A 226,492-nucleotide genomic window follows, 5' to 3' on the forward strand; every position below is an offset into this window, starting at 1 on the left:
CGCCAGTGCTAGCTTTTCGTACCGTCACTTATTGCACTGAAAACGAGGAGACCCCTGAACCGAGGGGAAGAGCGTCGGCCTGCCCCAGAAGTCGGTTTCGACCGACCACCGGGGCCGTCGATCCGGGTTGAGCGAAAGCGAGATCTGCACCCCACAACCTCCCGGGCAGCTCATGCAAGCCCATTTCTTGACGCCGCTGTCAATGACCAGCCACAGCTCGCCAGGCGGCACCGGACTCTTGCCCGGATGCTGCGTGACCGGTGAAACGAGCAGGTCGTAGTGCAGCCACCCGAACCTGCGCAGCGCGCGCGCGATAAGCCGCTTCATGGTTAGCCGATCACGCCAAGAAATGGATTGACATCGCCACGCCCCCAGCTCGCCTGGCTGGCACAAACCGGGCAAGAGGCGACAGGCCGGCAGGTCATGGCGCGATCCTCCATGCGGTCGAAGCGGCGAATCCTGTTGTGCGTCATGCCCTGGGGGCCGCGAAAACTGGTCAGGCCCTGAATGAGCTCATCGACGGCTGTGCAGGCGATGGCCGTGGTGAACGTGACCACGGCGGGCGCGGGGTCGCCGCCGCCATCCACATAGGCCTCCGCCTTACGCCGCTCGAACTCGGCCGGGTCGCTGCGTCGGAGCCCTTCGACCGCAGCGCGGCGCGGATCGGCCACACCCAGACACATGAGACAAGGGTTGCCAGGGCGAATCGTCGACACGCGGCCCGTCATGTCGTAGTCCGCGCCGCTGCGTGCCGCGCGCATGCGCAGGCCCACATCGATCAGTGGGATGCCGTAGTAGTGCGCCAGGCGGTTGAGCATCAGACGCCCCTGATGGTCGTCGGTACAACCGAACAGCACATCGCAGGAGCGCAGCAGATCGCGCATATCGGGATGGCCGACCCACTCCTTCTTGGTGACGACCTGCGTGCCCAGGTCTGCCGCGCGAATCTCGCGCGCGAGGATGTCCACCTTGGCCAGACCGGCGGCCACATCTGCGGCGCGCGAGCCATGCACGCGGTTGAGGTTGGAGACATCGATGGTGTCTTTGTCCATCAGCCCCAGAAAGCCAACGCCCAGTCGCGCCAGCAGCATCGCGACAGCACTGCCCGTTCCGCCGCTCCCTACTACGCCGACCCGCAGCCCGCGCACGACCGGATTGAACCCTCGGCCGAAGAGCGCGGCCTGCCGCGCCAGGAATTGGTCTTCGTCAGCTGCAGCCACCGTGCGCGCGATCTTGATCTGGCTGCCTACCAGCGAGATCGAGGATGCCGTGACCGTCTCGCCAGGTGCGATCCAGAGCCTACCCGCCATACCGTCATCGCGGCCGAACACCATGCTGGCCAGGCCGGAAACGCCCTTGTTGAACGTCGTCCGGGCGAGCTCCGCCTCGTTTCGGTCATCCTGGTCGGAGAAGAACGCTGCCGCGTTCGGATGCGTGTGCACCAGGCCCGCGACCAAGCCGCGTTCCTTCGCGACGCCGAGAACGCGCATGAAGCCGCGGGTGGACCATGTGACGTGGACCGGCGATGCCGAAACCATCTCATCGGCCGCGACGGGAATGACCTCGTGCGAGATCAGCCTGGTGCGAGGCAGGCCCGACCAAGGGTCTGCCGCGATGTCGGCCTTGCCGAACAGCACATAGGCGGATGCCTCGGCCCCGTTCTCCCTTTGCAGCAACAAGCGCAGGGCCGTCTCGTGCGGCTCCAGCAGGACGATATCCAGAACGGCCGGCGACATCACTTCGCCTCCGCCAGGGCGTGCTCAATGCGCTTGAGCATGGTGTGCAGGCCGTCGATGCCCGGGCGCCACGCCGTGTTGTGGCGCGACCAGCGCTGCCAGCTGCGGCCCTGGAACGCGTGGGCCTGGTCGGCGCAGGTCGGGTAGCGCCCCACGCCTTGCAGCGTCAGCCAGGGGTCGCAATAGAACATGTCCGGCGCGACATCGGGATAGCCGGGCGGCAGGAGAACGAGCACGTCGGCCGCGGGGTGGTTGAACTTTCCGACGGGCAGCGGCAACTGCTTGAAGATGACGCCCGTGTGCGCACCGTCGCTCACCATCTCGAAGACCACGCCGTGGCTGCTCAGATAGCGCTCGTCCGCATCGGGCAGCGCGAGCAGCCCCTCCGTGGTGTCGCGGATCAGCGTGATGAAGCGCTCGATGCCCGGCTTACCCAGATCAATCAGGTCGCCGTCGCGGATCAGGATGTCCTGGCCCCCGCCGCGCACTTCGAGGTAGACGTCGTAGGTCTCCGGCGGGACGCCGGCCAGCGCCTTGAGCACGCGTCCGCTGATGCTGGGCTTGCCCCATTCGAGCTGCCTGTCGTCGATCGTGAACTTGAACGCGCGGTCGGTCTGGAAGATGACGAAGCGCTCCGCGCCGCGGCCGCGCAGATCGTAGGTTTCATCCAGACGCAGGTCCTCGAACTCGCCGGAGGTCAGGATCGCATAGACGCTGTGCTCATCGACCGGGCGCGCGCCGGCGGCCTGGAGGATCTGGCGCGCGGTCGGCACCGGATCGGCGAGGTCGACGTTGCGCTCGTGGAGCTGGTCGTCCAGGACAACGATCCGGTAGAGCGCCGCCGGGCGCAGGCTGCGGCCTTCGCGGATCGCCGCCGCGACATCTTCGACATCGGGGCGGTCATCGCCGCTGTGGGTTTGGGTTTGCATTTGATTGCCTTTCTTGGGGAGCCATCACCTGCGGGATTGCAGGCTTTCTGGCCCCCTTACTCAGTCAATCGCAGCCCAGCGCCAGACCGGAAAGGCCGGTCAAAGTTTTTCTTGCACCCACGCCCCTCCGGGCAAGTCGCCGCAGAGGAAGAAGCTCGGGCAGCGCGGACAGCTGCGCGCCTCGGGCTTCGCCGGGAACTGCCCGGCCTGCATCGCCTGAAGGAAGGATTGCAGCTTCTCGCGCCTGGACTCCAGCTTGCGCGACGTGATTTCCATCGGCTGGATGGTTTCGCTGGTCAGGTAGGTCACCTCGACCTGCGCGCCCGGACCGAAGGCTTGAACGGCGGCAAGGTGAAGAACCGTGTATTCGATGTCATCGAAGGCGTTCGAGCGCTGCTTGCCCGTCTTGACGCGTCGCACCGTGACGCGTCCCCCATCTTCGCGGGCTACGCCATCGGGACTGACCAGGATCTCGCCCTCCGCCCAACCCAACGAGATCGGAGGTGCTGGCGCGGGCACCCCGCGGCTGCGGCTCTCGATGAGAAAGTCGACGAGCCGTCTGCCGATGCGCCGGTAGTCTTCCGCGTAACCATGCTCCGCCACTCCCTTGGAGCGCCACGCCTCCTCGAAGCGCGCCGCCAACTCATCGACTGTGGGGCTCGTCGTCTCGTGCTCGCGCTTCAGCCACTCGAACACATCGCTCACGACGTTGTGCATCTTCATGAACGCCGTTTCGGTTCGCCGACCGCCCAGCCTCAGCACGTGCGTGTACAGGAAGCGGCGCGGGCAACGCTCGAAGAGGTTGACCTGGATGTCGGTCCATTGAGGACGCCCTTGCCATGTGATGGATAGCGGCACGCTCGTCGATGTCGGGCCGGCTCGCAACGGCACCGGGACCGGACGAACAAGGAATCGGTCGATCGGAGCGACGAACCTGGAGGGGCTACGGGCACGCCCATCAGCCTGCCTGGCGTAGGCATACAGCTGCAGCCTGTCGCGCGCTCGCGAGAGTGCGACGAAGAACAAGCACTCTTCTTCCTCGTCGTGGCCGGCCTTCACCGCCTCGATACCGGTCAACCCCTCCGAACCGTGGATCAGACCATCCGGTGGAAGACAACGCGGCGGCACGTCGTTGCGCGGCAGGCCGGACGTCACCATGCCAGGCAGATGAACGACATCGAACTCCAGCCCCTTGCTTCCGTGGATGGTCATCAAGCGCACAGCGTCGATGTTCTCGGCGCTGCGGGGCAGCTGGCTCAGTCCACGATCCTCCGAGAGCAGCACCAGGCGTCGGATGCGATCAAGCAGCCGAAGCACTGGCACGCCCTGCCCTCTGGGCTGCCGGCGACAGAAGTTCAGGAACTGCCAGATGGCCAGACCTTGCATGCGGCTCTGCGCATCACCAGCCTGATAAAGCGTCTTCGCGAGTCCGAGACTGTCGATCGTCCATCCGGCTAGCAGAGTCCAGGGGTTCGTCGATGCGCTCACGCCCGCGAAAAGCGTGGACAAGCGCGAGAGTGCTTCCCGAGTGCCCTCTGCCAGGCCGTCCACCTCGGCATGCATGGCCAACCATGCCATCGAGGCTGGATTCGCCGCTCGCAGGTGCTCGATGACCCGCATGACATCCTGCAGCGGCATTTGATACCAGGCCGTGGTTGCCACGCGCACCATCGCGGCCGCCCGTGGGTCGGACGCAAGCGACAGCAAGGCCAGGAGATCCTTGATTTCCGGCCTCTCGAACAGGCTTCCAAGGTGCAGCGCGGGAATGCCTCTGGCTTCAAGACCTTCGGCAATGGCGTTCAGGCGCGCGTTGGACGCGCACAGAACCGCCTGGCCACCGTAGGCAATGCCCTGCTCACGCAGGGCTGAAATCGACGCGGCAAGCGCGGAGATTTCGTCGTCAGCCGAGTCAGCAACGCGAAGCTCTACCCGTTCTCCCTTGGTGCCGCGGTCGGCCTTTAGCTTCAGCGGCAAAGCACCGGCGGATGCTTGCATACCACGCGCGAACTCGGTGAACACATCGACAATGCGCTCGTCAGAGCGATAGTTGACGCCCAGCCGTGCGGCCTGCGCGCCAGGGAAGTCGATCGAAAAGCGCGCGATGTTCGTCGCAGAGGCGCCGCGGAAGCGGTAGATGGACTGGCGTGCATCGCCGACAACCCACAGGTTGCGGCCGTCGCCGACGATGGCCTTCAGGAGCCGGACCGAGGCGCGGTTGACATCTTGGTACTCATCTACCAGCACATGCTCATGGCGAGCACGCAGGGCGTCCCTTACCTCGGCGCTACCCTCGACAAGACGGACCGGCAGCGCAACCAGGTCGCCGAAGTCCAGCAGCTGGCGCCCGGTCAGCAGCCGTTCGTACGCTTCGAAGAGCGTGGCAACCTCCAGGCACTTCTGGGCGCGGACCTTGGCGTCCTGGTCGGTTCCCGCTCGGACCGCCATGGACTGCGCGAGGGCGCGATAACCCGCAGCATCGACAACCTCATCCTTGGCGCGCGAGATCGCGCTCAGCATGTCGCTCAAGTCCTGGGACGGATCCCAGAGGTTGCGATAGTGCTTCAGGTCGAGCCGCGGAAACTCGTCCTCCAGGAGTTCAATTGCCTCCGTCCGGTCGATCAGTCGCGGGTCCGGCGGCTGCGCCAGTCGGTCGTGGAAGCGGCGAACGATGTCTAGGCCAAACGCGTGGAATGTGCCGATCCACATCGCTACCGCCGCGAGAGGATTGCTCGCGGCAATCCTCTCGCACAGTTCATTGGCCGCCTTGTTGGAGAAGGTGAGTACCAGGATCGTAGTGGGATCGACGCCGTCCGCAAGCAACCCTTCGATGCGACGAACAAGCGTCCGCGTCTTGCCCGTACCCGGCCCTGCCTGCAGCTGAAACGCCAAGCCACGATGTGCTGCCGCCTGAGCCTGCGTGGGGTCTGGGGTGAGCGGAGCTGCCACGGCGCCGGTGCCTACGGGGTGCGGCTCTTCGGCCGGTGGCAGCAGCAGTGCATCCAGCAACTGTTGCTGCACGACGGCGAGCGGCGCGCCAAAGCGCGTCGCGATCATGAGGGAGCTCAGCCCCTCGTTGACATGCAACTCGCGCAGCACAGGGCGCGGAAGCAGATACTCTCGCGCGAAGAGGTCCATCTTGACCTCACGCCGCTCGCGCGCCCCGTAGTCAAGAACGCGATCGACACCGACCGGAGCGTCCTCCATCGATCGATCAGGCTCGACGTCCACCGTCACCACGTCCAGCACGCCACCTTCCAGCACGACATGGCCGAGTTCGTGTGCGATGAGGAAGGCGCGTTCGAAGTCCGATCCGCGATCCTCGTAGAGGATGCTTCCAGCCTGGCTGTCGAGTGTGGCTCTGCCTCCCTTTAGTTGCGTATCCCCTACCTGCAGCGCATACAAATCCAAGCTGCGACTCGTGGCTTCCCGACGCGCAAACTCCAGAGGTTGGGTCGGATCGCCACCGGCCGCGACGTTCGCACGGTGCAGGCGTTCTGCTTCCCGGCGAGCGGCCTCGGTGGCGTCCATCGCTTTAGTCCGACAACGCCTTCAGCGTCGCCTGCTGTTCTGGCGTGAGCTGTGAAGTCGCGACCGCTTGGTCGAATGTGATCTGTTCTCCCACACTCGGCTTCACGCTGGACCGAAAAGCATGTCCGGAGACCATCCCCGGTGGGCCCTGCAGGTACGCGCCCACAGCTTGCACTGTGGCGCCCAACTCCGAAGCAAGCTTCTCGACGAATCGGGCGGGAATGGTTGCAGCGCTGATGGCTCGATCGCGCACGCGCATCAGAAAGAGATTGCTGACATCCAGGCTACGCGCGAGCGACTTGAAGCCGCTCGAATTGAGCTTGGCGAACGGATTCACCACCTCCGCGGCGGGCTGCTGGACAGCCCGCTCAAACCGTTGCCAGGCCTTGTCCACCAGACTATCCGGCACCTCGGCTGCCGAAACATCTTCCGCTGGCGGCTGATGACGCAGATCGATCGAACAGTCGATCAGCGCAGTCGCATGCTGCGGGTACTCGCTGATGTAGCGCTCGAGCGTTTCCCGGCCATGGTCGGGCTCCATGGAGAACGCCATCAGCACGGATTCCTCGTCCGCGGGGAAGGGCTTTGAGGTGCTCATACGTCCCCCTGAAGAGCGGCCCTCAAGGTCTTGTACGCTCGGACTTTGCGATTTCTTACGGTCCTCTCATCGCACTTCAGCATCTTGGAGATAGTCATCATGTTGGGGTCCTCTGAGTGGGTCTGGAAACCTTGTCGCAACAAGCCCACGACCCGTCTCTGATCATCTGGTAATGCATCAATCGCAGCGTCTAGCTCCAACCGGAAAGCCGGGTCGTCAATTTTTTTGGGGTCACCTCCGAGGAAGTCGGCTGCGGCTGCTTCGACCTCAGGAGAAATGTCCTGACCTTCATCACCGTCGGTGGAGAGCGGCACGGTGACCACCGCAGCCGGCCCGATCTGCCTCAGCACAGTCTTGCGGAACCGGGAAAATGCCAGGTCGAACCGCACCTCAAAGAAGTCCAGCATGGCGAAGCGGCCGTTGCAGTCCTTGGCGATTCGCTCGGCGAATCGGCCCATGACCTCTTCGCGTATGCCCTGCGCCCCGGCCATACGGGCGTCGGAGATCGTCGAACACAGGGACTGCCCGACGCGTTTCATAAGCAGTTCGAAGATCTGCTTGAACTCGCTCTGGGCACCAGCATCCCAGGCGCGCCGCAGGAAATACGTCATCGCTTCCGACGGAACATAGCCGTCGCTTTTTCTCGACGTGATGGCGAAAGCCTGCAGGCGTATAGCAGCATCGAGCGACTCCAGTCTTACCAAGCAGGCCTCAATCTCCCGCGGTCGCGTGAACGGCGCCCCATTCTTGTCTTTGCTCTTCAAAGGCTCCGGCATCGGTCTTCTCCTTGCTCCTTAGTCCTCGCTGCTTCAAGCTTGCTTTGGATTCCACCTTCGATATCACCGAATGCGGATCGGCAACGACACCTGCGGCTGGATCGGCACCAGCGTCTTGGCGTATGCGCGCAGGATGTCGTTGTACAGATCGGCGTGCTTCGGCGCCTCGACCGACAAGATCAGCGCGTATCGAATCTTCTCAGGACCTGTGGCTCGGCCACCACCGTCGCGGGCGTTGTAATGGATGTCGAACACAGGGTTATTGAGGCTGGAACCACGGAAGGTCTTGGCCCCGTGCAGAACGGTTTCCCACTTGCCCTGATCCGAACGGCGTTCCTGTTCGGTGGCGAACTTCTTCAGGTCGAAAAAGCCCTTGGTTTCCGCGTTGCTCTTGCCGTCCTTGATCTTTTCGTCGTTGGGTCGGAAGACGACTTCGAGACCAGCCTTGGTGTAGGCTGCGGCATCCTGCGGATCGGTGGGCGACGCATAGCAGAACGTGGCTTTTAGGCGGACGTTGCCCGTCAGGCCCTCCTTGGGCAGCGGAAGGCTGGCGCGCAGGTATTTGCTGGGTTTGAGCTCCCCCTGATAGACAACCCTGGCCACGCCATCCGGGCACGTGATGATGTCGAGCGTGTCCTCGGGAATCTTTCCCCAGCCCACTTCGATCGGGTCATGTTCGCCGGAATCAGCCGCATGGACCAGCAAGGCTTTGATGGCGAGAGGCGTCAGGTTGCCGCCCAGGATCGCACGGATACCGACCGCACTGCGCAGCAGGTACGGCGCCGCGAAGCTGGTGCCGAGCTGTGGCGTCAGCACCGGTTTCTCGTTCGGGGCCAAGACGTGGAAGTATTTGGCCGCCGGGTTGCCGCCGAAGGCCATCAGATCCGGCTTGACGACGCCGGGGCTGCGGCCCGGCCCGATCGCGCTGTAGGGCGCGCGAGCCCAGTCCGCGCCGGTGTCATCGGCCGCGCCGACCGCGAGCGCATTCACGCAGTCAGACGGAACCTGCACCCGGCTGTAGCCGAGCTCGCGGTCGCGTTCTCCGTTGTTGCCCACGGCCACGGTCATGAGCGTGTCGCCATCGCTGAGCAGTTCGTCGATGACGGAGGTCCAAGCATGGACCTCCTGATCCTCCACTTCGAGGTCCGGCCCCAGGCTCAGGTTGATGAACTCGTAGGAGCGGGACAGCAGAACCTGTTCGATGAGACCGAGCGTGCGATACAGCTCCAGCGGGTCTTCGCCACCCGATTCCTGGTCGAGCACACGCAAATGGTCCACCGGGGCGAAAGGCCTGCCGGCCGCTCCGTTGGGCTGGATCGGTCCGAACAGCACGGCCGAGGTCACGCCCAGGCCGTGCTCCGGGCCATGCGGGTCATCGTCGGCGTCCTCGTCGAGCTTGCGGTACGAGCCCAGCCAGGGACCGATTGGGTGGTGCTTCGGCAAGCCACCGTCCAGGATGGCGACGCGAGGCTCAGACGACAGGGCCTGCTCGGTGGGGAGGCTGCACCCTACCGAGGGCCCACCGCTGCGTTGTAACGGGCGGATGCCGCGCAGCTTGGGCACCGGCCGGATCACCCGGACGAAGGCAAAACTGGCCAGCCTCTCGACTTCGCGCGGCTTTCCCTCGACCGGCACGAACCACAGGTTGCCTGCGACGAAATCGACTTCACTATGGACCTTCACGCCCTCCCGCTGGGCGAACTTCACGAAAGCCTGCTGAATCAGGCCAGGATCTTCGTCAGGCAACAGATGCAGGCCCACCTCGAAAAAGCGATCCTTCGGGCCACCTAGGCTCACGATGCGCTCCGCTGGCGCGAAGGCGGCGAACTGTTCGATGTGGGTCAGGTCTTCGCCCTCGTCGGACTGCACGTCGATAGTTTCCGTCCACTGCGAGAGCTTACGGAAGGCTTGGCGCTTGCCAGCGACGAACAGTTCGGTGGTTGTGGTCTCTTGTGGCTGCCCCTTGCGAGTCCAAGCCTTCGGCTTGACCTTGACGGTGCGGCTGCCGATGGACTCCAGCCCCGTGCTACGCAACAGGCCGGTTGGGAAATAGGAGCGAGCAATGAAGCTGGGATTCATCATCAACCGGGCCACGGCGAAGTCTCCCGGACAGGCGTCGGCAGACAGTTCGTCGAGCGCCTTCGCAGCGCTGCGGAATTGGGGCACCAACTGTTCCCGCGCCTGCGCGAAGGTGTAGACCTCAGCCTTGCCGGGCATGCGTCTCGGACCGACAATGTCATGGGTCAACAGTTCGCCACGACCGATCAAAAAATTGGTTTGGCTCATGCGTCAGCCTTTCTCCTGAGCGCGGTCTTTCGTGCCGCAGGCGTATCGTTGGTGTATTTGCGGATCGTGTCCCGGCTCACGCCCGTGATGTCGGAGACGGCGTGTTGGGACAGGCGGGTCTGCTTGGCCAGCATCACTGCCAGGTCGATACGCCCCTGCCTGTCGAGAGCCAAAGCGCGAGCCTTCATGAAGTCCTCAACCAGATCGGCGTCGGTGGTCGTACCCAGGGCCACGGCGCGCCGGAAACGCTGCACATCGCGCTCGATGTCGCTGAAGGAGTGCCCGGCGAATGCAAACACCAGGATGTCGATCCAACGGGCAAAAAGGGCGTAGTCCGGCCCCAGAAAACGCTTGATAGCTTCCTTGACGGCCTGCCCATCGGGCGTCTTGAACTGGACCACCAGGTCGAAGCGGCGCCACAGCGCTGGATCGATCAGTTCAGGGTGGTTGGTAGCCGCCAGCAATACGCTGCTGGCGGGCCATTCGTCGACTTCCTGCAGGATCACCGTGACCAGGCGCTTGAGTTCGCCCACGTCGCTGTCATCACTGCGCCGCTTGGCGATGGCATCGATCTCGTCCAGCAGCAGCACGCAGGGATCGCGCTTGGCGAAGTCGATGGCCGCCCGCAGGTTGGCGCCGCTCTTGCCAAGCAGGCTACTCATCACGGCGGTCAGGTCGAGCACGTACAGCGGCACCTTCAACTGCGCGGCGAGCCAGCGTGCCGTAAGCGTCTTGCCAACCCCGGGCGGTCCCACAAAGATGGCGGAGCGGGTCGGCGTCAGCCCCATGGCCCGCAGCCGTTCACTCTGTCGGCGCTCGGCGATGAGTTGCCCCAAGACATCCTCGACATCGCTGGACAGCAGCGGCGCGTCTTTCGTCGGCTCGTCTTTGAACACCTTCAGGAGCGAGAGGCGGGATTCGTCATCGACCGGCAGGGCTTGGGTCGCCGACGGCGGAGGCGACAGCTTGCGCATGGGAGAGACGCTGCGTACCGGCTTCGACTTCAGGAACAGTTCGAGTTGCTCGGCCAGGTCGGGCGCCGTCCCACGGTACTTGCGGACCAGTCGCGCCGCGAACAGGCGCACGTCTTCTGTCTGCTCGGCCAGAGCCAGGCGAACCATCTGGGCTAAATCTGACTGCTCTTCCTTCATTTCGCCCATCACTTAATTAACCTGTTGATTTATATGTATAAAAGCAAACACATTCTCGGACTACATTCATTATCTCACAAGTCAGAGTGAAGTTGACAAACGAAGCCAGTGCCAGTGGCGGTGACAGTCTGGTCGTCGACGGATGTCCGGGTCGTGCGACCTTGATACAACGTCCCGGCGTCCCGCCGTCGGGCTCTGCGAGCTGCGCCCCGCGCCCCGTGCCGGGTCGCGGCCATTCGGCTGCGATCCCTGACGTCTCCGCGGCGTGGCCGCTGCGCACTCCGCTTGCCGGGGCTGTTGTGGTGTGCGGGGGTGGCGGTCTTGCTTTGCCCTTTCAACCTACCACGCCGTTCTCGCCGTCAAGGGCTGCGCGTGCCTTGCACGCTGGCGTCCTGGCGGCCGTCTCTGGCTTCGCCTCCGACCCCTGACCGCTTGCGCTGCGGCGTGGGTGGCCGGTTCCGGGCAATCCCGCCCGATTCCAAACCGGAGCCGATCATGTCGCAGCTGTCTTCCCTGTCGTTCACGTCTTCCATCGATTCTTCCCTGCTCGTTCGCGATGTCGCGGGCAGCTACCGTCCTGCCGAGCCGGCTGAAGTGCTGCAGGCCGCGTTGCGGGTGCTGGCGGGCCAGTTGCGCGGCACCGAGATGCTGTCGTCGCCGCAGGCGGTGCGCGACTTCCTGCGCATCAAGCTGGGCACGCTGGAGCACGAGGTGTTCGCGGTGATCCATCTGGACGCCCAACACCGGGTCATCGAGTACGTGGAGATGTTCCGCGGCACCGTGACTCAAACGTCGGTCTATCCGCGCGAGGTGGTCAAGGAAGCCATGGCACACAACACGGCGGCCATCGTTCTGGTCCACAACCACCCGTCGGGCGTGGCCGAGCCCTCACGGGCCGATGAGCATCTGACCCAGACCCTCAAGAGCGCGCTGTCGCTGGTGGACGTGCGGGTCATCGATCACCTGATCGTGGCCGGACCGACGATTCTGTCCTTCGCAGAACGCGGGCTGATCTGAGCCAACACAACCGGGAGCCACACCGGCTCCCGGATTTTCGTTTCCTGCCCAACAGCGTGCCACCGCACAGTGGCACGAGCACTTCATGGCTTCGAGGCCGGAGACGGTGCCCCCCGTTTGCCTCGGACGGACAACCGCATCGCGCCAGCTACGCTGGAGAACGCCTGGCTGGGTTGAAGACGCGATAGATCCAAAGGAGGATCGAAAGCTGTTCCCGCCACCCCGATTTAACGCGGGGTTTCGGACCGAATGCGCTTCATCAACCCATCTCTCCAACCCATGAACCACCAAGGCATCAGCGAAATCTCCTTTGAAGAAACCTACAGCGTGCCGCCGGAGCAGACGGCCCGGGCGCTGTTTTCCAGGCTCCCGCATGGGAGCGACTATGCGCAACGTCTGATCGAATGCCTGGCGACCGGGTATCTGGTTGCCGTCGTGGAGTCCATCTGCATCCGAGAGATGCAGCGGCATGTGGATGCCGACTCGGAGGTCGTGGTGGGTCGGACAATCGAACTGGAGCACAAGGGGCCGATCCCGCCAGGATCAACCCTGAAGCTGCGGGGCTGGGTTGAACGGCTCGGGGAGCGAAGCGCGAAATTCCGCGTGCAGGCTTCCGACGACCACGAGCTGGTTTGCGACGGCTGCGTCATTCTGGTGGTGGCGCCACGAACCTCGATGGAGTCGCGCATTGCTGCAAAAGTGGTGGCGCTCGGGACGAAGTCAGATGTGGACCTGGTTGAGGACGTGCACGGGATGCCTGTCTCGCTGGATTCGGTGAGTCGCCTGGAACCCCAGATTCCCTGAACGCGCCCTACCCCTGGGGAATCAGGGAAGTGGGATTGGGCTGGCTTGCTGTTGCACCCAGCGTGCCACGCCGTTCTCGCCGTCAAGGTCGGCGCGCATCGGTGATGCGCTGGCGGCCTGGGCGGCCGTCTACGAACCTTGACCGCTGCGCTGCGGCGTGACCCAGAGGCTGCGGGCAATCCCGCCCGGCATTCCTTCTGGAGTTCACCATGAACGCACTCATCACCGACGAGCAGCGCGTGCTGCTGCTGGCCAATGGCCGCGAAACGCTGCAGAACCCTGACTTCGACCCGGCGCCCGTGGTCAAGCTGTTCACACCCGACGCTGGCGCAACCTGGCTGCTGACCGAGATCGACCCGGACGACCGCGATCATGCTTTCGGTTTGTGCGACCTGGGCTTGGGTGCGCCCGAGCTAGGCTGGGTCAGTCTTCAGGAGCTGGCCACCGTGCGTGGTCGGCTCGGATTGCCGGTTGAGCGCGATCTGCACTTTCGCGCCGAAAAGCGGCTGAGCGCCTACGCGCGAGACGCGCGGCTGGCCGGACGCATCGTCGTCTGACCAGCCACCAGGGCGTCACGGACGCCCTGGTTTTCAGGGCTTCAGCAGATCCGGCAGGCAGTCGGCGAACGCCGGCTGGATCTTGCTCATCGGCTTGACGATGGATTCATCGCCAGTGAGCACGGCCATCGTCATGCCGGTCATGGTGCTCAGACCATTGGAGTTGCGCAGCACCTGCAGAGCCAGGTGCACGGGGAAACCATCCGCGCTGCGCCGCAACGGGTGGATGCCGCCGTGCACGAAGGAGTTCATGGCGTTCCAGGACACGTCCTTGAACTGGGTCAGCATCCCGTGGGCCGCTGCGGGCACGCCCTGCCCCACCCGCTTGCCGATCTGATCGATCATTTCCTTTGCGCTGGGCAGGTTCTTGGCGGCCTGTTCGGTTTCGATGGTAAGCGGCGCCGACAGCTTCTCGATGGCCGCGTCGCTGGCGGCATAGATCAGCCACAGGGCCCGGGTCAGTGCCTCGAACTGCAGGCGCATCAGGCTAACCGCCGAGGTCGGCAGGCCCAGCGCCATCAGGGCGCGCAGTGCTGTCGCGTGCTCCATGGCCACCACGCACATGCCCAGGGCTGCTTCGCCTCGCGGAGAACCATCGAACTCGGCGTCGTCGAGCAGCTCGGTCAGTCGCTCCATCAGCGCATCAGAGCGGGTGAGCATCTGATCCAGGGGGTCGTCGGAGTGGGCAGTGTCTTTCTCAGGCATTCCGTCATCGTAGAGCGATCGCGGTCACTGGGCGTCTCCGGCCATTGGGGGTTGGCCGGCCGCGCTGTCGTGCTGCGCATCGAGCCCACGGGCCCTGCGGTTCCGACGTCTCGCCCCTGGCGGGCTTCCATCGTTCCCTTCCCTCCGGTCGGCTGACGCCTTCGGCCCGGCCTCACGTCCGGTCCTGCGCGCTGCGCTTGCGTGGGGTCGGCGCCATCTGCGGCCAAAGGGCCACTGGCGCCCTCTTCCCTCGTCCATCACCACTGGCGCGACCGTAGCCCACCGCTCGGTGCCGTCAAGGCGCGCCAGGCCGTGTCCTCGGCTGCGCCTGCGGGCCGCACCAGCCCTGGCGCTTGCCTCCTTGACGGCACCGAGCGGCGCGCTCCTGTGGTCGCGGGCGATGAACTCAGGAAAGACGGTGGCAACGGGGCCGGCCCAGGTCTCTGCGCCGACCCCACCGGAAGACCCGAAGAGGGCTCCGAATCTAGGAATCCGGTGGGGGTTTTCAACAGCCAGCTTCATTTGGAGAAATGACATGCAACTTGCCTCCCGTTTCGCACCGCGTTCGCCGGTGCTGCGTTCCGAGTCCCCGCTGTCGGATGACCAGATCCGCGCCGTGGCCCCATCCATCTTTGCCGAGGCGCCACACGGCAGCCGCTCCGAGCGCTACAGCTACATCCCCACCGCCACCGTGCTGCAGGAACTGCGCGGCGAGGGCTTCCAGCCTTTCATGGTGTGCCAGACCGGCGTGCGTCAGGACGACCGGCGCGAGTTCACCAAGCACCTGATCCGGCTTCGCCACGCCAGCCAGATCAACGGTCGCGAGGCCAACGAAATCATCCTGCTGAACTCGCACGACGGCACCAGCAGCTACCAGATGCTGGCCGGCATGTTCCGTTTCGTCTGCCAGAACGGTCTGGTGTGCGGCGACACCGTGGCCGACGTGCGCGTGCCGCACAAGGGCGACGTGACCGCGCAGGTGATCGAGGGCGCCTACACGGTGCTGCAGGGCTTCGGGCAGGCGCAAGAGTCGCGCGAGGCCATGCAGGCCGTGACGCTGGACACGGGCGAATCCGAGGTGTTCGCGCGCGCCGCGCTGGCCCTAAAGTACGACGACGCCGAGAAGGCACCGCCCGTCACCGAATCGCAAATCCTGATGCCGCGCCGCCACGACGACGACCGGCGCGACCTGTGGAGCGTGTTCAACCGCACCCAGGAGAACCTGATCAAGGGCGGGCTGACCGGCCGAAGCGCCAACGGGCGCCGCCAGAGCACCCGCCCCGTGCAGGGCATCGACCAGAACCTTCGACTGAACCGCGCCCTGTGGCTGCTGGCCGATGGCCTGCGCCAGCTCAAGGGCTGATCCCCTTTTCATCCCCCCGCGCGCGGCGCGCGGGGCTTGGCCCTAACGCCGCGCACCGTCCCGTTTTTCTCACGCACCCACCCACCGGAGTTTCACCATGAACGCACTCACCCATCCCGAAGTCCAGGTCCTGCAAGCCATCCCCACACCGCAGGTGCCCGCCCAGCCCTCGCAGCAAATGCTGCTCGTGCCGCTGTCGCGGCTGCGCCCGTCGCGCCGCAACGTGCGCAAGACGGCAGGTCCGTCCATCGAAGCGCTGTCCGCCAGCATCGAACGCGTGGGCCTGCTGCAGAACCTCACCGTCACCCTGGCAGCGGACGGTGAGCACTACGAGGTGGTGGCCGGAGGCCGCCGCTTCGCAGCCCTCAAGCTGCTGGCCAAGAAGCGCCGCATCGCCAAGGATTGGGACGTGCCCTGCCTGCTGGTGGCCGACAGCAGCGCACGCACCGCCAGCCTCACCGAGAACGTGCAGCGCGAGGTCATGCACCCGGCCGACCAGTTCGAGGCCTTCGCCGCCCTGGTGGCCGAGGGTCGCCCGGTGGAAGACATCGCGGCCGACTTCGGCGTCACGCCGCTGGTGGTGCAGCGCCGCCTCAAACTCGCCAATGTCTCGCCCCACCTGATGGCCGACTACCGCGCCGAAGCCCTCAGCCTGGAGCAGTTGATGGCGCTGGCCGTGACCGATGACCACGCGGCCCAGGAGGCCGCGTTCTATGAAGCACCAGAATGGCAGCGCAGCCCGGTAGCGCTGCGCCAGCGCCTGACCGAACGGGAAGTCGGCGCCGACCATGCCCTGGTGCGCTTCGTCGGCCTGGATGCCTACACCGCGGCAGGGGGTAGCATCCGTCGCGACCTGTTCGCCGAGGACGAGGACACCGGCACCACCCTGACCGATGCAGCGCTGCTGGAGCGGCTGGTGCGCGAGAAGCTGGAGGCGCTGGCCGAGCCTGTGCGCGCCGAGGGCTGGGCCTGGGTGGAGGCGGTGCCGTACCTGAGCCCTGCCGAACGGCAAGCGTTCAAGAACGCACCTCGCACGCGCCGCGAACCCACGGCACGCGAGGTGCGGCGCATGGAGGTACTGCAAGGCCGCATCGCCCGCACTGATGCCGCGCTGGAACAAGCCTACGACGCGGACGACGAGGACAAGGCCGAAACCCTGCACCAGCGCCGCGAGGCCCTCGCGGCCGACCTGGAAGCCGTGCAGTCCCAGCTGAGCGGCCACGCGCCCGAGGTCCGGGCGATGGCCGGAGCCATCGTCACATTGGACCGAGAGGGGCAGCCCCTGATCCACCGGGGACTGTTGCGCGACGCCGAAGCCAAGGCGCTGCGCGCGCTGGAGGCGGTGCGCCAACGCGCCGGCAACGGCCAGCCCCCTGGCGGCGAAGGCAGCGATTCGGATGGACCACCCACGGGCGACACACTGCACGTCACGGAACACCTGTCCGACCGGCTGGCGCAGCGCCTGAGCGCCCACCGCACCGCCGCCCTGCAGATCGAACTGGCGCGCCAACCGCAGGTGGCACTGGCTGCGCTGGTGCACGCCCTGGTGCAGCAGGCCCTGCAGGGCGGCTATCGCAACGCCCTGCCCCTGGGTTTGCGCCTGAGCCTGCGTGATCGACTGGAAGACCTGGCACCCGACTGGCCCGAGTCGCCCGCCGCGCTCGCGCTGCGCGAACTGCGGCATGCCTGGGCCGACCGTCTGCCGCAGGAACCGGGCGAACTGTTCACTGCACTGCTGGACAAGTCCCAGGATGAACTGGTGCAACTGTTGGCGCTGTGCACCGCCCCAGCGGTGGACGTCGTGACGCCCCGCACGACCGCCAGTCAGCCCGGCGCTGAACTGGCGCAGGCGCTGGACCTTGACATGGCCGCTTGGTGGAAACCCACGGCCGAGAGCTATTTCCAGCACGTGCCCAAGGTCGCCGTCCTGAACGCGGTGGCGCAGTTCGCGCCGAATGAAGTGTCCCGCCTGTCCAAGCTCAAGAAAGCCGAGATTGCTCAGGAGGCCGAGCGACTGGCCGAGGGCAGCGGCTGGATGCCGGCCGTGTTCGGTCGCGAGGTGCCAGAATCAGTGAAGCACACAGAGGCGGAAGCATCTGACGATTGACGCAGGCAGGTCCGCGAAGCCCTGCAAGGCCCCTGCGCTTGCCGCCCGGGGCCTTGTAGCTTCCGACTTGGGTGCGCGCCGCATGGGCTGAACGGGGTCTCAAAAAAACGCCACACCGCCGCCTTCGATCAGGCGGCGGCGTGGCGGCGCGCAAGTGCTTGCACGAGCACTGGTGCCCACGCGATCGGCATCAGCGCATAGAATGCCAAGACAGCCGCGTCACGCTGAACCTGCTGCCGGGTTAAACGACGTTTCTCGCTTCCCTTCTCTGATCGCAGACCGTGTCCATTCCTCCGGTCGGTGCGTAATCGGCAGTCATCGACCATGCACAAAGGAATTTGGCATGTCTGATTCGACATTCTTCGTCTCCGCTGCGGCCGTGCGCAATCTCAAGCACAGTGCCCAGCACCGCGTCAGCGGTGTCTCGTCCGCTCATCTCAGTGAAGCCCTTGCGTCGGCGCTCGGCTTCAAGACGCATGCGGCGCTACGCGCTGCTCTCGCCGGTCGAACGACCGTCGAGGTGCCCAAGCCCAGCAATGCGCGCATGGTGCGGCGACTCCAGGAGCTGGGCTACAACGCCACAGGGGATCTGCGTCTGGTCCCCGAGTTCGAGCACTCGTACTCGCCGTTCCGCAACTTCCCCCTGAGCAAAAAGCGAAGTGCACGGTGGACGGGCTGGCGCAACCTGATGGTCGCTGCCATCAATGCGGGGCTGGAGCAGCGACTGTTCGGCCTGGAGCCCAGCGACAACTGGTGGCCCGGCGGCAATCCGCACAGCCAGCTTTGCAAGCGGCACATCTACCGCTTCGACCTTGAGGGTGGCCATATGGCCGTGGCCAGTGTGGATGCCATAAGCGGCGATGAACTGTCGATCAACGTGGTGCTTGATCCGCGGCATGAGGGCATTGAGCCCGACCGATTCAATGGTTTACGCGATGGCGACGCCCATGCTCACGCGTGGGTGGAGCGCCGTCTCGGCGCCTGGATTCAGGACGGCGGTGAGGACTTTTCCTGCAAGCGAGCGGTCCAGCCCTGGCTGGCTCAACTGGAGATCGACCCTATGGGCTATTCGGACCAGGGTAGCTTCTTCATGTGACCTGGGCTGTGGTGCGTCTGGGTGGGCGTGTCGGCGCCCAGCGCCGCCAGGCTCTCGGGCTGCGCCCCGTGCCGTCATAGCCGTCACGGCCCTTCGGCTTCGATCCTTCACGCCTGCGCACTGCGCTTGCCTGAGCGTGCCGGAAGCGTTCGTGCTTCGACTCCGGACCTAAATCACCCCGCTGCGCGAGCCGGGTGCTACGCCTCAGCTCGCTGCGCTGGGTTGCCTGGTGTGCCCTCTTCCCCCACGCTGGCGGGCATGACGCAGGGAGTGACGCAGACCGCAAGGTGTGGGCACCGTCCTGGTTGACCTGGCAGGCGGCGTGCGGTGTGGGGTGCCGGATGGATGCCGCAGGGGCTTCTAACGTTGTTGCGACTCTGACTGATGACGCAATGGTGGTGGCCGCTGAGGTCTCAACGCAGGCATGGTGAACGTGCTCGGCCATGAGGCCTTTCGGGAAAGGTGCGTCCCAGGCGTCCTTGTCTTGTCGTGAATCCTGGCGGGGTCGCGGCTGCGCCTCGGGCTAGATGGCCGCAACCGTACGGCCCAAGAAATTTCCCCTCCGCTGCGCGGATTCCTCGCGACGCAAATTTCCCGTGCCTACCGGTCCTCCACGCTGTTGCGGCCCCTTCGCTGCGCTGCGGGGTGCAGCCCGCCCGTCCCCCGCCTGACGGATCACAACAAGGACGCGATGGGCGCGACCTTGGCAACCCGAAAGGAAATCATCATGGCCAACATCGGCACCTTCACCGCTCAGAACGATGGCTTCATCGGCACCGTTCGCACCCTCACGCTCAACGTCAAGGTCAAGTTCGTGCGCAACGACAAGGGCAGCGAGAACGCCCCCGACTACCGCATCCAGGCCGGCACCGGCTACGACATCGGCGCCGCCTGGAAGAAGGTCAGCCAGTCCGAACGCCCTTACCTCTCGGTGACGCTGGACGACCCCTCGTTCCCGGCAACCATCTACGCCCGCCTGATCGAGGAAGAGGACGGCTCGCACAACCTGATCTGGTCGCGCAGCAAGCCCACGGCCTGACGGCCGGTTCGATCCCGTCGTCCAGGCGGGATCCATGCCGCAGGCCAAGCCTGCAGTCTCAGGCCGCGGTCGAACCCAGTTGGGCTTCGGTCGCGGCCATCAGGTCGGTCGCACCGCACTCCAGCGCTGCCGCGATCTTGAAGATCAGCGGCAGCGAGGGAATGTGCTCGCCGCGCTCGATCTTGCCCATGTGCGAGCGCTCGATGCCAGCCCGGTGCGCCAGCGCCTCCTGGGCCATGCCCTGCCCCGAGCGCAGCGCACGCACCGCCGCGCCGAAGGCTTGCGCCAGCTCGGCATCGAAGGTGGTGGCGCCGGCCGGACGGCCGGCCTGGATGGGACGCTTCTGCATGGACAGAAGCGTTCCGTTTAGAGACAATTAAAACCACGTTATCTTTAACTCATTACCGATTTGAGCGGCCGATTTGGTGAATCCCCTCATGGGTGTTTTCGTGCTTTTGCGTAACACTCGTGTATCCACGTAAAAACTCAAAGCCACATTGGCTCAATCGAGCATTCACGTCATGCCGACTTTCAGCCTTCGTGCAAGGGTGTTTTCTGCAAAAGTGACTCTGCACTTTTGCTGGGAGGCACGAAAGCGGCTTTGCGATTCGGTGCTTCTGATGCAACGCGCGTTTCCGCCCAACGCCACGCGCTCTGACCATGCCGGCTGAACCCCTCATCACCGACGAGCAGCGTGCGCAGCTGCTGGCCAATGGTCATGCCCGCGCCGCTGACGCGCAGGCCGACCTGTGGCCCGTGGTGCGCCTGTTCACGCCAGACGCGCACGCGACCTGGCTGCTCGCCGCCCTGAACCCCGCCGACGGCGACACCGCCTGGGGTCTGTGCGACGTGGGCATCGGCATGCCCGAGCTGGGCACCATCAGGCTGTCGGACCTCGCTGCCATCGTCGGTCCCGACCAGCTACCGGTGCGGCGCGACCGGCACTTTCATGCCATGCGGCCGATGTCAGAGTACCTGCGGCTGGCACAGGACAACGGCTCGATCACGGACTGAGCGCTCCGCGCGGCCACACACCAGACCGGGACGGTCTGAATGTCGCGAACACGCGATCGCCGTCACCATTCAGACCCAAACGGTCATGACGAACGCGCTGCACCACGCCATGGTCGGCCTCGCCACGATGGCATTGAGGCCACGTCGCCGTTGCCTCGTATGCGCTCACCGGGAGTCCGGCAACCTTCGGATGCCATGTCGCAGCCCTGCCCCCAAACGGTGGCTGACCGATGATTTCGTAGCCGGTGCCGACCGATGCGACGTCCCGCACGAGAACAGGGAGTTCGCACCATGGCAGACCTTGCCGGCGGCCAGCCACAGGCCGCACAACCGCCGCCCTGGCACGCCAGCGCGGCCTACCTCTACGCGCTTCATCTCGACGCACCGGCACTGGCCTGGGAGTATCTGCGACGCCACCCCGGCTACCGGTTGGCCTGGCGCATGCAGGCAACTGACGCCGGCGCAGCGCGGCCCTGGGGCCTGCGCACGCTGGAAGACCCGACGCTGGATGCGCGTGAGGCGCTGCCCCACTGGCTCAACACCCAGGCTCACGCCATCCGCGTGGTGCCCGACGACAACGCTGGGCCTGATGACTGCCCCTTCGAGTTCTGGCGCCTGCCCGGCCGCAAGGCCTTGCAGCACGATGGCCAAGGCCTCGTGCTCGCCGCGCGCTGGCCGGGTTGCTGCGCACGCATGGTGCTGGCGCCCGACCTGCAAGACGGCATGCCGCACGCCTTTGCAGTGCGCGCCTGCCGCGCCCCAGGCTCACGCTACCGCGACATCGCAGCCGAACTTGACCAACTGACTGCCGCCTGCCAGGCTGAACCGCTGGCCACGACGCAGCCGCGCCCCTGTCCTGCTGCACTTCAAACGCTACACACCCTACAGGCCCTCGATGCCAGCCAGGACGGCGCCTCGCTGCGCGAGATCGCAGAGGGCCTGTTCGGCGCGACGGAGGTCGCGACCAACTGGCACGCCGACAGCGCCTTGCGCGCCCGCGTGCGCCGCCTGGTGCAGCGTGGCCGCGCGCTGATGAATGGAGGCTACCGCGAGCTGGCTGGGCTCGGTCCGCTGCCAGCAAAACAGCAGGGACGAAACCGCACCACTCCAGATCATCCCTGAGCAGAACGCCCGCATTTCCTGAGACTGCCTCCACCCGGCTGCAACCCCGCAGCCGGACCTTCTGAACCGATGGAGGCGCCTCTCATGCGACCCTTTCCCTTGCGGCCTGCCGCCGCACCCGCCCACGCGCCACAGGCCACCGCACAAGCTGCAGCCAAGCCGCAACCGCCGCGCTACCTCACCAACGACGAGGCCGCCAACTACCTGCGTCTGTCCCCGCGCACCCTGGAAAAGCAGCGCGTCATCGGCGGCGGCCCGCGCTTTCGGAAGTTCGGCCGGCGTGTCATGTACGCAGTCACCGACCTCGACACATGGGCCGACCAGCGCAGCTTCGAGGCCACGTCCGACCCCGAGTACGCCGAGCACCACTCGGCCGACAGCCGTGCGCGCTGAGGGGCGCTGCGCGCCCTCTTCGCTGCCTGTTGCCGATGTCCTCACCCGCGCCACAGCGCCCTGTGGAACAGCTCGACCTGTTCCGCGCACTGCCGGGCGACATGGCGCCGCGCGACAGCCAGGACCTGATGGCCTATCCCTTCTTCTCACTGGCGAAGTCCCGGCGCACCAAGCCCATCGACTTTCGCAGCGGCAACGTTGCCATCCGGGTGGAGGGCACGCAGGAACACGGCATCGCCACCATCTGGGATGCCGACATCCTCATCTGGGCGGCCAGCCAGATCGTGGAGGCGCGCGATGCCGGAATCACCACCTCGCGGCTGATGCGCGCACGGCCCTACGAGATCCTGCGCTTCATCGGGCGCGGTGTGTCTCTGCGCGACTACCTGCGCCTCAAGGCCGCGCTGGATCGCCTGCAGTCCACCACCGTGGCCACCTCCATCCGAGAAACGACCGGGCGGCGACTGCACCGCTTTTCCTGGATCAACGAGTGGAAGGAACTGGCCGACGCCCGCGGCACGCCGCTGGGCATCGAGTTGATCCTGCCAGACTGGTTTTACGCGGGCGTGCTGGACGCCGCCCTGGTGCTCACCATCGACCCGGCCTACTTCGACCTGACCGGCGGCATCGAGCGCTGGCTCTACCGCCTGGTGCGCAAACACGGCGGGCACCAGCCTGGCGGCTGGCAGTTCGACTTCAAGCACCTGCACCGCAAGTCCGGCAGCACCGCCAAGCCACACGACTTCGCCTGCGACCTGCGCGCCCTGGTGGCACGGCAGACCATGCCAGGCTACCGCCTGGGCATCGTGCGCATGCCGGGCACGGGTGCAGAGGTACTGACGTTCCGACCGGTGCCACCCACGGCACGGGGATAAGCGGTTCATGGCCTGTGGACGGGCTCGTGCCATCGGGCGTGTCCCGCCTCGTGCTATCCGGCGTGCATCCCTCGTGCCATCAGGCGTGCCGATCGGCCGCCAGCCCAATGGCGGCGCGGGTTGTCGTCGGCCGTAACGTACCTAACCCAATTCATCTAACTGGTGGTGAGAGCGCGCTGTTTCGGTGGACAAGTGTCGACCGGCACGCTGCCGCCACCATGCTTCGAGCGGAAGGGACCACGTCGTGATCCTGGCCCTGCTCAACCAGAAAGGCGGCGTGGGCAAGACCACGCTGGCCACCCACGTCGCGGGCGAACTCGCGTTGCGTGGCCAGCAGGTGGTGCTGCTCGATGCGGACCCGCAGGGATCTGCCCTCGACTGGACCCAACGCCGCAGCCAGCAGGGCCTGCCCCGGCTGTTCAGCACCGTAGGCCTGGCCCGCGAAACCCTGCACCAGGAAGCGCCCGAGTTGGCCCGGCGGGTCGATCACGTCGTCATCGACGGCCCACCCCGCATCGCGGCGCTGGCGCGCTCCGCGTTGCTGGCGGCCGACCGCGTGGTCATCCCGGTGCAGCCCAGCCCCTACGACCTGTGGGCCAGCGCCGAGATGGTGGCGCTGATCCGAGAAGCCCAAGTCTTCCGCCCGGCGCTGCGTGCGGCCTTTGTCATCAACCGGCGCGTCAGCACCACCGTGATCGGCCGAGAAGCCCGCCAGGCGCTGGCCGAGCAGCCGCTGCCCGCGCTGCGCTCGGAGGTGCACCAGCGCATCGTGTTCGCCGACAGCGTGGCCGCCGGCCGGCTGGCCTGCGAAACCGCACCCGACAGCGCTGCCGCACGCGAGGTGACCGCCCTGGTCGATGAACTGCTGCGGTGGCCGTCATGACTGCGGAACACCCGTCGCGTGGCAAACGCATCGCCATCGGCGCACGCCCACCCGCCAACCCGCAGGCCGATGCCTGGGTGCGCCAGGGTGATGCCGAAAACCTGCAGAAAGGCGATCTGTTCACCGCCCGCCTGACGCTGGACGTCACTCCCGCCATGCGGGCGCGCATCAAGGTCTCGGCGTTCACCCAGGGCACCACTGTGGCCGAACTGCTGCGCGCTCTGTTGGAGCGCGAATTCCCGGAATCCCGTTCGGAGACATCCCCATGAACATGCACACCACGCCCGATGGCACGGTTGCGCCCAGCGCAACGCATTCGCCGCTGCCGCGACCTCTTCCGCTGCAACACAACCCGGCAAGAACCACGCCGCAGACCCGCGTCTCGCTGGCCTACGTCCACCAGCGGTTCAACCTCTACCTGCGCTTTGGGCAACCCGAACGTACCTTGCAACTCGACCACTGGCGGCGCTGTGCGATCTTCAAACCGTCGGCCGTCTTCTGCCGCGTGCGCTGGCAGGCCAACGACCACGGCACGACGCTGTGGCAGTTGATGGTGCTGCAGGCCGGCACGCCGCTGGACACCTTGCAGAGCCTGCCTGGCGTACGCCCTGGCGCGCGCCTGTTGCTGAACGCCGAAGGCGAACTCAAGGTACGCGCCGTGCTGCAGCAGATCGACGCCATCGAGGCCCAGGGCACCGACGCCTGCACCGTCGCCGCCGCGTACTGGGGCACGCTGGGAAACCGTCTTGCGGTCTGGACTGCTGGGCCGTCGGCCACTCCGCTGCAACTGCCGGCATATGGTGCCGACCGCCACGCCGCAGCGCTGGCCACGAGGGGCGCGTCATGAGCCGCTCGCGTGCTTCCATCCTTGCACTCGGCAGCGCAGCGGCCGTCGCATTGGCTGCACTCGCGTGGGCCTCGTTCGCAAAGCCCTTGCCGCGCCTGGTCTACAACCCATCTGACAGCGTGCCCGTGGGCTGGTACCGCGTCGATCCGATGCTGCAACAACCAGCGTCTGACACCACACTGAAGTCCGCACCGCTGCAGGTCGGCAGCATCGTGCTTGTACGCCTTCCTGCCCACGCCGCTGCACTGGCCGCGCAGCGCGGCTACCTGCCGCTGCAGGTTCCGTTGCTCAAACGCGTGGGCGCTGTGGCGCCACAACGCGTGTGCACCATTGGCCAGGCCTTGCGTATCGACGGCCACACTGTGGCCACCACCTTGCGCGCGGACCGCTTGGGTCGCCCGCTGCACGGCTGGCCGCAGTGCCGACGCTTGCGGACTGGCGAGGTCTTCCTGCTCAGCTTGACTAACTCGGCGTCGTTCGACAGCCGCTATTTCGGGCCGGTGCGCAGCGCAGATGTCATCGGCACCGCGCACCCGCTGTGGCTGGAGGCCCAGCCATGACGGCCGCGCGACGGCTGTCGCTGCAGCCGCCAGTGCATCGCCTCACCGTGCCCGCCGGCCCGGTGGACGGCACAGGTGCACGGGGAAAGATGCAGGGCAAGATAAAAGGTCGCGGCACCATACCGCTTGAAAACCCTGTCTGCACGTGGGGGTGGCGCGGCACGCGCCAAGAGGCGGCAGCGTGCTGCGAAAGTGCGCAATGCCGCATCGGCATCGGTGAAAGCGCGTGCTTCGCACGCTCAGCTACGCTGATCTTGGATGGAGGCGCAGGATGAGCCGCAGCGATGACGACCGCTTTGGCATCCGTCCTGGCACGCCCAAACAGCGTGATGACGCCTTCATCAACAAAGTGATGCGCCAGACCAACAAGGCCGGTGCCAAGTTCGGCAAAGCAGTCGGCAAGGTCGGCCAGCGACCTGGTTCTCGGCTGGGACGTGGCCATGTCGCAGCTCGCTTCGCAAGGGCCTCGCTCACGCCCAGTGCCCGGCGTGTGACGATCAAGGCGCGGCTGGTCAATCTGGCCAAGGCCGGGCCGCGCTCTACCGTCGCGCACCTGCGCTACATCGAGCGCGAGGGCGTCGATCGTCAGGGCGGTCCTGGCCATGCCTACGGTCCGACCGCTGACACGGCGGACACCACCTCTTTCGAGGCGCGAGGGCGCGAGGATCGGCACCAGTTTCGCTTTATCGTCTCGCCGGAGGATGCCGAACAGCTCGATGACCTGCGCACCTACACCCGGCATCTGATGGCGCGCATAGAGGCCGACCTGGGCACGCGGCTGGACTGGGTGGCGGTGGATCACTGGAACACCGACAACCCACACACGCACGTCGTCCTGCGCGGCAAGGACGACACCGGCAAAGACCTCGTTATCTCCCACGATTACATCGCCGTTGGGATGCGCCACCGAGCCGCCGAACTTGCAACCGAATGGCTTGGTCCGCGCACCGAGTTGGAGATCCAGCGGACTATGCAACGCGAAGTCGACCATGAGCGGTGGACCAGTTTGGATCGCGCCTTGCAACGCGAGGCCAAGGATGGTCTGGTGCTGCCGGAGACGCTGAAAGATCCCGGGTTGCAACGTCAGAGGCAAATGCTGATCGGACGCCTGCAGCGCTTGCAATGCATGGGGCTGGCGAACGAGCAACAGCCCGGCGTGTGGACCATTCATCCCGAGACCGAGCCGACACTAAGGGCCATGGGTGAGCGCGGCGACATCATCCGCAACATGCAGCGCGCCATGAGCGGCAAGCAGTGTGAGTTCGCCGTGTTCCAGCCTGGCGCGGATGGCCACACCATCGTAGGCCGCGTTGCCGCTAAAGGGCTGGCAGACGAGCTGTACAACAAGGGCTATCTGGTCATCGACGGGACCGACGGCAAGGCTCACTACGTTGCTCTGCCACCCAGGTCGGAACTTGAGCAATACCCCACAGGCGCAGTGGTAGAGGTGAAAGGTTCTACCGACGTGCGAGCGGCAGACCGGAACATCGCCGCGCTGTCGGAGAACGGCATCTATCGCACCGACCATCACCTAGCGCTCGCCCAAGGTCAGGCCACGCCCAATCGCGAATCGCGCGAGGTGGTGGCCGCGCATGTGCGCCGGCTCGAAGCCCTGCGCCGCGCCGGCATCGTGGAGCGCGAGGCCGAAGGCGTTTGGCGCATACCCGGTGACCTGGCCGAACAAGGCCTCCAATACGATGTCCAGCGCCTGGGCGGTGGCGTGGCGGTGGTACTGAAGTCGCACCTGCCCATCGAGCGGCAGACCCGCGTGATCGGCGCGACCTGGCTGGATCGGCAGTTGATCAGCGGTGGCAAGGGGCTGGGAGATTTGGGCTTTGGCGGGGAGGTCAAGGCCGCGCTGCAGCAACGGGTTGATTTTCTAACCGAACAGGGGCTGGCCGAGCGGCGGGGGCCGCGGGTGATCTTGGCGCGCAACCTGCTGGCAACGCTGCGCAGCCGGAATGTCGCGCATGCCGCGAAAGACTTGGCCGCCGAAACTGGCCTGGAGCACCGGCCCATGGCCGACGGCCAGCGCGTGGCGGGCATTTACCGCCGCAGCATCATGCTGGCCAGCGGACGCTACGCTATGCTCGATGACGGCATGGGGTTTCGCCTGGTGCCATGGAGTCCTGTCATCGAACAACGGCTCGGTATGCCGATTTCTGCGCAGGTACATGACGGCCGCGTATCCTGGCAAATCCGATGGCAGCAGGGCTTGTCTGTTATCTGAAGCCGACAGCATATCGAGCACCCACTGCACAGATCCGTTTACAAGCCCTCTCGATGTTGACGACCGGAATGCGCCCGATGCTCATGCTGCGCAGCCCTACCTGTCTGGGGATCAGCACTTGGCCGGAAATCACGCCAGTGGCGGCGTTTCCCATGTAGGCCGCCTGCTGTTGGGACGGAGTGATGTCCGCATCGGCGCGGCCTCGCCGATCGCGTCGGCAGCGAGCGATTTGAGGCTGCGGTCAATGTGCTTGCCGAAACGGGCATGCCCGTACCCCCGACGAAGACGGCTGCATGGAAAGCGCCTAGGTGTTGTGTCTCAATAGGTTGTTCACCCGAATGGTTCTGGGAGACTGGAGGTACCACGCTTCAGGATCACAGAGGAATCCCACCGGATGAACAGCCATAAGAATGCCAGACTCACCTTCGAAGGGCGTAAATTGTTCGTAGAGCGCATCGCCGTCATGGGGCTGATGCCTGCGGCCTCGGCCGCAGGCATCAGCGAGCGCACCGCCCGTAAATGGCTCAAGCGCTTTGCCGAACAAGGCCTGGCCGGCTTGTATGACCGCAGCTCGCGCCCGCAGACTACACGCACGACATGCGACGCGGCGCTGTGCCGGCGCATTGAACAGCTGCGTCGCAGCCGTATGCCCATGCGCAGCATTGCCCGGATCGTCGGGCGCAGCGTGTCAACCATCAGTCGTCTGCTCGCTCGCCTGGGCCTGTCCAGCCTCAAAGCCCTGGAGCCTGCGAATCTCGCGGTGCGCTATGAGCGTCAAAGGCCCGGCGAGCTGCTGCACATGGACACCAAGAAGCTCGGACGCATCGTCGTCACGGGCCACCGCGCCACTGGCGATCCACGCGACCACACCCGAGGTGCAGGCTGGGAGTTCGCACATGTGGCCATCGACGACCACTCCCGCGTAGGCTTCGTACAAATGCACGCTGATGAGCGCAAGGGCTCGGCCGTGGAATTCCTCAAGGCTAGTGTTGCCCACTACGCGGCCTTGGGCGTGAAGATCGAGCGGTTGATCACCGATAACGGCGCGGCCTACCGCTCACGTCTGTTTGCACAGACCTGCCAGGCCATGGGTATCAAGCACAGCTTCACTAAGCCCTATCGGCCGCAGACCAATGGCAAGGCCGAGCGCTTTATCCAGACTTGCCTGCGTGAGTGGGCCTATGGCCGCGTGTGGTCAAACAGCGCCGAGCGAACGGCCGGGCTGCCCGCATTCCTGAGCTACTACAACGCCCGAAGGCCTCACTCAGCCCTCGGGCACAAACCTCCCGCATCCAGACTCGGCGGGAATAACCTATTGCAACTCAACACCTAGGGCTGGGTGGATGAGGAATTTTCGCGGCTGCGCCAGAGGCCGGTGATCCAGCCGCTCAAGCCATTGGGGGCTAGGAAAACCATTGCGAGCAGTGCGAAGCCGAAGATCATCCACGGGGCGGATTGTGACAGGCTCTCGGCCAAGTTGGGCGTGAGCACGATGAAGGCGGCTCCCAAGAAGGCGCCCCACAGGCTCCGCACCCCACCCACGAAGCTACCCACCAACAGGGACACTGAGAGCAGGAAGGGAAAGTTCTCGGGCGCCACGAACTGGCCCGCCACCACGCTCAGAGCACCGGCCAAGCCAGTGAACGACGCGCTGAGGCCGAACATCTGCGTGCGCAGAGCGGTGATGTCGAGCCCGCCCGCCGCCGCCGCGAGCGGTTGGTCGCGCGAGGCGTCCACAAGGCGGCCGAACTGCGAGCCGAGAATCCGCCGAGCCAGCAGGAAGGCGCACAGCGCGCAGGCTGCAACGCAGGCCATGATGGCCCAGTCCGCCCGGTCGGCCAGCGCCCCTGGGAACACAGGCTTTTCAAGGACGATCCCCGCCACGCCGCCGGTCAGCCACTCGATCTTCTTCCACTTGAGCGCCTGCGGCGTCACTACAGCCACCGCGAAGGTTGACAGTGCCAAGTAGAGCATAGGCAGCCGCAGCGCCGGGAAGCCGAAAAGAAACCCAGTCGCAAAGCACAGCACCATCGCCACCGGCACGCCCACGTAGAACGGCCAGCCCAGCTGGTGCGAGAGCACCGCCGCCGTATAGGCACCGATGGCGAAGAAGGCGCTGTGGCCGAGCGAGATCTGGCCCGTGTAGCCGGTGAGCAAGTTCAGGCCCATGATGGCAATGCCGTAGATCAACACTTGCGTCATCACGTACAACTGGTAGCTTTGCCAGCCAAAGGACCAGGCCAGCAGCGTGAGACCGGCCGCCAAGGCCGCCCATCGCAACCAGGCGGGCGACGCCGCCGGGCAGGTAGTGAGAGGGGTGTTCAGGGTGTTCATGCTCACACCCTCACCTGAACCGTCTTGCCGAAGATGCCGGCGGGCCGCAAGACCAGCATGGCGATGATCAGAAGCATGATGCAGGTCAGCTTCAGATCGTTGCCAACCACATATGCGCCCAGCAGGTTCTCCAGCACTCCGATGGTGAAGCCCCCGGCCACGGCACCCACGGGGCTGGCAATACCACCCAGCAACGCACCCGCCAGCGCGTAGATCAGCGGGCTCATCATCATCGACGGCTCCAGGAACACGATTGGCGCGGCCATCAGCCCTGCTACGGCACCAGCCACCGCCGCAAGGCCCCAGCCTACGGCCAGAACCTTGTTGGTGCTGATACCCGATAGCTCTGCCGATGGCGCGTTCACCGCCACCGCGCGCATCGCCAAGCCGAAGCGGGTGAAGCGAAAGAACACGAACACCGCTACCAGCTCGACAAGGGTGAAGAGCAGAACGCCGGCCTCATGGGCAGAGAGAAAGGGCTCGGCACGGCGAAGGACACCACCGAACGGCGTGGCGGACTCCTGCATCTCATGTCCGAACAGCCAGCCGACCAGGCTGTTGAGGATGATGAGCAGCGCAATGCTGGCTGCAACGACCGAGAGCACCGGCTTGTGCCGCAGGGGCTGGAAAATGACCCGCTCCAGTACGAGCCCGAGCAGGAAGGCACCCACGACAACGATGGCGAAGGCCACCCACCACGACACGCCAGCCTGAACCAGTGCCCAGTTCATGTAGGTAGAGAACATCGCCAATTCGCCCTGTGCGAAATTTATGGACGAAGTGCAACGGTAGATAAGCACGAGCGCGATGGCGAGGCTAGCGTAGATGCCGCCTGCCGCTAGGCCCGAGGCGATCTGGTGAAGGAATGCTTGCATGGTGAATCTCTGTTGGATTAGTGGCCGAGGTAGCTGCGGCGAACAGCATCGTCTTCGCGCAGTTCGGCAGCGGTGCCTTGCGCGGTAATGCGACCGCTTTCGAGCACATAGGCCCTGTTGACCAAGTTAAGCGCGACTTGGGCGTTCTGCTCCACGATGAGCGCCGTGAGATGCTCGCTTTCCCGCAACTGATGCAGGAGTTCGTAGATTTCCTGCGTCACGCGCGGAGCGATGCCGAACGAAGGCTCGTCCAGCAGCAGCATCTTGGGGCGCATCATCAGCGCGCGGGCGATGGCCAGCATCTGCTGCTCGCCGCCGCTGAGCGTGCCCGCCGTCTGCTTGGAGCGGCTGGCCAGCTTGGGAAACAGCGTCTGCATCCGGGCGATGTCCTGCTCGATGCTGTCCTTGTCGCGGCGGTGGATTGCACCCACGCGCAGATTCTCCAGCACCGTCAGATCCGCGAAGGTGCCGCGACCTTCAGGTACGTGCGCGATGCCCAGCGAGGCGATCGCGGGCGCGGGCATGTCGATGATGTCCCGGCCCTCGAAGCGCAGTGCGCCCGTGGCCGTCACCTGCTGGTGGCTGACCGCGCGCAGGATGGAGGTCTTGCCCGCGCCGTTGGCGCCGAGCAGCGCCACCATCTCGCCCGCCTGAACGTGCAGATCGATGCCATGCACCACCACCGTTCGGCCGTAGGCCACCGCAAGACCACGGATTTCAAGTCGTTGGGTCACAGAACACCCCCCAGATAGGCGTCGATCACGGCGGCGTCGTTGGCAATGTCCTCGGGCGACCCCTGGGCGAGCTTGCGACCAAAACTCAACACCGCGAGGTCGGAGCAGGTCTTCATCACGAAGCGCATGTTGTGCTCCACGACCACTATGGTCAGCTTCAATTCCTCATGCAGGCGCAGCAGCACCTCACGCAACTCGTCCACCTCGCCAGCGGTGAGGCCAGCGGCGGGTTCGTCGAGCAGCAGCAGCTTGGGCCGCGTCACCAGCGCCCGTGCGATTTCCACGCGGTGCTGGATACCCACCGGCAGTTCGGCCACGCCCCGGTCCGCATAAGCGGACAGCCGCAGCGTGGCCAGCGCCGCGTCGGCCGAGTGCGCGATCTCCTCCTCGGCCGCGCGGACGGCGGGCGAGCGCAGCGCGGCACCCAGCATGGAAACGGGCAGCCGCGCGTGCGCGCCCACCATCACGTTCTCGCGTACCGGGAGCGACGGGTAGAGCGCCACGTTCTGGAAAGTGCGGCTGAGGCCCAGCCGGGCGACGCCGTGGCGCGGCAGGCGCGTCAGTTCGGTGCCGCCGAAGCGCACGCTGCCGCGCGTGGGCCGGTACAAGCCGCTAATGCAGTTGAAGCAGGTCGTCTTGCCGGCCCCGTTCGGCCCGATTAGGCCGAAGATGCTGCCTTCGGGTACGTCCATCGAGAAGGCATCCAGCGCAACGACGCCGCCAAAGCGGATCGTCAGATCGCGTACGGAAAGAATAGGGTTCATCGCTGCGCTCGCCTCGTCAGGACGGCATCACCTTCCAACTCGTACCGTCGAACTGCTGGATGCGCATGTCCGGTATCGGGTGAGGCCGGGCGTCGCTGGTCTTGATGCGCAGGCCCGGCAACATCATGGGCAACTCCATGTCCAGTCTGAGCGACTGCCGCATGATGTTTTCACGCGAGAGGTCTTTGCCACACTGCTTGAGCAACTGCACCACCGTTTGTCCAATAGAAGCACCGAGTACGGCAAGGTACTCCTTTGCCGCGCCTTTGTTGTATTTGTCCATGAAAGCATGCCAGGCCTGGAGCCCGGAGTCGTCCTTCCAGGTCGGATCGCCCGGATCCTTGAGGAACGCGGCGCTCATGACGCCCTTGACCTTGTCCAGCCCCACCGGAGTCAGCACCATGGGCACCGAAGACGCACTCGGGTTGATGTAGATCGTCGGCCGCCAGCCGATGTCATGGGCCTTGCGCAGCGACTGGAGGGTGGCTTTGGGCGAACCCCACGCCACCAGAACGTCCGCGCCCGAGGCTTGCATGGAGACGATCTGCGAGTCCACCGTCGGATCGGACACCTCGTGCGATTCTTCGCGCACGAGCGGCTTTCCGGCGGCGGCCAGAACCTCCTTCATGCCGCGCAGCACATCCTTGCCGGCATCGTCGTTCTGGTAGAACATGGCGATCTTCGCGTTCGGCCGCGTCCGCAGGATGTGTCTGGCCAAAATGCGCCCCTCGTCGGTGTAAAGGGGCAGCCAGCCCATGCTCCAGGGGAACTTGGCCGCATCGTCCAACCATGTGGCGGCACCGGACGTAACAAAGAGCTGCGGTACTTTGGCGTTGTTGAGATAGCTGCGCGCCGCCAGCCCGGTGGACGAGCCTATCTGACCCGCAATGAAGGCCACCTGCTCACGCTCCACCAGGCGGCGCACTTGCTCCAGGGTTTTCGGCGGGCTGTAGCCATCGTCGGCCAGCACCAGCTTGAGCTTGCGACCATTCAAGCCACCCTCAGCGTTTACCAGATCAAACCATGCAGACATGGCCTTGCCGACGGCGCCATAGCCTGCGGCCGGGCCGCTAAGCGGGAGGGTCGTGCCGATCTTGATCTCGCTGTCTGTTACGCCTTGGATGCCCGCGCCCTGCGCGCGGGTCAGACCAGAAACGCCCGTCAGCATGGCGCCGGAAAGCATGGTGATGAATTGTCTTTTCTGCATGATGTCTCCTGTTGTGGTTGGATGGGTCAGGTAAATTGATACGTCAGCGCGGTGCCATCCGAATGGCACCATCCACACGAATGGACTCGGCGTTCATGTAGCCGCAAGTGACGAGAAACTCGACGGTCTGCGCGAATTCATCGGGGTCACCCAACCGCTTGGGAAAGGGCACGCTGGCCGCCAGCGCCTGTTTGACGTTGTCTGGCAGGCTCAACAGCAAAGGTGTACCGAAGATCCCCGGCATGATGGTGTTGATCCGAATCCCTTCGTCCATCATGTCGCGCGCGATTGGAAGGGTCATACCCACGATTGCTGCCTTGCTGGCCGCATAGCTGGCCTGGCCGACTTGGCCGTCCTGCGCGGCGGCCGAAGCGGTGTTGACGATGGCGCCGCGGTCGCCATCGGCGAGCGGCGCGAGCGTCAACATACCCGCAGCTGACTTGGCGATGCAGCGGAAGGTGCCCACCAGGTTGATCTGAATGATGCGATTGAAACGATCTGCCGCGCATGGGCGGATTTCGCCGGTTTTCTTGTCGCGGCTGACAGTCTTGACGGCATCGGCAGTGCCGGCGCAGTTGACCAAAATGCGTTCCTGCCCGATCGCGGCGCGGGCCTTGGCGAAGGCTGCGTCCACCTGCTCCTCGGACATCACGTCCACATTGCAGTAAACGCCGCCAAGCTCGCTTGCCAAAGCCTGGCCGACGGCTTCGTTCATGTCGAAGATGGCGACTTTGACGCCGTGGCTCGCCAAGAGTCGGGCCGTGGCAGCTCCCAGACCGGAAGCCCCCCCGGTGATGACGGCAGAAATGTCGGAATTCAGTTTCATGGCTTTTCCTTGATAGAGGACAGACAGGCGTTAATGGCCAGTGAAATTGGGGGCACGCTTGCCCAAGAATGCCGCTTGCCCTTCCAGGTTGTCGGCCGAACGCAAAACGACGAAGAAATTGCGCTTCTCATGCTCCAGGCCCTGCGCGAGCGGAGTTTCAAAGCTGGCCAAGGCCGCGTCTTTCGCCAGAACCACGGCCAGTGGCGAATTGGCCGCAATCCGGCTGGCCATCGCCAACGCCGTCGGTAGGGCTTGGCCGTCGGCCGTCACTTCGGCGACGATGCCGAAGTCGCAGGCTTTGCGGGCGTCAATGAAATCGCCGGTCAGCAGCAGGGCCATCGCCTTGGACTTGCCGATGGCATGGATCAGGCGCTGGGTGCCACCGGCGCCAGGAATGGCGCCCAGCTTGACTTCCGGCACGCCGAACTTGGCGGACTCGCCGGCGATCACGATGTCGCAGGCCAGCGCCAGTTCCGTGCCGCCGCCCAGCGCGACCTTTTCGACCGCCGCAATGACGGGCTTAGGAAATCTCCCCAGTTCCGAAAAGAAGTCCCAGCCCGTCGGTCCGCGATCACCCATCAGTGGCGCGGCGCGCAGAACCTCGAACGCCGTGATGTCAACTCCTGCGCAAAACACTCCCTCGGCACCGGTGATGACGACGGCTCGCACAGCATCGTCGTCGCGCAGTTGCGCAAGCTGTGCGCGCAGGCCATCGAATACCGTGCGGTTCAAGCTGTTCTTCGCACGGGGGCGGTTGATGGTCAACGTGACAATGGCGCCTTCGCGGCTGACGAGCACTTCGCTGGATTCGCTCATGTTGGCCACGCTCATGCCAGTCGCTCGATGATGGTTGTATTGGCCGTGCCCGAGGCCTCGCAGATGGTTTGCAGGCCATAGCGGCCGCCCCGGCGCTCCAGCTCGCACAGCAGGTCGGTGAGCATGCGCGCGCCGGTGGAACCCAGCGGATGGCCGATCGCCACCGAGCCGCCGTTGACGTTGAGGCGATCATCCGGAATGCGGAATTCCTGCTGGAACATCAGCGGCACTCCGCCAAAGGCTTCGTTGACTTCAAACAGGTCAATGTCGGCCAGGCTCAGACACGATTCCTTCAGCGCCTTGCGGGTGGCATCGAGAACAGCGGTGAACTGGATGACGGGGTCGGCTGCCGCCACGGCAGTGCTGACGAAGCGCGCTCGCGGCACCAGGCCATGCTGTTTGGCATAGGCGCGGCTGGCGATCAGCAGCGCAGCGGCTCCATCGCTGATCTGCGACGAGTTGGCGGCCGTGGTGGCGCCGTCTGCGGAAAACACGGGCTTGAGCGTGGCCATCTTTTCGGGGTTGGGGTCCGCGCGCATGCCCTCATCGGCGGTGATGATCGGGCTGTCCGGGTCGGCCGGGTCCTCGTTCAGCCGCACCAGTTGGTCTTGGACGCGGCCAGCCTGCGATGCCGCGATGGCGCGCCGATGGCTGCGCACGGCGAAAGCGTCCAGGGCCTCGCGCGTGAGGCCGAAGCGCTTGTTCATCAACTCCGACGAGACGCCTTGCGGCAGCAGCGGGTTGTCCTGGTAGCGCGCCAGTTCGCGCGGGCTGTATTGCGAGCCCAGCGGCGCGCCGGGCTTGAACGAAGGTGGCATGGGAGCCTGCGACATCGACTCCACCCCGGCCCCGATAACCAGTTGGTAGGCACCAGCCTGGATACCGTGCACGGCAAAGCTGACCGCTTGCTGGCCGGAGCCGCATTGCCGGTCAACCGTCACAGCCGGGACGGATTCGGGCAGTCCCGCTGCCAATACGGCATGACGTCCCAGGTTGCCGTGCTGTTGATCCCACTGCAGCACGCAGCCAACGATCACATCGTCCAGATCTGCGGGGTTGACGCCGGAGCGCTCGACCAGTTGGCGTAGCGTCTCGCCCAGCAGATCGACGGGGTGCCATTTCTGCAGGCGCCCACCGCGTTTGCCCACGGGGGTGCGCAGAGCACCGACGATGACGGGTTCATGGTCATTCATGTTGTTCTCCTGTAGAAAAAGGTTGGCTCACTCTGCGTAGCGGCCCGCATGCTCGGCGCGTATGCGCTTCTTGTCGAGCTTGCCGACGCTGGTCTTGGGGATGGCTTCGACAAACAGGACCTGATCGGGCAACTGCCACTTTGCGAAGGCGCTGGTTAGGTGTTCCTGCAGTTGTTCCTGGGTTGCCTGCTGGCCGGGCTTCAGCACCACCAGGGCCAGCGGCCTTTCCTGCCACTTCGCATGAGGAATGCCGACCACCGCGGCATCACGCACGGCGGAATGGCCCATGAGCAGGTTTTCCATGTCGATGGAAGAAATCCATTCGCCGCCGCTCTTGATCACGTCCTTGATGCGGTCAGTGACCTTGAGGTAGCCGTTCTCGTCCACCGTGCCGACATCGCCCGAGCGCCACCACCCGCCCACCAAGAAGCGATCACCAGAATCGGGCATGTCGTGGTAGCTGGTCGTGATCCAGGGGCCGCGCAGGCAAATCTCTCCGGCCGACTGGCCGTCGTGCGGCAGGTCCTGGTCGTTTGCATTTAGGATGCGGATGTCCACGCCAGTCAGGACCAGGCCCTGCTTGCGCTTGAGATTCCACCGCTCCTCCTGGGTCAAGCGGTTGCTCAGCGTGGGCTTGAGACGGTTGACGGTCACCAGCGTAGTGGCTTCGGTGGCGCCGTAGGCGTGCACCACCTCAGCGCCCGTGAGGTCGTAGAAACCGATCATCATCGACAGCGGTGGCTCGGAGGCACCAGACAGCATGCGCATGCGGCCAAAGTCCGGCTTGACCGGCATCGTCTCGATGTACTGCAGCATCGGTTGGAAGATGGCCGGCGCGCCATTGGTGATGGTCACACCCTCGGCGATCATGGCGTCAACCAGCGGCTTGGTGTCTTCGGCAGCGTAGCGGCCAGGCAGCACGATCTTGTCGGCCAGCAGCGTGGCGGCCTGTGGCAGGCCCCAGCACTGCCCGTGGAACATGGGCGTGATGAGCATGACGCAGTCGTCCAGCGTCATGCCCAAATTAGTGGCCATGGCCGTGGAGTGCAAGTAGATGCCGCGGTGCGAGTAGTACACGCCCTTGGGCTTGCCTGTGGTGCCGGTGGTATAGCAGGCGCTGTAAGCCGAGGTTTCGTCAATCTCGGGCCAGTCGATCTTCGTGTCGGCAGCGGCCAGCAGGTCTTCATAGTGCAGCAGCGGCTTCAGCGTGGTCTTGATCTGGTCCAGCGGCTTGTCGGTCATGACGATCCAGCCCTTGATCTGGGGGGAGTTCGCCGCAACGGATTCGGCGATCGGCAGCAAGGACTCGTCCACGCAGACGTAAGACACCTTGCTGTGGCCAACCACATAGCCCAAGTCCTCAGCGCCTAGGCGCAGGTTCATCTGCAGCATGACCGCGCCCAGGCCAGGGATGGACCAGTACAGCTCGAAGTGGCGCCGACTATTCCAGTCTAGGATGCCGACCCGGTCGCCCGGCTCGACGCCTAGTGCGCGCAGTGCATTGGCGCTGCGGCAGACGCGCGCGTAGCACTCGGCATAGGTGTAGCGATCCCAGCCACCATCGGGTGTGCGGTAGACGATCTCCTGGTCCCCGTGGGTGCGCGCGGCGTGCCGGATCAGCGTCGTAGTGTTGAGCTGGCGCTCGTTACCCGTGGTGGACGGACATCCGCGAACGAGCTGGGTGGTAGCGGTCATTTCTTTGTCTCCTGAGTGGTTGCGTTGAGAGCCTGGAACCGTGGGGCCGGAGCCGCTTCGATGGCGCCGGAGGGGGTGGATTGGTAGATGCCCCTTGCCGCGTTGTGCGGATGCCGAACTGACTCGGCCAAGCTGAGCACAGGCGCAAAGCAGGCGTCGCTGCCTTCGAGCAATTCGCACCAGTGCGCCCGGGGCCTGCTGCGGATAAGGGCCACGATGCGCTCCTTCAGCGCTGGCCACTTCGCAGTTTCGTACTGCTCGGCAGGGTTGACGTCCGTCAGGCCCAGCTTTGACAGCAGCAGTGCGTGGAATGCGGGCTCTACCGCCGCGAGGCTGATGAAGCCGCCGTCGGCGCAGGCATACACGTCATAGAATGGCGAATCGTGAAACGGACTCGGCTGCGCGCCATCGATCTGCCCATTGGCGCGAATCCAGTGCACCAGCGTGCCCAGCATGGCCACGATGTCGACTATTGCCGCGTCCACGACCCTGCCTTGACCGGTGGCGCGCGAATCGACCAACGCACAGGCGACGCCAAAGGCAAGGCCCAGCGCCCCCGTTGCGTCCCCGAGTACCGAGGGCGGCACGATAGGCGCCTGCCCCCTCCGCGCAGACAGCGACAGCAAGCCCGTCAACGCGACATAGTTCAGGTCATGGCCAGCGGCCTGGGCGAGCGGGCCGTCCTGGCCCCAGCCCGTCATCCGGCCGTAGACCAACCGGGGGTTGCGCGCAGCGCATTCGGCGGGACCGAGGCCCAGCCGCTCCATCACACCTGGGCGATAGCCCTCGATCAGGGCGTCGGCCTGGGCGATCAGCGCCAGGGCGCGCACCTTGCCGTCGGCCGACTTCAGGTCTATGACCTCGACTGTCTTGCCGCGGTGTAGCGGATTCTTCGCCGCTCCGCCCAGCAGCTGCGCTCCAGCAGCCTGCTCGGCCCGTGTCAACACGATCACCTCGGCGCCCATGTCGGCCAGCATCATGGCGGCCAGCGGGCCCGGCCCGAGGCCCTCGAACTCCACCACGCGGATGCCGTTTAGCGGCGTCCGCAGCGTGTGCGGCGCGTTCACAGCTTCCTCGCGATCAGTTCCTTCATGACCTCGTTCGCGCCGCCGTAGATCTTCTGCACGCGCGAGGCGGCGTACATGCGCGCGATCGGGTACTCGGCCATGAAGCCATAGCCGCCGAACAACTGCAAGCATTCGTCGGTCACACGGCACTGCTGTTCTGTGCACCACCACTTAGCCATGTACGCAGCCTCGTCGTCGAGCGTTCCGTCCAGCAGCCGCTGCGTGCAGTCGTTGACGAAGGTGCGCACCACGTGGGCGATGGTGGCCAGATCGGCCAGCTTGTGGCGCGTGGTCTGCATGTCGAACAACGGCGCGCCGAAGATCTTGCGCTCCTTTGTGTATTCGATGGTCAGCTCCAGGGCTCGGTCGATGACGGCCGCCGCTGGCACCGCGATGGACATCCGCTCGTAGGGCAGCTGGCTCATCAACTGCTTGAATCCATGGCCTTCGACGCCCCCCAGCAACTGGTCAACCGGCACACGCACCTCGTCGAAGAAGAGTTCGGCCGTGTCCGACGCCGGCATGCCGATCTTTTCGAGTAGGCGGCCCACGCGAAACCCGGGTAGGTTTTCGGTCTCCACCACGATCAGCGACAAGCCCCGGCTCCCCGCTTCGCCGGTGCGCGCAACCACGATCAGCAGGTTGCAGGTGAAGCCATTGGTGATGAAGGTCTTGGCGCCGTCGATCACGTAGTGGTCGCCATCGCGACGCGCGCGGGTGGCGATGGCCTTGAGATCCGTTCCACAGCTTGGCTCGGTCATCGCGATGCCGGCCAGCATCTCGCCGTTGTTCAGCTTGGGCAGCCAGCGCTGCTTCTGTGCCTCGGTGCCGAAGTCCATGATGTAATGCGAGGCGATGCTGTGCACCGTGACGTTGTTGGGCATTTCGGCCTTGGTCAGCTCGTCCTGCACCACCAGTTGGTAGGCGATGCTGGCACTGGCGCCGCCGTAAGCCTCTGGCATTTCGGGCAGCAGAAAGCCCATTTCGCCGAAGGGCCGCCAGGTTTCGCGCGGGATGTAGCCCTGCTCGCGCCAGCCAGGCAACTTCGGCGCCATTTCGGCGGCGATGTAGCGGCGAACCTGGTCGCGAAAGGTCTCGATGTCGCTGTCCATCCAGGGTTGGCGGTGCAGTTGCGGCAGCATGGAAGCGCTCCTCAGAAAGTTGGTACGGTGAAGGTTTGAAAACTTGGCCAGCAATGTGGCCCCGGGTCATGCCCGCACATCCACAAGGGGGCAGCGAAGCGTCGAATCTCTGCGTTCTCAGGCTGTCTAGGGCATATGGTCGGTACTTAGCCCGTGCGCGTCTTGCCCACCAGTGCATGGCAAGTTGACTTTGCGTGTGCAAGGGAAAACCCGGCCGACTCGACCATGGCAATGGCGGAGCCGTGAGCAGTCATTTCGCGTGCATCGCTGGGCGACACCCCAAAGCGTTGTTTGAACGCGCGACAGAAGTGGCTGGTTGAGTTGAAGCCCCAGTGAAAGGCGATCGCCGAGACCTGCAGATGCCGGCAGGCCGGGTCGACGAGTGACCGCCAGCACGCTTGCAATCGGCTTTCCAGGATGTGGCCGACCACCGTGGTATCGCCCTGCGCAAAAAGCGCATGAAGGTAACGCAGTGAAATGCCCTGCGCCTCGGCGATGCGTGCCGGACTTAGGTCATCCTCTTGAAAATGCTGGGCGATGTAGGCCAGTGCTCGTTCGCGCAAAGCGGCCATGGTCGTGAATCGAGTGGTGCTCTCCGGCTCTGGCAACGCAAGGTCCAGAAGCCCGATCACCATGCGGCATAGGGCGACGTGGGCGGAGGGCGGCACGGCGCCGATCTCCTTGGCTAACCCCATCAGGTATCGGCTCAGCAGTGAGCCCACACCTGTGTGGCTGTCAATGCGGCAGGTTGCGGGCGGTTGCTTGCGGCCCGGTAGATGCTCGCGCATGAGCTGCCAGGGAATCATCAACGACACGCTGTGGGTTCGTTCCAGCACCTCATAGTCTTGCTGCTGATCTGTACGCCAGAGGAACATGTCGCCCTTGCAGATTGGCGTGTCCCAATGCTTCAGCTGCACTCGACCGCTCAGGTTCAGCTGCAGCCCCAGGCAGAACTCATTGTCTAATGGCGAATGCCCAGGCGGAGACTGGGCGACGCAAGGACCGGTGACGATGCATACCAAGGAGGCCCCGGCGAATTCGTGCCGCCGCAACTTCGTCCGGAATGCAGCTGCCTTCGCCGGGGTGGAAAGACTCCAGCGCTGGAAGGAGTCCTTGAGGATCGCTTCCGTCGCATCTATCCTGCCCTCAATGGGCGCACGGTCAATGGACCAGTCCATGGGTGACTGTTGCAGCATTTTTCGTCTCCTGAATCTGCCCCCGGACGCTGCAGTCCATCGGGACCGAAGCATCGACACCGTGGCGTGCATTCGTACGGCGCTCAGGGTGCCTAAGGCATACAGGCAATCCTAGGCAGCGGTGCTTGGCGCGGCAATGACGGATGGTCTCGATCAACTGACAAGGCGCCTCTTTCGACGGATGAGGGGCGCGCGAGGCGGCCCCGCAGCCGAGCGGCCCTGCGCTAACCTCCCTGCATCGACGGCGAACTGAAGATTCAAGGAGACGATGATGGATCTGGATGCAATGCTGGCAGGGAAGCGGGTGCTGGCGACGGGGGCCTCGTCGGGCATGGGCGAGAACTTCGCCCGGCTGGCTGCTGGTTGCAAGGCCAAGGTGGTGGTTGGGGCGCGGCACAAGGCGCGGCTCGACAAGCTCGCCCAAGCTCGAAAAGCTCGGCTCGCCTCAGGTCACGGTGCTGGAAATGGATGTGGCTTCCGAGCAGTCCATCGACGACGCCTTTGCCGAGATTGACGCCTCGGGCACCATCCTCGACGTGGTGGTTAACAACGCTGGGGCTTTCAAGGACGCCTTGTCGCTCACGCTGTCTGCGTCCGACTTCGACTCGCGGATGGAGAACAACGTGCGCAGCGTGTGGCTGGTGGCCGCGCGTGCCTCACAGCGCTGGGTGGATGCGGTGCGGGGAGGCTCAGTCATCAACATGGCATCGATCCTGAGCGAGCGCGTGATACTGGGCGCCATGCTGTATGCCACGTCCAAAGCTGCAGTCGTGCACATGACCAAGAGCTTGGCACTCGAATGGGCGCGCCAAGGCATTCGCGTCAATGCCATCGAGCCGGGCTAAATCGACACCGAGATGACCGATGCCATGCGGGATACCGACCATGGCAAGGTGCTTATCAAGCGCATCCCAATGCGCCGCCTTGGTAAGCCGGAGGAGCTCAACGGTCTGTTCCTACTGTTCGCGACCGAGGCCGGGTCGTGGATGACCGGCGCCTGCGCACCAGTGTATGGCGGGCATCTGTGCTCGTCGCTTTGAGTGCTACCGCGTCGAAGCAGCGCTACGTCTTTTGGGTGTGGGAACGATAGACACCTGGCGTGCTGCCGGTCCATGACTTGAAGGCCCGCTGGAAGGCAGTGCTGTCCGCGAACCCCAACTCGGCGGCGATGGCGCTCAGCGCGGCATCGGTGCTGGTCAACCGAATGATCGCCATGTCGCGCCGTAACTCGTCCTTCAGCAGCTGAAAGGACTTACCCTCCGCGGCCAGATGCCTTTGCAGTGCGCTGACCGACATGTGCAAGCGCTGCGCGGCGATGGTCAGATCGGGCCACTCCGGGTACGCTTGCTGCAATAGAGCGCGCACCCGCGCGCTAGCCGTCCGCTCAATCAGGCGCGGGCCGATCAGGTTGCTCGGTGCGGTGTGCAAAAAGGTCTGGAGCGCGGCGGTGTCACGGCGCATCGGCTGCGCGAATGCGGATGCCTCGAACCAGATCGCCGACCGCGCCTGCCCGAACCGCAACGTGCCTGAGAAGATTTGGGCATAGTCTGCAGCATACGGCGGTGTCTCGAAGGCGAAATCGAACCCTTTGGGCACCATCCGACCGCCGTGCAGCCATACCAGCAGACGCCAGAAGACGCGCAACAGCAGCCCTTGCAGGAAGTCGGAATGTTCGCCCGCAGCGCAGCGCACGTCTAGCGCAGCACCCTTGAGCAAGCCATCCGAGACGGGCACAAGCGACAGGTCGTCCTGCAGCAGGGTGAAGGAAGCGCTCAAGCGCTGCAAGGCGGCTGCCAGCGTCTTGGCCCCGAGCGTAGAGCGAGCCATCAGCGCAAAGCTGCCGCAGCGCAACGGCCGACCGTGTAGATAGCCTAGGCATTCGTCGTCCAAGCTGTCCTTCACAGCACAGAAGAGTGCGATGTATTGCTCCATAGTCACACGCGACTGCTCCAGATGCAGCAGCGACTCGGCGATGCGGGCCTGCGCCAGAACGCCATCCAGCCAGGACTCGGTGGCCAGTCCTTTGCTGCGCGCGCCTTCGAGCAAGCCACGCACGGCGAAAACAGGAACCGTGACGACGGGTTTCAACATAGTTAAAGGTAGCAACGAAAGCTTGCGCTGAATCCGAAATTACACCAAGAATGCGGCCCGCAAACCGATGGAACGTCGCTACGCCCCCGATCATCTTGCACTTAGCACAAGCCATGCACTACCAAAGTCATGGCATGGTTTGGCGATGGAATTACCCCAAGCCTACACCGAACAAGTTCGACTCGGGATGCAGCTAGCAAAGCGCTACTCATGACGCATCGCATGGCCATTCGCCACCCTTTCATGCGAACGTCCGACCGCTGTCAGCCAGGTTATTCCTTGTGCATACAAAGTCAACTCGCCATGCACTGGCGGGCAAGACGCGTACGGGCCGAGTGCCCAAAATACCGTTTTTTAGTACACCTAGGAGACGCCCCATGGACGTGCGGAATCGATGCATTCGCACGAATGCTTCTTCGGCAACGGCATGTCGGTGTGCTTACCCAAATAGCTCAGCAACTAGGAGTGCGTGAATGTCTGTCTGCGCAGCGCCTTTGCGCGACAAGCTGATCGATGCGGTGATCCGCGAACGTCGTTCCGTGCGCGCCTTTCTGCCGACCCCAGTGCCGCAAGAAGCGGTAGCCCAGATTCTGTCGGTGGCAGCCAGCGCGCCCAGTGGCACCAACACCCAGCCGTGGCAGGTTATTGCTGTGGCGGGCGATGCGAGGAAGCGCTTGTGCGACCGTGTACTGCACGCCTTTCACCATGAAGAGGGAGAGCACCAGTCCGAATACGACATTTACCCGGCCGAGTTCTTCGAGCCCTACCTGACCAGGCGGCGCCGATGCGGTTTTGCTCTCTACGCTGCGGTCGGTATCTCCAAGGGAGATACGGATGCCATGCGCGCTCAACATGCACGCAACTTTACCTTCTTCGATGCGCCGGTCGGTTTGATCTTCACCTTGGACCGGCGCATGGTCCAGAGCAGTTGGGTGGACTACGGGATGTTCTTGCAGAACATCATGTTGGCGGCCCGCGCACGAGGCCTGGATACATGTTCGCAGATGGCTTGGAGCCTTTACCCGCGCCTTCTGGCTGAAGCCCTGCAAATCCCAGACAGGCAAATGGTGCTGTGCGGCATGGCACTGGGCTATGCCGACCCCGCGGCCGTGGTGAACCGCGTGCGCACAGAGCGTGAGCCGGTCGACAACTTCGCACGCTTCAGCGGCTTCTAGAAATCTTGTCATACCAAGTACTTGCGTCGAAAGCCGCCTGATGAATTCAGCCTCCCTGAAGCGGTTGATCGACCGGGCCTTGTCCTAGTGGGTAGGGTCAAGCATGGATGTATGCCTTATGGGGCTGACGGGTTGAACCCACAAAGAGGAGTAATCAATGTCTACCTACGCCGCGCCCTTGCGCGACATGCTGTTCACGATAAGGGAAGTCGGTGGCCTGGATGCGATCTGTGCCCAGCCCGGCCATGAAGAAACCACGCTCGACCTGGTCGAGGCCATCCTGCAGGAGGCTGCCCACTACGCCACCGGCGTGCTCGACCCGCTGAACCGCACCGGCGACGTGCAGGGCGCGCGCTGGGATGACGGCCAGGTCACGTCAGTCGATGGCTTTCGCGAAGCCTGGGCCAGCTTCTGCGAGAACGGCTGGAACGGCATGCCCGCTGCCACCAAATGGGGCGGCCAGGGCCTGCCCACGCTGGTGTCCACAGCCGTGCTGGAGATGTGGAAGTCGTCCAACCTCGCGTTCAGCCTGTGCCAGATGCTCACGCTGGGCGCGGTGGAAGCCATTGCGCACCATGGCAGCGACGCACTCAAGCGCCGCTTCCTGGAGCCCATGGTCGCGGGCCGCTGGACCGGCACCATGAACCTCACCGAACCCCAGGCAGGCTCCGACTTGGCCGCGCTGCGCAGCCGCGCCGTGCCCGAAGGCGATCATTACCGCGTCAGCGGAAACAAGATCTTCATCACTTGGGGCGAGCACGATATGACAGAGAACATCGTCCACCTCGTGCTGGCGCGCCTGCCCGATGCACCGCCAGGCGTTAAAGGCATTTCGCTGTTCCTGTGCCCGAAGTACCTAGTCAACGACGACGGCTCCTTGGGCGAACACAACGACCTAGCCTGCACCTCCATCGAGCACAAGATGGGCATCCACGGCAGCCCCACGGCGTCGATGAGCTTTGGCGACCGCGGGGGCGCGATCGGCTACCTGGTCGGCGAGCCGAACCAGGGGCTGGCCTGCATGTTTACAATGATGAACCATGCGCGGCTGAACGTTGGCCTCGAAGGCGTGGGCATCGCCGAGCGCGCATACCAGCGCGCACGCGCCTACGCGCTGGAGCGGGTGCAAGGCAAGCCACTGCTCAACGGCAGTACCACCATTGCCGGCCACCCAGACGTGCGGCGTATGCTTATGGACATGAAGGCCCGCACCGAGGCTATGCGCGCACTGGCCTATTTCTGCGCCGGCCAGATGGACCGAGCCGCAGGCCACGCCGACGCGCAAGAGCGCGAACAAGCACTGGCCCTGGTCGGCCTGCTGATCCCGGTGGTCAAGGGCTGGTGCACCGACAGCGCACAGGGCATCACGTCCGATGGTGTGCAGGTGCATGGCGGCATGGGCTACGTCGAGGAAACCGGCGCCTCCCAGCACTTGCGCGACGCGCGCATCACGACCATCTACGAAGGCACGACGGGCATCCAGGCCAACGACCTGATTGGCCGGAAGCTGGCGCGCGAGGGCGGGCGCACGCTGAAGGCGCTGCTTGGCCGCATTGACCGCGACGCGCGGCGGTTGGCCGAGATGCCGGATGCCGCGTTGGCGCGGATCGGAAGCGTGTTAGCGGCTTCGGCACATGCGCTGGAGGAAGCGGCCGACTGGCTGCTGGCCCACGACGACCAACCCGCGCAGTGCGCGGCGGGCGCCGTGCCCTTCTTGCGACTGGCGGGCACGGTGATCGGCGGCTGGCTGTCGGCGCGCATGGCCGAAGCCGCCACTGCGCAACTCGCGGCGAGATCGGGCGATGCGAGCTTTCTCGGCGCTAAGCGTGCCACGGCCAGCCACTACGCGGCGCATGTCCTGGTGCAGGTGCCGATGTTGCGCGACATCGTCACGGGCGGCGCCGCCAGCACGCTGGCCCTGGCGGATGATCAACTCTGAATGATCCTGAAAGGAGGATCTCCGATGAAAATCCTGGTTCCCGTCAAGCGGGTGGTTGACTACAACGTCAAGGTCCGCGTCAAGAGCGATGGCAGCGGCGTGGACATCGCCAGTGTCAAGATGAGCATGAATCCCTTCGACGAGATTGCCGTCGAAGAGGCCGTTCGGCTCAAGGAGAAAGGCGCGGCAACGGAGATCGTCACCGTCTCGTGCGGCGTGTCCCAATGCCAAGAGACGCTGCGCACCGCCATGGCCATCGGTGCCGACCGCAGCATCCTGGTCGAGTCCAATGAAGAACTGCAGCCGCTGGCTGTGGCTAAGCTACTCAAGGCTCTTATCGACAAGGAACAGCCCGGCCTCGTGATCCTTGGCAAGCAGGCCATCGACGACGACTGCAACCAGACCGGCCAAATGCTGGCTGCGTTGGCCAACCTGCCCCAAGCCACCTTCGCCAGCAAGGTCGAAGTGGCTGGTGACAAGGCCAAGGTCACCCGCGAAATCGACGGCGGCCTGGAGACGCTGGAAGTGAGTCTGCCGGCGGTCGTTACCACCGACCTGCGCCTAAACGAGCCGCGTTACGTGACGCTGCCCAACATCATGAAGGCCAAGAAGAAGCCGTTGGAAACGATCACGCCAGCCGATCTGGGCGTCGATGTGGCCCCGCGCCTGAAGACCTTGAATGTCGCCGAGCCCGCCAAGCGTGGCTCGGGGATCATGGTTCCAGACGTGGCTGCCCTAGTGGACAAGCTGAAGAACGAAGCGAAGGTCATTTGAATCTTCAACCAGACCAAAGCATGAGCCCCCAAGACATCTTGAACCGCTATGGCCCGCGCGAAGCGATGGAATACGACGTGGTGGTCGTCGGTGGCGGCCCGGCGGGCCTGTCCACCGCCATCCGCCTCAAGCAACTGGCCGCCGAGAAGGGCAGCGAGATCAACGTCTGCGTGCTGGAGAAGGGTTCGGAGCCCGGCGCCCACATCCTCAGCGGCGCCGTGATGGACCCCAAGGCCATCACCGAACTGTTCCCCAACTGGAAGGAACTGGGCGCGCCGCTGAACCAGCCCGTCACCGGCGACGACCTGCTCATGCTCTCGGAAACCGGTGCGCAGCGCACGCCCGATTTCCTCATGCCGCGCAACTTCGACAACCACGGCTGCTACGTCATCAGCCTGGGCGCGGTCACCAAGTGGCTGGGCGAGCAGGCCGAGGCCCTGGGCGTGGAGATCTTCCCCGGCTTCCCCGCCGCCGAGGTGCTCTACGACGACAAAGGTGCCGTCAAGGGCGTGGCCACCGGCAACCTCGGCATCGGCAAGGACGGCGAGCCGACCGAGAACTTCCAGATCGGCATGGAACTGCACGCCAAGTACACCGTGTTCGCCGAAGGCGCGCGCGGCCACCTGGGCAAGCAGCTGATCGCCAAATACAAGCTCGACGAAGGCAAGGACGCGCAGACCTTTGCCATCGGCATCAAGGAACTCTGGGAGATCCCGGCCGAGAAGGCCAAGCCGGGGCTGGTGGTGCACACCGCTGGCTGGCCGCTGAACGACGACGCCTTCGGTGGCGGCTTCCTCTACCACCTCGAAGGCAACAAGGTCACGCTCGGTTATGTGATCGGTCTGGACTACCAGAACCCCTGGATGAGCCCGTTCGAGGAGATGCAGCGCTGGAAGACGCACCCGGCCATCAAGGCCCACATCGAAGGCGGCAAGCGCCTGGGCTACGGCGCGCGCGCGCTGAACAACGGCACACCCCAGGCCCTGCCCAAGACGGTGTTCCCGGGGGGTGCCCTGGTCGGCTGCGACGCCGGCTTCCTCAACGCCGCGCGCATCAAGGGCAGCCACGCGGCCATCAAGAGCGGCATGCTGTGCGCCGAGGCCGCGTTCGAGGCCGTGGCCGCGGGCCGCCAGGCCGACGAACTCACCGCGTTCGAGACCGGCTTCAAGGCCAGCTGGCTGCACGAGGAACTCTGGACCTACCGCAACCTCAAGAACTGGTTCAAGAAGAGCCCGCTGATGGGCAAGCTCATGACTGGTGTCGAGCACTGGTTCCTGCCCAAGGTCGGTGTCGCCACCCCGCCCTGGACGCTGCACAACACAGTCAAGGACCACACCAAGCTCAAGCCGGCGGCCGAGTGCCCCAAGATCAGCTACCCCAAGCCCGATGGTGTGATCACCTTCGACCGGCTCTCCAGCGTGTTCATGTCCAACACCAACCACGAGGAGAACCAGCCGGCGCACCTGACGCTCAAGGACGCGAGCGTGCCGGTGAAGGTCAACCTGGCGAAGTACGCCGGGCCCGAGAGCCGCTACTGCCCGGCCGGGGTGTACGAGTTCGTCGAGAAGGACGGGCAGGACCAGTTGGTGATCAACGCGCAGAACTGCGTGCACTGCAAGACCTGCGACATCAAGGACCCGACGCAGAACATCGTCTGGGTCACCCCAGAAGGTGGCGGCGGGCCTACCTACGCCGGCATGTGATCAAGCCCCAACAACTTAAGCCAGCAATCAATGATGACAATACTTGTAGTTGCCGAACACGACAACACCTCTTTAAAGAGTCCCACACTCAACACAATCAAAGCTGCAGCAGAGATTAGTTTCTTCGGAAATGGGGAGGTACATGTCCTTGTAGCAGGACACCAAGCTCATTCAGTAGCCAAGATCGCTGCGGACATTCAGGGCGTCAGCAAAGTCATCCATGCCGACGCCGACGGCTTCGCCCACGGCCTGGCCGAAAACGTCGCCGCCCAGGTGCTGGCCATCGCAGGCAACTACAGCCACATCCTGTTCCCCGCCACCGCCAGCGGCAAGAACGTGGCGCCCCGCGTCGCTGCCAAGCTCGACGTGGCCCAAGTCAGCGAAATCAGCAAGGTCATCAGCGCCAACACCTTCGAGCGCCCGATCTACGCCGGCAACGCCATTGCCACCGTGCAAAGCGCGGACGCCACCAAGGTCATCACCGTGCGCACCACCGGCTTTGATGCCGCGGGCCAGGGCGGCTCGGCGGCGGTGGAGTCCGTGGCCGCGACGTCAGGCAACGGCAAGAGCGCCTACCTGGGCAGCGAAATCGCCAAGAACGACCGCCCTGAACTCACCGCCGCCAAGATCATCGTCTCCGGTGGCCGTGCGCTGGGCAGCAGCGAGAAGTTCAACGAAGTGATGACCCCGCTGGCCGACAAGCTGGGCGCGGCCATCGGTGCTTCGCGTGCGGCGGTGGACGCCGGCTACGCCCCGAACGACCTGCAGGTCGGCCAGACCGGCAAGATCGTGGCGCCGCAGCTGTACGTGGCCTGCGGCATCTCGGGCGCCATCCAGCACCTGGCGGGCATGAAGGATTCGAAGGTGATCGTGGCGATCAACAAGGACCCCGAGGCCCCGATCTTCAGCGTGGCCGACTACGGCCTGGAAGCTGACCTGTTCTCGGCTGTGCCGGAACTGATCGCTGCGATCTAAAAACAATAGTCATCGAGTCAAGAATGAAAACATTCAGGGAACGCAATGGAACTGAGGCACCTTCGGTGCTTCTTGGCGGTCGCTCAGGAACTGCACTTCGCCAGAGCAGCTGAGAAGCTACACATTGAGCAATCGCCACTTTCGAGGGCGATCAAGGAGCTAGAAGAAGAGCTGGGGGTCCGTCTCTTCGACCGCAACACGCGCGGCACGCGCCTGACCCGTGCTGGCCAGACGTTCATGGAGCACGTGCCACGCGTGTTCGCCGCGCTGACCCAGGCGCGCGACAGTGTGCGTGCTGTGTCCGCAGGCTACCAAAGACAATTGCGAATTGCCGTATCAGGCAGCATTTCGCAGGCCCATCTCACGACTCTCCTGTCACGTTGCAGAGAGGAGGAACCGGATACGGAAATACGGCTCTACGAGGTTCCGGTGGCGCAGCAGATCAAGGGGCTCGAATGCGATTTGTACGATGCAGGATTCGCTCAGTCGTCGGAGGTCGGCGAGGTGCTGTTTGCTGTACCGGCGTGGAACGACCCTATGGTGGTGGCTGTGCCCTCACGCCACCCCTTGCTGGTTCACAAGAAGCTGCCACTGGAAGAAGTTCTCCGCTACCCGCTGGTACTTTGCGACCCGGGCGCCTGCGAGGGCTGCAGCCGCCAGGTAGCCCGCGTGCTGCGCGCGACAGACCTTGAACCAATCGTAGCCGAGCAGGTGGCCAGCCACGACCTGATGGTCACGTTGGTGGCCGCTGGCTACGGACTGGGCTTCTCGACAGAAGCACACGTTTCGACCAGCAACCACCCTGAGATCGTCACACGGCCGTTGGCTGGGCGTACGCCGATGCTGACCACCTACCTGATCAGGCGCATTGGCGAGCCGTCGGAAACCTTGCAACGTTTTGTGGAAAGAGCCCTCGTGTCGGCGCCGGGTCGCGCGGCGGACGAAGCTCTGGACACATCACCAGGGAGTAGCAAATGAAGAAGTGTTCCAGATGGGTGGCTGCGGTCGGCGCTGTTTCGGCCGCATTGATGTTGTCCGCATGCGGCAAGTCACAGCCCACCGAAACGGTGGAGTCTCTGGCGGCCGATCCTGACCGCTTGAAGCAGTTGCGCGAGCAGTGCAAAACCGAGCGCGCAAAGCTGGGCGACGAGCTATGCGACCGCGTGGCCGAGGCCACAAAGAAGCGGTTCTTCGGGGACGGCAAGGTGCCCTACAACCCTACCAACGAATCGCCAAAGTTCTGAATCTGCGCTTGCCGCCACGCTCAGTGCGGCTCGTTTCGAGTATTGGCTCACTGCGCCGCGCTTCGCCATAGGCTGCGTCAGAACGCCGCGGCACACTGACACACGCATTGATGCTGACCATGCGGCAAGCCTGCCGATTTGGGACTTTGACCCACCTATAGACCGCTTTCATCCTGACGCCTGCGGCATGCCTTTGTGCCGCACACATGACCCCGCATTGCGGGCCACGGGACAGGAGGTCAAGGTGCAGGCTCAGGGCGCAAGCCATCAGGGGGTTCTCTACGGGCAGATCGCGGCGGTGCTCGGCGTCGTCGTGGTCGGCGTGTGGGGTGCGACCCAGTGGACAGCCGCTGCGCTGGGTCACCAGGCGCGCCTGGGCGCGCCGTGGTTCCTGGCTTTCGACAACCCGGTGTACCACCCCTGGCGCCTGTTCGAGTGGTGGTTCTTCTTCGATGCCTACGCGCCGGATGTCTTCGATGTGGGTGGTGCGATTGCGGGTGGCAGTGGCCTCGTCTCGGTAGGCGTGGCGGTGGGCCTGTCGGTGTGGCGCTCGCGGCAATCGCGGCTGGTCACCACCTACGGCACAGCGCGCTGGGCCACAGCTGACGATGTTCGCCAAGCGGGCCTGAATCGACCAGCCGGCGTCTTCCTCGGCCGGCATGGCGAACAGTACCTGCGCCACGACGGCCCCGAGCACGTGCTGGCGTTTGCGCCCACCCGCTCGGGCAAGGGCGTGGGCTTGGTCGTGCCCACGCTGTTGTCGTGGCCCGGGTCAGCCGTCATCCACGACATCAAGGGCGAGAACTGGCAGCTGACGGCCGGCTGGCGCACGTGCTTCTCGCACTGCCTGCTGTTCAACCCCACTGATGCGCGATCTGCCGCCTACAACCCGCTGCTGGAGGTGCGGCGCGGCGTGCACGAGGTGCGCGACGTGCAGAACATCGCCGACATCCTGGTGGATCCCGAGGGCGCCCTGGAGCGGCGCAACCACTGGGAGAAGACCTCGCACGCCCTGCTGGTCGGCGCCATCCTGCATGTGCTCTATGCGGGCGAGGACAAGACGCTGCGGGGGGTGGCCAACTTCTTGTCCGACCCGGCCTGCCCTTTCGAGGTGACGCTGCACAGGATGATGAGCACCCCTCATCTGGCGCGCGAGCAAGGCGGTGGACCGCACCCCGTGGTCGCTTCCGCCGCACGTGAGGTTCTCAACAAGAGCGAGAACGAGCGCTCGGGCGTGCTGTCCACGGCCATGAGCTTCCTGGGGTTGTACCGCGACCCGACGGTGGCCGAGGTGACCTCGCGTTGCGACTGGCGCATCGCCGACCTGATCTCGACCGAGCACCCGGTGTCGCTGTACCTGGTGGTTCCGCCGTCGGACATCAGCCGCACCAAACCGCTGATCCGGCTGATCCTGAATCAGGTGGGGCGACGCCTGACGGAGTCGCTGGATGGCTCTGACGGCATCGCACGGCGGCACAAGCTGCTGCTGATGCTCGACGAGTTCCCGGCGCTGGGCCGGCTGGACTTCTTCGAGACGGCACTCGCCTTCATGGCGGGCTATGGCATCCGCAGCTTCCTGATCGCGCAGAGCCTGAACCAGATCGACAAAGCCTACGGCCAGAACCATTCGATTCTGGACAACTGCCATGTGCGTGTGACCTTCGCCACCAACGACGAACGCACGGCCAAGCGCATTTCCGAAACGCTGGGCACCGCCACTGAACTGCGTGCCCAGCGCAACTACGCCGGCCACCGGCTGGCGCCGTGGCTGGGGCACCTGATGGTCTCGCGGCAAGAGACGGCGCGCCCGCTGCTGACGCCTGGAGAGGTGATGCAGTTGCCACCCGACGAAGCGGTGGTGATGGTCTCCAGCGTGCCGCCAGTCAAGGCCCGCAAGCTGCGCTACTACGCCGACTCGAACTTCAAGCGCCGCGTGTTGCCGTCGCCCGTCTTGACTGCTGGCCCCTACCCCGATGTGCCACCGGTGCGGGCGGACGACTGGAGCGGGCTGGTTGCGCCGTTGGCCCCCTCTGCATCTAACCCAGCCTTCCTGACTGGCATGGATGCCGACGAAGGCGGTCCCCGCCTGCAGCCAGAGCTGACGGAGATTGCGACGCACAGCCTCGCGCTCGACGCACTGACCAATGACCTGGCGCTGCTCGATGACGACGACGCCCCCCTGCCCCTTCCCCGCCAGATCGATCCGGCCATGCAGCGCACGGCGCGCCTGGCCGCACTCGACCCCGACGACGGCATCACGCTATGAGCCAGTACCGCCTGAACCTGTTCATTCCGCCTGAGCATGCGCGACGCCTCGAAGAGGTGGCGGCCAAGAAGGGCGTTTCCAAGTCGTCCATCGTCGCGGCAGCGCTCGCCTCTTGGCTATCGCCTGATTCAGGCGACCAGCGCGAGGCGGCCATCGCCAAGCGGCTGGACCGACTCTCCCGCCAGTTCGAGCGGCTGGAGCGCGATCAGAACATCGAGATCGAGACGCTGGCGCTGTTCATCCGCTATTACCTGACCGTTAGCACGCCGGTGCCCGAGGGACACCAGGAGGCGGCCCGTGCGCAGGGCAAGGCCCGCTTCGAGCAGTTCGTCGAACAACTGGGCCGCCACCTGCTGCGTGGCCGCAGCCTGGTGCGCAATGTGATTGAGGAGCTTCACCCGCAGGAACAGGACCTGAACCGGCAGCTGGACGATGCAGCAGGCATGACCGTGGACCCGGTGAGTTCCGGGCAAGCCGACGAAGGATCGACGGTATGACGGCCGCACCACCCAGCCCCGAAAGGACCAGGCTTGACCGCCGTGTCCGCATGCTGCGCACGGCCATGGGGCCAATGATCGAAGCCGCGCTGGAAGACCCGGACGTGGTCGAGGTGCTGCTCAACCCGGATGGTTCGCTGTGGCTGGACCGGCTCTCCACCGGGCGGGCGCCGACGGGCGTGACCTTGTCGGCGGCCGATGGGGAACGCATCATCCGTCTGGTGGCTGCCCATGTCGGTGCCGAGGTACACCGGGGCCAGCCACTGCTGACGGCTGAGCTGCCCGAAACGGGTGAGCGCTTCGAGGGGGTGCTGCCCCCAGCTGCGCCGGGCCCCGCCTTCGCCCTGCGCAAGCGCGCCGTGGGCGTGATTCCACTCGACCGCTACGTGGACGACGGGATGATGACGGCAGAGCAGGCAGACTATCTGCGCCTGGCCGTGCACGAGCGTCAAAACATCCTGATCGCTGGCGGCACCAGCACCGGCAAGACCACGCTGGCCAACGCGCTGCTGGCCGAGATCGCCACCACGGGCGACCGGGTGCTGGTGCTCGAAGACACCATCGAGCTGCAATGCTCCGCTCGGGACCACGTTCCGCTGCGTACGCGCGCGGGCACCGTGTCCATGGCCGAACTCGTGCGCGCCACGATGCGGCTGCGCCCCGACCGCGTGGTGGTGGGTGAGGTGCGTGGCGGCGAAGCGCTGGACCTGGTCAAGGTCTGGGGAACCGGGCACCCCGGTGGCATCGCCACCATCCACGCCGGGTCTGCCCTCGGTGCGCTGCTGCGGCTGGAGCAGCTGATCCTGGAGGTGGCGGTGAATCCGCCAAGGGCGCTGATCGCCGAAGCGGTCAACGTGGTGATCTACATCGCCGGTCGTGGCCGCAAGCGCCGCATCGAAACGATTGCTCGCGTCACTGGACACGACAGCACGGGCTACCACCTCGGAGCGTTGGATGCGTCCTTCCCGGAGTTGCCAGCGCCACCGCCACTTGCGCATCCTCCCTCCCCGCCTCCTGCGGCGGACTCCACTTCCTCAACCCTGCCTGGAGAACTTCCATGAGCCCTTCGCTTTCCCTGCGCCGCCTTGCCGATCTGCTGACCCAATCCGTCTCCCAACGGCTCCCGTCCACCGGCGTGGCCGGCCTGCAGCGCATCCGCCGACTGATCCAGCCTGCCGGTCAGGGCCTGCTTTCCGCTGCCGTCATGCTGAGTCTGGCCGGCACGGCCAAGGCGGCCGGTTCCAGCATGCCCTGGGAGGGCCCGCTGCAATCCATCCTGGACTCGATACAGGGTCCTGTGGCCCGCATCGTGGCCGTGATCATCATCATTGCCACCGGCCTGGCCCTGGCCTTTGGTGACACCTCGGGTGGCTTTCGCAAGCTGATCCAGATCGTGTTCGGCCTGTCGATCGCCTTCGCGGCCTCGTCCTTCTTCCTGAGCTTCTTCAGCTTCTCGGGCGGGGCCCTGGTATGAGCGGCGCTACCGAGCACGTCAGCCTCGCCAGCGGCTTCGAGATCCCGCTGCACCGGTCGCTCACCGAGCCCATCCTGATGGGTGGCGCACCGCGCACCGTGGCCATCGCCAACGGCACGCTGGCCGCCGCCGTGGGCCTGGGCCTGCAGTTGTGGATTCCGGGGATCGTGCTGTGGATCGTGGGCCACTCGCTGGCGGTCTGGGGCGCTCGGCTCGATCCGCAGTTCATGGCGGTGTTTGCCCGGCACATCAAGCACAAGCCGTTGCTGGACGTGTGAGGAAGACACCATGCTCAACCTCAGCGAGTACCGGCAACGCCCCGCCCTACTGGCCGATTGGCTCCCATGGGCTGGACTAGTGGCACCCGGTGTGGTGCTGAACAAGGACGGCTCGTTCCAGCGCACCGCGCGCTTTCGGGGGCCGGACCTGGACAGCGCCACGGAGGGCGAACTGGTAGCCACCACCGCGCGCCTGAACAACGCGCTGCGCCGTCTGGGTTCGGGCTGGGCGCTGTACGTGGACGCCGAGCGCAGACCGGCTGCCGACTACCCGCATTCGGTGTTTCCAGAAGCCCTGTCCTGGCTGGTGGACGAGGAGCGGCGCGCCGCATTCGAGGAATCGGCCAGCCACTTCGAGAGCCGTTACCACTTCACGCTGCAGTACCTGCCGCCTGAGGAGTCGCACGCTCGGGCCGCCAACCTGCTCTACGAAAACCGTGCCAGCACGGGTGTGGACTGGCGTGAGCGCCTGGGTGCCTTCATCGCCGAAACCGACCGGGTGTTCGACCTGCTCGACGGCGTCATGCCCGAAATCGCTTGGCTGCAGGACGCCGACACGCTGGGCTACCTGCACGCTACGGTGTCGCCGCGCGCCTACCCGGTGGCCGTACCCGAGGTGCCGTTCCACCTCGACGCGCTGCTGGCCGATGCCCCGCTGCTGGGCGGCCTGGCGCCGATGCTGGGGGATGCGCACCTGCGCGTGACCACGGTGCGGGGGTTTCCCACATCCACCTGGCCCGGCGTGCTGGACGACTTGAACCGGCTCGGCTTCGCCTACCGCTGGTCCACGCGCTTTCTGTGCATGGACAAGGCCGAGGCTGAGAAGGAGCTGGGCCGCCTGCGCCGCCAGTGGTTCGCCAAGCGCAAGAACGTGATCGCCCTGCTTCGCGAGACGCTGTTCCAGCAAGAGTCGCCGCTGGTGGACACCGACGCAGGCAACAAGGCCGCCGATGCCGACGCGGCCCTGCAGGAACTGGGCAGCGACCAGGTGGCCTTCGGCTTCGTGACCGCCACGCTCACGGTGCTCGATGGCGACGCCACCGCTGCCGATGAGAAGCTGCGTATGGCGGAGCGCGTGATCCAGGGCCGTGGCTTTGTCACCATCCCAGAGACGCTGAACGCCGTGGAAGCCTGGCTGTCGTCGATCCCCGGCAATGCGTATGCCAACGTGCGCCAGCCCATCGTCTCCACGCTGAACCTGGCGCACCTGATGCCGGTCTCGGCCGTGTGGGCCGGGCCGGAGCGCAACCGGCACCTGGACGGCCCGCCGCTGGTCGTGACCCGCACCGAGGGCTCAACGCCCTTCCGGCTGGTGACCCACGTGGGCGACGTCGGCCACACGCTGGTGGTGGGGCCGACGGGCATGGGCAAGTCGGTGCTGCTGGCCTTGCTGGCCCTACAGTTCCGGCGCTACCCCGGCTCGCGCATCTTCGCGTTCGACATGGGCCGCTCGATGCGAGCCACGGTACTGGGTCTGGGCGGCGAGCACTACGACCTGGGCCACGACGGCGACATCGCCTTCCAGCCGCTGGCCGGCATCGACCAGGAGGGCTACCGCAGCTGGGCCGCCGAGTGGGTCGAAGGCCGTCTGGTACACGAAGGCGTGGCTGTGGGACCGGACGAGAAGGCAGCGATCTGGTCCGCGCTGGGCAGCCTGGCCGGCGCACCCCGCGATCAGCGCACACTCACCGGCCTGTCGGTGCTGCTGCAGTCCAACGCGCTGCGCCAGGCGCTCGCGCCCTACGTGCTGGGCGGCGCCCACGGCAAGCTGCTGGACGCCGACCACGACCGGCTGGGTACGGCCGACGTGCAGTGCTTCGAGATGGAAGAGCTGATGGGCAGCCGCGCGGCGGTGATGGCCGTGCTCGGCTACCTGTTCGCACGCTTCGAGGCCCGCTTCGACGGCGCACCCACCCTGCTGATGCTGGACGAGTCGTGGCTGTTCCTGGACGACCCGGTGTTCTCGGCGCGCATCCGCCAGTGGCTCAAGACACTGCGCAAAAAGAACGTGTCGGTGCTATTCGCCACACAGAGTCTGGCCGACATCCAGGGTTCCAGCATCGCGCCGGCCATCGTGGAGAGCTGCGCGAGCCGCATCTTCCTGCCCAACCCGCAGGCCACCGAGCCGCAGGTGCGTTCGATCTACGAGGCCTTCGGCCTGAACCGCCGGCAGATCGAGATCGTGGCCACTGCAGTGCCCAAGCGCGACTACTACTACCAGTCCCGGCTGGGCAATCGCCTGTTCGATCTGGACCTGCGCGCCGTGGCCCTGGCCTTTGCCGGAGCCTCCTCGCCGCAGGACCAGAGGCTGATCGACGAGGTGCTGGCCGCGTGTCCACCCGGGGGCTTCGCCCCGGCCTGGCTGCGCTGCCGTGGCCTGGACTGGGCCGTCGATCTCTTCCACCAACACCCCCATCACCACCCCGGGCATGCCCGATCTTCAGGAGAAACGCCATGAGCCTTCGTGCACCTCTTCATTCTTTCCGCTCTTTCAAACCCCGCCTCGTCGCGCTGGCCACCGCTGCCGCGCTGACCTTGGGCGCCACGCAACCCGCGCACGCTTTGTTCGGCGTGGGTGACATCGTGCTGGACCCGGTCAACCTGGTGCAGAACACCATGACGGCCGCGCGCACGCTGGAGCAGATCAACAACCAGATCCGCCAGTTGCAGAACGAGGCGCAGATGCTGATCAACCAGGCGCGCAACCTGGCCAGCCTGCCGTTCAACGTGGTCAACCGCCTGCGTTCGACGCTGGACACGACCCGTCAACTGATCGCTCAGGCCCAGGGTCTGGCCTACCAGGTGTCGCACCTCAACACCGAGTTCGCCCGCCTTTACCCTGAGCAGTACGCCGCCACCGTGAGCGGCAATCAGATGTTCCAGGACGCGCACCAGCGTTGGAAGAACACACTCAACGGTCTGCAGACCGCCATGCAGATGCAGGCCCAGGTGTCACAGAACCTGAGCCTGGACGAAGGTGTGCTGGCCGACCTGGTGAGCCAGAGCCAGTCGGCCACCGGTGCGCTGCAGGCCATGCAGGCGACCAACCAGCTGCTGGCCCTGCAGGCCAAGCAGTCCATCCAGTCGCAGCAGCTGATGCTGACGCAGGACCGCGCCGCCTCGCTGGAGCTCGCGCGGCAGGCTGCGGCCATCGAACGTGGCCGCGAGGTGACGCGCCGCTTCATCGGCAGCGGCACGGGTTACACGCCGCAGGGCGTGAGCTTCTACGGCCACTGAAGCACCGGAGACTCTGCCATGGACGACGTCGCCGTCATCGACCGCTTCCTGAACACCTTCTCCACCTACATCGACTCGGGCTTCGGGTTGCTGAACGGCGAGGTCGCCTTCCTCACTGCCACACTGGTGGCCATCGACATGACCCTGGCCGGCCTGTTCTGGGCCATGGGCCACGCCACCGGCCAGGGCGAGGACGTGCTGGCCCGGTTGCTGCGCAAGGTGCTCTATGTCGGCGCTTTCGCCTACATCATCGGCAACTTCAACAGCCTGTCGGGCATTGTGTTCCGCTCGTTTGCCGGGTTGGGCCTGCAGGCCAGTGGATCGGGCATGAGCCTGGCCACCTTCCTGCAGCCCGGTCATCTGGCCAAGGCCGGCATCGATGCGGCGGCGCCCATCCTGCAGCAGATCAGCGACCTCTCGGGCTTCCCGGAGGTGTTCATCAACATCGCCCCCATCTTGGTGCTGTTCCTGGCCTGGATCACGGTGATCGTGAGCTTTTTCGTGCTGGCCGTGCAGCTCTTCGTGACGCTGATCGAGTTCAAGCTAACCACGTTGGCGGGCTTCGTTCTGGTGCCCTTTGCCTTGTGGAACAAGACCACCTTCCTGGCCGAGAAGGTGCTGGGCAACGTGGTGTCCTCAGGCATCAAGGTGCTGGTGCTTGCGGTGATCGTGGGCATCGGCACGGGTCTGTTCTCGCAGTTCCACACAGCACCGACCGAGCCCTCCATCGACCACGCGCTGGTGGTGATGCTGGCCTCGCTGTCGCTGCTCGGGCTGGGCATCTTCGGACCCGGTATCGCGACCGGCCTGGTGTCCGGCGCGCCGCAACTGGGTGCGGGTGCGGCGGCTGGCACCGCGCTGGGTGCCACGGGTCTGGCGGTTGCAGGAGGCGCTGCCGTGGCCGGTGCCGGTGCGGCCGTGGCCGCCGGTGCGCGCATGGCACCGGGCGCGGCACGCGCCGCGATTGGCGGTGGCGCATCGGCGGCAAGATCGGCCAGCGGCCTTGCGGCAGGTGCGAGGTCGGCCTACGAGGCAGGCGCTGCCGCGTCCTCGGGCGGGCCGCTGCGCGCCGCTGGCGCGGGCATGGCCAATGTGGCTCGCATGGGGGCCAGCGCCGTGGGTCAGAAGCTGGCCGACAACGCCCAGGCCGTGAAAGACAAGGTGTCGGGTTTTGTGGCGGAGGCCGCTGCGCCTGCTGCTGCATCGGGTGCCGAATCAGCCACGTCGAGCACATCCACCTCGGCATCCGCCAACGAGCCGGCCTGGGCGCAGCGCATGCGCCGGCGCCAGCAGATCGGGCACGCCGCCACGACGGCCGCGCACACCCTGCGCGCGGGCGATGGCGGTGGCTCGGGCAGTGGCCCCAGCCTTCGTGATTCGGATTCTTGAGGAGAACCCCGCATGCGATTCAAACGACCGCAGGTGCGCTACGCCGACACGCCGCAGCCTGCCACCCCCTACCAATCGGCCGCGCAGGCCTGGGACGAACGCATCGGCTCGGCCCGCGTGCAGGCACGGAACTGGCGTCTCATGGCCTTCGGTTGCCTGTCGCTGGCGCTGATGATGGCCGGTGGCCTGGTCTGGCGCTCTGCGCAGTCCATCGTCACGCCCTACGTGGTGGAGGTGGACCAGGCCGGCCAGGTGCGAACCGTGGGCGAAGCCGCCTCGCCCTACCGTCCCGGCGATGCGCAGATTGCGCACCACCTCGCCCGCTTCGTGACGCTGGTGCGTTCGCTGTCTATCGACCCGATCGTCGTGCGTCAGAACTGGTTGGACGCCTACGACTACACGACCCACCGCGGAGCCGCCGTGCTCAACGAGTACGCCCGCACCAACGATCCGTTCGTGCGGGTGGGCAAGGAGTCGGTGACGGTGCAGATCACCAGCGTGGTCCGCGCCAGTGACGCCTCGTTCAACGTGCGCTGGACCGAACAGCGTTACGTGAACGGCGCGCCGTCCGGCACCGAGCGCTGGACCGCCGTGGTCTCCACCGTGCTGCAGACGCCGCGCACCGAGCAGCGCCTGCGCAAGAACCCCCTGGGCATCTACGTCAACGGCCTGTCCTGGAGCCGCGAGCTGGATGCGAACGAAGGAGCCAAGCCATGAAAACCCTGAATACCAATGCGCGCCACGTTGTGGTCTCCCTTGCCCTTGCGACCGCCCTGGCAGGGTGTGCATCGCAGGGCGTGCCGCCGCCCGTGATCCCGCTGGACGAGCCGGTGATGGCCCAGCCGCTGCCCGAGCCACCTCAGCCGGTGGAAGTGGTCGCCGTGCCGCAGGTGCTGCCGATGCCCGCCCAGATGAAGCCGTTGCCGGAGGCGCTGGACAAACCGACAGCACCCGAACCGGCCGACGAGCGGCTGCGGGTGTCGCGTGCCAACGCAGAAGCCCGGGTGGCACCCACGCGGGAAGGCTACGTCAACGCCATCCAGGTCTGGCCCTATACCGACGGCGCGCTGTACCAAGTCTACGCCGCGCCGGGCCGCGTGACGGTGATCTCGCTGCAGGTGGGCGAAGAGCTGGTCACTGTCGCGGCCGGCGACACGGTGCGCTGGGTCGTGGGCGACACGTCCAGCGGCTCGGGCGACGCGCTGCGCGTGAACGTGCTGGTCAAGCCGGTGCGCACGGGTCTGAAGACCAACCTGGTCATCACCACCAACCGCCGCACCTACCTGATCGAGCTGACTTCCACCGAAAAGGCCTGGATGGCATCGGTGTCCTGGGACTACCCCAAGGACCGCATGCTGGCTTTACAGCGGCAGGCCCATGCAGCCCAGACCGCAGCGCCGGTGGACGCAGGGCTGTCGCTGGAGCGCATCCGTTTCCGCTACGCGATCAGCGGCAGCACGCCGCCCTGGAAGCCGCTGCGAGCCTTTGACGATGGCGAGAAGGTCTACATCCAGTTCCCGGCTGGCATCGCGCAGGGCGAGCTGCCGCCGCTGTTCGTCATCGGTGCACAAGGTGATGTCCAGTTGGTGAACTACCGCTTTCGGTCGCCCTACTACATCGTCGATCGCCTGTTCGGCGCGGCCGAGTTGCGGCTGGGCGCCGACAAGGGTGACGTGGTCCGTATTGAGCGCACGGACGGTGTCCCGCCCACCACTCGAAAGGACTGAGCATGACCACGAACGACTCCACCCCATCGGGCGCCAGCGGCCGACCCGCAGCGGCCAAGGTGTCGCCTGAGTCAGTTGCCTTGCGGGCGCAGCCGCAACCGGTGACCCGCCTGAATCGCCGCAGCCTCGCGTTGCTGGCAGGCCTGCTGGCCTTGGGGGTACTGGGTGCGACTGTGTGGTCCCTTCAGCCAAAGACGCGCCGCGAGGTGAACGATCCCGCTGAACTGTTCAACGTGGATCGGGTGTCGCGCTCCGAAGGACTTGGGAAGTTGCCCGCCGACTATTCGAAACTGCCGCCGCCGCTACCCGCTGCCGTGCCCGAACTTGGGCCGCCCTTGCCCGGTGATCTGGGTCCGGCGATCGTCAAGTCGCAACAGCCAGTTGTGCCGAGCTATTCGCCACCGGGACATGACCCGGCTGCATCAGAGCGCGATGCCCGGCGCAAGGAAGCTGAGCAGGCCGCTGCGGCGTCGGTGTTCTTTCGCAGTGGAGGGCAGCGCGCTGCCGCCGCTTCACCAACCGGTGCAGCGCCTGGCACTATCGGCGCGACGTCGAGCAGTCTCGCGGGCTTCGACCCGATGGCGGCTGGCCCGACGTCCACGCCAGCGCAGGGTGGCAGTGCCTACGCCACGACTGCACAAAACCGACAAGACCAGAAAGAGTCTTTCCAGAAATCCGTTTCCACGGAAACACGCAATTCCGGATCTCTGCAACTGCCCGCCTCGCCGTACCAGGTGATGGCGGGCACGGTGATCGCCGGAGCCTTGGTAACCGGCATTCAGTCCGACCTACCCGGCGACGTGATCGCCACGGTCACCGAACCGGTGTACGACACTGCCAGCGGCAAGCACCTGTTGATTCCCCAGGGCTCGCGCATCCTTGGCCGCTACAACAGCCAGTTGAGCTTTGGTCAGAGTCGTGTCCAAGTGGTGTGGAACCGGGTCATCCTGCCCGACACGTCCTCGCTGACGCTGGACAACCTGGTGGGCTCCGACCCTGCTGGTAGAGCCGGCCTCGAAGACGGCGTGGACTGGCACTGGGATCGGGTGTTCGCAGGTGCCGCACTGACTTCTCTGCTCGGCATTGGCGCTGAGCTGGCCGCGCCAGAGAGCAGGCAGGACGACAACCGCATCGTGATCGCTGGCCGCGACAGCCTACAGGACAGCGTGAATCAGATCGGCCAGGAGGTGACCCGCCGCAACCTGAACATCCAGCCGACACTGACCGCGCGGCCGGGACTTCCCATGCGTGTCATCGTGAATCGCGACCTGGTCCTGCGTCCATACCAGCCCTTGCTCTTCGTCCGAGGAGCGCCTCGATGAGCACAAGCCGTCAACTTCGCCTGGGGCCACTGCCCAAGAGCGAAAGCGTCAAGCTAACCTTCTCGTGTTCGATCACTTTGAAGGCTGAACTGGATCGCTATGCCGCGCTGCACGCACAGACCTATGGCGAGGCAGTCGATGCGCCGATGTTGATCCCGCACATGCTGGAGGCTTTCATGGCCAGGGACCGCGGATTCAGGCGAGTGGGTGCCAAACGCAAGACTCCATTAGCGTCGGACAAGTCGTCTGATGCTGGCGAGGCAATTGAATGACTGAACCACATGGTGGAAGCGTTTGAGGCCACGGCAGCCATGTCGGGAGGACTCCATGTGTAATCCAGCCCTGTGGGGGCATATCAAGCCTGACGGCGTAGTCACCTGTCATAGCGGAAACGATGTGCGCCGCCAAATCGAAGATGAGACTCGGGTGGACAAACGCTGTGTGACTTTCGATGCGCGCGAGAGCTGCGAGCAACATCAGAAAGGCGGTGCAGCATGACCGCCGAAACGATCAACGCAGAACAGTGCGCTGAACTCCTTCACTGCACCGAGCAGCGAATAGAGGAACTGACCCGTAGCGGCGAGCTGCCGGGGATGAAATTCGGTCGCGGCTGGATCTACGTGAAAGCCGACCTGCTGGCCTACATTGCAGAGCGCGCCCGGAAAGAGGCGGAAGAGCGGCGCCAGGACATCAACGCGCGAAAATCGGTCCCACGCCTGGACATACCGATCAGGCCACGGCGGCAGACGCCGCCACCGCTTCCGGTGCCGGCCAAAGCCTTTGCGCAAGGTCCACTCCCCTGAAGCTGGCATATCGTTGAGCCATCACCGAACCCGGCTTCCATCCCATGATCTTGTTCAGCTCCTCCAGACGGAACATGTCGCGCCCGTCTTTGTCTTTCAACTCCAGCCATCGGCACGTCGCTTCGTGTCTCAGGTCGTGTTCATGAAGGCCAACGATGTCCATGTATTCGAAAGCAATCCTGAAACGGAATGACAGCCGTTGACTGGTACGCACCAAGCCCTTCTTCCCTTCCTCGATCCCTTCTTCGTGGAGAAACGGGAAGATGTGCGCATTGGGTTCGAACGGCGGCCGCGATGCAAAGTACGAGATCAATGCCTGGTGCACTTCGGGGCGCATCGGCACATCCCGATAAGAAATCTTCCCACGCCACTGCTTGGTCTCCTTGGCGTGGATCACCTTGTTCTGCATGTCAATCTGGCCTCTTGTCAGGGTGTAGGCCTCCCTGAGCCGCAGGCCCGTGTTCAGGATCAGCAGGTACAAGGTCAGTAGCGCATCGCCGCCCTTGAGTTCGAGACCGCGCGAGCGATCCGGCCGCTCATAGCCCGACAGCACCGCCACGATCTTCTCGTGCTCTCCTGGCAACAGGCGCCTGTCGCGCGCCACGTTCACTTTCACCTTGCCTCCCTTGGCTTTTGCCATCTGAGCATCGACGTCGGTGTAAGTCGAGTAGCCCTTGGGCAGCAGCTTCACCGGGTTGCTGATCTTGACGCTCACGTTGTGCCGCAGGTACTCGTCAATGGCCCGGCTCAGCGCCTGAATGCGGTGCTTGATGGATGAAGGGGACAGGTTCTTCTCCACCTTCAGGGAACGGAGATAGCCGGTCAGCCATTTGTAATTGGCGTCCAAGAACCGCACCGAACCCACCTCGCGCGTCAGCGTCGAGAGCGTGAGAATTTGCGAAGGGGCCGCGAAGCCACTGTCCGACCACTCACCAAGAATGCGCACCAAGCGCACACCGTCGCCAGGGGACGCGGGGGTGGTCAGCTCTGCCGGAGGCTGGATGTCCGCGTGCTTCATCAGCTTCCACTGCTGCCCGTAGGCAATGGCCTCAGCCTCGGTGTCGAAGGTGAAGTACTTGCGCCCGTTCGGAAGCGATGGGTGCCTCAGCCCTATTTCCCACTTCCCGGATGGCTTCAGTCTGGGTTTTGCCATTCCACATCTCCATCGTGTCAACGAGATGGATCATCGCATGATCTGATCGAGTTTCAGCCGCCATTTTGTGGCGTCTTCTGGTACTTCCGAGGCGTCTCTCAGCCTCTATGGAATAAATAAGTTATTGATTTATATGGCTTTCAAAAATGAAGAAGATAGCAGCAATCAGCTACAAGATTGAATTGATCCAGCGCACCGAGGGGGCTGGTGGCGCAGGCTTGCGTTAACCAGCACTATCAAATGTATAGCTACTAGCGCATGATAGATAAGCGCTAGAGGCAAATTTGACTCAATAAAAAACCCGGCACTGCCGGGTTTTTTTATGGAGCGACCCGCTGCAGGTCGCTACGCAGGCATCAAGCGCCCAGTGCCACTTCCACGCGGCGCGCTTCGGCATTGCTGCCGGTGGCGGTGGTTTCTTCAGGCTTCTTCAGCTCGATCTTGTCTTCCGCCACGCCCAGGGCCTTGAGCGCATCGCGCACTGCAAAGGCACGTTGCTTGGCCAACTCGGCGTTCAGGGTTGCGTCACCCGTGGCGTCGTGGAAGCCGGAGATCACAGCCTTCTTGCCCTCGGCCACACCCTTGACCACGTCGGCCAGGGCTTCGTTGGCGCCAGCCGCCAGCTCGGCCTTGGCAGTGGCAAAGTAGAACTTCACCACGCCGTTTTCAACCCGCACGCTGGCGGCGTCGTCAGCGACTGCGGCCGCTGTTGCAGTTGGCGCGCTGCTTGCAACGGCCGTTGCAGCAGGCTTGGCGGCACCCGAAGCGCCCACGCGCTTGACCACCACGGTGCCGACCACCACCGAGATCACCAGCGCAATGAGTGCGAACAGGAAACCCAGGGCAAAACGTTGTTGGCTATCGTCGTCAGAACTAGACATTGGAGATTCCTGCAGTGATTAAGAAAAAGAATGGATGCTGGGGCCGTAGCGAAACCCGTAAACACAAGTCCCCAGAGCGTTAAAGCAAAGCTTTCGATTGTAGAGTGAACCCATGACGAAACTGCCCGCCCCGCTGCGAGATCCGGCCCCCATGCTGGAGCGCGCCCTGAACGAATGGGGTGGTCACGAAGACCTGTGGATCTTTGGCTACGGCTCGCTCATCTGGCGCCCGGACTTCGACTATGCCGAGCGCCGCCCGGCCAAGGTGCATGGCTGGCACCGGGCACTCAAGATGTGGAGCCGCATCAACCGGGGCACGCCCGAATGCCCGGGCCTGGTGTTCGGCATGTTGTCGGGCGGCAGTTGCCGGGGCATGGTGTTCCGTGTGGACAAGGCGCATGCGCGGCAGGTCATGATCAACCTGTGGCAGCGAGAGATGATCACCGCCGTGTACGACCCGCGCTGGCTCACCTGCCACACCCCGCACGGCCCGGTGCGCGCGCTGGCCTTCACCCTGTCGCGCAAAAGCCCCAACCACACGGGCGAGCTGCCCGACCACGAGTACTGCCGTATTTTTGAGCAGGCCTGTGGGCGCTATGGCACCACGCGGGACTACGCCCAGGCCACGTATGACGAGCTGCGCAGGCACGGCATCCATGACCGGGCCCTGGCCCGTTTGATTGCGCTGGCCCAAAAAGAGGCATAGTGCACATCTTTGCTGGACGCGCATGGGCCCGACGGGGAGACTGCGCCTCGGTGCCAGGTTAAATACCGGGTGGTTTCATTGTTCTAAGGAGTTGAGTCATGAAGATCCGTTTCGCTTTTGTCCTGTCATCCGTTACGGCGCTGGCCTTGGCGGGCTGTGCAGCCTATACCTCAGGGCCCAGCGCCACCGCCAAACTCGAACCCACGCGCGGCAACACCACCGCTGGCACGGTCACATTCGTGCAGTCGGGCGACGTGGTGAAGGTGTCTGGCTCCATCACCGGCCTCAAGCCCAATGCCGAGCACGGCTTTCATGTGCATGAAAAAGGCGACTGCAGTAGCGGCGACGGCATGAGCACCGGCGGCCACTTCAACCCCGGCGGCAAGTCGCACGGCCACCATGGCATGGGCGACCACCACACCGGCGATCTGCCCAGCCTCAAGGCCGATGCCAACGGTGTGGCCACGTTCAACTTTGAATCGCGCACGATCCGCGTGGGCAGCACCGCCAACGACATCGTCGGCAAGGGCCTCATCGTGCACCGCGACCCGGACGACTACAAGACCCAGCCCACCGGCAACGCCGGTCCCCGTCTGGCCTGTGCGGTCATTGCCGCCAAGTAACAAACAAGAGGCTGCTACGGGCTCCTGGGCCTGAACCGCCCCTCCCCCGCAACCCGCCCGCCAGAGATGGCCCGCGGGTTTGCTTTTTGGCAGCTCAAGCAGTTGGACGGCTGGCAAGGAGGCGTTCGGCGCGCGCCAGATCCTGCACGGTGTCAATGTCCGTCACCGTGCCCTCGTCCTCCACCGCCAGGTTTTGCACCTGCCCTTGCTGAGCAAACTTGCGCACCACGCGGGCGGCACCTTGCTCGCCCGACAGGGCCAGCAGATCCGGCAAGCACTGCGCAGCAAATCCCACGGGGTGGCCGCGCTCGCCGTGAAAGAACGGTACCGTCACCGCCCTCTTCGCCACGGCCTGTGCCAGCATTTGCAGGGTGTCAGGCCGCACCAGAGGCAGATCTCCCGGCAACACCAGCCAGCCCGCCGCTTGGGACGCGGCCCGCACCGCCGCCGCAATCGAATCGCCCATGCCCGGATGGCCCACATCCTCCAGGTGCCAGGCCAGCCCACTGGCGCGCACGGCGGCCAGCGTGTGCTCCAGCACCGGTACCCCCGCCAGCAATGCGCGCAGCTTGTGCACCTGCCCGCCCGATGCCACAAACCGATCGCCCCGGCCGGAGGCCAGCACCAGGACCACGGGAGACGAGGGATCGAGAGACATGGAGATAGGACCTGCGTTGGACAATGAACCGTGCGGCGCACAGCGGGCGAGATTCTAGGCCGTCCGCCGCACTGCGACGGGACTCAAGCCAGCGTATACCCGCCATCCACCACCAGGTTGTGCCCGCTCACAAAGCTGGCTGCATCCGACAGCAAAAACAGCACCGGCCCCGCCATCTCGGCCGGGGCTGCAGGGCGGCCCGACACCGAGGCTTGCAGTGTGTTGCGCATCGCATCCTCGTTGCCAAAGGCGGCCAGTGCCATGGGAGTGACGGTGGGCCCCGGACTAACGGCGTTCACGCGGATGCCTTGCTGAAAATACTCCATCGCCGCATTGCGCGTGAGGCCCAGGGCCGCGTGTTTGCTGGCGGTATAGGCGCTGATGCCATTGAACCCCACCTGGGACGAGATGGACAGGTTGTTCACGATGGCGCCGCCACCCGTCTTCAGCATCGCGGCAATCTGGTGCTTCATTGCATAGAAGATGCCCAACGTGTTGGCCTGCAACACCGCCTGCACATCCGCTGCATTCAGTGTGTGCAAAGGGCCTGCGACCCCCAGGGCGCCTGCGTTGTTGAAGGCGCCGTCCAGGCGGCCAAAGTGCTGCACTGTGGCCTCGACACTGCGCTGTACGCTGGCCTCATCGGTCACATCCAGGGCCATCACCCAGGCCTGTCCACCGGCGGCACGCACCCGCTCGGCCACCGCTTCGCATTCGGCCGTGCGGCGCGCGGCCAGCACCACATTGGCTTTGTGGCGCCCAAGCGCCACGGCGGTTTCGGCACCAATGCCCGAAGACGCTCCGCTCACCAGATAAGTTTTTCCGGCCAGATTCCACTCGCTGTTTTGCATGTTCTCTCCTGTGGTGTAGCAAATCAGCGGGAAGCTTATTGTTGAAAATGGAATATATAAATGGCCTGAAAATGCACACATCAATGAACTGATTTCAACAATGAGCCTGGACCTTGCAGATCTCAAACTCCTGAGCACCATCGCGCGCCACCTGAGCTTTCGGGCCGCCGCGCAAGAGCTGGGCCTGTCGGCCTCGGCCATCAGCCATGCCGTGCGTTCGCTGGAGGAGCGGCTGGGTGTTCGCATGTTCAGCCGCACTACGCGCAGCGTGGCGCTGACGCCAGCCGGGCGCCAGTTGCTCGATCGTGTCGGGCCCGCCTTGCAGGATATTGCTGCGGCCATCGACGGCATCAACGTGTTTCGCGACACCCCGCAGGGCCTGCTGCGCATCAATGCACCGCGCTCGGCGGGCGATTTGGTGCTGGGACCGCTGGTTGCACAGTTTCTGGCGCAGCACCCGCAGGCCGAGGTCGAGTTGGTGCTGGACGACGGGTTGGTCGACATTGTCGAAGGTGGCTTTGACGCAGGCGTCCGCTACGGAGAACGCCTGCAGCAGGACATGGTGGCCCTGCCATTGGGGCCGCAGCAGCAGCTGATGGTGGTGGCGTCCCCTGCCCTGATCGCGGGGGTGGGTGCGCCGCGCAATCCGCGCGATCTGATGCAGATGCCCTGCGTGCGCATCCGCTTTCCGAGCGGAGCGCGCTATGCGTGGGAGTTTGAAAAGGCCGGCGAAAAGATCGCGGTGGATGTGCAAGGCCGCCTGACCGTGGGCGACATGCCGCTCATCCTGCAGGCGGCCTTGGCGGGCGTGGGGTTTGCGTACCTGTACGAACCCTACGCCCGCGAGGCCCTGGCCAGCGGCGCGCTGGTGAGCGTGCTGGACGACTGGTGCCCACCCATCCCGGGCTTCTACCTGTACTACCCCAGCCGCAGGCAGCCCACGGCCACCCTGCGGGCGTTTCTGGAGCTGGTCAAGATGGCCGCTGCATCAACAGCACCTGGGGGTGAAGCGCCCGCACCCCAGATGCACGCCGCACTCAAGCCAGCTTGAACGGCAGCTCGCGTGGCGTTTTGCCCGTTAGTTGGGCAATGGCATTCGCAAACGCAGGTGCCAGCGGAGGCAACCCAGGCTCGCCCATGCCCTTCGGTGGATCAGCGCTCGGCACAATGTGCACCGTCACCTGGGGCATGTCGGTGATGCGCGGCACGGCAAAGTCGCCAAAATTGCTCTGCTCCACTACGCCATCCTTCAGCGTGATGGCGCCGCCGGGCAGGCACATCGACAGGCCCATCAGAGCCGCGCCCTGCACCTGGGCTTCCACGCTTTTGGGGTTGACCACCAGATTGCAATGCACGCCGGCCGTGATGCTGTGCAGCTTGGGTGTGCCGTCCTTGACGGACGCCTCGACCACATAGGCCACCACCGACTCGAACGACTCGTGCACCGCCACGCCCCAGGCGCGGCCAGCAGCCAGCTTCTTCTTGCCATAGCCCGACTGGGCCACGGCCAGTTGCAATGCGGCCTTGTGACGCGGGTGTTTGTCGCCCATCAGGGCCATACGGTAGGCCACAGGGTCTTGCTTGGTGGTGCGCGCCACTTCGTCGATGAGGGTTTCCATCACGTAGGCCGTGTGGGTGGAGCCCACGCTGCGCCACCACAGCACCGGCACATTCACATCAGGGTGGTGCACCGACAGTTTCATGGGCACGTTGTACGGCTCCTTCATGCCCTCCACGGCCGTGGCATCAATGCCGTTCTTGACCATGAAGGCCTCGAACGGCGAGCCCTTGGTGATGGATTGGCCGACGATGGTGTGGTCCCACGCCAGGATCTTGCCTTGTGCGTCGAACCCGATCTCGGCGCGGTGCACGTGCATGGGGCGGTAGTAGCCGCCCTTGATGTCGTCTTCGCGGCTCCACAGCGTGCGCACCGGCGCGGTGATGCCCGCCGTGCGCGCTGCCTTGGCCACGCCGCAGGCCTCCACCACGTAGTCACTGGTGGGGATGGCACGGCGGCCAAAGCCGCCACCGGCCATCTGGGTGTTCACCTTCACGTTTTGCGGCTGCAGGCCCAGCGTCTTGGCGGCGGCCATGGCGTCCAGGCCGGGCATCTGGGTGCCCATCCAGAGTTCGGCCTTGTCACCATCGAGCTTCACCGTGCAGTTGAGCGGCTCCATGGGGGCGTGCGCCAGGTAGGGGAAGACGAACTCGGCGCTGATCTTGTGCGCAGCGCCAGCCAGCTGCGCCATGTCGGCCTGCATGGCCACGTTGCCGGGCTTGGTGGCCAGCTCGCGGTACTGCGCCAGCAGTGCCGTGGTGTCGGGCTTGCCCACCGCGCTGGTGTCCCATTCCACCTTCAGCGCATCACGGCCCTGCTTGGCGGGCCAGTAACCATCGGCCACGATGGCCACGCCCTCGCCGCCCCGGTCGGTGGGCACGCGCAGCACGGCCTTCACGCCCTTGATGGCTTTGGCGGCACTGTCGTCCAGCGACTTCAGCTTGGCGCCGAACACGGGTGGGCGCGCCACCACGGCCGTGAGCATGCCGGGCAGGCGCACGTCAATGCCGTAGTCCTGCTGGCCGCTCGACTTGGCCTTGGCGTCGAGCCGGCCCGTGGGCTTGCCGATAAGACGGAACTGCTTGGGGTCCTTCAAGGTGACCTTTTCAGGCACGGGCTGCTTCATGGCCGCTTCGGCCAGTGCGCCGTAGCCCAGCTTCTTGCCCCCGGGGCCGACAACGAAGCCGTTGCTGGTGCGCAGTGCCGAGGCATCCACGCCCCACTGCGCGGCAGCGGCCGAGACCAACATGGCTCGGGTGCGCGCGCCCAGTTCGCGGTACTGGGTGTAGGAGTTTTTGATGGAGTTGGAGCCACCCGTGAGGTGCATGCCCATCATCGGGTCGGCATAGGCCTGGTTGGCATCGCCGTGCACGCTGCGCACCTTGCTCCAGTCGGCATCCAGCTCTTCGGCCAGGATCATGGGCAGGCCGGTCTGCACGCCCTGGCCAAAGTCCAGGCGGTTGATGGTGACGGTGACCGTGCCATCGGCGTCGATGCGGACAAAGGCTGAAGGCTGCTCGAACGGCTTGAGGCCTGCGGCCGCTGCCCCGACGCCCTGCGCGCTGGCCACCAGCGGAAACGCACCCAGCGCAAAACCGGATGCCGCAGACACCTTGAGGAACGTGCGGCGCGCCACGCCTTCGTGGGAGGCTGCGTCTGCTTCTGTATTGATAGCGCCTTGCGCCTGATTCATAAGCGCTACCAGGCCTTTTGGCATGTGGGCGCGGGCGGTTTGAGCGTCGAAATGCATAGTGTTCTCCTGCTCGGTGTTCTTAGGCCAGAGTCTTGGCAGCGTCATGGATGGCCGCGCGGATGCGCACGTAGGTGCCGCAGCGGCACACATTGCCCGCCATGGCAGCGTCAATGTCGGCGTCGGTGGGTTTTTTCTTGCCCTGCAGCAGTGCGGTGGCGCTCATGATCTGGCCGCTTTGGCAGTAGCCACACTGGGCCACGTCGTGCTTGACCCAGGCGGCGTGCACGGCCTTGCCCACCTTGTCACTGGTGGTCACCGCCTCGATGGTGGTGATCTTCTGGCCTGCCGCCGCCGAAATGGGCGTGATGCACGAACGAATGGGCGCACCGTTCAGATGCACCGTGCAAGCCCCGCACAGAGCCTGGCCACAGCCAAACTTGGTGCCGGTCATGCCCAGTGTGTCGCGCAGGGCCCAGAGGATGGGGGTGGATTCATCGGCATCCACAGCCGTATCTTTGCCATTGATGTTGAGGGTGGGCATCGTGGGGTTCTCCGTCGGGAAGGTGTTGTTGTGCGGTGGGAGGCGGTTGAACAGAGCGGGATGGTGTCAGCGACGCCATCGGCCATGAAACGGTTGGAGCGTGGTGAGTGGCATTTTTAAGAGAATATAAATTCGATTAAAAGATCAACCTCAGGTAGACAAATTCATCGCAATCTCCTGCTCAGGCCTTCAGTGCGTCCCAGCACAGCCCAAAAGCCATCTGGTGCACGGCCTCCTCATCGGGCAGCACCTTGGTGCGGATCAGGTTGCCCGTCTCTCGCACCGATCCCACCAGACTGGCCGTGAGCAGCGGGATGGGCACTGCCTTCAGGATCTCTTGCTGCTGGCCTTCTTCCATCAACGCAAAAAAACCGGCCATCAAACGGGTCGAGAATTCGCGGTTGCCCTCGGTGAACCAGGGCGAGTTGTAGTACTGCTCCTGGAACACCACCTCGGCATACTGGTCCAGCCGGTGGCGCAGCAAGTTGCCCCAGGCGCGCCGCACGCGGGCGCGGTAGGGCATGCCGGGCGCGATGCCCTCCATGATGCGGGCTGCCGTGACCGTCTTGGCATCCTGGTAAAGCTGGCTGATGAGTTCATCCTTGGACGGGTAGTACACATACAGCGTGCTGGTGGCAATGCCCGCCGCGCGGGCGATATCGGCCAGGGTCAGGCCGCTCAGGCCCGTCTGGGCCACCAGCTCGAAGGTGGCCTGGGCAATGGCGCGCTGCTTTTCGTCGTCTTTGGGCTTCATCGGGGGGCAATATAAGCGAATAGTTATTCGACGACAACCGGGGCCACCGAAGACCCCACGTTACCCAGATCCCGCCCGGCCGTCGCCCTCTTTAGAGCGTGCCCGCCGTGGCTGGCAACCGTCCTGCCCTCGCATGCACAATTGGCCCATGACCACCTCCATCGCCGACCTTCGCAAGAGCTACGAGCGCGCCGAACTCAACGAAGACGCCTCGCACGCCGCCCCCCTGCAGCAGTTTGACCAGTGGCTCAAAGAAGCCATCAGTGCCGAAGTGCCCGAGCCCAACGCCATGACCCTGGCCACCGTGGGCAGCGACCTGCGCCCCAGCACCCGCATCGTGCTGATCAAGGGCTATGACGAGCGTGGCATCGTCTGGTTTACCAACTACGACAGCCGCAAGGGCCGCCAGATTGCTGGTAACCCCTACGCAGCCCTGCAGTTCCACTGGGTAGAGCTGGAACGTGTGGTGCGCATCGAGGGCGTGGTGGAAAAGGTCAGTGACGAAGAAAGCGACGAATACTTTGCCAGCCGCCCGCTGGATTCCCGCATCGGCGCCTGGGCCAGTCCGCAAAGCCAGGTCATTTCTGGCCGGGGCGTGCTGGTAGCCAACGCCGCCAAGTACGGCGCGCAGTTCATGCTGAAGCCGCCCCGCCCGCCGCACTGGGGTGGGTATCGCCTCAAGCCTGATCAGTGGGAATTCTGGCAGGGGCGCAAAAGCCGGTTACATGACCGGTTGCGGTACCGGCAGGATGGCGGCGAATGGATGCGTGAGCGGCTGGCGCCCTGATCGCCAACGCTACAACCCTGGTAAACGTTGCATGTGCCCGACGCCAGCATTCACGCCAGAAGTCGTTTATCTGCATCTCACACCCGGTTCCGAATTACCTCCACTTTCGCTAGAGCGCTTTCGGGTACTGGTCATGATCGAGTCAGAAGTGACTACTGTTTGGCAGAAAGCAGTGAGCGACTGGTTGGTGCGGTCCGGCTGCCTGTACATGATGGCCTGGGGTCTTGATTGCAGCTCTTGGGATGACTCGGTGGACTGGGCAAACATTGAGCAGTTTGCTTTTGAAGAAATACCGGAAGAGAGCTTTGTCCTCACCTCTTGGCATGAAAACGACTCATTGGAGGAAGTGATGCACTTCTGCAAGCACTTCGCAGTTCACCCCTCGGTCGCGCTACCAACCACCCTGCTTCTACAAATTTCATCACAAGCACAGAAGGAGAAAGTGTCTATGCTCTACGGCAGCGCATAGTCAGTCAGGCAGCCACAACGATGGCAGAGCTCAGACCGTCAGATTCTCACTGCGCAACCGCGCAGAGCACCGCCCCAGGACCGCACCATGTTCTCGCACATCTTCATCGGCGTCACCGACTTCGACCGCGCGCTGGCGTTCTACCAGCCCGTGATGGCAGCGCTGGGCATCGCGCCGCGTTTTGTGGATACCGCCCACCCTTGGGCCGGATGGCAAAGCCACCCCAACCCGCGCCCTCTTTTTATCATCGGTCGTCCTTTTGAAGGCGAACACGCACCGGGCAACGGCCAGATGACCGCCTTTGCTGCCAGCACCCGCGCGCAGGTGGATGCAGTGCACGCTGCGGCCCTGGCAAACGGCGGGCATTGTGAAGGGCCACCTGGCCTGAGGCCGCAGTACCACGCCAACTACTACGGCGCGTATTTCCGAGATCCGGATGGGAACAAGCTCTGCGTGGCGTGCCACGACCCCCAAGACGCCTGAGCCCAAGCCACTTCGTCGTATCTTTTCTTCACGTCGCGGCGCCATGAGCATCTCTTGTCCTCAAGAGCCTGCGACTTGGAAAAGCCTTTGGCGGATAAAAATTATGATGGTCATCATAATTCGTGATACAGTGAGGGCATGAAGAACGCAGCCCCATCACGCAAAGAGCTAAGCCATGAGCGCATCGTGGCGGCGGCGGCGCGTGCCATCAGGCGCAATGGATTCAGCGGAGCGGGCGTTGCGGACATCATGAAGGACGCAGGCCTCACGCATGGTGGCTTCTATTCCCACTTCCCTTCTCGGGAGGCGATGCTTGCGGAAGCCACAGACAGAGCGGGCGCAGAAACCGTTGGGCTCGCCGAGTCTGCAGCTGCGTCGGTTCCAGCCGATCAAGCGCTGGAGGCCATGTTGGGGGCCTATTTGTCGGAACAGCATATCAACAATCCGGATGTTGGTTGCCCTATGGCAGCCCTCAGTTCGGAGCTGGCCCGCCAAGCCCCCGAGGTGCGGCGTGCAGCCACCCGGCGAATGAAAGAAATGGTGGATGTGATCGCACGACAGTTGCCCACCTGGGGAACACCAGAAGCCCACGAGCGAGCACTTTTTCTGGTTGCCACCATGGTGGGAGCCGTTTCCCTGGCGCGCGCCGTAGACGATCCTTCGCTGGCTGGAAGGCTCAGCAAAGCTGCTTTCAAGTACGCCCGCTCCAGTGGCGAAGAGTCGAAAAAATAGCTTCCATTTTTTTGGGTTTAAATTATGATGATCATCATATTAAAACTGGAATGAAGTGGAAAATTCTCAAATCAGCCTATTGAGGACTTGATCACCGACTTCTTTCGGTGTTCTTGTTTGCACCAAAATATGATGATCATCATGCGATCTATCCGCAGTCGAACTTTGAAAGGTCCCATTGATTGCCTTGACCACCAACCCTTCCACCGCAAACCACGCTGAGTGACTCGCCGAAAAGCCTGGCATTCAGCATTTTCCGAGGCGCCTGAGCCTCATTTCCTAGGAGATATCTACCATGAACACCTTCTCTCGCTTTCTCTCCGTCGCAGTAGTCGCAACGCTCACCGCAGTCGGCGCACAGGCTGCTGAGTTGGACCCGGCGCAATTTGCCACCCAGTTTGAGGGCAACCGCACGCGGGCTGAAGTCGCCGCGGAAGCTGCACAAGTACCCATGACCCGAAGCCAGATCCCTTCGGGCTCCAAAGCCGAGTCTTACAAGTCCGTGGCTGACCGCGCAGCCATCCGGGCACAGGCGGCAGATGCTGTCCGTACTGGCCAGATCTCCTCTGGCGAAACTGGCGCGCGCTAACTTGACGAAGGTGATGCGGTCCTTGTCTCGATTTGAAATATGACGGAAATCATATAAACACAATTTGACCGTCGCCAGTGGGCCGTTCACCAATCTGGATACGCCAGGAGTAAGGAAAACCATGAAAGCATTTGTCATTGATCGCTACAGCAAAAAAGCGGATCTTCGATTGGCCGAGCTGCCAACCCCGGAGCTGCGCGACGACGAAGTCCTGGTCCAGGTCCACGCTGCGGGTGTGAATCTTCTGGACTCGAAGATACGCAGTGGAGAGTTCAAGCTCATCCTGCCTTACAAACTGCCCCTCGTCTTGGGCCACGACGTGGCTGGCGTGGTCACCCAGGTGGGCCCCCGCGTGCGGCAGTTCAAAGTGGGTGATGAGGTCTACGCACGGCCGGACGACTTTCGCATCGGTACGTTTGCTGAATTTGTGCCGGTGAAAGAGGCCTCGCTGGCGCTCAAGCCGAAGAACATCACCATGGAAGAAGCTGCGTCCCTTCCCTTGGTGGCGCTGACGGCTTGGCAGGCGCTGGTCGAGAAGGCCCAAATCAAAAAGGGCCAGAAGGTCTTTATCCAGGCGGGCTCTGGCGGCGTGGGGACCTTTGCCATCCAGCTGGCCAAGCATCTTGGTGCCACGGTGGCCACGACCACCAGCACGGCCAATGCCGCACTGGTGAAGGCCCTGGGAGCCGACGTCGCGGTGGACTACAAGACGCAGGATTTTGAGGACGTATTGCGCGACTACGACGTCGTACTGAACAGCCAGGACGGCAAGACCCTCGAAAAATCCCTGCGTGTGCTCAAGGGCGGTGGAAAGCTCATTTCCATTTCCGGTCCGCCAGATCCGGATTTCGCAAACGCGATCAAGGCGCCCTGGTTCTTGAAGCTGATCGTGCGGCTGCTGAGTGCGGGCGTCAGGCGCAGGGCGTTGGCGCGCCGGGTCGGCTATTCGTTCCTCTTCATGAGGGCCAATGGGAGCCAGCTGCGCGAGATCACGCGCCTGGTGGAGGCCGGGGTGATACGGCCTGTGGTGGACCGGGTCTTCTCGTTTGAGTCCACCAACGACGCACTGGCCTATGTCGAATCCGGCCGCGCCAAAGGCAAGGTCGTGATCAAGGTCCGGTAGTCACCCAAAAAGCCAATCAGAGCAAAGCCAAGCAGGGCCCAAGGCAGACATGGCCCGCCTGGCTTGGCTTTGCCCTGCGCAACGAAATCTTGATTTTTGAACTGGAGTTTTTTATGAAGATCGAAAACGCTGTAGCCCTCGTGACGGGCGCCAACCGTGGCATTGGGCTGGCCTTTGCACGTGAACTCTTGAACCGGGGTGCGCGCAAAGTCTATGCCGCCGCCCGAGACCCGGCCTCCGTCACCCTGCCCGGTGTGCAGGCGCTGAAGCTTGATGTGACGAAGCCCGACGAAGTCGCCAATGCCGTCGCCCAGGCCGGGGATGTGACCTTGCTCATCAACAACGCGGGCATCGCCCAGCCAGGGGGATTTCTCGCTGACGACAGCGAAGAAGTCGCACGCCGCATCTTCGAGACCAACTTCTTCTCCGTGCTGCGCATGAGCAAGGCGTTTGCGCCCATCCTGAAGGACAACGGGGGCGGTGCCCTGCTGAATGTGCTGTCGGTCGCCTCCTGGGTGAACGGCGGAGAGCTGGCCGCCTACTCCGCCAGCAAGTCTGCCGCCTGGTCGCTCACCAACGCGCTGCGCAACGAGTTGCTGACCCAGAAAACCCAGGTGCTCGGCCTGCACATGGCGTACGTGGACACCGATCTCACCCGGGGCTTCGATGTACCCAAGTCGAGCCCTGAAAAAATCGTCAAGCGTGCGCTGGACGGCCTTGAAGCGGGTCTGGATGAAGTCCTGGCGGACGAACTCACCATGCTGGTCAAAAACGGCATGACCGCGCCCACGCCGACCTACCTGCACCCCATGGGCTGAGTAAGCCCCGATACCCGCCCCCGTGTCTTTGGCCTACCGAAAGCCCGCCATGAACCCCCTCCTGAAAAAAGCGGCAGCGGCACTGCTTGCGTTGGCTGCCCCGTTTGCATCCACTCCATCACATGCCCAACAGGCCGTGTCTGGGGGCACCATGCGCGCCGCGCTAGTAGCCAGCCCAGAGCGGCCAACCTGGGCCACTGCGCCCACCCAGTCCATCTCTGCGGGCGGGGTGGCCTTTGCCTACCGCGAACTGGGCAAGCACCACGGCGGGACGCCGCTGATTCTGCTGGTCCATCTGGCGGCGGTGCTGGACAACTGGGACCCCCGCGTGGTGGATGGGCTGGCCGCCCAGCGCCACGTGATCGCGTTCGACAACCGGGGCGTGGGTGCATCCAGCGGCTCGCCATCCAACTCCATGGAGCAGATGGCCGATGACGCGATCACTTTCATCAAGGCCAAGGGCTACCAGCAGGTGGATCTGTTCGGCTTCTCGATGGGCGGAATGATTGCCCAAGAGATCGCCTTGAAGGAGCCCGATCTGGTTCGCAAAATGATTCTCGCTGGCACCGGCCCAGCTGGGGGCGAGGGCATCAGCTCCGTTGCAGGGGTGGCCAATCTGGACCTTTTGCGAGGCTTTTTCACGGGCCAGGACCCCAAGCAGTTCCTGTTCTTCACCCGCACGCCCGGCGGCATCGAAGCCGGCAAGGCTTTCCTGAAACGGCTCTCGGAGCGCACAGACAACCGTGACAAGGACATCACCGTGAGCGCCTACGCGGCCCAGTTGCAGGCCCTGAGCGCCTGGGGCAAGAAGGCGCCTGCCGATCTCTCCCAAATCAGGCAGCCGGTGCTCGTTGTCAACGGTGACAACGACCGGATGGTCCCGACGATCAACACGCACGACCTGGCACGGCGGCTACCCAACAGCCAACTGATCATCTATCCCGACGCGGGTCATGGCGGGGTTTTCCAGTTCCACGCCGAGTTCGTCATGAAGGCGCTCGGATTTCTCGCCGTACCCTGACCGACAAGCGGCAGCAGAAAACCGCCGAGCAGATCATCAGCCCATCAAATTCAGCCCACCACCCACCGCGTCACCGCCAAAATCACCACCGGCATCGTGACCAACGCCAGCGCCGTAGACACCGCCACACTCGCCGTCACCTCATCCTCGGCCACCGCATAGCGCTGCGCAAACAGGAACACGTTGGCCCCCACCGGCAGCGATGCCGCCACGATCATCACCGCCAGCGGCATGCCCGACAGGCCCAGTGCCCAGCCCAGGGTGGCCAGCACGATGGGGTGCACGACACACTTGACCAGCGCAATGCGCAGTGCGGCCTTGAAGTGGTGGCCGACCTTGGTAAACGCCAGCGTCACCCCCACCAGCAGCAGCGCAATCGGCCCCAGCGCCTGGCCCAGCAGCAGCAGGGGTTTGTCAACCACCTGCGGCACCACCAGCCCGGTCTGCGCAAACAGCAGGCCCGCAATGATGGGCAGCGGCACCGGGTGCACGATACCGTTGCGCACGGCCTGCAGCACGGTGCGCCACATGGGCTGCTGCGCGGAGCCCTCCCGGCCTGCATGCTCGCGCGCGGCGGCCAGTTCAAACACCACGGTGGCGGCGGTCAGCAGGATGAGCGAGTGCACCGAGATCAGCGTGAACAGCGTGACCAGCCCCGCATCGCCAAACACCAGGCCCACCAGCGGCACGCCGATCATCAGCGTGTTGCTGAAGGTGTTGGCCAGCGCCCGCGCCGCGCCCAGGCTGGTAAAGCCCAGCACCGCCAACGTGGCCGTGTACACCACGCCAAACGCCACAAAGTAGATCCCCACGGGGCCGAAGTTGAGGTCTTCGATGTGCACCGTGCTCATGGTGCGAAACAGCAGCGCGGGCGTGAGCACCATGAACACGAGGTTGGCCAGGTCCTTCACGGCTGCGGCCCGAATCCAGCCGCGCCGCCCCACGTAAAAGCCGATGGCGATGAACAGGATGACGGGGATCAGCGAGGTGAAAACGGGAGAGTTCAAGGTGAAAAACCGGTGGCCGTGCGGTGGTGGAGGCCCGTATTGTGGCCCGGGTCACCACGCTGGCATCCGCTGGTCACTATTGTTTTTGTAGCTGCTTGCGCTTATCCATCAAGCGCCAGGGCCCATTTTTGCTTGAATATTTCATGCCCGGCAGTCGGTGTGCCGGTGCGTGGTGGATTGTCCGTGCCATAGGGCATCTCACCCCGCCACCACCGACACCCCGTGGTCTGCCAGCGTCAGGCTCACCGGTGCGCCCACATCCAGCGGCAGCTCCACCTGGGGCGAAACCACAAAGATCTCGCCCAGCGCGCTCGCAAAGGTGTATTCCATGACGCTGCCCAGGTAGGTGCGTTTGGTCAGCCGGGCGGCCAGCCCGCCGGAGGTTGCGGGGCCTATGACCCAGGCTTCGGGCCGCACGGCGATCTTGACCGGGCCGGGGCCGAGGGATGCTGGCGATGGCACGCGCAAAGGGCCGAGCCGGGCATGGCTGCCAGCCGCCGGGCTTTCCCCATCCGCCGGATTGAGCGCATGGATGTGACCCTCGAACAGCATTGCCTCGCCCATGAAGCCCGCCACAAACTCGGACGCGGGCTGCTCATACAGCGTGCTGGGCGCGCCGCACTGGGCGATGGTGCCTTTGTCCATCACCACAATCTGGTCGCTGACCGCCAGGGCTTCGCTCTGGTCGTGGGTCACATAGACCACCGTCAAGCGCAGGCGTTGCTGCAGGGCGCGGATCTCTTCGCGCATGGCGCGCCGCAAGCGGGCGTCCAGGTTGGATAGCGGCTCGTCAAACAGCAGCACGGCGGGCTCCAGCGCCAGCGCCCGGGCCAGGGCCACGCGCTGTTGCTGCCCCCCCGAAAGTTCATGGGGCCTGCGCAGGTCCAGGCCCTGCAGGCCCACGGTGTCGAGCATGGCGCGGGCCTTGTCGCGCACCTGCGGCGGGCGCAGGTGCAGCCCGTGCAGGCCGTAGCACACGTTGTCGATCACGTTCAGGTGCGGGAACAGTGCATAGCTCTGGAACACCAGGCTCACATTGCGCTGCGCCGGGCCGAGGGTGGTAACGTCCTGCCCGTCGATGAAGATGCGACCCGCCGTGGGTGACTCGAGCCCGGCAATCATCCGCAGCGTGGTCGTCTTGCCGCAGCCCGATGGCCCCAGGATGGTGGTGAGCGTGCCCCGGGGCACCACAAAGCTGATGTGGTCCACCACCATTGGCGCGCTGGGCAATGGTCCGTACCGCTTGCTGACATCCCGGAACTCGATGCCATGCGCGGCAGATGACTGCTTCACGGACATCTCAACCTTCCCAGGCAACAACGGCATCGACACCGATGACCTGCCCTGCGTCCATGCGGTTGAACAGCATGACCTGGGCGCCCATCGCCTCGGCAATCTGCCGGCAGATCGACAACCCCAGCCCCACCCCGCCCTGCCCTGCCGAAAACGGCTGGAACAACCTTTGCCGCACGGCGTCGTCAATGCCAGGGCCTTCGTCCCACACCAGCAGTTCGCGCCGCCCGGTGCTGTTGCGCAGCAGCACCCCCAGCCGCCCATGCACGGGCGTGTGGTGGATGGCGTTGGCCAGCAGGTTGCGCATGAGCTCGCCCAGCAGCGCCGCGTCGCCGGGGGCCCACAGCGTATCGGGGCCTTCCAGCGCAAAGTCCAGCCGCTTGGCGGCGATCAGTGGCGCCAGCTCCATCACGGCCTCGCGGGCCATGGCGTTCAAATCCACGCTGGGCAGCTCGCCCATGCGCTGGAGCTGCTCCACCTTGCTCAGGCTCAGCAGCTGGTTGGCCAGGCCCGAGGCGCGGTCTACCGTGTGCAGCATCTGCTGCAGCGCATCAGCCACCAGCACATCGCCCGCAATGGCCGACTGCAGCTGCGTGCGCAGCACCGCCATGGGGGTGCGCAGCTGGTGCGTAGCGTCGGCCAGAAAACGCCGCTGCTCCTCGATCCATCGGCTCTGGCTTTGCTGCAGTTCGCCAAAATGCTGCACGGCAGGCGCCAGCTCTGACGGGCCTTCGTAGCCCTGGCCGGTGCCGCCTGCACCTGGCTGGGTTGGCGGAGTGAGCGACACATCCGCGTGCAGCAGCCAGCCCGACGCGACGCGCGCCAGCACCATCGCCACCGCCGTCATGGCCAGGGCCAGCAGAACCACTGGGCGCAAACCCGCGCCTTCATCCATCAGGCGGGCCACGCTAGGCAGGCGTTCGCTGAACGGCCGCGCCACCTGGCGCACCACCGGCGGGGCGGCGCCCTGCCCGCCCCCAGCCACCGCCGGCTGGTGCAGCGTGGCGGCCACGCGCACCAGTTGGTCGCCCACCTGCGCCAGGTAAAAGTGCACGCTGCCCTGCCCTTGCACGGGCTCAGAGGGCGGTACACGCGGCAGGTCGGCGCTGCCCGCCAGGCGCTCGCCGTCCAGGCTGCTTTCGCGGAACCAGACCGCAGGGGCTTGCTCCATGGCGGATGCACCGGCCTGCGGCTGCAACACCGTCGGCCAGGTTGTCAGCGCCCTGTGCAGCACGGCATCCTGCGCGGCTGCGTTGTGCCGTACCTGCTGCACCACCTGCACCGTGGCGACCAGGGCCACCAGCGCCCACAGCGGCACGAGCAGGCCCACCAGAAGCAGCCGCTGTAGCGATCCTCCGCGCGGGCGCCAGGGCCAGCGCTGCCACCAAGGCGTGTTCACCGGAGCGCCCCGCCCTTCTCGGCCCTGTCGACCTTGTCGCCTTTTTGGGCAGCCATGCTGTCGGCATCGCACAGCAGGTAGCCCACGCCGCGCAGGGTCACGATCTCGGCATTGGTGCCCACCAGCTTCTTGCGCAGGCGGTGCACCACCACCTCCACCGCATCGGCCTGCACCTGCTCATCGGTGTTGGCAAACACCTGCGTGCGCAGCTCTTCCTTGCTCACCACGCGGTCGATGCGCGACATCAAGAGGCGCAGCAGCTCCGCCTCACGCTGCGACAGCTCCAGCGGCAGTGCCTCGTTGTAGAACGCGCCACTGGCCGGGTCGCGGTGGAGCGCACCACAGCGCAACTGCCCGTCGCGTCCTACACGGCGTGTCAGGGCCCGCAGGCGCGCCACCAGCTCGTCCAGGTCAAACGGCTTGGCCAGATAGTCGTCCGCCCCAGCCTCCAGCCCTGCCACGCGGTCGGTGACGGCCGCCCGGGCCGTGAGCGCCAGCACGGGCGTGGTGCTGCCGCCATCGCGCAGGCGCCGCAGCACCTCCAGCCCGTCCAGACCCGGCAAAGACAGGTCCAGCGTGATTACATCAAAGGCCGTGCGCCGCGCCGCCGCCAGGGCCTCCTTGCCGTCGGCGCAGCACAGCACCTCAAAACCGCGCGCCACGAGGCTGCGGCTCAAGGCACCGGCCAGATCAAAATCGTCCTCGACCAACAGCAGTTTCATGCCCCGATCATGCCGCCTGCGCTGGGCCCCGGCCACTGTGGTTGTACGGAGGGGGCGTGAAAGGAAGGCGAAAGTGTGAGAGGACCACGTGAATGAAAGCTCGTGCCCTGAGTTGGAGGTTCGTTGATGAAATAAAGATGTCGAAATCGTCGCCAGGCAAGGCGCAAGCCACAGCGGTAGTCTTAGCTATCGTGAGGATTTGCAACGCAGTATGGCGGCGATTCTGGGTGTTTTTATGAAGTGGATTTCCAACTCAGGACACTTGGGGAGCCTCGCACCCACCAGCGGTGAGCGGGTCGCAAGAACTCAATGGTGCCCTTTGTGCACCGGGCGTGTTGCAGGCGAAGGCTCAGAGCCCGCAGCGTAGCCGCGCAGGGCGGAATACCGCTGGATTTGGTCACTCTGGAGCAGCGCGGTTTGCGCAAGGTGCGTGCGCAAATGCTCTTCGCGCAAGCGCGCCTGGCGTTGTCCGATTTCGCTGGTCAGTGCCGATAGCCTTGCGGGGGGGATCGTGCCCGTTTTGAACGCCTCATCCAGTGCCTCTTCCGAAGCGATCAGGGCCGCTCCGAGCTTTCGCGCGGCCTCCTTGTGCGCGTGCAGCAAGGCGGTTGTGGCCGTTCTCTGCTGGTCGGTCAACGCCAGCGCGTCTGCGTGCTCCAGAACGTGGGCTGGTCCGGGGTAGCCGTTCAGCTCGGCCGCCTTGGCCAAACCCATGCCCTGCCCCTGCAACAGATCTGTCACGTCCTGGTCAGACAACGATTTGATGGCGCGTTTTTGCTGGCCGGCATAGGGCGCAGGCTCGGCGGTGGCGAGATGGGCAGCCAATGCCAGTGCAATGCACCCCGCCGTCTTGACCAGTGCGGGCATGTGGCCCCTACCCTGTGGTGACCGGGCGCCTGTATTGCGTAGCTGAACTCTTGCTGTCATGGTCATGGCCCACGTTGTTGTGATTACCGTGGGCATGCTACGAAGAAGGTCGTCCTGAACGATATGATTTTGGTCATATGAAAAAAGCGATAGGTGTGGGTGTGTCCGGCTCGGGAGCCGATTTGCCATGGATGCGGCTGATGCCCCCAAGCCTGCGCGAACTGGCAAAGGCGCGGCAATTTGCAGCACACCACGCCGTCTTTCAAACTGGCAATCCTGTGTGCAGCATTTACCTGGTGACCACGGGTGAAGTGCGCCTCGTTCGGTTCAGCCGCAACGGCGGCGAAGTCATCCTTCAGCGATCACGGCAGGGCTTTGTGGCAGAAGCCAGCCTGGACAGCCAGCTTTACCACTGCACCGCCGTAGCCTCCGAGCCCAGCGATCTGCTGGAATTTCCAGCGGATGCGTTTCGAACTGCGTTGCACGATTCGTCAGACTTTCGCGCAGCTTGGCTGTTGCAGCTGTCGCAAGAACTGCGCAAGCTTCGTGCGCAGTGTGAGCGGCTGAGCCTGCACAGGGCTGCGGACCGCATTGCTCACTACATCCACGCTGAAGGGGTTGATGGCTGCGTAACCCTGCAGCAGCCTCGAAAGGCCTGGGCCGCCGAACTCGGCCTCACGCATGAGTCCCTTTACCGAACCCTGCGGCGAATGCAGGACGAAGGGCTGATCCATATAAACGGCAACTTGCTTCGGGCCTTGGGCTAGGAGCCCACCACCCGCCCTCCTCCATCGTCCACCTCGGTCTGCAGCACGTGCCACTGACGGGGAGCAGCAACACCCTTTTCGGCAGGTGCTTGCTGATGAGGACACGTATTACCGCGAGACAACAAGGGTTTATGGAAAGTAGGCTCATCCTGTCGGGCGCGAAGCGCTGATGTCCATATTGGCAAATAAAATTATCGAAAAATATTATATTTTATTATGCAGTAGAGGGCTCTGACCCCGTCTTTCCAGCCGATTTTCTTACCGTCTTCGTAAGTTCTTCCAAAATAGGAAATGCCCACCTCATAGATGCGGCAATTTAATTTTGAAACCTTGGCTACAATCTCCGGCTCAAATCCAAACCGATTTTCTTCAATGCGAATGGATTGAATTATTTCCCGCCGGAATGCCTTGTAGCAGGACTCCATGTCCGTCAGATTTAAATTGGTGAATACATTGGATGCCAACGTCAAGAACCCATTGCCTACGCGATGCCAGAAGTACAAGACGCGGTGGCAATTGCCACCAATGAAACGCGAACTGAACACTACATCGGCCCTGTTGGATAAAATAGGCTCTATTAAAATTGGATATTCATCGGGGTTGTATTCAAGATCGGCATCCTGAATGATGACGATATCCCCGGTGGCATGTAGGATGCCAGACCTGAGTGCCGCCCCCTTGCCCTGATTGGTTTCATGAAATACCAGTCTATCAATATTGCCAGCCAACTCATTCGCAAGTATCTCTCTGGTTCCATCTGTTGAAAAATCATCGACAACAATGATTTCTTTCTGCGGATAAGGCGCTGAACGCACTGCGTCCACAATAGACCGGATGGTTTGCTTTTCATTGAAGCAAGGAATGACAATCGTCAGCTTCATGGAAGAAGGTATATCCATTTTTGCGCCAATAGTACGGAAACAATCATGACAACGCCCATGCCCGCATATAGCGCACGATAGCGCGCCTGCAGGCTGCGTACACTCTCAAACGTCAGTCCTTCCCGCATCGCCTGGAGCATCCAGTAAAAATGCAGCGGATAAATCAACGCGACAAACATGGCCAGCACTTGCGGCACCGTTCCTCTCAGCGCCAGCAGGACCAACAGGGCGTCGGCCAGCGTGAACAGCACAAAACTAGCGATGAAGCTCCGCTTTTTGCCGAACTTCACTGCATTGGTTTGAATCCCGTTGCTTAGGTCGGCCTCGCAATCGCGAACCTCCTGCGTCAGGTGGCCCGCGCTGAAAATAGTGGCAAAGAACAATCCGATCTGCAGGCCATTCATGTCGGGGCTTCTGAATACTGAATAGCCCAGCAAAAAATGCAGCAACCCGCTGGCAACATGGAGCAGTGTGTTCGCAAGCGGGATGCCCTTCAGGTAAACATGCGGGATGGAGTAGAGCGCGCCTGCCACTGCGATCGACAGCGCAATAGCCAGCGTTGCCGCGTTCAGCTGGCTGAGGGTCATGAGGCTCAGCGCCAGCAGAATCAGCAACAAGGCCCCGATCTCATTGCGCCGAATACCGCGATTGATAAAAACCCCTGCGGCCCTGGTTGGGTCCCGAAGGTCCTGGTGCACTCCGGACCAATCGTTGAGCATGAAAATGTGGGCCACCAAAAAGGCGTTTCCTGCCATCAACAGCAACAGCATCGCCGCGCTCTGGTATGTGAAGTGGCCCATGGCAAAGACGGCGCCCAGCAAAGGCGCGCCCTGAAGCACCAGAACCTCGTCGAATCGAATGCACGACAACAGGCGCAGAACCCGCCGGGCTCCCTGGGGACGATCCATCATGGTGTTTTCGGGGCAGTCCGCCTGCCATCGGCTGCAGAGCTGCCGGTGTTGTTGTCAAAGCCGTTGCCGTTGTCGGCCAGAAGGCCCAGTCGCGCGCTTTCCAGGTACAGCCGCAGCCAGAGCGCATAGCCCACATCTTCCGACCAGTAGAACCTGCGCACCGAGGCGGTGAGATCGTTGTGGTACAGCAAGGGCGGGTTCAGCTTCACGGCGAAGAAGTCATTTTTTGACAGCTCTTGAAGCAGATGGATGATCTGGGTCGGCTCGGGCACCCTGCCCTTGCCGCCCTGGAGCCGCTGCAACATGTCGCTGGCGCGCAGCCAGATTTCCTGCCCTGGCAGGGCTGTTTGCGAACGCGAGGGCGGCAACTGCACATCGCAGCCCACAGCTTTCATGTCGGCCTGGCGCAAGACGGGTACCAGCGGTGCCCTGCGGTAGTAAACCCACACGCGGTCCTGGTCGATGGCTTGGCGAAGCGCGCCGCACAACATCTGGGCCGCTGGTGGGTCGGCCTGCGCCAGCCACATCAGCACATGCATCTGGATTGCCACGTCGGTAGGGTTCGGGTCGGAGCCTGGGTCGATGCACCGGTACTCATTGCGCTGGCCCAGCCAGGTGTTGTACAGGCCTTCGGCGGTACGGTACTGCATCAGCGCCGTCAGGGCCGCTGGCCGCAGTGCATCTGCACCGGGGGCCAGTCTCCACACCAGGGCGGTGTCGTCGGCATCGGGTGTGATGGGGCACAGCCCATGCGTGGTCATGGCGGCGCCATCCGGCCGGCCGTGGTAGCGCACGAGCCCACTGGCCTCGATCTGGCTGCGCAGATGGGTCCGGGCCCGGTCCAGGCTTCCCCCCAGCCCCACGGGGCCTGGTCTTGAACCGAGAACGTCCACCATCATCGAAGTGACGTAGGTGTTCATTTCCAGCTTCGGCTTCTCAAAACGCTCTTCGCTGGTGTACGCAGTGAGCCAGTAGCCATCGACCTGTTGCCTGCGGCTGATCAAACCCACAGCCTTGCGGGCGCTGTGCGCAAGCTCGCCATGGCGGGTGGCGTTGGGGGCTGGGTCCGCTTTGTCGGGCAAAGCTGGCCGCATCACGCCTGCGGTGGCTGCAGGTGCGGCAACCGGCCCTGGTTCGATGCGTATCTCGTGCAGGCCCATGACCAGATTGCGGGTATCGCCATTGGGCAGTGGCTTGATGGTGGCGGTATCCACCGCGAAGAAGCTGATGACGTTCCGCCCCACATGGAGGCGGGTGCGCGCCACCACCGAAGCCCTCCCGCGGAAGGTGTACTCGCCTTCCGCCGCAGGGACGCCGTCCTGCAGCACCATGACCCTCCGGTCGGGCGCAGTCAGGCCGTGCCCCGGGGATACCTCGAACCGGAGGTCCACGTCGTGGTCCTCGCGCGACCAGAGTGCGAACTCGATGCCCTCGGCATGCCCCTGCCCCATCCACAGGAAACCGCCCTCTCTGCCACCCAGGTTTTCAACAGGCCATGGCGTCTCCAGCAAGGCGGGATCGATACCCACCTTGGTTTTGAGACTGTCGGCGACCCTGATCAAGGGTGAACCCGACGGGACGGCCGTCGTCTGGAATGGCCTTTCGTTGGCCAATGTGGTGCCGCTCACTTCGAACAGACGCATGTGGGGTGTGTTGAGGGGGATGGACTTCAGTCCGGCCTGGGCGCTGAGCCACTTCACCATTTCGCGGGTATCGACGGTTGGAAACCACTCGAAGAACACCTGCTTGTCGTCCTGGATCAAGACGTGGGTGGCTTTTTCGGATGCGACCATCCGGCCCATTCTTTCTGGGTCAAAAGGCCCCGTGCCCCAGGGAATCACTGCATTGGAATAACGGGTTTCCGGGGAGAAGAGCGAATAGTCGCGGGCGTCCTGGTGCCCCACAAAAAGCACGCGGGAACCAGCCGGCAGCATGGACCCGACAATTTCTTCAAATGGCTCATTGATCAGCTTTTCCGAGGCGGGAGCTGCGATGGCCTGTACAGCGTCGTAAGCCAGAGCCCTCATCGGCTGGTATGCGGCATACGTGACCACCATCGCGATGAGCGCCTGGGCAAATTTCTTTATGGAGAGGTACGGCGCAACCAGCGCAATGCCAACGGGCAGCAGCAATGCATACGGGCCAATGAGAAATCGTGCAGGCACGTCGGACTGGGCCATCCACCGCGCGCCAAACAGGATTGCGCACAGCAATGGAATTGCCAAAAGCGTTTGTGCCGACAACGCCGTCAGCCTCACGTGCGGCCAGGTCGCGACCAGATTGCGAACCAGAAGGTACACAGCGATCAGCGACATGGGAATCCACAGCAACCCCCACAACGAAAACCGTGTGGAGTGCTCTGGCAGCGAGTACACGAAACTCCCCGGCCACGCGCCCTTGTTTTCGCCCGCCAAGGGTGCGCCAGCGCCAATGGAATAAATGAATTGGTTGGCGGCACTGCTGAAACGGGACCGCGTTTCGCTCGAAGCCGGAACGTCCGGCAGTTCCAGGAGCAAAAATACAAAACGTACCGCGTGCGTATAGATCACTTGCGGAGTGATGTCGGCCTGCACCACGCGCCGCACCTCCTGTGGCCCCAAGGGGTGGTGGTAGAGCGCCGTGTTGAATGCCAGGGGAACAAGCAGCGAACTCAAAACACCCGCACACACCCATCCTGCAGCCAGTGCCTTGAACCGCGCAATGCATGAAAACGGACTCGGCGCCCACCACACGATCAGCAGCAAGCTGGGAATCATCGACACTGGAAACGACCGGACATTGATGCTCAGTACCGTGAATGTCCCCAGGAAGAAATATTGGGCCTTCGATGCATCAGGCTGCGTGCAAATGGAAACCACCCAATAGGCAATACCCAGCAGGGTGACGATGGACCAGATTTCAGGCTTGAGCCCCACTGCACTGGATGCAACAAGAGGCGTAGAGACCAGAATCAACACGCCCACCAGAGCCACTGTCTGGCTCAATTTGAGTGCCCGCAATAAATAATATTGACCGATGGCTGCCAATGGAAACGCCAGCCAAAACACAATGCGGCCCATAGCTTCAGTTTTGGTGAACAGCACCGGCCACAGGAAGAATAACTCGCTCCCGAACGGAATCATCGTCTGTCGGATATTGTGCGTGTCAAACGGGAATACCGATTGATTTTGAATCCAGTAGATAACCCGCGAGGCGTGGTACATCCTGTCATCAAAGTTCTGGAGAGGCGCCACGGCCTGCCCTACCAACGACATCCAGAGGACTCCGCAAATCGCCATCAGCGTTATCACTCCCCACTGCGATAATCCCCGCGCGAACGCTGCAAGCCTTGTGCGCTGCGCACTCCATATCCCCAGAAAGCCCCGAAGCGTGGGCCACCCCATTTCGCGTGTCAACCGCAAAGTGGCAATGCAAAAAAGCAGCTGGACCAGCATCCACGCAGCCGGATTCAATGCTTGAACCAACGAAGTCAGGCTTGCAATTGCACCCACCTGCAGCATTGTGCTGGCGATGAAAATCCAGAAACTATCGGCAGAAGAATTGGCAAAGCGTGAAGCCCATCGCTGTGAGGACCAGACGATCAACAACAAGGAAACGGAGAAAATCATTGATTTTATAAAATATTCACATCAATTCACATTGACAACACAAACATCAATTAATTTTATTGATTTTCTATCACAAATTGTTACTTCTGCAAATATACCATGCAGCTCACTAGAAGCCATTTTCTGGGGGTGAAACGCTCGGCACGCGTACTCTAAAAGCCAAGCGGTCCTGGCGAAACAAGCCTGTACGCGGCAGGCAAAAGTCACCCCCTTGCTCAGCCTGATCCTGCAGCATGAGCAGAGTTGCGGCCCTTGCTGGGGCCTGATCGAGGGCCGAGCAACCGAAGGGATGGGGCCGTGTGGGGCGCCGACGCAATCCAGCAAGAGCGCCTTTTAAAACCAAAAATAATATTAAACTGCAGATACATGCAAATTGCTGTATACTCCGTGTCGTTGCAGTCACGGCTCTTGACGCGTGCAGTCACCGCAACGCCTGCTCAGGGTGGCAATCCGCCCCAGGCAAGCCGCCTTTTGCAACCTTTTGTGGTTGCCCATTGGGTCTGTAGAGCTGCAGCCCACTGCGTCCCTTGATGCTCACGCAGGTCGATTTCCACGCCTGCGATCCTGATTGATCCAGATTTCACAGACCGCCATTTCCATGGGCAAGTACGTCGTTTCGCCCACGACACATCCGACCGACTGCGGCCGCTTCCGCGCCTCCTTCTCGGTCCATCGTTCTCAGGGCAACGGCAGCTACTGCCGCGTGTTCCGTTTTGACAAAGCCTTTGCCTCGCGCGAAGCCGCCCGGCTCTTTGCAGTCACCCAGGGCTGGCTGCAAACGTGCATGCCGCACCCCCCAACGTGCTGATGACCTGATCTACGACCTGCAGATCCCATCCACCCATCCTAGTTGCTGCGGACACTCGATCCGCACAGCTGCATCCCAACGGTACGCCCTTCGTTGCGCACCACATTTCAGAAAGGCTCAACCATGAGCAGCAAAATCTACGTGGGCAACCTGCCCTACTCCGTGACTGATTCCACCCTGGAAAGCAACTTTTCCGAATTCGGCCGGGTCTCCTCCGCCAAGGTCATGATGGACCGCGAAACCGGCCGCTCCAAGGGCTTCGGCTTTGTGGAAATGGCCTCCGCCGAAGTCGCCCAGGCCGCCATCAGCGCCCTGCACGGCATGTCCGTTGACGGCCGCTCGATCGTCGTGAACCTGGCCCGTCCTCGTGAAGAGGGTGGCGGCGCCGGTGGCTACAAGGCCGGCGGCTACAGTGCGAGCACACGCTCGGACGTTGGCTACGGCACGGGTGGCTTCGGCGGCGGTCGTTACTGATCGAGGCAACCCTCTGTGAAAAACCGGCTCTGAGGAGCCGGTTTTTTTTCGCCTCGCATCCATAGGATACGCAGGGTTTCAGTTGCTATCAATAAAGTAGCTGCTTGCGCTTGATGGCTAAGCGCACAAGTCCGAAAACATGTTCGATTGCCAGCATCCAATGGAGGCATCAGGCATCAGGCAGCAATCACCCCCTGGTCCCAGGCAAAAGCGCACTGGAAGCACCCCAGCAAAACCACCGAAAACCAGAAGGGGACGAGGAAGGCAAGCCATGCGACGCTCGCAGGCAATTGCCCCTGGCACGCCTTACTGAAACACGCAAACGCCCAATGACTGACTTTTGGCCCGGTACATGGCGGTGTCTGCAGCGCGCAGGTAGTCGTCGACCGTCGCCAGCCTGGATGCGCTGCTGGCCAATCCGATGCTCGCACCACTGATCACGGTGTGCCTGCCAATGACGTAAGGTACCTCCAGGGCGGCGGCAATCTGCTCCGCGCGTTGGCGGGCTTCAGCGGGATCGATGGACTCCAACAGCACATTGAACTCGTCGCCACCCATGCGGGCGACCAGATCGACAGCCCGCACGCAGGATTCGAGCCGCCGCGCCACCTGTTGCAAGAGCTGGTCGCCCACATGGTGCCCGTAGCTGTCATTGACGGCCTTGAACCCGTTGAGATCCAGCAGCAGCACGGCGAACATCGTGGCTCCATCGCGTATCGGAACGCCACCTCCATTCACCACCTCGTTCTGGTGCAGCGCGATGAGTTGCGCGAGGCGATCGCGGAACAACGGCCGGCCGGGCAAGTTGGTCAGCGCATCGTAGGAACTGCCACGCTCGGCCAGATCGCTCAACGATCCCGCCATGCGCACGGGAACACCCTCTTCGAACTCGGCGAGCCCGCGCCAATTGACCCACACCAGCCGCCCTGCTCCGTGGAACGCGCGGAAGTCCACCGAAAAGTTCGGGCTGTTTCCCGATAGGTGCCTGCGGTAGGCCTCCTGCACGCGCTCGCGATCCTCGGTATCGATGAGCTGCTCCAAAAAGCGCCAGCCTCCGTCATGCACAAGATCGGCGCTACCCAGTCCGACGATCTGGAGAAAACGCCCGGACACATGCAGCGCGTCCGTTCGCAAGTCCCAGTACCAGATGCCGTCATTGGATCCCCGCGTCGCCAGCGAATAGCGGTTTTCGGAGCGCAACAACTCGAGTTCGGTGTTCTTCTGCTGGGTCACGTCGATCATCAGGCCGATCATGCGGTTCGGCCGCCCCGGCTCGACCACCGCGCGGCACAGATCGCGCACCCACACGACCTTGCCGGACTTGGCAATCAGCCGATAGCTCATCTCGTAGGCATGGCTGTGCGTGGCGTTGTAAGCGGCATCGTCGATGCGCAGGGCCTCCTCCAGATCGTCGGGGTGTACATGCGCCCGCCAGAAGCCCGGGTCAGCCCGCCACTCCTCCACGGAGTAACCGAACAAGCGCTCGACCTGCGGGCTCAGGAAGGTATTGCCCACGCCGATTTCAGCTTCCCACACCACGCCATCAATGGTTTCCAGCAAGCGCAGAAAGCGCTGGCGAACTTCCACCAGCACCTGCTCGGTGACCTCGGTGATCTCGATCAGGACACCCTGGCGGCTGATCACCCGGTCCGCCGCATCCGTCTCCGGGTGGAGCTGCAGACGCACCCAGCGATAGTCCGCGTCGGCAAAGCGCAAGCGGAACACCGGCATGCCCGAGCGCATGGTGCCGATGTCGTCGGGATGCACGAACTCCAGCAAAGACCTGCCAAGCGCCGCCGCCACCGAATGGCCGGTGAGCTTGTGCCACGCCGGGTTCAGATAGGTGATCTCCCACAGCGCATCGGTTTGCACCACCGCCTCAGGAAGCAGTTGCAACAGGTTTGCGGACGGCGTGGGAGTGGTGGGCATGCAGGGCTATTGCAAATGGGTCAGATTCATGCGCGGCCGCGCCGAACAAGTCCTTCGCGCGTCGCGCAACCCTGCGTTGGGCGGCCTGCTGCGGAGCCAATCCCATTTCCGAATCGGGTGCGCGCCATCACCGGGACTGAGGCAGCGTCGCCTTGACGGATCGAAAAATCAACCACGTCAAAGCGAGTATGGCATGCATCCAAGTCACCTTTGGACTCGGTGGTTTGGGTGGTTTGGGGCCGCCAGATGTGCGAGCCAGCAACGCCGTCCTCCGTCGCTGGCTCGCTCACATCACGACGGCTTCACCCGTCAGAACGCCACCTTCACCCCCACCGTCAGATTGCGGCCCATCAACGGCGCGGCATTCTTGATGAACGAGGTGTGCGCATACGCCAGGCGGTCCGTCAGGTTGTTCGCCTTCAGGTACACCTGCCACGGTGTGCCGGTGCTGAACTGGCCGTTGTAGCTGACGCCCAGGTTCAGCATGCCGTAGCCGGGAGTGGCGGTTTCAAACTCGGCCACGCGGTTCTGGCGGGCCACCTGGACCCATTCGACCTGGCCTTCCCAGGCTTGCCAGTTGGCGTCCAGGCGGATGCCCGCGCGGGTGGCGGGGATGCGCGGTAGGCGGCCGCCGCCTGCGTCGAGCGTGGCGCGCACGGTGTCGCCGAACAGCGTGATACCCAGGTTGCGGTACAGGCGCTGGCGCACCTGGCCTTCGATGCCGGTGAAGGTGGCGTCGGCCTGGCTGTATTGCAGCAGTTGCAGGCCATCGACTTCATCGAGCGTGCGGCCGTAGATATAGTTGTTGATGCGGTTGCGGAAGATGCTCACACCAAAGGTGGTGTCGCCGCTGGTCTTCTTCAGGCTCACGTCGATGTTCTGCGAGATCTCGGACTTCAGGTCGGCGTTGCCACGCTCATACGTGCTGGTGGCCATGTGCAGGCCCTTGGCATACAGCTCTTCGGCCGACGGGGCGCGGCTGGCGCGGGTGAACGAGGTGCCCACCTGGTAGCCGGGCGTGAACTTCCACACCGCGCCCAGCGATGCCGAGGTGCCGTTGTGGCTGCGTTCGATGCCGCTGGTTTGCGCTTCGGCCGTCTGGCGGTCGTGGCGCAGGGCGGCTTCGAAGCGCCAGTCGCCCAGGCGGTATTCCTCCAGCGCGAAGAAGCCCAGCTTGCGGGTGATGGTGGGCTCCACGTAGGCCTCTTCGCCGTCGGCGCTGAACTTGCGCTGCGAGGTCTGCAGGCCGATCAGGCCCTTGAAGCCTGAAATGGGCTCGTGCTGCAGCTCGATGCGGGTGTCGTAGGCCTTGTTCTTGAAGGTGGTGCTGATGGCGCCGTCTTCGACTTCGTCGTGCACGTAATCCGTCACGCCCGCGCGCAGGCGCAAGGCCGAGAAGCCGGCGAAGGGGTTGCGCAGCTCGCCGCGGATGTCGAAGCGTTCGCTGCGCAGGTCCACCACAGGCACGTCGCCATGTTCTTCGGCGCCGTGGTCGTGGCCGTCTTCCTCCTCTTCGTGGGCGCCGCAGTGCAGGTGGTCGCCGTGCGTGTGGCAGCCTTCAAAGCTGTGGTTGTGGCCCGGCAGGCCGTATTTGGCGGTCTGGCGGGTGTAGGCGGCGCCCAGGTAGCCGCGCTCGCCCACCCACGACAGGCCCACGCTGCCGGTGTCGGTGCGGTTGAAGCTGCCCAGCACCTTGCGGGTGGGTTCGCCCTCGGGCGCCCAGCCCTTGCCCACGCGGTAGTCGCCCGCATCGCGCGCCACGCCTTCCACATGCACGGCCAGGTTGCCAGCGCCGCCGGTCAGCGAGAAGGCTCCTGCTTTTTCACCCGCGCCGGAGTTGGCGCGCAGCTCGGCGCTGCCCTCGTAGCCCTTTTGCGGGATGGCGGTGGGGATCTTGCCGTCGAGCACATTGACCACGCCGCCCACGGCGCCGTTGCCGTAGACCAGGGCCGAGGGGCCGCGCAGCACTTCGATCTGTGTGGCCAGCAGTGGCTCGGATACCACGGCGTGGTCGGGGCTGATGGTGGAGGCGTCGTGCAGCTCGGCGCCGTCGCTCAGCACCTTGACGCGCGGGCCGTCCATACCGCGAATGATGGGACGGCTGGCGCCTGCGCCGAAGTGGCTGCTGGTGATGCCGGGCTCGCTGTTCAGCGTTTCGCCCAGGGTGGCCTCACGGCGGCGCACGAGTTCATCGCCTTCCAGCACGGTGACCGGCGTGGTCATCTCATTGGCGCCCAGTTGCAGGCCGCTGGCCGAGACGGTGACGGCGGGCAGGCTGGCGGGGGCCGCAGCGCTGTTATCGGCAGGTGCTGCCACCGGCGCGGTCTGCGCGTGCGCCACGCCGGTGCCCGTCAGCGCCAGCATGGCGGCCAGGGCCACGGGGTGGAGGGTGGGACGGGCGCGAAGAACAGCAACGGGGCGGCGAGGTTGGGATGTGGTGTGGGTCATGGTGCGGTGTGGCAATGGGTGCTTGAACGTGTGCGGGAACCCATGCGCAGGGGCGTGGTGCATGCACCGGTGCTGGCGGGGCCGGCACGCAGACACATGGCTTCCACGCCCTGGGCATGAAAATTTGACTAAAAATGGCCGCTAGCGCTTGTCTATCAAGCGCGAGCTGCTATGGAATCAGGAGTAAAAGGGCAAAGCGCGATAGCGCAGCCCTGCAAGGCCGGGCAAGGTGTTGGCGGCCCGGCCCGCGATGCGGTGGGCGCGTAGGCGATTTGTTGCGGTCAGGCCGTGGGCGGGCCACGCGCCTGGAACAGCGCAACGTGCGGGGCCGTAGAGCGCCCGGCATGTTGTACCGGCGGTGCCTGCGCGGGCACCAGGGTGGGCAGCGCCGAGGGGGCGCTGTGCAGGGCATCGCCCAGCGCGAGCTGGTCGAGCAAAAGGCAGTCCACGGCCGCGTGGGGGGCCAGGAGCAGTGATAGCAGCCCGTGGGTGTGGTCTGCCTCGGTGGACGGGGCCGCGTCCTCATCCGCTGCCAGCGAAGCGGCTGCGAGCCTGTGGTGTGCGTCGGCTTGTTGCGCAGCTTGCACCGCGTGACCCGCGCGCATCTGCTCCAGCGCCCCCGCATGCTCCACTTGGTGCAGGCGCCCCAGCGTGGGCACCACCACCAGCGCCAGCAGCAGCCACGCCAGGGCGGCCTGCGCGGGCAGTTGCTGGCGCAGGCGGCGCCACAGGGCGGCCAGTGGGGTTGGAAACAACGGGGTCACAAGAGGAACAAGGAAGGCAGCGGGATCGGGGAAAAAGGCGGAGGAATTACTTCACGGGCACCGCGTCCACCACGCGGTAGTACAGGCCATATTGGTCGTTGGGGAGCACGGTGAACTTGCCCTCCACCACCACCGGTTCCAGCGAATAGCGCACGGGCGTCTTGGCCTTGACCTCGACCATGCTCTCTGGCCCGCCCGGCGTGCAGAACGAGCAGGTCATTGGCACGGAGGTAAGTAGAAAGTGGGTCTGCGTGGGCTTGGCATCCAGCGGCACCATGAAGCCCTGGATGCGCTGCGTGGTCTTGTCCATGCCCTTTTGCGCGTCGTTGAACACGGGCAGGATGCCGTCCTTGGTGGTCTTTTTGGTCAGGTCGGTCAGCACGGACCACGGCACCACGTCATTGCGCTGGGGCAGCGGCGCAATGGGGCTGTTGGGGCTGTGGTAGCCCGCCCCGCTGCCCGACGCAACGCCCGATGGCATGGCGGTGCCCGCGCCCGCAGGCAAAGGAGACGAGAGCGCGGGTGCGGTGGTGGGCGCGGCACCGGGCGTTTTTCCGGTCGCGCGTTCAAATTCCCCCGGCGCTGGTTTGCCCGTGGGCGCAGCGGTCGGCGACTGTGCGAGTACGGCCCCAGTCCAGGCCAGCACCACCATCGCACAGGCGCGCCGGGCAGTGCGGGTGCGGCTGGCTCCGGCATCGGGTTGTGCAGCTGGATGACGGTGAGCGGGGTGGATTGCCATGGCGGGAAACCTGATCTGTAGCGTTTTCAGAAATGGTAGCGGGCCTGGAGGCCCATCGCCTCAGTGCGCGTGCTTCATGCCGCAGTATTTGCCAATCGCCAGACCCTTGCAGGCAGCCTGGAGTTCCTTCTGGCAGACGTCCTCGCCCTTGCCGGATTCGAGGCACTTGGCGGCGGCCTCGTGGGCGGCGGCCATGGCGCGGTGGCGGGCGATGTCTTCTTTGGTCTCTTTGTCGTTGTGGGCCTGGGCGTGCGCCAGGGCGCCGACGAGCAGCATGGGGGCCAGGGCGAGTGCGGTGAGGAGCTTTTTCATGGAAGGCCTTTCAGATTGGTTGGGGGACGGTTTTTAGAGGACAGAACTCGATGGCTGCATCAGGGCTGGCTTAACAGGTCGGCCACGTCCGTGCGGTACGCCTGCATGGCGGGCAGCAGCGCCGCCAGCGCCGCCACACCGGCGGCCATCAGCGGCACACCCGCTTCGGCGGGCAGCCAGATGAGGCCGGTGACAGGCAGCAGCCCCTGCGCCTGCAGTGCCCAGCCCAGGCCATGGGCCAGGCCGTGGCCCAGCAGCAGGCCCAGAACAGACGCCATCGCGGCCAGCCACAGGGCCTCCCACAGCACCAGCCCCGCCACGCGGCCCGGCGGTGCGCCCAGCATGCGCAGCATGGCCAGATCGGCACGGCGCTCGCGCACGGCGTTCCACAGGGCAATGAACACACTCAAAGCAGCCACGGCGAGCAGCACGCCGCCAAAGGCACGCAGCACATCGGCGCCCACGCCCAGCAGGCGCAGCAGGCGTGTGACTTCAATGGCCGGTGCCGCCGCCTGCATGGAGGTGTCACTGTTGATCTGGCGCGGCAGCGTGATGGCGGCCATGGGCGTGCGGTAGCGCACCAGGGCCACGGTCACTTCGCGCTCTTCCTTCATGATCTCCAGGTCTTCGGCATCGTTGGCCGTGGCCGTTTCGTGCACCATCCAAACGGATTCGGTGCTGGTCAGAATCAGCCGGTCGAGCACGCAGCCGCAGGGCGCCAGCACGCCGCTCACGCGGTAGGGGTGATCGCCGTGTGCATGCCCTCCTCCCCCCAGCCCATGGCTGCCCACGAATGTGGCGCCCACCAACGGTGCACCACCATGGTCGGCTTTGACGATGCTGCGGGCGACCGTGGCGCCCAGCACCGCGTCCATGGGCTGCTGCCACAGCGCGCCCTTGGCAAACTGGACTTCATAGTGCAGCAGATAGTCGGGCGTGGTGCCCACGATGCGAAAGCCCTGGTAGCTGTCGCCCAGGCTCAGCGGTATGACCTGCGCCACCAGCGGGTTCTTCTGCAGCGCCTGCACTTCTTGCAGGGGGATGTTGCCCGTGGGTACGTCGATGTGGAACACGCCCGCCAGGATGAGCTGCAGCGGGCTGCCCTTGGCGCCCACTACCAGGTCGATGCCGCTCAGATCACGCTCAAACGCCTTGTCGAGCTGCGTGGCCACCAGCAGCACCAGCGTGATGGCGGCCAGGCCGAGCGTCAGCACCAGCAGGTTCAGCACAGCCGCCAAAGGCCGGGACCACAGGTAGCGCCATGACAGGCGCGCCAGTTTGAAGACTCCTGAATTCATAGCTACTCGCGCTTATCCATCAAGCGCTGGGCGCCGATTTCATTCAAATCCAGCGTTTGCACACCGGCCAGGGCTTGGACCACACGCTGGTCGTGCGTGGCAATCACCAGGCTGGCATCGCAGGCGGCGGCGCTGTGCTGCAGCAGCGCCAGCGCGTCTGCGGCGGCCTCGTCGTCCAGGCTGGCCGTGGGCTCGTCGGCCAGCAGCACCTGCGGCGCCAGCAGCACGGCCCGCGCCAGCGCCACGCGCTGCGCCTGCCCGCCCGAAAGCTGGTGCGGCTTGCGGTCGGCCAGCTCGGCCACCCCCACCTGCGCCAGCGCACGCGTGATGGCGGCATCGTCGCGTGGCAGCCCGGCCGCAAAGTAGACCAGCGCCAGGTTGTCGGCCACCGTGAGCGCGCTGCTGAGGTAGAGCTTTTGCGGCAAAAAGCCAATGCTGCGCGCGCGCCAGGCATCAATCTCGGCCCCGCGCTGCGTGCCCAGCTGCGTGCCCGCCACAAACAGGTCGCCCCCGCTGGCTCCGCGCAGCCCGGCCATCAGCGCCAGCCAGGTGGACTTGCCCGAGCCCGAGCGCCCGCGCAGCAACAAGGTGCCGCCCTGGCGCAGGTCCACATCGGGGAAGCGCAGCGGCGCGGCGCCGCCCGTGGCATAGGTGTAGGAAAGGCCTCGTGTGCGGATCATGCGGCAGCGCCCTCGGCCGGGTGGGCGCAGTCTGCACAGCGCCCGTGGACCGCGATGTCCACCGCCAAGCTCTCATGCCCGGCCGTGGCCAGCGCCTGCAGCACCTGCTTGAGGGCGGTCTGCACCTTGGCCGATCCCTGCGAGAGGCGGAACTGGCGGTGGCAATCGTCGCATTCGAATCTGGGGGCTGCGCCCTCTTCGCCTTGGGGGGCCAGTGCATACCGGGTCACGCGGGCAGCGTCCACCTGCTTGTGCAGCAGGCCAGCAGCGGCAAAGCGGTCGAGCATGCGGTAGACCGTGACCTTGTTGACTGCTGCCCCCGCTGCGGCCAGCGCCGCCTCCACCTCGGGCTCGGACAGGGCCGTGTCCGGGCGGGCCTCGTACAGTGCCGCCAAGGCCCGCGTGGCGCGGGTGGCGCGCATGCCCTCGGGCAAGACCCAGGCACGGTGGGGCGGCAATGCGGCGGCTGGGGGCTGGGAGGTGGGCATGGCTCAGGAGCGGGAAATAGGAGTGCTTGCAATAACGCAAACGGATTGCATTATGCCGATGCTTGCCGTACCCACGGGGCAATCTCCCCCCAAATCACCATGGCTATGACCAGATCCGATAGAACCAGTAGCTGTCGTCATGGGCTTCCACACGCCTTGCCAGTTCGCTGGGGCTTGCGCCGGTGACCCGCCGGGCCTCGCGGCACAGATGGGACTGGTCTGCGTAGCCCGCACTCAGGGCCACGTCCTGCCAGCGCGGCGGGTGCCCGGATCGATCGCCTTCCTGCCGTGCGTGCAGCAAGGCATCTTCGGCACGCGACAACCACCCCAGGCGGCGCAGCGACTGGCCCGCCCAGACATGCGCCAGGCGCTCCAGGCTGCGCACGCTCTCGCCCAGCCCGGCACGCAGGGCGTGGGCGCGCAGATCTCGCATCCAGCGCACCGCCGCCGCCCCCGGTGACGGGGACGCAGGGAGCAGAAGATCATGCTGCTTCACGAACGTTTCGAGCAACTCCATGCGCTGCACGTCATCGGTCGCCGACCGCACGGTTGCGCACAGCTCCTGCCAGGCGGCAGGCAACACCTGCTCAGCAGGCACCAGGCCGTCGACAAGAGAGCTCATGTCCAGGCCGGTCATGCGATGGAATGCCTGCGGATGAAACACGACCCCAAACGTGCGTACAGGCCCAGGGTTGCGCGTGACCAGTGGCCGGGACTGTGGGCCCAGCAGCAGGGTTGCCGGCAATTGGCGCAGCCCGCGCATATCGTCGCCCAGTTGTTCCGACGTGCCTTCCAGATACCAGGCGATGCCGCAATAAACAGAGGCGGGGTAGCGATTGGTCCGCCCCGCCGTGCCCGCATCGGCGGTGGTGTCTTTCATGATGTAGGCACGGATGCTGCCGGCGCACGACAGCGGCGGCAGTGCCACGGAAGCGTAGGGAAGCGAGATCCTGGCGCGCATGGCGGCCGATGGTAAACAGATTTCGGCGGCTCGGCCATGGCGAAAACGTTCAAGACGTAGGCAAGGCCAGATTGGAGAATCCGCCCACCATGACAGCCACCCGCATCACCATGCACTCTCCTGCCATCTCCGCACCACAGCCTCTCTTAGCCTCAGCACAGCCCAGCCACACCGCGTGGCTGTGCGGCATCTCCCGGGCCCGCCATCAGTTGCTGGATGCAGGGGCGGTGTTCAAGGATGAATTGGCGCTGGACATCCTGGGGCCGGAAGAGGCTAAGCGTGTCATTGAGGAAGTGGAGAGTGACGGTCCGCGTGGGCGCAGGCGTGAAAACGGAAGCATTTCGCAGGCCATGCGTGGCGGGTTAGCTGCGCGCAGCCGCATCGCCGAAGACACGCTGACTGACGCCGTCGCTGCCGGCGCCACCCAATACGTGTTGCTGGGTGCCGGCCTTGACACCTTCGCATTGCGCAATCGATGGCCGCGAGGACTGGAGCGCGTTTTCGAAGTGGACCACCCCGCCACCCAGGTATGGAAGCGCCAGTTGGTGGAGCGCGCCGGGCTCAAGATGCCTGCGGCCGCAAGCTATGTCCCCGTGGATTTCGAGCAGCAGGATTTTGTGGAGCAGTTGATTACCCATGGCTGGCAGCCCGGCCATCGCACGGTGTTTTCATGGCTGGGCGTGACGATGTACCTGGCACCCGCGGCGGTGGAGACAACCCTGGCACGGATTGGCGCAATGGCTGCGCCGGGAAGCATGGTCGTATTTGACTATCTGCGACGCCCTGCGGCCCTTGATGTGCCCAGGCGCCTGGGGTTGCGGCTCATGGCGCGACGGTTTCGCCGCATGGGAGAACCCTGGCGCTGTTTTATCGGAGACCAGGAACTGCAATTGCTGCTGTTGCAGCACGGCTTCGAAAAGCATGAATTCATTTCCCCGCGAATCCTGATGCAAACCCTGCTGGCCCCCCACACCCCCAGCCCACTGCAACGTGCGCTCGGCGGCATCATGGGCGGGGTGGTGCGCGTGCGGGTCAGCCAACGCAGCCCGAAAGCCGCTGCGGCTGTCGGGCTCAATTTCCCTTCAGGTACTTCGCAAATGTCTTCCTGAACTTGTCCACCTTCGGCCCCACCACAAACGCGCAGTACCCCGCGTTCGGGTTGTTCGCAAAGTAGTCCTGGTGATACGCCTCTGCCGTGCTGTAGTTGTTCAACGGCTTCACCTCGGTGGTGATCGGCGCACCAAACAGCTTGTCTTGCGACATCTGGCGAATCATGTCGTTGGCAATGTCACCGTGCGCAGGGTCTTCGTAATAGATGCCGCTGCGGTACTGGGTGCCCACGTCGTTGCCCTGGCGGTTGAGGGTGGTCGGGTCGTGGGTATGGAAGAAGATTTCCAACACCTCTTGCAGGCTGATCTCGTCGGCGTCAAACGTCAGGCGCACCACCTCGGCGTGGCCGGTGTCGCCCCGGCAGATTTGTTCGTAGCTGGGGTTCAGCGTGTGGCCGTTGGTGTAGCCGCTTTCCACGTCGGTGACGCCGCGCACGCGGTCGAAGACCGCCTCCGTGCACCAGAAACAGCCGCCGCCCAGGGTGATGGTTTGCAAAGTCATGGTGGTCCTTGGGTTCAAACTTGACCATTATGAATTGACGCCCTATCCCGTGCTTGCTACATTACTAACCGGTCAGTCATTAACGAAGCCCTTCCTTGCCTTCCACCTCCCTTCCCCCCACCGCCTCCGTCGGCACCAAACGCGAGCGCCGCAAGGAAGCCCGCCCGGGTGAGTTGCTGGAGGCCGCGCTGGACCTGTTTGTCGAAAAAGGGTTTGCCGCGACACGGGTGGATGAAGTGGCGGCCCGTGCAGGCGTCTCCAAGGGCACGCTGTTTTTGTATTTCCCCAGCAAGGAAGAGCTTTTCAAGGCGGTGGTGCGCCAGAACATCGCGGGCCGTTTTGAAGAGTGGCGGGATGAGCTGGATTCCTTTGTCGGCACCACCAGCGATCTGCTGCGGTACTGCTACCAGGTGTGGTGGGAGCGCATAGGCGCCACCAAAGCCTCGGGTATTACCAAGCTGATGTTCAGCGAGGCCCAGAATTTCCCGGAGATCACCGAGTTCTACCAGCAGGAGGTGATTCTGCCGGGGCAGGCGCTGATCCGCCGCATCGTCGAACGCGGCATCGAGCGCGGCGAATTCCGCCCCGTGCCACTGGACTACATCGTGCATGTGGTTCTGGCGCCCATGATCTTCCTCATGATGTGGAAGCACTCGGTGGGGGCCTGCATTCCAGACTCGCTGGGCCTGCGGCCTGAGTTGTACATCGATGCCCAGATCGACAATGTGCTGAACGGGCTGCTGGTGCGGCCCGACCCTTCTTCTCCCGTGCCCTCCCCCTCTCACACTTTTTCTGCGCCGCCCTCACGCGGCTCCTGACCATGAAACGCTGGATTCCCTGGATGGTGGCAGCCGTCGTTGTTGTCTTGCTCGGCGGCGGCGTGTGGCGGGCCATGGCGGCGCGGCAGGCGCAGCAAAAGGCATTGGCCGAAACCACGGCCCAGCGCGCCCAGGCGCCGCTGCAACTGGCAGCCCAAGAGGTGTTGCCGGTGCGGCGGCAGAACCTGGCGCTTGGCGTGCCCGTATCGGGCGCCTTGCGGGCGGTGGACTCGGCCATGGTCAAGGCGCGCGTGGGCGGTGAGTTGCAGGGGCTGACGGTGCGCGAAGGCGACAGCGTGAAGGCCGGGCAGGAAGTGGCCCGCATCGACCCCACCGAAGCCCGCGCCCGCCTGCGCCAGGCGCAGCAGCAGGCCGATGCCGCCAAAGCCCAGGTGGATATCAACCAGCGCCAGTACACCAACAACCGCGCGCTGGTGGACCAGGGATTCATCTCGGCCACGGCGCTGGTTACCTCGCAAGCCAGCCTCGAATCTGCGCAGTCCAACCACCAGGCCGCAATGGCCGCCGCTGACGTGGCCCGCAAGGCGCTGGAGGACACCGTGCTCAAGAGCCCCATCAGCGGGCTGGTCGCGCAGCGCCTGGCCCAGCCGGGCGAGCGCGTGGCGGTGGACGCCCGCATCATCGAGGTGGTGGACCTGTCGCGGCTCGAGCTAGAAGCGCTGCTCAACCCGGCGGATTCCGTGGCGGTGCAGGTGGGCCAGAAGGCGCAGCTCACCATCGAGGGCATTCCCGCCCCGGTGCCTGCCACCGTGGTGCGCATCAACCCCAGCGCCCAGGCAGGCAGCCGCACGGTGCCCGTCTACCTGCGGGTTGAGCAAGCCCCCGGCGCCACGCCGCTGCGGCAAGGCCTGTTTGTGCAGGGAACGCTCGATACTGGGCGGGCCGATGTGCTGGCCGTGCCGCTGGACGCCGTGCGCACCGACAAGCCCGCCCCCTACCTCCAAACCTTGAAAGATGGCCGCGTGGTCTATGCACCCGTCAAGACCGGCACCCGCGCGGTGGTGGGCGGCCAGACCCTGGTGGCGGTCGAAGGTGTGCCCGAAGGCACGGTGGTGATTGCGGGCCGGATTGGCCTGCTGCGCGAGGGCACGGCCGTGGCGGTGGCTGCATCAGCTGCGACAGCCGCTGCTGCACCTGCATTGGCAGCGGCATCCCGCGCTGCTCCCTGATCACCCTGACTACCCCGACCCGCCATGTGGTTCACCAAAGTCAGCCTTAAAAACCCCGTGTTCGCCACGATGGTGATGCTTGCCATCGTCGTGCTGGGCCTGTTCTCCTACCAGCGCCTGAAGGTTGACCAGTTCCCCAACATCGACTTTCCGGTGGTGGTGGTCACCGTGGACTACCCCGGTGCGTCGCCGGAAATCGTCGAGAGCGAAGTCACCAAGAAGATCGAGGAAGGCGTCAACTCGATTGCAGGCATCAACGCCCTGACCTCGCGCAGCTACGAAGGCACGGCCGTTGTCATCATCGAGTTTCAGCTCCACATCGACGGCCGCAAGGCCGCCGAGGACGTGCGCGAAAAGGTGGCCACTGTGCGCCCCCTGCTGCGCACCGAGGTCAAGGAACCCCGCGTGCTGCGCTTTGACCCGGCCAGTCGCGCCGTGTGGTCGCTCGCGGTGCTGCCGGACGAAAAATCCGGTCGCAGCGCTGTCGAGCTGACCACCTGGGCCGAGCAGATTCTGAAGAAACGCCTGGAGAACGTGCGCGGCGTGGGCGCCGTGAACCTGGTGGGCGCCACCAAGCGCGAGATCAACATCTACCTGAACCCGCAGGCGCTCGAAGCGTTTGGCGTGACCCCCGACCAGGTGGCGCAGGCCGTGCGCAACGAGAACCAGGACCTGCCCGTGGGCTCCATCCGGTCCCTCGCGCAGGAGCGCGTGGTGCAGATCGACGCTCGCATGGAACGCCCCGAAGACTTCGGCAAGATCATCGTCGCCCGCAAGAACGGAGCGCCGGTCCGGCTTGACCAGGTGGCCCGCGTCAACGACGGCGCGCAGGAGGTGGAAAGCCTGGCCCTGTACAACGGCCAGCGCACGTTGCTGCTGTCGGTGCAGAAGTCGCAGGGCGAAAACACCATCGAGGTGGTGGACGGCCTGAACGCCGCTGTGGTGGAGCTGAAGAACCAGCTGCCCGCCGGCGTGCGGCTGGAGACCATTGGCGACAGCGCCCGCCCGATCCGCGTGGCGGTGAACAACGTGCGCCAGACATTGATCGAGGGCGCCATCCTCACGGTGCTCATCGTGTTCCTGTTCCTGAATTCCTGGCGCTCCACCGTGATCACCGGGCTGACGCTGCCCATTGCGCTGATCGGCACGTTCTTGTTCATGAACATGTTCGGCTTCACCATCAACATGATCACGCTGATGGCGCTGAGCCTGTGCGTGGGCCTGTTGATCGACGATGCCATCGTGGTGCGCGAGAACATCGTGCGCCACGTGCAGATGGGCAAAGGCGCCTACGCAGCCGCCATGGACGGCACGCAGGAGATTGGCCTGGCGGTGCTGGCCACCACGCTGTCCATCGTGGCGGTGTTCATGCCCATTGGCTTCATGGGCGGCATCATCGGCAAGTTTTTCCACGAGTTCGGCATCACCATCGTGGCGGCGGTGATGATCTCGATGTTTGTGAGCTTCACGCTTGACCCCATGCTGTCGAGCATCTGGCACGACCCGAGCATCCATGCCCACGGCCAGAAGATCGAGCCCGTCACCTTCTACGACAAGACCATTGGCCGCGTCACAGGCTGGTTCGACCGTGCCACCGATGCATTGGCCGAGGGCTACCAGCGCATCCTGCGGTGGTCGCTGGTGCACAAGCTGACCACCATGGCGATTGCGCTGGCCATCTTTGTGCTGAGCATCTTCATGGTGCCGCTGCTGGGCACCGAGTTCGTGCCCAAGGCCGACTTCTCCGAAACCTCGCTCAATTTCTACACCCCCGTGGGTTCGTCGCTGGAGGCCACCGAGGCCAAGGCACAACAGGTGGAGGGCATCCTGCGCGAGATGCCGGAGGTGCGCTACACACTGGCCACCATCAACACCGGCAGCGCCCAGGGCAAGATCTACGCCAACATCTACGTGCGCCTGGTGGACCGCAAGGACCGCAGCCGCAGCGTGGACCAGATGTCCGACGTGCTGCGGGAACGCCTCAAGACCGTGCCCGGCATCACCATCACCCACGTGGGCCTGCTGGACGCCGTGGGTGGCAACAAGCAGGTGGAGTTCTCGCTGCAAGGCCCCGACCTGCAGGAGCTGGAGCGCCTGACCAAGGTGGTCACCGAAAAAATTCGCGACATTCCCGGGCTGGTGGACCTGGACACCAGCGCCAAGCCCAACAAGCCGGTGATCGCCCTGGAGGTCAAGCGCGACGTGGCGTCGGACCTGGGCCTGTCGGTGGCGCCCATGGCAGCATCGCTGCGCACCCTGGTGGCAGGCACCACGGTGGGCAACTGGCGTGCCCCCGATGACCAGACCTACGATGTGAACGTGCGCCTGGCCCCCGAAGCCCGCACCCAGCCCGCCGACCTGGAGCGCCTGCCCTTTGCCCTGGCGGCCACCGACGGCACTACGCGCATCGTGCGCCTGAACCAGGTAGCCAGCGTGACCGAATCCACCGGCGCCAACCAGATCAACCGCCGCGACCTGACCCGCGAAGTGGCGGTGAACGCCAACGTGGCAAAGCGCTCGGCCGGTGAAGTGTCGAACGACATCAAGAAGGCGCTGGAGGAAGTGAGCTTCCCGCCCGGCTATCGCTACCAGTTCAGCGGCTCCACCAAGAACATGGCCGAGTCCTTTGGCTATGCCATTTCGGCGCTGGCCATGGCCATCATCTTCATCTACATGATCCTGGCGAGCCAGTTCAAGAGCTTCTTGCAGCCGCTGGCGCTCATGACCTCGCTGCCGCTTACGCTGATTGGCGTGGTGCTGGCGCTGCTGATGTTTCGCTCCACGCTGTCGATGTTCTCCATCATTGGCGTGGTGATGCTGATGGGGCTGGTCACCAAGAACGCCATCTTGCTGGTGGACTTTGCGATCCGTGCCCGCGAGGAGCACGTGAACGACCAGGGCCAGACCGTGCCCGGCCTACCCCGTGCCGACGCCTTGCTGCTGGCTGCCCGGGTGCGGCTGCGCCCCATCCTGATGACCACTCTGGCCATGATCTTCGGCATGGTGCCACTGGCGTTCGCGTTGTCCGAAGGGTCGGAGCAGCGCGCGCCCATGGGTCAGGCTGTGATTGGCGGGGTCATTACCTCTTCCCTCTTGACCCTGGTGGTGGTGCCGGTGGTGTATTGCTACATGGACGACTTGGCCCAGTGGGCCCTTCGCAAGATGGGGTGCGCTCCGGCAGCGCCTAAAATCGAAGGTTTGTCCTGATCGTCCCGATCGGCCTTGCATCTGCCCCACGGAGAAATCCCATGAACCTGCCCCTGAACACGTCCGCCAACATCAGCGACCCTATTGCCCAGGCCCGCTACAACATGATCGAGCAGCAGATCCGCCCCTGGAATGTGCTCGACGCTGACGTGCTCGACCTGCTGGCGGTGGTCCGCCGTGAAGACTTTGTTCCCCCGGCCTACCGCAGCCTGGCCTTCATGGACATCGAAGTGCCCCTGCTGGGTAACGACGCCGAAGAGGCCGTGCGCCTGGGCCACAGCATGCTGCAGCCGCGCGTCGAGGCACGCATCCTGCAAGACCTGCGCATTTTGCCGACCGACCGCGTGCTCGAAATCGGTGCAGGTTCGGGCTACATGGCCGCCCTGCTGGCCGCCCGCGCCGAGCGTGTGGTGTCGCTCGAAATCAACCCCGAACTCGCCGAAATGGCCCGTGAGAACCTGCGCGACGCGGGTGTTCAAAACGCCGATGTGCGCCTGGGCGACGGCGCCCGCGACGCCATTCCCGACGGCCCGTTCGACGTGATCGTACTCAGCGGCTCGGTGGCCGAAGTGCCCACCTCCCTGCTTGCGCTGCTGCGTGACGGCGGCCGCCTGGGCGCCATCGTGGGCGGCGAGCCCGTGATGCGTTTCACCCTGACCCGCCGCACCGGCGACCGTTTCGAAACCACCTCGCCTTGGGACACCATCGCCCCGCGCCTGGTGAACTTCCCGGAACCTTCCGGCTTTACGTTCTGACCCTGTTGTTCGGCTTTCTTCGGAGTTCTGCATGATCGATCACGTCCGCCCCGCCCAGCTGTCTGCCTGGTTTGCCGCCGCACCCGAAGGCAGCCAGCCCCTGGTGCTGGACGTGCGCGAACCCTGGGAGCTGCAGACCGCCAGCGTACGCGCCGATGGGTTTGAACTGGTGGCCATCCCCATGGGCGAATTGCCCGGGCGACTGGCCGAGCTGGACCCCGCCCGCCCCATTGCGTGCCTGTGCCACCACGGCGCACGCAGCCTGCGGGTGGCATCGTTCCTGCAACACAACGGGTTTGAACAGTTGGCCAATATCACCGGTGGCATTGATGCCTGGTCGCACGAAAACGACCCCACCGTGCCCCGCTATTGATCACGCCCCTGGCACCCGCTCTCCCATCGAACCGCAGACTCTTCCGAAGGACCCCCATGACTCCGCACCGGCCCCTCTCCCTGTCACTTCTGTCCCTGGCGCTCGGCGCGGCGCTGAGCGCCCCGGCGCATGCCCAGAGCCTGCTGGAGCTGGTGGAATCGGCACGCACCTATGACACGACCTGGCAGTCGGCCCGAGCCCAGCTCGACGCAGCATCCCGCCGCGCCGACCAGGCCCGCGCCGGCCTGCTGCCCAGCGCCGCGCTCACGGCCGGGCTCAGCCGCGCCAATGTGGAACTGAGCCGCCCGCCTGTGGAGAACACCGGCACCACGCAGACGGTGGGCGTGCAGGCCTCGCAACCGCTGTACCGGCCCGCCAACCGCATCACGCTGGAGCAAGGCCAGCGCGGCATTGACGTGGCCCAGGCGCAGCTGGACGCCGCCACGCAAGACCTGCTGGTGCGCGTGAGCCAGGCCTACTTTGACGTGCTGGCCGCGCAGGACACCCTGGCCTTCGTGCAGGCGCAAAAAGCCGCCGTGTCGGAGCAACTGGCCTCCGCCAAGCGCAACTTCGAGGTGGGCACCACCACCGTCACCGATTCGCGCGAGGCCCAGGCCCGCTACGACCTGGTGGTGGCCCAGGAAATCGCGGCCGAAAACGACCTGCGCGTGAAACGCCTGGCACTGGACCAGCTGGTGGGCATCACCGGCACCAAGCCCCAGCCGCTGGCGCTGCCCGTGCAACTCCCCACGGTGCAGCCCGACAACGTGACCACCTGGGTGGACACTGCACGCGACCAGCAGCCCGGCGTGCGCCAGGCCGCCATCGCGCTGGACATTGCCCGCCTTGAAACCAAAAAGGCCGAAACCGGCCACCTGCCCACCCTGGACCTGCAGGTGGGCTACAACGTCACGCGCAATCCGAATGGCACCATCACGGCGCCCGGCGTGAACAACCGCACCAACAGCGCCAGCGTGGGCGTGGCCTTCAATCTGCCGCTGTTTGCCGGATTTGCGGTGCAAAACCGCGTGAAGGAAACCCTGGCGCTGGAAGAAAAGGCCAGCGCCGACCTGGAGACCACGCGCCGCAACGTGGCCCAGGCCACGCGGGCCGCCTTCTTTGGCGTGCAATCCGGCCAGGGCCAGGTGCAGGCCCTGGAGGCTGCCGAAGCCTCCAGCCAGAGTGCGCTCGATGCCAACAAGCTCGGTTACCAGGTGGGCGTGCGCATCAACATCGACGTGCTCAATGCCCAAAGCCAGCTCTTCCAGACCAAGCGCGACCTGGCCCAGGCCCGCTACAACGTGCTGCTCGGCACGCTGAAATTGCGCCAGGCGGCGGGCACGCTGACGCAGCAGGACATCGAGGCGATCAACGCCTTGCTCATCAAGCCCTGACGGGGTTGGCGGACGGGCCGCGCGGAGCTACCCGGCGGCTTGCAGCACGGCCTGCACCGCCTGCGCCGTAGCCCGGGCCGCTCCCCGGTGCGCCGTGGCAAAACGGCTGGCACGTTCGCTGGCCGCAGCCTGTTCCGGGGCATCCGTCGCCAATTGGGCCGCGAGCGCCATGCCTCCGGCCATGTCGGGCACGCGCTGCGCAGCCCCTGCCGCGCAGGCCAGCTCGGCCGCCTCGGCAAAGTTGAAGGTATGCGGCCCCAGCACCACAGGGCAGCCGCAGGCGGCGGCCTCGATCAGGTTCTGGCCGCCCAGGGGGGCAAAACTGCCACCCAGCAAGGCCACATCGGCCAGGCCGTAGTACAGCGCCATTTCGCCCAGTGAATCCCCCAGCCACACTTCGGCCGCCTCGGGTTCTGCCGCCCAGTAGCTGCGGCGCGATACGGTGAGCCCAGCGCGCTGGAGCAGCTGTTGCACCTCGTCAAACCGCTGGGGGTGGCGCGGCACGATGAGCCACTGCACGCTGACCGCTATATTATTGATAGCTTCTTGCGCTTTCCCATCAAGCGCTAGCGCCTGTTTTGGCTTGAAGTTTTCGAGCCACATCGCCTCCTCGCCCTCCCGGCTGCTGGCCAGCAGCACCACGGGGCGCCCGGTGTGGGCGTGCCAGGCCCGACCCTGGGCGATCTGGCGGGCGTCGGGTACCACGTCAAACTTGAGGTTGCCAAACACGCCGCGCACCGGGGTGCCGATGGCCCGCAGGCGGGTGGCGTCGTCTTCGGTCTGGGCCCAGGCAGCGGTCAGCCCCCCATAGGCGGGCCGGGCCAGCGCTGCCAGCCGCTGGGCCTTGCGCAGCGATTGGACGTTGAACCGCGCATTGGCCAGCACCAGCGGCACGCCACGCTGCTGGCAGCCCGCCACCAGGTTGGGCCAGACCTCGGTTTCCATGAGGATGCCGACGGCCGGGCGAAAGGTGCGCAGAAAGCGCGCCACGGCGCCCGGTGTATCCCAGGGCTGCCACACTTGCACGTCGCCGGGCAGCAGAAGCTTTTCGCCCTCGGCCCGCCCGGTGGCCGTGCCGTGGGTGAGCAGCAGGCGCATGCCCGGAAGCTGCTCGCGCAGCTGGGCCAGCAAGATGGCGGCGGCGCGGGTTTCGCCCAGCGACACGGCGTGGACCCAGACAAACTGGCCTATCGGATCAGCGCTGTGGTGCGACACCATGCTGTCCATGGGCACTGGATAGCGGCCAAAACGCTCGCCCACCGCATGGGCATAGCCGGGTTCGGCCACGGCGCGGCGGCGCAGCTTGCGGCGCAGCAGGGGCTGCGCGCACCAGGTCACCAGCGAATACAGGGCGCGGGCAGCGTTCATGCGGGGGATCGATCAGCGGATCAGCCGACCAGCTCCACCACCCCGCCCGTCCAGCCGCTGTCGCCCCGTGCCGCCCACACCAGGCTGGGGCTGTCATCGGGCGCGGCTGCCACGCAGTGGCCACCGGGTGCCCAGAAGGCGCTACGACCCGCGCTCACGTAGCCGCCAGAGGGCCCGCTGTAGTTGGCCACCAGCACTGCCATGTCGTGGTCACGGGCATAGCCTTGCAGCAGAGCCGATTCGGCCCCATAGGCCTTCTCGGAAATCAGCACGCCCGCCGCGTAGAGCGCGGCTCCCGCATTGCTGGCGGCCATTGCGTGTTCGGGATGGGTGATGTCGGCACACACGGCCAGCGCCGTGGGTTCACCGGCCAGCAACAGCACCTGGGCGTCGTCGGTGCCAGCACTGGCGAACCGCTCCTCGCTCGGGTGCAGGTGGCGCTTGCGGTACAGCGCCACACTGCCGTCGGCCCCGAGCACCCAGGCGCCAATGGCGGGCAAGGCGCCCGCCACCACCGGCGCAGCCGGGGCGCCCACCACCAGGGTGATGCCATGTTGCTGAGCAGACTGCCGCAAGGGAGCCAGCGCGGGATGGTCGGCCGACAGCACGTTGGCCGCCAGCAGGTTCGGTTCATACCCCGTGAGCGACAGCTCGGGAAACACCAGCACCAGCACACGTTCGTGCACCGCCGCCCGCACGAAGGCCAGGTGCGTTTGCACGTTGCGCGCCACATCACCCGGCGCCGAGGGCGACTGGGCAGCGGCAACACGCAAGGGGGTGGACAGTGACGGTTTCATGCGGGGCGGTTCAACAACAAATACAGAAAGAGGGGCACAGAAAGAGGGGCGCGGCGGGTTCGACGATACGGCGTCAGTGGCTGGCGGCGCCGACGTGCGCATCGGGCTTGACCCGGTGCAGCAGGGCCAGCATGGCCGCTTCGATGCGGGCCAGGGCCTCGGTGGTGTGGCCCTCAAAGCGAAGCACCAGCACCGGCGTGGTGTTGCTGGCACGGATCAGGCCAAAACCGTCGGGCCAGTCCACGCGCAGGCCATCGATGGTGCTGATCTGCGAGGGCGCGGCAAAGGTCTCTGCAGCCAGGGCCTGCAGCTCGGCCGTGAGGCGGTGGGGTTCGCCCTCGGCGCAGGCCACGTTCAGCTCGGGGGTGGAGAAACTGGTGGGCAGCGCGTTGAGCACGGCGCTCGGGTCGGTGGACTTGCTCAGGATTTCCAGCAGGCGGCAGCCCGCGTAGGTGCCGTCGTCAAAACCATACCAGCGCTCCTTGAAGAAGATGTGGCCGCTCATCTCGCCGCCCAGCGGGGAGTTGGTCTCCTTCATGCGGGCCTTGATGAGCGAGTGGCCGGTCTTGAACATCACCGGCACGCCGCCAGCGGCCGCAATGGCAGGCGCCAGGCGCTGGGTGCACTTCACGTCGAAGATGATTTCGCCGCCGGGCACGCGCGAGAGCACGTCTTGCGCAAACAGCATCATCTGGCGGTCGGGAAAGATGTTGGTGCCGTCCTTGGTCACGATCCCTAAGCGGTCGCCGTCGCCGTCAAACGCCAGGCCCAGCTCGGCGTCGCTGGCCTTCAGGGCCTCGATCAAATCACGCAGGTTCTCGGGCTTGCTCGGGTCGGGGTGGTGGTTGGGGAAGTTGCCATCCACCTCGGAGAACAGCTCGATCACTTCGCAGCCCAGGGCGCGGAAGATGTCCGGTGCCGAGGCGCCCGCGATGCCGTTGCCGCAGTCCACCACGATCTTGATCGGGCGGGCCAGTTTCACATCGCCCACGATGCGTTCGCGGTACGCGGGCAGCACGTCCACATGGCGCACCGAGCCGCCGGGCAGCAGCTGCCAGGTTTCCTGCTCCATGGTGCGGCGAAGCTGCTGGATTTCTTCGCCATAGATGGCGCGGCCGTTCAGCACCATCTTGAAACCGTTGTAGTCCCTGGGGTTGTGGCTGCCGGTGACCTGGATGCCGCTGGCACACAGCGTGCTGGCTGCAAAGTACAGCAGCGGCGTGGTCACCAGGCCCACATCGATCACCTCAATGCCCGCCTCCACCAGCCCCTGGATCAGCGCACCCGAGATGGCCGGGCCCGACAGGCGCCCGTCGCGCCCCACCGCCACGGTGGTCTGCCCCTCGGCGCGGGCTGCCGTGCCAAAGGCCCGGCCCAGGCCGAGCGCAACTTCTTCGTTGAGCGTGGACGGCACAATGCCGCGGATATCGTAGGCTTTGAAAATGGCGGGTGTGGGCTGCACGCAGGGGCCTTTCGCGTAGGGAGTTGGGCTGTTTTCGGAAGTCCGCTGCATTGTAGGCGCGCCCTCCGGGGGTACTGGGGGCAAACCCTCGCGTTGGGCTGAGGCACATGTCCGAAAACGGCCAGTGAAAACACCCCCGGCTCCTATGATCCAGCCCATGAATCCGCCCTCCCCCCCCACCCCACCCGTTGCCCAGGCACCTGACACCGCCTTGGACGAAGGCCGCTACCTGGCGGTGCTGGCGCGGGATGCACGGTTTGACGGGCATTTCTTCACGGCGGTGACCTCCACCGGCATCTATTGCCGCCCCGTGTGCGCCGTGCGCACGCCCCGGCGCGAGAACTGCCGCTTTTTTGTGCTGGCCGCACAGGCCGAGAACGCGGGCTTTCGCCCCTGCTTGCGCTGCCGGCCCGAGCTGGCGCCGCAGGCGCTGGTGTGGTCGGTGCAGGACGCCAGTGGCATCCTGGTGCAGCAGGCCGTGCGCCTGCTGGATGCGCCCGACCTGTGGCCCGCCCCATCCGCACCGGGCGAAGGCAGCTCCACCGTGGCCCGGCTGGCCGAGCGCCTGGGCGTGAGCGACCGGCACCTGCGCCGCATTTTTGAGGCGGCCCTGGGCGTATCGCCGCTGCAGTACCTGCAGACGCGCCGGCTGCTGACCGCCAAACAACTGCTCACCGATACCCCCATGCCCGTTACCCAGGTGGCGCTGGCCAGCGGCTTTGCGAGCGTGCGGCGCTTCAATGCGGCGTTTTCGGGGCACTACGGCCTGAACCCCACACAGCTGCGGCGCAGCGGCACCACCGCAGGGGCGCAACCCACCAGCACCTTGCGCCTGGCCTGGCGCCCGCCGTTTGATGTGCCTGCGCTGCTGGCCTTTTTTGAACGGCGGCAGTTCCACGGTGTGGAATGGGTGCTGCCGGAGGAGACCACGCTGCGGCGCACGGTGCGTCTGCCCGCCTCCTGCACCGGCCTGCCCGGCGAAACCACGGGATGGTTCAGCGCACGCTTTGACGGGGCCCGGCACCAGGTGCTGCTGCAGACCAGCGACAGCCTGTACCCCGTGTTGCCGCTCGTGATCCGCCGCGTGCGCGCCATGCTCGACCTGGACGCCGACCCTGCGGCCATTAACGCCGTGCTGCATCCGCACTTCCCCCAGGGCGACGGCCTGCGCGTGCCCGGTGCGTTCGACGGCTTTGAGCTGGCCGTGCGCGCCGTGCTGGGCCAGCAGATCACCGTGGCCGCTGCGCGCACCCTGGGCCAGCGGCTGGTGGAGCGGCTGGGTGAGCCCATCGAAACGCCCTGGCCCGGGCTGAACCGCCTGTTCCCCACCGCTGCCACGCTGGCAGTGGCCGACGGCGACACCCTGGGCCAGCTGGGCATCGTGCGCCAGCGCCAGGCTGCCATTGTGGCGCTGGCCCGCGCCGTGGATGGCGGCACGCTGGCCTTGCACGCGGGCGCCGACGTGGCCAGCACCACGGCCGCGCTGTGCGCTCTGCCCGGTATTGGCGACTGGACGGCCCAGTACATCGCCATGCGCGTGTTGCGCTGGCCCGATGCGTTTCCGGCCGGGGATGTGGCGCTGCACAAGGCCCTGGGCGTGCAGGGGCACAAGAACCCGGCCCGCGCCGCAGGCGAGGCCTCGCAGGCCTGGCGGCCCTGGCGCAGTTACGCGGTGCTGCGCGCCTGGGCAGCGGGCACCCCGGCGGGTGCCGTGCCACCAGCTCTATCACTATTAAAGTAGGAGCTGCTAGCGCTTATCCATCAAGCGCTGGAGGCCAATTTCATCTAAAAATCGTTCATTCAGTCATGCAATTTCACCCCCACACCGTGCAAATGCGCACCTCCACCGCGCTGGGGCCCGTGCGCCTGGCGGCGTCGCCCGCCGGCTTGGTCGGTGTCTGGTTTGAAGGCCAGCGCCACGAGCCCAGCCAGCGGCTTCATGGCCCCACGGCCTGGGCTGACACGGCAAGCCACCCCGTGCTGGAGGAAGCCGCCCACCAGCTCCAGCAGTACTTCGCCGGGCAACGTGCGGGGTTTGACCTGCCGCTGGACCTTTCGGGTGGCACGCCGTTTCAGCAGGCTGTGTGGCGTGCCTTGCTGGCCATCGGCCGGGGTGCCACCACCAGTTACGGCGCCTTGAGCCGCCAGCTGGGCCGCCCCCTGGCCGTGCGCGCAGTGGGCGCCGCCGTGGGGCGCAACCCGATCAGCGTGGTGGTGCCCTGCCACCGCGTGGTGGGATCGGACGGCAGCCTGACGGGCTATGCCGGTGGCCTTGATCGCAAAGCGGTCTTGCTGACGCTGGAAAATGCGCTGACCTCCACCTCCCCCAACGCTTCCCGCAAAGGACATGCATGAACAGCCCCGGCAACCAGCCCGTTTCCACCTGGATCGGCGAATTCATCTTGCTGGCGGCGCTGTGGGGCGCGTCCTTTCTGTTCATGCGGCTGGGTGCGTCCGACTTCGGCCCTCTGCCCACGGCCGGGCTGCGCGTGGCGCTGGCCACGGTGTTCCTGTGGCCCATCATGCTGCGCCAGGGCCACTGGCCTGCGCTGCGCCAGCACTGGCGGCCCATCCTGTTTGCGGGGGTCATCAATTCGGCCATTCCATTTGCGCTGTTTTCCTGGGCTGTGCTGCACATTGCCACGGGCCTGACCTCCATCCTCAACGCCACCGTGCCGCTGTTTGGCGCGCTGGTGGCCTGGATGTGGCTGGGTGACCGCATCAACCGCCTGCGCTGGGCGGGCCTGGCACTGGGTTTTGTGGGCGTGGCGCTGCTGGCCTGGCGTGCGCCAGCGGGCACCGGGTTCAAGAGTGACAGCGCCGAATGGGCCATTGCCGCCTGCCTGTTGGCTTCGAGCTTCTACGGGCTGTCGGCCAGCTTTGCGCGGCGCTACCTCACGGGCATTCCACCGCTGGCCACCGCTACCGGCAGCCAGCTGGGCGCGGCGCTGGGACTGGCCCTGCCCACGCTGTGGTTCTGGCCTGCGCAGATGCCAGGCCTGCGCGCCTGGGGCGCCATCATTGCCATTGCGGTGCTGTGCACGGGCATTGCCTACATCCTGTACTTTCGCCTCATCGCCAGTGCCGGCCCCAGCCGGGCGCTGGCCGTGACCTTCATCACCCCCGTGTTTGCGGTTTTGTACGGCACGGTCTTCCTGGGCGAACGCATCACGCCCTGGATGGTGGGCTGCGCCGTGGTCATCGTGTGCGGCACATTGTTGTCAACCGGACTTATCAGGACACTCAGGCCCGCCCTGCCCGCCTCAGAACGGCCCTAAACTTGGCCCATGGGGTTTTCTTCGGGCTTTTGCCATCTGACCAAGTCCGTCAACGGCACCGGGCGCTGTACTGCCACACACATCCCCGGCCGCTCCCCCTGCAACTCCTGGCCTGCGGCTACCCCGCCGCAATTGGCTTGCCCAGGGGTTTTCCATGGGTAACAACACCCTTTTGGCCGCCACAGCGCTGATGTCGCTGCTGCTGGTGCTTGCCTGGCTGCCGCCGCGCGAGTCCTTGCACCCGTCGCGCCGCACCTTGCTGCTGCTGGGGTTGGCAGGCGGCCTCGTTTCCTGGATTTCTTTTGAGGCGCTGCGCTGGAACGCCCCTGAGCTGCGGGTGGTGGCCTACCCCACGGTGGCGGCGTTTCTGGCGCTCTTTTTCAGGTTTCCGGCGGCAATCATTGCGGCGCTCATGGCCCTGGTGGCGGCGGTGGGTACTGATGTGTCCGATGCGGTGCCAGCCGTTGCCGTGCTGGGCGTGTCGGTGGCCACGGGGTTGTTGTGGCGCCATGTGGGGGCACGCCTGCAGGTGCCCAAATGGGCTGCACTGATCGGCCTGACGCTGACCCTGCCCCTGGCCGTGTCTGGCAGCCTGTGGGCCACCGACGGCGCATCCGACATGGCGCGAAGCCTGCCATGGCACCACGGCGCCGGGGTGCTGATGCTGGGCGTGGGCCGGTTGCTGCTGGCCAACGGGGCGCGCTCCGAGCTTTCACGCAGCGACATCCAGCAAGCCCTCGCACAACAAGAGCGCAGGCTGCGCCTGGTGCTCGACTCCATGGGTGGCGGGCACTGGGAGTGGGATGTGGTGCAGCGCCAGTTCCGCTGCCACGGCAGCTTCTACGAAACCTTCGGCATCACCGCCGCAGACCTGGAGGCGCCAGACCTGTGGCAGCGCTGGTATGCCCGGCGCCACCCGCAGGATGCTGAGCGCAATGCGGCCAGGCTGGCGCGGGCCATGGACGGGCTGGAAGACAGCTACGAAGCCGAATTCAGGGTGATGGACACCGAGGGCCGCTGGCACTGGCTCATGTCGCGCGGCACGGTGGCCACGCGCGACGCCCAGAACCGGCCGACCAGCCTCATCGGCATGGACGTGGACATCACCGCCCACCGCGCGGCCGAAGATGCGCTGCGCTCGTCCGAGGCCAAGTACACGACCTTCTACCAGACGCTGCCCGACCCCGCAGGCATCTCGCGCATCTCGGACGGCCGCTACATCGACGTGAACCCCGCGTTCTGCGAGGTGCTGGGGCGCCCGCGCGAGGAGGTGATCGGCCGCACATCGACCGAGCTGAACATCTGGGCCTCTGAACAGGAACGCAAGCGGCTGGTGGAGACCTTCCGCCGCGACGGCAAGGTGGACCGCCTGCCGCTGGTTGCGCAGCGCGACGGCGGACGCATCCCGGGACTGATGTCGGCACGCTCCGTGCTTGTGGATGGCGAAAACTGTTTTGTGTTCGTTTTCCATGACATGACCGAAGCCCACCGCGCCAGTGACGAGCTGCGGGCCCTCAATGGCCTGCTGCAGCAGGCCGGCCGCCTGGCCCGGCTGGGTGCCTGGGAGGACGAGCGCGGCAAGGGCCTGGTCTACTGGTCGGACGTGTGTTTTGACATACACGGCCTGCCCCCCGGTTCGCCGCTGCCCCACGACTACATTGACCGCCATGTGGCGCCCGCCTACCGCGAAACGCTGCGCGCCAACTTCCGCTTGAGCATTCTGGAGCGCCGCGAGTGGAGCATGGAGATCGAGGTGCTGCACACCGACGGTCGGCTGGTGTGGGTGCGCGCCATGGGCGAGCCGGTGATCGAAAACGGGCGCGTGACCCGCGTACGCGGCGTGATGCAGGACATCGACGAGGCCAAGCGCGCCGAGCAGCGCCTGCGCCAGTCCGAAGAGCGTTTCTCGCGCATCTTTCAGCTCATGCCCTACCCCATGGGCCTGTCGCACCGCCGCGACGGACGCTATGTGGACATCAACCCCGCCTGGGTGGACATGCTGGGCATCCCGCGCGAGGAGGCCATCGGCCGTACTGCGGTCGAGCTGGGCATCTTCACCGCGCACGACCGCGAAAAGCTGATTGCGGAGGTGGAGCGCTCGGGCCACCTGAGCAGCTACGAGGTCAACCTGAATGTGCGTGGCGGCCCACCCCGCACCGTGCTGCAGTCCATGCGCGCCACCGAATTCGATGGCGAGCCGTGCTGGCTGTTCTCGGTGCACGACATCACCGACCGCAAGCGCAATGAAGAGCAGGTGCGGGAACGCGAGGAACTGCTCTCGCTCACCATCTCGGCGGCATCGCTGGGCCTGTGGGACTGGAATTTGCAGACAGGCACCGTCACCGGCGACAGCCGCTGGCACGCCATGCGAGGCCTGGACACGCCCCACACCCCACTGGCCTCCACGCAGTGGACCGCTGGCATTGCCCCCGACGACATCGACCGCATCACCAGCGAACTGGCTCGCCACACCACCCACCCCGGCACCCCGTTCGACGCCACCTGGCGCGTGAACCAGCCGGGCGACCCCGCCCGCTGGCTGCGCAACCTGGGCAAGATCGTGGGCTTCGATGCGGCGGGCCGCCCCGCACGCATGCTGGGTGTGGCCATTGACGTCACGCCCCAGCGCGAGCAAGAGGTTCTGCTGCAGCGGCTGGCCCTGTTTGACGCCCTCACGGGCCTGCCCAACCGCGTGCTGCTGGCCCGCAAGTTGCAGGAGTGCATGGACCAGGCGCGCCAGAACGGTCGGCAGCTGGGTGTGGCCTACCTGGACCTGGACGGCTTCAAGCCCGTCAACGACCGCCTGGGCCACGGCGCGGGCGACCGCCTGCTGGTGGTGGTGGGTGGCCGCCTCACACGCGCGCTGCGCCCGCTGGACACGGTGGCGCGCCTGGGCGGCGACGAGTTCGTGATCCTCATGCCCGACCTTGAATCCGTGGGCGACTGCGAGCGCATGCTGCACCGGGTGATGGACAACATCTCAGCGCCCTACACACTCGACACCGAGCGTGTGGTGGTCACTGCCAGCATCGGCTACACTGTGTTCCCGCAGGATGACGCCGACGCCGACGCCCTGCTGCGCCACGCCGACCAGGCCATGTACGCCGCCAAGCAGGCCGGGCGCAACCGGTTCCACCAGTTCGACGCTGCGCAGGAACGCGCCCTGCAACTGCAGCGCGAACAGGGCCGCCACCTGCGCGAGGCCCTGGCCGCCGCGCAGTTCACGCTGTACCTGCAGCCCAAGGTGGACATGAGGAGTGGGGCCGTGGTGGGTGCCGAAGCGCTGGCGCGCTGGCAGCACCCCGAACGCGGCCTGGTGCCGCCGGGCGAGTTCTTGCCGCTGCTGGAGGGCACCGAGCTGGAAATCGACTTTGGAGAGTGGGTGGTCGAAGCCGCACTCACCGTGCTGGCGCAACTGCAGGCACACGGACTGCACCTGCCGCTGAGCATCAACATCGCTGCCCAGCACCTGCAAAACCCAGACTTTGCCGACTGGATGGCCCGGTGCATCGCCCGCCACCCAGGCGTGCCCGGCCACCTGGTGGAAATCGAGATCACCGAAAGCGCCGCCCTCTACGACCTGACCGCCGTGGCGCAAACCCTGACGGCGCTGCGTGCGCTGGGGGTGGCAGTGTCGCTGGACGACTTTGGCACCGGCTACTCGTCGCTGACCTACCTGCGCCGCCTGCCCATGGACACGCTCAAGATCGACCAGAGTTTTGTGCACGGCATGATGGGCGACCCCGGCGACTTGGCCATCGTGCAGGGGGTCATCGGCCTGGCCCGCTCCTTCGGCTACCGCGTGATTGCCGAAGGCGTGGAAACCATCGAACAAGGCCAGATGCTGCTGCAGCTGGGCTGCATGCAGGCCCAGGGCTACTGCATCGCCCGGCCCATGCCGCTGCAGGATTTCATCGGCTGGACGCCAGGGTGGCAACCGCCGGTGGGATGGCAGAAAAACCGGCCTGCGTGACTGCGCTCCGGCCGGAGTCTCGCCCCGCTCTGGCCCGGTGCCAGCGCACTGCGCCAATGGCAAAAAATCCGGGCGTTGCAACCGCCAAGGCGGTAACAATGAATCTCCGTTCTTTTCTTACTATCGGAGGGGTCCCATGAGCGCTTTGACTTTGACCAACAGCACCTCGTACATCGCCCAGTACGTGATTCACCGGGGTGGGCTGGCCCTCGCCCGCCTGCCGGGCCTCGCCCCCGGCGCGACGCTATCCGTCCCGGAGGCCGAAACTTTCGAGATCACGGCCAGCACCATACTGGAAGGCAACACCTATACCTCCGCACCGATAGCAGTCAGTGGTGCGACCCGTTTTCTGGCGCAGGTGAAGCAGCAGCGCGCCCAGCAAACCTACGAATTCGAAGTGGTGACAACACCCAGTAGCGTTGCCAACCAGATGCAATTCGAAAAAACCAGCCTTGGCCCGGTGACCTTCCAGATCACGCACCAAGGTGTGCCAGTGCAAGACGTCGTAGTGCCTGATTCATTCGTGCAGGTCACGGTGGAAATCAGCGATGTCTACTCCGTCTACGCCGTCATCAATGGCATCACGACTGACAGCGTGACCACATCCAATCCCAACGCCACCGTCACAGCAGTGTCCGAAGCGACCGACATGGAGTTTGGCTACTTCACCCTGGTGATCTCCTGAGCCCTGGCGTGCCAAGCCCCACGCGAACAGCACGGCCGCCTTTGCACGAAGCCCACTGCGGGTCGAAAAGGCTCGTCACCCCACCAGGTCCTTCACCTGTTGCAGCGCCGCCGGGTCTTCCATCGTCGTCAAGTCACCCGGGTCGCGCCGCTCGGCCACGGCCTGGAGCGCGCGGCGCAGCAGTTTGCCGCTGCGGGTCTTGGGCAGCACGGTCACGAAGTACACACGCGACGGCCGGGCCACCGCGCCGAGCTGGTGGTCCACCTGCTTCATCACTTCGCCTTCGAGCTTGAGGCGCGCTGCATCGTCCGTGAGGCCCGACGCATCGCGTGCCACGGCAAATGCCATGGCGACCTGGCCCTTCAGGCTGTCGGCGACGCCCACCACGGCCACTTCGGCGATGTTGGGGTGGGAGGCAATGCTCTCCTCGATCTCGCGCGTGCCCAGGCGGTGGCCTGCCACGTTGATCACGTCGTCCGTGCGGCCCAGGATGAAGTGGTAGCCGTCGGCGTCGCGGATGCCCCAGTCGAAGGTGCTGTAGATCAGCCGACCGGGAATGCTCTTCCAATAGGTGTTCACAAAACGTGCATCGTCGCGCCACACGGTCTGCATGCAGCCGGGGGGCAGCGGGCCTTCGATGGCGACCACGCCCTTCTGGTTGGGGGCGGTCAGCTCTTCGCCGTTGCTCTCGTCGATCAGCTTGACGTGGTAGCCGTACATGGCCTTGCCGGGGCTGCCAAAGCGTGTGGTCTGCTGCTCCACGCCATTGGCCAGCGTCAGGATGGGCCAGCCGGTTTCGGTCTGCCAGTAGTTATCGATGATGGGCACCTGCAGCGCGTCGCTGATCCACTGGGCCGTGGGCTCGTCCAGCGGCTCGCCCGCCAGCCACAGGGCCTTGAGGGTGGAGACGTTGTACTTCCTGAGCCAGCTGGCGTCCTGCTTCTTGAGCACCCGCACCGCCGTGGGTGCCGAGAACATGTGGGTGACCTGGTACTTTTCGACAATGCTCCACCACACACCGGCATCGGGTCGCGTGGGCAAGCCTTCGTACATGATGGTCGTCATTCCCGCGATCAGCGGGCCATAGACGATGTAGCTGTGACCCACCACCCAGCCGATGTCGCTGGTCGCAAAGTAGGTGTCACCCGCTTTGGCATCAAAGATGTGCTTCATGCTGGCGGCCAGCGCCACGGTGTAGCCACCAGTGTCGCGCTGCACGCCCTTGGGTTTGCCCGTGGTGCCGCTGGTGTACAGCGTGTAGCTAGGGTGGGTGGACTCCACCCATTCGCACGGCACCACGGTGTTCAGGTGCTGCTCGCGCAGCGGCGCCCATTCATGGTCGCGGCCCGGCTGCAGGTGCATGGGGGCCAAGCCGCGGTTCACCATGAGTACAGCGGCGGGCTTGTGTTTGGAGAGCGCAATGGCCTCGTCCAGCAACGGCTTGTAAGGCACCACCTTGCCACCGCGCGACCCGGCATCGGCGCTGACCACAGCCACGGGTTCGGCGTCTTCGATGCGCGAAGCCAGTGAGCCCGACGCAAAGCCACCAAACACCACGGAATGCAGTGCACCAATGCGCACGCAGGCCAGCATGGCAAAGGCGGCTTCGGCAATCATGGGCATGTAGATGAGCACGCGGTCGCCCTTCTTCACCCCCAGGCTCTGCAACACGGCTGCCATGCGCTGCACCTCGGCATGCAGCTCGGCAAAGCTGTAGCTGCGCTCGGTGTCGGTTTCGGTGGAGATGGCCACCAGCGCCGCTTGGCTGGCGCGCGTGGCCAGGTGCCGGTCTACTGCGTTGTGGCACAGGTTGGTGGTGCCGCCCACAAACCATTTGGCAAAGGGCGGGTTGCTGTAGTCGCACACCTGCTGGGGCTGCGTCTTCCAGTCGATCAGCTGCGCCTGTTCGCTCCAGAAGGCGTCGCGGTGGTCGATGGACTGGCGGTAGAAATCAGCGTAAGCGGTCATTGTGGGGGTCTCCTCGGCATCTCTCTCGGCCTGCCAAGACAGCAGGTTTTGAATTCATAATTATTCATAACGGGCTTGCGGCAAACTGACGCAGGGCTTGGCATCGGCCCTGAATCCACTTACACGGCGCCACATCTCCATGGACAAAAGCGACTGCCGCCCTGCATTGGGCGCTGTTCCTGTGTACCGGATGCCTTTTCGTCTGCACCGCTCCCTTGTATGACCAGAAGCACCCGGCATGCAAGGAATCTTTGGTGATGACGATTTTTGAAATAGAAATAACTATTTCACTACTTAATGCATATACTTCAATGCCATGTGGTCCACCCTCATCATGACGCTGCCGACGCAGCCCAACGCCGTGCGGCTGCGCATCTGGCGCAATCTCAAGGCACTGGGTTGCGCCGCCCTGCGCGACGGCGCCTACCTACTGCCTGAAGAACACGCAGGCCTGCTGGCGCCCATCGCCGCCGAGGTGCGAGAACACGGCGGGACGGCCATGCTGCTGACTCTTACTGCGCCGGACAGCGCACAGCGCCAGGAGATCGAAGCGTTGTTCGACCGCACAGAAGCCTTCACGCAGTGGCGCGACACGGCCAGCGCTTTGCAAGCCGAGCTCGCACAGCTCACGGAGACCGAAGCGCGCCGTCGCCAGCGCAACGTTGCCGATGCACTGCAGGCACTGCACCGCATCGACTACTACCCTGGCGCCGCAGCCGCGCAGGCCGATGCCGACATGGCCAGCCTGCGTCAGGCGCTGGACGCTTGCTTCTCGCGGGGAGAGCCTGCCGCCCTGCCCGCCCATGGCATCAAGCGCCTTGACACCGCCCAGTTCCAGAACCAGCGCTGGGCGACGCGGGCGCGGCCCTGGGTGGACCGCCTGGCCTGCGCCTGGCTGATCCGCCGATTCGTCGACACGGGTGCGCGTTTTGTGTGGCTGGCCGATCCGGCATCGCCGCCTGCTGATGTCCTGGGCTTTGACTTTGACGGCGCCCGGTTTACCCACGTGGGTGCCCTGGTGACCTTCGAGGTGCTCATTGCCAGCTTCGGGCTGGAGACCGACCCCCGCCTGCAGCGCCTAGCCCGCGCCGTGCACTATCTGGACACCGGCGGCATGCCCGTGCCCGAAGCCGCCGGGCTGGAGGCCGTGCTGGCTGGCCTGCGCGAAGTGCATGCCGATGACGATGCCCTCGCCCAGGCCGCCGCGCAGGTGTTCGACGCGTTGTATGCCGTGCCGCCCACCCATCCATCTTCCCAGGCTCCGCTGACCAGCGCCGCACCATGACTACCCTCACCCCTGCGCCCACCCCCTCCGCCCTGGACCGCCCCACCCCGGTAAGCTTTGGCGAGGCGTTCCTGTTCTGGCTCAAGCTCGGTTTCATCAGCTTTGGCGGGCCTGCGGGCCAGATTGCGATCATGCATGCCGAACTGGTGGAGCGCCGCCGCTGGATCAGCGAAAAGCGATTTCTGCACGCCCTCAACTACTGCATGTTGCTGCCGGGCCCCGAGGCGCAGCAGCTGGCCACCTACATCGGCTGGCTCATGCATCGCACCTGGGGCGGCATCGTGGCCGGGGCACTGTTTGTGCTGCCTTCGCTGTTCATCCTGATCGCGCTGTCGTGGGTGTACCTGCGGTTTGGCGATGTGCCGGTGGTGGCGGGCATCTTCTATGGCATCAAACCCGCCGTGACCGCACTGGTGCTGCACGCAGCGCACCGCATTGGCACGCGGGCTCTCAAGAACCGCTGGATGTGGGGCATCGCTGCCGCATCGTTTGTAGCCATCTTTGCGTTCGATACGCCCTTCCCTGCCATCGTCCTGACGGCCGGGCTGATAGGCTACTTTGGCGCACAACGCTGGCCTGGCGTGTTTGCCCTCGGAGGCGGCCATGCCGACGGCCACAAGGGCTACGGCCCAGCACTGATCGACGACGACACCCCCACGCCCCCCCACGCCCGCTTCTCACGCAGCCATCTGGCCAAGGTGCTGGCGGCCGGGCTGGCGCTGTGGCTGGCGGCCATGGCTACGCTGGTCGTCACCCAGGGGGTACAAGGCACGCTCACGCAGATGGGCTGGTTCTTTACCAAGGCCGCGCTGGTCACCTTTGGCGGCGCTTATGCCGTGCTGCCGTACGTCTACCAGGGCGCGGTGGAGCAATACCAGTGGCTCAGCGGCCCGCAGATGATCGACGGCCTGGCGCTGGGCGAGACCACGCCCGGCCCGCTGATCATGGTGGTGGCCTTCGTCGGCTTCGTGGGCGGCTGGCTGCAGCAGGTGTGGGGGCCGGAAGCGCTGTTTGCCGGCGCCACAGCCGCCGCCGTGGTGACGTTCGTGACCTTTCTGCCCTCGTTCATCTTCATCCTCGCGGGCGGCCCGGCGGTAGAGGCCACCCACGGCAAGCTCGGTTTCACCGCCCCGCTGTCGGCCATCACCGCCGCAGTGGTGGGTGTGATCCTGAACCTGGCGCTGTTTTTTGCCTACCACCTGCTATGGCCCAAGGGTTTTGGCGGGGCGTTCGATGCCGTGTCGGCGGTGATCGCCGTGGGCGCACTGGTGGCGCTGTTCCGCTTCAAGCTGGGGGTGATGCCGCTGCTGGGGCTGTGCGCGGCCGTGGGGTTGGCAGTGACCTTCCTCAAACCCTGGCTGGCCTGAACCAGTTGTCATCCACTTCCCGGGAGTATCCCCATGCAAGCACGTCCCCAAGCCCTTCCCCTTGACCCGGCCACGCTGCCCGGGCTGTCCGAAAGGCTGCTGCGCAGCCACCACCAGAACAACTATGGCGGTGCGGTGGCGCGGCTCAACGCCATCCGGGCGCAGCTCTCGGGGCTGGACTTTGCCTCCACGCCCGGCTTTGTCGTCAACGGACTCAAGCGCGAGGAGCTGATGGCCAGCAATTCGATGCTGCTGCACGAACTGTACTTTGGCAGCCTGGGCGGCGGTGGCGCCGCCCCTGCCCCCGGCATGCTGCTGGCCCTGGCAGCCAGCTTTGGCAGCGCGGAGCGCTGGCGTGAAGAGTTTGTCGCCATGGGCAAGGCACTGGGCGGCGGCTCGGGATGGGTGCTGCTGGTGTTCCAGCCGCGCGATGGCACGCTCGTCAACCAGTGGGCCAGCGACCACACCCAGGCTGCTGCCGGTGGGGTGCCCATCCTCGCGTTGGACATGTATGAACATGCCTACCACCTCGACCACGGCGCTGCAGCGGGCGCGTATGTCGATGTCTTCATGGCCAATATCGACTGGGCTGCCGTGTACGAGCGCTACCAGCGCGCGGTCCACGCCGCCAGCGATGGCTTGGAGGCATCGGTACAAGACGCGCAGCAGGCACGCCATCGCATCGATGTGCGCCGCGCTGGTGTTTACGACGCTGCCACCACCATCCTGCCCAATGCCCCCTGGAGCGACCCGGTGGCCATCGACGCCTGGGCCGGTGAGCTGCCGACCGACGAAGAGGTGGTGGTGTACTGCGTCTATGGCCACGAGGTCAGCCGTTCCACCGCGTTGCGCCTGCGTGCCGCAGGCATCAAGGCGCGTTTTCTGCAAGGTGGCATCGACGGCTGGATCGCGGTGGGCCAACCGGTGCAGGCCAAAGCCTCAGCATTGCCCACGGGTTGAGCCGGGACTGACTGGACACCCGTCCACAGCTTCGTTGTATCTCTAAAAATGATAGCTATCAGCGCTTGGTGGATTTGCGCTAGAGGCAAAAATCACTCCTATTTCTAATCGCGGCCCCGTGTGCCGCAATGATTGGGGTTTGGGCCCATTCCATGCGTCATACCTTGGCTCACTCAGAGGCCGCCCAAACCTCTACCCATCTCACGATGCCGGTTCAGCAACCGCCCGGGTGCGCAGCCTGCGCTCACAGGACTCCCGCTCGCTGAAAGCCACAATGCGCCGCCCGCGGTAGTGCGCGTATTCGTCCACAAAGGCCTGCACGCTTGCGTACGGCCCGGCGATGTGGCCTGGGCGTTTGGAATCGGCAAAAAAATAATGCTGCCCGCCCCGTTCGAACGACACCAGCCAGTGTCGGCGCAGCGTGTTGCCGCGCACGGAGACGGGGTCGAACTCGATCATCAGGTAGCGCGGCTGCACGCCGGGTTGCAGGGTTCGCAGTGTCTCCAGCGCAAAACGGGCCACGTCCACACACACGCCGCTGGGGGCTGCAAAAAAGGCGTCAGGCGCCAGGATGGGCATGCGCCCGCTGGCCTGGCGCTGGGTTTCAGACAACTGCATCGCGCGGTCTGTGTCGTACCGGAACCGCGCGCCAATCCAGGCGCTGATGTCTTCTGGGCTCTGCCAGCGCTGCAGCGCTTCGTCGTATGTCGGCGCGTCGATGAATGGGCCACGCGGGGCAAACGCCGCCTCGGGGGCGTCGGAGTTGGGATCCGCGGCCTGTGGGACTGCACTGCAGCCACTGAGCGCCGCCAACGTCGTGAACGTCGCCAATAGCCATGCACACGACGTAAAGAACGACCGCCTCGCCCCTTCAGGCGCCGCGCGGCGCAAGTTGACCCAAAAAACAGGGGAAGACGAAGAATAAAAACGTCGGTACATGAAAAAACCACCTTGTTGGGCTGCCCAAGCATAGGCTTTGGGCGCTCGGGTGTCTTCAATTAGATGACCGCCGCTGACCAGTGCTACCTCACGCCGCTGCCCCACCCCAACGCTCAGGGTCTGGCGCCCAGCCGTCGTTATCGACAATGTCCAGCAAGGCGCCCACACTGCTCCCCAGGTCCACGGACAACACCTCGACCGCCGCTTGTGCCCCGGCATCGCGGCGCTGCGCTGTGGTCACAAAAGCGGTAAACGCGGCCCAGTCGCGCGCCATGTGGTCCACCAGAATGCGCGCCAACTCATAGGACAGCAGGTTGCCGTCGTCGGTGCGCTGAAACGACGTGCCCGCCCAGAACTCCTGCATGCGCTCGGGCGTCCAGAAGCGTTGGTGCAGATGGTGCAGTTGCGCGGGGGTGTGCTGTGCTGGTGGCGCGCCCTTCAGGCGGCGCTCGGTGTTGACAGCCAGGCCCTCGTCCAGCCAGGTGGGCAGGTGCAGGTGGGCCAGCGCGCTGTGCGTCATCTCGTGGGCAATCACCGGCTCGATGGCTGCAAGGTCGGCTGCCACGACCACAAAATGCGGGCAGCCGAAGTGGATGAACATGCCGCCGCTGCGCACAAACTCGCCGTCCGATCCGTAGAACTGCGCGACGTAGTGGTAGTAGGTGTCCTCGTCATCCAGCACGAGCAAGATGCTTTTTTCTGCCACGGGGAAATGCGCCATGCCCGCCAGCAGCCGGTCGATGCGCTGACGCGTGGTGGTCACATAGCGCGCGGTGGCGCGCGCCACTGACGGTTCCAGCGGCGACAGGATGAAGCAATCCGCCCCTTCGTGCAGATGCATGTGCGTGCCCAGCGCATCGCGCAGGTGCAGCAGCCAGGCGCGTCGGCCCTGGTTCAGCGCGTCGGCCACGGCCGCCGGTGCACGATTGCCCGCGCCGTGGGCCCAGGCGTCCAGCGCGGGCCAATCCAGCTGCGGCAGATTCTGTGTGTTTTGCAGATGTCCCCGTACGTCAAAACTCGCAACGCCTGGCGCCTCAAGGTGCTCAGGGGCTGGCTCGGCCTCCCCTGCACCAGATTCACCGGGCGCCGGCACTGCGGCGGACTGCAGGTGGATCTTCACCAGCCAGGCGCCCAGGAACGGCAGCACCCACACACCGCCCGTCAGCATCGTTTTGCGAAAACCTTGCAGACCGGTGCGCACAATCTGGCGGGTGGCCTGGACATTCAGGACCAGCAACACCACGAGCAGAACGAGCCCAATCAAGACAGGGGACATGGGCGAATGGGAGCAATCAGCGCCCTCGGTGGTGCCTAACGAATACTACTATTTCGATAGCTGCTAGCGCTTGATAGATAAGCGCCAGAGGGCAAAAAGACTCAAAAACTGGCTACTTGATCAAGCCCAGCACATCCTTGAACGCCGGGTGCTCGCAGGTGCCCAGCCATTCAAACGCCACCATCTCGGTGGTCACCAGCTCGGCGCCCGCGCCGGCCAGGCGGTCGAAGGCGGCGTCGCGGTTGCGTTCGGTGCGCGAGCCGCAGGCGTCGGTCACCACCCACACCTCAAACTCGTCCTCCAGCAAATCAAGCGCGGTCTGCAGCAGGCAGACATGGGCTTCGCACCCGGCAATGACGATGGTGCCGCGCTCGGGCTCCTGTTGAGCGGGTTTTTGAAGGTGCTTGGGCAGGCTGCGCGCGTTGCCGCCCTGCTGCGGCTTGGCCGGGGGGCGCAGCCATTCGCCCAGGCCTTCTTCGGCGGCGCTGAAGTGCATCTTGGCCAGGGTCTTCTGGCACAGGGCGCGCAGCGCGGGGTCATTGGCACCCAGTCGCGAGGGGTTTTGCTCGGTGCCCCACACGGGCACATCCAGCATGCGGGCGATCTCGGCCAGGCGGCGTGCGTTGGCCAGCACGGCGGGGCCTTCAAAGATGGCGGGCATCAGGCGCTCCTGGTAATCGACCAGGACGAGTTGGGATTCGGTGGCGTCAAGCAACATGGTGGGACCGTTTCTGTATTCGTTGAATCGCTGTGCGGGCGCAGCGTCGGAGGCAATGGCGCATTGTCGCAGCCCGAGCCCGGGGTTTTCAGGTGCGAAGGACGGACTGCAGCGCGGTGGCCAGCGGCCCGGCCATGGGCACGGCGTTGCTCGGGTGCGGGATGCAGTCCGTGCTCCACACCTCACCCACCCCGGCTTCATGCAGCACCTGCAGCGCATCGCCCGCAAACAGTGCGTGCGTCACAGCCACATCCACCGATGCCGCGCCCGCCTGCAGCAGCAGCCGCGCCGCCAACGCCAGCGTGCGGCCGGTGCTGGCCATGTCGTCCAGCAGCACCACGGCCCGGCCCTGTGCGTTGAGTGGGGGCAGTTCGATGGCGACATCGCGGTCGCCATGGCGAACCTTGGTGCAGACAGCATGGTCAAAACCGTGGCGGGCGGCGGCCTGGGCGATCCACTGGGCGGATTCGCCGTCCGGGCCTACCAGGAGTGTATTGGGGCGCCGATCAGCGATCAGGTCGGCCAGTGGCTCGGCGCCGCTGAGCACCACCGCCTGCGGCACAGGGATGGCCTGCTCCAGCCGGTCGATGCGGTGCAGGTGCGGGTCCACCGTGATCACCGCGTCGAACAGGCCCGCCAGAAACCCGCCCACCACCTGCTGGCTCACGGCCTCGCCGGGGTGGAAGGCGATGTCCTGCCGCATATAGGCCAGGTACGGCGCTACCAGTGTGAGCTGCTGCGCGCCCAGGCTGCGGGCCGTGCGCGCGGCCAGCAGCAGTTCCACCAGCTTTTCATTGGGCTGGTGCAGGCTGCGCAGCAGCACCACCCGCCGGGGCAGGCGGCCCGCCGCGTTGACGGGCAAACGCAGCTTGAGTTCACCATCGGGGAAGCGGTGGCGCTCGATGGCCTGGGCAGTCATGCCCGCTGCCTGCGCCAGGCGCAGCGCAGGGGCCTCTTCGTCAGCAAAGTACAGCAGACACGCTTGGTGGGGGGCAACAGTCACTGTCAGAACTCCACAAAAACCTTGGGCACCTCGTCGGCGGTCCCCAGGCGGTAGCCGGTGTCACGCTCGCACGCGTGGCGCGCAAACTCCAGGTCGGCCGGGTAGCTGGCGTGCACGCGGTACAGCACGTCCCCGGCAGCCACGGTGTCGCCCAGCTTGTGCATCAGGTCCACCCCGGCGCCGGGCACCTTGGGCGCACCGGCCAGGCGGGCCACGCGGGCGATCTGGTAATTGTCGATGCCCGCCACCACACCGCTGGCGGGTGCGACCACGTCCAGCGTTAGCACACCCAGTGCCGGGTGGTTGTGGTCAAACCCCGTGCTGCCCTGGGCGGCGATGATGGCGTTCATGCGCGCCAGCGCCCGGCCCGAGTCGAGGATGTCGCGCGCAATCGCATAGCCGTCACCGCCGCGCACATCAGGGTCGCACTCGATCAGGCGCCCGGCCAGGCGCAGCGCCTTTTGCCGCAGGTCGTCGGGCGCGCGCGGGTCGTTTTGCAGCACGCGCATCACATCGCGCGCCTCCAGCACCGGGCCCACGCCGTTGCCCACGGGCTGGCGGCCGTCGGTGATGACTACGTCCAGCGACAGGCCCATGCGCCGCGCCACATATTCAAACAGGCGGCGCAGGCGCTGCGCGTCGGGCATGGACCGCACCTTGGCCGTGGGGCCGATGGGAATGTCGAGCACCAGGTGGGTGGCGCCTGCCGCCACCTTCTTGGAAAGAATGGACGCGACCATCTGCCCGGCCGAGTCGATGGACAAAGGCCGCTCCACCGAGATCAGCACATCGTCAGCGGGCGAGAGGTTGGCCGTGCCGCCCCAGGCCAGGCAGCCCCGGTAGTCGCGCACGATGTCGGCCAGCTGCTCTAGCGGCAGCTCGACCTTGGCCAGCACCTCCATGGTGTCGGCCGTACCGGCAGGCGAGGTGATGGCACGCGAAGACGTCTTGGGGCACAACATGCCGTGCGCCGCCACGATGGGCACAACCAGCATGGTGGTGCGGTTGCCCGGTATCCCGCCAATGCAGTGCTTGTCCACCACCAGCGGTTCGTGCCAGTCCAGGCGCCGGCCGCTGGCCACCATGGCATCGGTGAGGAAGAACACCTCCTCCCGGTCCAGCTCGCTGCGGTGGCAGGCCACTACAAAGGCGGTGAGTTCGATCTTGGAATACCGGTGGTCGGCGATGTCGCGCACGATGGCGCCAAAGTCCTCGCGGGTGAGGCGCTCGCTGGCGATCTTGCGGAACAGCGCGCCCATGGACTCGGGCGGCTCGGCCTGGGCCACCGACACGGTGTGGCCGTTGTCCACGCCGAGCTGGGCAAACGCGTCTTCCGACAGGCCCAGCTCATGGCAGCCCACGATGGCAGGGTCGTCCACCACGTTGACCGTGGCCAGGATACGGCGGCCATTGGCGCGCACCTCGATCTTGGACAGGGCCTGGAAGCCCTCGGCCCGATACACGGCGCAGTCGCGGTGCAGGTAGGCGACGTTTTCGCGCCAGGTGTCGATGGCCACGCGGCGCAGGGCCAGCTGAGACCGGGGTGGCGCGTCGGCCGAAGCGGATGGCTCTGCGGGATCAGAGGCAGGAGAGGAAGAAGAGGACGGCTCGGAATGCATCGCGTCAGCCTAACTCCAAAGTGACCGCCAAGACCCTGGGAACACCCCGCGCGACGGCGTCTGGAGCGTAGATCTTTCAGCCGCCATGACCTAGGTCAAGACTGCCATGCCTCCTGCGGCGGTTTCACACCCGTTCTCACGCTTGTCAGTTCGGCTGCAGCCGCAGCAACCGCCCTTGTGGGCTGTCAGTCACCATATAGAGCAAGCCATCCGGCCCCTGGCGGACATCACGGATACGTTCGCCATTGCCTTGCAGCAGTTTTTCCTCACGCTGTACCTTACCGCCCGCCACCTCCAGGCGGTGCAGGGTGCCAAATTTGAGCGAACCGATGAACAGGCTCCCCTGCCACGCTGCGCCATAGCGCGCGCTGGTCAGAAAAGCCATGCCCGACGGCGCAATCGACGGCACCCAGTAGTGCAGCGGCTGCTCCATGCCCGCCTTGGCTGTGCCTTCGCCCAGTTTGCCGCCGCCGTAGTTTTCGCCATAGGTAATCACCGGCCAACCGTAGTTGCGGCCCGGCTGGGGTTGGTTGATTTCGTCGCCACCCTGCGGGCCGTGCTCGTGCATCCACAGCTTGCCCTCAGGCCCCAGCGTTGCACCCTGGGGGTTGCGGTGGCCGTAGCTCCAGATCTCGGGCAAGGCGCCAGGTTGTTTGGCGAACGGGTTGTCGGGCGGCACGGCCCCTTCGGGGGTGATGCGGATGATCTTGCCGTGGTGGTTGTCGAGCTTTTGGGCATTGTCCTTGCGGTGGTAGCGGTCACCCAAGGTCAGGAACAGGTTGCCGTCCGCCGCCTGCACGATGCGGCAGCCAAAATGCAGGCTGCTTTCGACCTTGGGCCGCTGGCTGAAGATCACCTTGACGTCCTGCAGGCTGCGAGCATCCTCGGACAGCGTGGCCCGGGCCAGCGCCGTGCTGTTGCCGCTTGCGCCCGCCGCTGCGGGCTCGGAAAAACAAAAGAAGATGCGGCGGTTGCGGGCAAAGGCGGTGTCTGTCACCACGTCCAGCAGTCCGCCCTGCCCGCCTGCTGCCACAGCAGGCACGCCCGCCAGTGGGGGGCTGACCTGCCCGCTGGCACTGACAACCCGCATGCGCCCCGGCCGCTCAGTGACCAGAAACTGCCCCTGCGGCAAAAAGGCCACCGCCCAAGGATGATCCAGGCCCTGGGCCACGGGCACCAGCGCCACCGCCGGTGTGGTGTTCTGGGCGTCAGCACTGACTGCAACCCCTGCCACTACAAAAAAGATAGCTGCTTGCGCTTTTACAGCAAGCGCTGGAGGCATTTTTGACTTGAATTTCATAAGGCTGCGCTCCTGAAAAAGCGGTGGAAACCACCCGTCCCCGGGCGACGCCCGAGGTGCATCGTCGGAGTGTGCCTGCAGGGGCTTTCAGGGCCTTGTGATCCCTGGGGAAACCCGGGGTTTTGATTTACTTCAACGAAATCAACGGCTTGCGAAGGTGATTATTTTCGATAAGCAAGCGTTGCGTGTTACCCTTCGCCCCCATGTCCCGATGGCTTTGCATACTTCTCCTGGCCTGCGCCACCACCGCCCAGGCTGCGCCGCAAGCGGCAAACCCTGACGATATGGACCGTTTCATCACGGACAAAGGCCTGCTGACGCGGCTGGAAGACGTGAGCCACAAGGTGGCGGACCGGGCCCACACCGTGGCCGACCAGGCATCTTCCCTGGTGGTCAACGCCATGGGGTTTCTGGGCGTGCCCTACAAGCGTGGTGGCAGCAGTGCCGAAACAGGCTTTGACTGCAGCGGCTTCGTGCGTGCCATGTACGAACAGACCGTGGGCCTTTTGCTGCCCCGCCGTGCAGATCAGCAAGCTGCCGCCACCCAGGTCATCGACAAAAAAGAGCTGCAGCCGGGTGATCTGGTGTTCTTCAACACCATGCGCCGCAATTTCAGCCACGTGGGCATCTACGTGGGGGATAACAAGTTCATCCATGCTCCCCGAAGCGGCGCCCAGATACGTGTGGAAGACATGGGCGTGGCCTACTGGGCTCGCCGCTTCAATGGCGCGCGCCGCGTGGCGGGCACTGCCGACGGCGACACCGCGCAAGCAAAGTAACTGCCGGCCTGCGGCACCGGTTACTTTTTGATTTCGTACACCGTTTCGGTGCTGCGGATCGGGCCTCCCACCACATTCACCGGGCCCAGCGAAGGGTCGCGCAACATGGCTTTGGCAGTGGCCATGTCGGCCTGATAGCGTGCCCGGGCCTGGGACTCACAGCCTCTGCGCTCCGCCGCAGCCATGGTGCGGCATTCCTCCAGGCTGACCTTGAGGCCACCGCCTGCCTCGCGGATGGCGGTCTGGTAGCGTTGCTGAGGGGTCGTGTCCGGTACCGCACCGCGCGCCAGCGAAGCCTCATCGCCATTTTGTGCGGCCGCAGTGGTGGGCAGCGCCACGGCGCCCCCCAGGGCCAGCGCGGCCATCAACACCAGGGAGAAAGAACGGGTCTTGGGGGTTTGGGTCATCAGTCTTCCTTAAAGTGCAGACGCTTGAATGTAGGGCCCAGCGCACGCTGGCTTGGCAAGCACCCGCCGCACCAGGATGTCAGACAGCACCCACAACCCGCTACCGACCGCTTGCAGCGTCATCCAACGGCGCCGACACGCGGAGCGAAAGCGAATGCATGGCGAGAACAGGCGACGGCGCGCCACCAGACGGGACGCCCACAGGGCGCGTTGTCCGACACCCCCACTTTCCCGCCTTCTTTAGAGTCAGCGCATCGCCGTCGTAACAACACAAGGGGAAACAATTATGGTGTCATTGATCGGAACGCTGGTGGTCGGTCTGGTGGTGGGTCTTCTGGCCCGGGCCTTCAAGCCGGGGGATGACAAGCTGGGGTGGATCATGACCGCACTGCTCGGGGTGGCGGGTTCATTTCTGGCCAGCTATCTGGGCCTGGCCATGGGCTGGTACCAGCAAGGCGAGGCCGCAGGCTGGATCGCTTCGGTGGTGGGCGCCATGCTGCTGCTGGCGGTATACAGCCTTGTGAAGGGCAAAAACTGATGAAATGATGGATTCACTGCTACTGTTGGCAGCCGCTCCTTCTTTCACCGACATTTCATTCAATACCACCCAACCATGCCCACTTCCCTGCAGATGGCAGCTGGCAATCCCGCCTTGGCTGCCGCCGTGCAACGCAGCCGCAAATTGCTCCATCGGCGTGCCCTGGTGGCTGCCGCCGCCAGTGCCGTGCCCGTGCCCGGGCTCGATTGGGCGGTGGATGCCGCACTGCTCTCACGCCTGCTCCCGCAGATCAATGCCGAGTTCGGCCTGTCGGCGGCGCAGATTGACCAACTCGACCCGAACAAGCGCGAGCAGGTGCAAAAAGCGGTGAGCCTTGTGGGGTCGGTGCTGATCGGCAAGCTGATCACGCGCGAGCTGGTCATCCGCGCCACGCAGACCGTGGGTCTTCGCCTGACGACCAAACAGGCCGCCAAGTATGTTCCCCTCGCGGGACAGGCTGTGGCTGCCACCATTGGCTATGCCACGCTGCGCTACCTGGGCGAGCAGCACTTGAAGGACTGCGTTCGCGTGGTGCAGGAGGCGCAGCTGCAGTTGCCCGCACCCAAGGCATCTCGGTAATCCCGCTGAGAACCCGCTAGTGTCCTGGGTTGGAAGTTCGTTGATGAAATAAAGATGTCGAAATCGTCGCCAGGCAAGGCGCAAACCACAGCGATAGCCGTAGCTATCGCGAGGATTTGCAACGCAGTATGGCGGCGATTCTCGGCGTCTTTATGAAATGAATTTCCAACTCAGGACACTAGGGCTACGCCGCAGATGGCGTGGCCCTAGCGTTTGGGCACATCAATCGGCCTTGAAACCCGTGGCGGCCACTGCTTTGCCCCAGGTCACCGTGTCGGCGGCAATGGTGCGGGTAAAGTCCTGCTGGCTGGTGCCCGTCACGCGGAAACCGGCCTCTTCCATCTTCGCCTTCCCTTCAGGCGACTGCACGGCCCGCACGATGTCGGCATTGAGCTTGGCAATGATCTCGGGGGGCGTCTTGGCGGGTGCAACGATGCCAAACCACGATGAGAACTCCAGATTGGCGTAGCCCTGCTCCTTGATGGTGGGCACATCGGGCAGCGTGGGCGTGCGCGTGGCCCCGGTGGTGCCCAGTGCGGCGAGCTTTCCAGCCTTCACGTTGGGCGCGGCCAGCCCCACGCTGGCAAACACGCCCTGCACGTCGCCACTGAACAGGCCGCCCAACGCATCCGACGTGTTCTTGTAGTGCACGGGCTCGGGCTTGAGCTTGACCGCGTCCCCAAACATGAAGGCGCCAAAATGCCCCGGCGTGCCCGCGCCGAAGGTGGCCAGGAACAGGCCCTTTTGCTGCTTGGTCCAGTCCACAAACTCCTTCACGTTGCGTGCCGGCACCTTTTGGGGGTTGACCAGCAGCACAAAGTCGGACGTGACCACCTGGCTCACAGCGGCGAAGTCCTTGGCTGGGTCGTAGGGCAGCTTGTTGTAGCTGCTCGGGGCGATGCTGAGCTGGCCCGTCTCGCCCAGCATGATCGTGTAGCCGTCCGGTGCGGCGCGGGCTGCTTCGCCCGCTGCAATGAGGCCGCCTGCGCCGGGTTTGTTGTCCACGATCACGCCCAGGTTGCCCCAGCCTTCCGACAACTTTTGCGCCAGCAGGCGCGCCACGATATCGGGCCCCGTGCCCGCCGGAAAGCCCACGATGATGCGCACCGGCTTGTTCGGATACGCGCCGCCACTGGCTTGCGCCTGCGCGCCCGACCAGGGCAGCAGACTGGCGGCCAGAGTGACCGCTGCGGCAAGCAGTGTGCGGCGTGTGCCGCTTTTTCGTGCAGCGGCGGCGGGGGCGGAATGGAAAGAAGGCTTCATGGTTGTCTCCAGGAGTTCTGTCAGGCGGGTCAAGGGGGAAAAGAATGCAGCGTGGGGTGGTCAGAACGAAGAGCCTGGCTCCTAAAGCAGCTCGAAAAACCGCATGACCACAGCGTCGGGATAGCGGGCACCCGTGCCCACAAACATGCGCTCGCCCATCCAGGAGAGCGCGGGGGCAGCGGTCTCGAAGCTCGGGCTGCAGCGGAAGTAGATCTGCGCCGGGTCCACCGGCTCGCCGCGCACCAGGCGGGCAATCAGCTCCGGCGGCCCGGAGCGCACGGCCCGGTTCTGCACGTAGATGAAGTCGCCTGCGTCGGTCTCCAGCACGTAGCGCGCATCCAGCTCTGACAGCCGGTCATTCACGATGAGCTGAAAATCCGCACCACCCGGCAGCACCCGGGCGCTCCAGCCATCGCCCGTAGCGGTACCGCCGGTGATGGGAATCAGGCGGCGCAGGCCATGCACGGTCTGACCCACCTGCTGGGGCGCCCCCACTTCCACACGCAGATCGGCAAAGAACTTCAGCCGAGGTTCGGCCAGGGTCGGTAGGTCAGGCATTAGAGGGCTTGGGCTGCAGAATGAGTCATGACTTACGCAAACAGGGTTCAGGCAAGCGGTTCACCCCAGAGCGAGGCGGCCGCTGCATCCCGGTTTGCGTAGGCCCTATTGGTTATGAACCTAGCGTAAATCCCGTGGCGCAAACCCCCTGTCATCCCAGAGGATGACAACGCAATGACACGGCGTAACCCCCACCCCAGCTCGCCATGAGGCAATGGACCCCTTCCCCACCGTCTGCCACTGGCAGGCAGGCCACCACGGGCCCGGCGGGCCATGCGCTGGCGGGCATGGTGCACCGGCTGGGCGAGCCCGATTTTGCGTCGGGCTTGCTGCAGGACCTGGCCCCCGTGCTGCCGGCAGCCTCGTGGTCGGTGTACCGCACAGGGCATCGCTGCAAGCCCACGCTGTTCATGTCGGCCAGCCTGGGCGTGCCAGACACCACGCAGGACTGCTGGTGGGCCTACCTCTCAGGCCCCTACCGCCATGACCGCACCTGGGGCCGCTCCTTTGACGAAGCGGCGCCCGCAGAATCCCCTACCCGCCTGTGCCACCTGACGGCCCGGGAGGTCGATGGAGAGCACCGCGCCCGGGTGTACGAGGCCCATGGCGTGGCCGAGCGCGTGTCGGTGGTCGAATACGAAAGCGATGGATCGGTATTTGCCGTCAACTTCTACCGCCACCAGCACCAAAAACCCTTCCGCGATGCCCACATCGGCGGCTTCGAGGCGGTGGCGCCCGTGCTGCTGGCGCTGGCACGCAAACACATTGCACTGTCGCACAGCGACACCCTGGCACCCGCCGCCTGGCCACGGTCTGGAAGCGCCGGCTTGGCATTGCCGCAGGCCGAACACCCTGCCCGGCACGGCCCCCTGCCCGCCAGCTTGCCCGCGCTGCGTGAGCGCCTGCTGCGCGTGCACGCCGACTTCACGGACCGCGAGCTGGACGTGTGTGCCCGCCTGCTGCAGGGCATGACACACGAGGGCATCGCCAGCGACCTGGGGCTGGGCGTGCCCACCGTCAAAACCTACCGCAACCGCGCCTTTGCGCGCCTGGGCATCCACTTTCGCAACGAGCTGTTTGCGCGGGTGCTGAGCGGTTAGCACGAAGGCCACTGCCCAGGTAGGGGGCGACGCTGGGGACAAGTCCTTCGCGAACGGAACAGCTCGGTTGCGCTACAGCCAGCGGTGTATGCAGGCGCAGAGCCGTCCCCCAAGCCGATTGGCTGCCGAAGGCTGTCCTTGCGTTGTCTGCGGCGGCCCCACTCACCGCAGCACCTTCCACCATCCCCCTGTTAACAAAAGTTTTCCTGGAGGTGCAGCGCATCTGTGGCCTGTGTCCGGCGCGCCGCAGTGCGGCTTCATCCCCACTTAATCTTGGCCGCGTCCAATGCAGTTTGTGGGCAGTCAGTCCACATGTTCAAACCCACTGACACCAACATTCACCATGAAACTGCACATCACCGCCCTTGTTCTCGCCCTTGGTTCTACCGCTGCATTTGCGGGCCCCACCTGCAATGTTCCAGAAGAAAAATGGATGAAAGAAGCCGACTTCAAGGCCGGGCTCGAAAAGCAGGGCTACCAGATCCGGACCTTCAAGGTCAGCAAAGGCAAGTGCTACGAAATCTACGGTCTGGACAAGGCGGGCAAGAAAGTGGAGATCTATTTCGACCCCGCCACCGGCGCTGAAATCGAGCGCAAGTAAGCCTCAGAAAAGCGTCCCGTCCTGCCCCTCGCCTGCACCCCGAGTCGCCCATGAAGCCCATCCCTCTCCACCACCCCCCTGCCGCCACCAAGGTATGGGACCCGTTTGTCCGCATTTTTCACTGGAGCCTGGTGAGCTGCGTGGTCCTGAACCAGTTTGTTCTGGAGCCCGGAAAAACAGCACACGAGTGGGTGGGCTACACCGCCAGCGCCCTGGTGCTGGCGCGGCTGGTCTGGGGCTTCGTGGGCAGCCGGCACGCGCGGTTCAGTGACTTTTTCCCCACCCCGCGCAGACTGGCAAAGCACCTGGGCGCACTTCGCAATGGCGAGCATCCGGTCTACGTGGGCCACAACCCCCTCGGGGCACTGATGATGCTGGCCTTGATGGCCATCGTTCTGGCCCTGGGCGTAACGGGGTGGATGCAAACCACCGACACATTCTTCGGCGACGAATGGCTGATGGAGTTGCACGAGGTACTGGCCAACGGACTGCTGCTGGCGGCAGGGTTGCACGCTGCGGCGGCCATCGTTATGGGGCGGCTGGAGCGGGTGCGCCTCGTGCGGGCCATGGTCACCGGCACCAAGCAGCACTTTTGACGGACCAGGTTCGCATGCGACTGTTGCTGCTGGAAGACGATCACACTCTGGGCGAAGGCTTGCGGGATTTTCTGCAGCACGACGGCTATCTGGTGGACTGGTGCACCACCCTGGCGCAAGCCCGGGGCCTGGTGACAGAGCCCTACGACGCCTGGCTGCTGGACTGGAACCTGCCCGACGGCTCCGCCCTCGACTGGCTGCACAGCCTGCGCGCCAAGGGTGCCAAAACACCGGCCCTGGTGCTCACCGCGCGTGACATGCTCAGTGACCGCATCCACGGGCTGGACAGCGGTGCTGACGATTTTCTCGTCAAGCCCTTTGCCCCCGAGGAGTTGTGCGCCCGGCTGCGTGCACTGTCCCGCCGGATGACCGGCGGCACTCCCAGCAAGGCATTTGGCGCGGTGGAGGTGCTGCTGGCCGACAAGGAAGTGCGGCTGCACGGCCAGCGGGTGGAGTTGACCGCCCGTGAATGGGCTGTGCTGGAGGCGCTGGTGTTGCGCGCGGGGCGCACGGTTTCCACGTCGGATCTGGAGGCACTGGTGCTGGGGCTGGACAGCGACCTGGCCAGCAACGCGCTGCAGGTGCACGTTTTCAATCTGCGCAGCAAATTGGGCAAGGACGTGATCCAGACGGTGCGGGGCATGGGCTACCGCATTCCTGTACCCGTTGCCCCGCCGACGCCCCTAACGGCCTCTACGGGCTAACGACATGGGTACGCGCACGGGCGAGACAAAACCGCCGTCCATCCGGGGGCGGCTCGTCCAATCGCTGCTGTTTATCTCCATCGCGTTCGGCCTGTTGACCTCCGTGGTCGTCTGGTACGTGATCGCCCACGAAATGGGCGAACTCATGGACCAGGAACTGCGAGAGGCTGCTGAGATTTTTCACAGCGTCATGGCCATCCAGCCCGATCTGGCCACCAGCGGCCAAGGCGCCACCAAACACTTTTCGTATGAGGAACACCTGGTCTGGCAGGTGGTGGACGCTCCGTCGGGCCGCGTGAAAAGCCGCTCGCACAAGGCCCCCGAGCTGGCCTTGCAAACCGCCCCCACCGAGGCGATCGCCTGGACGCAAGACGGGCAATGGCGCGCCTTCACGTCGGTATTCAGCCAGCGCCCCGGGCAATTCCTGGTGGTGGCGCAAAGCCGCACGGAGCGCGACGAGGTGCACGGTGAAGTGGTCTGGTACACGCTGATGGCGGCGCTGTCGATGGGCCTGCTGTCGGCCCTGCTGATGAACTGGCGCATCCGCCAGGAGCTTCGCCCGCTGGGCGCCCTGGGCCAAAGCGTTCAGCACTATGACCCCCTTCGGCCCGACACCGCGCCCAAGGCCGCACCGAGGCAGGAGCTGCATCCCATCGAGCAGGCCATTGGCGACCTGGGGCACAGGCTGGCACAGCGGATCATCAGCGAACGCGCGTTCACCTCGCACGCGGCCCATGCCCTGCGCACGCCGGTGGCGGGTATCGACGTGCAACTGGCCCTGGCGATCAAAGAGGCGCCCGAGTCGATAAGGCCGCGCCTGGTGCGCGCGCGAGACGCTGCGGGCAGGCTCGGTCGGGTCATGCAAGCGCTGCTGATGATGTTTCGCAGCGGCATGGAGCCACAGCGCCAAAACGTTGACATGCGCCAGCTCATCGATGCGCTGGCGTTTCACGACATGGCCATCTCCATCCAACAAACCACCCCAGTGGACGCCGACCCCGATCTGCTGGCCGCCGCCCTGCTGAACCTGCTGGACAACTCGCACCGTTTCAACGCCCACCAGGTCACCATCACCGCGCTGCAGGAGGGCGTCGACACCGTGTTGCGCGTGCAGGACGATGGCGACGGCTGCCAGCCCCACACCAAAGCCCGTTTGCAGCAATCGCTGCAGCAGCAGGCCTATGGCGAAGGCAGCGCCATGCGTGGCCTGGGGCTGGTGCTGGCCGACCTGGTGGCGCGCGCGCACGGGGGCCACACGGTGCTCCCAGACTGTGCTTCGGGCTTTGGCATTGAGCTGCGATGGCCTGCCGCCCTGCCCCGTTCTACAGACTGACGATGCGCCTGACCCGCCCCGCAATAATTCGAATCCCACTACAAAGAGAGACCCCATGAGACGCCCCCCCAAAGCCACAAAACCCTCGCAAATCGCGCCCCTTTGCATCGCACTGTCCAGCCTGGCAAGCGCCTTGCACGCCCACGCCGAAGCGCCCATGCACACCGACGATGCGGGCACGCTGACCCAAGGCGCCATGAAGCTCGAAGGTGTCTTCGGCCGCGATGACAAGACCCGAGGTGCCGAGCTGCTTTTTGGCGCTGGCATCGCGCCGCAGCTGGAAATGGAGGTCTCGCTGGCACGCGCCAAAGACACGGCCATGGGCGCATCCACCACCTTCCATGGGCATGGCTGGGGTGTGAAGTGGGTGTCCATCCAGAACGAAACGGGCTGGTCGGTGGGTGCGAGGTTCGACATGGGCCACACCCGCGTTCGCGACCACGCCACCCCGCAGCGCTTCACCGAGCGCGAAACCGCCCTCACAGCGCTGGCCAGCTACCGGTTGGCCAATGCGCAGGTGCTGCACCTCAATGCCGGCCACAAAACCGTCAGGGCACAAGGCGCCCGCCACCGTGCGGCCACCTGGGCCGTGGGCTATGAGATTCCGCTTACTGAACAACTGCAGCTCACGTCTGAGGTGTACGGCGAACAAAGGTCGCGCCCGGACAAGGCCGTGGGCCTGCGCTACGCCATCACCGACGGGCTCAAAGCATCCGCCGCCGTGGGCCGTGGCAACGGCCGCACGTTCAGCCAAGTGGGCATGGCCTGGGAGTTCTAGGCGCGGTCCGGGACGCCGCCGCCACGGCACAATCGGCGGCCTATGCCTGCATCCGGTGCCCCCCCCACAGAACCCATCCCGCCCCGCTCTGACCGGGCGGCGTTGGTACAGGCCTGGGTGCAGGCCCTGCGCACCCAGGCCAGGCCTGCCCAGCTGCAGGCGCTAGCGCCCCTGAGTGATGCGGAAGCCGCACGCGTAATGGCGCTGCTGCGCAACGATGAGCCCCCCACGTCTGTTCAACCCGACCGCCCTGCCCCCGAAAGCGCCCACAACTCTGGCATAACCACCGGCCACTTCCGCCCGCGCATCACCCTCATGACCCTGGGCCGGGGCGACGGCCTGCTGGGCATGGCGCCCCAGGGCAAGCTGGGGCCGCGCGGCGACAGCGTGACGCTGGTGCAGATTGACTGGACCTACCGCACTGATGATGGCGCCCACTGGCAGACGCCTGCCCCCACCTCCATCCTCAACGCGCGCCCGGGCCCCGTGCAAGACCTGTTCGACACCGGCGGCCCGGTTGTGCGCATGCAGCGCAACCTGGGCGCCGAGGCCGACGCCATGGACCGCGTGTGGGATCTGGGCCTGATCCCCGTCGATGCGAACAAGCTGCAATGGCGCCACCGCGCCGTAGCCGCCACGCTGGGCCCCGTGTGGACGCTGGCGCAGGAGGCCCACTTTGGCGACTTCTGGGCCGAACAGATTCCCCAACTGCGCGCCGAGGGCTGGAGCGTGGTGGTGCAGCCCGGCTTTGCGCACGAAAGCGTGCCCGTGTTGCGCTGGAAGCTGCTGATCGCCCCCGACACGGGCGAACTGCTAGGCAAGGAAGTGGACGGCCCGCTGGCCGCACGCGAACGCCCCGTGCAAAAGCTGCAACTGCCCGAGCGCGAAGGCGCCTGGCTGCTCAGCTTGGGGCTAGAGATCGACGGCGAAACGCTGGACCTGGCCCCCATGCTGGCCGACCTGTTGCGCCGCGACGCCCGTTGGCTCAACGCGCAGCAGATGGCCGCCATCGACGACATCGCCATCATTTCGCTGCGCGCACCCGGCGGCAAACGCATCGATGCGCCCGCCGGCCCGCTCAAGGCCATCGTGGGCGCCATGGTCGATCTGCTGACCGACCCGACCCGTAACCAGCGCAAGGATGGCGATCCGCTGCACCTGGGCGCGTGGGAGGCCCGCCGCATCGAAGCCCTGCGCGCCGGGCTGGTGCTGGCTCACCGCGTGGGTACGGTCAATGGCTGGAACAACGACTGGCAGCTGCAGGGCGACGTGGGCCTGGCCCAGCTCGCCAAGCGCCTGCGCACCATCGGCACCCCGCAGCCGGTGGCCGCGCCGCAGGGACTCCGGGTGCAGCTGCGCCCCTATCAACTGGAGGGCCTGGCCTGGCTGCAGTACCTGCGCGCGCAGGGCCTGGGCGGCATATTGGCCGACGACATGGGCCTGGGCAAAACCGCGCAGGCGCTGGCCCATGTGCTGGCCGAAAAGGAGGCCGGGCGCCTGACCCGCCCTGCCCTGGTGGTGCTGCCCACCTCACTGCTCTTCAACTGGCAAGCCGAGGCCGCCCGCATGGCCCCCAACCTCCGCGTGCTGGCGCTGCACGGCGCGAGCCGTGGCCAGCGCTACCTGCAGATGGCCGACCACGACCTGGTGCTGACTACCTACCCGCTGCTCTGGCGCGACGTGGAGGCGCTGGCCGCACAGCCGTTCCACCTGCTGATCCTGGACGAGGCGCAGATGGTGAAGAACGCCGGCAGCCGCAGCGCCCGCGCCCTGCGCAAGCTGCAGGCGCCGCACCTGCTGTGCCTGACGGGCACGCCGCTGGAGAACCATCTGGGCGAGCTGTGGGCCCAGTTCGACTTTTTGATGCCCGGCTTTCTGGGCGATGTGCGCAGCTTCAACGCCCGCTGGCGCAAGCCGATCGAGGAAAACGGTGAAACCCTGCGCGCGCAGCTCCTGTCGCAGCGCGTGCGCCCCTTCATCCTGCGTCGCCGCAAGCAGGACGTGGCCACCGAACTGCCGCCGCGCACCGAGGTCATCCAGCGCGTGGAGCTGCAAGGCAAACAGCGCGAGCTGTACGAGGCCGTGCGCACCACGGCCGACAAACAGGTGCGCCGTGCGCTGGAGCGCCAGAGCTTTGACGGCGCGCAGATCACCATCCTGGACGCGTTGCTCAAGCTGCGCCAGGTCTGCTGCGACCCGCGCCTTGTCAAAGGAACCACGAAAACGGCCCACACGATGGAGCGCGCCAAGCTAGAACTGCTGGCCGACATGCTGCCCGCCCTGGTCGAGGAAGGCCGCCGCGTCCTGGTGTTCTCGCAGTTCACCGAGATGCTGGGCTTGGCGGCCGAGCTGCTCGACACCCTGGCCCTGCCCTACCTGACCCTCACCGGCCAGACGCCACCCCGCCAGCGTGGCGCGGTGGTGCGGCAGTTCCAGGCGCAGGACGACACCAGCGCCCCCATCCTGCTCGTCAGCCTCAAGGCCGGTGGTCTGGGCCTGAACCTCACCGCCGCCGACACCGTGATCCACCTCGACCCCTGGTGGAACCCCGCCGTCGAAGAGCAGGCCACCGCGCGCGCCCACCGCATCGGGCAGGACCAGCCCGTGTTTGTCTACAAACTGGTGGTGGAAGGCAGCATCGAAGAACGCATGCTGGAGCTGCAGGCCCGCAAGGCCGCGCTGGCCCAGGGCGTGTTGGGCCACGATGCTGAAGGCGCGGTCAAGTTCAGCGAGGCCGACCTGCACGCACTGCTGGCGCCTTTGAGCGAGCCAGTCAACAACCCGCTGGGCATTCCGGGCGAAGACGCACTGCGCTGGGGTGGCACGGGCAAACGGCGGCCCCGGCCGCTGCAGCCGCCGGAAGTTTGAGTGTTTTTTGGCCCCTAGCGCTTATCTATCAAGCGCAAGCAGCTATCTTTAATATAGCAAATTACGCACTTGGGCGCGTACCGCGCGCCGACCTTTCAGCGCGGAGAACGAGAGCCCGGCGGGCCGGGTACAACGGGCATGCCACCGTTCCAGACGGCGCGGGCTATCTTTGCCAGCACCGCCAGCCCAAACCATGCCGACACCGATGACAACACCAGTGCCAGGGTGATGAGGCCCGGCCGCAGGCGGCGATCCACAATCGACTCGGCAGGGTTGCGGGGATTGACCCACACCGGCACGGCTTTGCCAGTGCGCTGCAAGCCCTGCAGACGGCGGCCCAGTTCTTCTTGAAAGCTGCCAATGTTGTCGGCCCGATCGTGAATGGCGGCACGCTGCCCGGTGTAGGCCACGCCCTCCACCACATACCGGTAGCGCACTGACACGCTGTGCGTGGTGCCGCCCTTGCTGGGATGGTGGCTTTGCAGCGTGGCAGATTCGACCACCGCAGGCACCTGGTTCCAGGTTTGCATGCGCGCCCAATCAAACACGGGCGAAGCCACCATGAACACGAAGATGCCAATGCCCGCTGCGGCAAAGGGCACAGCAAACAAGGCCAGAACCCAAATGCCTCCCGGCAGCTTTTCACGCCGCTGCGCCGCGCGGCGTGGGGACGCGGGGGACGTCACGGCAAGCGCTCGTAGGTAGCTTTGGAGGGTACGTCCGCATTCGAGAAATACGGGTCCGGGTCCAAGCTCAGCAACTTGCCTTGTTGCGTGACGGCGTAGGCGCTGCCGGTGTCGCGGCGCGGGCTGTTCGACACATACAGCCGCGCCTTGTCGGCACGCCAGGTGCCGCGCATCAGAGCGTCGCGCAGGGCTTTCTGCACGGCGCCCTCCGATGCGGCTGTGCCACCGGATGCGCCCAGGTCGAGGTTGATGACCTGCGCATCGGCCTGGATCACCAGCACCTGGCCCGCCAGGAACTTCGGCGGCGGCGCGCCGTTGATGCTGGCCACCTTCCAGCGGCCCACCAGAGGGTGTGCAGCCTGTGGGTCAGCGGCCCCTGCAGTAGTCCCCACGCCCCCTGCGGCGACAAACAAGGTGAGCAACAGGGCCTTGTGGAACCCCGCCCTGCGTACGTGGCGGATGTGCGGCATAAATGGGTCTCCTCCCGAATGGTGGGCTTTGTTCTGGTTGGCCTGGGCGCTGGCGGCAAGCCGGGTGCAGTCTAAAAGATGGGGGCGCGATCAATCCCACACAACAGCCAGTAGATTTGTGCCTTTTAGGCCTCTAGCGCTTGATGGGAAAGCGCCAACAGCAATTGAACTCAGAGCAAATTCAGCACTAGAACCACCTCGGTGCCGTGGCGCAGAATTCAAAAGCAAGCTTCGGAGTGCACACTGCGCACCCCATCCCTAGAGTGCATGGCATCGCAACCCCCTTGTGAGCCATCCACCATGAACCCGAACGCCACCCAGCGCAGCGCCAGTCTCCCGGACCGACCATTTACCTACGCCGTCTCCATGCCCCACCGCGCCACCCCCTCCACCAAGGCCGCACAGGCCGCAGCCACCCAGGCCGACCCGCGCTGGGCGGCGGTGGCGGCGCGCAGCGCAGCGGCGGACGGCAGCTTTTGGTATTCGGTGCAGACCACGGGCGTGTATTGCCGCCCCAGCTGCGCGGCGCGTGCACCCCGGCCGGAGAATGTGCGGTTTCACGACAGCTGCGCGGATGCAGAAGCCGCAGGCTTTCGCCCCTGCCAGCGTTGCAAGCCCCGGCAGCCCACGGCGTTGTCGCACCACGCCGCGCTGGTCACCGAGGCCTGCCGCATCATCGAAGGCGCTGCCGCCGGTGAAGCGCCCACGCTGGATGCGTTGGCCGCCCAGATGGGCCTGAGCCCGTCGCACCTGCACCGCATCTTCAAGCAGTCCACGGGCCTCACGCCCAAGGCGTATGCCGCCGCCCAGCGTGCGCAGCGCCTGCGCAGTGCGCTCGACAACGCACACACGGCCTCGGTGACGGACGCGATCTACAGCGCGGGTTACCAGTCCAGCAGCCGCTTTTACGAACAATCGGCCCAGGTACTGGGCATGACGCCCAGCCGCTACCGCGCGGGGGGCGCGGCGCAAGACATTCGCTTTGCCATCGGCCAGTGTTCGCTGGGCGCCATTCTGGTCGCCCAGAGCGACCGGGGCATCTGCGCCATCTTGCTGGGCGACGATGCCGACACCCTGGTGCGCGACCTGCAGGACCGTTTTGCACAGGCACACCTGATCGGCGGGGATACCGCGTTTGAAGCGCTGGTGGCACAGGTGGTAGCGTTTGTCGAGGCCCCGGGCCTGGGGCTGAACCTGCCGCTGGACGTGCGTGGCACGGCGTTTCAGCAACGCGTGTGGCAGGCCCTGCAGGCCATACCCGCCGGGCAGACTGCAAGCTACGCCGAGGTGGCCCAGCGCATAGGCGCCCCCACCGCCGTGCGCGCCGTGGCGCAGGCCTGCGCGGCCAATGCGCTGGCGGTGGCCATACCCTGCCACCGGGTGGTGAAAAGTGATGGCGCGTTGTCGGGCTACCGGTGGGGCGTGGAACGCAAACGTGCGCTGCTGACGCGTGAAGCAGCGCCAGAGCCCGCACAACCGCTGGCGGAGAAGGTGGCATGAGCTCTGGCCCGCTGTCTCACCAACCCGGTCTGAAGAACGACGATTGGGCGCAGCGAGCGGCTGCCATCGACTGGCCAACAACCACGGAGGCCCTGCACCAGCAAGGCAATGCGGTACTGCCGCAACTGCTCAGTGCCACCGAATGCGCCGCGCTGGCCCGCCTGTACGGCAACGCGGATGAGAGCACCTTCCGCAGCCGCGTGGTGATGCAGCGCCACGGCTTTGGCCAAGGCGAATACCGGTACTTCAGCTACCCGCTGCCCGGTGTGGTGGCCGGGCTGCGCGAGGCACTGTACCCGCACCTGGCGCCCATCGCCAACCAGTGGAACACCGCCATGGGCATCGATGTGCGCTACCCCACGCGGCATGCCGACTTCATTGCCCGCTGCCATGCCGCTGGCCAGGTGCGCCCCACCCCGCTGCTGCTGCAATACGGCCCTGGTGACTACAACTGTCTGCACCAGGACCTGTATGGCGAGCATGTGTTTCCGCTGCAGGTCGCGGTGCTGCTGTCAGAGCCCGGGCGCGACTTCACGGGCGGCGAATTCGTGCTGACCGAGCAGCGCCCGCGCATGCAGTCGCGAGCCGAGGTGGTGCCGCTCTTGCGCGGCGACGCCGTGGTGTTTGCCGTGCACCACCGCCCCGTGCAGGGCACGCGCGGGCCGTACCGCGTGCAGATGCGACATGGCGTGAGCCGCTTGCGCAGCGGGCAGCGGCATACGCTGGGTGTGATCTTTCACGATGCTGGATGATGTTCCCCCTGTGCCGCTTCGCGCCTTCTCCTCCGGGGACGACGGCAGCTGTGGTCCACACTGCCGCCATGGATTGCCATCCGTTATGAGCCTGAGCCTTTTCGACGACCCACCCCAGCCTGCCCAGCCGCCCGAGGTGCTGGAGCCCGGCGCCATGGTGCTGCGCGGCTTTGCGCTGGAGAAGGCGGCAGACCTGCTGCAAGCGGTGCAGCAGGTGACGGCACAAGCCCCCTTCCGGCACCTCATCACCCCCGGGGGCCTGCGCATGTCCGTGGCCATGACCAACTGCGGAAGACTCGGCTGGGTGAGCGACCGCAGCGGCTACCGCTACGCCCCCCTCGACCCCGACAGCGGCCAGCCCTGGCCCGCCATGCCGCCGCTATTGCGCGAGCTGGCATTTGACGCGGCGCAAGCAGCGGGCTTCCCCGGCTTTGCGCCTGACGCCTGCCTCATCAACCGATATGCCCCCGGCACCCGGCTGTCGCTGCACCAGGACCGGGACGAGGGCAACTACGCGCACCCCATCGTGTCCGTGTCACTGGGCATTTCGGCGGTGTTTCTTTGGGGCGGCGCACAGCGCTCCGACAAGGCGCGGCGCATTGCGCTGATGCATGGAGATGTCGTGGTGTGGGGCGGCCCGGCGCGGCTGCGGTTTCATGGGGTGTTGCCGCTACCTGAAGCCAATCACCCGATGACGGGCAGCTACCGCATCAACCTCACGTTTCGCAAGGCGCACTGAACCCACCCCTTCACCGGACATAGCCCGTGGCTTTGGCCAAGGTGCTCAGCATCTGCTCCGCCACAGGGCGGCCCTGGAGGCTGTCTGCAATGCTCACGCTCTTGCCGTTGCGCAGATTCACCTGCACCCGAAAGAACGTGGTGCGCTGGTGACCACTTTGCAGCGTGTAACTCTCCTGGATGGAGAGGCGGGCAATGTCGTGCGCAGGCACCTGCCGCCAGGCCAGCATCAGGCCCAACAGGCGGCGTTCGGTGCGCAGGCCCTGGCGGTCCAGCTGCACGGTCAGGCTGTTGGACACTGCATAGAAGCCCCACACCAGCATGGCGCCGCCCACGCCACCAAACGCCAGCGGAAACAACACAGGCGCGCCGATGTAGCCCGCCATCACGCCCAGGCCCAGGAAGCCCCCGCCCATCACCAGCCACAGCAGGTTCTGCCGCCACAGGCGGCCGTAGGGCTGGTACAGCCGCACGCCACCTTCCACGGGCTCGATGTCGCTCACCGCGTCCAGCTCGGCATCGCGCTGGGCCTGCACCTGCGGGTGCTTGGCGGCGTCGTGTGCGAGCCAGGTGGATTCGGCACCCGTGGCATACACGGGCACCTCAAACCGGCGTGAGAACTTCAGCGCCGGATCGGTGCTTTCCAGCAGCACCGCCCAGTGGTGCTCGTTGGTGCCCACAGCTTGTTCAGACTCGGGCAGGCCCTTGGGCACGCTCAGGCGGAACGCCACGCGGCTGCCCCGTCCCTGGGGTTGCACCTGTGCGGCACCCTCGCCCTCCCACACGATCTGCTCACGCGATTCGCGGCTGTTGTCGCCGCCTCCCGTGCGCGTCTGGTAGTGGTAGGCACAGCGCAGCGTCACGGCAAATCGCAGATCAGGCCGGTACGGCACACCGGGCAGGTCCACGGTGGCGCCCACATGCCCGCCGATGGCGCCAGGAAACGGGTCCATCACGAGCCGCACCTCGCCATGGCGCCGCGCATCCAGCGTGGCGCGCACGGCCCACACCAGCAGGCCCAGCCCCACGGCAACCATCAGCACCAGCACGCACAGCACGATGTGGTTCTCGTTGCGCCAGGCGCGGGGAATGGCAGACAACGCCGCGGGGTAGGCAATGGCGCCCCACACGACGGCAAAGCCCCAGGCGAACCACACCTCCCAGCGCTTGCTGGAGCGGATGCGGTTGTCGGCCCATGCCTTGTTGGCAAGCCATGGCTCACCGCCCAGGGTCTGCAAGCGCTCTGCCTTGTGTGCATCGCTGCGCCGAAGGCTCCACCCCCAGATCAACATGCCCACCCCGGCGCCACCAAACAGCACCACAAAAATCATCTGAAAACCCAGCAGGCTCAGGCGCAGGCTCCTATCTGCCACGGCCTCATCGGGCCGGGACGGATTCACCCACACCGGCAAGGGCGTACCGCTGCGCTGCGCACTCTCCAAGCGCCAGGCCAGGTTCTCATGGAAGCTGCCAATGTTGTCGGCCAAGGTGTTGATGGCAGGCCGGTGGCCGTCATACGCCACGCCCGCCACTTCATAACGGTAGTGGACCGACACGCTGTAGGTGCTGCCTGATTTGCTGCCCCGGTGCGTGTTCAGCTGGGCCGAAACCACCCGTGCGGGCACTTCATGCCAGAACTGCATGCGCGACCAGTCGTACAGAGTGGGCAGCACCCCCAGCAGCAGCATGCCAATGCCCACGGCGGAAAACGGCAACGCAAACAGCATGAGAAACCAGGAGCTGCTTTTGTTGCTTGCCGCTGCCTGATGGTTGGCGCCTTTGGTGCGCCGCCATGCCTGGTTGGCCATACACCCTCCCTCTGCGTGCCCCCTTGCCGGGGGCTTTTGTTCTTCCGGAACCCGGGCGGCGCTGATTCTGCGGCTTGCTGCGGCGGCGGGCCAGTACGTTTTGCAACTCCTAGGGGCCCATGTGGATTTGCAAGGCCCGTTCTGCTGCAGTTCTGACGCAGAAATCCAAACCAAAATGGCACCCAGCGCTTATCCATCAAGCGCAAGTAGCTATAAAAATAGAAGCAACTTGGTAAAACGTGCGCGGCCTGTCCTGTATGCGCACCACCACACCTTTGCCAGAATGGCGGCCATGACTGCCTCTGCCACACCCCGCCCCGCGCGCTACTGGCTCATGAAATCCGAGCCCGAGGAATGCTCCATCGACGACGCCCTGGCCGCGCCCAATGCCACCGTGCCCTGGACGGGCGTGCGCAACTACCAGGCCCGCAACTTCATGCGCGACGACATGCAGGTGGGCGATGGCGTTTTGTTCTACCACTCCAGTTGCCCCGAACCAGGCATTGCCGGCCTTGCGCGCGTGGCGAGCGGCACCCGAACCGACCCGACGCAGTTTGACCCCGCCTCGCCGTACTACGACCCCAAATCCCCTGCCGACAAACCCCGCTGGCTGCTGCTGGATGTGCAGGCGCAGCGCAAGACACAGGTGGTGGGTTTGGCGCAGCTGCGGGAGCACCCGGATCTGGCGCAGATGCGGGTGCTGCAGCGCGGAAACCGCCTGTCGATCACCCCCGTGGAGCCCGTCGAGTGGGCTGCAATCATGGAGATGCTGGGCTGAGCCACAGGCTTGCCCTGCTTTGCCCCCGCCCTGTCCGCCCTGGGGCCTCCCCGCTTTACTGCGGCCGCTGAACGGCCACGGCGGCACGCGCCTGGGCGTGGAGCTTGGCCAAGAACTCCCGGTCCAGCAACAGCCACAGCATCACCGGGGCCAGTGCGGTAAAGATGAACAGGTTGAAGTGGTACAGAAATGCCACCACGTCGGCCACCCACCCGGGCAGTCCCGTCTGCACAAACACCTCAGGCCCCGCCCGGTTGAAGACATCGTTGCACCACTGCAGGGCCACGTTGAGCGCCTGAATCGGCAGCATGGCCAAGGAGCCTATGAGCAGCTTGCGTCCCCAGTGACGGGGAAACGATGCCAGCACCAGAGCCCAGAAGATCACGATGCCGTAGCCCAGCAAGCGGTAGTCCACCAAAGGCGCCAGCTTGCCCGATTTGAACTGGCCGTTTTGCACGGAGACCACCTTGAGCGTGGTGTTCAACAACGCCGTGGTCTCTTTCTGGGTGTAGCTCAGTGCCCAGTGGAACAGGGTGGAAGCCGCCTCGCCCGCCATGAAGAACACGGGCTTGGACAGTTGTGGCGACAGGTAGTACCACAGCGGCATCAGGCACAGCAGGCTGGCGATGGCAACCAGCAGGAAACGTCCGACAGAACTAAGCTGCATTGGCGAGGGGGGGTTGAGGGGGTGAGGGAGGTTGCTGGCGGGCGATCCAGCGAATCCAGAGCATCCAGACCACCAGCACATCCAGCATGATGAGCGCCTGCCAGAGGTACAGGTGGGCAAACTCGAACACGGTCATGTTCCACTTGCCCAGGTAGTACAGGCTGATGATGCGCAGCAGGTTGACGACCTGCACCGCCGCAATGCCGATGGCGATGCCAGCGAGCTTGTGTTTCCAGCTGGAAGGAAACGCGATCATGCCGGCGATAAGGATGATGGCCGCCTCCACGCCGTTGCAGCCCGCCTCGATGGACACCGCAAAACCCGTGGCCTTGCTCATCAGGATGCGGCCATGGTGCGCCACATCCGAGTCCAGCGGGGTCATCAGCGCTGCGCTGGCGGTGGCGAGCAGGCTGGTCCAGGGCTCGATGGCGACCCGTTGCACCTCATCGAGCATGTCGATGCGAAAGAGGACCGCCAAGACGGCGATGAAAATCAAGAAAAATCGGACCATACGTCGATGAGAAGAACCTGGTGAAGCGCGCACCAACACGCCAGGAATGCGCCAGGCGGCGAGGCCGTGAGAACGTGGGCCTGTGGTTCACACAGGCGCCGCAAAGAATATCAGAAGCTACCCATAACCCACAAAGCCCAAATGGCACTCGCAAGCGGCCCTGAGAACCTGTTCAAAGGTTCGGGGCGGCGTACACCAGCACCTTGAGGGCGCGCTCGGGGTCCACATCCGCAAACACAGCCGGGTTGGCCACCCGTTCGACAAAGTGCAGTTCAGGCGCCAGCTCCTGCATCTGCCCTTGCAGGAAGCCCACGCCCAGCTCGGGCGCGTTCAGACACAGCAGTGCATGCCCGCCGGGTGCCAGCAGGTCGGGCAGGCGGCGCATCAGCCGTGCGTAGTCCTTGGTGGCCACGAAGCTGCCCTTTTGGTAGCTGGGCGGGTCCACGATGACCAGGCCATACGGCCCGCTGCGGGTGATCTTGCCCCAGCTGCTGAAGATGTCGTGCGGCAAAAACGCCGCGCCCGTGGTAATGCCGTTGAGCTGGTGGTTTTGCTGCCCGACGCCGATGGCGCCATGGCTCATGTCCACGTTGACCACGTGCCTGGCGCCCGCCTGCAGCGCCACCACCGAGAAAGCGCAGGTATAGGCAAACAGGTTGAGCACCTTCAGGCCGTAGCGGTCGGTGCTGCGGGCTGCCGCGTGGTCGCGCACCCAGCGGCGGCCCTCGGCCATGTCCAGGAACAGGCCGTGGTTTTGCCCGCGCAGCACATGCACGCGATAGCGCGCGCCAGCCTCCGTCACGACGTGCGGGTCGGGCACGGCGCCGGCCATCAGCCGTGTTTCGCTACGGCCCTCCATGCGCAGGGCCTCGCCCCGGTGCTGAAAGACCCAGCTGAGCGGCTCGCCAGCCGGTGCGATCTGCGCCCAGCGCGCCTGCAACGCGGCGCCGATGGCGGCCAGGTCTTCGTCCGTGGCGGGTGCGAAACTGGTCAGTACGAACACCGGAGGGTAGGCGTCCAGCGACCACTGCTCAGAACCCGGATGCAGTCCGCCCCGCCCGTGAAAGACGCGTTGGGCCTCAACGGGCAGGGGCATGGCGGCGATGGCGTCGAGCAAAGCTTGCATGGAGGAGCGGGGGCGGGTTGGAAAAACGAGACTATGAGAAAAAATGGCCGCTGGCGCTTGAGGGATAAGCGCTGTTAGCTACTGAAATAATAGCACCATCCATTATCGTGCCTGCAAGGACCAAGGCGCCGAGCCGATCCGCGCCACCATCGCCTCGCGAGGGGCATGAAGGCCATTCTCAATGGTGCGCAGTTGGCCTGCAACGACCTGGATCCTGCGTGGAAAACCGTGGTCAGAAATGCAATTACAGTCGCTGCCGGGCCATCGGTGCGGCTTGACCATCATCACAAAGGAATTCCATGTTTTCCATTCTCGGAACCATCGTTGTCGGCTTCATCGTCGGATTGCTTGCGCGCGCCTTGAAGCCAGGAAATGACAAATTGGGCTTGATCATGACCACCGTTCTCGGCATTGCCGGGTCGCTGTTGGCGCGCTATGTGGGCGTGGCCATGGGCTGGTACGGGCCCAATGCGTCCGTCGGCTGGATCGCATCGATCATCGGCGCCATCGTGCTGCTGGTGATCTACGGGCTGGTGAAGAAGAAGGCCTGATGCGCGGCGGCGCATTGCCCGGCGGCACACCGCGATAGGCATCGCAGGTCTTAACGCCTGCGCCGCCCGCATGTCCTCATCCCGCCGCCTCCTGCAGCATCAACGCCACATGCTGCAGCAGCATCACCGTCTTGCCGTCCTCGATCACGCCGCTGCCAATGCCCGCCAGGGCTTCGGCAAGTGGCATCTCGATCACTTCGATGTCCTCGCCCTCGTGAGCGAGGCCACCTCCGGTGCGGATGCGGTCCTGCGGCTCGTATTCGGCGATAAAGAAGTGGAGCTTTTCGGTGACCGAGCCGGGGCTCATGTAGGCCTCGAACACCTTGCGTGGCTGGCGCACGCGGTAGCCGGTTTCTTCCTCGGCTTCGCGGCGGATGCAGGTTTCGGGGTCGTCCCCGTCGAGCAGGCCGGCGCAGGTCTCGATCAACATGCCGTCGGTACTGCCGTTGAGGAACGCCGGCAGCCGGAACTGGCGTGTGAGCACCACCGTACGACGGCGCGGGTCATACAGCAGCAGGGCCGCGCCGTTGCCGCGGTCATAGGCCTCGCGGCTCAACGTCTGCCACTGGCCGTCGCGGCGGCGCAGGTCAAAGGTCACCTTGCGCAGGGTGTACCAGTGGTCGGACAGCACCTCCACCGACTGCAGCTTGACCTGCTCGGTACTGGCAGGCACCGGTGCGGGCACGGGGCGGCTCACAGGCTTGGCTCCGTTGCGGGAATGGCTTTGGCAGCGCAGGCGTGGTGCCGCAGCGGCCATTCATTCACGGGGTGCACCACGGGGTCGCCGTCGGTGCCCGAGAGGTAGGGGCCAGCAATAAGCACCAGGAGCGGAGGGTTGGGGTCGGTAGAGGTGGACATGGTCTTGCAAATTTTTATTCGTGCAATATCATGCACAAACATGCAAATTCACGCAACCCTGGTTTTGATCCACGGTTGCCCCGCTTCAAGCCCATGCTCACTACCCAACGCAAACAACTCATCCTGGAGCGCCTGCGGCAAGACGGCCAGATCGTGGCCAAGGCCCTTAGCGAGGAACTTGGGATTTCGGAAGACACCGTGCGGCGCGACCTGCGCGAGCTGGCGGCCGAGGGCCAGCTGCAGCGCGTGCACGGCGGCGCCCTGCCCGCATCAAAAGCCGTGGGCAACCTGCAGGTGCGCGAGCACCTTGCCACCGATGACAAGCGCGCACTGGGCCGCGCCGGCGCGGCTCTGGTGCAGCCTGGCCAGGTGGTGATCCTCGACGGCGGCACCACCTCGCTGCAGGTGGTGCAACACCTTCCGCTGGACCTGCGCGCCACCGTGGTCACCCACAGCCCCAGCGTGGCTGTGGCGCTGGCGGACCACCTGCAGGTAGAGGTGCTAATGCTGGGCGGCCGCCTGTTCCGCCATTCGATGGTGAACGTGGGCGCCAGCGTGACCGAAGCCGCCATGAAGCTGCGCGCAGACCTGTACCTGATGGGCGTGACGGGTGTGCATGCCGACGCCGGGTTGACTACCGGGGATTTTGAAGAGGCCGCCGTCAAGCGCACGTTGCACACGCGCGCTGCAGAAACCGTGGTGCTGGCCTCCATCGACAAACTCGGAGCCGCCTCCCCCTTCGGCATTGCGGCGCTCAAGGAGCTGGCCACACTGGTAGTGCCAGCCGCCACGCCCGCCAAGCTTGTCGCCAGCCTGCGAGTGGCGGGGGCCAAGGTCGTCAGCGCCCGGCCGTGATGGCCGTCTGCTTCCCCGTCAGGAGCAGCCAACAGCATGGCCATGCCGAACTCGAAGGATTCCCCAAATTCGTGGCCAACGGTCGGATGCGCAGCTTCAGGTTGGTGATCAGCCGAATGCCTGAAAAACCTCGTGTGTTCATGCCACGCACACGACCCATGCAAGCTTTGGACTGTTCGACGCGACCCTCTGTCGCTAGCCTTCGGTTCTTCCCAACACCGGCTGACAGGCGCGGAGCAGCGCCCACCAAGCCGACTACCAGGAGAACCTCATGGACATCAAAGTCAATCAACCGCTCGGTCCGGATCAGACGCAGCAGCAGCCTCGCAAGGTCCCGATGCGCTTTCGCACGCGCACAGCGCTTGCGGGTGGACGTAGGCCAGGGGTGGCTTTTTTCGGTAGCGCCGAGCACTGGTCGGTCGTGGATGGGCTCAGGCTCACGCTGGCGGATGGCAGCTCACACGATGCCGCTCATCTCGAATTCACACTGGAAAACGGCTGCCGACTGAGTTTCGGCCAGATCGTCGCGCTGGCTGGCGATTTTTATGCCCTTGCGCACAAGCCCATCTCCGATCAGGCGGACAAGCCCGCTGCGTTTCGCGAAACCTTCGCTACGCTCGACAAGGCAAACCCCCAGGAGGTCAAAAAGATTTTGGGAATCATGGAGGAAGAGTTTCAGGCCATCGCCAACGCGATCGCTAAGGGCGAAGACCCCCACGAAGCTTACGCACGCAACAGCGACCACTGGGACCTGCAATACAACGTCGCCACCGGAGGGGCGGACAAAAAAATCTATCCCTATGACACCAGTTTGTGGGGCCGCTACATGTGGATTGCCAGCTTCAACTGGGACCACTTCGGCGCCCACGCCCACGATGTCTGCCGCGCAGGTCTTCAAGTAGCAATGGAGACCGCCGCTTCAGCCAGTGCCCAGCAGGGACTGCATCGCAGCAACGGACTGTTGAAGGCGTATGCGTACCTGGCATTCGCCAGCCACTATCTGACCGACGGTTTCGCCAGCGGACATCTGCGCACGCCGCGGCGTCACCTGCACGACTTCCAGAGCTCTCAGACCCATTCGATCGACTTTGCGCCGGATGCATGCGCCAAGGCGATGCATGACGAGGACGGTTTCAACGGTTTGTGGGTAAGCAATGCGGCTGGCGACCACTGGATCGCCTACGGCGATGGGCGCTACTTTGACGCCGTGAATGCGGCCAACCGCAATGTGATGCGCGCGGCCCTTCGCGCGGCTATCGCCGATGTATATCGCGCGTTCACCGATGGCAAGGCCGTGGCCGCTCCCACTTACCTGCGACTTCTTCCCAAGCTCCCGCTCGACCCTCAGGCTACCGACAATTTTTCACCACTGTTTGTCGCAAAACCGGGTGAAGCCTTGGCTCGGGTCCGTGTCCCAACCGCAAACCCCAATTCGCGCGAATGGATGCGCGCGGGAATACTAGGCGTCGCGCCTTGGTGGGTACTGGCGGCAGAACTCAATGGTGCGCTGCGCCCCCCAAAAATTGGCGTACCACCCGGCAAAGGCCAGGCCAAAGGCCCAAACACCGGTTCTGGCAGCGCCACAAACTGGATAGTGCAAGCCCGTCTGCTGGAGCGTCAGGGCAAACCGCTGACCACGCAGTCTTCACCTGCCATCGCCGAGTTCAAGGGTGAACGGTGGGTGTGCGTCAAACAAGGAAACCAGTTTTTGATCGGGCGCCACCGCACGCAGTGGACCGACTTTCAACTGCTGAAGGTGTCCGGCGACCCGGTGCAGACATCCACCCCTGCGACACTGGTTGTTCATGGCGACGTGCTGCATTGCTTCTATGCCGACTTCGAGGGCTGTCTACAGTGGCTGCAATGGAACGGCGACCGTTGGATGAAACATGGCACCGTGCAAGTCAACGGCAGTGCCGCCAAAACCGATCGCGCCCCTTGTGCAGTTTCACTGCCCAACGCACGCCACCTCGTGCTGTTCTTCAAGGGATATCGGTCCAGTGACCTCTACTACGCATGGCGCTTTGAAAAGGAAACCAAGTGGTTGGGAAACACACCGGTTCAGACGGGCCAGGGCTACGCAGCAATGACAGATGAACAGCCTTGCGCTGCCTGCACGCGCGAGGGTGCTTTCGTGTACTTCCGCGCCCATGGCGGACGCAGTGTGTACTCCATCTGGGTCAGCGACAACGACCCCGCTAGAAACTTCTACTTCTACGGCAACGAGCCCATCCGCCTGATCGACAAAAGCGTCGCGTGGACGTCAGCAGCCGTAGCGGCTGCCGCACAGCCCACTGACAGCCAGGTGTTGCTGGTCGTGCCGCACGATGACAACGCACTTCGCAGCATCACCCAGCAGACCCTTGGCGACACAACACAACGCCAGTACCTTCCTGGTGATGTGGATGCAGCTGACGGCGAGCAGCTTTTAAGCAACATCACCCCTGCCCTGGCCCTGATTGATGGACGCTACTGGATGTTGAGCGTGGAGGCAGAGGCGCATCAAGTGATGTTGAGCTTCGGGCAACCTTAGCCCTGACGCAGCGCGGCACCCAGCGACCATGAAAACTGAGCGCCCTTCTCCATGGCCGCCGTGGTGCCAAGGCAAGGCAGCGTCAAAAGTGTCCTCTTGCAAAATGCGCAGCAGCTTGACCTGCATGGGCGGTGGTGTTCAGTCCGCAGCCCCGCTGGGCCGCTTGCCCGGCGGGCGCACCGGCGGCGCATGCTTTGCCATCAGAGCTGCCACCCAGTCGATGAACACCCGCGCCTTGGCGCTGACATGACGATTGGGCGGGTAGGCCACGTACAGCGGCATGGGGTCGAGCGCCCAGTCTTCCAGCAGGGGCACCAGTTCGCCGCTGCCCAGGTGCGGGCGGGCCATGTAGTGCGGCAGCCAAAGAACACCCATGCCGGCCAGCCCGGCCGCGAGGTAGGCGTTGCCGTCGTCGACCGCCAATACATAGCGGCCCTGCACCTGAATTTCCTCGGCGCCACGCCGCATGGCGTACGGAAACGTCTTGCCCGTGCTCGACCACAAAAAGCCCACCACGCGGTGGTGCGAATCCTCCAGCTCGTGCGGGTGTACAGGGCTGCCTGCACGACTCAGGTAGCTGGGCGCCGCGTACACGCCCAGCTGCAGGTCACCCACACGCCGCGCAATCAACGACTGGTCCTGAATCTCACCCCCGCGCACCACGCAATCGACGTTGTCGCCGATCAGATCCACCATGCGGTCGCTGACGCCCATGTCGAGCTGAATATCGGGGTACTGGGCATGAAAGTCCGGCAGGGCCGGCACCAGGATCAGCCGGGCCAGCGGGCTGGGCACATCCACCCGCAAGCGGCCCCGGGGCGCGGCTGACGCGCTCGACAGGCTGGTCTCGGCATCGTCCATGTCGGCCAAGAGCCGCACCGCGCGCTCGTAGTACACGGCCCCATCGGCCGTGACCTGCACCCGCCGTGTCGTGCGGTGCAGCAGCTTCACGCGCAGCCGCGCCTCCAGTTGCTGCACCAGCTGCGTCACCGTGGTCTTGCTCACGTGCATCGTGTCGGCCGCCTTGGTGAAGCTGCCCGATTCGACCACCCGCACAAACGCCTGCATTGCATCGAACCGGTCCATGGCGCTCCTGCCTCGTCAAAGATTGTTTGGAGTTTACAAACAGTGATGGACAGGCTTGCCCGTTTATCTGCCGGGGGTACGCCGATAAATTCCTTTCAACAACAACCCAAGGCCCCTGCGGCCTACCGAAAGGAAAACACCCCCATGGCATCGACGCACACATCCCCTCGCGACGTGGTCTTTCCACCCGGGCGCCAGGCGCTCTACGAAAAGAACCGCTACTCGCCCGCCATCCGCTCCAACGGTTTCCTCTTCGTCTCGGGCCAGGTGGGCAGCCGTCCCGATGGCTCGCCGGAGCCCGACTACCAAGCCCAGGTGCGGCTGGCGTTCGACAACCTCAACGCGATCCTGCAGGCCGCTGGCTGCACGTTTGACGACGTGATCGATGTGACGGTGTTCATCGTGGACCCAGAAAAGCACTTCGAGGCCGCCTGGGAAGTGGTGGGCGAATACTGGGGCAATGCGCCGCACCCCACGCTCACGGGCATTGGCGTGACCTGGCTGTATGGCTTTCAGTTTGAGATCAAAGTGATTGCGAAGCTGCCGGAGGGTGCGGCGACTCAACCCGCGTAGTTCGTGCTGCCACAGTCGAGGCTGGCAACGGTGCGCCACCGTTGGGCTCCGGCCTACAGGGCAAATCAGCCTGCCGCCGCTAGGATGGATGCCTCTCCACCCCTGCGGCTTGCCCGCACCGCCGCCCCCCATGCGCAACCTGATCGACTTCAGTTCCTGGTCTACCTTGCTCACCACACTGATGGGCCTGCTGGTGGCCACCCTGGTCATGGTGGGTACGCGGCTGGTCTTCATGCAGACCATCCAGAAGCGCCGGGAACGAGAAAACCGCCAAATCAACGAGCGGCTCAAGACACTGATCGCCGCTTACAAGACGCTGGGCGGTTCATTCACCGGGCAACTGCAGGTGCACCCCACGCACATGCGCGACCTGCGGCGCCAGCAGGTGCAACGCGGTGGCGAGCAGGTGCCAGTGGTGGACCCATCGGACACCGAAGCCCTTGACGCCCTTGATGCCGAGGCGTTGGCCCCCACCCCCGAACTGGCCAGCACCGAACGCCAGCGCCGCATGCGCGATGCGGTGGAGGCCGCGCTGTCCGACGTGATCCTGCTTGGCACCGAAGAACAGGTCGAGCTGGCCGCCCGCGCCGCGCAGGACATGGTGGCGGGGCGCAGCATCGAGACCGCGCAACTGGTCATGTCCCTGCGCCACTTCATCCGCGCGGCGCTGGACCTGGAGCCGATTCCCGCGTCGGTGGCCATTCCCAACCAGGGCCCACTGCGCCCGGCCGGCAGTGCGGGCGGTGCCGCAGGCAGGCGCGCGGGAGCGGCCGGCAAGGCCGAGTCTGGTGGCGGGCGCGGCGGTGGAGGTGGTGGCGGCGAGGGTGGTGACGGGGCCAGCGCAGGCGGCGCCGGGCTGGGCGTCATGGCGGTGGGTGCTGGTGTGGGCTCTCGCAGTGCCGACGCTGAGGCGCAGGAGGGAACCGGGCGCTGACCCGCCTGTCCGGGCAGACAGGCCGGAAAGCCCATGGCGGACGCGGCGGCAAGCGGTGGCAACGGTGAAGCACAACGTGTGCTCACCGTAAAAATCCAACAAAATTGCTACCTAGCGCTTTATTTATATGGCTCTATTGCTATATTTAATATAGCAATGGCAATTCATCGCCTTAGAGAGCGCCCTTTACGGCCCCGTCTCGCATCAGGCACTGCCGCCGAAATCGTGCGTCACGGTGCCGTAGCCGTGGTCAACCTCGCAGGCTCACTTCAACCCCAGCCGCGTCAGCTTCTTGATCAACCCCACCCGCGAAATCCCCAGCCGCCGCGCCGCCTCCGACTGATTGCCCGCCACCGCCGCCATGGTGTCGCGCACCATGCGCACTTCCAGCTCCATCAGCGCGGCGTCCAGCGGGCCGGTGCTGCCAGGCGGGGCCAGTGGGGTGGTTTTGAGGTTCGCTGCGGTGTCGCTCGCGTCTGGCATATCGCCGCTGGCCAGTTGCAGCAGCTCAGCATCCACCTCGCGCTGGTCGGGCATCAGCAGTGCCCCGGCAGACTCCACCACGGCTTTGAGTTCGCGCACATTGCCCGGCCACTCGCGCGCCATCAGCCACGCCAGGGCGCTGGCCGACAGGCTGGCACGGTGCGCCACGCGGTGCAGAAAACGCGTGGCCAGCAGCGGGATGTCGGCGGGCCGCTCGGCCAGGGACGGGGTGCGCAGCACCACGCCCTTGAGTCGGTAAAACAGATCCTCGCGGAAGGAGCCGTCGCGCACCATGGCCTCCAGGTCACGGTGGGTGGCGGCCACCACGCGGGTGTCGGCACGTTTTGGCACACGGCCGCCCACGGGCACAAAAGTGCCCTCTTGCAAAAAGCGCAGCAGCTTGACCTGCATGGGTGGCGGCATTTCGCCCACCTCGTCCAGGAAGAGCGTGCCGCCGTGCGCGGCCTCCACCAGGCCGGGCTGGTCGCGGTAGGCGCCGGTGAAGCTGCCCTTCATGTGCCCGAAGAGCTCGCTCTCCAGCAGCTCGGCCGACAGGGCGCCGCAGTGGATGGCGACAAAGGCCTCGCTGCGGCGCGCGCTGCAGGCGTGCAAGGCGCGGGCCACCAGTTCTTTGCCGGTGCCTGTAGGGCCCAGCACCAGCACGCTGACGTGGGTGGGCGCCACGCGGCGTACCAGGGCGCGCAGTTGCACCGTGGCCGCCGCCTGCCCCACCAGCCCCAAGTCGTCCAGCGACTGCCCTGCGCGCAGGGTTGCCAGTTCGGCATCGAGCCGCGCCTTGCGCAGCCCGCGTGCCACCACAAACCGCAGCATGTCGGGGTCGATGGGCTTGGTCAAAAAGTCCCAGGCGCCCAACTCGGTGGCGCGCAGGGCCAGCGCGTGGTCGCCGTGGCCGGTCAATACCACCACCGGCACGCGCGCAAAACGCGGGATCAGCTCCAGGCCGATCTCCGGGTCCATGTGCGGGGGCATGGCCAGGTCCAGCAGCACCAGCTCGGGCTGTTGTTTGGCAAATGCTGCCAGGGCCTGGTCCCCATCGCCCGCCAGCGTGACGGTATGGCCCAGGTTGCGCAAAAAGGCGCCGCCCAGCCGCTGAAAGGCCGCCTCGTCATCGACCAGCAGCACATGGCCGCTGACATGGCCGCTCATCGGCTCGCCCGCTGGCGCGGCGTCTTGCTCTGCACCTGGCTGGGCGTCGGCTGCGTTGTCTGTGGTGTTGGCTGTCATGGCAGGCGTTGTGTCGTCGTCAAAGGAAAGCGCAGCGTGAAACAGGTGCTCCAAGGTGGCCGCTCGGTCAGCGCCACCGAGCCACCATGCGCGGCCATGATGCGGGCCACGATGGCCAGGCCCAGCCCGGTGCCACCAGGGCTGCGCGATGCAAAGGGCTCGAACAGCCGGCTACGGATTTCATCGGGCACGCCGGGGCCGGCGTCGCAGATGTGCAGCAGCACGGCGTTGTCGGTGGTTTCTGCATCGATGTGCACGGGGCTGTGGGTTGCGGCCGCTGTTTCAACGCCCCCGGCATCGGTATCCAAGGCCTCAGACGCCATCGCGATGCGCGCGTTCTCCAGCAAATTGGTCAGCGCCTGGTCCACGCGGCGCGGGTCGGCCTGCAGCACCAGCGGCTGGGCCAGGCCCGCGCCCAGGCTCACATCGGGCAGGCGCTGGGCCGCGTTGCGCACGTGGGCGGCCAGGTCCAGCTCACGGGGCACCAGCTTCCAGGGCTTGGCAAAGTCCAGCAGGTCGTGCGTCAGGTTGGCAATGCGCGCCACCTGGTCGGCCACCTCGCGCCGCGTGTCACTGGGCGCGGCGGCCACGGCCATGGAGATGATGTTGAGCGGGTTGCGGATGTCGTGCGCCACCGTGGCGGCCAGCGCGCCCAGCTCGGCCAGCCGCGCCTGCAACTGGCGCTCGCGTTCACGAGCGGCAAACTGCTGGGCCTGCTCCACGCGCGCCGCCGCCTCAGCCACCACCGTGCCAAACAGCTCGGCCACATGGCGCGGCCCGGGCGGTGCGGCGTCCCAGCCGTGCAGCGTGGTTTGCCAGCCTTGCTCGCCGGGGGTGCACACCAGCTGCGGGGTGCTGCCGGGTAGCGCTGATGGCGGCGATGACGTTGAGGGTGTTGTTGATGCGGATGGAGCGCCAATCTGCACCTCCACCTGCGTGCCAATGCGTGCACTCAGCAGCGTGGCGGCCTGCTGCGCCAGGGCCTCGGGCGTCTCGGCCGACAGCAGCGCGCTGCGCCACGCACCCAGGTCGGCAATCGACACCTCGCCCCCCGGGTAGACCAGCCGCTCGGCCACACGGCGCACCGGGCCGTTGAGCGCCAGCACACTGGCCGCTACCGCCAGCCCACCCAGCCAGCGCGACTCAAACGGCAGCAGCGGCGTGAGCGCCAGCACCACCGCCCCCAGCGCCAACAGCAGCGCCCATACCAGCGCGCGGCGTGCCCAGGCGTTGGCCACAAACACGCCATAACGCAAGATGCCGTAGACCAGAATCAGCGAGTACAGCGGCAGGCCCAGCAGCGGAAACGGGTAAATCGGCAAATCCAGCACCGCAATGCCGTAGCCCGCCAGGCACAGCAGGCCCCACAGGCACGACGCGGTGACGGCGGCGATCTGCCGAAACTTCTGCCCATCACCCGACCGGCGTGCCCGCAGCAAGGCCAGCAGCAGCACCGCCACACCGCCAATGCCCAAGATGACCCAGGCCATGCTGGCGATGGTGCCCACCGGATCGGCCACTGCAATCAACCCGATGTCGCGGTGCTCTATCCAATGCCCTGGCACAAGGATGACGGAGACCACCGAGGCGCCCCCACCCAGCGCATAGGCGGCCGCAACGCCCCAGCGCCCCAGGTCCACACGGCAAAACACCGTGCAGAAATGAAAGAACAGCGCAGAGGTGAACGGCGCCGTAGCCAGCAAGCGTATCGCCACCGGTTCGGTCTCCGGCCCCAGCCAGTTGGGCAGCTCGTTGCCCACCATCCACAGCGAAATGCCGATCAGAAACGCCGCCAGCAACCGGGCCCCCGCCACGCGGTCGGCCCAGGCCAGCAGCAGGGCTGACAGCACCAGCGTTTCGAGCACCGAAAACCCGAGGACGGCGTGGATCAGCATGCGCAGACAGTGGTGGTGATCATGGCGTGACCTGTTCCTGGGGTTAACTGTGGGGGCTGCGCGCACTGTAAACCAAGTATGCAGGTCTGCAAGCAAATTTCAATGAAATCAACCACTTGCAGCGGCCGCTGAGGCTGGCCCAGGTTTCGCAACAGAGAGTGCAACCGCCACTCTTGCAAAGCCCGCCATGTTTGCCCTTTTCACCCCAGCGCCCCGCCACTGCACCGCCAACCCAGCGCAGCCCAGCCCGGTACTTGACCTGCCCGCCCTGGCCGGCGCCGCAGCCTGGGCACGCCTACCAGCCGCCGTGCAACGCCGCTTTGGCACCGCACACGCCGACGTGAGCTACCACGGCCACATGGACCTGCGCTGCTCGCTCATCGGCCACATCTACGCCGCGCTGACCCGGCCCTGGGGCGGCCCGCTGACCCACATCAACACCACCGCCCTGCCCGCCACCGTGAACGTCAGCCACAACGGGCGCGGCGGTGTGGTGTGGGAGCGGCGCTTTCACACTGGCACGGACACCAATAACGGCGCCCACCACGGCGCAGACCGCACCGTGCGATCCACCAAGGAGCTCGGCACCGACGGCACCCTGCTGGAACGCACCGACGGCGGCCTGGCCATGTCGCTGGACGTGCTGGAAGAAGACGGCGCACTCGTGTTCCGCAGCCGCTGCTTCTGGTGGGTGCTGGCAGGCCTGCGCATCCCCGTGCCGACCTTGCTGACCCCCGGCACTTGCCGCGTCGCCCACACCGACCTGGGCGCAGGCCAGTTCCGCTTCACGCTGAGCATGGTGCACCCGCTGTGGGGCGAAACCTTCCACCAATCCGGCGTGTTTACCGATCCCCTCATCGATCCCGTTACCGACGACTCCACCGACCCCGCTGTCACCGATTCTTCTACCCACTGAGGCCTTCACACCATGACCGCCATGAACACCATCTTTCTGCTGCTTTCCATCCAGGCCGCCCTGGGCGCGTTTGACAACCTGTGGCACCACGAGCTTGAAGCCCGGCTGCCGCAGCGCACTTCCGCGCGGTACGAACTCTCGCTCCACGCCGCGCGCGAAGCCATCTACGGCGTCGTCTTTGTCGGCCTGGCCTGGTTTGAATGGCGCGGCGCCTTTGCCACCGTGCTCGCGGCCCTGCTGCTGATCGAGCTGGGCATTACCCTGGCCGACTTTCTGGAAGAAGACCGCACCCGCCGCCTGCCGCCGTTCGAGCGCGTGCTGCACACGGTGCTGACCATCAGCTACGGCCTCTTCCTGGGCCTCGTCGCCCCGGTGCTATGGGCCTGGGTGCAGCAACCCACCGCCATGGTGCTGGCCCCGCACGGCTGGGTGTCGTGGTTGTTCACGGCCTACGCCGTCGGCGTGTGGGCCTGGAGCGTGCGCAACACGCTGGCCGCCATCAAGCTCTACCGCACGGCCCCACCCGCACAGCCCCGTGCACTGCATGCCCGTGGCCTCCAACCCCAGCCAGCCACCCTGGTCACCGGCGCCACCGGCTTTGTGGGCAGCGCCCTGGTGGCCGACCTGGTGCGCGACGGCCAGCGGGTGATCGTGTTGACCCGCGACGCCTTGCAGGCCCGCGCCAGCTTTGGCCCCGGCGTGTGGGTGGTGGACACCCTGGACGCCATCCCGTCTGAAACGTCCATCGACGCCGTAGTCAACCTGTCAGGCGCCCGCGTGCTGGGCATGCCGTGGACAGCGGCGCGCAGACGCCAACTGCTGGCAAGCCGGGTCGACACCACCGTGGCCGTCGTCAGCCTGATGCGGCGCCTGCAAAAGGCTCCGCGCGTTTTGGTCAGCGCATCAGCCGTCGGCTTCTACGGCGCATCGCCCAACGCGTCGATGGAGCCGTTAGACGAAACCGCCCCGCCCCGCCCGGGCGAGTTCCAGTCCGACCTGTGCGCGGCCATTGAACACGAAGCACGGCGGGCCGAAGCCCTGGGCGTGCGGGTGGTGCGCATGCGGTTTGGCGTGGTGCTGGGGCACGGCGGTGGCGCGTACCCGATGCAGGCACTGGCCGCCCGCCTGGGCTTGGGGGCCGTGCTGGGGCATGGTCGCCAACCTGCGCCGTGGATTCATCTGGCCGATGCGGTGGGGCTGGTGCGGTTTGCGATGGCGCACCAAACCCTGCAAGGCCCCGTCAATGCCGTGGCGCCTGATGCGGTGACGCAGGCCGCGTTTGCGCAGTCCCTGGCTGCGTCGTTTGGCCGACGTGCTTGGATGCGCATGCCGGGGCTACTGATACGGGTCCTACTGGGAGAAATGGCCACCTTGCTGATGGACGGGCAGTCTGCCGTGCCGCGTATCGCGCTGAGCCAGGGATACCGGTTTGTGCATCCGCAGCTGATTACTGCGCTGGCAGACCTTGCGCTGGCTGATGCGACAAGAACGGGTTTGGCTCACATAGAGTATTAGTTCATATAGGTCCTAGCGCTTACTGGTAAATCGCTAATTGCTATAAATACAGTAGCGACTACGAATCGCTATGTCCGCTACGCAGCGATTGCGGTCTTCCAATGCCAGAACACGGATTTCCGGTATAGATCACATATCGTACGTACAAGCCATTCGAATTGGCGCTCCGGCCACCGATGTTGGCCCCTTTGACGAATCGAGTCGCGTTCTTTCAAGCGCAAGGCTTTCCGCCAGCCGTCAGGGCAAGCTCGCACCATCGAACATTCGCGGGGAGATTTGTCCCAAGTCCAGTCCGTCAATGCACGCCAGATTCACCGCGTAGGCTTGCTGGCCATTGCGCCGGATATCCGTGAAGCACTGGATCCCGCAGCGGGTACAAAAATAGTGTTGAGCGAAATCTTTCGAGCCATATGACTTCGTGCCCATCTCAGAATCAGTGCTTGCCCATTGGAATGACCCAGGTTCTGCCCGGTGCATCACAGCGCCCCTGCGCACGCAAAAACTACAGTTGCACCGAAACGGATCTTGAAGGCTGATCAGAGCCTCGAACTTCACTGTCCCGCAATGGCAGTGACCCTCATAGATTTTCATTGGGGCTTGCTCCTCTTGGACGGGACAGCACGCGCTGCGGTCGATGTCGGCTTCGGGGCCGAAGAACCGCTCTTGGAGCGCTCCTTCCCGAACACCTCACATGTCAACCACCGACGCAAACCATCCACCTGCCGGATGACCACCCCGGGATCTCTGCTTGCTTGAGCCACCACCGCCGCGCCTTGCAGGCAGGTCAGCACATGTTCAGCGTGGCGCATGGCATCTTCAGCAGTACATGAGCGAGCAAACTGTGCCCGGAGCCATTCAAGCAACCCAGTAAGCAAGGCCGCCGCCTGGGGGTGCAGATCGTCGTCACCCAGCTTACCGAGTTCCGTGCTCAGACTGCCAAGTGGGCAGCCCATCACGGCAAGCTCCGGGGCCGATGTCTCAACATGTGCGAGCAGTCGCTCAACGACAGCCAGCGGCGGCGCGTCTGACACGTCCAAGGATAAGGAACCGCCTGAACTATCCCCCGAAATGGCTACCCCTACAGCATGCTGTCGCGCTTCGGTTACCGCCCTCAGCAAGTCCGGCTTTGTCTTGAAGTAGTAAGCCAGGTTGCCTTTGAGAAGCCCGGACTGTTCCGCTACGTCGGCCAACGATGTGTTCCCATAACCCCGTTCATGAAACAGTCGCAACGCTGTTGAAACCACGCGCTGCCGGGTTTGCTCGCCTTTCATGCGGAAGCCCTTTGCGCCGCCCGGTGCGCAGCACCAAGCCAGCGTTCAAGCTGCTCCAAAGGCACATGATCACCCGCGTCGGCGCCGTAGTAGGCAACATCGATCACCCCATCCTCGCGAATAAGGAAGTCCGCCGGGATCCTGTTGGCAGGCCCTTCCACGCGGCCTGGCAGCATCCCAGCCTTCATCGCACGGGCTGCGTTCAGAAGAACGGACGGCGTCAACATCGCGGTCCAGCGTTGTTCCACGCGGTAGCGGCGATACAACACCATGGCCGGGTCTGCAACGATAGGAAATGGCGCATCTTGCCGCCCAACATAAGTTGCAATGGAAGAGGCGGGTGACTGGAACACCGCAATCATGCGCAGTCCTTGCTCTGCCCAAGCGCCATAGCCACGGATGAGATCGCGCATCCGCAGATTGCACAAGGGGCAGGAAGCGTACCGATAGAACGACAGCATCACCTTGTGACCACGCAAGGATTGCAGATCGACAGGCGCCCCAAGGAAGTCTCGGGTCACAAGTTCGGGAGCGCGGTCGTTGGCTTGAAGTCGGTTCATGGGGTTTTGAATATTTGGACGTTCGACCAAATATAGCAGGAAATATTCCCAAGCAGATGGCTACCGCCTTGAATTGATCGAGCATCAAAGCGCGTGTTGACATGATTAGGTCATTCGTCCTACGATATTAGGACAAATGACCTAAATCTGCGGAGTCTTGCATGCATGAGCTTTTTGCCCCCTTCATGCTGAGCGACATGTTGCTCAGCAACCGGATCGTCATGGCGCCGATGACGCGCAACCGCGCAGCATCAGAGGGCGTACCGTCCCCTCTCATGGCGATCCACTACGGACAGCGTGGTGACGCCGGGCTTGTGATCTCCGAATCTGCTCCCGTGTCGGCTCAGGGGGTTGGATATCCCGGAACGCCCGGGATCTACACGGAGGAACAGGCGCAGGGATGGCGGAAGGTCACTGACGCGGTCCATGCCAAAGGTGGGCATATCTTTGCCCAGCTACAGCACTGCGGTCGTATCTCACACCCCAGTCTTCAGGTGGACGAAGAGATGCCCGTCGCCCCTTCAGCGATCAAGCCCGAAGGCTTGGCAGTCACATACGGTGGAATGCAGCCGTTCTTGACGCCAAGAGAGCTGACCACTGCGGAGATCCCTCAAGTGGTGGACCAGTTCAAGAGGGCCGCCGCAGTGGCAAAAGCTGCAGGCTTTGACGGTGTCGAGATCCACGCAGCGAATGGCTACCTGATTGATCAGTTCCTTCGGGATGGAAGCAATCAACGAGGCGACCGATATGGAGGATCACCCGCGCGGCGGTTGGCGTTTCTGCTGGAGATTGTGGCTGCCGTCAGCGAGATTTGGCCGAAGGGACGTATCGGTGTGCGATTCAGTCCAGAAAACCGCTTCAACGACATGCGCGACAGCGACCCGGCAGCGCATTTTGGGTACTACGCTCAAGAGCTCTCCAAACTAAATCTGGCATATCTTCACCTGCTGGAGGGTGATATGTCGGCCGCTGTTCAGGCGGTGGACTACCGTGAACTGCGGCGCCGCTTTGGTGGCACCTACATTGCCAACAACGGTTACGACAGAGCCAGAGCCATGGCAGCTATCGAGCGAGGCACTGCCGACCTGATTGCCTTCGGAAAGCCCTTCATTGCCAATCCGGACTTGGTCACACGGCTGCGTCGAGATCTTCCTCTCGTGCCCTCCGATCCGGCCACGTTCTATGGCGGAGACGAGCGTGGATACACAGACTATTCAACGGCCACTGAGCAATCGCTCTCAACAATGGCGGCAGCATGAAATTCACCGACCCCAAACCCAGCACACGGCAGGAGATCGTCGAGAAAGCCGATCTTCTTTTTTATCAACGCGGCTTTGAGAACACATCGTTCGCGGACATTGCCGACGCAGTGGGTATCTCACGCGGCAACTTCTACTACCACTTCAAAACCAAGGACGACATCCTCAAAGAAGTCATTGCCCACAGGGCGACCAAGACGCAAGGAATGCTGGAAGCCTGGGCACTCAAGGGGCGCACGCCTATCGAGAGGCTCAAGTGCTTTGCCCAGATGCTGATCGACAACCGCAAGGACATTCAGCGCTTCGGTTGCCCAGTAGGAACGCTGTGCGCCGAACTGGCGAAGCTCGAACACCCCTCACAAGGCGATGCGGGAATGATCTTTGGCCAGTTCAGGCGCTGGCTGGCGCAGCAGTTTGTAGAGCTGGGTCGCATCAAGGATGCTGACGCGCTGGCGATGCACCTGTTGGCGCGAAGCCAAGGCATTGCCTCCTTGGCAAACGCCTTTCATGACGAGGCCTTCATTCGCCATGAGGTCAAGCAGATTGAGGCCTGGGTGCTGGATGCAACGGGTCAAGGCGCGCAAAAGTAGATCCGGATTCCAACTTTGAAATCGCTATTAATAGGAGAGAGCTCTCATGCACATTGTCTTGCTCAAGTTCGGGCCCAATCGTTCGCAAGCCGCGCAGTGGATGGCCGGGCACAAGGAGTGGATTGAAAAGGGGATCAACGATGGGGTGTTCTTGCTCGCCGGGTCTCTGGAGAATGCGCAAGGCGGTGCGCTGCTCGCAGTCAAGCTCAGCAAGGCCGAGGTGACAGCCAGGGTTGAAGAAGACCCGTTTGTGACGCATCAAGTCGTGGAGCCAGAAATCATCAGCATTGCGCCGTCGCGAATGACTGGGGAATTCGCTTCGCTGCTTGCCTAGATTTGGGACTTCAGAGGGTCTCTCGTGGCCGGTTGGCACCTGCGGTACAGTTCCGTCGTGCGAAAAATCCTTGTCATTTGCCTGATATTGCTGGGTGGTGTTTTCCTGACCCAGACGGTGTCGGCAAGTGTCTCTTCTTATGGACATTGCTGTATTACCGAATGCGGTGATATGGACGGGTGCGCCGTCCCAGGCTGCCAACCCTGCGGCTTGCACCTGATGGGCTCCACGCTCCCCCTCAGGTCGAATTCGCCGCAGTCCACAGGCATGCCCGAAGGCTCCGTGAAGGACTGGGCTTCTTGGCGGGCATCGGTATGGCGACCTCCTGACTAGGGTTGGATTGACTTCTCAATTTCCATCCAACCTAAACAGGAACATTCCTATGAAGAACAAACTTTTGAAGTTCAGTGTGGCCGCTCTCTTGCTGTCGATTGCAGGCGTGGCCATGGCCCAAACCGATTGCTGCGCAGATCTCGCCGAGTGCTGCCTGGAAATGTTGGGCTGCTGTGATTGATAGGTAGAACCTAGTTTTTTCAGGGAGGGCTGGCGTTCTTGGGCGCTAGCCCTTTTTTTGGCTGCGGACTTAAGAGTGTTGGTGTCCGTCAGTAGTGAGCTTCGATGCAGCCAATGTTGCGGTGATGCAATAGCGATTCGCAGGGGCTGAAAGATGTTGCCGCTATCCGCGTTGCGCCGCGGGATGCCCTTCGCGATCCCACAGCTCCCGGAAATCTAAAGCCCTCAACTTAGCCGCCCGCCGATGGAAATTTTGTGCTCCGTCAACTCAAATCTCGGTCTGTTCGGACAGCTCAAGAGCATCGTCGACTTCAATGCCAAGGTAGCGGACAGTTGACTCGATTTTTGAATGGCCAAGCAGTAGCTGGACAGCGCGCAGATTCTTGGTTCTGCGGTAGATAAGCGTAGCCTTGGTTCGTCGCATAGAGTGCGTTCCATACTCTGCGGGATCCAAACCAAGCTGCAACACCCAGCGCTCAAGTATTCGGGCGTACTGACGCGTCCCGAGATGCGGCGACTTGTGAAGTCGGCTCGGAAAGATAAAGTCTTCTGATTTCAACTTGGCGGTCTTGATCCATTGCTGAAGCACTTCACGAGTGGTTGCAGTGATCTCGAACTGGACGGGATGATGAGTTTTGTGCTGCATGACCGTAGCTCGCGAAGCGACTTGATCGCCATGGCAAATATCACGGACCTTGAGGGCGACCAAGTCGCATCCGCGTAGCTTGCTGTCTATTCCCAGATTGAAGAGCGCAAGCTCGCGCACCCGGTTCTCCATCTGGAGGCGCACTCGCAGCGCCCAGATGTCTTTGGGCTTGAAGGGCGCCTTCTGACCAACGATCTTTCCCTTGTTCCAGGGCTCGCGATGAACGACGGCTGCAACGGATTCCATGATGGTCTCCCATCGAGTGGGGGGACAAAGACCATGCGCCTTCTAGACGCGGTTGTCCACGAGTGACCACGGTAGCTGTGTCAGTTCTTGCGGTGCAGAAAAACGCCCCAGTGATGTTCTTCACCGTCTGCTCCTGATCGTAGCAGTCGTTCAACGACTGCGGTCGAGCGACAGCAACCAGCCTTGAGCGGTCAATGAGCCAGCTCAGCATAGGTGTCCCCATACAGAGCACACCGTCGCCCGCCTGTTGGCCTGCCTTCAACGCGGCGCAGCACCACCCCTACGGCAAATTCTCCCGGAATATCACCTGACTCCGCGTCGTCTCCACCCCACTCGTCGGCTCCCGCCCATCCCGCAAGTTGGCAAAAATCCGCACGCAGTTCATCACCGCGCCCTGTGGGTTCTGCGTGATGACCGCATCCATCGTCCCGTCGATGAGCAGCGCCCGCGTATCCGGCGTAAGGCCATGGCCGATGAACACGATCTTGCGGTCTGCACCGGCCTCTTTCAGCGCCCGCCCAATGCCTTCAGCCCCGCCGCCGATGTTGTAGATGCCTGCCAGGTCGTCGTGCTGCTCCAGCAGCGCGCGGGCCTGGCGGTAGTTGCGTTCGGCGTCGTCCTGGCCTTCGCGCACGCCCACCACCTGCACCAGGGGGAACTGTTCTTCAAAAAGGTGCAAAAAGCCCGCCTCACGCTCCTCGTGGGCGCGGTAGCGCAATGAGCCAACAATCATAGCCACATGCGCCTTGCGGCTGTGGGCCAGCGGGCCCATGAAGCGGGCGATCAGGTAGGCGGCGGTGCGGCCTGCGGCGCGGTTGTCCAGGCCGACATAGGCCACGCGGCGCGAGTTAGACAGGTCTGAAATGAGTGTGACGGTGGGCACGCCCTGCTCTGCCAGCTGGGCCACGGCCTCGCGCACCACGGGGTGCTCCAGCGCCATGAAGGCGATGCCGTCGCAGCGCTTGCCATAGTGCAGCAGCGCTTTGGCCAGTGCGTCGGGGTTGAAGCTTTCGATGTACGCCGCATGGCAGCGCACGTTGAACGGCGCCCAGTGGTCTTGCGCGTAGCCGATCACGTCGCCCAGCATTTGCAGAAAGCGGTTGCTGCCCTCGGGGATCAGCACCATCAGGCGCAGGGGCTGCGGTTGCAGCGCTGCGTGCAACTCGGCCTGCGGCAGGTAGCCCAGGGTGGCTGCGGCCTGCAGCACCCGCTGCGCGGTGGCGTTGCGCACGCCCGAGCGCTGGTTCAGCACCCTATCGACCGTGGCAGTGGACACGCCGGACAACTGGGCGATGTCGGGGATGCGCGGGCTGCGAGGACTGCTGGGGTTGGGCGGGTTTTGGGCCATGTGCAATTCAATCAAAAACCATCATTTAGTTTGCTGGTATTTGATGGATTCCGCGGATAGTATCACTGGGCGTTCGATGCTGAAAGGCATCAGAAACCATCAGTACAAACCCTAGGTTGCAGCGGCCAAGACCGATTGCGCAGGAGACAAGACATGCCTGATACCCCAATTCGCGCCGCGTGCCGCGCCTCGGGCTCGCCCGTGCCCTTCGTGCCGTTCGTGACTAGGCGCCCCGCCTGCGTGCGCTGAAGCATCGCCGCCGCGTCCATGCAATACGACTTCGACTTTGCCAGCGTGCTGGCCAACTGGCCCCAGTTTCTGGAAGGGGCCTGGATGACCATCCTGCTGTCCTTCCCGGCCACCGTGATCGGTTTTGTGGGCGGCACGCTGCTGGCCATTGGCCGGCGCAGCGACCAGCGCTGGCTGGCCAAGGCCTGCGGTGCCTATGTAGAGGTGCTGCGCAACACGCCGCTGCTGGTGCAGGTGTTTCTGGTGTTCTTTGGCCTGGCCAGTCTGGGCTTCAAGGTGTCGGCGTTTGCTGCGGCGCTGCTGACGCTGGTGATCAACGTGGCGGCCTACACCTGCGAAATCATGCGGGCGGGCATGGATTCGATCCACAAGGGCCAGATCGAGGCGGCCGAATGCCTGGGCCTAACGCGCCGGCAGGTGTACTGGCATGTGGTGCTGCGCCCGGCGATGGAGAAGGTGTACCCCGCGCTCACCAGCCAGTTTGTGCTGCTGATGCTGGCCTCGTCCATCACCTCGCAGATCTCGGTGGAAGAACTCACGGCCGTGGCGGCGCGGGTGCAGTCTGAGACCTTCCGCCCGTTTGAGGCTTACATCCTGGTGGCGGTGGCGTACCTGGCGCTGTCGCTGTTGATGCGGCTGGGGCTGTGGGTGCTCGGGCAGATCGTGTTCACGCGCCAACGCAAATTGGGGAGCGCTAAATGATTGACGGTGGCCTCAACTCTTATCACCTGCAGTACCTGCTGTTCGGCGCGCTGTGGACCATCGGGCTGTCGCTGATTGCGTTTGTGGGCGGCGGCGTGGCCGGAGGCGTGATTGCCCTGTGCCGCGTCAGCCCCATCAAGGCGGTGCGCTGGGCGACGATTGCGTGGATCCAGATCATCCAGGGCACGCCGCTGCTGGTGGTGCTGTTCCTGTGTTACTTCGGCCTGAGCATTGCCGGGCTGGAGCTGCCCGCCATCGTGGCGGCCAGCATTGCGATGATTGTTTACGTCAGCGCGTATCTGGGCGAGATCTGGCGCGGGTGCATCGAGTCGGTGCCGCGCACACAGTGGGAGGCGGCCGAGTGCCTGGCCCTGTCGCGCACCCAGCGCATGCGGCTGGTGGTGCTGCCGCAGGCAGTGCGCATTGCCACGCCGCCCACGGTGGGCTTCATGGTGCAGATCGTCAAGAACACGTCGCTCGCGTCCATCGTGGGGTTTATCGAGCTGGTGCGTGCCGGGCAGCTCATCAACAACTCCATCTTTCAGCCTTTCACCGTGTACCTGCTGATCGCCATCGTCTACTTTGCGATGTGCTACCCGCTGTCCGTCTGGAGCCGCAAGCTGGAGCAGCGCCAGCAGTTTGGAAACAACCGTGGCACAGCCACCCCTTCTGTGACCACCGCATGAAACGAGAAGACACCATGAACCTCGCCCGAGATGCTGCCGCACAACCCTCCCAGCCAGCAGCCTCGCCTGCGCAGCCCGTCGTTGAACTAAAAGACGTGCACAAAAGCTTTGGCAGCAACCAGGTGCTCAAGGGCGTGTCGTTTGCCATTCCCCGGGGCCAGGTGGTGGCCATCATCGGCAAGAGCGGCTCGGGCAAGAGCACGGCGCTGCGGTGTATCGACCGGCTGGAGATCATCGACAGCGGCACCATCAACGTCTGCGGCCACGCGGTGCACGACCCGGCCATCGATCTGCGCCAGCTGCGCCAGGACGTGGGCATCGTGTTCCAGAGCTACAACCTGTTCCCGCACCTCACGGTGGAGCAGAACATCACCCTGGCCCCCAAGGCCGTGAAGAACATGCCCGCAGCCAAGGCGCGCGAGATTGCCGCCCGCACGCTGCAGCAGGTGGGCCTGGCGGACAAGGCGCAGGCCTACCCCGAGCAGCTCTCGGGCGGGCAGCAGCAGCGCGTGGCCATTGCCCGGTCGCTGGCGATGGAGCCGCAGGTGATGCTGTTCGACGAAGTGACCTCTGCACTGGACCCGCAACTGACCGGCGAGGTGCTGCGCGTGATCGAAGCCCTGGCCCAGGGCGGCATGACCATGGTGCTGGTCACCCACGAGATGGAGTTTGCCGCCCGCGTGGCCGACACCATCATCTACATGCACGAAGGCAAGGTGTGGGAGACGGGCCCGGGCGACATGCTCAAACACCCGCAGACCGCCGAGCTGCGCGATTTCCTGTCGCACGGGCTTTGAGTTTCAGGCCTGCCCCTTTCGATTCGCTATTCAAAAACCACCAGGAGACAACCACCATGACCGCTTCCCTCATCTTCCGCCGCACCATGCTGGCCATGGGCGCCGCCGCCCTGTGCATGCCCGCCATGGCCGAGCTGGCCGACATCAAGTCCGCCGGCAAGCTGCGCGTGGGCATCGACTTTGGCGCGCCGTTCTATGGCTACGTGGACGAAAAGATGAAGCCCGTGGGCTCGGACGTGGAAGCGGCCGAGCTGCTGGCCAAGGACCTGGGCCTGACGCTGGAGATCGTGAACACGACCAACTCCGCGCGCATTCCCAACCTGCTGTCGAACAAGGTGGACCTGATCATCTCGTCGCTGTCGATCACGCCCGAGCGCCAAAAGGCGGTGGACTTCTCCATCCCCTACGGCGCCATCCAGGCTGCGGTGGGCGCGCCCAAGAGCCTCAAGCTGACCAGCATTGACGACCTGGCGGGCAAGACCGTGGCCGTGACCCGCGGTGGCCCGCAAGACAAGATCGTGACCGAGCGCGCGCCGCAGGCCAAGGTGGTGCGCTTTGATGACGAATCCGCCTCCATCACCGCGGCCGCCACCGGCCAGGCAGACATCGTGGCCATCACGCCGCCGATCATCGCGGCCATCGCCAAGAAGAACCCGTCGCGCGACTTCGAGACCAAGTTCATCCTGCAGTCGTACCAGCTGGGCGTGGCCATGCGCAAGGGCCAGCCCGAGCTGATGGCTGCCGTCAATGGCTGGATCAAGACGAACCTGGCCAACGGCAAGTTGAACGACATCCATGTGAAGTACGCGGGCGTGCCGATCCCCAAAGAAATCGTCGACGGCGCGAAGTAAGCAAATAAGCCTGCGGCCTGGGCGGCGCCTGATGGGCCCCGCCCGGCTGCGCCCTGCCCTGACGCATCACCACCAAAGGAAATTTTTATGAGCCGTCATTTCGGCGCCATCCGCCAACTTGGCTATGTGGTCCACGACATCGAAGCCGCCATGGACTACTGGAGCAAGACACTGGGCGTGGGCCCATGGTTTTACAACCCCAAGGTCCCGATCAAGAACTACGTCTACAAAGGCGAGTCGTACGAGCCGCACAACTCGGTGGCGCTGGCCAACTCTGGCTATGTGCAGGTCGAGCTGATCCAGACGCGCAACGATGTGCCGTCGATGTACCGCGACTTTCTGCAGGCCGGGCGCACCGGGCTGCAACACGTGGCGTACTGGACAACCGACTACGACGCCGACTTGGCGCGTTTGACGGCCCAGGGCTTCAAGACGGTGATGAGCGGCGAGGTGGGCGAAAAGGGCCGGTTTGTGTACTTCGACACCGAGTACCACCCCGGCACCGTGATCGAGCTGTCGGAAGTGGCAGGCCCCAAGGGCCGCATGTTTGACCTGATCCGTTCGGAGTCCGAAACCTGGGACGGGACGACCGACCCGGTGCGGCCGTTTCCGGACCTGTCCAAGATCTGAAGACACCCAGAATTTCAAGCCAAATTGGCCTCTGGCGCTTATTCCATAAGCGCTAGCAACTATCAAAACAGTAGTTCACCCACCATGTCCCCAGACCGCTTTGAAGCCACCTACCTGATCGAGACCCCGCTGGACCCGGCCCACGTGGCCGAAGTGCTGGCGGGCGAACAATCGTGTGGCACCTTCACCCGGGTCGAGGGCGAGACCGACGCGCTGCGTGAACGCTCCCGCGCCACGGTCGAATCGGTCGAGCTGCTGGATGTGGCGCCCGCCCCTTCGCTGCCCAACGGCTGGATGCAGCGGCGCGGCATGTTTGACACCCCGCAGACCTGGCAACGCGCCCGGCTGCGCGTGAGCTTTCCGTGCGACAACATCGGCCCCAACCTGCCGACGCTGGCCGCCACGGTGTCGGGCAATCTGTACGACCTGGGCGAGGTCACCGGCCTGCGCCTGGAGTCGATGAAACTGCCCAGCGCCTACCGCGCGCAGTTCGACATGCCCCGCCACGGCATCAGCGGCACCCGCGCGCTGACGGGTGTGCAGGGGCGCCCGCTGATCGGCACCATCATCAAACCCAACGTGGGTTTGTCGGCCGAAGAAACCGGCGACCTGGCAGGCCGCTTGTGCGCCGCCGGGGTGGACTTCATCAAGGACGACGAGGTCTGTGCCAACCCGGTGCACGCGCCGCTGGCCGACCGCGTCAAGGCCGTGATGCGCCGCGTGCGCGCCCACCAGGACAAAACCGGCAAGCGGGTGATGGTGGCCTTCAACATCACCGACGAGGCCGACGCCATGCGCCGCCACGCCGACCTGATTGCCGCCGAGGGTGGCACCTGTGTGATGGTGAGCCTGAACTGGTGCGGCTATTCGGCCGTGCAAACCCTGCGCCGCCACAGCCCGCTGGCGCTGCACGGCCACCGCAACGGCTACGGCGCGCTGTCGCGCCACCCGCTGCTGGGCTTCTCGTTCAACGCCTGGCAGACGCTGTGGCGCCTGGCCGGTGTGGACCATATGCACGTGCATGGTCTGCAAGGCAAGTTCTCGCAGACCGATGAAGAAGTGATCGAATCCGCCCACGACACCCTGGCCCCGCTGTGCGAAGGCCTGGACGACCGCGTGTTGCCCGCCTTCTCCAACGGCCAGTGGGCCGGCACGGTGCCCGCCACGTGGGACAGCATCCAGTCCAACGACCTGCTGTTCATGTCTGGCGGCGGCATCCTGGCCCACCCGGACGGCCCCGCTGCGGGCGTGGCCAGCCTGCAGCAGGCGTGGGATGCGGTGCAGACGGGCGAAACCCTGGCCGAGCGCGCGGCCCACGCCCCCGATCTGCGCCGGGCCATCGAATTCTTCGGCAAGAAGTCCTGAATCATGACCACCACAGCCCCCCGGTTTGGCTGGTACGGCGACGACTTCACCGGCGCCACCGACACCCTGGCCGTGCTGGCCCAGGCGGGCCTGCGGTCCATGCTGTTCATGGGCGTGCCCAGCGCACAAGCGTTGGTGGCCGCCGGGCCGCTGGATGCCATCGGCATTGCCGGCGCCGCGCGTGCGATGGACCCCAACGCCATGCGCGTCGAGCTGGCCGGTGTGGGCCAATTTTTCAGGCAAATTGCGCCCACCGTGCTGCACTACAAGGTGTGTTCCACCTTCGACAGCGCACCGCATGTTGGCAACATTGCCTGCGCCATCCAGACCCTGCACCCCAGTGTGGACAACCGCTGGGTGCCCATCCTCGGCGGACAGCCCAGCCTGGGCAGATACTGCTCGTTCAGCAATCTGTTTGCCGCGGCCGGGACGGGTGGAGCCGTCTACCGCATTGACCGGCACCCGACGATGCACCGCCACCCGGTGACCCCCATGGCCGAGGCAGACTTGCGGGTGCACCTGGCGCAACAAGGATTGCAGGGCATCACGGCGTTGCATTACCCGTTGTTTGAAGCGGATACAGGGCCAAACGCGGCAACCTTGCGCACCGCACTGGGCACGCTTCTGGACAACGGCCCGGCCGATCTGCCCGATTTGCCGTTCGTGCCCACGCTGCTGGACCTGACCAGTGCAGACCAGCTGGCCAGCGTGGGGCGCCTGCTCTGGCAACAGGCACAACACGCCCGCCTGCTCGCCGTGGGGCCCAGCTCCGTGGCCCAGGCGCTGATCGCGTGCTGGGGAGCCCACGCAAGCCACCCCGCCCCCGCCTTGGCGCCCTCCCCCGGCCCCGTATTCGCCTGGGCGGGCAGCCTGTCACCGATCACGGCGGCCCAGGTCCAGGCTGCAACGTCTTACCAACGCATCCCTGTGGACGCCCAGCGCCTGGGCACCGACACAACGTACGCCCAGGCCACCCAGCGCGCGATATGCGCCGGGCTGCAACAAGGCTGTCATGTACTGGCCTACACCGGGCCAACGAACGGCGCCCCTGCTCCGTCCAGTGGTGCTTCAGCAGCCGTCGCCCCCGCCAGCGCGGCCCTGGTCGCCGGTGTGGTGCAGGCGCAGGCCGACAACGGCACGCCCCTGGGGCGCATTGGCATTGCGGGCGGCGACACCTCCAGCCACGCCGTACAGGCGCTTCAGCTGTGGGGCTTGTCGTACCAAACGACGGTCTGCCCAGGGGTCACGCTGAGCCGCGCGCACAGTGCAAACCCGTCGCGCAACGGGCTGGAGCTGATGCTCAAGGGTGGGCAGATGGGTGGAACGGACCTTTTCGAAAGGCTGCTCGGCGCCGGCTGACGGAGACATCCAGGCGATAAAAAGCCCGCACATGGCGGGCTCCTTATGGAAGGGCTTAGCTGCAGGCAAGCCTGCAGCTATTCCTTCAAACGCGTGGAACCGGAGTTCCTGAGTTCACGCACAGTGCCAGGTTCAGCGCCTTGATCGCGGTCTTGTAATCCTCGCGCTCGATCACGAACTGCATGTTCACCTGACGCAGGGTTTGCGACACGCAGTTCACGTTGACCTGCGCATCAGCCAGCGCCTGCGCCGCCTTGGCCAGCACGCCCGGGATACTAATGTTGGAGCCGATGGTGCACACGATCGCACTGGGCTTGATCGTCACGACCTGGTAGCCCTCCTGCAGCTCGGCCACCAGCTCGGGCGTGACCTGGTTGTCCCACACCAGATGGGCGATGGAGTTGGCGTTGGTTGCCTTCAGGATGTAGCTCACGTCGTGCTTGCAGAACACGTTCATCAGGCCCGCATCAAAGCCCACCGTGCCCACCATGCTGGGGTCGTGGATCTCGATCAGCGTGACCTTGTCGGTGCCGGTCACGATCTCCACACGCGCGCGCTCACCCACAAAATCCTTGGTGATGAGCGTGCCGGGGTGGTCAGGCTCAAAGGTATTCTTCAGGCGGATGGGAATGCCGGCCAGCTCCATGGGCTTGGCGGCCTTGGGGTGGATGGCTTCCATGCCCACGTCGGCCAGCTGGTCGGCCACGTCGTAGTTGGTGGCACCCACCACGATGGCGTTTTCGAGGCCTACGAGGTTGGGGTCGGCGGACGAGAGGTGGAATTCCTTGTGGATCACGGCCTCGGCGGGGCGCACTTCCACGGCGATCTTGCTGAAGGTGACCTCGGAATAACCGCGGTCAAACTCGCGCATGATGCCTTCGGTGCCCTTGGTATAGCCAGTGGCCACCACCACCTTGTCGCTCAGGTCCAGGCCCTTGAAGCTTTGCGCAATGCGCTCATCAATGGTCCAGGCTTCATTGTCGTCAAAACCGGCCAGGTCCATCAGGATGGCGTTGACGCCATTGACCTTGAGGATCTCGACCGAGTTGAACGCGCTGTGCGACTCGCCAATGGAGGCCAGCACTTCCCGCGCGGCCAGCAGCACATCCTTGCGGCTCAGATAGCCGCTGGCCAGCACGTGCTGCATGGCGTTCAGATATTCACGCGCCTGGCCAATGCGCTGGTCGATGAAGGCATCGGCCACATCCAGCGGCAGGCCCAGGTCGGCATAGCCCGCGTTCAGCTTTTTCAGGCTGGCGGCCAGTTGGGTCAAGGCGTCCTGGTAGCCCTTGCCCTCTGCAAACAGGGCGTAGATGCCGCGCTCGCCCGTCTTCTTGTGCTCCAGCAACTGGTTCGTCACGCCAGAGTAGGCAGACACCACATAGATCCGGCCATAAATGCGCTTGGGATCGTGCAGCATGATGTGGCGCAGCACATCGCCAAAGGCGGTCATGGAGGTGCCGCCGATTTTCTCGACAGAGATCTTGGAGGGGTTGACGTCTGACATGGACAAGCTCAGAGGAGCAAAAGTGATTGGGAGGCCGGGCGGATGTTCTGCCCCAGAGGTAGCGGCAGAAAACCCTCTATTTTCCACGACTTTTGTCCGGGCACTTTGACGCAGCCCCCAAGGAGGCGACTTGAATTCGCTACAGCGGGCTGCCAGCAGCCATCCCGCACGCAGAATGAGCGCCAGCCTCTTCTGTGTTACAGATCAGCCCTCAACACCCCATTGCGCGTCGTAATAAAGAGCGCGGAGTCTTTCAGCGCAATGCCTTCTGGGGGAGGAATCACACTCGGCAAGGCGCCAGGTACAAAACCGTACTTTCCAACCGTGCCAACTACGGTGCTCACCACACCACTGGTAGTGATCTTGCGCACCAAAGCATTGTTGCGATCAGCCACATACAAGTTGTCCTGACCATCGATCTTGACATCCACGGGGAACCAGAATTTAGCCTGCGCCGCCGCCCCATCGTTGTAGCCAAGAACGCCGGGTTGACCGGCGATGGTGCTGACCAAGCCCGCTGGAGTAACTTTGCGGACCACATGATTGGCGGGATCCGCCACATACAGATTACCTGCAGAGTCCAGCGCGCCACCGCCAATGGAAGAAAACCGAGCGGAATCCCCCATGCCATCCACCAGGCCCTGAACGCCCGCCCTGCCAGCCAGCAGACTCACGGTCTTGTCCGAATTGATCTTGTAAATTGCTCCATACGGCCTTGTGGGCACAAAAATAGGCAGGCCTGCGGCCGGTACTGTTGAGCCTGCGGCTACATACACCGCACCGGAGCTATCTACCGCCAACACCTTCAATCCATCGGGAAGACTCTCGCTGCCTTCAAAGAATGATTGGACTGTGCCGTCGGGAGCAATCACTCGAATGCGCTTCCCACCGCCGACATATGTATTGCCTCGTCGATCTACGGCCGCTCCGCTCATCGCATTTTGATATTCCATGCGAACGATACTCGTTGTGCCGCCTTCTGGGCTTATGCGGCGCAGAGAGTAGGAGTCGTCAATGTGGCCCGACAAGTGGCTGTTGGGATTAACGAACCGGTCGAGTACGACCAGATTGCCATTCCCATCGATGGATGGGCTGCGCGGATCAGAGAACTGTGCAGCGCTGCCAATTCCATCCCCCTCACCTTCCAGTCCCTTGTGGCCCGCATAAACACTTTCAACACCTTGAGCATCAATTTTCAGGATGGCAGTATTCCCAAAAACAGGTGCATTTCCGCCAGCACCGAGCGCAGACAGGTAGAAGTTTCCAGCTGCATCCCGTGCAAACCCGGTAAAGCTGTACGACCAGCCTGAACTCCATGTCTGTGTTGGCCGCCGAACAGTGGAGACCAAACCAGCAGGCGTAACTTTACGGATAGCACCGTTGCCTTCCAACACGTACAAGTTGCCCACGGCATCTATCGTGATGGCTTGAAGTTCCACAAAACGCGCAGCGCTACCCTGCCCGTCCACAGCCTGGCTTGACTCTTCCGAGCCGGCCAGTATCGTCATCTCGCCCGCAGGCGAGACTTTGCGAATCACAGGCTGGTTACGGTCAGCGATATAGATCGTCCCCTGTGCATCCACCACCAAGCCAGAGGCCAGGTAGACAAACGAAAACGCCGGAGTGGGTAGCCCCCGCGAACTGATGGCATTGACCAAAGTCTCCATTTGGCCGTTTGCCCCCAGCTTGCGCAGCTGGTTATTGGCGGTGAAATACACCGTACCCGCAACGTCCACCGCCAAAGGTTTGCCAACATGGCAGAAAACCATCGATGAACTCTGGCAGTTCCAATTGGTCGAGACGTTTGCCAGCGTGGTAACCACGCCTTGAGGCGTCACCTTGCGTATGTATTCTCCGTTGTCAGAAACGTACCAGTTGCCCTTGGTGTCCGCCGCAATAAATTGCGGATTCAGAAACTTGGCGGCTACCCCTTGCCCGTCAGCGAATGCCGCGACCATATCGCCACCGGCAGCGGTACTCACGGTGCCGTCAGAAGAAATTTTGCGCACCGCGTGGTTGCCAACCTCGGCCACCATGAGATTGCCTGCAGGGTCCACCGTCAGACTTTGGATGCCATAGAAGGTTGCGTTGCCGCGAGCTCCATCCAGGTTTCCAACGCCCCCCACGTCACCCGCAAACAGGGCGATTTTTCCAGCCACTGCCGGTGGTGGGCTGACGTTGTCTCCTCCGCCGGAACCGCCACAAGCCTGCAAAGCTACGAGACTCGCAAACGTTACTGCGTGCCCGGTTAGGCGGGCCAAGTTCATCCATTTCAAAGTCGACTCCCTGGTTTGTGGGCGCCAAGCCAAAATTGGCTTGCGCCTTCTTCACTGTATTCACGGCAACTGGGCGTGGGAGCCCAGTCCGGAGCAAGTGTGTTGTCGAGAATACTGGATTGAATCGCCCGACCCCATGTCAGTTTCCACCTGTAACAATGAGCCAAATGCGCCTTTGATCATCTTCCAGGCGAAAAAAGCCCCCTGCAGCAGCCCATGCAGAGCTGCGCGGTGCGGGCGGATCGTGGCCAGCCCAGCGGGCTCCTGTCAGGCGCCAAACATGCCCAGCAACTGCTCTCGTGGCACCGCTTTGCTGAACAGAAAGCCCTGAGCCAACTGGCATCCTTCCGCCGCCAGGAAGTCTGCCTGCTCGGGCGTTTCCACGCCTTCCGCCACCACCTCCTGGTTCAAGCAGCGCGCGATCGACAAGATGGCCTTGATGAGCTCGGCCCTGAAATGGTCGGTGGTCGCGGAGTGGATGAACGATTTGTCGATTTTGAGCGTATCGATGGGGAAGCGGGCCAGATAGGACAGCGCCGAATACCCGGTGCCGAAGTCATCGATCGCGATGGTGGCCCCCATGTCGCGCAGGGCCTGCAGAGCCTTGACTGCAACACCGTCCTCGTCAAGAAGCAGGCTCTCGGTAATCTCAAACTCCAGCCACTGGGGTTTGCAACGCGTTTCGGACACGATTTCCTTCACCTGCGCCACCAGGCCGGAGGCCTGGATCTGACGGGCCGACAGATTGACCGCCACCTTGCGTGGCTGTGTGGCCCCGGCATTCCAGGCGACGGCGGTCGAGCAGGATTCGCGCAACACCCAGGCGCCCAGCTGGTTGATCAAGCCAGCGTCTTCTGCCACCGGGATGAACAACTCCGGAGACACCTGGCCCAGGCGAGGATGCGTCCAGCGCAAAAGCGCCTCACAGCCGACCGTTGCGCCGGACGCCAGCAGCACCTTGGGCTGGTAGTGCAGCGCCAGTTCACCGCGCTGGAGCGCTCGGCGCAGGTCGAACTCCAGGGTCAGCCGCTGCTGGGCATGCTCGGTCATATCCCTGGAGTAAAACCGGAAGCTGTTTCGCCCGGAGCGTTTGGCGGAGTACATCGCCGAATCTGCGTACTTGAGCAGCTCTTCTGCCGTCTCGCTGTCCGTCGGGTACACCGCAATACCGACACTGCAGGAGACGAAAATTTCCTGCCCCTCCAGCCAAAAGCTCTGGTTGAAGGCGGTCTTCACCTTCCCCGCCACACGCGCCAGATGGCTGCCGGTATGGATCTTTGGCAACAGCATGCCGAACTCGTCCCCTCCCAGCCTGGCTACGGTGTCATAAGTGCGCACACTGGCGCGCAGGCGCAGGGAGACCTCCTTGAGCAACGCGTCTCCCGCCGCATGGCCCATGGTGTCGTTGATCTGCTTGAAGCGGTCCAGGTCCACCACCATCACACCCGCCTGAGCGCGGTGGTAGGCCGCATCCTTCAGCATTTGCGCCAGCCGGTCATGGAACAGCACGCGGTTGGGCATCCCCGTCAGCGCGTCGTAGAAAGCCATCTGGTGGACCTTGTCCTGGTAGGCCTTCAGTTCACCGATATCCCGCCCCACCAGCAACACGCTCGAGACGCTGGCGTCGTCGTCCAACTCGGGGGTCAAACTCACCAAACTGCAGATTCGGCGCCCCAGCGCATCGGACCATTGCAGCTCCAACTCGACAGGCGTCTTGCTGTCCACCACCTGCACCAGATGTTGCGCCAACTTTGCCCCAACCTCTTGCCCCCAGAGCGCATGGGGCGAGCATCCCAGCGCGCCGGTGTCAAGCCGCCCCACCGCCTTCAGCAACACCGGGTTGGCATACCGGCAGCCGAACTGAAGATCAAAACGGGCAATCACATCGGGAGAGTTTTCGACCAGGGTACGGTACTCACGCTCCCGCAAGGTCAGCTCATCCTGCAGTTCCAGCCGTTGCGTTACATCGCGGGAGACCGTAATGAAATGTGGGCGCGCATCCACGCTGGTGCGCATTTGCGATACCGACAGTTCAAACCAGCGCGGGCCCAGAGAGGTCGCAACCGATATGACATGGCCCAACGACACGCCTTTGTGCTCTGCCTCCGCAAACGCCATCTCGGCAATCGCCACACTTTCAGGAGACAGCACTTCCTGCAGCGTCCGCCCCAGCAAAGCCTCCCGGCTGGCCGCCAATAACTCGGGGTTGCGCGTCCAGATATTCAGGTAACGGCCTTCCCGGTCGGTTTCGAACAACAAATCCGGAAAGGCATCAATCACCCCCTGGGCAAAGGCCAGCGCTTTCTGAAGTTCACTCTCGGTGTGCTTGCGGTCCGTGATATCTCTGGAATATCCCACCGTGCCCACCACCTTGCCATGCTGGTGCAGCGGAGACTTCCACACCTCCATCCAGCGCCGCTGCCCGTGCTCATCGACGTACAGCTCTTCCACGTAGTGGGCCACGCCCGCCGCCATGACAGCCTTGTCGTCGGCCACATACGTTTCCGCCAAATCCTTGGGGAAGAAATCGAATTCAGTCCGGCCCTCCAGTTCCGCCGTGGAGGCCACCCGCGCCACTCTGGCGTACGCGATATTGGCTGCCAGCAAACGGCTGTGCTCGTCCTTGAGCCAGACAAAAAATGGGAACTCGTCCAGCAGGGTGCGCCAATACTGCTGGCGCTGCTGAAGGGCCTCCTGCATTCGTTGGGCTTCCGACATGTCGCGAACGATGGAGACGGCAAACAAGCGCCCCTCCCGCCGCAGCGTCACACCGTGCACCTGCACGGCAATCTGTTTGCCGCTCTGGGTCTTGTGCACCGTGTCGATGACAAAAGCCTGGCCCTCCGGGCTTTGCAGTATTTCCTGGCACCGCTCCCTGGAAATGTTCGGATCGATGTCCGGCGGCCCCATCGTCAGCAGCGCCTCGCGGCTGTATTCCAGGGCGCGGGTGGCGGCATCGTTCACATAGACGAAGCGGCCCTCTTCGCCCAGTATAAGTACGGCATCCTGATACAGGTCCAGCCCCTTACCCAGCAGCACCCAGGCAAGGTTCGGGTCATCGTCAGGCTGAGCGGCGATGGTTGGCGTTACGGGCATCCTGCTTCCAGATCAACAATCTGCTGGTGGTCGTCGTACGCCCGCCTGGGAGACCGGCGATCGCTTCAGTCAATACCAATCAGCAACATTTTGCAACGATTGCAGGGGCGCGCAATGCGCAAAAGCCCGAACCGTTACCGGTTCGGGCTTTGTCTACTAGCTAGAAGCTGAGAAGCTGGCTACTTATTTCTTCTGCGGCGGAACATCCGTGCAGCTGCCGTGCGCAATCTCCGCCGCCATGCCGATGCTTTCTCCCAGCGTGGGGTGCGGGTGGATGGTCTTGCCGATGTCCACGGCGTCGGCGCCCATCTCGATGGCCAGGGCAATCTCGCCGATCATGTCGCCGGCATGCGTGCCCACCATGCCGCCGCCCAGGATCTTGCCGTGGCCATGGGCCTCTGGCGAGTCGTCGAACAGCAGCTTGGTCACGCCCTCGTCGCGGCCGTTGGCGATGGCGCGGCCGGAGGCCGTCCAGGGGAACAGGCCCTTCTTGACCTTGATGCCTTGCGCCTTAGCCTGGTCTTCGGTAAGGCCCACCCATGCCACTTCGGGGTCGGTGTAGGCCACCGACGGAATCACGCGGGCGTTGAAGGCGGCGGAGGCCAGTTCCTTGTTGCCCTGCAGTTCACCAGCAATCACTTCTGCCGCCACATGCGCCTCATGCACCGCCTTGTGCGCCAGCATGGGCTGCCCCACGATGTCGCCGATGGCGAAGATGTGCGGCACGTTGGTGCGCATCTGGATGTCGACGTTGATGAAGCCACGGTCCGTCACGGCAACGCCTGCCTTTTCGGCGGCAATCTTCTTGCCGTTGGGTGTGCGGCCCACAGCCTGCAGCACCAAGTCATACACCTGCGGCTCGGGGGCGGTGCCGCCCTCTTCTGCCGGGGCGAACGTGACCTTGATGCCTTCCGGTGTCGCTTCGGCGCCCACCGTTTTCGTCTTCAACATGATGTTGTCGAAGCGCTTGGCATTCATCTTCTGCCAGATCTTGACGAGGTCGCGGTCGGCGCCCTGCATCAGGCCGTCCATCATCTCGACCACATCCAGGCGCGCGCCCAGCGTGCTGTACACGGTGCCCATTTCGAGGCCGATGATGCCGCCGCCCAAAATCAGCATGCGCTTGGGCACTTCCTTGAGCGCCAGGGCGCCGGTGGAGTCGACCACGCGTGGATCGTCTGGCATGAAGGGCAGGCGCACGGCCTGGCTGCCGGCGGCGATGATGGCCTTCTTGAAGGCGATGACCTTCTTGCTACCCGTCTTCTCCTGCGCGGTGCCGGTGGTTTCTTCCACTTCGAGGTGGTTGGCGCCGACAAAGGCTCCGTAGCCGCGCACGGTGGTCACCTTGCGCATCTTGGCCATGGCGGCCAGGCCACCGGTGAGCTTGCCGATGACCTTTTCCTTGTGGCCGCGCAGCTTGTCGATGTTGACGGCAGGGGCGCCAAAGTCCACGCCCAGGTCGGCCATGTGACTCACTTCGTCCATGACGGCTGCCACGTGCAGTAGGGCCTTGGACGGGATGCAACCCACGTTCAGGCACACGCCGCCCAGGGTGGCGTAGCGCTCGACGATGATGACCTTGAGGCCCAGATCGGCCGCGCGGAAGGCAGCCGAGTAGCCGCCGGGGCCGCCGCCGAGCACGAGCACGTCGCAGTCCATATCGGCAGTGCCTGCAAAGCTGGATGCTACTAAATTGATAGCTGCTTGCGCTTGTGGGGCGGGCGGTGGGGCCTGTTTTTGCTCAGAAACTGCGGGTGCCGGGGCTGTAGCAGGCGCTGGAGCTGCCGCGCCCTGCACTTCCAGCGTCAGCACCACCGAGCCTTCGGCGATCTTGTCGCCAAGCTTCACTTTCAGCTCCTTGACCACGCCAGCATGGCTGGAGGGGATCTCCATGGAGGCCTTGTCGGACTCCACGGTGATCAGGCTTTGCTCGGCCTTGATGGTGTCGCCGGGTTTGACCAGCACTTCGATGATGGCCACTTCGGCGAAGTCGCCGATGTCGGGCACCTTGATGTCGATGATTGCCATGGTGTGTCTTGCCCTTCCGTTACATCACGATGCGGCGGAAGTCCGCCAGCAGCGAGGCAAAGTACACGTTGAAGCGTGCGGCGGCCGCGCCATCGATCACGCGGTGGTCCCAGCTGAGCGACAGCGGCAGCATCAGGCGCGGTGCGAACTGCTTGCCGTCCCATTTCGGTTCGATGCTGCTCTTGCACACGCCCATGATGGCGACTTCGGGCGCGTTGATGATGGGCGTGAAGTAGCGCCCGCCAATGCCGCCCAGCGAGCTGATGGAGAAGCAGCCACCGGTCATGTCGGCCGGACCGAGCTTGCCGTCGCGCGCCTTCTTGGCCAGGTCGCCCATCTCTTGCGAGATCTGGACGATGCCCTTCTTGTCGGCGTCGCGGATGACGGGCACAACGAGGCCGTTGGGCGTGTCGGCCGCAAAGCCGATATGGAAGTACTGCTTGAGCACCAGCTGGTCGCCGTCGAGCGAGCTGTTGAACTCGGGGAACTTCTTGAGCGCGGCCACGGCGGCCTTGATCATGAAGGCGAGCATGGTGACCTTGACGCCACTCTTCTCGTTCTCTTTGTTGAACTGCACGCGGAAGGCTTCGAGGTCGGTGATGTCCGCGTCGTCGTGGTTGGTGACGTGCGGGATGACGACCCAGTTGCGGTGCAGATTGGCGCCACTGATCTTCTTGATGCGCGAGAGGTCCTTGCGCTCGACGGGGCCGAACTTGGTGAAGTCGACCTTGGGCCAGGGCAGCAGATCCAGGCCCACACCGGAACCGCCAGAGCCACCGGATGCGGCAGGCGCCTTGGCAGCCTGCGCCTTGGTTTGGGTGGCACCCGCCATCACCTGCTTGGTGAAGGACTGCACGTCGTCTTGCGTGATACGGCCCTTGGGGCCACTGCCCTTGACTTCATCGATGGGCACACCCAGCTCGCGGGCGAACTTGCGCACCGAGGGCGATGCGTGCGGCAGGCCCGCTGTGGGCGTGCCAGGCTGGTGGGCGGGCACGGAGGCCGTAGCGGCGACCGGTGCAACGGCTGCTGCAACCGGTGCGGGGGCTGCAACAGGCGCAGCAGCGGGAGCCGCCGCCGGCGCTGCGGGCGCTGCAGCGGCAGCTGGCGCACTGCCCGCCACCCCTTCCAGCAAGGCCACCAAGTCGCCGATGTTGACGGTGTCCCCAATCTTGACCTTGAGCTCCTTGACCACGCCAGCGGCGGGCGACGGAATCTCCATGGAGGCCTTGTCGGATTCGACGGTGAACAGCGATTGTTCGAGCTTGATGGTGTCGCCCACCTTGACCAGCAACTCAATGACGGCCACGTCCTTGAAGTCGCCAATGTCGGGCACGCGCACTTCCACCGGGCCTGCAGTTGCAGGGGCTGCAGCGGGTGCAACCGGTGCTGGCGCAGCGGCCGCAACGGGGGCGGGTGCAACAGCGGCAGGGGCTGGCGCAGCAGCCGGGGCTGAGGCAACCGCGTCTGCCGACTCGACCACGGCAATCACAGAGCCCTGCTTGACCTTGTCGCCCAGGGCGATTTTGAGTTCCTTGACCACGCCTGCGTGGCTGGACGGAATCTCCATCGATGCCTTGTCAGACTCGACAGTGATGAGCGACTGCTCGGCCTTGACCGTGTCGCCCACCTTGACCAGCAGTTCGATCACGCCCACTTCGTCGAAATCCCCGATGTCCGGGACTTGAATGTCTACCAATGCCATTGTTGTCTCCGTTCGGTTTACGCGTACAGCGGGTTGACCTTGTCGGCCTGGATGTTGTACTTGGCGATCGCCTCAGCCACCTTGGTGGCGGGCAGGATGCCGTCTTCGCTCAGCGCCTTGAGCGCAGCGACCACGATGTAGTGGCGGTTGATCTCGAAATGCTCGCGCAGCTTGCTGCGGAAGTCGCTGCGGCCAAAGCCGTCGGTGCCCAGCACCTTGTAGGTGCGGCCCTTGGGGATGAACGGACGAATCTGCTCGGCGTAGGCCTTCATGTAGTCAGTGGACGCGACCACGGGACCTTGCGATGCGGACAGTTGCTGCGTGACGAAAGGCACCTTCGCTTCTTCGGTCGGGTGCAGCAGGCTCCAGCGCTCGGCGTTCTGGCCGTCGCGGGTCAGTTCGTTGAAGCTTGGGCAGCTCCACACCGAGGCGGCCACGCCCCAGTCCTTTTCAAGCAGTTCTTGCGCAAAGAACGATTCGCGCAAGATGGTGCCGCTGCCCAGCAGTTGCACGGTGGGCGCATCCTTGGGCAGTGCGGGCGCCTGTTTGCACAGGTACATGCCCTTGATGATCTGCTCTTCGGTGCCGGGTTGCAGGCCGGGCATGGGGTAGTTTTCGTTCAGCAGCGTCAGGTAGTAGAAGACGTTTTCCTGGCGCTCGACCATGCGCTTCATGCCGTCGTGCATGATCACCGCGACTTCGTGCGCAAAGGTCGGGTCGTAGCTCACGCAGTTGGGGATGGTGTTGGCCAGGATGTGGCTGTGGCCATCTTCGTGCTGCAGGCCTTCACCGTTGAGCGTGGTGCGGCCTGAGGTGCCGCCCAGCAAGAATCCACGGGCTTGCATGTCACCCGCCGCCCAGGCCAGGTCACCAATGCGCTGGAAGCCGAACATCGAGTAGTACACGTAGAACGGGATCATGATCCGGTTGTTCGTGCTGTAGCTGGTGGCCGCCGCGATCCAGCTGCTCATGCCGCCGGCTTCGTTGATGCCCTCTTGCAGGATCTGGCCGGCCTTGTCTTCCTTGTAGTACATGACCTGGTCTTTATCGACCGGGGTGTACTGCTGACCTGCGGGGTTGTAGATGCCGATCTGGCGGAACAGGCCTTCCATGCCGAAGGTACGGGCTTCGTCCACCAGGATGGGCACCACGCGCGGGCCCAGGGCCTGGTCGCGCAGCAGCTGCGTGAGAAAGCGCACGTAAGCTTGCGTGGTGGAGATTTCGCGGCCCTCGGGTGTAGCCTCCAGGATGGCCTTGAAGGTGTCCAGCGCAGGCACGGTGAAGCTCTCGTCGGCCTTCACGCGACGGTGTGGCAGGTAGCCGCCCAAGGCCTTGCGGCGCTCGTGCAGGTACTTCATTTCCGGGGTGTCGTCGGCGGGCTTGTAGAAGGGCAGTTCGGCAAGTTGGCTGTCGGGGATCGGGATGTTGAAGCGATCGCGGAAGGCCTTGATGTCTTCGTCGCTGAGCTTCTTGGTTTGGTGAACCGTGTTCTTGGCTTCGCCAATCTTGCCCATGCCAAAGCCCTTGACGGTCTTGACCAGCAGGACGGAAGGCTGGCCGCCATGGTTTTGAGCGGCATGGAATGCGGCATAGACCTTTTGCGAATCGTGGCCGCCGCGCTGCAGGTTCCAGATCTCGTCGTCGGTCATGTGCTCGACCATCTTCAGGGTGCGAGGGTCGCGGCCGAAGAAGTTCTTGCGCACGTAGGCGCCGTCGTTGGCCTTCATGGCCTGGTAGTCGCCGTCGTTGGTTTCCATCATGAGCTTGCGCAGCGCACCATCATGGTCTTTGGCGAGCAACTCGTCCCAGCCCTTGCCCCAGATGAGTTTGATGACGTTCCAGCCCGCGCCACGGAACTCGCCTTCGAGTTCTTGAATGATCTTGCCGTTGCCACGCACGGGGCCATCCAGGCGCTGCAGGTTGCAGTTGATGACAAACACAAGGTTGTCGAGCTTCTCACGCGCTGCCAGGCCAATGGCGCCCAGGGATTCGACCTCGTCCATTTCACCATCGCCGCAGAACACCCAGACCTTGCGGTTTTCGGTATTGGCGATGCCGCGGGCATGCAGGTACTTGAGGAAACGCGCCTGGTAGATGGCCATCAGCGGGCCCAGGCCCATCGACACCGTGGGGAACTGCCAGAACTCGGGCATGAGCTTGGGGTGCGGGTAGCTCGACAGGCCCTTGCCGTCCACTTCCTGGCGGAAGTTGAGCAACTGCTCTTCGCTCAGGCGGCCTTCCAGGTAGGCGCGGGCATAAATACCGGGCGATACGTGGCCCTGGATGTAAAGCAGGTCACCGCCGTGATTTTCGCTCTCGGCGTGCCAGAAATGGTTGAAGCCCGCGCCAAACATGCTGGCCAGCGAGGCAAAGGAGCCGATGTGGCCGCCCAGATCGCCACCTTCGGGCGGGTGATGGCGGTTGGCCTTGACCACCATGGCCATGGCGTTCCAGCGCATGTAGGCGCGCAGGCGCTGTTCGATTTCAAGGTTGCCGGGGCTGCGTGCCTCCTGGCTGGGCTCGATGGTGTTCACGTAGCCGGTATTGGCCGAGAACGGCAGGTCCACGCTGTTCTGGCGGGCGTGTTCCAGCAATTGCTCCAACAGGTAGTGGGCGCGCTCGGCCCCCTCTTTGTCGATGACGGCGGACAGCGCATCCATCCACTCACGGGTTTCCTGTTGGTCGGTATCGGTGGCGGGCGCGTTGCCGTTTCCGGCCTGAGGGTCGGGCTGAGCTGACATGCTTTGTCTCCTGTAGGTGTGGCAGCAATTTAGTACGTTGGCTCTAGTTTCGCATATTTTTTTAGAATTTCAAATGGTGCCCATGCATTTCATATTGCAAGAAAATGCTGCGAACGCACATTGCACGTGCCCCGGATTCCGGGCTGCGGCTCCCCTACACTTGAAGGATGGATTTCCTGCCCCCTCACCCCTCCCCCACAGCCATGGTCGTGGCGGCGCCCGCCCGCTGGTGGCGCAAGTGGTGGCGCGGGTTGTCGCCAACCCGGCAGGACCGGTTTGCAGCGCTGGCACCCTTGGCTGCCGTGCTGATGTTTCTGGCCGCCATCGTGGCGGCGTTCTGGTATTTGCGCGCCGAAGAGGCCGAGCGCGAACAAGAAGCCCTACGGCGTGACGTGGAATACGCGCAACAGCGTGTGCGCCTGCGGCTGCTGGAGCGGCAAGAACAGCTCATGCGCATTGCGCGTGACCTGTCCAACCAGGAGCTGGAACGCACAGAGTTTGTGAGCCGCGCCGAAAGCCTGATCAGCCAATACCCCGAACTGCAGGCGATCACGTGGATCGACGAGCGCCGCCGCATCCGTGCCAGCCATGCAGCGCCCACGCTGGCCAGCAGCGAGTTGCGCATTGCCGGCGAAGTGCTCAAACCCGGCGACACGGCCGACACCTTTGGCCTGGCCCGCGACCTGCAACAGCCGGTGTACGCCCAGCCGGCCGCAACCTCGGGCGATTCAACCCCGCTGCTCCAGCTGCAGGTGCCTTTGAACAACCAGGGCAAATTCAGCGGGGTGGTGCTGGGCGAATACTCCATCGACAGCCTGCTGCGCTACGGCACGCCGACCGAGGTGCTGGCACGCTACGCCGTCACGCTGCTCGATGGCAAGAACCAGGTGCTGGCCGGAACCCCTCTGGGACCGCGCAACACGGCCACACAGCTCCTGCCTTGGTCACCCCGAGCCAACGAATACGAGGTCCCCGTCTCCCCGGTGGGCAACGGGCTGGTGCTCAAGGCGCAGGCCTACCGCACCTCGCTGGGCGTGGTGGGCAGCGGGCTGTTCTGGCTGGTGGGCACGCTGAGCGCGATGACGGCCTGGATGCTGATCGCCACCTGGCGCCACACCCGCCGCCGCATGCAGGCCCAGCAGGCCCTGGTGGCAGAGACGAACTTCCGCCGCGCGATGGAGAACTCCATCCTGACGGGCATGCGCGCGCTGGACATGGAAGGCCGCATTACCTATGTGAACGCCGCTTTCTGCCAGATGACTGGCTGGAGCGAGGCCGAATTGGTGGGCCTGAAAGCACCCTTCCCCTATTGGCCCGACTCCGACCACGAAGCCTTGCACGCCAAGCTGCGCGACGAACTGTCGGGCAAAACCATCGTCGGCGGCTTTCAGGTGCGGGTGCGGCGCAAAAGCGGCACGCTCTTCGATGCGCGACTGTATGTGTCGCCCCTGATCGATGCACACGGCCAGCAGACGGGCTGGATGACCTCGATGACGGACATCACCGAGCCCAACCGCATCCGCGAACAGCTTTCCGCATCGCACGAGCGCTTCACCATCGTCCTGGAATCGCTGGACGCCTCGGTGTCGGTGGCCCCGCTGGGCAGCGAAGAACTGCTGTTCGCCAACAAGCTCTACCGCCAATGGTTCGGCTCGCAGACGGGCGGCCACCTGCAGCTGGTGGCGCAGGCGGGCGTGGTGCCAGTAGCGGGCACGGAGCACACGGGCATGGACGACGAAGACGGACTCATGGGACTGCCCACCGACCCACTCACCAGCGCCCGCACCGAGAACGCCGAAATCTACCTGCCCGACCTGGGAAAGTGGCTCGAAGTACGCTCGCGCTACCTCAACTGGGTGGACGGCCGACTGGCCCAGATGGTGATTGCCACCGACATCACCCCCCGCCGCCAGGCCGAAGAGCAGGCGGCGCGCCAGGCCGAGCGCGCCCAATCCGTCAGCCGCCTCATCACCATGGGCGAGATGGCCTCCAGCGTGGCGCACGAATTGAACCAGCCGCTCACGGCCATCAACAATTACTGCAGTGGCATGGTCTCGCGCATCCAGAGTGGCCAGCTGACCGAAGAAGCGCTGCTCACGGCACTGCAAAAGACCGCCCACCAGGCCCAGCGCGCGGGCCAGATCATCCAGCGCATCCGGGCCTTTGTGAAGAAGAGCGAGCCCAACCGCACCCTGGCCGACGTGCATTCGATGGTCGACGAAGCCGTGGAGCTGGCCGACATCGAGCTGCGCCGACACAACGTGCGCCTGACGCACTATGTGGCCGCCCGCCTGCCGCCTGTGATGGTGGACACCATCCTGATCGAGCAGGTGCTGGTCAACCTGATGAAGAACGGCGCCGAAGCCATCCAGCACGCCAACCGTCCACCGTCGGGTCGCAGCGTGGAACTGCGCGTGGTGCCCAAACACGTCGAAGACCGCGAAGTGGTGGAATTTTCGGTGCAGGACACCGGCAAGGGCCTGGCCCCCGAAGTGCTGGAGCGCCTCTTCGAAGCCTTCTTCTCCACCAAGGAAGAAGGCATGGGCATGGGCCTCAATCTGTGCCGCAGCATCGTCGAGTCGCACCAGGGCAGGATGCTTGCGGAGAACCTCTACAATGGATCCGAGGTCACGGGCTGCAAGTTCTCCTTCTGGCTGCCGCTTGCCAAGCCTGCTGATGCCACTACAAATTCTGTAGCAAACATTCAAAAACCAAGGACAATTGCATGAGCTTGATTCCGAAAAAAGGCACTGTCTACGTTGTGGACGACGACGAGGCAGTTCGCGATTCCCTGCAGTGGCTGCTGGAAGGCAAGGACTACCGGGTGCGTTGCTTTGATTCGGCCGAGACCTTTCTCTCACGCTACGACCCCCGCGAAGTCGCCTGCCTGATTGTGGACATCCGCATGGGCGGCATGACGGGCCTGGAGCTTCAGGATCGACTGATCGAGCGCAAGTCCCCCCTGCCCATCGTGTTCATTACAGGCCACGGCGATGTGCCCATGGCCGTGAACACCATGAAGAAAGGCGCGCTGGATTTCATCCAGAAGCCTTTTGACGAAGAAGAACTGGTCGGACTCGTCGAGCGCATGCTCGACCACGCCCGCGAAGCCTTCGCCGGCTACCAGCAGGCCGCCAGCCGCGATGCCCTGCTGTCCAAGCTGACCAGCCGCGAAGCCCAGGTGCTCGAACGCATCGTGGCCGGTCGCCTGAACAAGCAGATTGCCGACGACCTGGGCATCAGCATCAAGACGGTGGAGGCGCACCGTGCCAACATCATGGAGAAGCTCAACGCCAACACCGTGGCCGACCTGCTCAAGATCGCCCTCGGCCAAAACGCCCCCAAGGGTTGATACTCACATTTTGATAGCTTCTCGCGCTTGCTGATAAAGCGCTAGAGACCAATTTGACTCATATTCTCTGACATGACAGCCCAACTCATCGACGGCAACGCCCTTTCCCGCCAACTGCGCGCCGACGTGGCGCAACGCGCCGCCTCCCTGAAAACCCGTGGCGTCACCCCCGGGCTGGCCGTTGTCTTGGTGGGCGACAACCCTGCCAGCCAGGTGTATGTGCGTAACAAGGTCAAGGCTTGCGAAGACAGCGGCTTGTACTCCGTCCTCGAAAAGTACGAGGCCGACATGACCGAAGCCGCGTTACTGGCCCGTGTGGAGGCCCTCAACAACGATCCGGCCATTCACGGCATCCTGGTGCAGTTGCCCCTGCCCAAACACATTGATGCGCAGAAGGTGATCGAAGCCATCTCGCCCGCCAAGGATGTGGACGGCTTTCACATCGCCAGCGCCGGGGCCCTGATGACCGGCATGCCCGGCTTCTGGCCATGCACACCCTATGGCTGCATGAAGATGCTGGAAAGCATCGGCTACCACCTCAAGGGCAAACACGCCGTGGTCATCGGCCGCAGCAACATCGTGGGCAAACCCATGGCGCTGATGCTGCTCGGCCAGAACGCCACCGTCACCATTTGCCACAGTGCCACCCAGGACCTCAAGGCTCAAACCCTGCAGGCCGATGTGATCGTGGCCGCAGTCGGCAAACGCAATGTGCTGACCGCCGACATGGTCAAGCCTGGCGCGGTGGTGATTGACGTGGGCATGAATCGCAATGACGAAGGCAAACTCTGCGGCGACGTGGACTTTGACGGCGTCAAGGAAGTGGCCGGCTGGATCACCCCCGTGCCTGGCGGGGTTGGCCCCATGACCATTACCATGCTGCTGGTGAACACCATCGAAGCCGCTGAGCGCACTGCAGGGCACTGACCTGGGTCAGTGCTGTCGATGTCGGCGGCTTTGCAACTTGAACCTGCGCCATCTGGCGCCATCTGATTTCGCATGAGCAACGCCCTTCTCGACTTCTCGGACCTCCCCCATTTCGACCGCATCACACCGCAGGACGTGGCGCCTGCCGTGGATGTTCTGCTGGAGCGTGCCAATGCCGCGCTGGAGACCGTCACCGCACCCGACTTTCCGGCCCGCTGGGATGCGATTGCGAAAGTGCTGGATGTGGCCACCGAAAGGCTGGGCACCGCCTGGGGCAGCATCAGCCACCTCAACAGCGTGGCCGACACCCCTGAACTGCGCGCAGCCTACAACGCCGCCTTGCCCAAGGTCACCGAGTTCTGGACGCGCCTGGGTGCCGATGAACGCCTGTACGCCAAGTACAAGGCCATCGACCCCGCTACCCTGACTGCAGAGCAGCGGCAGGCACACCTGAACGCGGTGCGCAACTTTGTGTTGAGTGGCGCGGAGCTGACCGGTGCCGCCAAGGAGCGTTTTGCGCAGATCCAGGAACGCCAGGCCGAGCTGAGCCAGAAGTTCAGCGAAAACGCCCTCGATGCCACCGACGCCTACGCTTACTACGCCACGGCCGAAGAGCTCGATGGCATTCCAGACGATGTCCAACAGGCCGCGCTGGCCGCAGCACAGGCAGACGGCAAGGAAGGCTACAAGCTCACCCTGAAGATGCCCTGCTACCTGCCGGTCATGCAGTTTGCCGCGCGCAGCGACCTGCGCGAGAAGCTCTACCGCGCCTATGTGACCCGTGCCTCCGACCAGGCTGAGGGCGATGCACGCAAATTCGACAACACAGCGCTGATCAGCGAAATCCTGGCACTGCGCCGCGAAGAGGCCCAACTGCTGGGCTACGCCAATTTTGGGGAAGTGTCCGTGGTGCCCAAGATGGCCCAATCACCGGCGCAGGTGATCACCTTCCTGCGTGATCTGGCCCGACGCGCCCGCCCTTACGCCGAGAAGGACATCGCCGACCTGCGCGCGTTTGCCGCCGAACACCTGGGCCTGGCCAATCCGCAGGCCTGGGACTGGCCCTACATTTCCGAAAAGCTCAAGGAAGCGCGCTACGCCTTCAGCGAGCAGGAGGTCAAGAAGTACTTCACGGCGCCCAAGGTGCTGGCAGGCCTGTTCAAGATCATCGAAACCCTGTTCGAAGTGTCCATCCGGCGCGACACGGCCGCCGTCTGGCACCCAGCCGTTGAGTTCTACCGCATTGAGCGCACGCACCCGGAGGGCGCCCATAAGGGCACCCAGCTGGTGGGCCAGTTCTACCTCGACCAACCTGCACGCACCGGCAAACGCGGCGGCGCATGGATGGACGATGTGCGCACACGCTGGCTGCGCCCCGACACGGGCGTGCTGCAAACCCCGGTGGCGCACCTGGTGTGCAACTTCGCCAGCGGCGTGGACGGCAAGCCACCGCTGCTCACTCACGACGACGTGATCACCCTCTTCCACGAGTTCGGCCACGGCTTGCACCACATGCTTACCCAGGTGAACGAGCGCGACGTCTCGGGCATTGGCGGCGTGGAGTGGGACGCGGTGGAGCTGCCCAGCCAGTTCATGGAGAACTTCTGCTGGGAATGGGATGTGCTCAAGCACATGACGGCCCATGTGGACACGGGCGAGCCCCTGCCCCGCGCGCTGTTCGACAAGATGATTGCCGCCAAGAACTACCAGAGCGGCATGCAGACGCTGCGACAGATTGAGTTCTCGCTGTTCGACATGCTGCTGCACACCGAACACGACCCGGCCCAGGACATCATGCCTCTGCTGGACCAGGTGCGCCGCGAAGTGGCCGTGCTGCAGCCCCCGGCATTCAGCCGCACGGCACACACCTTCAGCCATATCTTTGCGGGCGGGTATGCCGCTGGCTACTACAGCTACAAATGGGCCGAGGTACTGAGTGCAGACGCCTACGCAGCCTTCGAGGAAACCGCGGGAAGCGACGGTCTGCCGAGTATAGAAACGGGTCGCCGCTACCGCCAGGCCATTCTGGAAGCCGGTGGCAGCCGCCCTGCGATGGAATCGTTCAAGGCCTTCCGGGGCCGCGAGCCCAGCCTGGAAGCCCTGCTGCGCCACCAGGGCATGGCAGAAGAATCGACTGCCTGAGCGAACCGAACCCACGGCCTGAAATGCACACGTTGCACCCAGGCCTGACGACAAAGAAGGAGCAAGGAGAATGAACATGCACAAGCCACTGACCGCCCCCCTGTTGGCGACTTTGCTGATGACACTGGCCTGCGCCGGCGTGCAAGCACAAGGCGTCTACCGCATCGTCGGCCCGGATGGCAAAGTGACGTTTTCGGACCGACCTCCCGCCGACGCCAATGCCAACGCGCAGCCCGCCCGCACGGCCAACGAGGCGCCCGCTGTTGCCAACGGCGCGCTGCCCTACGAGCTGCGCCAGGTTGCCAACCGCTTTCCGGTCACTCTCTACACCGGCAACGACTGCCCGCCCTGCACCTCTGCGCGCAACCTGCTCACGTCACGGGGTGTCCCGTTCACCGAGCGCACCGTGTCCAGCAACGAAGACATCGCGGCGTTTCAAAGGTTGAGTGGCGGTACCGGCCTGCCCTTCGGCACCATCGGCGGCCAGCAGCTCGCAGGCTTTTCCGAAGGGGAATGGGTACAGTATCTGGACGCTGCGGGCTACCCGAAACAATCCGCACTGCCCCGAAACTACCGCCAGCCAGCGCCCACGCCGCTGGTGGCCGTCAAGGCGGCAGAACCCGCAGCAGCGGCCTCGGCCCCAGCGCCCGCAGCACCATCCAGGGCACGCCCGCCCGCACCTGTCAATGATGGGCCATCGCCCAGCAATCCCGCAGGTATCCGGTTCTGATCTCGGAGCGCGGGAACGCGCGGCCAACTGCCAAAACAAAGGGGCCTATTCAGGCCCCTTTTTCTTTGCCGGAAAAACTGCTCAGGAGTTCATGCTCAGTAGGTGAGCGTTTTCACACCCTGTGCGGTGCCCAACAGGCAGACAGACGCCTTCTGGTGGGCAAAAACCCCCACCGTCACCACCCCCGGCCACTGGTTGATGTCGGATTCAAACGCCAACGGGTCCGCGATCGAGAGCCCACGGACATCCAGGATGTGTTGACCGTTGTCGGTCACCAGGGGTTGCCCATCCCGCATCCGCAGCTGCGCCTGCCCCCCCATCGCCGCAAAACGCCGTGCAATGTGGTTGGCAGCCATGGGGATCACCTCGACCGGCAAGGGAAACTGCCCCAGCGCCTGGACCAGCTTGGATTCATCGGCAATACACACAAAACGCGTGGCCAGTGCCGCGACGATCTTCTCGCGCGTCAGCGCAGCGCCACCGCCCTTGACCATATGGCCTTTGCCATCGATCTCGTCGGCACCGTCGATGTAGACCGCAAGCGAAGCCACTTCGTTGGCATCAAACACTGGAATACCGAGCGCCTTGAGCCGCTCCGTGCTGGCCACCGAGCTGGAGACAGCACCCTTGATCTGGTCCTTGATGGTAGCCAGTGCGTCAATGAACTTGTTGACGGTGGAGCCGGTGCCTACGCCCACAATCTCGCCAGGCACCACATATTGCAGTGCGGCTTGGCCTACCAGGGTCTTGAGTTCGTCTTGGGTCAGGGAAGGAGTGGTCGTCATGGGAGAAAATCAGGGGTAATCCTGGAATTATCCCTCCATGTCCCTGATCCCCTACGCCCTCACCCGCCCCTTTCTCTTTGGCATGGATGCCGAGACCGCCCACGAACTCACCATGGACATGCTGGCACGCGGGCAGCGCACTCCGCTGCAGTGGGCCTGGTGCAACGAAACCGTGGACGACCCCGTGGAACTGGCAGGCCTGACTTTTCCCAACCGCGTGGGTATGGCGGCAGGCCTGGACAAGAACGCCCGCTGCATCGACGCGCTGGGTGCCATGGGCTTCGGCTTTGTCGAAGTGGGCACGGTGACGCCCAAGGCGCAGCCCGGCAACCCCAAGCCGCGCATGTTCCGCCTGCCCGAAGCCCGGGCGCTGATCAACCGCCTGGGCTTCAACAACGAGGGCCTGGACGCCTTCCTGCACAACGTGCAGCAGGCGCAATTTCGCACCCAAAGCCGCAAACATCCCCTTCTGCTGGGCCTCAACATCGGAAAGAACGCCACCACCCCCATCGAGAATGCCACCAGCGACTACCTGACCTGCCTGGAGGGCGTCTACGCCCACGCTGACTACGTCACAGTCAACATCAGCTCACCCAACACCCAGAACCTGCGCGCTCTGCAAAGCGACGCTGCCCTGGACGCCCTGCTGGGTGCCATCGCCGAAAGGCGTGAGGCCCTGGCCACACAGCATGGCCGCCGCGTGCCGGTGTTTGTGAAGATTGCCCCCGACCTCGACGAAGCCCAGGTGTCCGTGATCGCCGCCACACTGCAACGCCACGGGATGGACGGCGTGATCGCGACCAATACCACCATCAGCCGCACTGCCGTGCAAGGCCTGCGCCATGCAGGAGAGACCGGCGGCCTGAGCGGAGCGCCGGTTTTGGAGGCCAGCAACCAGGTCATCCGCCAGTTGCGGGCCGCACTGGGCAGCCGCTTTCCCATCATCGGTGTGGGCGGCATCATGAGCGCAGAGGATGCCGTCAGCAAAGTCCGCGCGGGCGCCGACGTGGTGCAGATCTATACCGGACTGATCTACGAAGGCCCCGCTTTGGTGGTGAAGGCCGCAAAGGCCATCAAAGCCATGGTTTGAGTCCAGGTCGCCCCGCTGAACCGGAAACACAAAGAGCCGCTGTGATCAGCGGCTCTTTGTGTTTGCGAGAGGCAGGCCGCCTTGCGCAGGTGCGTGCAGCACCGGCCTAGCGCCGCAGCCGCATCAACATGGGCAGCAGCACACCCGCCCAACGAATCAGGCGGCGCGGCCCTGCCACCAAGGCAACCCCTGCCATGGCCGCAACCGCCAGGGGATGCTCCCGCGCAAACCCTGCAGCGCGAAGCGCCATGGATTCGTCCATGCCGCCTGCCCCAGGGTCACGCTGCGCCAAGGCCAGCGACTGGGCCCGCGCAGCCCTGCGAGCGCGAAGACGTTCGCGTTGCAGGGCAATGCGGTCCAGCACCCGCTGCTGGGCAGCCGTCGGCGGGGGAAACACAGGCTGCGACATGGGAGATGGAGATGAAGGGGTCGTCGCCATTACAAACGCTCCTTGATGTCACGCCAGTCCTGTGCGAGTTCGCGGCGCGTGAGGGCGAAGCCATTGCCCGCCTTCTGAACCACGGAAACCAGCGACATCAGCGTCGCGGCCCATCCCACAGTCCACACGGCCGCGACCAACCAGGCCACCAGCGTGCGATGGGGGGTATCCCAGAAATGAACCAGCACCGCCAACGAAAGCATGATCAAGGCCACCACCGTGAGCCCTGCCACCACGATGGTCAACACCAGCATCTGCTGCAGGCGTTGTTTCTGATCCTGCCATTCCAGACGGGCGAGGTCCATCCGGTCTTCGGCCGCAATGGCGCCTTCGATCACATTGGCGCGCCACCGGGCCACCAGCGACTCCAGCCCCAGAAGAGAAAGCCAGTTCATGCGCAGCCCCCGTGTTGTGCAACCGAGCCCTGACGGCCCGGATCAGCGGCGTGCAAGCAGGAAGCCCACCAGCGCGCCCACCGCCAGTGCGGCCCCGGCCACGCGCCATGGTTCATCATGCGCATAGCGGTCGGCCGCAAGTGCCGCTTCTTTGGCCTGGCGGGCGGCATCTTGCGCCGCACGCACGGCAGACTCGCGCACGTTGTGCATGCCATCGTCAAGACGCTGGCGCAGCAGCTTGATTTCCGGAACCGCGTCGAGATCTTTGTTGGCCAGTAGCCCCCGCAGATCAGAAACCAGCTTTTCCAGTTCGCCCTGGGTCGTGGTGGTGTCGGAAGCAGTCATACAAGCCTTTCTTTAAGCAACAAAAAAATCAGTCAGCCCTGTCGGCAGAGCCGTGCAGAACACCAGTTCATCTTAGTCACCCGCTCTGTTCCCCTTCGTAGGACGGGGTCTCAAGAGGTTACCGATTGCAAATGGCTTGCCCCAGATCAAACGAGTGCGGCCACATGTTCTGCAATCGCCAGAGAACTTGTCAACCCCGGGGACTCAATGCCAAACAGGTTCACGAGACCGGGGATGCCATGGACTGATGGTCCCTGGATCACAAAGTCCGCTGCCGGCTCATCCGGTCCGTGGATCTTGGGCCGCATGCCCGCATAGCCGGGTGCCAGCTCCCCGTCGCGCAGTGCGGGCCAGTACTTGCGGACCTCGGCGTAAAACGCATCTCCGCGTGCGGGGTCTACCAACAGGTCATCTGGCGAATCCACCCACTGCACGTCGGGGCCGAACTTGGCCTGCCCACCCAGGTCCAGTGTCAGATGCACGCCCAGGCCTGCGGCCTCGGGCACGGGGTAGATCAAGCGGCTGAAGGGGGCTTTGCCGGACAGCGTGAAATAGCTGCCTTTGGCATAGCGAGCATGGGGCACATGATCCACCCCCAGCCCTGCGAATCGGCGGGCCAGCGCGGGGGCGTGCAGCCCTGCTGCATTGACCACCGTGCGCGCTCGCAAGCGCGTACCGTCGAATGCTTCCAAATTTATAGCATCTTGCGCACATTCCGCAAGCGCCAGGGGCGAATTCAGTGCAACAAGTCCCCCCGCATGCTCCAGATCGCCCTGCAGCGCGAGCATCAGGGCATGGCTGTCCACAATGCCGGTACTGGGCGAAAACAAAGCGGCAACACATTCCAGCGCAGGTTCCATGGCCTGGGCTTCATGGCGACCTAGCCAGCGCAGATCCAGCACGCCGTTGGCTTGCGCCCGCGCCTGGATGGACTCAAGACTTGACAACTGGCCCGTCGAGGTTGCCACCAGGAGTTTGCCGCAGCGGCGGTGAGGCACATTGCGCTCAATGCAGTAGGCATACAGCATGTCTCGGCCTCGCACGCACAGCTTGGCCTTCAACGAATCGGTAGGGTAGTAGATCCCGGCATGGATCACCTCGCTGTTGCGCGAGCTGATACCCGTTCCGATGGCATCGGCAGACTCCAGCACCATCACTTCGCGGCCCTGCAGGGCCAGCGCCCGCGCGACGGCAAGGCCCACGACACCCGCACCAACCACCACACAATCCACAGCATCCGCCATCACTCAGCCCTCCAATAGGCTCCGCATCCTCAAACCTGCTCGAACCCGTCGAGCACATTGACGGCGTTGGTGCCCAGTTCTGCAGCCGCATAGCCACCTTCCAGCACAAAGACGGTGGGCAGGCCCGCCCCTGCAAGGCGCTCACCCACCCGGGTGAAATCGGCGGACGCCAGCGCAAACTTCGAGATGGGATCGCCTTCAAAGGTATCGAGCCCGAGGGATACCACCAGGGCGTCGGCACCCTGGCTGGCAATACGCGCACAGGCGCTTTCCAGCGCATCGAACCAGGTCGTCGCACCGGTGCCTACAGGCAGGGGTAGGTTCAAATTGAATCCCGCGCCCTCGCCCACCCCGGTTTCGTCCGCATGGCCCAGATAAAACGGGTACTCGGTGCGGGGATCGCCATGGATGCTGATGAACAGCACATCGGCCCGGTCGTAGAAGATGCTTTGTGTGCCGTTGCCGTGGTGGTAGTCCACATCGAGCAACGCCACACGCTGCGCGCCCTGGTTGCGCAGCGCCTGCGCAGCCACGGCGGCGTTGTTCAGAAAACAATAGCCGCCCATGAAGTCCGGGCCTGCGTGGTGGCCGGGCGGGCGGGTGCAGCAAAACGCCGCGCGGGCACCTTGGGCCACCTGGGTCGCAGCGCTGGCGGCCGCATCGGCTCCCGCCTTGGCCGCAGTCCAGGTGCCAAAGGCCATGGGCGTGCCGTTGTCCATGGAATACAGACCCAGCCGCGCCACAAAATTTTCAGGCTCGACATCACTGCGCAAGGTGCGTACGGGCCAGACTGATGGGAACGGCTGCAGGCCGACATTGGCAGGGTCGAGGGCCAGCCATTGCTGCCATGCGGTCTGCAAAAAGGCCAAATAGCGCGGCGCATGCACCTGAGACAACACGGGGGCGCTATCCACGTCCGGGGCCATCAGGCCATGGCCGCGCGCCCGCAGCGCCTCTTCGACATAGTCCACGCGTGCAGGCTTCTCAAAACACGGCACGCGTTCGCCGCGAAAAAATTCATGGACGGGGGCGTGACCCTGGTGAAACGGATTGTGGAAGGTGATCATGGGTCAGGGCGTATCGATAGCGGCAAAGAGACCAGAGGACAGCGAGTGCGGTTCCAGGAAATGCAACTGCCGTGTAATCACGGTCCGACACTTTAGCCTCTCTACGGCGTGCAGCAGGCGAAACAGCCGCCCATGCAAACGCCCATGAAAAAACCCCTGCAGACCAAAATCTGCAGGGGTTTTCAAATTGGTGGGTGATACATGGATCGAACATGTGACCCCTGCCGTGTGAAGGCAGTGCTCTACCGCTGAGCTAATCACCCGTGTCTCTGTGACAGCCTTCTATTATGGCACAGCTTTTCAGGCCGCCTGAACAGTTCTCCAAATTGTTTTGCCACCACTGGCCTTGTCGATCTGCACCAGTAGCTCCGCGTGGGCCGCCTGTTCCTGCTCACTGGCACGCAGGACGGGCAAGTTCAATCCGCGCAGGTCGATGGCTGCGATCTTCAGGCCATCGCCACCGTCCTGCGCATCGTCGGAAATCAGCAGGGCATCCTGGCCGCGCGTGAGATTGATGTATACATCGGCCAGCAGCTCGGCATCCAGCAAGGCGCCATGCAGCGTGCGGCCCGAGTTGTCCACACCCAGGCGGTCGCACAGAGCGTCGAGCGAATTGCGCTTGCCCGGGTACATCTCCTTGGCCATGGCCAGCGTGTCGGTCACGCTCTCCACATAGTTGCGAAACGCGGGACGCCCCACCAGTTCCAGCTCCTTGTTCAGAAAGCCCACATCGAACGCGGCATTGTGGATGATGATCTCGGCACCTTGCAGGTACTGCAGGATGTCATCCACCACCTCGGCGAACTTGGGCTTGTCCTTCAGGAACTCGTTGCTGATGCCGTGCACCTTCAGCGCGTCTTCGTGGCTGTCGCGGCCGGGATTGAAGTACAGGTGCAGGTTGTTACCGGTGAGCTTGCGATTGAGCAGCTCCACACAACCCAGTTCAATGATGCGGTCACCACCTTCGGCCGAAAGGCCAGTCGTCTCAGTGTCCAAAACAATTTGCCGGGACATCAGTGGTTTTCCTTCGCGTGGTTGATCGTGTACTTGGGAATTTCCACGGTCACATCGGTTTGCGCAAGGATGGCCTGGCACGACAGGCGCGATTGTGGCTCCAGGCCCCAGGCGCGGTCCAGCAGGTCTTCTTCCTCTTCCTCGGCCTGGTTGAGCGAACTCAGCCCCTGGCGCACGATGACGTGGCAGGTGGTGCAGGCGCAGCTCATGTCACAGGCGTGCTCGATATTGATGTGGTTGTCCAGCAGCGCTTCGCAGATCGAGGTGCCAGCAGGCGCCGTGATTTCAGTGCCTGCGGGGCAGTATTCGGGATGGGGGAGGATTTTGATGACGGGCATGGGGTGTCTTTTTCTTGTTCAGAGGGATGCGCCGGGACGCTCAGAGGCTCGCGACGTTCTTGCCAGCCAATGCCTGCTGGATGCCGCGATTCATGCGCTGGGCCGCAAAACCTTCGGTGCCTTTGGCCAGTGCATCGGTCGCGGCTTCGATGACAGCGGCATCATCGGCATCGCGCTGGTGGCGCAGGGCCACCATCAAGGCATCGATGGCGGCGCGCTCCTTGGGGCTGAGCACATCGCCATCCGCATCCAACGCACTCTGGGTGGCGATCAGCATACGGTCGGCATCCACGCGCGCCTCGACCACGGCGCGAGCCTTCATGTCCTGCGCGGCAGTGGCAAACCCGTCCTGCAGCATGCGCGCAATCTGGTCATCGGAGAGACCATACGACGGCTTCACATCAATGCGCGCTTCCACACCGCTGCCCTGCTCCTTCGCACTCACACTCAAAAGTCCATCGGCGTCGACGGTAAAGGTCACACGGATGCGAGCAGCCCCTGCGGCCATGGGCGGGATGCCACGCAGCTCAAAACGCGCGAGGCTGCGGCAGTCTTGCACCAGGTCGCGTTCGCCCTGCACCACATGGATCGCCAAGGCGGTCTGACCATCCTTGTACGTGGTGAAGTCCTGCGCCTTGGCGGTGGGAATGGTCTCGTTGCGCGCCACGATGCGTTCCACCAGCCCGCCCATGGTTTCGATGCCCAGCGACAGCGGAATCACATCAAGCAGCAGCAGATCACCTGAGGTGTTGTTGCCCGCCAGCTGGTTGGCCTGGATGGCGGCGCCCAAGGCTACGACTTCATCGGGATTGAGGTTGGTCAGCGGCGGCTTGCCGAAGAACTCCTCCACGGCGCGCTGCACTTGCGGCATGCGGGTGGAGCCACCCACCATCACCACGCCTTGCACCTCGTCCCGTGCCAGATGGGCATCACGCAGCGCACGGCGCACTGCGGCCATGGAGCGTGCCGTCAAGTCGGCTGTGATCGCTTCAAAGTCCGACCGTTTGACGTCAAATCGGGCCTCAGCGCTTGATAGTAAAGCGCTGAATGCTGCCAAATCAGTAGCAGTCAAGGCCTCCTTGCAGGCGCGTGCAGCCATGCGCACGGCGGATTTGTCGGCTGCAGTGGTCGCCCGCAGCCCTAGCTGTTGCAGGACCCAGTCAGCCAGCGCGGCATCGTAGTCATCCCCCCCCAAAGCCGAGTCACCCCCCGTGGAAATGACTTCAAACACGCCCTGCGTCAGGCGCAAGATCGAGATGTCAAAGGTGCCTCCGCCCAGGTCGTATACGGCATAGACCCCCTCGCTGGCGTTGTCCAGGCCATAGGCAATCGCGGCAGCGGTGGGCTCGTTGATAAGGCGCAGCAGGTTAATACCGGCAAGCTTGGCCGCATCCTTGGTGGCCTGGCGCTGCGCGTCGTCAAAGTAGGCCGGCACGGTGATGACGGCGCCATAGAGATCGTCGTTGAAGGTGTCTTCGGCCCGGTAGCGCAGCGTGGCCAGAATCTCAGCGCTGACCTCAACGGGCGACTTGTTGCCATCCACCGTAGCGAGACTGACCATACCGCCCTCGTCACTATCGGCAGCAACCACGAAGTCGTAGGGCAACTTGCCCGCTTCCGCCACGTCTTTCAGGCCACGCCCCATGAAGCGCTTGGCCGAGGCGATGGTGTTGCGCGCATCCTGAGCCTGCGCCGCCACGGCGTCATATCCGATCTGGCGACCACCGTTTTCGAGGTAGCGCACAACGGAGGGCAGCAGCACCCTACCCTGCGCGTCGGGCAGGCACTCTGCCACGCCATTGCGCACAGCGGCAACCAACGAATGGGTCGTGCCCAGGTCAATACCTACGGCAATGCGCCGCTGGTGTGGGTCGGGAGATTGGCCGGGTTCGGAAATCTGCAAAAGCGCCATGAAATTTCGGGTCTCAACGTGGTGGAGCCTACCGTCACGTCAGCAAACGATAGAGGCCCCAAGGGGAAGGCAAAACCGCTCTATTGTCCCAGTTGCTCTCGGCGTCGTTCAATGTCGTCGGCAAATCGCGCAATGAACATGAGGGCTCTGACCTGGCGGGCCGCGCCCGCGTAGTCCTGCTGCTGGTCAATGAGTTGCTCGCACTGCGCCAGCGCGGCGCTGCGGGCCTGCGCGACAGCGTCATCCAAGGTGTCGAGTTCGCTCTCTGCGCGGGCATCTTCCAAAGCCTCGCGCCACTCCATCTGCTGCATCAAAAACGCAGTGGGCATGGCCGTGTTGTCCTCGGCATTGATGGGGGCTGCATGCAGTTCGCACAGGTAGGCCGCACGGCGCATTGGATCTTTCAGGCGTTGGTAAGCCTCGTTGATGCGCACGGACCACTGCATGGCCACGCGTTGCGCCGCCGCACCCTGCGCCGCGAATTTGTCGGGGTGTGCTTCGCGCTGCAGTTCCTTCCAGCGCGCATCGATGGCGCTGCGCTCCTGGGCAAAGCGGCGCGCAAGGCCAAACAATTCAAAGTCGTCAGATTGCAGGTTCATGCGCTAGTAGGCTGAATGCGGAAATCCAAGAAAAAACCGCCAGCACGCGACGCGATGGCGGTTCGACGGCGCGAAAGCAGCTGGTGATCAAACGCGGAAACTCTCCCCACAACCGCAGCGGTCACGCTCGTTGGGGTTGTTGAACTTGAAGCCTTCATTGAGACCCTCGCGCACAAAGTCCAGCTCGGTGCCGTCGATGTAGGCCAGGCTCTTGGGGTCAATCAGCACTTTGACACCGTGGTTCTCGAACACGATGTCCTCAGGCTCGCTGTCGTCCACATATTCGAGCTTGTAGGCAAGCCCGGAGCAGCCGGTCGTCTTGACTCCCAGGCGCACTCCCAGGCCCTTGCCTCGGCGGGACAAGTAGCGGTTGACGTGCCGTGCAGCGGCTTCTGTCAGCGTAATGGCCATGTCTCTCGATCTATTTATCTGTCAAATCAGGCAGCGGCAGTTGCAGTGGCTGCGTGCTTGGTCTTGTAGTCGAGCACAGCAGCCTTGATGGCATCTTCAGCCAGGATGGAGCAATGGATCTTGACGGGCGGCAGGGCCAGCTCTTCAGCGATCTCGCTGTTCTTGAGGGCTGCCGCTTCGTCCAGCGTTTTGCCCTTGACCCATTCAGTCACCAGCGAAGACGAGGCGATGGCCGAGCCACAGCCGTAGGTCTTGAAGCGCGCGTCTTCAATCACGCCGGTCTCGGGGTTCACCTTGATCTGCAGCTTCATCACGTCGCCGCAGGCGGGCGCGCCCACCATACCGGTGCCCACCGAATCGTCGCCCTTGTCGAACGAACCCACATTGCGGGGGTTTTCGTAATGGTCAACCACTTTTTCTGAGTAAGCCATGATGTGTACCTCTTCAATTCTTCCAAAATCTTCAGGAAATCAGTGCGCAGCCCACTGGATGGTGCTGATGTCGATGCCGTCCTTGTACATCTCCCACAGTGGGCTCAATTCGCGCAGGCGGGCCACGTTCTCGCGGATGGTGGAGATGGCGTAGTCGATCTCTTCATCGGTCGTGAAACGGCCGATGGTCATCCGCAGGCTGCTGTGCGCCAGCTCATCGCTGCGGCCCAGGGCGCGCAACACGTAGCTGGGCTCCAGACTGGCGGATGTGCAGGCAGAACCCGACGACACCGCTAGGCCCTTGATGCCCATGATGAGCGATTCGCCTTCGACGAAGTTGAAGCTCATGTTCAGGTTCTGCGGCACGCGGCGCTCCATGCTGCCGTTGATGAACACCTGTTCAATGTCCTTCAAGCCATCGAGCAAGCGCTGCTGCAAGGCATGGGCCTTGGCATTGCTCTCGGCCATTTCTTCTTTGGCGATGCGAAAGGCTTCACCCATGCCCACGATCTGGTGCGTGGGCAAGGTGCCCGAACGCATGCCACGCTCGTGACCACCGCCGTGCATCTGCGCTTCCAGCCGAACACGAGGTTTGCGTCGCACATACAGCGCGCCAACGCCCTTGGGTCCGTAGGTCTTGTGCGCGGTCATGCTCATCAGATCGATGGGCAGCACGTTCATGTCGATTTCGACCCGGCCTGTGGCTTGGGCGGCATCCACGTGCAGCAGGATGCCCTTTTCACGGCACAGCGCGCCGATAGCAGGGATGTCCTGGATCACGCCGATTTCGTTGTTCACGAACAGGATACTGATCAGTACCGTATCGGGGCGGATGGCGGCCTTCAGGGCATCCATGTTGACCAGACCGTCTTCCTGCACATCCAGATAAGTGGCTTCAAAACCCTGCCGCTCCAGCTCACGCATGGTGTCCAGCACGGCCTTGTGCTCGGTCTTGAGCGTAATGAGGTGCTTGCCCTTGCCTTTGTAGAAGTGCGCTGCACCCTTCAAGGCCAGGTTGATGGATTCGGTAGCGCCGCTGGTCCACACGATTTCACGCGGGTCCGCACCGATCAAGTCTGCCACCTGCACCCGCGCCTTTTCAACCGCTTCTTCAGCCTCCCAGCCCCAGGCATGACTGCGCGACGCCGGGTTGCCGAAGTGTTCACGCAACCAGGGAATCATGGCATCGACCACACGGGGGTCCACGGGGGTGGTGGCGCCGTAGTCGAGATAGATGGGGAAGTGCGGGGTCATGTCCATGGCTGGCTCAGTAGTGGTTGCTGGCTGGCAAACGCAATAAGAAACAAAAACGGGTTCAAAAACTGTTCAGGGCGGTGCCGACCCCAGGGTCGACACAAGCCCTTGGGCTATCAGGATTTGGCGAAAACGTTGCCCAGCGCGAACACGGAGTTCGGAGCATTCACGCGGATCGGCTTGACCACCGGGGTCGTCGAAATGGCACGGCGTACCACCGGCTTGTCTTCGATCTGCACGCCCTTGGCAATCTGTTCGTCCACCAGCTTTTGCAGAGTGACGGAATCCAGAAACTCGACCATGCGTTGGTTGAGCGATGCCCACAGCTCATGCGTCATGCAGCGGCCAGCTTCGCCCAGGCAGTTTTCCTTGCCACCGCACTGTGTGGCGTCAATGGGCTCATCCACCGAGACAATGATGTCGGCCACGGTGATGTCGCCCGCCTTGCGGGCCAGGGTATAACCGCCACCGGGGCCACGGGTCGATTCGACCAGTTCATGGCGGCGAAGCTTGCCGAAAAGCTGCTCCAGGTACGACAGCGAGATCTGCTGGCGCTGGCTGATGGCCGCGAGGGTGACTGGGCCATTGTTCTGGCGCAGGGCCAGATCAATCATGGCGGTGACCGCAAAACGGCCTTTGGTTGTGAGACGCATCGCAAGCTCCTTGTGCTAAGGCTTGTTCGTTGTAGAAACCGCCTGCACTGACTGTTGGTCAGCAAGGCACCGTCTCCGCCCCTTACTCCGAACAGTCGCCTGCCACGGAGCCCTTCATCGCTGGGCTGTTTTCTTGAGTATTTTGTGCGAGTATAACACAAATCCCTATCGAATCTGTCGGGTTAAAAAACCAACTAGTTTTTAATTGACCTGATAGTTATTTCCGATTGTTCTTTCGCCCATTACAAGGCCACCGAATCATTGCCATGTGCACCAAATGCCTGGTCCTTGAGCCGCGTGAGCTGGTCGCGCACCCGGGCGGCCTGCTCGAACTCCAGATTGCGGGCGTGTTCCAGCATGAGTTTTTCCAGCCGCTTGATCTCGCGCGCCACGTCTTTCTCTGACATGTCCTCCACCTTGGCGCGCTGCAGGGCTTCCTGCTCCAGCCGTTCTGCGTCCTTACCGGCCTTTTCGCTGTAAACCCCGTCAATCAGGTCTCTTACCCGCTTGACAATGCTGCGCGGCGTGATTCCGTGGGCCTCGTTGTGTGCGATCTGCTTGACGCGCCGACGTTCCGTCTCGCCCATGGCTTTTTTCATGGAGTCGGTGATGCGGTCCGCATAGAGGATGGCCCGGCCATTGAGGTTCCGCGCCGCACGGCCGATGGTCTGGATCAGGCTGCGCTCGGCCCGCAGGAAGCCTTCCTTGTCCGCATCCAGGATCGCCACCAGGGACACTTCGGGAATATCCAGGCCTTCGCGCAGCAGGTTGATGCCCACCAGCACGTCAAAGGCGCCCAGGCGCAGGTCGCGGATGATCTCCACCCGCTCCACCGTGTCCACGTCGCTGTGCAGGTAGCGCACCTTCACGCCGTTGTCCGTCAGGTAGTCGGTCAACTGTTCAGCCATGCGCTTGGTAAGTGTAGTAATGAGTACGCGCTCATGCTTTTCGACATGAATGCGTATTTCTTGCAGCACATCATCCACCTGATGGGTGGCGGGACGTACTTCCACCTCGGGGTCCACCAGTCCGGTGGGGCGCACCACCTGGTCGACGATCTGGCCGGAGTGTGTGCGCTCGTAGTCTGCCGGCGTGGCGGTGACAAAGATGACCTGCCGCATACGCTGTTCGAACTCCTCGAATTTGAGCGGTCTGTTGTCCAGCGCCGAGGGCAGGCGAAAGCCATACTCGACCAGCGTGGTCTTGCGCGAGCGGTCGCCGCTGTACATGGCGTTGAGCTGGCCGATCATCTGATGGCTTTCGTCCAGGAACATCAGAGCGTTCTTGGGCATGTAGTCGGTCAGCGTGCTGGGCGGGTCGCCGGGCGCGGCGCCCGACAGGTGGCGCGTGTAGTTCTCAATGCCCTTGCAGTGCCCTACTTCGCTGAGCATCTCCAGGTCAAAGCGCGTGCGCTGCTCCAGCCGCTGCGCCTCCACCAGCTTGCCGTCGGCCAGCAACTGTTTGAGGCGCTCGGCCAGTTCGACCTTGATGGTCTCCACCGCTGCCAGCACCTTGTCGCGCGGCGTGACATAGTGGCTGCTCGGGTACACCGTGAAACGCGGGATCTTCTGCTTAACCCGGCCCGTGAGCGGGTCAAACAGCTGCAGGCTCTCGATCTCGTCGTCAAACAGCTCGATGCGCACGGCCAGCTCGGAATGCTCGGCCGGAAACACATCAATGGTGTCGCCCCGCACGCGGAACTTGCCGCGCGAAAAATCAGCCTCATTGCGCTGGTACTGCATGCGTATCAGCTGTGCGATTACGTCGCGCTGGCCCAGCTTGTCACCGGTGCGCAGCGTCATCACCATGCGGTGGTAACTCTCGGGCTCGCCAATGCCGTAGATAGCCGACACCGTGGCCACGATGACCACATCCGTGCGCTCCATGAGGCTCTTGGTGCACGAAAGCCGCATCTGCTCGATGTGCTCGTTGATGGCGCTGTCCTTCTCGATGAACAGGTCGCGCTGCGGCACATACGCCTCGGGCTGGTAGTAGTCGTAGTAGCTCACGAAATACTCCACGGCGTTCTTGGGGAAGAACTCGCGGAACTCGCTGTACAGCTGCGCGGCCAAGGTTTTGTTGGGCGCGAACACGATGGCCGGGCGCCCCATGCGGGCGATCACATTGGCCATGGTGAAGGTCTTGCCAGAGCCCGTCACACCCAGCAGCGTCTGGAAGGTTTCCCCATCGTTCAAACCTTCCACCAGCTTGTTGATGGCCTCGGGCTGGTCGCCGGCCGGTGGGTACGGCTGGAACAGTTCGAAGGGGGAGTTGGGGAAATGGACGAACTCGCCGTCTTGCTTTTCCGTTATGACTTCTGTGAGATCCGGCATAGGTGCGGTCAACGATTGGTAGAGGCAGGCCGTTAAAATCGGCCGAACCCGGCACAGTACACCACGCCCGGATTCTTCGCTACTGACAACCTTTCAAGGATTTTCATGTCTCTGTTCACCGCCGTCGAAATGGCCCCCCGCGACCCCATCCTGGGCCTCAACGAGCAATTCAACGCCGACACCAACCCCAACAAGGTCAACCTGGGCGTCGGCGTTTATTTCGACGACAACGGCAAGCTGCCCCTGCTGCAATGCGTGCAGGCGGCAGAAAAGACCATGATGTCCACCCCCACGGCCCGTGGCTACCTGCCCATCGACGGCATCGTGGCTTACGACAACGCCGTGAAGGCTTTGGTGTTCGGCGCGGACAGCGAACCCGTCACCTCGGGCCGCGTGGCAACCGTGCAAGCAGTGGGCGGCACGGGCGGCCTGAAGATCGGCGCTGACTTCCTCAAGAAACTCAGCCCCAATGCCAAGGTGCTGATCTCCGACCCCAGCTGGGAAAACCACCGCGCACTGTTCACCAACGCCGGTTTTGAAGTCGATACCTACGCGTACTACGACGCGGAAAAGCGTGGCGTGAACTTTGAAGGCATGCTCGCCAGCCTGAACGCTGCAGCTCCCGGCACCATCGTTGTGCTGCACGCCTGCTGTCACAACCCCACGGGCTACGACATCACCCCCGAGCAGTGGGACCAGGTCATCGCCGTCGTCAAGGCCAAGGGCCTGACGCCCTTCCTTGACATGGCCTACCAGGGCTTTGGCCACGGTATCGCGGAAGACGGTGCCGTGATCGGCAAGTTCGTGGCTGCAGGCCTCAACTTCTTTGTCTCTACCTCGTTCAGCAAGAGCTTCAGCCTCTACGGTGAGCGCGTGGGCGGCCTGTCCGTGCTGTGCGCCGACAAGGAAGAAGCTTCGCGCGTGCTGAGCCAGCTCAAGATCGTGATCCGCACCAACTACTCCAACCCACCCATCCACGGTGGCGCGGTGGTGGCTGCCGTGCTGAACAACCCTGAGCTGCGCGCGATGTGGGAGAAGGAACTGGGCGAGATGCGCGTGCGCATCAAGGCCATGCGCCAGAAGCTGGTGGACGGTCTCAAGGCTGCGGGTGTGAAGCAGGACATGAGCTTCATCACCACCCAGATCGGCATGTTCAGCTACTCAGGCCTGTCCAAGGACCAGATGGTGCGCCTGCGCAATGAGTTCGGCGTGTACGGTACCGACACCGGCCGCATGTGTGTGGCAGCCCTGAACAGCAAGAACATCGACTACGTCTGCCAGGCCATTGCAAAGGTTGTCTGAGCACGATGAGAAAGCGGCTCTCGCGCGCCGCTTTGTGAGTGAAGCGCTCCAGAACCCGCACAACGCGGCCCTTCTGGAGCATTTGCCGTTTCTGGGCTTGCCCGACGCCTGGTTGGTGGCGGGCTGCCTGTTCCAGACGGTGTGGAATCTGCACTCCGGCGTGGCGCCCACGGCGAACATCAAGGACTACGACCTGTTCTACTTCGACGGCAACGACTTGTCCGAATCGGCAGAGCAGCAGGTGCAAGCCCAAGTCGCCGCCCTCTTCGCCGACCTGCCCATCACCGTGGAAGCCAAGAACCAGGCCCGCGTGCATCTCTGGTACGAACACTGGTTTGGCTACCCGTATGCGCCACTGCAATCAACCCGCAACGGGATCGAGCGTTTTCTGGTGCCCTGCACCTGCGTCGGGCTGCAACCTGCTGACAACCTGAGCGTCAACGAGTCCACCCTGTACGCGCCCTACGGGCTGGAAGAACTGTACGCAGGACTGCTCAAACCCAACCCCGCATGCCCGCATCTACCGCTGTTCCAGGCCAAGGCTGAAAGCTACCGAGAACGCTGGCCGTGGCTGACGATCCGGGCCACCGCCTGATCGGCAAAGCCGCCAATTTTTACGTCTTTTTGACCCCTAGCGCTTGATGTAAAAGCGCTGGCAGCTATCAAAATAGAAGCATTCGGCGTTTTCCTACATCACCCCCACAGCACCGACCGCATCGAGATCGACGCCGACTGGTAACCCGTATTGAAGAAACGCGGCATCTCGCTGGGCAAAACAGCTCCTGCGGCGTACAGCAGCGGCAGATAGTGCTCGTGCGTGGGGTGCGCCTGCTGGGCCACCGCACCCAGTTTCTGGAAGTCCTGCAGGGCGCCCAACTGGCCCTTCTTGATCTGCTCCTGAACCACGGTGTCGAACTCGGTGGCCCAGTCATACGCTTCGTTGGCGGCCGAGCCACGGCGGGATGCGCGCAGGTTGTGCACGATGTTGCCGCTGCCCACGATGAGCACACCCCGCTCGCGCAAGGCCTTGAGCTGCTGGCCCAGCGCATAGTGCTCGGCCGGGGCGCGGCTGTAGTCCATGCTGAGCTGCATCACCGGGATCCGAGCCTGGGGGAACATGGGCTTGAGCACCGACCAGGTGCCATGGTCCAGGCCCCATTCGCCTTCGTCCACGCCCAGTGCCCCGCCGGTAGCGGGCGACTTGAGTTCGCTGGCGAGGCTGCGCGCCACCTGCGGTGCACCGGGCGCGGGGTAGCGCTGGTCGAACAGTGCCTGCGGAAATCCACCAAAGTCGTGGATCGTCTTGGGGTTGGCCATGCCCGTCAGCTGCCAGCCGCCGCGTGTGAGCCAGTGGGCCGACACACACAGGATGAGCTGCGGCTGCACCGCGCGTGCCATCAGCTCCGCGCCCATGGCCTGCCAGCTGCGGCGCCAGGCGTTGTCCTCGATGGCGTTCATGGGGCTGCCATGGCCCACAAACAGCACGGGCATGCGGGGCGAGGGCTTGAGCGCCTGCAGCGCGGTCGCCGCGGCGGCGCTGCTCAAAGACGAGGTCATGAAAGCTCCCGGAAAGGCGGCCAGGCCCGTGAGGGCGGCCAAACAGGTTCTGCGTTGCATGGGTCGGGGAGCGTAACAAATTATGTATAACGCGGGGAGTGAGCCCGCGCGCCGCTTGAAGTTCCAGCGCCGCGCCTTCTCCTTCCGTTCAAAACCAAAACACCGAGACAACCCCACACCCATGACAACCGCCCTGCCCCAGCCCCTGCGCAATGTCCGCGTCCTGAGCCTCGCGCTCAACCTGCCCGGCCCCGCCGCCCTGATGCGCTGCGCGCGCATGGGTGCTGAATGCACCAAGCTCGAACCGCCCCCGCCCCCCGGCTACCCCAGTGCCGACCCCATGGGCATCTACAGCCCGGCGGCCTATGCCACGCTGCACAGCGGCGTGCGTGTGGTGCATGCCCACCTCAAGACCACAGAAGGCCAGGCCACGCTCCACGAGGAGCTGGCCCGCACCGATGTGCTGATCACCTCGTTTCGTCCCTCGGCGCTCACCAAGCTGGGCCTCTCCTGGGAGGCGCTGCAGGCTCAATACCCGCGCCTGTCACTGGTGCGCATCGTGGGCGCGGCGGCCGAGCGCGCCGAGGAACCCGGCCATGACCTCACCTACCTGGCCGATGCCGGGCTGGTCACCGGCACCGAGATGCCCCCCACCCTGTACGCCGACATGGGCGGCGCCCTGATGGCCAGCGAGGCCGTGCTGCAGGCCCTGCTGGAGCGTGGCCACACGGGCAGCGGCGTGTGCATCGAAGTCGCCCTGGCCGACGCCGCCGCTTGGCTGGCCCAGCCGCGCGACTGGGGCCTGACCACGCCCGAGGGCGACGTGGGCGGCAACCACGCGGGTTACCGCATCTACCCCTGCGCCGACGGCCGTGTGGCGGTGGCCGCGCTGGAACCCCACTTTGCCGCCAGCCTGTGCGCCGCCGCAGGCCTGCCCGCCACGGGCGACCCGCAGGTGCTGCGCTCCCCTGCCACGCACGCGGCCGTGGCAGCCTTCCTGCGCACGCAAACCCGCGCGCAACTTGATGCGCTCGCGGTGGCGCAGGACATTCCGTTGCACACCCTGGTTTGAGAATCCCGCTGACCGATGCAGAAACAAGGCACCGTCATCCGCTGGGACGCCACCCGCGCCTTCGGCTTCATCCGCAGCCCGGACACGTCCGCCGATGTGTTCTTTCATGTGCGGGACTACCGGGGCACCACCCCGCCGCGCGAAGGGCTCGCCGTGGTGTACGAGGAAATTCATGTCGGCGGAAAAGGACCACGGGCCATGGCAGTGCTGCCTGCGGCCCAGCAAGGGGGCGCATCCCCGTCCCGCCCAGCGGCCACATCAACCCCTCAGCGGAGACGACACGAACCGTCGCAGCGGACGACCCAACCCCAGGCTCAACGCCGCCGGCGCCCTGCAGAGTCCAGTGGCCCACCTACCCCCGCCGGTCCGGCGATGGTGTTGATGCTGGGCTGGGTGGTGCTGCTGGCATGGGGCTTCTGGGCGGGCCGACTCCCATGGTGGGTGTTGGGGGCGGCCCTGGCCGTCAACCTCCTCACGTTTCTGATCTATGCCATCGACAAAAGCGCCGCGCAAAACGGCCAGTGGCGCACCAAAGAGAGCCATCTGCACCTGCTGAGCCTGGCAGGCGGCTGGCCGGGTGCTTGGTTTGCGCAGCAATGGCTGCGGCACAAATCCCGCAAGGTGGAGTTTCGCGCCGTCTACTGGGTCACCGTGGTGCTGCATTGCGGGGCGCTCGGGGCCTGGGTGGGCGGGTGGCTGCCATAGCGGCGCCACCAATGCAGTATCAATTTGATAGCTGCTAGCGCTTAATACATAAGCGCCAGAGGCAATTTTGATTCAAAATTTGGAGCCCATCGCCCGCAACACAGGGGGCTGACGCGCAGATTGCCCGCTGGCCTACACCGTGCGCCACATCCACGGGTTTCAATCCCAAAGGTCTGAAACACCTCGGCAGAAGCCCATGAAACCCCTCATTCTTGATTCCACCATGACCAACATGGGCGGCGTTTTCTACCCCACCGGCCATGTGTTCGCACTCTTCCCCGACGAAGACTGCGTGCGCCAGGCCGCCACCGCGTTGCAGGCAGCCGGCCACCAGGGCGACACCGCCTACGCCAGCCCCGAGGTCATTCTGCAAGAGATCGTCCGCACCCTGGGCACGGCAGATGCCCCGATGCCCTCGGTGGGCGCCGAGGGCGACATGGTGCGCCGCATTGCCGACCTGGCGGGCACTGGCCACCACGGCATGCTGATCGCCATGGCCGACAAAGACAATACCGACACCCTGGTGGAAGCCATTGCCCCCCAAGGTGCAGTCACCGCCTTCTACTACCGCACCTTCATCATCGAAGACCTGATCTCACAGCCCGCCGGTGACGGCCCGCAATCGGTGGTGGTGGGCACCCACGCAGCAGAAGGCTGAAGCTAGCGTTCATCGCGCAGCAGCGGTACCGGCCGGGCTGGCGACGCTGGTTGAAAACGGCAGAAGGAGTTTTGGCCGCGAGTTCCAGCAAATCCATCCAGGGCGCAAAGGCCCAGTGCTTGCGCCCGGGAAACGCTGCCGCAATGCCGTACCGGGGCATCACCAGCAGGATTTGCCGGTGGAACCCCACGGCCATGAACACCCCGCGCTCCAGCATGCTCCACAACTGGTCGGCGTAGTGCGCAGCCCCCATGCCCATAGACACCGTGGGCGCAAACACCCTGGCGACCCAATCGCGCGATACCAGCTGGCGGCCATTCCACTCGCCGCCACGCAGGTAGAGCAGCGCCAGGCGCGCCATGTCGCGGGTGCGCATCTGCACGCCAAATTCGCCGGTGGAGGCACCTTGTGGATCCGCCTCCCGCGATACATCCCGCAAACCCAACGGGCCAGACAGATGCGTCAGGGCGTAGGCATGGTCAGCGGGGCTTGCGTGCCGATGGTTTGGCCGCCCCGGTCACACGCGGCGGCAAGCCGGTGTGCTGGGTCAGCATGCGGCCCTTTTGGGGCTGCCCTGGCTTGGCAGGCCGGGATGGCAGCACTTTGGCGGCTTCTGCCTTCTGTCCCACGGGCGTCGAGTTCTTGCGCCGCGCACTCTGGTATCCGCCGTCGGTCAGCGGCTGGAAGGTCGGTATCAGGTGGTGCTTGCCGTTGCCGATCAGATCCGCGCGGCCCATGGCCTTGAGCGCCTCGCGCAGCAGCGGCCAATTGTTGGGGTCGTGGTAGCGCAGGAAGGCCTTATGCAGGCGGCGGCGCTTGTCGCCGCGCACGATGTCCACAGCCTCGCTGTCGCGCGTGATCTTGCGCAGCGGGTTCTTGTTGCTGTGGTACATGGCCGTGGCCGTGGCCATGGGGCTGGGGTAGAAGGTCTGCACCTGGTCGGCACGGAAGCCATTCTTTTTCAGCCAAATGGCGAGGTTCATCATGTCCTCGTCGCTGGTGCCCGGGTGCGCGGCAATGAAGTACGGGATCAGGAACTGCTTCTTGCCCGCTTCTTCGCTGAACTTCTCGAACATCTGCTTGAACTTGTCATAGCTGCCGATGCCCGGCTTCATCATCTTGGTCAGCGGCCCCTGCTCGGTGTGCTCGGGCGCGATCTTGAGGTAGCCGCCCACGTGGTGCTGCACCAACTCCTTCACGTATTCAGGGCTTTTCACAGCCAGGTCGTAGCGCAGGCCCGAGCCGATCAGGATCTTCTTGATGCCCTTCAATGCGCGGCCACGGCGGTAGATCTTGATCAGCGGGTCGTGGTTGGTGCCCAGGTTGGAGCAGATGCCCGGGTACACGCAGCTCGGTTTGCGGCAAGCAGCCTCAATCTCGGGGCTCTTGCAGCCCAGGCGGTACATGTTGGCCGTGGGGCCACCCAGGTCGCTGATGGTGCCGGTGAAGCCCTTGACCTTGTCGCGGATGTCCTCAATCTCCTGAATGATCGAATCTTCACTTCGACTCTGGATGATGCGGCCCTCGTGCTCGGTGATGGAGCAGAAGGTGCAGCCACCAAAGCAGCCGCGCATGATGTTGATCGAGAAGCGGATCATCTCCCACGCGGGAATCTTGGTCGCGCCGTCGTGGCTGCCGTTCTCGTCGGCGTAGCTCGGGTGCGGGCCACGGGCATAGGGCAGGTCGAACACGTAGTCCATCTCGGCCGTGGTGAGCGGGATGGGCGGCGGGTTGATCCACACGTCGCGCGCGGTCACGCCCTCGCCATGCGCCTGCACCAGCGCGCGGGCGTTGCCGGGGTTGGTCTCCAGGTGCAGCACGCGGTTGGCATGGGCATACAGCACGGGGTCGCTTTTGACCTGCTCGTAGCTGGGCAGGCGGATCACGCTTTTGTCGCGCGGAGGCACCTTGAGCTTGGCCTTGAGCGCAGGGTTCGCCACGAACAGCATGGGCTGGATGGCGGGGTTGGGCTCGGCAGATTTTGAGTCCTTTTGGCCACCAGCGCTTGTTCCACCTTCACTAGCAGCTACGGAATCAGGAGCATCCTCCTTGCTGCAGGTGCTGCCCTGGGCGGCGGCCTGCTCGCTGGTGGTCATGTAGGGGTTGACGTGCGCCTCGACACGGCCGGGCTCGTCCACGCTGGTGGAGTCGATCTCGAACCAGCCCTTGCCGGTCTCATCGTCGGGCCTGCGCACAAACGCCGTCCCACGCACGTCGGTGATCTGCTCGACCGGCTCGCGAGCGGCGATGCGGTGGGCCACCTCAACCAGCGCGCGCTCGGCGTTGCCGTACAGCAGCAGGTCGCACTTGGCATCCACCACGATGGAGCGGCGCACCTTGTCGCTCCAGTAGTCGTAGTGCGCGATGCGGCGCAGGCTGCCTTCGATGCCACCCAGGATGATGGGCACGTCCTTGTAAGCCTCGCGGCATCGCTGGCTGTAGACGATGGCGGCGCGGTCCGGGCGCTTGCCGCCGATGTCGCCGGGGGTGTAGGCGTCGTCGCTGCGAATCTTCCGGTCGGCGGTGTACCGGTTGATCATCGAATCCATGTTACCCGCCGTCACGCCCCAGAACAGGTTGGGCTTGCCCAGCACCTTGAAGGGCTCGGCGCTTTGCCAGTCGGGCTGGGCGATGATGCCTACGCGAAAGCCCTGGGCTTCGAGCGTGCGGCCGATCACGGCCATGCCGAAGCTCGGGTGGTCCACATAGGCATCGCCCGTCACCAGGATGATGTCGCAGCTGTCCCAGCCCAGTTTGTCCATCTCGGCGCGGCTCATCGGCAGGAACGGGGCCGTGCCAAAGCGCTTGGCCCAGTACGGACGGTAGCTGGTCAATGGCTTTGCGGCGCGCGCAAAAAAGGAGACGTCAACGGGGGCGTTCATGCAGAGGAGTT

General features: G+C 64.4%; 210 protein-coding genes, 1 tRNA gene and 1 pseudogene. 110 read left to right on the forward strand and 102 right to left on the reverse strand.

Features of this window, described 5'->3' with window-relative positions:
* Positions 1-24: 24 nt before the first annotated feature.
* The 8 genes from ACODS0_RS15900 to ACODS0_RS15935 all read right to left on the reverse strand — a co-directional run bounded on the left by ACODS0_RS15900 (position 25) and on the right by ACODS0_RS15935 (position 11,013).
* Positions 25-327: a ubiquitination-like system serine protease family protein gene (locus ACODS0_RS15900; RefSeq protein ID WP_488835944.1), complete on the reverse strand. Its 303-nt coding sequence runs from the start codon at positions 325-327 to the stop codon at positions 25-27.
* Positions 328-329: 2 nt separating this feature from the next.
* Entirely contained in the window at positions 330-1,736 is a 1,407-nt protein-coding gene (locus ACODS0_RS15905; RefSeq protein ID WP_488835945.1) for a ThiF family adenylyltransferase, read from the reverse strand.
* On the reverse strand, positions 1,736-2,665 hold the full coding sequence (locus ACODS0_RS15910) for a multiubiquitin domain-containing protein (protein WP_488835946.1): 930 nt from the start codon (positions 2,663-2,665) through the stop codon (positions 1,736-1,738). Before ACODS0_RS15910 ends, ACODS0_RS15905 begins: the two co-directional genes overlap by 1 nt.
* 99 nt (positions 2,666-2,764) lie before the next feature.
* Positions 2,765-6,193 (reverse strand): UvrD-helicase domain-containing protein, encoded by a 3,429-nt coding sequence (locus ACODS0_RS15915; RefSeq protein ID WP_488835947.1) that lies wholly within the window; start codon positions 6,191-6,193, stop codon positions 2,765-2,767.
* Between the two features lie 4 nt (positions 6,194-6,197).
* Positions 6,198-6,791, reverse strand: coding sequence for a hypothetical protein (locus ACODS0_RS15920; RefSeq protein WP_488835948.1), 594 nt, complete (start codon positions 6,789-6,791; stop codon positions 6,198-6,200).
* A complete protein-coding gene (locus ACODS0_RS15925; RefSeq protein WP_488835949.1) occupies positions 6,788-7,567 on the reverse strand; it encodes an RNA polymerase sigma factor in 780 nt (259 codons plus the stop codon). Before ACODS0_RS15925 ends, ACODS0_RS15920 begins: the two co-directional genes overlap by 4 nt.
* A gap of 63 nt (positions 7,568-7,630) precedes the next feature.
* On the reverse strand, positions 7,631-9,853 hold the full coding sequence (locus ACODS0_RS15930; RefSeq protein ID WP_488835950.1) for a S8 family peptidase: 2,223 nt from the start codon (positions 9,851-9,853) through the stop codon (positions 7,631-7,633).
* Positions 9,850-11,013, reverse strand: coding sequence for an AAA family ATPase (locus tag ACODS0_RS15935; protein ID WP_192871558.1), 1,164 nt, complete (start codon positions 11,011-11,013; stop codon positions 9,850-9,852). Before ACODS0_RS15935 ends, ACODS0_RS15930 begins: the two co-directional genes overlap by 4 nt.
* 486 nt (positions 11,014-11,499) lie before the next feature.
* Here ACODS0_RS15935 and radC point away from each other — a divergent pair, with 486 nt between their 5' ends.
* The 3 genes from radC (at position 11,500) to ACODS0_RS15950 (ending at position 13,382) form a co-directional block, all read left to right on the forward strand.
* Complete coding sequence (radC, locus tag ACODS0_RS15940) at positions 11,500-12,021, forward strand: RadC family protein (protein ID WP_209801849.1); 522 nt, start codon at positions 11,500-11,502, stop codon at positions 12,019-12,021.
* 279 nt (positions 12,022-12,300) lie between these two features.
* Positions 12,301-12,825: a thioesterase family protein gene (locus ACODS0_RS15945; RefSeq protein ID WP_488835951.1), complete on the forward strand. Its 525-nt coding sequence runs from the start codon at positions 12,301-12,303 to the stop codon at positions 12,823-12,825.
* A gap of 209 nt (positions 12,826-13,034) precedes the next feature.
* Complete coding sequence (locus tag ACODS0_RS15950; RefSeq protein ID WP_472905576.1) at positions 13,035-13,382, forward strand: DUF2958 domain-containing protein; 348 nt, start codon at positions 13,035-13,037, stop codon at positions 13,380-13,382.
* 33 nt (positions 13,383-13,415) lie between these two features.
* Here the strand turns inward: ACODS0_RS15950 and ACODS0_RS15955 are convergent, their stop codons facing one another.
* Positions 13,416-14,087 carry a DUF6988 family protein gene (locus ACODS0_RS15955; protein ID WP_488835952.1) on the reverse strand — a complete coding sequence of 224 codons (672 nt, stop codon included), beginning with the start codon at positions 14,085-14,087 and terminating at the stop codon, positions 13,416-13,418.
* Positions 14,088-14,622: 535 nt separating this feature from the next.
* On the opposite strand from ACODS0_RS15955, the gene ACODS0_RS15960 reads away from it, so the two are divergent.
* The 4 genes from ACODS0_RS15960 (at position 14,623) to ACODS0_RS15975 (ending at position 19,692) form a co-directional block, all read left to right on the forward strand.
* Positions 14,623-15,450, forward strand: a complete 828-nt coding sequence (locus ACODS0_RS15960) for a DUF932 domain-containing protein (RefSeq protein WP_488835953.1) — start codon at positions 14,623-14,625, stop codon at positions 15,448-15,450.
* 97 nt (positions 15,451-15,547) lie between these two features.
* Positions 15,548-17,557, forward strand: a complete 2,010-nt coding sequence (locus ACODS0_RS15965) for a ParB/RepB/Spo0J family partition protein (protein WP_488835954.1) — start codon at positions 15,548-15,550, stop codon at positions 17,555-17,557.
* Positions 17,558-17,900: 343 nt separating this feature from the next.
* Positions 17,901-18,653, forward strand: coding sequence for a hypothetical protein (locus ACODS0_RS15970; RefSeq protein WP_291096885.1), 753 nt, complete (start codon positions 17,901-17,903; stop codon positions 18,651-18,653).
* Positions 18,654-19,380: 727 nt separating this feature from the next.
* Positions 19,381-19,692, forward strand: a complete 312-nt coding sequence (locus tag ACODS0_RS15975) for a DUF736 domain-containing protein (protein WP_305723808.1) — start codon at positions 19,381-19,383, stop codon at positions 19,690-19,692.
* Positions 19,693-19,750: 58 nt separating this feature from the next.
* Here ACODS0_RS15975 and ACODS0_RS15980 read toward each other — a convergent pair whose 3' ends face one another.
* On the reverse strand, positions 19,751-20,041 hold the full coding sequence (locus ACODS0_RS15980) for a helix-turn-helix domain-containing protein (RefSeq protein WP_291096890.1): 291 nt from the start codon (positions 20,039-20,041) through the stop codon (positions 19,751-19,753).
* A 311-nt stretch (positions 20,042-20,352) separates the two neighbouring features.
* Between ACODS0_RS15980 and ACODS0_RS15985 the strand changes: the two genes are divergently transcribed.
* The 10 genes from ACODS0_RS15985 (at position 20,353) to ACODS0_RS16030 (ending at position 28,949) form a co-directional block, all read left to right on the forward strand.
* The gene (locus tag ACODS0_RS15985) at positions 20,353-20,706 is read left to right on the forward strand and encodes a DUF2958 domain-containing protein (protein ID WP_488835955.1); all 354 of its coding nucleotides are present in this window, start codon (positions 20,353-20,355) and stop codon (positions 20,704-20,706) included.
* A 291-nt stretch (positions 20,707-20,997) separates the two neighbouring features.
* Positions 20,998-21,828, forward strand: coding sequence for a DUF2285 domain-containing protein (locus tag ACODS0_RS15990; RefSeq protein ID WP_488835956.1), 831 nt, complete (start codon positions 20,998-21,000; stop codon positions 21,826-21,828).
* 84 nt (positions 21,829-21,912) lie between these two features.
* The gene (locus ACODS0_RS15995) at positions 21,913-22,221 is read left to right on the forward strand and encodes a helix-turn-helix domain-containing protein (RefSeq protein WP_488835957.1); all 309 of its coding nucleotides are present in this window, start codon (positions 21,913-21,915) and stop codon (positions 22,219-22,221) included.
* A gap of 35 nt (positions 22,222-22,256) precedes the next feature.
* On the forward strand, positions 22,257-23,096 hold the full coding sequence (locus tag ACODS0_RS16000; protein WP_488835958.1) for a replication initiator protein A: 840 nt from the start codon (positions 22,257-22,259) through the stop codon (positions 23,094-23,096).
* Between the two features lie 244 nt (positions 23,097-23,340).
* Positions 23,341-23,979, forward strand: coding sequence for a ParA family partition ATPase (gene parA, locus ACODS0_RS16005; protein ID WP_488835959.1), 639 nt, complete (start codon positions 23,341-23,343; stop codon positions 23,977-23,979).
* Complete coding sequence (locus ACODS0_RS16010) at positions 23,976-24,248, forward strand: chromosome partitioning protein ParB (protein ID WP_488835960.1); 273 nt, start codon at positions 23,976-23,978, stop codon at positions 24,246-24,248. The genes parA and ACODS0_RS16010 overlap by 4 nt, the downstream gene beginning before the upstream one ends.
* Positions 24,245-24,826, forward strand: coding sequence for a DUF2840 domain-containing protein (locus tag ACODS0_RS16015; protein ID WP_488835961.1), 582 nt, complete (start codon positions 24,245-24,247; stop codon positions 24,824-24,826). The genes ACODS0_RS16010 and ACODS0_RS16015 overlap by 4 nt, the downstream gene beginning before the upstream one ends.
* On the forward strand, positions 24,823-25,386 hold the full coding sequence (locus tag ACODS0_RS16020; RefSeq protein WP_488835962.1) for a S26 family signal peptidase: 564 nt from the start codon (positions 24,823-24,825) through the stop codon (positions 25,384-25,386). The genes ACODS0_RS16015 and ACODS0_RS16020 overlap by 4 nt, the downstream gene beginning before the upstream one ends.
* Before the next feature lie 271 nt (positions 25,387-25,657).
* Positions 25,658-27,616, forward strand: coding sequence for a DUF3363 domain-containing protein (locus tag ACODS0_RS16025; RefSeq protein ID WP_488835963.1), 1,959 nt, complete (start codon positions 25,658-25,660; stop codon positions 27,614-27,616).
* Between the two features lie 394 nt (positions 27,617-28,010).
* Positions 28,011-28,949: an IS481 family transposase gene (locus tag ACODS0_RS16030; RefSeq protein WP_488835964.1), complete on the forward strand. Its 939-nt coding sequence runs from the start codon at positions 28,011-28,013 to the stop codon at positions 28,947-28,949.
* Here ACODS0_RS16030 and ACODS0_RS16035 read toward each other — a convergent pair.
* The 12 genes from ACODS0_RS16035 to ACODS0_RS16090 form a co-directional block, all read right to left on the reverse strand.
* Positions 28,946-29,950 carry a branched-chain amino acid ABC transporter permease gene (locus tag ACODS0_RS16035; protein WP_488835965.1) on the reverse strand — a complete coding sequence of 335 codons (1,005 nt, stop codon included), beginning with the start codon at positions 29,948-29,950 and terminating at the stop codon, positions 28,946-28,948. The genes ACODS0_RS16030 and ACODS0_RS16035 overlap by 4 nt on opposite strands.
* Before the next feature lie 2 nt (positions 29,951-29,952).
* Positions 29,953-30,825, reverse strand: a complete 873-nt coding sequence (locus tag ACODS0_RS16040; protein WP_488835966.1) for a branched-chain amino acid ABC transporter permease — start codon at positions 30,823-30,825, stop codon at positions 29,953-29,955.
* A gap of 17 nt (positions 30,826-30,842) precedes the next feature.
* On the reverse strand, positions 30,843-31,559 hold the full coding sequence (locus ACODS0_RS16045; RefSeq protein WP_488835967.1) for an ABC transporter ATP-binding protein: 717 nt from the start codon (positions 31,557-31,559) through the stop codon (positions 30,843-30,845).
* A complete protein-coding gene (locus ACODS0_RS16050) occupies positions 31,556-32,323 on the reverse strand; it encodes an ABC transporter ATP-binding protein (protein ID WP_488835968.1) in 768 nt (255 codons plus the stop codon). The genes ACODS0_RS16045 and ACODS0_RS16050 overlap by 4 nt, the downstream gene beginning before the upstream one ends.
* A gap of 16 nt (positions 32,324-32,339) precedes the next feature.
* Positions 32,340-33,530, reverse strand: a complete 1,191-nt coding sequence (locus ACODS0_RS16055; protein WP_488835969.1) for an ABC transporter substrate-binding protein — start codon at positions 33,528-33,530, stop codon at positions 32,340-32,342.
* A gap of 43 nt (positions 33,531-33,573) precedes the next feature.
* Positions 33,574-34,356 (reverse strand): SDR family NAD(P)-dependent oxidoreductase, encoded by a 783-nt coding sequence (locus ACODS0_RS16060; RefSeq protein ID WP_156843226.1) that lies wholly within the window; start codon positions 34,354-34,356, stop codon positions 33,574-33,576.
* A 30-nt stretch (positions 34,357-34,386) separates the two neighbouring features.
* Positions 34,387-35,187, reverse strand: a complete 801-nt coding sequence (locus ACODS0_RS16065) for an enoyl-CoA hydratase/isomerase family protein (protein WP_156843225.1) — start codon at positions 35,185-35,187, stop codon at positions 34,387-34,389.
* On the reverse strand, positions 35,184-36,365 hold the full coding sequence (locus ACODS0_RS16070) for a thiolase family protein (protein ID WP_488835970.1): 1,182 nt from the start codon (positions 36,363-36,365) through the stop codon (positions 35,184-35,186). Before ACODS0_RS16070 ends, ACODS0_RS16065 begins: the two co-directional genes overlap by 4 nt.
* Positions 36,366-36,392: 27 nt before the next feature.
* Positions 36,393-38,060, reverse strand: coding sequence for a long-chain-fatty-acid--CoA ligase (locus ACODS0_RS16075; protein WP_488835971.1), 1,668 nt, complete (start codon positions 38,058-38,060; stop codon positions 36,393-36,395).
* On the reverse strand, positions 38,057-39,127 hold the full coding sequence (locus ACODS0_RS16080) for a CaiB/BaiF CoA transferase family protein (protein WP_488835972.1): 1,071 nt from the start codon (positions 39,125-39,127) through the stop codon (positions 38,057-38,059). Before ACODS0_RS16080 ends, ACODS0_RS16075 begins: the two co-directional genes overlap by 4 nt.
* Positions 39,124-40,269 carry an acyl-CoA dehydrogenase family protein gene (locus ACODS0_RS16085; RefSeq protein ID WP_488835973.1) on the reverse strand — a complete coding sequence of 382 codons (1,146 nt, stop codon included), beginning with the start codon at positions 40,267-40,269 and terminating at the stop codon, positions 39,124-39,126. The genes ACODS0_RS16080 and ACODS0_RS16085 overlap by 4 nt, the downstream gene beginning before the upstream one ends.
* 146 nt (positions 40,270-40,415) lie before the next feature.
* Positions 40,416-41,465: a helix-turn-helix domain-containing protein gene (locus tag ACODS0_RS16090; RefSeq protein WP_488835974.1), complete on the reverse strand. Its 1,050-nt coding sequence runs from the start codon at positions 41,463-41,465 to the stop codon at positions 40,416-40,418.
* A gap of 464 nt (positions 41,466-41,929) precedes the next feature.
* Between ACODS0_RS16090 and ACODS0_RS16095 the strand changes: the two are divergent.
* Positions 41,930-42,505 (forward strand): annotated as a pseudogene (locus ACODS0_RS16095) (SDR family NAD(P)-dependent oxidoreductase).
* A 22-nt stretch (positions 42,506-42,527) separates the two neighbouring features.
* Here ACODS0_RS16095 and ACODS0_RS16100 read toward each other — a convergent pair.
* The gene (locus ACODS0_RS16100) at positions 42,528-43,556 is read right to left on the reverse strand and encodes an AraC family transcriptional regulator (RefSeq protein WP_488835975.1); all 1,029 of its coding nucleotides are present in this window, start codon (positions 43,554-43,556) and stop codon (positions 42,528-42,530) included.
* Between the two features lie 473 nt (positions 43,557-44,029).
* Here ACODS0_RS16100 and ACODS0_RS16105 point away from each other — a divergent pair, with 473 nt between their 5' ends.
* From ACODS0_RS16105 to ACODS0_RS16200, 20 genes are all read left to right on the forward strand, one after another.
* On the forward strand, positions 44,030-44,731 hold the full coding sequence (locus tag ACODS0_RS16105; protein WP_488835976.1) for a nitroreductase: 702 nt from the start codon (positions 44,030-44,032) through the stop codon (positions 44,729-44,731).
* Positions 44,732-44,888: 157 nt separating this feature from the next.
* Positions 44,889-46,670, forward strand: coding sequence for an acyl-CoA dehydrogenase (locus ACODS0_RS16110; RefSeq protein ID WP_488835977.1), 1,782 nt, complete (start codon positions 44,889-44,891; stop codon positions 46,668-46,670).
* Between the two features lie 24 nt (positions 46,671-46,694).
* Positions 46,695-47,444: an electron transfer flavoprotein subunit beta/FixA family protein gene (locus tag ACODS0_RS16115; RefSeq protein WP_488835978.1), complete on the forward strand. Its 750-nt coding sequence runs from the start codon at positions 46,695-46,697 to the stop codon at positions 47,442-47,444.
* A gap of 20 nt (positions 47,445-47,464) precedes the next feature.
* Positions 47,465-49,147 (forward strand): electron transfer flavoprotein-ubiquinone oxidoreductase, encoded by a 1,683-nt coding sequence (locus tag ACODS0_RS16120; RefSeq protein WP_488835979.1) that lies wholly within the window; start codon positions 47,465-47,467, stop codon positions 49,145-49,147.
* A gap of 33 nt (positions 49,148-49,180) precedes the next feature.
* The gene (locus ACODS0_RS16125; RefSeq protein ID WP_488835980.1) at positions 49,181-50,122 is read left to right on the forward strand and encodes an electron transfer flavoprotein subunit alpha/FixB family protein; all 942 of its coding nucleotides are present in this window, start codon (positions 49,181-49,183) and stop codon (positions 50,120-50,122) included.
* A gap of 45 nt (positions 50,123-50,167) precedes the next feature.
* Positions 50,168-51,100 (forward strand): LysR family transcriptional regulator, encoded by a 933-nt coding sequence (locus ACODS0_RS16130; RefSeq protein ID WP_488835981.1) that lies wholly within the window; start codon positions 50,168-50,170, stop codon positions 51,098-51,100.
* A complete protein-coding gene (locus tag ACODS0_RS16135) occupies positions 51,097-51,366 on the forward strand; it encodes an EexN family lipoprotein (protein ID WP_488835982.1) in 270 nt (89 codons plus the stop codon). The genes ACODS0_RS16130 and ACODS0_RS16135 overlap by 4 nt, the downstream gene beginning before the upstream one ends.
* A 187-nt stretch (positions 51,367-51,553) precedes the next feature.
* Positions 51,554-53,632: a conjugal transfer protein TraG gene (locus tag ACODS0_RS16140; protein ID WP_488835983.1), complete on the forward strand. Its 2,079-nt coding sequence runs from the start codon at positions 51,554-51,556 to the stop codon at positions 53,630-53,632.
* A complete protein-coding gene (locus tag ACODS0_RS16145; protein ID WP_488835984.1) occupies positions 53,629-54,129 on the forward strand; it encodes a CopG family transcriptional regulator in 501 nt (166 codons plus the stop codon). Before ACODS0_RS16140 ends, ACODS0_RS16145 begins: the two co-directional genes overlap by 4 nt.
* Positions 54,126-55,190, forward strand: coding sequence for a P-type conjugative transfer ATPase TrbB (gene trbB, locus ACODS0_RS16150; protein WP_488835985.1), 1,065 nt, complete (start codon positions 54,126-54,128; stop codon positions 55,188-55,190). Before ACODS0_RS16145 ends, trbB begins: the two co-directional genes overlap by 4 nt.
* Entirely contained in the window at positions 55,187-55,603 is a 417-nt protein-coding gene (locus tag ACODS0_RS16155) for a TrbC/VirB2 family type IV secretion system protein (RefSeq protein ID WP_488835986.1), read from the forward strand. The genes trbB and ACODS0_RS16155 overlap by 4 nt, the downstream gene beginning before the upstream one ends.
* On the forward strand, positions 55,600-55,881 hold the full coding sequence (locus ACODS0_RS16160) for a VirB3 family type IV secretion system protein (protein ID WP_488835987.1): 282 nt from the start codon (positions 55,600-55,602) through the stop codon (positions 55,879-55,881). Before ACODS0_RS16155 ends, ACODS0_RS16160 begins: the two co-directional genes overlap by 4 nt.
* A gap of 10 nt (positions 55,882-55,891) precedes the next feature.
* Positions 55,892-58,339: a conjugal transfer protein TrbE gene (gene trbE / locus ACODS0_RS16165; protein ID WP_488835988.1), complete on the forward strand. Its 2,448-nt coding sequence runs from the start codon at positions 55,892-55,894 to the stop codon at positions 58,337-58,339.
* Positions 58,336-59,118 (forward strand): P-type conjugative transfer protein TrbJ, encoded by a 783-nt coding sequence (gene trbJ, locus ACODS0_RS16170; protein WP_488835989.1) that lies wholly within the window; start codon positions 58,336-58,338, stop codon positions 59,116-59,118. The genes trbE and trbJ overlap by 4 nt, the downstream gene beginning before the upstream one ends.
* 18 nt (positions 59,119-59,136) lie before the next feature.
* Complete coding sequence (trbL, locus tag ACODS0_RS16175; protein WP_488835990.1) at positions 59,137-60,507, forward strand: P-type conjugative transfer protein TrbL; 1,371 nt, start codon at positions 59,137-59,139, stop codon at positions 60,505-60,507.
* Between the two features lie 12 nt (positions 60,508-60,519).
* Positions 60,520-61,224 (forward strand): conjugal transfer protein TrbF, encoded by a 705-nt coding sequence (trbF, locus tag ACODS0_RS16180; RefSeq protein WP_488835991.1) that lies wholly within the window; start codon positions 60,520-60,522, stop codon positions 61,222-61,224.
* Positions 61,221-62,234, forward strand: a complete 1,014-nt coding sequence (gene trbG / locus ACODS0_RS16185) for a P-type conjugative transfer protein TrbG (RefSeq protein WP_488835992.1) — start codon at positions 61,221-61,223, stop codon at positions 62,232-62,234. The genes trbF and trbG overlap by 4 nt, the downstream gene beginning before the upstream one ends.
* A gap of 2 nt (positions 62,235-62,236) precedes the next feature.
* Positions 62,237-63,556, forward strand: a complete 1,320-nt coding sequence (locus ACODS0_RS16190; RefSeq protein ID WP_488835993.1) for a TraB/TrbI/VirB10 family type IV secretion system protein — start codon at positions 62,237-62,239, stop codon at positions 63,554-63,556.
* The gene (locus ACODS0_RS16195) at positions 63,553-63,828 is read left to right on the forward strand and encodes a DUF2274 domain-containing protein (RefSeq protein ID WP_488835994.1); all 276 of its coding nucleotides are present in this window, start codon (positions 63,553-63,555) and stop codon (positions 63,826-63,828) included. The genes ACODS0_RS16190 and ACODS0_RS16195 overlap by 4 nt, the downstream gene beginning before the upstream one ends.
* A gap of 222 nt (positions 63,829-64,050) precedes the next feature.
* The gene (locus ACODS0_RS16200) at positions 64,051-64,359 is read left to right on the forward strand and encodes a helix-turn-helix domain-containing protein (RefSeq protein ID WP_488835995.1); all 309 of its coding nucleotides are present in this window, start codon (positions 64,051-64,053) and stop codon (positions 64,357-64,359) included.
* Here the strand turns inward: ACODS0_RS16200 and ACODS0_RS16205 are convergent.
* Positions 64,286-65,512, reverse strand: coding sequence for a tyrosine-type recombinase/integrase (locus ACODS0_RS16205; protein WP_488835996.1), 1,227 nt, complete (start codon positions 65,510-65,512; stop codon positions 64,286-64,288). The genes ACODS0_RS16200 and ACODS0_RS16205 overlap by 74 nt on opposite strands.
* Positions 65,513-65,868: 356 nt before the next feature.
* Positions 65,869-66,393 (reverse strand): OmpA family protein, encoded by a 525-nt coding sequence (locus tag ACODS0_RS16210; RefSeq protein ID WP_488835997.1) that lies wholly within the window; start codon positions 66,391-66,393, stop codon positions 65,869-65,871.
* 112 nt (positions 66,394-66,505) lie between these two features.
* Here ACODS0_RS16210 and ACODS0_RS16215 point away from each other — a divergent pair, with 112 nt between their 5' ends.
* Both ACODS0_RS16215 and ACODS0_RS16220 read left to right on the forward strand, forming a co-directional pair.
* Positions 66,506-67,099, forward strand: a complete 594-nt coding sequence (locus ACODS0_RS16215) for a gamma-glutamylcyclotransferase (RefSeq protein ID WP_488835998.1) — start codon at positions 66,506-66,508, stop codon at positions 67,097-67,099.
* A 98-nt stretch (positions 67,100-67,197) separates the two neighbouring features.
* Positions 67,198-67,722, forward strand: a complete 525-nt coding sequence (locus tag ACODS0_RS16220) for a superoxide dismutase family protein (RefSeq protein WP_488835999.1) — start codon at positions 67,198-67,200, stop codon at positions 67,720-67,722.
* A 94-nt stretch (positions 67,723-67,816) separates the two neighbouring features.
* Here the strand turns inward: ACODS0_RS16220 and ACODS0_RS16225 are convergent, their stop codons facing one another.
* The gene (locus ACODS0_RS16225) at positions 67,817-68,380 is read right to left on the reverse strand and encodes a nucleotidyltransferase family protein (protein WP_488836000.1); all 564 of its coding nucleotides are present in this window, start codon (positions 68,378-68,380) and stop codon (positions 67,817-67,819) included.
* 83 nt (positions 68,381-68,463) lie between these two features.
* Positions 68,464-69,231: an SDR family NAD(P)-dependent oxidoreductase gene (locus tag ACODS0_RS16230; RefSeq protein ID WP_228895372.1), complete on the reverse strand. Its 768-nt coding sequence runs from the start codon at positions 69,229-69,231 to the stop codon at positions 68,464-68,466.
* Between the two features lie 100 nt (positions 69,232-69,331).
* On the opposite strand from ACODS0_RS16230, the gene ACODS0_RS16235 reads away from it, so the two are divergent.
* The gene (locus ACODS0_RS16235) at positions 69,332-70,282 is read left to right on the forward strand and encodes a LysR family transcriptional regulator (RefSeq protein ID WP_488836001.1); all 951 of its coding nucleotides are present in this window, start codon (positions 69,332-69,334) and stop codon (positions 70,280-70,282) included.
* On the opposite strand, the gene ACODS0_RS16240 is transcribed toward ACODS0_RS16235, so the two are convergent.
* The 3 genes from ACODS0_RS16240 to ACODS0_RS16250 all read right to left on the reverse strand — a co-directional run bounded on the left by ACODS0_RS16240 (position 70,269) and on the right by ACODS0_RS16250 (position 73,777).
* Positions 70,269-72,539: a xanthine dehydrogenase family protein molybdopterin-binding subunit gene (locus tag ACODS0_RS16240; RefSeq protein ID WP_488836002.1), complete on the reverse strand. Its 2,271-nt coding sequence runs from the start codon at positions 72,537-72,539 to the stop codon at positions 70,269-70,271. The two genes, ACODS0_RS16235 and ACODS0_RS16240, sit on opposite strands and share 14 nt — an antisense overlap.
* A 22-nt stretch (positions 72,540-72,561) precedes the next feature.
* A complete protein-coding gene (locus tag ACODS0_RS16245; RefSeq protein ID WP_488836003.1) occupies positions 72,562-73,023 on the reverse strand; it encodes a (2Fe-2S)-binding protein in 462 nt (153 codons plus the stop codon).
* 181 nt (positions 73,024-73,204) lie between these two features.
* Positions 73,205-73,777, reverse strand: coding sequence for a TetR/AcrR family transcriptional regulator (locus ACODS0_RS16250; RefSeq protein WP_218295020.1), 573 nt, complete (start codon positions 73,775-73,777; stop codon positions 73,205-73,207).
* Between the two features lie 133 nt (positions 73,778-73,910).
* On the opposite strand from ACODS0_RS16250, the gene pdxH reads away from it, so the two are divergent.
* The 8 genes from pdxH (at position 73,911) to ACODS0_RS16290 (ending at position 79,799) form a co-directional block, all read left to right on the forward strand.
* On the forward strand, positions 73,911-74,564 hold the full coding sequence (gene pdxH, locus ACODS0_RS16255; protein ID WP_488836004.1) for a pyridoxamine 5'-phosphate oxidase: 654 nt from the start codon (positions 73,911-73,913) through the stop codon (positions 74,562-74,564).
* A gap of 31 nt (positions 74,565-74,595) precedes the next feature.
* Entirely contained in the window at positions 74,596-75,033 is a 438-nt protein-coding gene (locus tag ACODS0_RS16260; RefSeq protein WP_488836005.1) for a DUF7684 family protein, read from the forward strand.
* Between the two features lie 87 nt (positions 75,034-75,120).
* Positions 75,121-75,516, forward strand: coding sequence for a VOC family protein (locus ACODS0_RS16265; protein ID WP_488836006.1), 396 nt, complete (start codon positions 75,121-75,123; stop codon positions 75,514-75,516).
* A gap of 138 nt (positions 75,517-75,654) precedes the next feature.
* Entirely contained in the window at positions 75,655-76,248 is a 594-nt protein-coding gene (locus tag ACODS0_RS16270) for a TetR/AcrR family transcriptional regulator (RefSeq protein WP_487255020.1), read from the forward strand.
* 295 nt (positions 76,249-76,543) lie between these two features.
* Entirely contained in the window at positions 76,544-76,837 is a 294-nt protein-coding gene (locus ACODS0_RS16275) for a hypothetical protein (protein WP_121506402.1), read from the forward strand.
* A gap of 121 nt (positions 76,838-76,958) precedes the next feature.
* Positions 76,959-77,960: an NADP-dependent oxidoreductase gene (locus tag ACODS0_RS16280; protein WP_488836007.1), complete on the forward strand. Its 1,002-nt coding sequence runs from the start codon at positions 76,959-76,961 to the stop codon at positions 77,958-77,960.
* 113 nt (positions 77,961-78,073) lie between these two features.
* Positions 78,074-78,778 (forward strand): SDR family oxidoreductase, encoded by a 705-nt coding sequence (locus tag ACODS0_RS16285; protein ID WP_488836008.1) that lies wholly within the window; start codon positions 78,074-78,076, stop codon positions 78,776-78,778.
* Positions 78,779-78,827: 49 nt separating this feature from the next.
* Positions 78,828-79,799: an alpha/beta fold hydrolase gene (locus tag ACODS0_RS16290; RefSeq protein ID WP_488836009.1), complete on the forward strand. Its 972-nt coding sequence runs from the start codon at positions 78,828-78,830 to the stop codon at positions 79,797-79,799.
* 50 nt (positions 79,800-79,849) lie between these two features.
* Here the strand turns inward: ACODS0_RS16290 and ACODS0_RS16295 are convergent, their stop codons facing one another.
* The 5 genes from ACODS0_RS16295 to ACODS0_RS16315 form a co-directional block, all read right to left on the reverse strand.
* Complete coding sequence (locus tag ACODS0_RS16295) at positions 79,850-80,806, reverse strand: AEC family transporter (protein ID WP_218301095.1); 957 nt, start codon at positions 80,804-80,806, stop codon at positions 79,850-79,852.
* 198 nt (positions 80,807-81,004) lie between these two features.
* The gene (locus ACODS0_RS16300; RefSeq protein WP_488836010.1) at positions 81,005-82,105 is read right to left on the reverse strand and encodes an ABC transporter ATP-binding protein; all 1,101 of its coding nucleotides are present in this window, start codon (positions 82,103-82,105) and stop codon (positions 81,005-81,007) included.
* A 1-nt stretch (position 82,106) separates the two neighbouring features.
* Positions 82,107-83,498 (reverse strand): sensor histidine kinase, encoded by a 1,392-nt coding sequence (locus ACODS0_RS16305; RefSeq protein WP_488836011.1) that lies wholly within the window; start codon positions 83,496-83,498, stop codon positions 82,107-82,109.
* Positions 83,495-84,220 (reverse strand): response regulator transcription factor, encoded by a 726-nt coding sequence (locus ACODS0_RS16310; protein ID WP_488836012.1) that lies wholly within the window; start codon positions 84,218-84,220, stop codon positions 83,495-83,497. The genes ACODS0_RS16305 and ACODS0_RS16310 overlap by 4 nt, the downstream gene beginning before the upstream one ends.
* A 306-nt stretch (positions 84,221-84,526) precedes the next feature.
* Positions 84,527-85,087: a hypothetical protein gene (locus ACODS0_RS16315; protein ID WP_488836013.1), complete on the reverse strand. Its 561-nt coding sequence runs from the start codon at positions 85,085-85,087 to the stop codon at positions 84,527-84,529.
* 137 nt (positions 85,088-85,224) lie between these two features.
* Here ACODS0_RS16315 and ACODS0_RS16320 point away from each other — a divergent pair, with 137 nt between their 5' ends.
* Positions 85,225-85,854, forward strand: a complete 630-nt coding sequence (locus ACODS0_RS16320; RefSeq protein WP_488836014.1) for a Crp/Fnr family transcriptional regulator — start codon at positions 85,225-85,227, stop codon at positions 85,852-85,854.
* Positions 85,855-86,045: 191 nt separating this feature from the next.
* Here ACODS0_RS16320 and ACODS0_RS16325 read toward each other — a convergent pair whose 3' ends face one another.
* The 3 genes from ACODS0_RS16325 to ACODS0_RS16335 are packed head-to-tail and all read right to left on the reverse strand — an operon-like array spanning position 86,046 to position 91,254.
* Complete coding sequence (locus ACODS0_RS16325) at positions 86,046-86,735, reverse strand: glycosyltransferase family 2 protein (RefSeq protein WP_488836015.1); 690 nt, start codon at positions 86,733-86,735, stop codon at positions 86,046-86,048.
* Positions 86,732-87,646, reverse strand: coding sequence for a UbiA family prenyltransferase (locus ACODS0_RS16330; protein WP_228895340.1), 915 nt, complete (start codon positions 87,644-87,646; stop codon positions 86,732-86,734). The genes ACODS0_RS16325 and ACODS0_RS16330 overlap by 4 nt, the downstream gene beginning before the upstream one ends.
* Positions 87,643-91,254 carry a hypothetical protein gene (locus ACODS0_RS16335; protein ID WP_488836016.1) on the reverse strand — a complete coding sequence of 1,204 codons (3,612 nt, stop codon included), beginning with the start codon at positions 91,252-91,254 and terminating at the stop codon, positions 87,643-87,645. The genes ACODS0_RS16330 and ACODS0_RS16335 overlap by 4 nt, the downstream gene beginning before the upstream one ends.
* Positions 91,255-91,852: 598 nt before the next feature.
* Here ACODS0_RS16335 and ACODS0_RS16340 point away from each other — a divergent pair.
* Together ACODS0_RS16340 and rbp are read left to right on the forward strand one after the other, a co-directional pair.
* Positions 91,853-92,062 (forward strand): hypothetical protein, encoded by a 210-nt coding sequence (locus tag ACODS0_RS16340; protein ID WP_055401919.1) that lies wholly within the window; start codon positions 91,853-91,855, stop codon positions 92,060-92,062.
* 123 nt (positions 92,063-92,185) lie between these two features.
* On the forward strand, positions 92,186-92,536 hold the full coding sequence (gene rbp / locus ACODS0_RS16345) for an RNA-binding regulator (RefSeq protein ID WP_055401895.1): 351 nt from the start codon (positions 92,186-92,188) through the stop codon (positions 92,534-92,536).
* Positions 92,537-92,842: 306 nt separating this feature from the next.
* Here rbp and ACODS0_RS16350 read toward each other — a convergent pair whose 3' ends face one another.
* The 9 genes from ACODS0_RS16350 to ACODS0_RS16390 all read right to left on the reverse strand — a co-directional run bounded on the left by ACODS0_RS16350 (position 92,843) and on the right by ACODS0_RS16390 (position 102,155).
* Positions 92,843-94,465, reverse strand: a complete 1,623-nt coding sequence (locus ACODS0_RS16350; protein ID WP_488836017.1) for a PAS domain-containing protein — start codon at positions 94,463-94,465, stop codon at positions 92,843-92,845.
* 309 nt (positions 94,466-94,774) lie between these two features.
* Entirely contained in the window at positions 94,775-96,913 is a 2,139-nt protein-coding gene (locus tag ACODS0_RS16355) for a TonB-dependent receptor domain-containing protein (protein WP_488836018.1), read from the reverse strand.
* A 281-nt stretch (positions 96,914-97,194) separates the two neighbouring features.
* Positions 97,195-97,677 (reverse strand): hypothetical protein, encoded by a 483-nt coding sequence (locus tag ACODS0_RS16360; RefSeq protein WP_488836019.1) that lies wholly within the window; start codon positions 97,675-97,677, stop codon positions 97,195-97,197.
* A 46-nt stretch (positions 97,678-97,723) separates the two neighbouring features.
* Positions 97,724-98,329, reverse strand: a complete 606-nt coding sequence (locus tag ACODS0_RS16365) for a DUF3299 domain-containing protein (RefSeq protein WP_121420164.1) — start codon at positions 98,327-98,329, stop codon at positions 97,724-97,726.
* 147 nt (positions 98,330-98,476) lie between these two features.
* Entirely contained in the window at positions 98,477-98,728 is a 252-nt protein-coding gene (locus ACODS0_RS16370; RefSeq protein ID WP_218301085.1) for a hypothetical protein, read from the reverse strand.
* Positions 98,729-98,787: 59 nt separating this feature from the next.
* Complete coding sequence (locus ACODS0_RS16375; protein ID WP_488836020.1) at positions 98,788-100,026, reverse strand: ABC transporter permease; 1,239 nt, start codon at positions 100,024-100,026, stop codon at positions 98,788-98,790.
* 2 nt (positions 100,027-100,028) lie between these two features.
* Positions 100,029-100,706, reverse strand: a complete 678-nt coding sequence (locus tag ACODS0_RS16380; RefSeq protein WP_488836021.1) for an ABC transporter ATP-binding protein — start codon at positions 100,704-100,706, stop codon at positions 100,029-100,031.
* Positions 100,703-101,128, reverse strand: a complete 426-nt coding sequence (locus tag ACODS0_RS16385; RefSeq protein WP_488836102.1) for a Fur family transcriptional regulator — start codon at positions 101,126-101,128, stop codon at positions 100,703-100,705. The genes ACODS0_RS16380 and ACODS0_RS16385 overlap by 4 nt, the downstream gene beginning before the upstream one ends.
* Before the next feature lie 169 nt (positions 101,129-101,297).
* Complete coding sequence (locus tag ACODS0_RS16390) at positions 101,298-102,155, reverse strand: DUF6597 domain-containing transcriptional factor (RefSeq protein ID WP_488836022.1); 858 nt, start codon at positions 102,153-102,155, stop codon at positions 101,298-101,300.
* 110 nt (positions 102,156-102,265) lie between these two features.
* Here ACODS0_RS16390 and ACODS0_RS16395 point away from each other — a divergent pair, with 110 nt between their 5' ends.
* Positions 102,266-103,264 (forward strand): class I SAM-dependent methyltransferase, encoded by a 999-nt coding sequence (locus ACODS0_RS16395; protein WP_488836103.1) that lies wholly within the window; start codon positions 102,266-102,268, stop codon positions 103,262-103,264.
* On the opposite strand, the gene msrA is transcribed toward ACODS0_RS16395, so the two are convergent.
* Positions 103,227-103,766: a peptide-methionine (S)-S-oxide reductase MsrA gene (gene msrA, locus ACODS0_RS16400; protein ID WP_488836023.1), complete on the reverse strand. Its 540-nt coding sequence runs from the start codon at positions 103,764-103,766 to the stop codon at positions 103,227-103,229. The genes ACODS0_RS16395 and msrA overlap by 38 nt on opposite strands.
* 95 nt (positions 103,767-103,861) lie before the next feature.
* On the opposite strand from msrA, the gene ACODS0_RS16405 reads away from it, so the two are divergent.
* From ACODS0_RS16405 to ACODS0_RS16430, 6 genes are read left to right on the forward strand one after another with little or no spacing between them, the layout of a single operon-like run.
* Positions 103,862-104,584 (forward strand): TetR/AcrR family transcriptional regulator, encoded by a 723-nt coding sequence (locus ACODS0_RS16405; RefSeq protein WP_121420158.1) that lies wholly within the window; start codon positions 103,862-103,864, stop codon positions 104,582-104,584.
* A gap of 2 nt (positions 104,585-104,586) precedes the next feature.
* Positions 104,587-105,774 (forward strand): efflux RND transporter periplasmic adaptor subunit, encoded by a 1,188-nt coding sequence (locus tag ACODS0_RS16410; RefSeq protein WP_121420157.1) that lies wholly within the window; start codon positions 104,587-104,589, stop codon positions 105,772-105,774.
* Between the two features lie 24 nt (positions 105,775-105,798).
* Positions 105,799-108,981, forward strand: a complete 3,183-nt coding sequence (locus tag ACODS0_RS16415) for an efflux RND transporter permease subunit (RefSeq protein ID WP_488836024.1) — start codon at positions 105,799-105,801, stop codon at positions 108,979-108,981.
* Positions 108,982-109,022: 41 nt separating this feature from the next.
* On the forward strand, positions 109,023-109,736 hold the full coding sequence (locus ACODS0_RS16420; protein ID WP_488836025.1) for a protein-L-isoaspartate O-methyltransferase family protein: 714 nt from the start codon (positions 109,023-109,025) through the stop codon (positions 109,734-109,736).
* A gap of 31 nt (positions 109,737-109,767) precedes the next feature.
* Positions 109,768-110,109, forward strand: coding sequence for a rhodanese-like domain-containing protein (locus ACODS0_RS16425; RefSeq protein ID WP_121420154.1), 342 nt, complete (start codon positions 109,768-109,770; stop codon positions 110,107-110,109).
* A gap of 56 nt (positions 110,110-110,165) precedes the next feature.
* The gene (locus ACODS0_RS16430; protein WP_218301077.1) at positions 110,166-111,503 is read left to right on the forward strand and encodes a TolC family outer membrane protein; all 1,338 of its coding nucleotides are present in this window, start codon (positions 110,166-110,168) and stop codon (positions 111,501-111,503) included.
* A gap of 27 nt (positions 111,504-111,530) precedes the next feature.
* Here the strand turns inward: ACODS0_RS16430 and ACODS0_RS16435 are convergent, their stop codons facing one another.
* From ACODS0_RS16435 to ACODS0_RS16445, 3 genes are all read right to left on the reverse strand, one after another.
* Entirely contained in the window at positions 111,531-112,871 is a 1,341-nt protein-coding gene (locus ACODS0_RS16435; RefSeq protein WP_488836026.1) for a 3-deoxy-D-manno-octulosonic acid transferase, read from the reverse strand.
* A gap of 20 nt (positions 112,872-112,891) precedes the next feature.
* Positions 112,892-113,668 carry a carbon-nitrogen hydrolase family protein gene (locus ACODS0_RS16440; RefSeq protein WP_218301075.1) on the reverse strand — a complete coding sequence of 259 codons (777 nt, stop codon included), beginning with the start codon at positions 113,666-113,668 and terminating at the stop codon, positions 112,892-112,894.
* 73 nt (positions 113,669-113,741) lie between these two features.
* The gene (locus ACODS0_RS16445; RefSeq protein ID WP_488836027.1) at positions 113,742-115,130 is read right to left on the reverse strand and encodes a phosphomannomutase/phosphoglucomutase; all 1,389 of its coding nucleotides are present in this window, start codon (positions 115,128-115,130) and stop codon (positions 113,742-113,744) included.
* Positions 115,131-115,287: 157 nt separating this feature from the next.
* Here ACODS0_RS16445 and ACODS0_RS16450 point away from each other — a divergent pair, with 157 nt between their 5' ends.
* From ACODS0_RS16450 to ACODS0_RS16470, 5 genes are all read left to right on the forward strand, one after another.
* On the forward strand, positions 115,288-116,871 hold the full coding sequence (locus tag ACODS0_RS16450; protein ID WP_488836028.1) for a DNA-3-methyladenine glycosylase 2 family protein: 1,584 nt from the start codon (positions 115,288-115,290) through the stop codon (positions 116,869-116,871).
* Between the two features lie 65 nt (positions 116,872-116,936).
* Complete coding sequence (locus ACODS0_RS16455; RefSeq protein ID WP_488836029.1) at positions 116,937-117,485, forward strand: methylated-DNA--[protein]-cysteine S-methyltransferase; 549 nt, start codon at positions 116,937-116,939, stop codon at positions 117,483-117,485.
* Complete coding sequence (locus ACODS0_RS16460; RefSeq protein ID WP_055401926.1) at positions 117,482-118,408, forward strand: DMT family transporter; 927 nt, start codon at positions 117,482-117,484, stop codon at positions 118,406-118,408. Before ACODS0_RS16455 ends, ACODS0_RS16460 begins: the two co-directional genes overlap by 4 nt.
* Positions 118,409-118,562: 154 nt before the next feature.
* Positions 118,563-122,381 (forward strand): sensor domain-containing protein, encoded by a 3,819-nt coding sequence (locus ACODS0_RS16465; RefSeq protein ID WP_488836030.1) that lies wholly within the window; start codon positions 118,563-118,565, stop codon positions 122,379-122,381.
* Positions 122,382-122,517: 136 nt separating this feature from the next.
* Positions 122,518-123,066, forward strand: a complete 549-nt coding sequence (locus tag ACODS0_RS16470) for a hypothetical protein (protein WP_055401930.1) — start codon at positions 122,518-122,520, stop codon at positions 123,064-123,066.
* A gap of 75 nt (positions 123,067-123,141) precedes the next feature.
* Here ACODS0_RS16470 and ACODS0_RS16475 read toward each other — a convergent pair whose 3' ends face one another.
* A complete protein-coding gene (locus ACODS0_RS16475; RefSeq protein ID WP_255354221.1) occupies positions 123,142-125,076 on the reverse strand; it encodes a propionate--CoA ligase in 1,935 nt (644 codons plus the stop codon).
* A 274-nt stretch (positions 125,077-125,350) separates the two neighbouring features.
* Between ACODS0_RS16475 and ACODS0_RS16480 the strand changes: the two genes are divergently transcribed.
* From ACODS0_RS16480 to ACODS0_RS16490, 3 genes are read left to right on the forward strand one after another with little or no spacing between them, the layout of a single operon-like run.
* Positions 125,351-126,319, forward strand: a complete 969-nt coding sequence (locus tag ACODS0_RS16480) for a chromate resistance protein ChrB domain-containing protein (protein ID WP_488836031.1) — start codon at positions 125,351-125,353, stop codon at positions 126,317-126,319.
* Complete coding sequence (gene chrA, locus ACODS0_RS16485) at positions 126,316-127,686, forward strand: chromate efflux transporter (RefSeq protein WP_488836032.1); 1,371 nt, start codon at positions 126,316-126,318, stop codon at positions 127,684-127,686. Before ACODS0_RS16480 ends, chrA begins: the two co-directional genes overlap by 4 nt.
* Before the next feature lie 33 nt (positions 127,687-127,719).
* Positions 127,720-128,646: a Fe-Mn family superoxide dismutase gene (locus ACODS0_RS16490; RefSeq protein WP_488836033.1), complete on the forward strand. Its 927-nt coding sequence runs from the start codon at positions 127,720-127,722 to the stop codon at positions 128,644-128,646.
* Between the two features lie 201 nt (positions 128,647-128,847).
* On the opposite strand, the gene ACODS0_RS16495 is transcribed toward ACODS0_RS16490, so the two are convergent.
* From ACODS0_RS16495 to ACODS0_RS16520, 6 genes are all read right to left on the reverse strand, one after another.
* Positions 128,848-129,477: a hypothetical protein gene (locus ACODS0_RS16495; RefSeq protein ID WP_488836034.1), complete on the reverse strand. Its 630-nt coding sequence runs from the start codon at positions 129,475-129,477 to the stop codon at positions 128,848-128,850.
* A 196-nt stretch (positions 129,478-129,673) separates the two neighbouring features.
* A complete protein-coding gene (locus ACODS0_RS16500) occupies positions 129,674-130,861 on the reverse strand; it encodes a hypothetical protein (protein ID WP_488836035.1) in 1,188 nt (395 codons plus the stop codon).
* A 112-nt stretch (positions 130,862-130,973) separates the two neighbouring features.
* Complete coding sequence (locus tag ACODS0_RS16505) at positions 130,974-131,579, reverse strand: isochorismatase family protein (RefSeq protein WP_055396123.1); 606 nt, start codon at positions 131,577-131,579, stop codon at positions 130,974-130,976.
* An 88-nt stretch (positions 131,580-131,667) separates the two neighbouring features.
* Positions 131,668-132,582 (reverse strand): ribose-phosphate diphosphokinase, encoded by a 915-nt coding sequence (locus tag ACODS0_RS16510; protein ID WP_488836036.1) that lies wholly within the window; start codon positions 132,580-132,582, stop codon positions 131,668-131,670.
* 2 nt (positions 132,583-132,584) lie between these two features.
* Positions 132,585-134,201, reverse strand: coding sequence for a thymidine phosphorylase family protein (locus ACODS0_RS16515; RefSeq protein ID WP_488836037.1), 1,617 nt, complete (start codon positions 134,199-134,201; stop codon positions 132,585-132,587).
* A 145-nt stretch (positions 134,202-134,346) separates the two neighbouring features.
* Positions 134,347-135,483, reverse strand: coding sequence for a PQQ-dependent sugar dehydrogenase (locus ACODS0_RS16520; protein ID WP_488836104.1), 1,137 nt, complete (start codon positions 135,481-135,483; stop codon positions 134,347-134,349).
* Between the two features lie 221 nt (positions 135,484-135,704).
* Here ACODS0_RS16520 and ACODS0_RS16525 point away from each other — a divergent pair, with 221 nt between their 5' ends.
* On the forward strand, positions 135,705-136,280 hold the full coding sequence (locus ACODS0_RS16525; RefSeq protein ID WP_055395932.1) for a C40 family peptidase: 576 nt from the start codon (positions 135,705-135,707) through the stop codon (positions 136,278-136,280).
* A 20-nt stretch (positions 136,281-136,300) separates the two neighbouring features.
* Here ACODS0_RS16525 and ACODS0_RS16530 read toward each other — a convergent pair whose 3' ends face one another.
* Entirely contained in the window at positions 136,301-136,687 is a 387-nt protein-coding gene (locus ACODS0_RS16530; RefSeq protein WP_488836038.1) for a hypothetical protein, read from the reverse strand.
* A 286-nt stretch (positions 136,688-136,973) separates the two neighbouring features.
* Here ACODS0_RS16530 and ACODS0_RS16535 point away from each other — a divergent pair, with 286 nt between their 5' ends.
* Both ACODS0_RS16535 and ACODS0_RS16540 read left to right on the forward strand, forming a co-directional pair.
* Positions 136,974-137,225 carry a GlsB/YeaQ/YmgE family stress response membrane protein gene (locus ACODS0_RS16535; protein ID WP_055395928.1) on the forward strand — a complete coding sequence of 84 codons (252 nt, stop codon included), beginning with the start codon at positions 136,974-136,976 and terminating at the stop codon, positions 137,223-137,225.
* Between the two features lie 75 nt (positions 137,226-137,300).
* On the forward strand, positions 137,301-137,804 hold the full coding sequence (locus tag ACODS0_RS16540; protein ID WP_055395927.1) for a hypothetical protein: 504 nt from the start codon (positions 137,301-137,303) through the stop codon (positions 137,802-137,804).
* Between the two features lie 222 nt (positions 137,805-138,026).
* Here the strand turns inward: ACODS0_RS16540 and ACODS0_RS16545 are convergent, their stop codons facing one another.
* Both ACODS0_RS16545 and ACODS0_RS16550 read right to left on the reverse strand, forming a co-directional pair.
* Complete coding sequence (locus tag ACODS0_RS16545; protein ID WP_488836039.1) at positions 138,027-139,067, reverse strand: Bug family tripartite tricarboxylate transporter substrate binding protein; 1,041 nt, start codon at positions 139,065-139,067, stop codon at positions 138,027-138,029.
* A gap of 81 nt (positions 139,068-139,148) precedes the next feature.
* Entirely contained in the window at positions 139,149-139,625 is a 477-nt protein-coding gene (locus tag ACODS0_RS16550) for a DUF3237 domain-containing protein (protein ID WP_055395923.1), read from the reverse strand.
* 206 nt (positions 139,626-139,831) lie between these two features.
* Here ACODS0_RS16550 and ACODS0_RS16555 point away from each other — a divergent pair, with 206 nt between their 5' ends.
* The 7 genes from ACODS0_RS16555 (at position 139,832) to ACODS0_RS16585 (ending at position 147,605) form a co-directional block, all read left to right on the forward strand.
* The gene (locus tag ACODS0_RS16555; protein WP_488836040.1) at positions 139,832-140,725 is read left to right on the forward strand and encodes a helix-turn-helix transcriptional regulator; all 894 of its coding nucleotides are present in this window, start codon (positions 139,832-139,834) and stop codon (positions 140,723-140,725) included.
* A 343-nt stretch (positions 140,726-141,068) separates the two neighbouring features.
* The gene (locus ACODS0_RS16560) at positions 141,069-141,326 is read left to right on the forward strand and encodes a PepSY domain-containing protein (protein WP_121506444.1); all 258 of its coding nucleotides are present in this window, start codon (positions 141,069-141,071) and stop codon (positions 141,324-141,326) included.
* Positions 141,327-141,376: 50 nt separating this feature from the next.
* Positions 141,377-141,922, forward strand: coding sequence for a cytochrome b/b6 domain-containing protein (locus tag ACODS0_RS16565; RefSeq protein ID WP_488836041.1), 546 nt, complete (start codon positions 141,377-141,379; stop codon positions 141,920-141,922).
* A gap of 14 nt (positions 141,923-141,936) precedes the next feature.
* A complete protein-coding gene (locus ACODS0_RS16570; protein WP_488836042.1) occupies positions 141,937-142,626 on the forward strand; it encodes a response regulator in 690 nt (229 codons plus the stop codon).
* A 4-nt stretch (positions 142,627-142,630) separates the two neighbouring features.
* Positions 142,631-143,959, forward strand: a complete 1,329-nt coding sequence (locus tag ACODS0_RS16575) for a sensor histidine kinase (protein ID WP_488836043.1) — start codon at positions 142,631-142,633, stop codon at positions 143,957-143,959.
* Between the two features lie 55 nt (positions 143,960-144,014).
* Positions 144,015-144,737 carry a hypothetical protein gene (locus ACODS0_RS16580; protein ID WP_488836044.1) on the forward strand — a complete coding sequence of 241 codons (723 nt, stop codon included), beginning with the start codon at positions 144,015-144,017 and terminating at the stop codon, positions 144,735-144,737.
* Positions 144,738-144,779: 42 nt separating this feature from the next.
* A complete protein-coding gene (locus tag ACODS0_RS16585; protein ID WP_488836045.1) occupies positions 144,780-147,605 on the forward strand; it encodes a DEAD/DEAH box helicase in 2,826 nt (941 codons plus the stop codon).
* A 95-nt stretch (positions 147,606-147,700) separates the two neighbouring features.
* Here ACODS0_RS16585 and ACODS0_RS16590 read toward each other — a convergent pair whose 3' ends face one another.
* Together ACODS0_RS16590 and ACODS0_RS16595 are read right to left on the reverse strand one after the other, a co-directional pair.
* Positions 147,701-148,291 carry a DUF3592 domain-containing protein gene (locus ACODS0_RS16590; RefSeq protein ID WP_488836046.1) on the reverse strand — a complete coding sequence of 197 codons (591 nt, stop codon included), beginning with the start codon at positions 148,289-148,291 and terminating at the stop codon, positions 147,701-147,703.
* Positions 148,288-148,761 (reverse strand): hypothetical protein, encoded by a 474-nt coding sequence (locus ACODS0_RS16595; protein WP_488836047.1) that lies wholly within the window; start codon positions 148,759-148,761, stop codon positions 148,288-148,290. The genes ACODS0_RS16590 and ACODS0_RS16595 overlap by 4 nt, the downstream gene beginning before the upstream one ends.
* A gap of 366 nt (positions 148,762-149,127) precedes the next feature.
* On the opposite strand from ACODS0_RS16595, the gene ada reads away from it, so the two are divergent.
* The 3 genes from ada to alkB all read left to right on the forward strand — a co-directional run bounded on the left by ada (position 149,128) and on the right by alkB (position 151,752).
* Positions 149,128-150,261, forward strand: coding sequence for a bifunctional DNA-binding transcriptional regulator/O6-methylguanine-DNA methyltransferase Ada (gene ada, locus ACODS0_RS16600; protein ID WP_488836105.1), 1,134 nt, complete (start codon positions 149,128-149,130; stop codon positions 150,259-150,261).
* Positions 150,258-151,013: a 2OG-Fe(II) oxygenase gene (locus ACODS0_RS16605; RefSeq protein WP_488836048.1), complete on the forward strand. Its 756-nt coding sequence runs from the start codon at positions 150,258-150,260 to the stop codon at positions 151,011-151,013. The genes ada and ACODS0_RS16605 overlap by 4 nt, the downstream gene beginning before the upstream one ends.
* An 85-nt stretch (positions 151,014-151,098) precedes the next feature.
* Positions 151,099-151,752, forward strand: a complete 654-nt coding sequence (gene alkB, locus ACODS0_RS16610) for a DNA oxidative demethylase AlkB (RefSeq protein WP_488836049.1) — start codon at positions 151,099-151,101, stop codon at positions 151,750-151,752.
* A gap of 10 nt (positions 151,753-151,762) precedes the next feature.
* Here the strand turns inward: alkB and ACODS0_RS16615 are convergent, their stop codons facing one another.
* Entirely contained in the window at positions 151,763-153,559 is a 1,797-nt protein-coding gene (locus tag ACODS0_RS16615) for a DUF3592 domain-containing protein (RefSeq protein ID WP_488836050.1), read from the reverse strand.
* Between the two features lie 292 nt (positions 153,560-153,851).
* Between ACODS0_RS16615 and ACODS0_RS16620 the strand changes: the two genes are divergently transcribed.
* Entirely contained in the window at positions 153,852-154,337 is a 486-nt protein-coding gene (locus tag ACODS0_RS16620; RefSeq protein ID WP_488836051.1) for an EVE domain-containing protein, read from the forward strand.
* A gap of 55 nt (positions 154,338-154,392) precedes the next feature.
* Here ACODS0_RS16620 and ACODS0_RS16625 read toward each other — a convergent pair whose 3' ends face one another.
* The 3 genes from ACODS0_RS16625 to ACODS0_RS16635 form a co-directional block, all read right to left on the reverse strand.
* The gene (locus ACODS0_RS16625; RefSeq protein WP_055394618.1) at positions 154,393-155,004 is read right to left on the reverse strand and encodes an exosortase H-associated membrane protein; all 612 of its coding nucleotides are present in this window, start codon (positions 155,002-155,004) and stop codon (positions 154,393-154,395) included.
* On the reverse strand, positions 154,994-155,515 hold the full coding sequence (gene xrtH, locus ACODS0_RS16630; RefSeq protein ID WP_121506455.1) for an exosortase H: 522 nt from the start codon (positions 155,513-155,515) through the stop codon (positions 154,994-154,996). The genes ACODS0_RS16625 and xrtH overlap by 11 nt, the downstream gene beginning before the upstream one ends.
* A gap of 172 nt (positions 155,516-155,687) precedes the next feature.
* Complete coding sequence (locus ACODS0_RS16635) at positions 155,688-156,641, reverse strand: class I SAM-dependent methyltransferase (protein WP_488836052.1); 954 nt, start codon at positions 156,639-156,641, stop codon at positions 155,688-155,690.
* 299 nt (positions 156,642-156,940) lie between these two features.
* Between ACODS0_RS16635 and ACODS0_RS16640 the strand changes: the two genes are divergently transcribed.
* Positions 156,941-157,192 carry a GlsB/YeaQ/YmgE family stress response membrane protein gene (locus ACODS0_RS16640; RefSeq protein ID WP_055394624.1) on the forward strand — a complete coding sequence of 84 codons (252 nt, stop codon included), beginning with the start codon at positions 156,941-156,943 and terminating at the stop codon, positions 157,190-157,192.
* 76 nt (positions 157,193-157,268) lie between these two features.
* Here the strand turns inward: ACODS0_RS16640 and nudK are convergent, their stop codons facing one another.
* Positions 157,269-157,865: a GDP-mannose pyrophosphatase NudK gene (gene nudK / locus ACODS0_RS16645; protein WP_488836106.1), complete on the reverse strand. Its 597-nt coding sequence runs from the start codon at positions 157,863-157,865 to the stop codon at positions 157,269-157,271.
* A gap of 20 nt (positions 157,866-157,885) precedes the next feature.
* Positions 157,886-158,050 (reverse strand): hypothetical protein, encoded by a 165-nt coding sequence (locus tag ACODS0_RS16650; protein ID WP_488836053.1) that lies wholly within the window; start codon positions 158,048-158,050, stop codon positions 157,886-157,888.
* Positions 158,051-158,143: 93 nt separating this feature from the next.
* Between ACODS0_RS16650 and ACODS0_RS16655 the strand changes: the two genes are divergently transcribed.
* Both ACODS0_RS16655 and ACODS0_RS16660 read left to right on the forward strand, forming a co-directional pair.
* Positions 158,144-158,905 carry a DeoR/GlpR family DNA-binding transcription regulator gene (locus tag ACODS0_RS16655; RefSeq protein ID WP_488836054.1) on the forward strand — a complete coding sequence of 254 codons (762 nt, stop codon included), beginning with the start codon at positions 158,144-158,146 and terminating at the stop codon, positions 158,903-158,905.
* Positions 158,906-159,176: 271 nt separating this feature from the next.
* Entirely contained in the window at positions 159,177-161,438 is a 2,262-nt protein-coding gene (locus ACODS0_RS16660; protein WP_488836055.1) for a hypothetical protein, read from the forward strand.
* 138 nt (positions 161,439-161,576) lie between these two features.
* Here ACODS0_RS16660 and ACODS0_RS16665 read toward each other — a convergent pair whose 3' ends face one another.
* Entirely contained in the window at positions 161,577-162,524 is a 948-nt protein-coding gene (locus ACODS0_RS16665) for a LysR family transcriptional regulator (protein ID WP_228895265.1), read from the reverse strand.
* 144 nt (positions 162,525-162,668) lie between these two features.
* Between ACODS0_RS16665 and ACODS0_RS16670 the strand changes: the two genes are divergently transcribed.
* Together ACODS0_RS16670 and ACODS0_RS16675 are read left to right on the forward strand one after the other, a co-directional pair.
* Positions 162,669-163,097: a RidA family protein gene (locus tag ACODS0_RS16670; protein ID WP_488836056.1), complete on the forward strand. Its 429-nt coding sequence runs from the start codon at positions 162,669-162,671 to the stop codon at positions 163,095-163,097.
* 130 nt (positions 163,098-163,227) lie between these two features.
* Positions 163,228-164,031, forward strand: a complete 804-nt coding sequence (locus tag ACODS0_RS16675; RefSeq protein WP_488836057.1) for a hypothetical protein — start codon at positions 163,228-163,230, stop codon at positions 164,029-164,031.
* Between the two features lie 264 nt (positions 164,032-164,295).
* Here the strand turns inward: ACODS0_RS16675 and ACODS0_RS16680 are convergent, their stop codons facing one another.
* Positions 164,296-165,759, reverse strand: coding sequence for a sigma-54-dependent transcriptional regulator (locus tag ACODS0_RS16680; protein ID WP_488836058.1), 1,464 nt, complete (start codon positions 165,757-165,759; stop codon positions 164,296-164,298).
* Complete coding sequence (locus ACODS0_RS16685; protein ID WP_488836059.1) at positions 165,756-167,654, reverse strand: sensor histidine kinase; 1,899 nt, start codon at positions 167,652-167,654, stop codon at positions 165,756-165,758. The genes ACODS0_RS16680 and ACODS0_RS16685 overlap by 4 nt, the downstream gene beginning before the upstream one ends.
* 187 nt (positions 167,655-167,841) lie before the next feature.
* On the opposite strand from ACODS0_RS16685, the gene ACODS0_RS16690 reads away from it, so the two are divergent.
* Together ACODS0_RS16690 and ACODS0_RS16695 are read left to right on the forward strand one after the other, a co-directional pair.
* Positions 167,842-168,570, forward strand: coding sequence for a DUF4166 domain-containing protein (locus ACODS0_RS16690; protein ID WP_488836060.1), 729 nt, complete (start codon positions 167,842-167,844; stop codon positions 168,568-168,570).
* Between the two features lie 12 nt (positions 168,571-168,582).
* Positions 168,583-170,085, forward strand: a complete 1,503-nt coding sequence (locus ACODS0_RS16695; RefSeq protein WP_488836061.1) for a TIGR01777 family oxidoreductase — start codon at positions 168,583-168,585, stop codon at positions 170,083-170,085.
* A 237-nt stretch (positions 170,086-170,322) separates the two neighbouring features.
* On the opposite strand, the gene ACODS0_RS16700 is transcribed toward ACODS0_RS16695, so the two are convergent.
* The 3 genes from ACODS0_RS16700 to ACODS0_RS16710 are packed head-to-tail and all read right to left on the reverse strand — an operon-like array spanning position 170,323 to position 171,916.
* A complete protein-coding gene (locus tag ACODS0_RS16700) occupies positions 170,323-170,676 on the reverse strand; it encodes a GFA family protein (RefSeq protein WP_108499318.1) in 354 nt (117 codons plus the stop codon).
* On the reverse strand, positions 170,673-171,356 hold the full coding sequence (locus ACODS0_RS16705) for a TetR/AcrR family transcriptional regulator (protein ID WP_488836062.1): 684 nt from the start codon (positions 171,354-171,356) through the stop codon (positions 170,673-170,675). Before ACODS0_RS16705 ends, ACODS0_RS16700 begins: the two co-directional genes overlap by 4 nt.
* The gene (locus ACODS0_RS16710; protein ID WP_488836063.1) at positions 171,353-171,916 is read right to left on the reverse strand and encodes a redoxin domain-containing protein; all 564 of its coding nucleotides are present in this window, start codon (positions 171,914-171,916) and stop codon (positions 171,353-171,355) included. Before ACODS0_RS16710 ends, ACODS0_RS16705 begins: the two co-directional genes overlap by 4 nt.
* A 161-nt stretch (positions 171,917-172,077) precedes the next feature.
* On the opposite strand from ACODS0_RS16710, the gene ACODS0_RS16715 reads away from it, so the two are divergent.
* From ACODS0_RS16715 to ACODS0_RS16730, 4 genes are all read left to right on the forward strand, one after another.
* Positions 172,078-173,175 (forward strand): alkene reductase, encoded by a 1,098-nt coding sequence (locus ACODS0_RS16715; RefSeq protein WP_488836064.1) that lies wholly within the window; start codon positions 172,078-172,080, stop codon positions 173,173-173,175.
* Entirely contained in the window at positions 173,172-173,765 is a 594-nt protein-coding gene (locus ACODS0_RS16720; RefSeq protein ID WP_488836065.1) for a TetR/AcrR family transcriptional regulator, read from the forward strand. The genes ACODS0_RS16715 and ACODS0_RS16720 overlap by 4 nt, the downstream gene beginning before the upstream one ends.
* A 46-nt stretch (positions 173,766-173,811) precedes the next feature.
* On the forward strand, positions 173,812-174,099 hold the full coding sequence (locus ACODS0_RS16725; RefSeq protein WP_395456685.1) for a YciI family protein: 288 nt from the start codon (positions 173,812-173,814) through the stop codon (positions 174,097-174,099).
* 382 nt (positions 174,100-174,481) lie between these two features.
* A complete protein-coding gene (locus ACODS0_RS16730) occupies positions 174,482-174,613 on the forward strand; it encodes a hypothetical protein (protein WP_488836066.1) in 132 nt (43 codons plus the stop codon).
* Between the two features lie 267 nt (positions 174,614-174,880).
* On the opposite strand, the gene ACODS0_RS16735 is transcribed toward ACODS0_RS16730, so the two are convergent.
* Positions 174,881-175,504 (reverse strand): tyrosine-type recombinase/integrase, encoded by a 624-nt coding sequence (locus tag ACODS0_RS16735; RefSeq protein WP_488836067.1) that lies wholly within the window; start codon positions 175,502-175,504, stop codon positions 174,881-174,883.
* 280 nt (positions 175,505-175,784) lie between these two features.
* Entirely contained in the window at positions 175,785-176,852 is a 1,068-nt protein-coding gene (locus ACODS0_RS16740; RefSeq protein WP_488836068.1) for a LacI family DNA-binding transcriptional regulator, read from the reverse strand.
* A 267-nt stretch (positions 176,853-177,119) separates the two neighbouring features.
* On the opposite strand from ACODS0_RS16740, the gene ACODS0_RS16745 reads away from it, so the two are divergent.
* The 7 genes from ACODS0_RS16745 to ACODS0_RS16775 all read left to right on the forward strand — a co-directional run bounded on the left by ACODS0_RS16745 (position 177,120) and on the right by ACODS0_RS16775 (position 183,491).
* Positions 177,120-177,803, forward strand: a complete 684-nt coding sequence (locus ACODS0_RS16745) for an amino acid ABC transporter permease (RefSeq protein ID WP_488836069.1) — start codon at positions 177,120-177,122, stop codon at positions 177,801-177,803.
* Positions 177,800-178,489 (forward strand): amino acid ABC transporter permease, encoded by a 690-nt coding sequence (locus ACODS0_RS16750; protein WP_488836070.1) that lies wholly within the window; start codon positions 177,800-177,802, stop codon positions 178,487-178,489. The genes ACODS0_RS16745 and ACODS0_RS16750 overlap by 4 nt, the downstream gene beginning before the upstream one ends.
* Positions 178,490-178,503: 14 nt before the next feature.
* Positions 178,504-179,286: an amino acid ABC transporter ATP-binding protein gene (locus ACODS0_RS16755; protein WP_488836071.1), complete on the forward strand. Its 783-nt coding sequence runs from the start codon at positions 178,504-178,506 to the stop codon at positions 179,284-179,286.
* 56 nt (positions 179,287-179,342) lie between these two features.
* Positions 179,343-180,137, forward strand: coding sequence for a transporter substrate-binding domain-containing protein (locus tag ACODS0_RS16760; protein WP_488836072.1), 795 nt, complete (start codon positions 179,343-179,345; stop codon positions 180,135-180,137).
* A gap of 87 nt (positions 180,138-180,224) precedes the next feature.
* The gene (locus ACODS0_RS16765) at positions 180,225-180,767 is read left to right on the forward strand and encodes a VOC family protein (protein WP_488836073.1); all 543 of its coding nucleotides are present in this window, start codon (positions 180,225-180,227) and stop codon (positions 180,765-180,767) included.
* An 84-nt stretch (positions 180,768-180,851) separates the two neighbouring features.
* On the forward strand, positions 180,852-182,132 hold the full coding sequence (locus ACODS0_RS16770; RefSeq protein ID WP_488836074.1) for a ribulose-bisphosphate carboxylase large subunit family protein: 1,281 nt from the start codon (positions 180,852-180,854) through the stop codon (positions 182,130-182,132).
* Positions 182,133-182,135: 3 nt separating this feature from the next.
* Entirely contained in the window at positions 182,136-183,491 is a 1,356-nt protein-coding gene (locus tag ACODS0_RS16775; protein ID WP_488836075.1) for a four-carbon acid sugar kinase family protein, read from the forward strand.
* A gap of 85 nt (positions 183,492-183,576) precedes the next feature.
* Here ACODS0_RS16775 and ACODS0_RS16780 read toward each other — a convergent pair whose 3' ends face one another.
* The 6 genes from ACODS0_RS16780 to aceE all read right to left on the reverse strand — a co-directional run bounded on the left by ACODS0_RS16780 (position 183,577) and on the right by aceE (position 196,844).
* Positions 183,577-184,998, reverse strand: coding sequence for an aspartate kinase (locus tag ACODS0_RS16780; RefSeq protein WP_488836076.1), 1,422 nt, complete (start codon positions 184,996-184,998; stop codon positions 183,577-183,579).
* A gap of 197 nt (positions 184,999-185,195) precedes the next feature.
* Complete coding sequence (locus tag ACODS0_RS16785; RefSeq protein WP_488836077.1) at positions 185,196-187,274, reverse strand: NHL repeat-containing protein; 2,079 nt, start codon at positions 187,272-187,274, stop codon at positions 185,196-185,198.
* A 267-nt stretch (positions 187,275-187,541) separates the two neighbouring features.
* A complete protein-coding gene (locus ACODS0_RS16790) occupies positions 187,542-190,370 on the reverse strand; it encodes a sensor domain-containing protein (RefSeq protein WP_488836078.1) in 2,829 nt (942 codons plus the stop codon).
* Positions 190,371-190,553: 183 nt separating this feature from the next.
* On the reverse strand, positions 190,554-192,398 hold the full coding sequence (gene lpdA, locus ACODS0_RS16795; protein WP_488836079.1) for a dihydrolipoyl dehydrogenase: 1,845 nt from the start codon (positions 192,396-192,398) through the stop codon (positions 190,554-190,556).
* 19 nt (positions 192,399-192,417) lie between these two features.
* Positions 192,418-194,103 (reverse strand): dihydrolipoyllysine-residue acetyltransferase, encoded by a 1,686-nt coding sequence (aceF, locus tag ACODS0_RS16800; protein ID WP_487254928.1) that lies wholly within the window; start codon positions 194,101-194,103, stop codon positions 192,418-192,420.
* 17 nt (positions 194,104-194,120) lie between these two features.
* A complete protein-coding gene (gene aceE / locus ACODS0_RS16805; RefSeq protein WP_487254927.1) occupies positions 194,121-196,844 on the reverse strand; it encodes a pyruvate dehydrogenase (acetyl-transferring), homodimeric type in 2,724 nt (907 codons plus the stop codon).
* A gap of 167 nt (positions 196,845-197,011) precedes the next feature.
* Between aceE and ACODS0_RS16810 the strand changes: the two genes are divergently transcribed.
* From ACODS0_RS16810 to ACODS0_RS16830, 5 genes are all read left to right on the forward strand, one after another.
* On the forward strand, positions 197,012-199,573 hold the full coding sequence (locus tag ACODS0_RS16810; protein ID WP_488836080.1) for a PAS domain S-box protein: 2,562 nt from the start codon (positions 197,012-197,014) through the stop codon (positions 199,571-199,573).
* The gene (locus ACODS0_RS16815) at positions 199,570-200,196 is read left to right on the forward strand and encodes a response regulator transcription factor (RefSeq protein ID WP_007848524.1); all 627 of its coding nucleotides are present in this window, start codon (positions 199,570-199,572) and stop codon (positions 200,194-200,196) included. Before ACODS0_RS16810 ends, ACODS0_RS16815 begins: the two co-directional genes overlap by 4 nt.
* Before the next feature lie 72 nt (positions 200,197-200,268).
* Positions 200,269-201,123, forward strand: coding sequence for a bifunctional methylenetetrahydrofolate dehydrogenase/methenyltetrahydrofolate cyclohydrolase FolD (gene folD / locus ACODS0_RS16820; protein WP_488836081.1), 855 nt, complete (start codon positions 200,269-200,271; stop codon positions 201,121-201,123).
* A 72-nt stretch (positions 201,124-201,195) separates the two neighbouring features.
* Positions 201,196-203,265 (forward strand): M3 family metallopeptidase, encoded by a 2,070-nt coding sequence (locus tag ACODS0_RS16825; protein ID WP_176885908.1) that lies wholly within the window; start codon positions 201,196-201,198, stop codon positions 203,263-203,265.
* A 76-nt stretch (positions 203,266-203,341) separates the two neighbouring features.
* Positions 203,342-203,995: a glutaredoxin domain-containing protein gene (locus ACODS0_RS16830; protein ID WP_487254925.1), complete on the forward strand. Its 654-nt coding sequence runs from the start codon at positions 203,342-203,344 to the stop codon at positions 203,993-203,995.
* 95 nt (positions 203,996-204,090) lie between these two features.
* Here ACODS0_RS16830 and rpiA read toward each other — a convergent pair whose 3' ends face one another.
* Positions 204,091-204,780: a ribose-5-phosphate isomerase RpiA gene (gene rpiA / locus ACODS0_RS16835; RefSeq protein WP_121506478.1), complete on the reverse strand. Its 690-nt coding sequence runs from the start codon at positions 204,778-204,780 to the stop codon at positions 204,091-204,093.
* 37 nt (positions 204,781-204,817) lie between these two features.
* Here rpiA and ACODS0_RS16840 point away from each other — a divergent pair, with 37 nt between their 5' ends.
* A complete protein-coding gene (locus ACODS0_RS16840) occupies positions 204,818-205,870 on the forward strand; it encodes a quinone-dependent dihydroorotate dehydrogenase (RefSeq protein ID WP_488836082.1) in 1,053 nt (350 codons plus the stop codon).
* A gap of 106 nt (positions 205,871-205,976) precedes the next feature.
* On the opposite strand, the gene ACODS0_RS16845 is transcribed toward ACODS0_RS16840, so the two are convergent.
* From ACODS0_RS16845 to uvrB, 15 genes are all read right to left on the reverse strand, one after another.
* The gene (locus ACODS0_RS16845; RefSeq protein ID WP_121420102.1) at positions 205,977-206,309 is read right to left on the reverse strand and encodes a hypothetical protein; all 333 of its coding nucleotides are present in this window, start codon (positions 206,307-206,309) and stop codon (positions 205,977-205,979) included.
* Positions 206,309-206,704: a phage holin family protein gene (locus ACODS0_RS16850; RefSeq protein ID WP_055395878.1), complete on the reverse strand. Its 396-nt coding sequence runs from the start codon at positions 206,702-206,704 to the stop codon at positions 206,309-206,311. The genes ACODS0_RS16845 and ACODS0_RS16850 overlap by 1 nt, the downstream gene beginning before the upstream one ends.
* A 42-nt stretch (positions 206,705-206,746) precedes the next feature.
* A complete protein-coding gene (locus ACODS0_RS16855; RefSeq protein ID WP_008904788.1) occupies positions 206,747-207,049 on the reverse strand; it encodes a DUF883 family protein in 303 nt (100 codons plus the stop codon).
* A 146-nt stretch (positions 207,050-207,195) separates the two neighbouring features.
* Positions 207,196-208,293: an NAD(P)/FAD-dependent oxidoreductase gene (locus ACODS0_RS16860; protein WP_488836083.1), complete on the reverse strand. Its 1,098-nt coding sequence runs from the start codon at positions 208,291-208,293 to the stop codon at positions 207,196-207,198.
* Positions 208,294-208,322: 29 nt separating this feature from the next.
* Complete coding sequence (locus tag ACODS0_RS16865; protein ID WP_488836084.1) at positions 208,323-209,360, reverse strand: histone deacetylase family protein; 1,038 nt, start codon at positions 209,358-209,360, stop codon at positions 208,323-208,325.
* A 188-nt stretch (positions 209,361-209,548) separates the two neighbouring features.
* Positions 209,549-209,623 (reverse strand) — tRNA-Val (locus ACODS0_RS16870).
* Between the two features lie 37 nt (positions 209,624-209,660).
* Positions 209,661-210,374, reverse strand: coding sequence for a DNA polymerase III subunit epsilon (gene dnaQ / locus ACODS0_RS16875; RefSeq protein WP_488836085.1), 714 nt, complete (start codon positions 210,372-210,374; stop codon positions 209,661-209,663).
* On the reverse strand, positions 210,374-210,712 hold the full coding sequence (fdx, locus tag ACODS0_RS16880) for an ISC system 2Fe-2S type ferredoxin (RefSeq protein ID WP_055395870.1): 339 nt from the start codon (positions 210,710-210,712) through the stop codon (positions 210,374-210,376). The genes dnaQ and fdx overlap by 1 nt, the downstream gene beginning before the upstream one ends.
* 40 nt (positions 210,713-210,752) lie before the next feature.
* Positions 210,753-212,624, reverse strand: a complete 1,872-nt coding sequence (gene hscA / locus ACODS0_RS16885; protein WP_488836086.1) for a Fe-S protein assembly chaperone HscA — start codon at positions 212,622-212,624, stop codon at positions 210,753-210,755.
* Between the two features lie 80 nt (positions 212,625-212,704).
* Entirely contained in the window at positions 212,705-213,223 is a 519-nt protein-coding gene (hscB, locus tag ACODS0_RS16890) for a Fe-S protein assembly co-chaperone HscB (RefSeq protein ID WP_228895215.1), read from the reverse strand.
* Positions 213,224-213,310: 87 nt separating this feature from the next.
* Positions 213,311-213,634, reverse strand: coding sequence for an iron-sulfur cluster assembly protein IscA (iscA, locus tag ACODS0_RS16895; protein WP_008904781.1), 324 nt, complete (start codon positions 213,632-213,634; stop codon positions 213,311-213,313).
* A 26-nt stretch (positions 213,635-213,660) separates the two neighbouring features.
* The gene (gene iscU / locus ACODS0_RS16900; RefSeq protein ID WP_121420096.1) at positions 213,661-214,065 is read right to left on the reverse strand and encodes a Fe-S cluster assembly scaffold IscU; all 405 of its coding nucleotides are present in this window, start codon (positions 214,063-214,065) and stop codon (positions 213,661-213,663) included.
* A gap of 39 nt (positions 214,066-214,104) precedes the next feature.
* A complete protein-coding gene (locus tag ACODS0_RS16905) occupies positions 214,105-215,325 on the reverse strand; it encodes an IscS subfamily cysteine desulfurase (RefSeq protein WP_488836087.1) in 1,221 nt (406 codons plus the stop codon).
* A 110-nt stretch (positions 215,326-215,435) separates the two neighbouring features.
* Positions 215,436-215,972 carry a Fe-S cluster assembly transcriptional regulator IscR gene (iscR, locus tag ACODS0_RS16910; protein ID WP_008904778.1) on the reverse strand — a complete coding sequence of 179 codons (537 nt, stop codon included), beginning with the start codon at positions 215,970-215,972 and terminating at the stop codon, positions 215,436-215,438.
* A 242-nt stretch (positions 215,973-216,214) separates the two neighbouring features.
* A complete protein-coding gene (gene uvrB / locus ACODS0_RS16915; RefSeq protein ID WP_488836088.1) occupies positions 216,215-218,305 on the reverse strand; it encodes an excinuclease ABC subunit UvrB in 2,091 nt (696 codons plus the stop codon).
* Between the two features lie 105 nt (positions 218,306-218,410).
* On the opposite strand from uvrB, the gene ACODS0_RS16920 reads away from it, so the two are divergent.
* Positions 218,411-219,607, forward strand: coding sequence for an amino acid aminotransferase (locus tag ACODS0_RS16920; RefSeq protein ID WP_121506485.1), 1,197 nt, complete (start codon positions 218,411-218,413; stop codon positions 219,605-219,607).
* A complete protein-coding gene (locus ACODS0_RS16925) occupies positions 219,600-220,202 on the forward strand; it encodes a nucleotidyltransferase family protein (protein WP_488836089.1) in 603 nt (200 codons plus the stop codon). Before ACODS0_RS16920 ends, ACODS0_RS16925 begins: the two co-directional genes overlap by 8 nt.
* Before the next feature lie 98 nt (positions 220,203-220,300).
* On the opposite strand, the gene ygiD is transcribed toward ACODS0_RS16925, so the two are convergent.
* Positions 220,301-221,164, reverse strand: coding sequence for a 4,5-DOPA-extradiol-dioxygenase (ygiD, locus tag ACODS0_RS16930; RefSeq protein ID WP_488836107.1), 864 nt, complete (start codon positions 221,162-221,164; stop codon positions 220,301-220,303).
* 181 nt (positions 221,165-221,345) lie between these two features.
* Here ygiD and ACODS0_RS16935 point away from each other — a divergent pair, with 181 nt between their 5' ends.
* The 3 genes from ACODS0_RS16935 (at position 221,346) to ACODS0_RS16945 (ending at position 223,599) form a co-directional block, all read left to right on the forward strand.
* Entirely contained in the window at positions 221,346-222,236 is an 891-nt protein-coding gene (locus ACODS0_RS16935) for a CoA transferase (RefSeq protein ID WP_488836090.1), read from the forward strand.
* Between the two features lie 15 nt (positions 222,237-222,251).
* Positions 222,252-222,941, forward strand: coding sequence for a DUF1294 domain-containing protein (locus ACODS0_RS16940; RefSeq protein WP_488836091.1), 690 nt, complete (start codon positions 222,252-222,254; stop codon positions 222,939-222,941).
* Between the two features lie 196 nt (positions 222,942-223,137).
* Positions 223,138-223,599 (forward strand): hypothetical protein, encoded by a 462-nt coding sequence (locus ACODS0_RS16945; protein ID WP_121420036.1) that lies wholly within the window; start codon positions 223,138-223,140, stop codon positions 223,597-223,599.
* On the opposite strand, the gene ACODS0_RS16950 is transcribed toward ACODS0_RS16945, so the two are convergent.
* Complete coding sequence (locus tag ACODS0_RS16950) at positions 223,520-223,981, reverse strand: hypothetical protein (RefSeq protein ID WP_488836092.1); 462 nt, start codon at positions 223,979-223,981, stop codon at positions 223,520-223,522. The genes ACODS0_RS16945 and ACODS0_RS16950 overlap by 80 nt on opposite strands.
* 97 nt (positions 223,982-224,078) lie before the next feature.
* Positions 224,079-226,481 (reverse strand): YgiQ family radical SAM protein, encoded by a 2,403-nt coding sequence (locus ACODS0_RS16955; RefSeq protein WP_488836093.1) that lies wholly within the window; start codon positions 226,479-226,481, stop codon positions 224,079-224,081.
* Between the last annotated feature and the right edge of the window lie 11 nt (positions 226,482-226,492).

The sequence above is a fragment of the Acidovorax sp. FG60 genome (assembly GCF_057808995.1).

Bases quoted from the DNA above. Each gene is read 5' to 3' on its own strand.
- ACODS0_RS16120 (WP_488835979.1), top strand. From the start codon at position 47,465: ATGAGCCCCCAAGACATCTTGAACCGCTATGGCCCGCGCGAAGCGATG.
- ACODS0_RS15905 (WP_488835945.1), bottom strand. From the start codon at position 1,736: ATGTCGCCGGCCGTTCTGGATATCGTCCTGCTGGAGCCGCACGAGACG.
- ACODS0_RS16695 (WP_488836061.1), top strand. From the start codon at position 168,583: ATGACCGCCATGAACACCATCTTTCTGCTGCTTTCCATCCAGGCCGCC.
- ACODS0_RS16250 (WP_218295020.1), bottom strand. From the start codon at position 73,777: ATGAAGCCCAAAGACGACGAAAAGCAGCGCGCCATTGCCCAGGCCACC.
- ACODS0_RS16100 (WP_488835975.1), bottom strand. From the start codon at position 43,556: ATGTTGAAACCCGTCGTCACGGTTCCTGTTTTCGCCGTGCGTGGCTTG.
- ACODS0_RS16085 (WP_488835973.1), bottom strand. From the start codon at position 40,269: ATGCTGCCGCAACTGCACCGCCAACCCTGGATGGACAGCGACATCGAG.
- ACODS0_RS16350 (WP_488836017.1), bottom strand. From the start codon at position 94,465: ATGCCCACCACTCCCACGCCGTCCGCAAACCTGTTGCAACTGCTTCCT.
- ACODS0_RS16135 (WP_488835982.1), top strand. From the start codon at position 51,097: ATGAAGAAGTGTTCCAGATGGGTGGCTGCGGTCGGCGCTGTTTCGGCC.
- ACODS0_RS16490 (WP_488836033.1), top strand. From the start codon at position 127,720: ATGCAAGCACGTCCCCAAGCCCTTCCCCTTGACCCGGCCACGCTGCCC.
- ACODS0_RS16390 (WP_488836022.1), bottom strand. From the start codon at position 102,155: ATGCGCGCCAGGATCTCGCTTCCCTACGCTTCCGTGGCACTGCCGCCG.
- ACODS0_RS16300 (WP_488836010.1), bottom strand. From the start codon at position 82,105: ATGTCCGTGAAGCAGTCATCTGCCGCGCATGGCATCGAGTTCCGGGAT.
- aceF (WP_487254928.1), bottom strand. From the start codon at position 194,103: ATGGCATTGGTAGACATTCAAGTCCCGGACATCGGGGATTTCGACGAA.
- ACODS0_RS16455 (WP_488836029.1), top strand. From the start codon at position 116,937: ATGCAATTTCACCCCCACACCGTGCAAATGCGCACCTCCACCGCGCTG.
- ACODS0_RS16780 (WP_488836076.1), bottom strand. From the start codon at position 184,998: ATGTCAGACGTCAACCCCTCCAAGATCTCTGTCGAGAAAATCGGCGGC.
- ACODS0_RS16670 (WP_488836056.1), top strand. From the start codon at position 162,669: ATGGCATCGACGCACACATCCCCTCGCGACGTGGTCTTTCCACCCGGG.
- ACODS0_RS16700 (WP_108499318.1), bottom strand. From the start codon at position 170,676: ATGAAAATCTATGAGGGTCACTGCCATTGCGGGACAGTGAAGTTCGAG.
- ACODS0_RS16460 (WP_055401926.1), top strand. From the start codon at position 117,482: ATGAACAGCCCCGGCAACCAGCCCGTTTCCACCTGGATCGGCGAATTC.
- ACODS0_RS16815 (WP_007848524.1), top strand. From the start codon at position 199,570: ATGAGCTTGATTCCGAAAAAAGGCACTGTCTACGTTGTGGACGACGAC.
- ACODS0_RS16625 (WP_055394618.1), bottom strand. From the start codon at position 155,004: ATGCAGCTTAGTTCTGTCGGACGTTTCCTGCTGGTTGCCATCGCCAGC.
- ACODS0_RS16760 (WP_488836072.1), top strand. From the start codon at position 179,343: ATGACCGCTTCCCTCATCTTCCGCCGCACCATGCTGGCCATGGGCGCC.
- ACODS0_RS16065 (WP_156843225.1), bottom strand. From the start codon at position 35,187: ATGAGCGTGGCCAACATGAGCGAATCCAGCGAAGTGCTCGTCAGCCGC.
- ACODS0_RS16845 (WP_121420102.1), bottom strand. From the start codon at position 206,309: ATGGCGACGACCCCTTCATCTCCATCTCCCATGTCGCAGCCTGTGTTT.
- ACODS0_RS16830 (WP_487254925.1), top strand. From the start codon at position 203,342: ATGCACAAGCCACTGACCGCCCCCCTGTTGGCGACTTTGCTGATGACA.
- ACODS0_RS16675 (WP_488836057.1), top strand. From the start codon at position 163,228: ATGCGCAACCTGATCGACTTCAGTTCCTGGTCTACCTTGCTCACCACA.
- ACODS0_RS16810 (WP_488836080.1), top strand. From the start codon at position 197,012: ATGGATTTCCTGCCCCCTCACCCCTCCCCCACAGCCATGGTCGTGGCG.
- pdxH (WP_488836004.1), top strand. From the start codon at position 73,911: ATGCACAATTGGCCCATGACCACCTCCATCGCCGACCTTCGCAAGAGC.
- ACODS0_RS16125 (WP_488835980.1), top strand. From the start codon at position 49,181: ATGACAATACTTGTAGTTGCCGAACACGACAACACCTCTTTAAAGAGT.
- ACODS0_RS16685 (WP_488836059.1), bottom strand. From the start codon at position 167,654: ATGCTGATCCACGCCGTCCTCGGGTTTTCGGTGCTCGAAACGCTGGTG.
- ACODS0_RS16280 (WP_488836007.1), top strand. From the start codon at position 76,959: ATGAAAGCATTTGTCATTGATCGCTACAGCAAAAAAGCGGATCTTCGA.
- ACODS0_RS16160 (WP_488835987.1), top strand. From the start codon at position 55,600: ATGAGCGGCGCTACCGAGCACGTCAGCCTCGCCAGCGGCTTCGAGATC.
- ACODS0_RS16550 (WP_055395923.1), bottom strand. From the start codon at position 139,625: ATGCCTGACCTACCGACCCTGGCCGAACCTCGGCTGAAGTTCTTTGCC.
- ACODS0_RS16355 (WP_488836018.1), bottom strand. From the start codon at position 96,913: ATGACCCACACCACATCCCAACCTCGCCGCCCCGTTGCTGTTCTTCGC.
- hscA (WP_488836086.1), bottom strand. From the start codon at position 212,624: ATGGCGCTTTTGCAGATTTCCGAACCCGGCCAATCTCCCGACCCACAC.
- ACODS0_RS16705 (WP_488836062.1), bottom strand. From the start codon at position 171,356: ATGAAAGGCGAGCAAACCCGGCAGCGCGTGGTTTCAACAGCGTTGCGA.
- ACODS0_RS15995 (WP_488835957.1), top strand. From the start codon at position 21,913: ATGCGACCCTTTCCCTTGCGGCCTGCCGCCGCACCCGCCCACGCGCCA.
- ACODS0_RS16260 (WP_488836005.1), top strand. From the start codon at position 74,596: ATGTGCCCGACGCCAGCATTCACGCCAGAAGTCGTTTATCTGCATCTC.
- ACODS0_RS16325 (WP_488836015.1), bottom strand. From the start codon at position 86,735: ATGAAGCTGACGATTGTCATTCCTTGCTTCAATGAAAAGCAAACCATC.
- ACODS0_RS16240 (WP_488836002.1), bottom strand. From the start codon at position 72,539: ATGCATTTCGACGCTCAAACCGCCCGCGCCCACATGCCAAAAGGCCTG.
- ACODS0_RS16945 (WP_121420036.1), top strand. From the start codon at position 223,138: ATGAAACCCCTCATTCTTGATTCCACCATGACCAACATGGGCGGCGTT.
- ACODS0_RS16155 (WP_488835986.1), top strand. From the start codon at position 55,187: ATGAGCCCTTCGCTTTCCCTGCGCCGCCTTGCCGATCTGCTGACCCAA.
- ACODS0_RS16570 (WP_488836042.1), top strand. From the start codon at position 141,937: ATGCGACTGTTGCTGCTGGAAGACGATCACACTCTGGGCGAAGGCTTG.
- ACODS0_RS16730 (WP_488836066.1), top strand. From the start codon at position 174,482: ATGAAGAACAAACTTTTGAAGTTCAGTGTGGCCGCTCTCTTGCTGTCG.
- ACODS0_RS16310 (WP_488836012.1), bottom strand. From the start codon at position 84,220: ATGAAACTGCTGTTGGTCGAGGACGATTTTGATCTGGCCGGTGCCTTG.
- ACODS0_RS16470 (WP_055401930.1), top strand. From the start codon at position 122,518: ATGAGCGCTTTGACTTTGACCAACAGCACCTCGTACATCGCCCAGTAC.
- rpiA (WP_121506478.1), bottom strand. From the start codon at position 204,780: ATGACGACCACTCCTTCCCTGACCCAAGACGAACTCAAGACCCTGGTA.
- ACODS0_RS16030 (WP_488835964.1), top strand. From the start codon at position 28,011: ATGAACAGCCATAAGAATGCCAGACTCACCTTCGAAGGGCGTAAATTG.
- ACODS0_RS16595 (WP_488836047.1), bottom strand. From the start codon at position 148,761: ATGCCGCACATCCGCCACGTACGCAGGGCGGGGTTCCACAAGGCCCTG.
- iscR (WP_008904778.1), bottom strand. From the start codon at position 215,972: ATGCGTCTCACAACCAAAGGCCGTTTTGCGGTCACCGCCATGATTGAT.
- ACODS0_RS16690 (WP_488836060.1), top strand. From the start codon at position 167,842: ATGTTTGCCCTTTTCACCCCAGCGCCCCGCCACTGCACCGCCAACCCA.
- ACODS0_RS16060 (WP_156843226.1), bottom strand. From the start codon at position 34,356: ATGAAACTGAATTCCGACATTTCTGCCGTCATCACCGGGGGGGCTTCC.
- ACODS0_RS15900 (WP_488835944.1), bottom strand. From the start codon at position 327: ATGAAGCGGCTTATCGCGCGCGCGCTGCGCAGGTTCGGGTGGCTGCAC.
- ACODS0_RS16415 (WP_488836024.1), top strand. From the start codon at position 105,799: ATGTGGTTCACCAAAGTCAGCCTTAAAAACCCCGTGTTCGCCACGATG.
- ACODS0_RS16225 (WP_488836000.1), bottom strand. From the start codon at position 68,380: ATGTCTCTCGATCCCTCGTCTCCCGTGGTCCTGGTGCTGGCCTCCGGC.
- ACODS0_RS16145 (WP_488835984.1), top strand. From the start codon at position 53,629: ATGAGCCAGTACCGCCTGAACCTGTTCATTCCGCCTGAGCATGCGCGA.
- ACODS0_RS16430 (WP_218301077.1), top strand. From the start codon at position 110,166: ATGACTCCGCACCGGCCCCTCTCCCTGTCACTTCTGTCCCTGGCGCTC.
- ACODS0_RS15945 (WP_488835951.1), top strand. From the start codon at position 12,301: ATGAACCACCAAGGCATCAGCGAAATCTCCTTTGAAGAAACCTACAGC.
- ACODS0_RS16555 (WP_488836040.1), top strand. From the start codon at position 139,832: ATGAGGCAATGGACCCCTTCCCCACCGTCTGCCACTGGCAGGCAGGCC.
- ACODS0_RS15960 (WP_488835953.1), top strand. From the start codon at position 14,623: ATGCAACTTGCCTCCCGTTTCGCACCGCGTTCGCCGGTGCTGCGTTCC.
- trbG (WP_488835992.1), top strand. From the start codon at position 61,221: ATGAAAACCCTGAATACCAATGCGCGCCACGTTGTGGTCTCCCTTGCC.
- ACODS0_RS16035 (WP_488835965.1), bottom strand. From the start codon at position 29,950: ATGAACACCCTGAACACCCCTCTCACTACCTGCCCGGCGGCGTCGCCC.
- ACODS0_RS16055 (WP_488835969.1), bottom strand. From the start codon at position 33,530: ATGCAGAAAAGACAATTCATCACCATGCTTTCCGGCGCCATGCTGACG.
- fdx (WP_055395870.1), bottom strand. From the start codon at position 210,712: ATGCCCGTCATCAAAATCCTCCCCCATCCCGAATACTGCCCCGCAGGC.
- ACODS0_RS16655 (WP_488836054.1), top strand. From the start codon at position 158,144: ATGCTCACTACCCAACGCAAACAACTCATCCTGGAGCGCCTGCGGCAA.
- ACODS0_RS16395 (WP_488836103.1), top strand. From the start codon at position 102,266: ATGCACTCTCCTGCCATCTCCGCACCACAGCCTCTCTTAGCCTCAGCA.
- ACODS0_RS16265 (WP_488836006.1), top strand. From the start codon at position 75,121: ATGTTCTCGCACATCTTCATCGGCGTCACCGACTTCGACCGCGCGCTG.
- trbE (WP_488835988.1), top strand. From the start codon at position 55,892: ATGCTCAACCTCAGCGAGTACCGGCAACGCCCCGCCCTACTGGCCGAT.
- ACODS0_RS16525 (WP_055395932.1), top strand. From the start codon at position 135,705: ATGTCCCGATGGCTTTGCATACTTCTCCTGGCCTGCGCCACCACCGCC.
- ACODS0_RS16450 (WP_488836028.1), top strand. From the start codon at position 115,288: ATGAATCCGCCCTCCCCCCCCACCCCACCCGTTGCCCAGGCACCTGAC.
- ACODS0_RS16790 (WP_488836078.1), bottom strand. From the start codon at position 190,370: ATGCCCGTAACGCCAACCATCGCCGCTCAGCCTGACGATGACCCGAAC.
- trbJ (WP_488835989.1), top strand. From the start codon at position 58,336: ATGAGCCTTCGTGCACCTCTTCATTCTTTCCGCTCTTTCAAACCCCGC.
- ACODS0_RS16070 (WP_488835970.1), bottom strand. From the start codon at position 36,365: ATGAATGACCATGAACCCGTCATCGTCGGTGCTCTGCGCACCCCCGTG.
- ACODS0_RS16620 (WP_488836051.1), top strand. From the start codon at position 153,852: ATGACTGCCTCTGCCACACCCCGCCCCGCGCGCTACTGGCTCATGAAA.
- xrtH (WP_121506455.1), bottom strand. From the start codon at position 155,515: ATGGTCCGATTTTTCTTGATTTTCATCGCCGTCTTGGCGGTCCTCTTT.
- ACODS0_RS16520 (WP_488836104.1), bottom strand. From the start codon at position 135,483: ATGCCTCCAGCGCTTGCTGTAAAAGCGCAAGCAGCTATCTTTTTTGTA.
- ACODS0_RS16465 (WP_488836030.1), top strand. From the start codon at position 118,563: ATGGGTAACAACACCCTTTTGGCCGCCACAGCGCTGATGTCGCTGCTG.
- ACODS0_RS16580 (WP_488836044.1), top strand. From the start codon at position 144,015: ATGAGACGCCCCCCCAAAGCCACAAAACCCTCGCAAATCGCGCCCCTT.
- ACODS0_RS16270 (WP_487255020.1), top strand. From the start codon at position 75,655: ATGAAGAACGCAGCCCCATCACGCAAAGAGCTAAGCCATGAGCGCATC.
- trbL (WP_488835990.1), top strand. From the start codon at position 59,137: ATGGACGACGTCGCCGTCATCGACCGCTTCCTGAACACCTTCTCCACC.
- ACODS0_RS16115 (WP_488835978.1), top strand. From the start codon at position 46,695: ATGAAAATCCTGGTTCCCGTCAAGCGGGTGGTTGACTACAACGTCAAG.
- ACODS0_RS16200 (WP_488835995.1), top strand. From the start codon at position 64,051: ATGACCGCCGAAACGATCAACGCAGAACAGTGCGCTGAACTCCTTCAC.
- ACODS0_RS16010 (WP_488835960.1), top strand. From the start codon at position 23,976: ATGACTGCGGAACACCCGTCGCGTGGCAAACGCATCGCCATCGGCGCA.
- ACODS0_RS16040 (WP_488835966.1), bottom strand. From the start codon at position 30,825: ATGCAAGCATTCCTTCACCAGATCGCCTCGGGCCTAGCGGCAGGCGGC.
- ACODS0_RS15990 (WP_488835956.1), top strand. From the start codon at position 20,998: ATGGCAGACCTTGCCGGCGGCCAGCCACAGGCCGCACAACCGCCGCCC.
- ACODS0_RS16540 (WP_055395927.1), top strand. From the start codon at position 137,301: ATGCCCACTTCCCTGCAGATGGCAGCTGGCAATCCCGCCTTGGCTGCC.
- ACODS0_RS16205 (WP_488835996.1), bottom strand. From the start codon at position 65,512: ATGGCAAAACCCAGACTGAAGCCATCCGGGAAGTGGGAAATAGGGCTG.
- ACODS0_RS15965 (WP_488835954.1), top strand. From the start codon at position 15,548: ATGAACGCACTCACCCATCCCGAAGTCCAGGTCCTGCAAGCCATCCCC.
- ACODS0_RS16635 (WP_488836052.1), bottom strand. From the start codon at position 156,641: ATGCAAGCTTTGCTCGACGCCATCGCCGCCATGCCCCTGCCCGTTGAG.
- ACODS0_RS16640 (WP_055394624.1), top strand. From the start codon at position 156,941: ATGTTTTCCATTCTCGGAACCATCGTTGTCGGCTTCATCGTCGGATTG.
- ACODS0_RS16575 (WP_488836043.1), top strand. From the start codon at position 142,631: ATGGGTACGCGCACGGGCGAGACAAAACCGCCGTCCATCCGGGGGCGG.
- ACODS0_RS16440 (WP_218301075.1), bottom strand. From the start codon at position 113,668: ATGAAACCGTCACTGTCCACCCCCTTGCGTGTTGCCGCTGCCCAGTCG.
- ACODS0_RS16920 (WP_121506485.1), top strand. From the start codon at position 218,411: ATGTCTCTGTTCACCGCCGTCGAAATGGCCCCCCGCGACCCCATCCTG.
- ACODS0_RS16740 (WP_488836068.1), bottom strand. From the start codon at position 176,852: ATGGCCCAAAACCCGCCCAACCCCAGCAGTCCTCGCAGCCCGCGCATC.
- ACODS0_RS16585 (WP_488836045.1), top strand. From the start codon at position 144,780: ATGCCTGCATCCGGTGCCCCCCCCACAGAACCCATCCCGCCCCGCTCT.
- ygiD (WP_488836107.1), bottom strand. From the start codon at position 221,164: ATGACCTCGTCTTTGAGCAGCGCCGCCGCGGCGACCGCGCTGCAGGCG.
- ACODS0_RS16435 (WP_488836026.1), bottom strand. From the start codon at position 112,871: ATGAACGCTGCCCGCGCCCTGTATTCGCTGGTGACCTGGTGCGCGCAG.
- ACODS0_RS16660 (WP_488836055.1), top strand. From the start codon at position 159,177: ATGGACATCAAAGTCAATCAACCGCTCGGTCCGGATCAGACGCAGCAG.
- ACODS0_RS16530 (WP_488836038.1), bottom strand. From the start codon at position 136,687: ATGACCCAAACCCCCAAGACCCGTTCTTTCTCCCTGGTGTTGATGGCC.
- ACODS0_RS16615 (WP_488836050.1), bottom strand. From the start codon at position 153,559: ATGGCCAACCAGGCATGGCGGCGCACCAAAGGCGCCAACCATCAGGCA.
- ACODS0_RS16775 (WP_488836075.1), top strand. From the start codon at position 182,136: ATGACCACCACAGCCCCCCGGTTTGGCTGGTACGGCGACGACTTCACC.
- ACODS0_RS16750 (WP_488836070.1), top strand. From the start codon at position 177,800: ATGATTGACGGTGGCCTCAACTCTTATCACCTGCAGTACCTGCTGTTC.
- ACODS0_RS16340 (WP_055401919.1), top strand. From the start codon at position 91,853: ATGGGCAAGTACGTCGTTTCGCCCACGACACATCCGACCGACTGCGGC.
- ACODS0_RS15910 (WP_488835946.1), bottom strand. From the start codon at position 2,665: ATGCAAACCCAAACCCACAGCGGCGATGACCGCCCCGATGTCGAAGAT.
- ACODS0_RS16380 (WP_488836021.1), bottom strand. From the start codon at position 100,706: ATGATCCGCACACGAGGCCTTTCCTACACCTATGCCACGGGCGGCGCC.
- ACODS0_RS16650 (WP_488836053.1), bottom strand. From the start codon at position 158,050: ATGTCCACCTCTACCGACCCCAACCCTCCGCTCCTGGTGCTTATTGCT.
- ACODS0_RS16105 (WP_488835976.1), top strand. From the start codon at position 44,030: ATGTCTGTCTGCGCAGCGCCTTTGCGCGACAAGCTGATCGATGCGGTG.
- uvrB (WP_488836088.1), bottom strand. From the start codon at position 218,305: ATGCCGGATCTCACAGAAGTCATAACGGAAAAGCAAGACGGCGAGTTC.
- ada (WP_488836105.1), top strand. From the start codon at position 149,128: ATGCCCCACCGCGCCACCCCCTCCACCAAGGCCGCACAGGCCGCAGCC.
- ACODS0_RS15930 (WP_488835950.1), bottom strand. From the start codon at position 9,853: ATGAGCCAAACCAATTTTTTGATCGGTCGTGGCGAACTGTTGACCCAT.
- ACODS0_RS16215 (WP_488835998.1), top strand. From the start codon at position 66,506: ATGACGAAACTGCCCGCCCCGCTGCGAGATCCGGCCCCCATGCTGGAG.
- ACODS0_RS16050 (WP_488835968.1), bottom strand. From the start codon at position 32,323: ATGAACCCTATTCTTTCCGTACGCGATCTGACGATCCGCTTTGGCGGC.
- ACODS0_RS16220 (WP_488835999.1), top strand. From the start codon at position 67,198: ATGAAGATCCGTTTCGCTTTTGTCCTGTCATCCGTTACGGCGCTGGCC.
- ACODS0_RS16860 (WP_488836083.1), bottom strand. From the start codon at position 208,293: ATGGCGGATGCTGTGGATTGTGTGGTGGTTGGTGCGGGTGTCGTGGGC.
- ACODS0_RS16285 (WP_488836008.1), top strand. From the start codon at position 78,074: ATGAAGATCGAAAACGCTGTAGCCCTCGTGACGGGCGCCAACCGTGGC.
- ACODS0_RS16865 (WP_488836084.1), bottom strand. From the start codon at position 209,360: ATGATCACCTTCCACAATCCGTTTCACCAGGGTCACGCCCCCGTCCAT.
- msrA (WP_488836023.1), bottom strand. From the start codon at position 103,766: ATGACTTTGCAAACCATCACCCTGGGCGGCGGCTGTTTCTGGTGCACG.
- ACODS0_RS16535 (WP_055395928.1), top strand. From the start codon at position 136,974: ATGGTGTCATTGATCGGAACGCTGGTGGTCGGTCTGGTGGTGGGTCTT.
- ACODS0_RS15935 (WP_192871558.1), bottom strand. From the start codon at position 11,013: ATGGGCGAAATGAAGGAAGAGCAGTCAGATTTAGCCCAGATGGTTCGC.
- ACODS0_RS16665 (WP_228895265.1), bottom strand. From the start codon at position 162,524: ATGGACCGGTTCGATGCAATGCAGGCGTTTGTGCGGGTGGTCGAATCG.
- ACODS0_RS16195 (WP_488835994.1), top strand. From the start codon at position 63,553: ATGAGCACAAGCCGTCAACTTCGCCTGGGGCCACTGCCCAAGAGCGAA.
- ACODS0_RS16735 (WP_488836067.1), bottom strand. From the start codon at position 175,504: ATGGAATCCGTTGCAGCCGTCGTTCATCGCGAGCCCTGGAACAAGGGA.
- trbF (WP_488835991.1), top strand. From the start codon at position 60,520: ATGCGATTCAAACGACCGCAGGTGCGCTACGCCGACACGCCGCAGCCT.
- ACODS0_RS16710 (WP_488836063.1), bottom strand. From the start codon at position 171,916: ATGAACCGACTTCAAGCCAACGACCGCGCTCCCGAACTTGTGACCCGA.
- folD (WP_488836081.1), top strand. From the start codon at position 200,269: ATGACAGCCCAACTCATCGACGGCAACGCCCTTTCCCGCCAACTGCGC.
- ACODS0_RS15955 (WP_488835952.1), bottom strand. From the start codon at position 14,087: ATGCCTGAGAAAGACACTGCCCACTCCGACGACCCCCTGGATCAGATG.
- ACODS0_RS16745 (WP_488836069.1), top strand. From the start codon at position 177,120: ATGCAATACGACTTCGACTTTGCCAGCGTGCTGGCCAACTGGCCCCAG.
- ACODS0_RS16425 (WP_121420154.1), top strand. From the start codon at position 109,768: ATGATCGATCACGTCCGCCCCGCCCAGCTGTCTGCCTGGTTTGCCGCC.
- ACODS0_RS16370 (WP_218301085.1), bottom strand. From the start codon at position 98,728: ATGAAAAAGCTCCTCACCGCACTCGCCCTGGCCCCCATGCTGCTCGTC.
- ACODS0_RS16365 (WP_121420164.1), bottom strand. From the start codon at position 98,329: ATGGTGGTGCTGGCCTGGACTGGGGCCGTACTCGCACAGTCGCCGACC.
- ACODS0_RS16015 (WP_488835961.1), top strand. From the start codon at position 24,245: ATGAACATGCACACCACGCCCGATGGCACGGTTGCGCCCAGCGCAACG.
- ACODS0_RS16230 (WP_228895372.1), bottom strand. From the start codon at position 69,231: ATGCAAAACAGCGAGTGGAATCTGGCCGGAAAAACTTATCTGGTGAGC.
- ACODS0_RS16480 (WP_488836031.1), top strand. From the start codon at position 125,351: ATGTGGTCCACCCTCATCATGACGCTGCCGACGCAGCCCAACGCCGTG.
- ACODS0_RS15950 (WP_472905576.1), top strand. From the start codon at position 13,035: ATGAACGCACTCATCACCGACGAGCAGCGCGTGCTGCTGCTGGCCAAT.
- ACODS0_RS16565 (WP_488836041.1), top strand. From the start codon at position 141,377: ATGAAGCCCATCCCTCTCCACCACCCCCCTGCCGCCACCAAGGTATGG.
- rbp (WP_055401895.1), top strand. From the start codon at position 92,186: ATGAGCAGCAAAATCTACGTGGGCAACCTGCCCTACTCCGTGACTGAT.
- iscU (WP_121420096.1), bottom strand. From the start codon at position 214,065: ATGGCTTACTCAGAAAAAGTGGTTGACCATTACGAAAACCCCCGCAAT.
- ACODS0_RS16245 (WP_488836003.1), bottom strand. From the start codon at position 73,023: ATGCCCACCCTCAACATCAATGGCAAAGATACGGCTGTGGATGCCGAT.
- dnaQ (WP_488836085.1), bottom strand. From the start codon at position 210,374: ATGTCCCGGCAAATTGTTTTGGACACTGAGACGACTGGCCTTTCGGCC.
- ACODS0_RS16410 (WP_121420157.1), top strand. From the start codon at position 104,587: ATGAAACGCTGGATTCCCTGGATGGTGGCAGCCGTCGTTGTTGTCTTG.
- ACODS0_RS16130 (WP_488835981.1), top strand. From the start codon at position 50,168: ATGGAACTGAGGCACCTTCGGTGCTTCTTGGCGGTCGCTCAGGAACTG.
- ACODS0_RS16000 (WP_488835958.1), top strand. From the start codon at position 22,257: ATGTCCTCACCCGCGCCACAGCGCCCTGTGGAACAGCTCGACCTGTTC.
- hscB (WP_228895215.1), bottom strand. From the start codon at position 213,223: ATGAACCTGCAATCTGACGACTTTGAATTGTTTGGCCTTGCGCGCCGC.
- ACODS0_RS16855 (WP_008904788.1), bottom strand. From the start codon at position 207,049: ATGACTGCTTCCGACACCACCACGACCCAGGGCGAACTGGAAAAGCTG.
- ACODS0_RS16940 (WP_488836091.1), top strand. From the start codon at position 222,252: ATGCAGAAACAAGGCACCGTCATCCGCTGGGACGCCACCCGCGCCTTC.
- ACODS0_RS16560 (WP_121506444.1), top strand. From the start codon at position 141,069: ATGAAACTGCACATCACCGCCCTTGTTCTCGCCCTTGGTTCTACCGCT.
- ACODS0_RS16680 (WP_488836058.1), bottom strand. From the start codon at position 165,759: ATGACAGCCAACACCACAGACAACGCAGCCGACGCCCAGCCAGGTGCA.
- trbB (WP_488835985.1), top strand. From the start codon at position 54,126: ATGACGGCCGCACCACCCAGCCCCGAAAGGACCAGGCTTGACCGCCGT.
- ACODS0_RS16935 (WP_488836090.1), top strand. From the start codon at position 221,346: ATGACAACCGCCCTGCCCCAGCCCCTGCGCAATGTCCGCGTCCTGAGC.
- ACODS0_RS16725 (WP_395456685.1), top strand. From the start codon at position 173,812: ATGCACATTGTCTTGCTCAAGTTCGGGCCCAATCGTTCGCAAGCCGCG.
- ACODS0_RS16955 (WP_488836093.1), bottom strand. From the start codon at position 226,481: ATGAACGCCCCCGTTGACGTCTCCTTTTTTGCGCGCGCCGCAAAGCCA.
- lpdA (WP_488836079.1), bottom strand. From the start codon at position 192,398: ATGGCAATCATCGACATCAAGGTGCCCGACATCGGCGACTTCGCCGAA.
- ACODS0_RS16315 (WP_488836013.1), bottom strand. From the start codon at position 85,087: ATGCCCGCACTGGTCAAGACGGCGGGGTGCATTGCACTGGCATTGGCT.
- ACODS0_RS16605 (WP_488836048.1), top strand. From the start codon at position 150,258: ATGAGCTCTGGCCCGCTGTCTCACCAACCCGGTCTGAAGAACGACGAT.
- ACODS0_RS16075 (WP_488835971.1), bottom strand. From the start codon at position 38,060: ATGACCGCTACCACCCAGCTCGTTCGCGGATGTCCGTCCACCACGGGT.
- ACODS0_RS16375 (WP_488836020.1), bottom strand. From the start codon at position 100,026: ATGAATTCAGGAGTCTTCAAACTGGCGCGCCTGTCATGGCGCTACCTG.
- ACODS0_RS16420 (WP_488836025.1), top strand. From the start codon at position 109,023: ATGAACCTGCCCCTGAACACGTCCGCCAACATCAGCGACCCTATTGCC.
- ACODS0_RS16715 (WP_488836064.1), top strand. From the start codon at position 172,078: ATGCATGAGCTTTTTGCCCCCTTCATGCTGAGCGACATGTTGCTCAGC.
- ACODS0_RS16330 (WP_228895340.1), bottom strand. From the start codon at position 87,646: ATGATGGATCGTCCCCAGGGAGCCCGGCGGGTTCTGCGCCTGTTGTCG.
- ACODS0_RS16385 (WP_488836102.1), bottom strand. From the start codon at position 101,128: ATGCGCGCCACCCGCGCCACGCGGGCCTTGGCGGCACTGTACGAGGCC.
- ACODS0_RS16190 (WP_488835993.1), top strand. From the start codon at position 62,237: ATGACCACGAACGACTCCACCCCATCGGGCGCCAGCGGCCGACCCGCA.
- ACODS0_RS15925 (WP_488835949.1), bottom strand. From the start codon at position 7,567: ATGCCGGAGCCTTTGAAGAGCAAAGACAAGAATGGGGCGCCGTTCACG.
- ACODS0_RS16140 (WP_488835983.1), top strand. From the start codon at position 51,554: ATGCCTTTGTGCCGCACACATGACCCCGCATTGCGGGCCACGGGACAG.
- ACODS0_RS15920 (WP_488835948.1), bottom strand. From the start codon at position 6,791: ATGAGCACCTCAAAGCCCTTCCCCGCGGACGAGGAATCCGTGCTGATG.
- ACODS0_RS16020 (WP_488835962.1), top strand. From the start codon at position 24,823: ATGAGCCGCTCGCGTGCTTCCATCCTTGCACTCGGCAGCGCAGCGGCC.
- ACODS0_RS16110 (WP_488835977.1), top strand. From the start codon at position 44,889: ATGTCTACCTACGCCGCGCCCTTGCGCGACATGCTGTTCACGATAAGG.
- ACODS0_RS16905 (WP_488836087.1), bottom strand. From the start codon at position 215,325: ATGGACATGACCCCGCACTTCCCCATCTATCTCGACTACGGCGCCACC.
- alkB (WP_488836049.1), top strand. From the start codon at position 151,099: ATGAGCCTGAGCCTTTTCGACGACCCACCCCAGCCTGCCCAGCCGCCC.
- ACODS0_RS15975 (WP_305723808.1), top strand. From the start codon at position 19,381: ATGGCCAACATCGGCACCTTCACCGCTCAGAACGATGGCTTCATCGGC.
- chrA (WP_488836032.1), top strand. From the start codon at position 126,316: ATGACTACCCTCACCCCTGCGCCCACCCCCTCCGCCCTGGACCGCCCC.
- ACODS0_RS15970 (WP_291096885.1), top strand. From the start codon at position 17,901: ATGTCTGATTCGACATTCTTCGTCTCCGCTGCGGCCGTGCGCAATCTC.
- ACODS0_RS16500 (WP_488836035.1), bottom strand. From the start codon at position 130,861: ATGTCCCCTGTCTTGATTGGGCTCGTTCTGCTCGTGGTGTTGCTGGTC.
- ACODS0_RS16505 (WP_055396123.1), bottom strand. From the start codon at position 131,579: ATGTTGCTTGACGCCACCGAATCCCAACTCGTCCTGGTCGATTACCAG.
- ACODS0_RS16025 (WP_488835963.1), top strand. From the start codon at position 25,658: ATGAGCCGCAGCGATGACGACCGCTTTGGCATCCGTCCTGGCACGCCC.
- ACODS0_RS16320 (WP_488836014.1), top strand. From the start codon at position 85,225: ATGAAAAAAGCGATAGGTGTGGGTGTGTCCGGCTCGGGAGCCGATTTG.
- ACODS0_RS16825 (WP_176885908.1), top strand. From the start codon at position 201,196: ATGAGCAACGCCCTTCTCGACTTCTCGGACCTCCCCCATTTCGACCGC.
- ACODS0_RS16755 (WP_488836071.1), top strand. From the start codon at position 178,504: ATGAACCTCGCCCGAGATGCTGCCGCACAACCCTCCCAGCCAGCAGCC.
- ACODS0_RS16840 (WP_488836082.1), top strand. From the start codon at position 204,818: ATGTCCCTGATCCCCTACGCCCTCACCCGCCCCTTTCTCTTTGGCATG.
- aceE (WP_487254927.1), bottom strand. From the start codon at position 196,844: ATGTCAGCTCAGCCCGACCCTCAGGCCGGAAACGGCAACGCGCCCGCC.
- ACODS0_RS16850 (WP_055395878.1), bottom strand. From the start codon at position 206,704: ATGAACTGGCTTTCTCTTCTGGGGCTGGAGTCGCTGGTGGCCCGGTGG.
- ACODS0_RS15980 (WP_291096890.1), bottom strand. From the start codon at position 20,041: ATGCAGAAGCGTCCCATCCAGGCCGGCCGTCCGGCCGGCGCCACCACC.
- ACODS0_RS15985 (WP_488835955.1), top strand. From the start codon at position 20,353: ATGCCGGCTGAACCCCTCATCACCGACGAGCAGCGTGCGCAGCTGCTG.
- ACODS0_RS16770 (WP_488836074.1), top strand. From the start codon at position 180,852: ATGTCCCCAGACCGCTTTGAAGCCACCTACCTGATCGAGACCCCGCTG.
- ACODS0_RS16235 (WP_488836001.1), top strand. From the start codon at position 69,332: ATGAGCCTGGACCTTGCAGATCTCAAACTCCTGAGCACCATCGCGCGC.
- radC (WP_209801849.1), top strand. From the start codon at position 11,500: ATGTCGCAGCTGTCTTCCCTGTCGTTCACGTCTTCCATCGATTCTTCC.
- ACODS0_RS16720 (WP_488836065.1), top strand. From the start codon at position 173,172: ATGAAATTCACCGACCCCAAACCCAGCACACGGCAGGAGATCGTCGAG.
- ACODS0_RS16765 (WP_488836073.1), top strand. From the start codon at position 180,225: ATGAGCCGTCATTTCGGCGCCATCCGCCAACTTGGCTATGTGGTCCAC.
- ACODS0_RS16515 (WP_488836037.1), bottom strand. From the start codon at position 134,201: ATGCATTCCGAGCCGTCCTCTTCTTCCTCTCCTGCCTCTGATCCCGCA.
- ACODS0_RS16090 (WP_488835974.1), bottom strand. From the start codon at position 41,465: ATGCTGCAACAGTCACCCATGGACTGGTCCATTGACCGTGCGCCCATT.
- ACODS0_RS16335 (WP_488836016.1), bottom strand. From the start codon at position 91,254: ATGATTTTCTCCGTTTCCTTGTTGTTGATCGTCTGGTCCTCACAGCGA.
- ACODS0_RS16545 (WP_488836039.1), bottom strand. From the start codon at position 139,067: ATGAAGCCTTCTTTCCATTCCGCCCCCGCCGCCGCTGCACGAAAAAGC.
- ACODS0_RS16290 (WP_488836009.1), top strand. From the start codon at position 78,828: ATGAACCCCCTCCTGAAAAAAGCGGCAGCGGCACTGCTTGCGTTGGCT.
- ACODS0_RS16210 (WP_488835997.1), bottom strand. From the start codon at position 66,393: ATGTCTAGTTCTGACGACGATAGCCAACAACGTTTTGCCCTGGGTTTC.
- iscA (WP_008904781.1), bottom strand. From the start codon at position 213,634: ATGGCCATTACGCTGACAGAAGCCGCTGCACGGCACGTCAACCGCTAC.
- ACODS0_RS16275 (WP_121506402.1), top strand. From the start codon at position 76,544: ATGAACACCTTCTCTCGCTTTCTCTCCGTCGCAGTAGTCGCAACGCTC.
- ACODS0_RS15915 (WP_488835947.1), bottom strand. From the start codon at position 6,193: ATGGACGCCACCGAGGCCGCTCGCCGGGAAGCAGAACGCCTGCACCGT.